221 protein-coding genes, 5 tRNA genes, 1 pseudogene and 3 riboswitches (2 of these 230 cut by a window edge) are annotated in these 230,686 nt (G+C 36.6%); of the genes and pseudogenes, 49 read left to right on the top strand and 178 right to left on the bottom strand.

Annotated features, from left to right (window positions below; genetic code table 11):
• The 10 genes from glyS to trmFO form a co-directional block, all read left to right on the top strand.
• Positions 1-682: the end of a glycine--tRNA ligase subunit beta gene (gene glyS, locus VEIS1202513_RS03700; protein ID WP_213467867.1), read on the top strand. 1,370 nt of this gene lie to the left of the window's left edge; 682 of the gene's 2,052 nt are visible here — the last part of the coding sequence; the start codon falls outside the window, past its left edge; it ends in the stop codon at positions 680-682.
• 168 nt (positions 683-850) lie between these two features.
• A complete protein-coding gene (locus VEIS1202513_RS03695; protein ID WP_005386549.1) occupies positions 851-1,237 on the top strand; it encodes a MarR family winged helix-turn-helix transcriptional regulator in 387 nt (128 codons plus the stop codon).
• Positions 1,238-1,368: 131 nt separating this feature from the next.
• Positions 1,369-1,710 (top strand): 50S ribosomal protein L19, encoded by a 342-nt coding sequence (gene rplS, locus VEIS1202513_RS03690; RefSeq protein ID WP_005377523.1) that lies wholly within the window; start codon positions 1,369-1,371, stop codon positions 1,708-1,710.
• A 67-nt stretch (positions 1,711-1,777) separates the two neighbouring features.
• On the top strand, positions 1,778-2,683 hold the full coding sequence (gene ylqF / locus VEIS1202513_RS03685) for a ribosome biogenesis GTPase YlqF (protein ID WP_119206701.1): 906 nt from the start codon (positions 1,778-1,780) through the stop codon (positions 2,681-2,683).
• On the top strand, positions 2,676-3,473 hold the full coding sequence (gene rnhB / locus VEIS1202513_RS03680) for a ribonuclease HII (protein WP_119206702.1): 798 nt from the start codon (positions 2,676-2,678) through the stop codon (positions 3,471-3,473). The genes ylqF and rnhB overlap by 8 nt, the downstream gene beginning before the upstream one ends.
• A gap of 224 nt (positions 3,474-3,697) precedes the next feature.
• A complete protein-coding gene (locus VEIS1202513_RS03675; RefSeq protein WP_060924313.1) occupies positions 3,698-4,096 on the top strand; it encodes a YraN family protein in 399 nt (132 codons plus the stop codon).
• Positions 4,097-4,107: 11 nt separating this feature from the next.
• Positions 4,108-5,688 carry a YifB family Mg chelatase-like AAA ATPase gene (locus VEIS1202513_RS03670; RefSeq protein WP_213467866.1) on the top strand — a complete coding sequence of 527 codons (1,581 nt, stop codon included), beginning with the start codon at positions 4,108-4,110 and terminating at the stop codon, positions 5,686-5,688.
• Positions 5,689-5,696: 8 nt separating this feature from the next.
• Positions 5,697-6,923 carry a DNA-processing protein DprA gene (dprA, locus tag VEIS1202513_RS03665; protein ID WP_213467865.1) on the top strand — a complete coding sequence of 409 codons (1,227 nt, stop codon included), beginning with the start codon at positions 5,697-5,699 and terminating at the stop codon, positions 6,921-6,923.
• On the top strand, positions 6,913-9,321 hold the full coding sequence (gene topA / locus VEIS1202513_RS03660) for a type I DNA topoisomerase (RefSeq protein WP_213467864.1): 2,409 nt from the start codon (positions 6,913-6,915) through the stop codon (positions 9,319-9,321). Before dprA ends, topA begins: the two co-directional genes overlap by 11 nt.
• Positions 9,314-10,630, top strand: coding sequence for a methylenetetrahydrofolate--tRNA-(uracil(54)-C(5))-methyltransferase (FADH(2)-oxidizing) TrmFO (gene trmFO / locus VEIS1202513_RS03655; protein ID WP_213467863.1), 1,317 nt, complete (start codon positions 9,314-9,316; stop codon positions 10,628-10,630). The genes topA and trmFO overlap by 8 nt, the downstream gene beginning before the upstream one ends.
• Before the next feature lie 114 nt (positions 10,631-10,744).
• On the opposite strand, the gene lgt is transcribed toward trmFO, so the two are convergent.
• Positions 10,745-11,569, bottom strand: a complete 825-nt coding sequence (gene lgt, locus VEIS1202513_RS03650) for a prolipoprotein diacylglyceryl transferase (RefSeq protein ID WP_213467862.1) — start codon at positions 11,567-11,569, stop codon at positions 10,745-10,747.
• Positions 11,570-11,722: 153 nt separating this feature from the next.
• On the opposite strand from lgt, the gene VEIS1202513_RS03645 reads away from it, so the two are divergent.
• The 3 genes from VEIS1202513_RS03645 to VEIS1202513_RS03635 all read left to right on the top strand — a co-directional run bounded on the left by VEIS1202513_RS03645 (position 11,723) and on the right by VEIS1202513_RS03635 (position 16,442).
• Positions 11,723-13,327 carry a glycosyl hydrolase family 18 protein gene (locus VEIS1202513_RS03645; protein ID WP_244856304.1) on the top strand — a complete coding sequence of 535 codons (1,605 nt, stop codon included), beginning with the start codon at positions 11,723-11,725 and terminating at the stop codon, positions 13,325-13,327.
• A 90-nt stretch (positions 13,328-13,417) separates the two neighbouring features.
• The gene (gene leuS / locus VEIS1202513_RS03640) at positions 13,418-15,886 is read left to right on the top strand and encodes a leucine--tRNA ligase (protein WP_213467861.1); all 2,469 of its coding nucleotides are present in this window, start codon (positions 13,418-13,420) and stop codon (positions 15,884-15,886) included.
• A gap of 76 nt (positions 15,887-15,962) precedes the next feature.
• On the top strand, positions 15,963-16,442 hold the full coding sequence (locus VEIS1202513_RS03635; RefSeq protein ID WP_009352594.1) for a deoxycytidylate deaminase: 480 nt from the start codon (positions 15,963-15,965) through the stop codon (positions 16,440-16,442).
• Between the two features lie 100 nt (positions 16,443-16,542).
• Here VEIS1202513_RS03635 and VEIS1202513_RS03630 read toward each other — a convergent pair whose 3' ends face one another.
• A complete protein-coding gene (locus tag VEIS1202513_RS03630) occupies positions 16,543-17,772 on the bottom strand; it encodes an aminopeptidase (RefSeq protein WP_213467860.1) in 1,230 nt (409 codons plus the stop codon).
• A 111-nt stretch (positions 17,773-17,883) separates the two neighbouring features.
• Here VEIS1202513_RS03630 and VEIS1202513_RS03625 point away from each other — a divergent pair, with 111 nt between their 5' ends.
• The 7 genes from VEIS1202513_RS03625 to VEIS1202513_RS03595 all read left to right on the top strand — a co-directional run bounded on the left by VEIS1202513_RS03625 (position 17,884) and on the right by VEIS1202513_RS03595 (position 26,679).
• Positions 17,884-18,453: a ComEA family DNA-binding protein gene (locus VEIS1202513_RS03625; protein WP_213467859.1), complete on the top strand. Its 570-nt coding sequence runs from the start codon at positions 17,884-17,886 to the stop codon at positions 18,451-18,453.
• A complete protein-coding gene (locus tag VEIS1202513_RS03620) occupies positions 18,410-20,632 on the top strand; it encodes a ComEC/Rec2 family competence protein (RefSeq protein WP_213467858.1) in 2,223 nt (740 codons plus the stop codon). Before VEIS1202513_RS03625 ends, VEIS1202513_RS03620 begins: the two co-directional genes overlap by 44 nt.
• Positions 20,633-20,643: 11 nt before the next feature.
• Complete coding sequence (holA, locus tag VEIS1202513_RS03615) at positions 20,644-21,621, top strand: DNA polymerase III subunit delta (protein WP_213467857.1); 978 nt, start codon at positions 20,644-20,646, stop codon at positions 21,619-21,621.
• 2 nt (positions 21,622-21,623) lie between these two features.
• Complete coding sequence (locus tag VEIS1202513_RS03610) at positions 21,624-25,415, top strand: PolC-type DNA polymerase III (RefSeq protein WP_213467856.1); 3,792 nt, start codon at positions 21,624-21,626, stop codon at positions 25,413-25,415.
• A gap of 102 nt (positions 25,416-25,517) precedes the next feature.
• Positions 25,518-25,928: a hypothetical protein gene (locus tag VEIS1202513_RS03605; RefSeq protein ID WP_213467855.1), complete on the top strand. Its 411-nt coding sequence runs from the start codon at positions 25,518-25,520 to the stop codon at positions 25,926-25,928.
• Between the two features lie 28 nt (positions 25,929-25,956).
• Entirely contained in the window at positions 25,957-26,166 is a 210-nt protein-coding gene (locus VEIS1202513_RS03600; RefSeq protein ID WP_213467854.1) for a hypothetical protein, read from the top strand.
• A gap of 54 nt (positions 26,167-26,220) precedes the next feature.
• Complete coding sequence (locus tag VEIS1202513_RS03595; RefSeq protein WP_213467853.1) at positions 26,221-26,679, top strand: hypothetical protein; 459 nt, start codon at positions 26,221-26,223, stop codon at positions 26,677-26,679.
• Positions 26,680-26,772: 93 nt separating this feature from the next.
• Here VEIS1202513_RS03595 and poxB read toward each other — a convergent pair whose 3' ends face one another.
• Positions 26,773-28,515, bottom strand: coding sequence for a ubiquinone-dependent pyruvate dehydrogenase (gene poxB / locus VEIS1202513_RS03590; protein ID WP_213467852.1), 1,743 nt, complete (start codon positions 28,513-28,515; stop codon positions 26,773-26,775).
• 293 nt (positions 28,516-28,808) lie between these two features.
• A riboswitch (FMN riboswitch) is annotated at positions 28,809-28,924 on the top strand.
• Between the two features lie 68 nt (positions 28,925-28,992).
• On the opposite strand from poxB, the gene ribD reads away from it, so the two are divergent.
• The 12 genes from ribD to VEIS1202513_RS03530 all read left to right on the top strand — a co-directional run bounded on the left by ribD (position 28,993) and on the right by VEIS1202513_RS03530 (position 41,847).
• Positions 28,993-30,207, top strand: a complete 1,215-nt coding sequence (ribD, locus tag VEIS1202513_RS03585) for a bifunctional diaminohydroxyphosphoribosylaminopyrimidine deaminase/5-amino-6-(5-phosphoribosylamino)uracil reductase RibD (RefSeq protein ID WP_213467851.1) — start codon at positions 28,993-28,995, stop codon at positions 30,205-30,207.
• Positions 30,188-30,844 (top strand): riboflavin synthase, encoded by a 657-nt coding sequence (locus VEIS1202513_RS03580; RefSeq protein WP_005386588.1) that lies wholly within the window; start codon positions 30,188-30,190, stop codon positions 30,842-30,844. Before ribD ends, VEIS1202513_RS03580 begins: the two co-directional genes overlap by 20 nt.
• A gap of 17 nt (positions 30,845-30,861) precedes the next feature.
• The gene (locus tag VEIS1202513_RS03575; RefSeq protein ID WP_213467850.1) at positions 30,862-32,064 is read left to right on the top strand and encodes a bifunctional 3,4-dihydroxy-2-butanone-4-phosphate synthase/GTP cyclohydrolase II; all 1,203 of its coding nucleotides are present in this window, start codon (positions 30,862-30,864) and stop codon (positions 32,062-32,064) included.
• 71 nt (positions 32,065-32,135) lie between these two features.
• Entirely contained in the window at positions 32,136-32,597 is a 462-nt protein-coding gene (gene ribH, locus VEIS1202513_RS03570; RefSeq protein WP_213467849.1) for a 6,7-dimethyl-8-ribityllumazine synthase, read from the top strand.
• Positions 32,598-32,792: 195 nt separating this feature from the next.
• Positions 32,793-33,671 (top strand): Hsp33 family molecular chaperone HslO, encoded by an 879-nt coding sequence (hslO, locus tag VEIS1202513_RS03565; RefSeq protein WP_024066203.1) that lies wholly within the window; start codon positions 32,793-32,795, stop codon positions 33,669-33,671.
• Positions 33,672-33,791: 120 nt separating this feature from the next.
• Complete coding sequence (gene mtnP / locus VEIS1202513_RS03560) at positions 33,792-34,586, top strand: S-methyl-5'-thioadenosine phosphorylase (protein WP_213467848.1); 795 nt, start codon at positions 33,792-33,794, stop codon at positions 34,584-34,586.
• A 42-nt stretch (positions 34,587-34,628) separates the two neighbouring features.
• Positions 34,629-35,693 (top strand): S-methyl-5-thioribose-1-phosphate isomerase, encoded by a 1,065-nt coding sequence (mtnA, locus tag VEIS1202513_RS03555; protein ID WP_213467847.1) that lies wholly within the window; start codon positions 34,629-34,631, stop codon positions 35,691-35,693.
• Between the two features lie 75 nt (positions 35,694-35,768).
• Complete coding sequence (locus VEIS1202513_RS03550) at positions 35,769-37,013, top strand: adenosylhomocysteinase (protein ID WP_129823035.1); 1,245 nt, start codon at positions 35,769-35,771, stop codon at positions 37,011-37,013.
• Between the two features lie 53 nt (positions 37,014-37,066).
• The gene (locus VEIS1202513_RS03545) at positions 37,067-38,356 is read left to right on the top strand and encodes an amidohydrolase (RefSeq protein WP_213467846.1); all 1,290 of its coding nucleotides are present in this window, start codon (positions 37,067-37,069) and stop codon (positions 38,354-38,356) included.
• 106 nt (positions 38,357-38,462) lie between these two features.
• The gene (locus VEIS1202513_RS03540) at positions 38,463-39,125 is read left to right on the top strand and encodes a hypothetical protein (RefSeq protein ID WP_213467845.1); all 663 of its coding nucleotides are present in this window, start codon (positions 38,463-38,465) and stop codon (positions 39,123-39,125) included.
• Positions 39,126-39,217: 92 nt separating this feature from the next.
• On the top strand, positions 39,218-40,468 hold the full coding sequence (locus VEIS1202513_RS03535) for a DNA cytosine methyltransferase (protein ID WP_213467844.1): 1,251 nt from the start codon (positions 39,218-39,220) through the stop codon (positions 40,466-40,468).
• A gap of 14 nt (positions 40,469-40,482) precedes the next feature.
• On the top strand, positions 40,483-41,847 hold the full coding sequence (locus tag VEIS1202513_RS03530; RefSeq protein ID WP_213467843.1) for a phospholipase D-like domain-containing protein: 1,365 nt from the start codon (positions 40,483-40,485) through the stop codon (positions 41,845-41,847).
• 90 nt (positions 41,848-41,937) lie between these two features.
• On the opposite strand, the gene VEIS1202513_RS03525 is transcribed toward VEIS1202513_RS03530, so the two are convergent.
• A complete protein-coding gene (locus VEIS1202513_RS03525) occupies positions 41,938-42,357 on the bottom strand; it encodes a hypothetical protein (protein ID WP_213467842.1) in 420 nt (139 codons plus the stop codon).
• Between the two features lie 67 nt (positions 42,358-42,424).
• Positions 42,425-43,174 (bottom strand): class I SAM-dependent methyltransferase, encoded by a 750-nt coding sequence (locus tag VEIS1202513_RS03520; RefSeq protein WP_213467841.1) that lies wholly within the window; start codon positions 43,172-43,174, stop codon positions 42,425-42,427.
• A gap of 146 nt (positions 43,175-43,320) precedes the next feature.
• On the opposite strand from VEIS1202513_RS03520, the gene VEIS1202513_RS03515 reads away from it, so the two are divergent.
• From VEIS1202513_RS03515 to VEIS1202513_RS03505, 3 genes are all read left to right on the top strand, one after another.
• A complete protein-coding gene (locus tag VEIS1202513_RS03515) occupies positions 43,321-44,259 on the top strand; it encodes a DUF1848 domain-containing protein (RefSeq protein WP_213467840.1) in 939 nt (312 codons plus the stop codon).
• A 139-nt stretch (positions 44,260-44,398) separates the two neighbouring features.
• Entirely contained in the window at positions 44,399-45,307 is a 909-nt protein-coding gene (locus VEIS1202513_RS03510; protein ID WP_213467839.1) for an HAD family hydrolase, read from the top strand.
• Position 45,308: 1 nt separating this feature from the next.
• Positions 45,309-46,052, top strand: a complete 744-nt coding sequence (locus VEIS1202513_RS03505) for a DUF4241 domain-containing protein (protein ID WP_156719138.1) — start codon at positions 45,309-45,311, stop codon at positions 46,050-46,052.
• Between the two features lie 111 nt (positions 46,053-46,163).
• Here the strand turns inward: VEIS1202513_RS03505 and VEIS1202513_RS03500 are convergent, their stop codons facing one another.
• Positions 46,164-46,313, bottom strand: a complete 150-nt coding sequence (locus VEIS1202513_RS03500; protein ID WP_024066213.1) for a hypothetical protein — start codon at positions 46,311-46,313, stop codon at positions 46,164-46,166.
• Between the two features lie 222 nt (positions 46,314-46,535).
• Between VEIS1202513_RS03500 and VEIS1202513_RS03495 the strand changes: the two genes are divergently transcribed.
• Positions 46,536-47,828, top strand: a complete 1,293-nt coding sequence (locus tag VEIS1202513_RS03495; protein WP_105094382.1) for a WG repeat-containing protein — start codon at positions 46,536-46,538, stop codon at positions 47,826-47,828.
• Positions 47,829-48,017: 189 nt separating this feature from the next.
• On the opposite strand, the gene VEIS1202513_RS03490 is transcribed toward VEIS1202513_RS03495, so the two are convergent.
• Positions 48,018-48,635: a phosphatase PAP2 family protein gene (locus VEIS1202513_RS03490; RefSeq protein WP_060924582.1), complete on the bottom strand. Its 618-nt coding sequence runs from the start codon at positions 48,633-48,635 to the stop codon at positions 48,018-48,020.
• A 195-nt stretch (positions 48,636-48,830) separates the two neighbouring features.
• Positions 48,831-50,186 carry a VanW family protein gene (locus tag VEIS1202513_RS03485; protein ID WP_213467838.1) on the bottom strand — a complete coding sequence of 452 codons (1,356 nt, stop codon included), beginning with the start codon at positions 50,184-50,186 and terminating at the stop codon, positions 48,831-48,833.
• Between the two features lie 106 nt (positions 50,187-50,292).
• Between VEIS1202513_RS03485 and VEIS1202513_RS03480 the strand changes: the two genes are divergently transcribed.
• Complete coding sequence (locus VEIS1202513_RS03480) at positions 50,293-51,303, top strand: site-specific integrase (RefSeq protein WP_105094379.1); 1,011 nt, start codon at positions 50,293-50,295, stop codon at positions 51,301-51,303.
• A gap of 122 nt (positions 51,304-51,425) precedes the next feature.
• Here VEIS1202513_RS03480 and VEIS1202513_RS03475 read toward each other — a convergent pair whose 3' ends face one another.
• Entirely contained in the window at positions 51,426-51,734 is a 309-nt protein-coding gene (locus VEIS1202513_RS03475; RefSeq protein WP_105094378.1) for a LysM peptidoglycan-binding domain-containing protein, read from the bottom strand.
• A gap of 259 nt (positions 51,735-51,993) precedes the next feature.
• Between VEIS1202513_RS03475 and lexA the strand changes: the two genes are divergently transcribed.
• Complete coding sequence (gene lexA / locus VEIS1202513_RS03470) at positions 51,994-52,665, top strand: transcriptional repressor LexA (RefSeq protein ID WP_105094377.1); 672 nt, start codon at positions 51,994-51,996, stop codon at positions 52,663-52,665.
• A gap of 91 nt (positions 52,666-52,756) precedes the next feature.
• On the opposite strand, the gene dapA is transcribed toward lexA, so the two are convergent.
• The 26 genes from dapA to cobU form a co-directional block, all read right to left on the bottom strand.
• Entirely contained in the window at positions 52,757-53,644 is an 888-nt protein-coding gene (gene dapA, locus VEIS1202513_RS03465) for a 4-hydroxy-tetrahydrodipicolinate synthase (protein ID WP_213467837.1), read from the bottom strand.
• Positions 53,645-53,665: 21 nt separating this feature from the next.
• Complete coding sequence (locus VEIS1202513_RS03460) at positions 53,666-54,697, bottom strand: aspartate-semialdehyde dehydrogenase (protein WP_105094375.1); 1,032 nt, start codon at positions 54,695-54,697, stop codon at positions 53,666-53,668.
• A 23-nt stretch (positions 54,698-54,720) separates the two neighbouring features.
• Positions 54,721-55,518 carry a 4-hydroxy-tetrahydrodipicolinate reductase gene (gene dapB / locus VEIS1202513_RS03455; RefSeq protein WP_105094374.1) on the bottom strand — a complete coding sequence of 266 codons (798 nt, stop codon included), beginning with the start codon at positions 55,516-55,518 and terminating at the stop codon, positions 54,721-54,723.
• Positions 55,519-55,592: 74 nt separating this feature from the next.
• A riboswitch (Lysine riboswitch) is annotated at positions 55,593-55,764 on the bottom strand.
• A gap of 41 nt (positions 55,765-55,805) precedes the next feature.
• Positions 55,806-57,470 carry a DNA repair protein RecN gene (gene recN / locus VEIS1202513_RS03450; protein ID WP_213467836.1) on the bottom strand — a complete coding sequence of 555 codons (1,665 nt, stop codon included), beginning with the start codon at positions 57,468-57,470 and terminating at the stop codon, positions 55,806-55,808.
• Positions 57,471-57,474: 4 nt separating this feature from the next.
• Positions 57,475-57,930: an arginine repressor gene (gene argR / locus VEIS1202513_RS03445; protein ID WP_024065706.1), complete on the bottom strand. Its 456-nt coding sequence runs from the start codon at positions 57,928-57,930 to the stop codon at positions 57,475-57,477.
• Positions 57,931-58,250: 320 nt separating this feature from the next.
• On the bottom strand, positions 58,251-58,826 hold the full coding sequence (gene mnmM, locus VEIS1202513_RS03440) for a tRNA 5-(aminomethyl)-2-thiouridylate-methyltransferase MnmM (protein ID WP_060924590.1): 576 nt from the start codon (positions 58,824-58,826) through the stop codon (positions 58,251-58,253).
• A gap of 27 nt (positions 58,827-58,853) precedes the next feature.
• Positions 58,854-59,738 (bottom strand): NAD(+)/NADH kinase, encoded by an 885-nt coding sequence (locus tag VEIS1202513_RS03435; protein WP_105085621.1) that lies wholly within the window; start codon positions 59,736-59,738, stop codon positions 58,854-58,856.
• A 9-nt stretch (positions 59,739-59,747) separates the two neighbouring features.
• Positions 59,748-60,551, bottom strand: coding sequence for a TlyA family RNA methyltransferase (locus VEIS1202513_RS03430; protein WP_213467835.1), 804 nt, complete (start codon positions 60,549-60,551; stop codon positions 59,748-59,750).
• Positions 60,548-61,027: a divergent PAP2 family protein gene (locus VEIS1202513_RS03425; RefSeq protein ID WP_119208723.1), complete on the bottom strand. Its 480-nt coding sequence runs from the start codon at positions 61,025-61,027 to the stop codon at positions 60,548-60,550. The genes VEIS1202513_RS03430 and VEIS1202513_RS03425 overlap by 4 nt, the downstream gene beginning before the upstream one ends.
• A 28-nt stretch (positions 61,028-61,055) precedes the next feature.
• Entirely contained in the window at positions 61,056-61,934 is an 879-nt protein-coding gene (locus tag VEIS1202513_RS03420; RefSeq protein WP_213467834.1) for a polyprenyl synthetase family protein, read from the bottom strand.
• Positions 61,935-61,943: 9 nt separating this feature from the next.
• Positions 61,944-62,150 carry an exodeoxyribonuclease VII small subunit gene (xseB, locus tag VEIS1202513_RS03415; protein ID WP_005386632.1) on the bottom strand — a complete coding sequence of 69 codons (207 nt, stop codon included), beginning with the start codon at positions 62,148-62,150 and terminating at the stop codon, positions 61,944-61,946.
• A complete protein-coding gene (xseA, locus tag VEIS1202513_RS03410) occupies positions 62,125-63,348 on the bottom strand; it encodes an exodeoxyribonuclease VII large subunit (RefSeq protein WP_213467833.1) in 1,224 nt (407 codons plus the stop codon). The genes xseB and xseA overlap by 26 nt, the downstream gene beginning before the upstream one ends.
• A 2-nt stretch (positions 63,349-63,350) precedes the next feature.
• Positions 63,351-64,304 carry a Kae1-like domain-containing protein gene (locus VEIS1202513_RS03405; protein ID WP_213467832.1) on the bottom strand — a complete coding sequence of 318 codons (954 nt, stop codon included), beginning with the start codon at positions 64,302-64,304 and terminating at the stop codon, positions 63,351-63,353.
• Positions 64,304-64,708, bottom strand: coding sequence for a transcription antitermination factor NusB (nusB, locus tag VEIS1202513_RS03400; protein ID WP_213467831.1), 405 nt, complete (start codon positions 64,706-64,708; stop codon positions 64,304-64,306). Before nusB ends, VEIS1202513_RS03405 begins: the two co-directional genes overlap by 1 nt.
• Entirely contained in the window at positions 64,698-65,093 is a 396-nt protein-coding gene (locus VEIS1202513_RS03395; RefSeq protein WP_129823021.1) for an Asp23/Gls24 family envelope stress response protein, read from the bottom strand. Before VEIS1202513_RS03395 ends, nusB begins: the two co-directional genes overlap by 11 nt.
• 12 nt (positions 65,094-65,105) lie before the next feature.
• Entirely contained in the window at positions 65,106-65,486 is a 381-nt protein-coding gene (locus VEIS1202513_RS03390) for an Asp23/Gls24 family envelope stress response protein (RefSeq protein ID WP_178884980.1), read from the bottom strand.
• Positions 65,487-65,620: 134 nt separating this feature from the next.
• The gene (gene efp / locus VEIS1202513_RS03385; RefSeq protein WP_060924599.1) at positions 65,621-66,178 is read right to left on the bottom strand and encodes an elongation factor P; all 558 of its coding nucleotides are present in this window, start codon (positions 66,176-66,178) and stop codon (positions 65,621-65,623) included.
• Positions 66,179-66,193: 15 nt separating this feature from the next.
• The gene (locus VEIS1202513_RS03380; RefSeq protein WP_156719123.1) at positions 66,194-67,267 is read right to left on the bottom strand and encodes a M24 family metallopeptidase; all 1,074 of its coding nucleotides are present in this window, start codon (positions 67,265-67,267) and stop codon (positions 66,194-66,196) included.
• Positions 67,268-67,337: 70 nt separating this feature from the next.
• Positions 67,338-68,036, bottom strand: a complete 699-nt coding sequence (locus VEIS1202513_RS03375; RefSeq protein WP_213467976.1) for a pseudouridine synthase — start codon at positions 68,034-68,036, stop codon at positions 67,338-67,340.
• Complete coding sequence (locus tag VEIS1202513_RS03370; protein WP_024066067.1) at positions 68,036-68,674, bottom strand: histidine phosphatase family protein; 639 nt, start codon at positions 68,672-68,674, stop codon at positions 68,036-68,038. The genes VEIS1202513_RS03375 and VEIS1202513_RS03370 overlap by 1 nt, the downstream gene beginning before the upstream one ends.
• Before the next feature lie 7 nt (positions 68,675-68,681).
• A complete protein-coding gene (locus tag VEIS1202513_RS03365; protein ID WP_213467830.1) occupies positions 68,682-69,812 on the bottom strand; it encodes a pyridoxal phosphate-dependent aminotransferase in 1,131 nt (376 codons plus the stop codon).
• A gap of 24 nt (positions 69,813-69,836) precedes the next feature.
• Entirely contained in the window at positions 69,837-70,721 is an 885-nt protein-coding gene (locus VEIS1202513_RS03360) for a GHMP family kinase ATP-binding protein (protein WP_213467829.1), read from the bottom strand.
• A 65-nt stretch (positions 70,722-70,786) separates the two neighbouring features.
• Positions 70,787-71,680 carry an adenosylcobinamide-GDP ribazoletransferase gene (gene cobS, locus VEIS1202513_RS03355; protein ID WP_024066070.1) on the bottom strand — a complete coding sequence of 298 codons (894 nt, stop codon included), beginning with the start codon at positions 71,678-71,680 and terminating at the stop codon, positions 70,787-70,789.
• Positions 71,680-72,672 (bottom strand): adenosylcobinamide-phosphate synthase CbiB, encoded by a 993-nt coding sequence (gene cbiB, locus VEIS1202513_RS03350; protein WP_213467828.1) that lies wholly within the window; start codon positions 72,670-72,672, stop codon positions 71,680-71,682. The genes cobS and cbiB overlap by 1 nt, the downstream gene beginning before the upstream one ends.
• A 12-nt stretch (positions 72,673-72,684) precedes the next feature.
• Positions 72,685-74,202: a cobyric acid synthase gene (locus VEIS1202513_RS03345; protein ID WP_105094363.1), complete on the bottom strand. Its 1,518-nt coding sequence runs from the start codon at positions 74,200-74,202 to the stop codon at positions 72,685-72,687.
• The gene (cobU, locus tag VEIS1202513_RS03340) at positions 74,195-74,773 is read right to left on the bottom strand and encodes a bifunctional adenosylcobinamide kinase/adenosylcobinamide-phosphate guanylyltransferase (RefSeq protein ID WP_213467827.1); all 579 of its coding nucleotides are present in this window, start codon (positions 74,771-74,773) and stop codon (positions 74,195-74,197) included. Before cobU ends, VEIS1202513_RS03345 begins: the two co-directional genes overlap by 8 nt.
• Before the next feature lie 63 nt (positions 74,774-74,836).
• Between cobU and VEIS1202513_RS03335 the strand changes: the two genes are divergently transcribed.
• Positions 74,837-75,172: a hypothetical protein gene (locus VEIS1202513_RS03335; protein WP_105085603.1), complete on the top strand. Its 336-nt coding sequence runs from the start codon at positions 74,837-74,839 to the stop codon at positions 75,170-75,172.
• Between the two features lie 47 nt (positions 75,173-75,219).
• On the opposite strand, the gene VEIS1202513_RS03330 is transcribed toward VEIS1202513_RS03335, so the two are convergent.
• From VEIS1202513_RS03330 to VEIS1202513_RS03280, 11 genes and pseudogenes are all read right to left on the bottom strand, one after another.
• Positions 75,220-75,735 (bottom strand): cob(I)yrinic acid a,c-diamide adenosyltransferase, encoded by a 516-nt coding sequence (locus VEIS1202513_RS03330; protein WP_156719116.1) that lies wholly within the window; start codon positions 75,733-75,735, stop codon positions 75,220-75,222.
• A 65-nt stretch (positions 75,736-75,800) separates the two neighbouring features.
• Entirely contained in the window at positions 75,801-76,208 is a 408-nt protein-coding gene (gene ndk / locus VEIS1202513_RS03325; RefSeq protein WP_105089180.1) for a nucleoside-diphosphate kinase, read from the bottom strand.
• A gap of 22 nt (positions 76,209-76,230) precedes the next feature.
• Complete coding sequence (htpX, locus tag VEIS1202513_RS03320) at positions 76,231-77,106, bottom strand: zinc metalloprotease HtpX (RefSeq protein WP_105089179.1); 876 nt, start codon at positions 77,104-77,106, stop codon at positions 76,231-76,233.
• 55 nt (positions 77,107-77,161) lie between these two features.
• Entirely contained in the window at positions 77,162-78,076 is a 915-nt protein-coding gene (gene thrB / locus VEIS1202513_RS03315; RefSeq protein WP_105089178.1) for a homoserine kinase, read from the bottom strand.
• A 3-nt stretch (positions 78,077-78,079) separates the two neighbouring features.
• Positions 78,080-79,368 (bottom strand): annotated as a pseudogene (locus VEIS1202513_RS03310) (homoserine dehydrogenase).
• 24 nt (positions 79,369-79,392) lie between these two features.
• On the bottom strand, positions 79,393-79,842 hold the full coding sequence (locus tag VEIS1202513_RS03305; protein WP_005386672.1) for an ACT domain-containing protein: 450 nt from the start codon (positions 79,840-79,842) through the stop codon (positions 79,393-79,395).
• Between the two features lie 15 nt (positions 79,843-79,857).
• Complete coding sequence (locus tag VEIS1202513_RS03300) at positions 79,858-80,850, bottom strand: lysylphosphatidylglycerol synthase transmembrane domain-containing protein (protein WP_213467826.1); 993 nt, start codon at positions 80,848-80,850, stop codon at positions 79,858-79,860.
• Positions 80,847-81,701, bottom strand: a complete 855-nt coding sequence (locus VEIS1202513_RS03295; protein WP_213467825.1) for a ChbG/HpnK family deacetylase — start codon at positions 81,699-81,701, stop codon at positions 80,847-80,849. The genes VEIS1202513_RS03300 and VEIS1202513_RS03295 overlap by 4 nt, the downstream gene beginning before the upstream one ends.
• A gap of 185 nt (positions 81,702-81,886) precedes the next feature.
• Positions 81,887-82,681: a TrmH family RNA methyltransferase gene (locus VEIS1202513_RS03290; protein ID WP_105085595.1), complete on the bottom strand. Its 795-nt coding sequence runs from the start codon at positions 82,679-82,681 to the stop codon at positions 81,887-81,889.
• Position 82,682: 1 nt separating this feature from the next.
• Positions 82,683-84,428: an ABC transporter ATP-binding protein gene (locus VEIS1202513_RS03285; protein WP_213467824.1), complete on the bottom strand. Its 1,746-nt coding sequence runs from the start codon at positions 84,426-84,428 to the stop codon at positions 82,683-82,685.
• The gene (locus VEIS1202513_RS03280) at positions 84,415-86,142 is read right to left on the bottom strand and encodes an ABC transporter ATP-binding protein (RefSeq protein ID WP_213467823.1); all 1,728 of its coding nucleotides are present in this window, start codon (positions 86,140-86,142) and stop codon (positions 84,415-84,417) included. Before VEIS1202513_RS03280 ends, VEIS1202513_RS03285 begins: the two co-directional genes overlap by 14 nt.
• 282 nt (positions 86,143-86,424) lie before the next feature.
• On the opposite strand from VEIS1202513_RS03280, the gene tpx reads away from it, so the two are divergent.
• Positions 86,425-86,940 carry a thiol peroxidase gene (tpx, locus tag VEIS1202513_RS03275; protein ID WP_024064190.1) on the top strand — a complete coding sequence of 172 codons (516 nt, stop codon included), beginning with the start codon at positions 86,425-86,427 and terminating at the stop codon, positions 86,938-86,940.
• A gap of 111 nt (positions 86,941-87,051) precedes the next feature.
• Positions 87,052-87,447, top strand: a complete 396-nt coding sequence (locus tag VEIS1202513_RS03270) for a phosphate-starvation-inducible protein PsiE (protein WP_024066740.1) — start codon at positions 87,052-87,054, stop codon at positions 87,445-87,447.
• Between the two features lie 92 nt (positions 87,448-87,539).
• On the opposite strand, the gene VEIS1202513_RS03265 is transcribed toward VEIS1202513_RS03270, so the two are convergent.
• The 50 genes from VEIS1202513_RS03265 to VEIS1202513_RS03020 form a co-directional block, all read right to left on the bottom strand.
• The gene (locus tag VEIS1202513_RS03265) at positions 87,540-89,444 is read right to left on the bottom strand and encodes a type I glutamate--ammonia ligase (RefSeq protein WP_060924618.1); all 1,905 of its coding nucleotides are present in this window, start codon (positions 89,442-89,444) and stop codon (positions 87,540-87,542) included.
• A gap of 238 nt (positions 89,445-89,682) precedes the next feature.
• A complete protein-coding gene (locus tag VEIS1202513_RS03260; protein ID WP_213467822.1) occupies positions 89,683-90,126 on the bottom strand; it encodes a GatB/YqeY domain-containing protein in 444 nt (147 codons plus the stop codon).
• A gap of 81 nt (positions 90,127-90,207) precedes the next feature.
• The gene (gene rpsU, locus VEIS1202513_RS03255; protein ID WP_004695751.1) at positions 90,208-90,387 is read right to left on the bottom strand and encodes a 30S ribosomal protein S21; all 180 of its coding nucleotides are present in this window, start codon (positions 90,385-90,387) and stop codon (positions 90,208-90,210) included.
• Positions 90,388-90,544: 157 nt separating this feature from the next.
• Positions 90,545-90,889, bottom strand: coding sequence for a histidine triad nucleotide-binding protein (locus VEIS1202513_RS03250; RefSeq protein WP_024063776.1), 345 nt, complete (start codon positions 90,887-90,889; stop codon positions 90,545-90,547).
• A gap of 11 nt (positions 90,890-90,900) precedes the next feature.
• Positions 90,901-92,196: a tRNA (N(6)-L-threonylcarbamoyladenosine(37)-C(2))-methylthiotransferase MtaB gene (gene mtaB / locus VEIS1202513_RS03245; protein WP_105085591.1), complete on the bottom strand. Its 1,296-nt coding sequence runs from the start codon at positions 92,194-92,196 to the stop codon at positions 90,901-90,903.
• A 24-nt stretch (positions 92,197-92,220) separates the two neighbouring features.
• On the bottom strand, positions 92,221-92,952 hold the full coding sequence (locus VEIS1202513_RS03240) for an RsmE family RNA methyltransferase (protein ID WP_213467821.1): 732 nt from the start codon (positions 92,950-92,952) through the stop codon (positions 92,221-92,223).
• Positions 92,949-93,812, bottom strand: a complete 864-nt coding sequence (locus VEIS1202513_RS03235) for a 50S ribosomal protein L11 methyltransferase (protein WP_213467820.1) — start codon at positions 93,810-93,812, stop codon at positions 92,949-92,951. The genes VEIS1202513_RS03240 and VEIS1202513_RS03235 overlap by 4 nt, the downstream gene beginning before the upstream one ends.
• A gap of 55 nt (positions 93,813-93,867) precedes the next feature.
• Positions 93,868-95,025, bottom strand: coding sequence for a molecular chaperone DnaJ (gene dnaJ, locus VEIS1202513_RS03230; RefSeq protein WP_213467819.1), 1,158 nt, complete (start codon positions 95,023-95,025; stop codon positions 93,868-93,870).
• A gap of 16 nt (positions 95,026-95,041) precedes the next feature.
• The gene (gene dnaK / locus VEIS1202513_RS03225) at positions 95,042-96,883 is read right to left on the bottom strand and encodes a molecular chaperone DnaK (protein ID WP_060924624.1); all 1,842 of its coding nucleotides are present in this window, start codon (positions 96,881-96,883) and stop codon (positions 95,042-95,044) included.
• Between the two features lie 28 nt (positions 96,884-96,911).
• A complete protein-coding gene (gene grpE / locus VEIS1202513_RS03220; RefSeq protein ID WP_105089164.1) occupies positions 96,912-97,457 on the bottom strand; it encodes a nucleotide exchange factor GrpE in 546 nt (181 codons plus the stop codon).
• Between the two features lie 12 nt (positions 97,458-97,469).
• The gene (gene hrcA, locus VEIS1202513_RS03215; RefSeq protein ID WP_213467818.1) at positions 97,470-98,486 is read right to left on the bottom strand and encodes a heat-inducible transcriptional repressor HrcA; all 1,017 of its coding nucleotides are present in this window, start codon (positions 98,484-98,486) and stop codon (positions 97,470-97,472) included.
• A gap of 398 nt (positions 98,487-98,884) precedes the next feature.
• Entirely contained in the window at positions 98,885-99,487 is a 603-nt protein-coding gene (locus tag VEIS1202513_RS03210; RefSeq protein WP_105094347.1) for a nitrite/sulfite reductase domain-containing protein, read from the bottom strand.
• An 81-nt stretch (positions 99,488-99,568) separates the two neighbouring features.
• On the bottom strand, positions 99,569-100,753 hold the full coding sequence (gene hemW, locus VEIS1202513_RS03205) for a radical SAM family heme chaperone HemW (protein WP_213467817.1): 1,185 nt from the start codon (positions 100,751-100,753) through the stop codon (positions 99,569-99,571).
• Positions 100,754-100,757: 4 nt separating this feature from the next.
• Positions 100,758-102,557, bottom strand: a complete 1,800-nt coding sequence (gene lepA, locus VEIS1202513_RS03200; protein ID WP_213467816.1) for a translation elongation factor 4 — start codon at positions 102,555-102,557, stop codon at positions 100,758-100,760.
• A 38-nt stretch (positions 102,558-102,595) separates the two neighbouring features.
• A complete protein-coding gene (mnmA, locus tag VEIS1202513_RS03195; RefSeq protein ID WP_105094344.1) occupies positions 102,596-103,657 on the bottom strand; it encodes a tRNA 2-thiouridine(34) synthase MnmA in 1,062 nt (353 codons plus the stop codon).
• Between the two features lie 199 nt (positions 103,658-103,856).
• Positions 103,857-105,095: a methionine gamma-lyase family protein gene (locus tag VEIS1202513_RS03190; RefSeq protein WP_213467815.1), complete on the bottom strand. Its 1,239-nt coding sequence runs from the start codon at positions 105,093-105,095 to the stop codon at positions 103,857-103,859.
• Complete coding sequence (gene miaA / locus VEIS1202513_RS03185; protein ID WP_213467814.1) at positions 105,092-106,021, bottom strand: tRNA (adenosine(37)-N6)-dimethylallyltransferase MiaA; 930 nt, start codon at positions 106,019-106,021, stop codon at positions 105,092-105,094. Before miaA ends, VEIS1202513_RS03190 begins: the two co-directional genes overlap by 4 nt.
• On the bottom strand, positions 106,018-106,830 hold the full coding sequence (locus VEIS1202513_RS03180; RefSeq protein ID WP_105094341.1) for a class I SAM-dependent methyltransferase: 813 nt from the start codon (positions 106,828-106,830) through the stop codon (positions 106,018-106,020). Before VEIS1202513_RS03180 ends, miaA begins: the two co-directional genes overlap by 4 nt.
• 1 nt (position 106,831) lies before the next feature.
• On the bottom strand, positions 106,832-108,895 hold the full coding sequence (gene mutL / locus VEIS1202513_RS03175) for a DNA mismatch repair endonuclease MutL (protein WP_105094340.1): 2,064 nt from the start codon (positions 108,893-108,895) through the stop codon (positions 106,832-106,834).
• Positions 108,895-111,528 (bottom strand): DNA mismatch repair protein MutS, encoded by a 2,634-nt coding sequence (gene mutS, locus VEIS1202513_RS03170; RefSeq protein WP_105094339.1) that lies wholly within the window; start codon positions 111,526-111,528, stop codon positions 108,895-108,897. The genes mutL and mutS overlap by 1 nt, the downstream gene beginning before the upstream one ends.
• Before the next feature lie 2 nt (positions 111,529-111,530).
• On the bottom strand, positions 111,531-112,847 hold the full coding sequence (miaB, locus tag VEIS1202513_RS03165) for a tRNA (N6-isopentenyl adenosine(37)-C2)-methylthiotransferase MiaB (protein WP_060924636.1): 1,317 nt from the start codon (positions 112,845-112,847) through the stop codon (positions 111,531-111,533).
• 8 nt (positions 112,848-112,855) lie between these two features.
• Positions 112,856-113,731 carry an Asp23/Gls24 family envelope stress response protein gene (locus VEIS1202513_RS03160; protein WP_060924637.1) on the bottom strand — a complete coding sequence of 292 codons (876 nt, stop codon included), beginning with the start codon at positions 113,729-113,731 and terminating at the stop codon, positions 112,856-112,858.
• 15 nt (positions 113,732-113,746) lie between these two features.
• Complete coding sequence (locus tag VEIS1202513_RS03155; RefSeq protein WP_213467813.1) at positions 113,747-114,574, bottom strand: PHP domain-containing protein; 828 nt, start codon at positions 114,572-114,574, stop codon at positions 113,747-113,749.
• 116 nt (positions 114,575-114,690) lie between these two features.
• Complete coding sequence (locus VEIS1202513_RS03150) at positions 114,691-116,409, bottom strand: proline--tRNA ligase (RefSeq protein ID WP_213467812.1); 1,719 nt, start codon at positions 116,407-116,409, stop codon at positions 114,691-114,693.
• Positions 116,403-117,488 (bottom strand): flavodoxin-dependent (E)-4-hydroxy-3-methylbut-2-enyl-diphosphate synthase, encoded by a 1,086-nt coding sequence (gene ispG, locus VEIS1202513_RS03145; protein ID WP_119206407.1) that lies wholly within the window; start codon positions 117,486-117,488, stop codon positions 116,403-116,405. The genes VEIS1202513_RS03150 and ispG overlap by 7 nt, the downstream gene beginning before the upstream one ends.
• Before the next feature lie 18 nt (positions 117,489-117,506).
• On the bottom strand, positions 117,507-118,523 hold the full coding sequence (rseP, locus tag VEIS1202513_RS03140; RefSeq protein ID WP_156719089.1) for an RIP metalloprotease RseP: 1,017 nt from the start codon (positions 118,521-118,523) through the stop codon (positions 117,507-117,509).
• An 8-nt stretch (positions 118,524-118,531) separates the two neighbouring features.
• Positions 118,532-119,677, bottom strand: a complete 1,146-nt coding sequence (locus tag VEIS1202513_RS03135; protein ID WP_213467811.1) for a 1-deoxy-D-xylulose-5-phosphate reductoisomerase — start codon at positions 119,675-119,677, stop codon at positions 118,532-118,534.
• Positions 119,678-119,695: 18 nt separating this feature from the next.
• Positions 119,696-120,520, bottom strand: a complete 825-nt coding sequence (locus VEIS1202513_RS03130; RefSeq protein ID WP_213467810.1) for a phosphatidate cytidylyltransferase — start codon at positions 120,518-120,520, stop codon at positions 119,696-119,698.
• A gap of 3 nt (positions 120,521-120,523) precedes the next feature.
• Positions 120,524-121,288, bottom strand: coding sequence for an undecaprenyl pyrophosphate synthase (gene uppS, locus VEIS1202513_RS03125; protein WP_213467809.1), 765 nt, complete (start codon positions 121,286-121,288; stop codon positions 120,524-120,526).
• On the bottom strand, positions 121,269-121,493 hold the full coding sequence (locus tag VEIS1202513_RS03120; protein ID WP_242013239.1) for a hypothetical protein: 225 nt from the start codon (positions 121,491-121,493) through the stop codon (positions 121,269-121,271). Before VEIS1202513_RS03120 ends, uppS begins: the two co-directional genes overlap by 20 nt.
• A gap of 26 nt (positions 121,494-121,519) precedes the next feature.
• Positions 121,520-122,080, bottom strand: a complete 561-nt coding sequence (gene frr, locus VEIS1202513_RS03115) for a ribosome recycling factor (protein WP_024066542.1) — start codon at positions 122,078-122,080, stop codon at positions 121,520-121,522.
• A gap of 5 nt (positions 122,081-122,085) precedes the next feature.
• Entirely contained in the window at positions 122,086-122,811 is a 726-nt protein-coding gene (pyrH, locus tag VEIS1202513_RS03110) for a UMP kinase (protein ID WP_024066541.1), read from the bottom strand.
• A gap of 62 nt (positions 122,812-122,873) precedes the next feature.
• Positions 122,874-123,554: a translation elongation factor Ts gene (gene tsf, locus VEIS1202513_RS03105; protein WP_156719085.1), complete on the bottom strand. Its 681-nt coding sequence runs from the start codon at positions 123,552-123,554 to the stop codon at positions 122,874-122,876.
• Between the two features lie 115 nt (positions 123,555-123,669).
• Positions 123,670-124,383 (bottom strand): 30S ribosomal protein S2, encoded by a 714-nt coding sequence (gene rpsB / locus VEIS1202513_RS03100; protein WP_060924643.1) that lies wholly within the window; start codon positions 124,381-124,383, stop codon positions 123,670-123,672.
• A 249-nt stretch (positions 124,384-124,632) separates the two neighbouring features.
• Positions 124,633-125,283 carry a ribulose-phosphate 3-epimerase gene (gene rpe / locus VEIS1202513_RS03095; RefSeq protein ID WP_105094332.1) on the bottom strand — a complete coding sequence of 217 codons (651 nt, stop codon included), beginning with the start codon at positions 125,281-125,283 and terminating at the stop codon, positions 124,633-124,635.
• Position 125,284: 1 nt separating this feature from the next.
• Positions 125,285-126,148 carry a ribosome small subunit-dependent GTPase A gene (gene rsgA, locus VEIS1202513_RS03090; protein ID WP_213467808.1) on the bottom strand — a complete coding sequence of 288 codons (864 nt, stop codon included), beginning with the start codon at positions 126,146-126,148 and terminating at the stop codon, positions 125,285-125,287.
• Between the two features lie 7 nt (positions 126,149-126,155).
• A complete protein-coding gene (gene pknB, locus VEIS1202513_RS03085) occupies positions 126,156-128,081 on the bottom strand; it encodes a Stk1 family PASTA domain-containing Ser/Thr kinase (RefSeq protein WP_213467975.1) in 1,926 nt (641 codons plus the stop codon).
• Between the two features lie 27 nt (positions 128,082-128,108).
• A complete protein-coding gene (locus VEIS1202513_RS03080) occupies positions 128,109-128,810 on the bottom strand; it encodes a Stp1/IreP family PP2C-type Ser/Thr phosphatase (protein WP_213467807.1) in 702 nt (233 codons plus the stop codon).
• The gene (gene rlmN, locus VEIS1202513_RS03075; protein WP_213467806.1) at positions 128,803-129,849 is read right to left on the bottom strand and encodes a dual-specificity RNA methyltransferase RlmN; all 1,047 of its coding nucleotides are present in this window, start codon (positions 129,847-129,849) and stop codon (positions 128,803-128,805) included. Before rlmN ends, VEIS1202513_RS03080 begins: the two co-directional genes overlap by 8 nt.
• A gap of 18 nt (positions 129,850-129,867) precedes the next feature.
• Positions 129,868-131,223 carry a 16S rRNA (cytosine(967)-C(5))-methyltransferase RsmB gene (rsmB, locus tag VEIS1202513_RS03070; protein ID WP_213467805.1) on the bottom strand — a complete coding sequence of 452 codons (1,356 nt, stop codon included), beginning with the start codon at positions 131,221-131,223 and terminating at the stop codon, positions 129,868-129,870.
• Entirely contained in the window at positions 131,216-131,998 is a 783-nt protein-coding gene (locus VEIS1202513_RS03065; RefSeq protein WP_213467804.1) for a DUF116 domain-containing protein, read from the bottom strand. The genes rsmB and VEIS1202513_RS03065 overlap by 8 nt, the downstream gene beginning before the upstream one ends.
• Positions 131,982-132,992 (bottom strand): methionyl-tRNA formyltransferase, encoded by a 1,011-nt coding sequence (fmt, locus tag VEIS1202513_RS03060; protein WP_213467803.1) that lies wholly within the window; start codon positions 132,990-132,992, stop codon positions 131,982-131,984. The genes VEIS1202513_RS03065 and fmt overlap by 17 nt, the downstream gene beginning before the upstream one ends.
• Positions 132,985-133,473, bottom strand: coding sequence for a peptide deformylase (gene def / locus VEIS1202513_RS03055; protein ID WP_213467802.1), 489 nt, complete (start codon positions 133,471-133,473; stop codon positions 132,985-132,987). The genes fmt and def overlap by 8 nt, the downstream gene beginning before the upstream one ends.
• A gap of 13 nt (positions 133,474-133,486) precedes the next feature.
• Complete coding sequence (gene priA, locus VEIS1202513_RS03050; RefSeq protein WP_213467801.1) at positions 133,487-135,670, bottom strand: replication restart helicase PriA; 2,184 nt, start codon at positions 135,668-135,670, stop codon at positions 133,487-133,489.
• A gap of 62 nt (positions 135,671-135,732) precedes the next feature.
• Positions 135,733-136,923, bottom strand: a complete 1,191-nt coding sequence (gene metK, locus VEIS1202513_RS03045; RefSeq protein ID WP_060924651.1) for a methionine adenosyltransferase — start codon at positions 136,921-136,923, stop codon at positions 135,733-135,735.
• Between the two features lie 49 nt (positions 136,924-136,972).
• A riboswitch (SAM riboswitch) is annotated at positions 136,973-137,073 on the bottom strand.
• Between the two features lie 101 nt (positions 137,074-137,174).
• A complete protein-coding gene (gene coaBC, locus VEIS1202513_RS03040; protein WP_213467800.1) occupies positions 137,175-138,368 on the bottom strand; it encodes a bifunctional phosphopantothenoylcysteine decarboxylase/phosphopantothenate--cysteine ligase CoaBC in 1,194 nt (397 codons plus the stop codon).
• Between the two features lie 53 nt (positions 138,369-138,421).
• Positions 138,422-138,637: a DNA-directed RNA polymerase subunit omega gene (rpoZ, locus tag VEIS1202513_RS03035; protein ID WP_060924653.1), complete on the bottom strand. Its 216-nt coding sequence runs from the start codon at positions 138,635-138,637 to the stop codon at positions 138,422-138,424.
• Positions 138,638-138,641: 4 nt separating this feature from the next.
• Positions 138,642-139,271 carry a guanylate kinase gene (gmk, locus tag VEIS1202513_RS03030; RefSeq protein WP_119206419.1) on the bottom strand — a complete coding sequence of 210 codons (630 nt, stop codon included), beginning with the start codon at positions 139,269-139,271 and terminating at the stop codon, positions 138,642-138,644.
• 8 nt (positions 139,272-139,279) lie between these two features.
• Positions 139,280-139,549, bottom strand: a complete 270-nt coding sequence (gene remA, locus VEIS1202513_RS03025) for an extracellular matrix/biofilm regulator RemA (protein WP_005386753.1) — start codon at positions 139,547-139,549, stop codon at positions 139,280-139,282.
• A 14-nt stretch (positions 139,550-139,563) separates the two neighbouring features.
• Positions 139,564-140,445, bottom strand: coding sequence for a YicC/YloC family endoribonuclease (locus tag VEIS1202513_RS03020; protein WP_213467799.1), 882 nt, complete (start codon positions 140,443-140,445; stop codon positions 139,564-139,566).
• A gap of 127 nt (positions 140,446-140,572) precedes the next feature.
• On the opposite strand from VEIS1202513_RS03020, the gene VEIS1202513_RS03015 reads away from it, so the two are divergent.
• Positions 140,573-142,288, top strand: coding sequence for an Rqc2 family fibronectin-binding protein (locus VEIS1202513_RS03015; RefSeq protein WP_213467798.1), 1,716 nt, complete (start codon positions 140,573-140,575; stop codon positions 142,286-142,288).
• A gap of 75 nt (positions 142,289-142,363) precedes the next feature.
• On the opposite strand, the gene VEIS1202513_RS03010 is transcribed toward VEIS1202513_RS03015, so the two are convergent.
• The 14 genes from VEIS1202513_RS03010 to VEIS1202513_RS02945 all read right to left on the bottom strand — a co-directional run bounded on the left by VEIS1202513_RS03010 (position 142,364) and on the right by VEIS1202513_RS02945 (position 154,739).
• Positions 142,364-143,482, bottom strand: a complete 1,119-nt coding sequence (locus VEIS1202513_RS03010) for an IS1249 family transposase (protein WP_213466934.1) — start codon at positions 143,480-143,482, stop codon at positions 142,364-142,366.
• A gap of 201 nt (positions 143,483-143,683) precedes the next feature.
• Complete coding sequence (locus tag VEIS1202513_RS03005) at positions 143,684-144,151, bottom strand: ATPase (protein WP_213467797.1); 468 nt, start codon at positions 144,149-144,151, stop codon at positions 143,684-143,686.
• An 11-nt stretch (positions 144,152-144,162) separates the two neighbouring features.
• Positions 144,163-144,654: a pantetheine-phosphate adenylyltransferase gene (gene coaD / locus VEIS1202513_RS03000; protein ID WP_024066177.1), complete on the bottom strand. Its 492-nt coding sequence runs from the start codon at positions 144,652-144,654 to the stop codon at positions 144,163-144,165.
• Positions 144,655-144,658: 4 nt separating this feature from the next.
• The gene (gene rsmD, locus VEIS1202513_RS02995; RefSeq protein ID WP_060924657.1) at positions 144,659-145,210 is read right to left on the bottom strand and encodes a 16S rRNA (guanine(966)-N(2))-methyltransferase RsmD; all 552 of its coding nucleotides are present in this window, start codon (positions 145,208-145,210) and stop codon (positions 144,659-144,661) included.
• A gap of 67 nt (positions 145,211-145,277) precedes the next feature.
• Positions 145,278-146,276, bottom strand: a complete 999-nt coding sequence (locus tag VEIS1202513_RS02990; protein ID WP_213467796.1) for an NAD(P)H-dependent glycerol-3-phosphate dehydrogenase — start codon at positions 146,274-146,276, stop codon at positions 145,278-145,280.
• A 3-nt stretch (positions 146,277-146,279) separates the two neighbouring features.
• Complete coding sequence (gene plsY / locus VEIS1202513_RS02985) at positions 146,280-146,876, bottom strand: glycerol-3-phosphate 1-O-acyltransferase PlsY (protein WP_213467795.1); 597 nt, start codon at positions 146,874-146,876, stop codon at positions 146,280-146,282.
• On the bottom strand, positions 146,876-148,210 hold the full coding sequence (der, locus tag VEIS1202513_RS02980; protein ID WP_060924659.1) for a ribosome biogenesis GTPase Der: 1,335 nt from the start codon (positions 148,208-148,210) through the stop codon (positions 146,876-146,878). Before der ends, plsY begins: the two co-directional genes overlap by 1 nt.
• A 113-nt stretch (positions 148,211-148,323) precedes the next feature.
• Positions 148,324-150,222, bottom strand: coding sequence for a bifunctional 4-hydroxy-3-methylbut-2-enyl diphosphate reductase/30S ribosomal protein S1 (locus VEIS1202513_RS02975; protein ID WP_105085549.1), 1,899 nt, complete (start codon positions 150,220-150,222; stop codon positions 148,324-148,326).
• The gene (locus VEIS1202513_RS02970) at positions 150,213-150,833 is read right to left on the bottom strand and encodes a lysophospholipid acyltransferase family protein (protein WP_105085548.1); all 621 of its coding nucleotides are present in this window, start codon (positions 150,831-150,833) and stop codon (positions 150,213-150,215) included. The genes VEIS1202513_RS02975 and VEIS1202513_RS02970 overlap by 10 nt, the downstream gene beginning before the upstream one ends.
• Before the next feature lies 1 nt (position 150,834).
• A complete protein-coding gene (gene cmk, locus VEIS1202513_RS02965; protein WP_105094318.1) occupies positions 150,835-151,509 on the bottom strand; it encodes a (d)CMP kinase in 675 nt (224 codons plus the stop codon).
• An 8-nt stretch (positions 151,510-151,517) separates the two neighbouring features.
• The gene (locus VEIS1202513_RS02960; protein WP_213467794.1) at positions 151,518-152,765 is read right to left on the bottom strand and encodes a BaiN/RdsA family NAD(P)/FAD-dependent oxidoreductase; all 1,248 of its coding nucleotides are present in this window, start codon (positions 152,763-152,765) and stop codon (positions 151,518-151,520) included.
• On the bottom strand, positions 152,762-153,490 hold the full coding sequence (locus VEIS1202513_RS02955) for a pseudouridine synthase (protein ID WP_105085545.1): 729 nt from the start codon (positions 153,488-153,490) through the stop codon (positions 152,762-152,764). The genes VEIS1202513_RS02960 and VEIS1202513_RS02955 overlap by 4 nt, the downstream gene beginning before the upstream one ends.
• Before the next feature lies 1 nt (position 153,491).
• Positions 153,492-154,001, bottom strand: coding sequence for an SMC-Scp complex subunit ScpB (gene scpB, locus VEIS1202513_RS02950; RefSeq protein WP_213467793.1), 510 nt, complete (start codon positions 153,999-154,001; stop codon positions 153,492-153,494).
• Positions 154,002-154,013: 12 nt separating this feature from the next.
• Positions 154,014-154,739 (bottom strand): segregation and condensation protein A, encoded by a 726-nt coding sequence (locus tag VEIS1202513_RS02945; protein WP_213467792.1) that lies wholly within the window; start codon positions 154,737-154,739, stop codon positions 154,014-154,016.
• A gap of 167 nt (positions 154,740-154,906) precedes the next feature.
• On the opposite strand from VEIS1202513_RS02945, the gene VEIS1202513_RS02940 reads away from it, so the two are divergent.
• On the top strand, positions 154,907-156,739 hold the full coding sequence (locus VEIS1202513_RS02940) for a phosphoethanolamine transferase (RefSeq protein WP_156719556.1): 1,833 nt from the start codon (positions 154,907-154,909) through the stop codon (positions 156,737-156,739).
• Between the two features lie 109 nt (positions 156,740-156,848).
• Here the strand turns inward: VEIS1202513_RS02940 and VEIS1202513_RS02935 are convergent, their stop codons facing one another.
• From VEIS1202513_RS02935 to VEIS1202513_RS02770, 34 genes are all read right to left on the bottom strand, one after another.
• Complete coding sequence (locus VEIS1202513_RS02935; RefSeq protein WP_213467791.1) at positions 156,849-157,304, bottom strand: 2-thiouracil desulfurase family protein; 456 nt, start codon at positions 157,302-157,304, stop codon at positions 156,849-156,851.
• Between the two features lie 149 nt (positions 157,305-157,453).
• Positions 157,454-157,542 (bottom strand) — tRNA-Leu (locus VEIS1202513_RS02930).
• A gap of 14 nt (positions 157,543-157,556) precedes the next feature.
• Positions 157,557-157,631, bottom strand: a tRNA-Cys gene (locus VEIS1202513_RS02925).
• Between the two features lie 9 nt (positions 157,632-157,640).
• Positions 157,641-157,715, bottom strand: a tRNA-Gly gene (locus VEIS1202513_RS02920).
• 7 nt (positions 157,716-157,722) lie between these two features.
• A tRNA-Phe gene (locus VEIS1202513_RS02915) sits at positions 157,723-157,798 on the bottom strand.
• Between the two features lie 5 nt (positions 157,799-157,803).
• Positions 157,804-157,879, bottom strand: a tRNA-Asp gene (locus tag VEIS1202513_RS02910).
• A 50-nt stretch (positions 157,880-157,929) separates the two neighbouring features.
• Positions 157,930-158,526 (bottom strand): MBL fold metallo-hydrolase, encoded by a 597-nt coding sequence (locus VEIS1202513_RS02905; RefSeq protein WP_213467790.1) that lies wholly within the window; start codon positions 158,524-158,526, stop codon positions 157,930-157,932.
• A 13-nt stretch (positions 158,527-158,539) separates the two neighbouring features.
• A complete protein-coding gene (locus VEIS1202513_RS02900) occupies positions 158,540-160,027 on the bottom strand; it encodes a TrkH family potassium uptake protein (RefSeq protein ID WP_156719762.1) in 1,488 nt (495 codons plus the stop codon).
• 12 nt (positions 160,028-160,039) lie between these two features.
• Positions 160,040-161,380: a Trk system potassium transporter TrkA gene (trkA, locus tag VEIS1202513_RS02895; protein ID WP_213467789.1), complete on the bottom strand. Its 1,341-nt coding sequence runs from the start codon at positions 161,378-161,380 to the stop codon at positions 160,040-160,042.
• Between the two features lie 5 nt (positions 161,381-161,385).
• Positions 161,386-162,294 carry a CvfB family protein gene (locus tag VEIS1202513_RS02890; protein ID WP_213467788.1) on the bottom strand — a complete coding sequence of 303 codons (909 nt, stop codon included), beginning with the start codon at positions 162,292-162,294 and terminating at the stop codon, positions 161,386-161,388.
• 1 nt (position 162,295) lies between these two features.
• The gene (gene rsfS / locus VEIS1202513_RS02885) at positions 162,296-162,658 is read right to left on the bottom strand and encodes a ribosome silencing factor (protein ID WP_024066146.1); all 363 of its coding nucleotides are present in this window, start codon (positions 162,656-162,658) and stop codon (positions 162,296-162,298) included.
• A 12-nt stretch (positions 162,659-162,670) separates the two neighbouring features.
• Entirely contained in the window at positions 162,671-163,792 is a 1,122-nt protein-coding gene (locus VEIS1202513_RS02880) for an LCP family protein (protein WP_119208207.1), read from the bottom strand.
• 12 nt (positions 163,793-163,804) lie between these two features.
• On the bottom strand, positions 163,805-164,374 hold the full coding sequence (yqeK, locus tag VEIS1202513_RS02875) for a bis(5'-nucleosyl)-tetraphosphatase (symmetrical) YqeK (protein WP_213467787.1): 570 nt from the start codon (positions 164,372-164,374) through the stop codon (positions 163,805-163,807).
• A 3-nt stretch (positions 164,375-164,377) separates the two neighbouring features.
• Complete coding sequence (nadD, locus tag VEIS1202513_RS02870) at positions 164,378-164,992, bottom strand: nicotinate-nucleotide adenylyltransferase (protein ID WP_213467786.1); 615 nt, start codon at positions 164,990-164,992, stop codon at positions 164,378-164,380.
• Positions 164,993-165,131: 139 nt separating this feature from the next.
• A complete protein-coding gene (locus VEIS1202513_RS02865) occupies positions 165,132-166,391 on the bottom strand; it encodes a glutamate-5-semialdehyde dehydrogenase (protein ID WP_213467785.1) in 1,260 nt (419 codons plus the stop codon).
• Between the two features lie 9 nt (positions 166,392-166,400).
• The gene (gene proB / locus VEIS1202513_RS02860) at positions 166,401-167,522 is read right to left on the bottom strand and encodes a glutamate 5-kinase (RefSeq protein ID WP_213467784.1); all 1,122 of its coding nucleotides are present in this window, start codon (positions 167,520-167,522) and stop codon (positions 166,401-166,403) included.
• Positions 167,523-167,588: 66 nt separating this feature from the next.
• The gene (yhbY, locus tag VEIS1202513_RS02855) at positions 167,589-167,873 is read right to left on the bottom strand and encodes a ribosome assembly RNA-binding protein YhbY (protein WP_024066152.1); all 285 of its coding nucleotides are present in this window, start codon (positions 167,871-167,873) and stop codon (positions 167,589-167,591) included.
• A gap of 8 nt (positions 167,874-167,881) precedes the next feature.
• Positions 167,882-169,153, bottom strand: a complete 1,272-nt coding sequence (obgE, locus tag VEIS1202513_RS02850) for a GTPase ObgE (RefSeq protein ID WP_119208216.1) — start codon at positions 169,151-169,153, stop codon at positions 167,882-167,884.
• Between the two features lie 17 nt (positions 169,154-169,170).
• Positions 169,171-170,310, bottom strand: a complete 1,140-nt coding sequence (locus VEIS1202513_RS02845) for a S41 family peptidase (protein ID WP_105094306.1) — start codon at positions 170,308-170,310, stop codon at positions 169,171-169,173.
• Between the two features lies 1 nt (position 170,311).
• On the bottom strand, positions 170,312-171,517 hold the full coding sequence (locus VEIS1202513_RS02840) for a murein hydrolase activator EnvC family protein (protein WP_105094305.1): 1,206 nt from the start codon (positions 171,515-171,517) through the stop codon (positions 170,312-170,314).
• Complete coding sequence (gene ftsX / locus VEIS1202513_RS02835; protein ID WP_024066929.1) at positions 171,517-172,404, bottom strand: permease-like cell division protein FtsX; 888 nt, start codon at positions 172,402-172,404, stop codon at positions 171,517-171,519. The genes VEIS1202513_RS02840 and ftsX overlap by 1 nt, the downstream gene beginning before the upstream one ends.
• Positions 172,394-173,080, bottom strand: a complete 687-nt coding sequence (ftsE, locus tag VEIS1202513_RS02830; protein ID WP_119206734.1) for a cell division ATP-binding protein FtsE — start codon at positions 173,078-173,080, stop codon at positions 172,394-172,396. Before ftsE ends, ftsX begins: the two co-directional genes overlap by 11 nt.
• Before the next feature lie 14 nt (positions 173,081-173,094).
• Positions 173,095-174,027: a transketolase family protein gene (locus VEIS1202513_RS02825; RefSeq protein WP_213467783.1), complete on the bottom strand. Its 933-nt coding sequence runs from the start codon at positions 174,025-174,027 to the stop codon at positions 173,095-173,097.
• On the bottom strand, positions 174,027-174,863 hold the full coding sequence (locus tag VEIS1202513_RS02820; protein ID WP_119206736.1) for a transketolase: 837 nt from the start codon (positions 174,861-174,863) through the stop codon (positions 174,027-174,029). Before VEIS1202513_RS02820 ends, VEIS1202513_RS02825 begins: the two co-directional genes overlap by 1 nt.
• A 33-nt stretch (positions 174,864-174,896) precedes the next feature.
• Positions 174,897-175,997, bottom strand: a complete 1,101-nt coding sequence (gene csaB / locus VEIS1202513_RS02815; protein WP_213467782.1) for a polysaccharide pyruvyl transferase CsaB — start codon at positions 175,995-175,997, stop codon at positions 174,897-174,899.
• Positions 175,990-178,032 carry a DUF5693 family protein gene (locus tag VEIS1202513_RS02810; protein WP_213467781.1) on the bottom strand — a complete coding sequence of 681 codons (2,043 nt, stop codon included), beginning with the start codon at positions 178,030-178,032 and terminating at the stop codon, positions 175,990-175,992. The genes csaB and VEIS1202513_RS02810 overlap by 8 nt, the downstream gene beginning before the upstream one ends.
• Positions 178,033-178,044: 12 nt before the next feature.
• Positions 178,045-178,740 (bottom strand): LmeA family phospholipid-binding protein, encoded by a 696-nt coding sequence (locus tag VEIS1202513_RS02805; RefSeq protein WP_024066682.1) that lies wholly within the window; start codon positions 178,738-178,740, stop codon positions 178,045-178,047.
• Positions 178,741-178,748: 8 nt separating this feature from the next.
• Positions 178,749-179,856 (bottom strand): peptide chain release factor 2 gene (prfB, locus tag VEIS1202513_RS02800; protein WP_244856287.1). Its coding sequence is split into 2 segments (ribosomal slippage): positions 178,749-179,798 and positions 179,800-179,856, totalling 1,107 coding nucleotides; the frame shifts between segments, so codons are not numbered across the junction.
• Between the two features lie 121 nt (positions 179,857-179,977).
• Complete coding sequence (secA, locus tag VEIS1202513_RS02795) at positions 179,978-182,413, bottom strand: preprotein translocase subunit SecA (protein WP_105089104.1); 2,436 nt, start codon at positions 182,411-182,413, stop codon at positions 179,978-179,980.
• A gap of 216 nt (positions 182,414-182,629) precedes the next feature.
• Positions 182,630-183,157, bottom strand: a complete 528-nt coding sequence (gene hpf, locus VEIS1202513_RS02790) for a ribosome hibernation-promoting factor, HPF/YfiA family (RefSeq protein WP_178885078.1) — start codon at positions 183,155-183,157, stop codon at positions 182,630-182,632.
• Positions 183,158-183,397: 240 nt separating this feature from the next.
• Complete coding sequence (locus VEIS1202513_RS02785) at positions 183,398-183,595, bottom strand: cold shock domain-containing protein (RefSeq protein WP_178885080.1); 198 nt, start codon at positions 183,593-183,595, stop codon at positions 183,398-183,400.
• A gap of 522 nt (positions 183,596-184,117) precedes the next feature.
• Positions 184,118-184,837, bottom strand: a complete 720-nt coding sequence (locus VEIS1202513_RS02780) for an amino acid ABC transporter ATP-binding protein (protein WP_105085521.1) — start codon at positions 184,835-184,837, stop codon at positions 184,118-184,120.
• On the bottom strand, positions 184,834-185,490 hold the full coding sequence (locus tag VEIS1202513_RS02775) for an amino acid ABC transporter permease (protein WP_024066676.1): 657 nt from the start codon (positions 185,488-185,490) through the stop codon (positions 184,834-184,836). The genes VEIS1202513_RS02780 and VEIS1202513_RS02775 overlap by 4 nt, the downstream gene beginning before the upstream one ends.
• A gap of 11 nt (positions 185,491-185,501) precedes the next feature.
• The gene (locus tag VEIS1202513_RS02770; protein ID WP_105094300.1) at positions 185,502-186,308 is read right to left on the bottom strand and encodes a basic amino acid ABC transporter substrate-binding protein; all 807 of its coding nucleotides are present in this window, start codon (positions 186,306-186,308) and stop codon (positions 185,502-185,504) included.
• Between the two features lie 896 nt (positions 186,309-187,204).
• Here VEIS1202513_RS02770 and VEIS1202513_RS02765 point away from each other — a divergent pair.
• The gene (locus tag VEIS1202513_RS02765) at positions 187,205-187,807 is read left to right on the top strand and encodes an HD-GYP domain-containing protein (protein WP_004693025.1); all 603 of its coding nucleotides are present in this window, start codon (positions 187,205-187,207) and stop codon (positions 187,805-187,807) included.
• A gap of 46 nt (positions 187,808-187,853) precedes the next feature.
• Here VEIS1202513_RS02765 and VEIS1202513_RS02760 read toward each other — a convergent pair whose 3' ends face one another.
• From VEIS1202513_RS02760 to polA, 16 genes are all read right to left on the bottom strand, one after another.
• Complete coding sequence (locus VEIS1202513_RS02760) at positions 187,854-188,549, bottom strand: ComF family protein (protein ID WP_213467780.1); 696 nt, start codon at positions 188,547-188,549, stop codon at positions 187,854-187,856.
• Positions 188,549-190,702 (bottom strand): SF1B family DNA helicase RecD2, encoded by a 2,154-nt coding sequence (recD2, locus tag VEIS1202513_RS02755; RefSeq protein ID WP_213467779.1) that lies wholly within the window; start codon positions 190,700-190,702, stop codon positions 188,549-188,551. The genes VEIS1202513_RS02760 and recD2 overlap by 1 nt, the downstream gene beginning before the upstream one ends.
• Positions 190,702-191,466: a shikimate kinase gene (locus VEIS1202513_RS02750; protein ID WP_105085516.1), complete on the bottom strand. Its 765-nt coding sequence runs from the start codon at positions 191,464-191,466 to the stop codon at positions 190,702-190,704. Before VEIS1202513_RS02750 ends, recD2 begins: the two co-directional genes overlap by 1 nt.
• A gap of 13 nt (positions 191,467-191,479) precedes the next feature.
• Positions 191,480-192,412, bottom strand: a complete 933-nt coding sequence (gene ribF / locus VEIS1202513_RS02745; RefSeq protein ID WP_213467778.1) for a riboflavin biosynthesis protein RibF — start codon at positions 192,410-192,412, stop codon at positions 191,480-191,482.
• A gap of 2 nt (positions 192,413-192,414) precedes the next feature.
• Positions 192,415-193,356 (bottom strand): tRNA pseudouridine synthase B, encoded by a 942-nt coding sequence (locus tag VEIS1202513_RS02740; protein ID WP_213467777.1) that lies wholly within the window; start codon positions 193,354-193,356, stop codon positions 192,415-192,417.
• The gene (locus VEIS1202513_RS02735) at positions 193,356-194,300 is read right to left on the bottom strand and encodes a DHH family phosphoesterase (protein ID WP_213467776.1); all 945 of its coding nucleotides are present in this window, start codon (positions 194,298-194,300) and stop codon (positions 193,356-193,358) included. Before VEIS1202513_RS02735 ends, VEIS1202513_RS02740 begins: the two co-directional genes overlap by 1 nt.
• Before the next feature lie 17 nt (positions 194,301-194,317).
• Positions 194,318-194,674: a 30S ribosome-binding factor RbfA gene (gene rbfA / locus VEIS1202513_RS02730; RefSeq protein ID WP_005386857.1), complete on the bottom strand. Its 357-nt coding sequence runs from the start codon at positions 194,672-194,674 to the stop codon at positions 194,318-194,320.
• Between the two features lie 9 nt (positions 194,675-194,683).
• On the bottom strand, positions 194,684-197,146 hold the full coding sequence (gene infB / locus VEIS1202513_RS02725; protein ID WP_213467775.1) for a translation initiation factor IF-2: 2,463 nt from the start codon (positions 197,144-197,146) through the stop codon (positions 194,684-194,686).
• Between the two features lie 15 nt (positions 197,147-197,161).
• Entirely contained in the window at positions 197,162-197,467 is a 306-nt protein-coding gene (locus VEIS1202513_RS02720; RefSeq protein ID WP_213467774.1) for a L7Ae/L30e/S12e/Gadd45 family ribosomal protein, read from the bottom strand.
• A gap of 12 nt (positions 197,468-197,479) precedes the next feature.
• Positions 197,480-197,749 carry an RNase P modulator RnpM gene (rnpM, locus tag VEIS1202513_RS02715; RefSeq protein WP_105085510.1) on the bottom strand — a complete coding sequence of 90 codons (270 nt, stop codon included), beginning with the start codon at positions 197,747-197,749 and terminating at the stop codon, positions 197,480-197,482.
• 2 nt (positions 197,750-197,751) lie between these two features.
• On the bottom strand, positions 197,752-198,828 hold the full coding sequence (nusA, locus tag VEIS1202513_RS02710; RefSeq protein WP_178885094.1) for a transcription termination factor NusA: 1,077 nt from the start codon (positions 198,826-198,828) through the stop codon (positions 197,752-197,754).
• A 17-nt stretch (positions 198,829-198,845) separates the two neighbouring features.
• The gene (gene rimP, locus VEIS1202513_RS02705; protein WP_039969229.1) at positions 198,846-199,304 is read right to left on the bottom strand and encodes a ribosome maturation factor RimP; all 459 of its coding nucleotides are present in this window, start codon (positions 199,302-199,304) and stop codon (positions 198,846-198,848) included.
• A gap of 262 nt (positions 199,305-199,566) precedes the next feature.
• Complete coding sequence (locus VEIS1202513_RS02700) at positions 199,567-200,262, bottom strand: hypothetical protein (RefSeq protein WP_119209067.1); 696 nt, start codon at positions 200,260-200,262, stop codon at positions 199,567-199,569.
• Positions 200,246-200,800, bottom strand: a complete 555-nt coding sequence (locus VEIS1202513_RS02695) for a lytic transglycosylase domain-containing protein (RefSeq protein ID WP_005386864.1) — start codon at positions 200,798-200,800, stop codon at positions 200,246-200,248. Before VEIS1202513_RS02695 ends, VEIS1202513_RS02700 begins: the two co-directional genes overlap by 17 nt.
• 156 nt (positions 200,801-200,956) lie before the next feature.
• On the bottom strand, positions 200,957-201,571 hold the full coding sequence (gene coaE, locus VEIS1202513_RS02690) for a dephospho-CoA kinase (RefSeq protein WP_213467773.1): 615 nt from the start codon (positions 201,569-201,571) through the stop codon (positions 200,957-200,959).
• Positions 201,572-201,611: 40 nt separating this feature from the next.
• Positions 201,612-204,233, bottom strand: a complete 2,622-nt coding sequence (gene polA, locus VEIS1202513_RS02685) for a DNA polymerase I (protein WP_213467772.1) — start codon at positions 204,231-204,233, stop codon at positions 201,612-201,614.
• 273 nt (positions 204,234-204,506) lie between these two features.
• Between polA and rpsT the strand changes: the two genes are divergently transcribed.
• Together rpsT and VEIS1202513_RS02675 are read left to right on the top strand one after the other, a co-directional pair.
• Positions 204,507-204,767, top strand: a complete 261-nt coding sequence (gene rpsT, locus VEIS1202513_RS02680; protein WP_009351773.1) for a 30S ribosomal protein S20 — start codon at positions 204,507-204,509, stop codon at positions 204,765-204,767.
• 137 nt (positions 204,768-204,904) lie between these two features.
• Complete coding sequence (locus VEIS1202513_RS02675; RefSeq protein WP_178885103.1) at positions 204,905-207,109, top strand: RNA ligase; 2,205 nt, start codon at positions 204,905-204,907, stop codon at positions 207,107-207,109.
• Positions 207,110-207,349: 240 nt separating this feature from the next.
• Here VEIS1202513_RS02675 and VEIS1202513_RS02670 read toward each other — a convergent pair whose 3' ends face one another.
• The 5 genes from VEIS1202513_RS02670 to VEIS1202513_RS02650 all read right to left on the bottom strand — a co-directional run bounded on the left by VEIS1202513_RS02670 (position 207,350) and on the right by VEIS1202513_RS02650 (position 213,281).
• Positions 207,350-208,522, bottom strand: coding sequence for a phosphopentomutase (locus tag VEIS1202513_RS02670; protein WP_213467771.1), 1,173 nt, complete (start codon positions 208,520-208,522; stop codon positions 207,350-207,352).
• A 21-nt stretch (positions 208,523-208,543) separates the two neighbouring features.
• Complete coding sequence (locus VEIS1202513_RS02665) at positions 208,544-209,077, bottom strand: NUDIX hydrolase (RefSeq protein ID WP_105085501.1); 534 nt, start codon at positions 209,075-209,077, stop codon at positions 208,544-208,546.
• A gap of 341 nt (positions 209,078-209,418) precedes the next feature.
• On the bottom strand, positions 209,419-209,868 hold the full coding sequence (gene dut, locus VEIS1202513_RS02660; RefSeq protein WP_213467770.1) for a dUTP diphosphatase: 450 nt from the start codon (positions 209,866-209,868) through the stop codon (positions 209,419-209,421).
• 10 nt (positions 209,869-209,878) lie between these two features.
• The gene (locus tag VEIS1202513_RS02655; protein ID WP_213467769.1) at positions 209,879-211,948 is read right to left on the bottom strand and encodes a polyribonucleotide nucleotidyltransferase; all 2,070 of its coding nucleotides are present in this window, start codon (positions 211,946-211,948) and stop codon (positions 209,879-209,881) included.
• 214 nt (positions 211,949-212,162) lie between these two features.
• A complete protein-coding gene (locus VEIS1202513_RS02650; protein WP_213466934.1) occupies positions 212,163-213,281 on the bottom strand; it encodes an IS1249 family transposase in 1,119 nt (372 codons plus the stop codon).
• 460 nt (positions 213,282-213,741) lie between these two features.
• On the opposite strand from VEIS1202513_RS02650, the gene VEIS1202513_RS02645 reads away from it, so the two are divergent.
• Together VEIS1202513_RS02645 and VEIS1202513_RS02640 are read left to right on the top strand one after the other, a co-directional pair.
• Entirely contained in the window at positions 213,742-214,311 is a 570-nt protein-coding gene (locus VEIS1202513_RS02645; protein WP_244856214.1) for a helix-turn-helix domain-containing protein, read from the top strand.
• Entirely contained in the window at positions 214,275-215,129 is an 855-nt protein-coding gene (locus VEIS1202513_RS02640) for an IS3 family transposase (RefSeq protein WP_244856321.1), read from the top strand. The genes VEIS1202513_RS02645 and VEIS1202513_RS02640 overlap by 37 nt, the downstream gene beginning before the upstream one ends.
• A 224-nt stretch (positions 215,130-215,353) precedes the next feature.
• On the opposite strand, the gene VEIS1202513_RS02635 is transcribed toward VEIS1202513_RS02640, so the two are convergent.
• The 4 genes from VEIS1202513_RS02635 to thiT all read right to left on the bottom strand — a co-directional run bounded on the left by VEIS1202513_RS02635 (position 215,354) and on the right by thiT (position 219,366).
• Positions 215,354-216,376 (bottom strand): AraC family transcriptional regulator, encoded by a 1,023-nt coding sequence (locus VEIS1202513_RS02635; RefSeq protein ID WP_213467768.1) that lies wholly within the window; start codon positions 216,374-216,376, stop codon positions 215,354-215,356.
• A 126-nt stretch (positions 216,377-216,502) separates the two neighbouring features.
• Entirely contained in the window at positions 216,503-217,738 is a 1,236-nt protein-coding gene (locus VEIS1202513_RS02630; protein ID WP_213467767.1) for a molybdopterin molybdotransferase MoeA, read from the bottom strand.
• Positions 217,719-218,843, bottom strand: a complete 1,125-nt coding sequence (gene mobB / locus VEIS1202513_RS02625) for a molybdopterin-guanine dinucleotide biosynthesis protein B (RefSeq protein ID WP_060924035.1) — start codon at positions 218,841-218,843, stop codon at positions 217,719-217,721. Before mobB ends, VEIS1202513_RS02630 begins: the two co-directional genes overlap by 20 nt.
• Positions 218,836-219,366, bottom strand: coding sequence for an energy-coupled thiamine transporter ThiT (gene thiT, locus VEIS1202513_RS02620; RefSeq protein WP_213467766.1), 531 nt, complete (start codon positions 219,364-219,366; stop codon positions 218,836-218,838). Before thiT ends, mobB begins: the two co-directional genes overlap by 8 nt.
• A gap of 179 nt (positions 219,367-219,545) precedes the next feature.
• On the opposite strand from thiT, the gene VEIS1202513_RS02615 reads away from it, so the two are divergent.
• Positions 219,546-220,532 (top strand): GMP reductase, encoded by a 987-nt coding sequence (locus VEIS1202513_RS02615; protein WP_039969037.1) that lies wholly within the window; start codon positions 219,546-219,548, stop codon positions 220,530-220,532.
• 141 nt (positions 220,533-220,673) lie between these two features.
• Here the strand turns inward: VEIS1202513_RS02615 and VEIS1202513_RS02610 are convergent, their stop codons facing one another.
• The 9 genes from VEIS1202513_RS02610 to VEIS1202513_RS02570 form a co-directional block, all read right to left on the bottom strand.
• Positions 220,674-221,858 carry an MFS transporter gene (locus VEIS1202513_RS02610; RefSeq protein ID WP_213467765.1) on the bottom strand — a complete coding sequence of 395 codons (1,185 nt, stop codon included), beginning with the start codon at positions 221,856-221,858 and terminating at the stop codon, positions 220,674-220,676.
• Positions 221,859-222,092: 234 nt separating this feature from the next.
• A complete protein-coding gene (gene dcuC / locus VEIS1202513_RS02605; RefSeq protein ID WP_213467764.1) occupies positions 222,093-223,448 on the bottom strand; it encodes a C4-dicarboxylate transporter DcuC in 1,356 nt (451 codons plus the stop codon).
• A 206-nt stretch (positions 223,449-223,654) separates the two neighbouring features.
• The gene (locus VEIS1202513_RS02600) at positions 223,655-224,833 is read right to left on the bottom strand and encodes a M20 metallopeptidase family protein (protein WP_213467763.1); all 1,179 of its coding nucleotides are present in this window, start codon (positions 224,831-224,833) and stop codon (positions 223,655-223,657) included.
• 95 nt (positions 224,834-224,928) lie between these two features.
• Positions 224,929-225,111, bottom strand: coding sequence for a hypothetical protein (locus tag VEIS1202513_RS02595; protein WP_005385822.1), 183 nt, complete (start codon positions 225,109-225,111; stop codon positions 224,929-224,931).
• Between the two features lie 138 nt (positions 225,112-225,249).
• Entirely contained in the window at positions 225,250-226,437 is a 1,188-nt protein-coding gene (locus VEIS1202513_RS02590; RefSeq protein ID WP_213467762.1) for an aspartate aminotransferase family protein, read from the bottom strand.
• A 90-nt stretch (positions 226,438-226,527) separates the two neighbouring features.
• Positions 226,528-227,385 (bottom strand): acetylglutamate kinase, encoded by an 858-nt coding sequence (gene argB, locus VEIS1202513_RS02585; RefSeq protein ID WP_213467761.1) that lies wholly within the window; start codon positions 227,383-227,385, stop codon positions 226,528-226,530.
• 10 nt (positions 227,386-227,395) lie between these two features.
• Positions 227,396-228,346, bottom strand: a complete 951-nt coding sequence (argC, locus tag VEIS1202513_RS02580) for an N-acetyl-gamma-glutamyl-phosphate reductase (protein WP_213467760.1) — start codon at positions 228,344-228,346, stop codon at positions 227,396-227,398.
• A 122-nt stretch (positions 228,347-228,468) separates the two neighbouring features.
• On the bottom strand, positions 228,469-229,479 hold the full coding sequence (argF, locus tag VEIS1202513_RS02575) for an ornithine carbamoyltransferase (RefSeq protein WP_371732227.1): 1,011 nt from the start codon (positions 229,477-229,479) through the stop codon (positions 228,469-228,471).
• Positions 229,480-229,510: 31 nt separating this feature from the next.
• On the bottom strand, positions 229,511-230,686 hold the 3' portion of the coding sequence (locus tag VEIS1202513_RS02570) for a M20 metallopeptidase family protein (RefSeq protein WP_213467759.1). Its footprint extends 9 nt past the window's final position; the window shows 1,176 of its 1,185 coding nt (coding positions 10-1,185); the start codon falls outside the window, past its right edge; the stop codon is at positions 229,511-229,513.

The raw sequence follows: 230,686 nt of genomic DNA, 5'->3' as shown, positions 1-230,686 counted from the left end.
TATCGTAGCTACTTTCAGCCGTGGTTTAATTCCTACAGGTTCTCAAGATCCATATGCATTGCGTCGTCAAACAATTGGTATCTTGAACATCTTGCTTGGTAGCGAATGGAACATCAGCTTGCGTCCAATCTTCAAAGCATCTATGGAATTGCTTAATGTCCCAGCTGAAAAACAAGACGAATTGCTTGGCCAAGTAGAAGAGTTCTTCACACTTCGTTTGAAAAATATCTTCCTTGATCGCGAAGTTCCTCATCATGTAATCGACTTGTTGTTGTCCAACAACGAATTGTCCGTTGCTGATGCTGAAGGTCTTGTAAATGCATTGTTAGCAAACCGCATTGATGAAAACGTTGAGCTTGTTCAAGCTTATACTCGTATGTACAATCTCGTAAAAGATGTGGAATATACAGGCGTTAATAGCGACTTGTTGAAAGAAGATGCTGAAAAAGCATTGTTCGAAGCTGCTTCTAAAGCGTCTGAAGAAAGTCTTGCTGCATGGGAAGCTAATGATTATGTTGCAGTTGTAGCTGTTCCTGCTACTTTAGTTCCGGCCATCAACAAATTCTTTGAAGATGTAATGGTTATGGATAAAGACGAAGCTATTAAAGCTAACCGTCTACAACTTGTTCGCTTAGCGTACAGCGTAATGGCTATTATCGGCGATATTAGTGCATTAAAATAATATATTTTGTATTAGATACATTAAACTTTTACCGAAATATATGAAAGAAGAGGTACCATTTGGTACCTCTTTTTGCTTTTACGAAGAATATACATATTTTATGCAGGAATTTTTGAGACTATGGCGAATATCTTATAATATACAAAGTTGTATGAGGAGATAACTGTCATGAATCATGATGAATTATATAAAGCCTTATGTAAGGTGCCAAATGGTAAAGAAAAGTCTCGTGATAAAATAATTATAGAATTATATATGCGATCTGAAGGGGCATCTCAAAAACAATTAGTAGATGCTCTTAATATGCGTCCTGCTACAGTATCAGAGCAGACCGATATTCTTATTGAATTAGGGTATGTAACAAAGCATATTGATTATATGGATAAACGAATTTCTGTAGTAGGCCTTACGGAAGAGGGGAAACGACTAGGTAAATCACTATTACATTCGTATGACCAATTTCTTAATGTATTATTTTCTGATTTTTCTGATGATGAAAAAGATGATTTATACCGCTTGTTAGGTAAGTTAAAGCGCCCAATCTTAAGTAAATAATTAGTTTCTCAAAATTATATAGAAAATACTTGCGAACAGTACGTGATTTATGATACTATATTTCTGTTAATTTGAGACAGTCCGCTGCCTATAAGGTGTAGGTATTGAATGTCTGCAAACAGGAGGAAACAATGAACATTATTAACGTACTTGAACAAGAACAACTTCGTACAGACATCCCTACTTTCCGCGCTGGTGACACAGTTCGCGTACACGTAAAAGTAGTGGAAGGTTCTCGTGAACGTATCCAAGTATTCGAAGGTTTGGTAATTAAACGTCAAAACGGTGGCGTACGTGAAACTTTCACAGTTCGTCGTATTGCATCCGGTGTAGGTGTAGAACGTACATTCCCACTTCACAGCCCACGCTTAGCTAAAATTGAAGTTATGCGCCGTGGTGTTGTTCGTCGTGCTAAATTGTACTACTTACGTAACCTTACTGGTAAAGCTGCTCGTATTCGCGAAAAACGCTAATGTTCATAAAAGGCTGCCGTTGGCAGCCTTTTATTTTTGCTAAAATTTAGATATGAAAGGAAATACTATGGCAGATTCACCTATCGTACATTGGTTCCCTGGGCATATGGCGAAAGCCACACGTATGATTACGGAGTATATAAAAAAGGTAGATGTAGTTATTGAGTTACTAGATGCGCGTATTCCTCGCTCTAGTGCGAACCCTGTAATCACTGAACTCGTTGGTCAGAAACCTCATATCGTATTGTTAAATAAAGTAGATTTAGCAGATCCTAAAGCCACAAAGGAATGGACCGAATTCTTTACTAAACAAGGTATCACAGTATTGGCTATCGATTCTAAGTCTGGCAAGGGGAATAAGAAGTTAATATCTACTGTAGAGCGTTTGAGCAAGCCTATCATCGATCGTTGGGTCGCAAAAGGCATTCGTAGCCGGTCTGTGCGTACTATTATTTTAGGTATTCCTAATGTGGGTAAATCTACATTGATTAACTCCTTAGCTGGCTCTGCAGCAACGCGTACAGCTAACAAAGCAGGTCATACCCGTGGTCAACAATGGGTTAAAATCGGCAAAAACCTTGAATTGCTCGATACACCAGGTGTATTGTGGCCTAAATTAGAGGACCAACGCGCAGCGGCTCGTCTTGCTATGACGGGGGCCGTTTCTGATGATGTGTATGATTTAGAGCATGTCATTAAACAATTAATTAATCACTTATTGACGAATACACCAAATATTTTGGTAGAACGTTATAAATTAAAAGAAGAAGAGATGACAGATGTAGATACTATTCTTGAAAACATCGGTCGTCGTCGTGGTTGTCTCGTTAGTGGTGGCGTAGTAGACTTTGATAAAGCACGCCGCATTATCTTGCAAGACTACCGCAATACTAAACTAGGTACAATTACTCTCGATAAAGTTGATGAAGAACCATACTATCCTGAAATCGGTGAGGACACACAAAATGGATAAGGATACATTTAGTAAATTAAAAGTGGCAGATATAAAAGCTCTTTTTGAAACTGAACAAGCCTTAGAGATTTTGCCTTTAGCTCAAGAGGACGATCGTAGTTCTGTACAAAAATTGGCCGCTTCTTACATTAAGCGCCAAGAAAAAGAGCTAAAAGAACAACAACGCCTCATGAGCATGTATGACTATGAAGGTATGTTCTACGATCAAGGTATGTATCATGTAGCTGGTGTCGACGAGGTAGGTCGTGGTCCTATTGCAGGACCTGTAACGGTAGCTGCCGTTATATTGCCGCCTATGACATTAATTCCTGGTTTAAATGACTCTAAAAAGCTAACTGAAGAAAAGCGTGAAATCCTCTACGATATCATCATGAAAGAAGCCGTAGCAGTAAGCTGTATTTCCTACGGTCCAGAAAAGATTGATGAGCTCAATATCTACGAAGCAACACGCCAAGCTATGTATGAGGCGATTCGCACGCTCAGCGTACCCGCTGAAGCCGTAGTGGCTGATGCTATGAAATTGCCTGATTTAACGATTCCCGTTGAATCTATTATTAAGGGCGATAGTAAAAGCGCTAATATTGCTGCTGCATCAATCATTGCAAAGGTTACACGAGATCGATATATGAAGAGCCTTGATGATGAATACCCTGGTTATGGATTTGGTATTCATAAAGGCTATTATACGGAGTTACACAAAGAAGCTGTTGAACAGCAAGGTGTAACACCACTACATCGCAAGAGCTTTGAACCCATTAAATCTATCGTTCGTTGGGTTAAACCTGAGTGATTATATTAACGTAAATTTATCATACAAATTGTATATAGTTTATAACCGTAAAGAGGTTCCTATTGGTCACCGATGTGACTATTAGGAACCTCTTTTGTATTTACTTTTATAGTCTCCATACTCTACGCTACAAGTAAGTGTTACCTGTTGAAAGTTTAGATGTAGATTGAGTGATAACTATTCTATAAGTTATTGTAGTTACTACACGTAAATAGGAGGTATATATGAAGACGATTAGTACGGGTAAAGCATTTAATGAACTCGATTCCAAGGAACTTGGAAAATGGGGTGAACGGGTGGCCATTAAATATATTGAAAAAATAGGCCTTACTGTAGTAGATACAAATTATCGAACTAGATTAGGTGAAATCGATATTATTGCTAAACGTGATTTAGTATATCACTTTATTGAAATTAAAGCCCGTCGAGGAATGCAGCATGGATTGGCTCGAGAGGCGGTAACAAAGAAGAAACAAAAGCATATTAAACGGGCAGCCATGTTATTTTTGTATGATTTGCATCAGAAAAGACGGCGATGGAAAGAGTTATCCTTTGATGTAATCGAAGTGTACTTACATGAAGACTTTCAAAGTTCTATTCATTATTTGCCGCAGTGTTTTTAGAGAGGTTACCTATGTATGCAAAACTATATGGCGCTACCTTACATGGTATAGATGGATGCATTATTACAGTGGAAGTTGATATATCTCAAGGCTTGCCTGTCTTTGACATTGTAGGACTACCTAATCAATCGGTTAAGGAAGCTCGTGAACGTGTGCGGGCCGCCATCAAAAATAGTGGCTATGAATTCCCTATGAGACGTATTGTAGTAAACCTAGCACCTGCTACGATTCGTAAAAGTAGTGCAGGACTCGATTTAGCTATTGCGTTGGGGGTTCTCATTGCATCGGGGCAGATAAAGGGGCGTAAAGCGAAAATTTCAGCTTTATTAAAAAACAGTTTATTTATGGGGGAGCTAGCTTTAGATGGATCACTATTACCAACCTTTGGAACCTTGGCTATGTCATTGGCAGGGTTAGAATCTAATTATTCCACTATATATACAAGCGTAGAAAATGGATATAATTTGAAAGCTATTCCAAATCTTACTATATATGGTGAGTCTTCATTACAAGATATTATTACCGTCTTAGAAAACCAGGTGAAATCTAAATCTATTTCAACTTCCAAAAAGGTAAAAGTAGGGAAAAATCAAGATGAGATATTAACAGATACGATGGATAATAAAGATTATAATACTATGTATGATGTAGATTTTGGTGATGTACAAGGTCAAGAGCTTGGTAAACGGGCCATGCTCATTAGCGCTGCAGGTCATCATCATTGTATTATGATAGGTCCACCCGGTGGTGGTAAAACGATGATGGCTGAACGATTACCGACCATATTGCCACCTATGACTTGGAATGAGATGGTTGAGGTAAGTCGCATCCAAGATGTGATCGGTTTACTCGGTGATAAGGGACTCGTCAAAACTAGGCCTTTTAGGCATCCACATCATACGGCGACTTTGGCGAGTATGGTGGGTGGAGGTATACAGGGACGTCCTGGGGAAGTCACACTTGCACACGGTGGTGTTTTATTTATGGATGAAGCCCCAGAGTTTCAGCGCCAAGTTATTGATGCCCTAAGGCAGCCCTTAGAGTCTCGCACAATTACTATCAATAGGTCTCAAGGTAATTATATGTATCCCGCTAATTTTATTTGTATATTGGCCGCAAATCCCTGTCCCTGTGGTTATTATCATGATCCACATAGGGAATGCATATGTTCTGAAACGATGGTTAAAATCTATCAGCGACGGTTGTCAGGGCCTATTATGGACCGCATTGATTTACATATTCCCATTGAAAGACCTACACTAGAACAATTATTGGATAATTCGACGTCTACTATGACCAGTGAAAGCATGAGGCAACAAGTTATTATGGCAACTGCTTTGCAACAGAAACGTTATGAAAACTTAGAATTTAATTCTAATGGAGCCGTACCTCATAAGGCCATAGGTGAGCTGTGTAATATTACTGATAAGGCATGGAGTGTATTGGGCAATATATTTGATCACTTTCATTTAAGTGGACGTGCCTTTGATCGCATATTAAAGGTGGCTCGTACCATAGCAGACCTTGAGGGAAACCCACAAGTGGAACCACATCACATTTCTGAAGCCATGTTATTTAGAACGGGAAAATAGGTAATATAATGACAAGATATGACGACAACATTTATATTGCAGGCCTACAAAGTTTATATAATGTAGGCGCTACACATGTAAGAAGTTTTATTGATGATTTTGGAGGACCTTATGAAGCTTGGCAAGCTGTTAAAAAGGTTGAAAATTTAAAACCTTATTCTCATATTTCTGTAGGCGATAAACGTGCTATTGCAGCATCGGCTAAGGATGAAAGACTAGATTATATTATCCAAAAACTAGACGAATATAAGATGGATGTTACTACCTATTTAGATAAGGATTTTCCATCTATGTTAGAACAAATCTATAATCCACCGGCTATATTGTTTATGAGAGGTAATAGAGCTCTATTAGATAAACGCTTGAATCGCATTGCTCTTGTAGGTGCAAGGCGTTGTTCTTTGTATGGGCGGAATGTGGCGAGAATGTTAGGGAAAGAATTGGGTAAATACAGTATTATAATTGTGAGTGGCGGTGCTCGTGGTATTGATTCGCATGGTCATGAAGGCTTACTAGCAAGTCAGGGTTACGGCATTGTCGTTATGGGATGTGGATTAGATATTGTATATCCTAGGGAAAATTCCAAATTATTTGATAGAGTTCTGGCTAATAATGGGTTACTCCTATCTGAATATCCGCCAGGCACACCGCCATCTGCTAAACATTTCCCCGCTCGAAATCGTATCATTAGCGGCCTTAGTAGAGGTGTAATCGTAGTAGAGGCAAAAGGAAGTAGTGGTTCATTGATTACGGCGGATATGGCTGTTAGTGAAGGTCGAGATGTATTTGTAGTGCCTTGTAATTTATTAGACCATACGGCAGATGGCAATAAATTTCTTATGCGTAATGGAGCCTTTGTATTAACTGGTTATGAGGATATCGTTAAGGAATATCATTTAACCTTGCGAGATATGTTTAGTACTAAAGAAAAACTTTCACCACCAAATAAAAGAGATACAATGGGTGTAAAAGATAGTAATCAAATAGTGAATCATGGTCAAGGTGTTGATACACAAGGGCTCTCTATGTTAAGCTTTAGTTTGGATAAGAGTTTAATCTTGAGTGAAATACCTCATGATCGATGTATTACTGTTAGTGATATTTTGAAAGTAACTCACATTCCATTGCAACAATTGCAGCCCTTATTACTAGAGTTAGAGCTAGAAGGGGCTATAGAGCATCAACCGCCGAGAGGCTATATTAATATGACTAGGAGTGATATACTTGTCCATTAAACGATCTATCGTTATTGGCGAGCCAAAAGCAGCTAGTACTAGTAAAGAAACAAAAAATAAAAGTACTGCAAAAGAGAGTACTACGATAAAACGTAAGGTTGCCAAAGAGGCTCTTACTCCTATGGGAATTGTACGGGACAAGTCTGTGTTACAAACCTCTGTGCCACCTGAACAACGGGAACCTCGTGTATATAATCCTGAAGGCAAAGTATTGGTTATCGTAGAATCTCCTGCTAAATCTAAAACAATTGAAAAATTCTTAGGTCCAAACTATGTGGTAAAAGCAAGTATGGGCCACTTACGAGATTTGCCTAAATCTCAAATGGGTATCGATATAGAGCATGGCTTTACACCTCGCTATAGCAATCTAGTAACTCGTAAAAAGGTTATAGATGAACTCGTTTCCTATGCTGATGAAAGTAGTGCCGTATTGCTCGCAACTGACCCTGACCGCGAAGGGGAAGCCATTTCATGGCATTTGGCGTACATTCTTAACGTAGATCCTACGTCTACATGCCGTATTACATTTAACGAGATTACTAAAAATGCAGTAGCGGAAGCCTTAGAGACTCCACGTACCATTGATATGAACATGGTAGATGCTCAACAAGCACGCCGTGTGTTAGACCGTATTGTAGGCTATAAATTAAGTCCACTATTATGGAAAAAGGTTTGTAAGGGCCTTAGTGCAGGACGTGTACAGTCCGTTGCTGTTCGTCTCATCTGTGAACGAGAACGAGAAATTCAAGCCTTTGTGCCACAAGAGTACTGGACTATTGAAGGTAATTTTAAAACGCCTAAAAAAGAGGCTTTCACAGCTGAATTAACTCATATTAAAGGTGAAAAAATCGATATTACTACTGAAAAAGATGCACAAGCCGTAGTAGATGCTATTGGCGGAGCCGATGCAGTAGTGACAAATATTGAAAAGCGCAAACGTTCTCGTAAAGCGGCACCTCCCTTTACGACGTCTACGTTGCAACAGGATGGTGTACGTAAATTGAACTTTGGTGCAAAGCGTACCATGATGATTGCTCAACATTTGTATGAAGGTTTAGAAATCGGCTCCTATGGTCACGTAGGTTTGATTACGTACATGCGTACAGACTCTACGCGTATCTCTAAAGAGATGCAGGTCATGGCTAAGGATTATATTATTCATAACTATGGTGAAGATTATTATCCTTCTAAACCTAATATGTATGGTGCAAAAGGTTCTGCTCAAGATGCGCACGAAGCGATTCGCCCTACATCTTTAGAGTTAACACCTAAAATGGTAGAGCCCTTCTTGAGTCGTGATGAGCTTAAATTATATACATTGATTTGGAATCGTTTTATGGCGAGCCAAATGGCACCACAACAAAACGAATCTACAACCATTGAATTGACTGTTCATGATGATTACACATTTAAAGCGACAGGCTCTCGCGTTATCTTCCCTGGCTTTAGCGCTGTTTATGAAGATGCGAAAAAAGAAGATGCTCCTCAATTGCCAGCTCTTAAAAAGAATGATGCAGCCCATACGGTAGAGGTATTGCCTGAACAACATTTCACGCAACCACCTCCTCGTTACTCTGAGGCAAGCCTTATTAAAACGCTTGAAGAACTCGGTATTGGTCGTCCTAGTACGTATGCGCCAATTTTAGATACTATCGTTAGCCGTAACTATGTAGAAAATACAAATAAACAATTTGTTCCTACAGAGTTAGGCTTTGTAGTGGTAGACTTCTTGATAGCGTACTTTGAAAAAATCATCAATACTGGCTTTACACGAGATCTTGAAGAAGAGCTTGACGCTATTGCATCCGGTAAGGATACATATCTAAAGGTATTGTCTGATTTCTATGAAGTATTCGCTAAAGAGCTAGAAGATGCGAGCGATGTGGATCGCATTGAAATTGCATCTATGGAAAGTGATGAAACTTGTGAAATTTGCAATAGCCCAATGGTATATAAATTTGGTCGCTATGGTAAGTTCCTAGCATGTTCTAATTTCCCAGAATGTAAAAATACTAAACCTATTACAGTAGGTACAGGTGTAACTTGCCCTAAATGTAAGGAAGGGGAAATCGTAGAGCGTAAGTCTCGCCGTGGTCGTCTATTCTACGGCTGTAATCGATATCCACAATGTGACTTTACATTATGGGATAAACCAACTCATGATTTCTGTGAAACATGTGGTTCTATTATGGTTGAAAAGACATATAAAAATGGTACAACTAAAAAGTTCTGTTCCAATGAAACATGTCCAACTAGACCACCAAAGAAAACAAGAAAGAAAAAAAGCGAAGCTAGTGAAGAAACTGTAAAAGAATCTAAAGAATCTGAAAAATCTGAAAAATCTAAAGAATCTAAAAAGTCTAGCAAAGCTAAAAAAGAGGAAACAACTGTTGAATAATAAAAATGTTATTGTTATTGGTGCAGGCCTAGCAGGTTCTGAAGCGGCTTGGCAACTCGCTAACCGTGGCATTCATGTAGACTTATATGAAATGCGCCCTGTTAAGAGCTCTCCTGCGCACCAAACAGATCAATTTGCAGAGCTCGTATGTAGTAACTCCTTGCGAGCTGGCAATATTGAAAATGCAGTAGGTCTTTTAAAGGAAGAAATGCGTCGTTTAGATTCCCTGATTATGGAATGTGCTGATGCGACTGCTGTACCTGCCGGTGGTGCCTTGGCCGTTGATCGCCATTTGTTTAGTGAAATGGTGACTGAGAAGGTAAAGGGACATCCTAATATTACAGTTCACAATGAAGAGGTAACTGAGATTCCTGCTGAAGGCACTGTTATCTTTGCTTCTGGTCCACTTACATCTGAAGCATTAGGAGATAAGATTAAAGACTTAACAGGTGAAACAGGCTTTTATTTCTACGATGCAGCAGCTCCTATTGTTACGGCAGAATCTTTAAATTACGACAAAGTATTTGCCGCTTCTCGTTATGATAAGGGCGATGCAGATTATCTTAACTGTCCTATGACAGAAGAGGAATATAAAGCATTCTGGCATGAACTCACTACAGCTGAAGCTGTGCAACCAAAGGATTTTGAAAAGGAAATCTACTTTGAAGGTTGCATGCCTGTAGAAATCATGGCCAGCCGTGGGGAAGACACATTGCGCTATGGTCCACTTAAACCAGTTGGTTTAGTAGATAAACGGACTAATGAGGAATCTTATGCAGTAGTACAATTGCGTAAGGAGAATAAAGAAGGCACCATGTTTAACTTGGTAGGCTTCCAAACTCATTTAAAATGGGGCGAACAAAAGCGTGTATTTGGTATGATTCCAGGTCTTGAAAATGCTGAATTCGTTCGTTATGGCGTTATGCATCGCAATACGTATATCAATTCTCCTGAGTTGTTGAATCATGCGTTCCAACTTAAACAGGAACCACGTTTATTCTTCGCTGGTCAAATGACAGGTGTAGAAGGGTATTTAGAATCTGCTGCTAGTGGTCTTATGGTAGGTCTTCAAGTAGAACGTTATTTAGAGGAACGCTCATTTATTGATTTCCCTAAAACTACGGCGATCGGCTCCCTTAGCCACTATATTTCTAACTACGAAGGGTCTAACTTCCAACCGATGAATGTCAACTTTGGCATCATGGATCCATGGCCTAAAAAAGTACGTAAGAAAAAAGAGAAAAATGCATTGATTGCTAATCGAGCATTAGAAGAATTGGATGCATTAAAAGCTAAAGAAAATTTATAAGATAAGTTATTTACGTATTGATTTAGCTTATTAGGTCAATCGTAAATTATGACTTACATAAAAAATCCTTCATTCACATACCTAGGAATGAAGGATTTTTCATTATTTACTGTTTTATTTACGTTTTTTAGTTTTAACTGTAGGCTCTGTAGCAACAATTAATTTTTGATTTTTCTTTTCTAGATAGCCTAGATAGATAAATACACAGATACCAATGATGATGACAATCAAGCTAGTCATTTGAGCTGATTTTAAGCCTAATGTTAAGTCTACATAGTCACCGCGCAAAAATTCAAGGAAGAATCTAGCCGTAGAATAGAGAATCGCATAAAGCACGAATACTTGTCCTTTAGCATGTTTAAAGGAGCTAAATAATAGGAGGGCTACAAAGATAAGAATATCGATTTGACCTTCCCAAATTTCCGCAGGCCATAATGGTTGATTGCCGTAGGTGCGATGAGCCAACGTGCTTTCAGGGTAAAGAATACCAAAATTACCGCCCGTAGGATGACCAAAGGCATCGCCATTTAAGAGATTTGCCATACGGCCTACAGATTGTGCCAAAATCAATGCTGGTGCGAATAAATCGGCAAAGGCCCAAAAGTCGATATTATTTTTACGTAAGTACCAATAGCCTGCAATGGTGCCAAGAACGACACCGCCTTGAATGGCCATACCACCTTGCCATACAAAGGGGATTTCTAGTAAATGATTGCCATAGTAGTGCCAATCAAAGAAGAATACATCCCATAATCTGGCGCCAATGAGACCTGCTACGGCAACAGTAATGGAAAAGTCGATGATATGTTCATGCCAACCACGACCATCTTTTTTTAATAAAACATAGGCAACCGAGGCACCACAGATGATAGCTAAGGCTAACATGGCACCATAAGCTCTGATAGGAAAGTCACCTATAAAAAATAGATATTGATGCATATAAAACTCCTTTTGTAATAACTTGTATTGTATAAGGTAAATTATAAATTACATGTACCCTTCATGCAACAACTGAGAGGAATTCTATATAATATGGTATAATATAGAGATTGAAATTGTATCCCCTTTAGGGGACTAGAGTTAGGAGAGTTCATGATTCGTAAATCTACTATTTTAAAATCCTTAACAGCTTTAGTAATGTCCGCATTATCTACGACTGCAGTACAAGCTGAGGTGTTGGTTCCCATTGACCAATTCTTAGCGAATACAACGCGTCATTACGAGGCAAATCAATATAAAACATCCTATACGGTGTATGTACCTCAAACAGAGTTACAAGGAAATGCTATTGTTTTAAATCCTGCTGCCGTTGGTGAACCTGTAAAATTGCCAACTACAAGTAAAAATGGCGTTACCTATGTCGATATTGAGTCTGATCCAGCTATGCTCGGTGTGAGCTATACAAAGGTTAATGGTCAATTAACATTAGGTCCTGCACCGCAAGCTTCTACGGTAAAAGCTCCTTATACGATGCAAACACCATTGTCTTGGGCCTTTGATCCATGGCCAACACAGGGGACTCCATATCAAGCAAAGCTGAATTCCAGTGGTGATAATATCATTTCTCCAAGTTGGTTTAAATTGCATAGCCTTGGTCTTGAAGCAAGTCCTAATGTAAGTATTGATTATGTTAACGATTATAAGAGTAAAGGTTACCACGTATGGCCTTTGATTACGAATCGTTTTGATCCTGGCTTTACAAGTGGCATCTTAGCAGATCAATCTGTATGGAAAAAATATGCTCATAATCTTGTGCAATATGCCTATATTTACGGATTTGATGGCTATAACTTTGACTTTGAAAATATTGATTATGCCGACCGTGATCGTTTAACAGCTTTTGTGGCATATTTATCGAATCATTTACATCAATACAATATTAAAACATCCATCGATGTAACTGGTTATTCTGATAGCCCAGAATGGTCCTTAGTATATAACCGCAGTGCCTTTGCTAATTCCGTAGACTATGTAGTTCTCATGGCGTATGACGAAACATGGGCTAAAAGTACAACAGCAGGTCCTGTAGCAAGTTATCCATGGGTTCGCAACCATACAGAAAAAATGCTTTCTGAAGTACCATCCCAAAAACTAGTACTAGGTGTACCATTCTATATGCGCTTATGGCATGATACTAATGGCTATGCAAAAGGCGAAACTTTGGCTATGAAAAACACAGGTAGCTATTTTGCAAATTACAAAGATAAAATGACTTGGGATGATCGATTAAAACTATATTATTTATCTATCCCAACTAGTTATGGTTCTGATCGTATCTGGTTTGAAGATAATACGTCTTTAGGTTTGAAACTAGATCTCGTAAAAGAATTACAGCTTGGTGGTTTTGCTGCATGGCGTAAAGGCTTTGAAGACGAATCCACTATTGCTATGATTCAAGAAAAAGACTTAGGACGTGGCATTCCTAAATCCGCTACTGTAGTTACTCCTGAACCTGTAGTAGAAGAAACAAAACCATTAACTAAGCTAGAACAATACAAATTGCGCTTAGAAGAAAAAGAAAAGGCAAAAGCCGCTAAGGCAGAAGCGAAACGCAAGGCCAAAGAAGAAAAAGAATTAGCTAAACGTAAAGCTAAGGAAGAAGCTGAACAAGCTAAAGCGGAGAAAAAACGTCAAGCAGAGGAAGCTAAGGCAGAGAAAAAACGCTTATCAAAATCTGTACAAGTAGTAAAACGCTAGAGTTTGACTGCTTTCATAGTAAGTAGTAAAATAAAAATATTGATTATAAAACGGCAACTAATGAGGTTGACTATATGAGGAGGCCCCTACATGAATGAAAAATATGTAGCCCAAGATATTGAGAAAAAGTGGCAACAGTATTGGGAAGATAACCATACATTTAAAACAGAATATGATGAATCTAAAGAAAAATACTATGTATTAGAAATGTTCCCGTACCCATCTGGCAATTTACACATGGGTCACGTGCGTAACTATTCCATCGGTGACGTAGTAGCTCGTTTCAAAAAAATGAAGGGCTTCAACGTGCTGCATCCAATGGGCTGGGACTCCTTTGGTATGCCTGCTGAAAATGCGGCTATCAAACATGGTATTGCACCTAAAACATGGACACTGGACAATATCGAGAACATGAAATTGCAACAAAAAGCACTTGGCTTGTCCTATGATTGGGACCGTGAAGTTGCAACATGTAAAGAAGATTATTACAAATGGACCCAATGGTTCTTCCAACAATTTTATAAAAAAGGCTTAGCTTATAAAAAAGAAGCTAAAGTAAACTGGTGTGAAACGTGCCATACTGTATTGGCGAACGAACAAGTTATCGACGGTGCTTGCTGGCGTTGTGACAACCCAGTTGAGAAAAAAGATTTGTCTCAATGGTTCTTGCGCATTACAGAATATGCTGATCGCTTATTAACTGATTTAGACACTCTTGATCACTGGCCACAACGCGTTAAATTGATGCAAAAGAACTGGATTGGCCGTTCTGAAGGTACAGAGTTCTCCTTCGAAGTTCCATCCATTAATGAACGTGTATCTGTGTATACTACACGAGTCGATACTATTTATGGCGTAAGCTATGTAGTATTGGCTCCTGAACATCCATATGTAGAACGTCTTATTGAAAATGCTCCTAACAAAGCTGAATTAGAAGCTTTCATTACGCGTATGCGCAATATGAGCGATATCGACCGTACATCTACAGATGCACCTAAAGAAGGTATGTTCACTGGTTCCTATGCAGTAAACCCTATGTCTGGCGAACAAGTTCCAGTTTGGATTGCTAACTATGTATTAGTAGACTACGGTACAGGCGCTGTAATGGGTTCTCCTGCACATGATGAACGTGACTGGGAATTTGCTCATAAATACGATTTGCCAATTAAACAGGTTGTAGCTCGAGAAGGCGAAGAATATAGCCTTGAAAAATGGCAAGAATGGTACCATGAAGATGGTGTCCTCGTTAATTCTGGTGAATATAACGGCCAAACATCTGAAGAGGCTCGTAAAACTATTACAGCTGCTCTTAATGAACGCGGTATTGGTGAAGGTAAAGTAAACTTCCGCCTTCGTGACTGGTTGATTTCTCGTCAACGTTATTGGGGCGTGCCAATTCCTGTAGTATATTGTGAAAAATGTGGTGAACAACTCGTTCCTGAAGAAGAGTTGCCAGTACGCTTGCCAGAAGACGTTAAATTTGAATCTGGTGCCGTATCTCCATTGGCTACATCTGAAAGCTTCTTAAATACTACATGTCCTAAATGTGGTGGTCCTGCACGTCGTGAAACAGATACAATGGACACATTTATCGATTCCTCTTGGTACTTCTTGCGCTATACAGACGCTAAAAACGACCAAGTTCCATTCGATAAAAAAATTGCTAACTACTGGATGAATGTTGACCAATATATCGGTGGTATTGAACATGCTATCTTGCACTTGTTGTACTCCCGATTCTTTGTGAAAGTTATTCATGATTTAGGCCTTATTGAAGCTAACGAACCATTCCGTGGTTTGTTGACACAAGGTATGGTTCTTAAAGAAGGCAGCAAGATGTCTAAATCCAAAGGTAATGTAGTTTCTCCTGAAGAAATTATCAATACTTATGGCGCAGACACTGCCCGTTTATTTATTCTCTTTGCGGCTCCTGTAGATCGTGACCTCGATTGGTCTGACCAAGGTGTTGAAGGTTCTTACCGTTTCTTAGGCCGTGTATGGCGTATCGTTGATGCATACAACGAAGAAGCTAAGAAAAATGTAACAGGTGAACTTACAAAAGACGAATTTGCATTGCGTCGTGAATTACACCGTGTTATCAAAAAGGTAACAGAAGACCTCGATAACAACTTCAACTTCAATACAGCCATTTCTGCCATCATGGAACTTGTAAATGCTATGTACGCTCATAAGGATAAAGCTGAAACAATCAATAGCGCTTTGGCTAATGAATTGACTCATTCCTTATTGCTTCTTTTAGCACCATTCGTTCCTCATATGACAGAAGAGTTGTGGCATGAATTGGGTGAAACTACATCCATCCACACTGAAAACTGGCCTGTATACGAAGAGGCTGCTCTTGTTGTAGATGAAGTAGAAGTAGTATTACAAGTAAATGGTAAAGTTCGTGATAAACTTACTGTTTCCGTAAATATTACAAAAGAAGAATTAGAAACAATGGCTAAAGAATCTAGCCGTGTTCAAGAGTTTACAGAAGGTAAAAATATTGTAAAAGTTATTTATGTACCAGGTAAACTTGTAAATATCGTTGTTAAATAACGATATTCTATTCGTTTAATACTGTAAGCCCCCAACTACATAGGTAGAAGGGGGCTTATTTTATAGTGAGGTAATTATGGCAAAACGTAGCGATTATATTTCCTGGGATGAATACTTCATGGGCGTTGCCATTTTGGCAGCACAACGTTCTAAAGACCCAAATACACAAGTTGGTGCATGTATCGTTAGCAATGATAATAAAATCTTATCCATTGGCTATAATGGTATGCCTTTGAATTGCAGTGATGATGACTTCACATGGGAACGCGATACAGCAGATGATAATAAATACTTTTATACTGTACATAGTGAACTCAATGCCATACTTAATTATCGGGGCGGTTCTTTAGAAGGTTCTAAAATATATGTAACACTATTCCCTTGTAATGAATGTGCAAAAGCCATCATTCAAAGTGGTATTAAGGCTGTTATCTACCGAGATGATCTTTACAAAGATACAAAAGAGGTTAAGGCATCTAAACGAATGCTAAAAACAGCAGGTGTAGAAATTATCGAATATAAACCTACGGGACGGACTTTACATATTACCGTATGATAAAGTATAAAACAATAATATTACAAGAAAAGCTCTTATCTATTAATAATGGATAAGAGCTTTTACTATATTTTGTACTATGTTAGGTTGTATACCTAAATTATACTTGTAAACGACCGTCAATCATAATATCAACAGCTTGACCATCACGAGTATATCCCTTAATATTCATGCGTTCATGACCAATCATAAAGTCCACATGTGTTAAGGAGTGGTTAAGGCCGCGTTCCTTTAATTCTTCTTCAGATAAACCATCGCTGTTTTTAAGGCATGTAGGATAGGATGCGCCAATTGCTAAATGACAGGACGCATTTTCATCAAATAATGTTTCATAGAAGATTTGGTTAGATTGGCTAATTGGGCTGAAGTGATCCACTAATGCTACTTCGCCAAGGTAGTGGGATCCTTCATCAGTTTCTACTAATTCTTTAAGAACTTCATAACCTTCTTTGGCTGTATATTCAACGATTTTACCTTCTTTGAACGTGAAGGAGAAATCTGAAATCGTATTGCCATGGTAAATTAATGGTTTTGTGCTATGCACAACGCCATTTACACCATTATATTGAGGGGCAGAGAAAACTTCCTCTGTAGGAATATTAGCATTAAAAATAGTACCATCTTTAGAGGATTCTTCACCACCTAGCCAGATATGGTCTTCTGGCAATTCTAATAAAAGGTCGGTGCCGTTTTCACAAGTGTAACGCAATGATTTTAAGTCTAATTTATTCAATGCTTCACAGCGATGACGCAATTTTGCCATATGATGACGATATGTATCTTTCGGTTCGATACCTTCAATGCGACAAAGTTTTAATAATGTTTCCCACAATTGATTGATTTTTTCTTCATCACTACCTTCATAGCCCATTAAATCTGCCCATAGAACGGTCGGTACAGATGCAACGCACCATGTAACAGAAGAGTTCATGATAGCTGTGTGATAGAAGGATAATGCTTTGTTTAAGTTACGAGATTGTAAGGAAATACGATCTGTTGGGATACCTTCTAATGCCTTAGGATTAGCACTGATTAAAGATAAAAATGCTGCCTTATCATCGATGTATTGTTTGTAGAATTCAGGAATCCAGTTAGCAGGTTTTTCTAAAACAGACTCGTTAGCATGTAATAAACGTTGACGTGCTATAGGGGAACATCTCCAGTTAAGCACAACCTCTTTTGCGCCTAGCTCATAGGCTTCTTCAGTAACGATTACTGCAAAATCTTTATTTTCTACATCAACAGAAATAACTAATGTTTGGTCCTGTTGTAAATTTACGCCGTACTTTAGTAATGTATGGGCGTATTTTTTTAATGTTTCTTGATTCATAAATTCTCCTTTTATTCGACATCAATTATTAAACTCCTGCTAGTGTGACTAATAGAGTCATGGGTAGGAGTTTTATTTTTCATAGGGAAATCCTTCAGTAGGAGGTGCACTATGAAATATAAATTGAAGCCGTATATGACAATTATATTAATCCTATGTGTTTTAGTAGGAATTTATTTCCTATGGCCTATTATAACAGATGAAAGCGATTCTGTCCTTGTTGAAGGGGGAGTAGATGGAAATTCTTCTATATCAAATGTAGCAGAAATATCTAATAAACCGATTGCTTATATTACGGGTGCCGTAGTTTCACCTGGTCTATATGAGCTTGATAGCTCTGCAACAGTAGGAGATGTGATTAAGCTAGCAGGAGGACTGTTACCGTATGCAGATGTAGAGTCTATTAATATGGCTAAATCTGTGACTGGAGGAGATCATATCCACGTAGTTTTTAACTTTCACGGAAATCCTGAAGCGTTATTGCGTGGTAATAAAATAAATATTAATACCGCCACTGCTAAAGAACTAGATGCGTTGCCCGGCATTGGGCCTGCTATGGCAAAGAGAATTGAAGAGTATCGTTCACAAAAGGGTCTCTTTACATCTGTTGAAGGCATCAAGGGGGTGAAGGGCATTGGTGATGGCGTATTTAAGAAGATTAAAGACAAAATTACAATTTAGTCATCGAGATAGCAAAAATGATGGACTCTTCAATGATGTAAATGATGTTAATGGGAACAGTAATGTTTTAACCCATAGCCAATGGGCACATATTATATTGGGTTCTATAATTATGGGTACAATATTAGGCTATGGTCAGTATTATCCAGTACTTAATCAGATGCGATACATCTTTGCTATTGGGTTAGCTATTATAGTTGTAGGTATTTTTAAAGCATTTCAATCGTCTAATAGATGGTATTCACTTACTAAGTTAATCGCTTTAGTCCTTGTTTTAGTTGGTTTATCTTATTATCAAACAGATTTACGGATTATACATTTCAATAGTTATACATCATATTATTTACAGCAAGAAGGCGAATATCTTTGTACGGTTGTAACTGCGCCTGAAAGGATAAGTTTGAACGGACAGGAGTATTACAAATATACTATTGAAGTCCATGGCTTACACCCCTATAAAAATACTGCAAAAAATGACTATATTAAAGCACAGGGGCGTTTACAAGTTTACTCAAAGGAATCTGCTACGAACTATCCAATACGACTAGGAGAATATGCAATTATTGAAGGTACACCAAAACCCTTATTTCTCATTGAAGAGATAGGTCGTATTAATCTAAGAGGCAGATATATGAGCTCGAATACTAGAGGTCGTATCTATGATGGTGTATATCGCACTGCTAGCAACAAAGATTTACAAAGGTTTTACTATAAAGATACATTTTTTGACAAATTATTTAGGAAAGGCCTATTAATTGCTGGTGTATTACACGAATCTATAGATAAAAATATTGGTCACAATCTAGAGGGACCGCAAAAAGTATTAGCTCAAGCGTTAGCTTTAGGTGGTCATTATAGTGAACTTGGAGAAGACCAAATGAAGGCTTTCTCCTATACAGGCCTTATCCATATTTTATCCATATCAGGATCACATATTGCTTTACTCTTAGCACTTGTGTACGGACTTGGACGACTTATTAAATTAAGAAAGCGTACATGTTTAATCCTTGGTATTATAGTTGCTTGTATCTATTGTGGTATTGTAGGCGGCGATGCACCTGTTCTACGTGCTACGATGATGAGTATACTCATGTGCATAGCCTATGTAAAAGGGCGACTATATCAAGCTAAGCAGGCGCTATGTATATGCGCTATTCTATGTCTAGTATATGATCCTTTTTCTGTATTTGATGTAAGTTTTCAGCTATCGTTTGGTGCGACCTATGGATTGCTCATATGGGGAACGGTATTATATGATCGTATTCAATGGCTACCAAGATGGATAAAAACACCGCTTGTATTATGTGTGTCGGCTCAATTGTTGATTTTACCATTACAGCTCTATTACTTTCACTATATCAGTATTGCTAGTTTGTTAGCAGCTTGTATAGTAGCGCCCCTATTAGATATGTCCATAGTTTTAATATTTGTAAGTACTTTAGTCAGTTACGTACTCCCTATATCGTTATTGTGGTCTTTGATAGATACATTATTACGTATATCGTTATATTTAAATCATGTATTAGGTCGTAGTGGCAGTTTACTTTGGCTAGGGATGATGCATCCTTATTGTGCTTATATATATTATGTGATATTAGCTTTATTTACGTACTTTTTGACGCATAGAAAAAGATATACTGTACATATAGTAATATCATTATCTTTAATGATTTTGACCTTTGGTGCTTCCTATTATGTTACGCATCACCATAAGGAAATATTAGTTCATTATATTCCAATGAAGCAATGCAATGTATTGCTTTGCATAGAACCTAATCATGAAGGGGCACATTTATTAATCGATGCGCCAGATCATATTAAGACTGCACCTAATGAAAGGCTTATTAATCAAGCCATTAGAGCCTATGGCGTACATCCTAAAAGCGTAACGGTTGAGTACTTTCACAGTAACGGTTCTGCAAAGGTGGTATATAAAAATAGTATGAACCAAATCGTCGTATATAATGGACAAAGTAGAGAAAAAAATCTAAAATTAAATGATAAGACTAATTCATTATATATAACGAGTCGGTCTAGTGTAATGGCTGAAATTGGACGTATTTCACCTACTAGTACAGTTCTATTTGGAAGTCCCCACGGTGCGTTACGCGATGTGGATCCATCATCAGAATATATGTATATTATGGGGTACAGTTTTATTGAAGATATGTATCTGTGAAAGGAGGATGTATGGCTGAAATTAAACTCATCTATGGCGATGAGCCACAATTAATTGAAGAAGAAAAACGCAAGTTTCTTAGTGCCTATCCTGACCTTCCAGTGACCGTATTAGATGATGAAGCTGGGCCACAGAAGATAAGTGAAAAACTATGTGAAGATTCTCTCTTTGGGGATCAAAAGGTATTCTGTTTAGTTAACTTGCCTATTATTCGTAAAAGCGGTAAAAATAGTGATGCCTGGATTCCATTATATGAACTCCTTATGGAATATAATGGGGATAATCCCATCGTTTTGATTTATCATGATATGATTGATAAACGAATCAAACAGAATAAAGAAATTTTAGATAAAATACCAAATCATCAATGTAAGCGTCTTGAAGGGGCTGACCTAGTGATGTGGATTCGTCAATATTGTACATCTAATGGATTTAAAATGACTCCTGATGCACAAGAATATGTGGCTCATCTCATCGATTTGTGGCAAGATGTACCAGTTTCTTTTATGAGAACCGAATTTGACCGTTATTTCTTGCAAATTACAGGGGAAAAAGTCATTACCAAAGAATTCCTAGAAGAAAATGGCAGTGACTATGGTGCTAAAAATATTTTCACCTTTAAAGAGGCTTTGTTGAAACGAGATATAGATACATTGCTTGAATTATTTCCATTTATGTTCGGCTATAAAGAATTAGATCGTGCTATGAGCTATATTGAGGGGCAATTACGTTTACAGCTACTAGTCAGTGAATGTCGACAAGCGGGAATGTCTGTTCAAGCCATACAAAACTTATGTAAGGACCATGATTCGTCATTTAAACCGTATCCAATCAAACTTGCTTATGAAGCGAGCTCTCGGATTTCTACGAAAGCATTACGAGCTTTATTAAAAGGTTTGTATGAGATTATTTTGGATAGCCGTAGCAGCAAGGGCGATATTTGGCGATTTAGAGATTTATGTATTACCTATTGTGGGTATAAAGGATAAAAATGAAAGTACGTTATCGTGTTGTACCAAAACAGAATAAGAAATCATCCTTCTATGTAAACTGTCATAGCCAACATGTGACGATACAGGCTGCAGACTCTGCGTTTTCTACATTGCTTAGTTTGCGTGAAAGATTATCTGCATGGTATAAGGAAAAAAATATTTCCTTTGATGATATTCCAACGAATACAGATACAGCTTGTTGCTTCGCTTGGAAGGTAGATACGGAAACAGGGGAAGGTTTAGATACCTATTATTATGGTGGCGGCTGTGGTGCTGGTGAATGGATTGAAGCGGCTGAAGCGCAACGTGAGGCTGAAGAGGCTAAAAAACAAGCACCTAGAGGCAAGTCTTTCGCGGGTTATGACCAAGAAGATGAATATGATGATGTAGATGAGGATGATTTTGCTCCATTTGTAGAGGCTGTTGAGTTAGGCTATTTCAATAATAGTCCTGTTGTTGTATCTCGCTCTAATCAAACGGTTGCCGCATCTAGCAATAGTGATACTGTCGCATCTGTGAGCAGTACACCTAAAGCAAGTAAAGGTTTTGCACCTAAAAGTACTACAAAATCTACTGCTAAAGGTAGTGAAGGAGATAGTAAATACCCTCGTCGTGCCCCAAAGGATGCTCCTACTGATGAAGGCATGATTTTAGGACCTAAAATTGAGGGAGTTACCTCTAAAATTATGGGTACTTTAGATACGCCTAGTGTTATTTTTGAAGGTGTATTTGTTGGTCTAGATAAACGTGATACTAAGACTGGTAAAAGTATCGTTAACGGCAGCATCGTAGACGATACGAATAGTATCAAATTCATCAAGTTTACGAACAGCCCTGAAGAAGGGGATGCGTTACTTAAACAGTTAAAAGGTTTGCAACGTGTACGCGTACAAGGTAGCGTCAGCTTTGATGATCGATTTGATAAGGATTATATCTTATCTATTCGAAGCATTGAAGCTATGGAAACTAATAGCGTGGAGCGCACTGAAAACCGTTCAGACTCCCGTGTAGAGCTTCACTTGCATACTAAGATGAGTGATAAGGATGCCCTTGTATCTGTTAAAGATCTATTTAAAACAGTAAAAAAATGGGGTCATCCTGCGGTAGCTATTACAGATCACGGCGTTGTACAAGCCTTTCCAGAAGCTCAAGCTCTTGGTAAAGAGTTGGGCGTTAAGGTTATCTACGGTGTAGAAGGTTATCTTATTGATGATGAAATTGTTGCTCGTGATGAAGAGCCTGTAGTAGATAAGAAGAAGAAAAAAGAAAAAGATAAACGTTACCATATTATCTTATTAGCTAAAAATATGGTAGGTTTGCGCAATCTGTACAAGATGATATCTATTTCTCACCTTGAACACTATAAGGTACGTCCTCGTTTGCCTCGTTCTGTTATTGAAGAACATCGTGAAGGCATTATTATCGGTTCTGCTTGTGAAGCTGGTGAACTTATGCAATCCATTGTTCGTGGCGCTACAAAGGAAGAACTATTAGAGATTGCATCTTTCTATGACTATCTTGAAATTCAGCCACATACAAATAATATGTTCTTGGTTCGTAAAGGACTTATGCCAGATGAGCAAGCCCTTATCGATATGAACAAAACGGTTATTGAATTAGGGGATGCATTAAATAAGCCTGTTTGTGCAACGTGTGACGTTCACTATTTAACACCAGAAGAAAAGATTTACCGTGAAATCATGTTGACTGCCTGTGGTTATCCAGATGCAGATGAACAACCAGATTTACATTTACGTACCACCGATGAAATGTTGGCATCCTTCCCTTACTTAAGTGAAGAAAAGGCCTATGAAGTAGTTGTTACTAATACTCGTGCAATTAATGATAGCATTGAAGATATTAAACCAGTTCCAGATGGCACATATTCACCAAAGATCGAAGGTGCTGATGAAGCTTTCACAGAAATGTGTTATAGAAATGCGAAAGCCATTTATGGTGATCCATTGCCTCGCGTAGTACAAGAGCGACTTGATTATGAACTAGACTGTATTATCTCCAATGGCTATGGTGTATTGTATTACATTGCTCATAAGCTAGTAAAAAAATCACTTGATGATGGGTATCTTGTAGGTTCTCGTGGTTCTGTAGGTTCTTCCTTTGCAGCAACCATGTCTGAAATTACAGAGGTAAATCCATTACCGCCACATTATGTATGCCCTAATTGTAAGCATTCTGAATTCTTTGAAAAGGGCGAATATGCAGGTGGTTTTGACTTACCACGTAAAGATTGTCCAGAGTGTGGTCATGCGCTGCAAACAAATGGCCATGATATTCCGTTTGCCATCTTCCTTGGTTTCGAAGGTGATAAGGTTCCAGATATCGACCTTAACTTCTCCGGTGATTACCAAGCAAAGGCACACAAGTATACGGAAGAACTATTTGGACGTGATAATGTATTTAAAGCGGGTACCATCGGTACTATTGCGGATAAAACAGCATTTGGTTATGTTAAAAAATACGCCGAAATTCGAGATATTCAAGCTCGTAGTGGTTTCTTTGAACATTTGGCAAAAGGCTTTACCAATGTTAAAAATACTACTGGCCAACATCCTGGCGGTATCATGGTATGTCCTCGCGATATGGATGTGCATCACTTTACACCTATACAACATCCAGCGAATAAGAAGGAAAGTGGTGTATTAACAACACACTTTGACTATCACTCCATCGAAGGCCGTATGACTAAGCTTGATATCTTGGGGCATGATGATCCGACTATCATTCGTATGCTAGAGGATTTGACAGGTATAGATGCTAAAACTATACCGTTCGATGATCCTCGCACTTTAAGTCTATTCTCCTCTACAGAGGGTATTGGCTTAACACCTGAGCAATTACAAGGTGACCAAGTAGCTAGCTTGGCTGTGCCAGAATGTGGTACGAAATTTGTACGGGGCATGCTTGAAGACTCTCGTCCTCAAACATTCTCTGACCTGGTTCGTATCTCTGGTTTTTCTCATGGTACAAACGTATGGCTCGATAATGCGCAAGACCTCATTAAAAATGGTACTTGTAAATTGAACGAAGCCATCTCTACCCGTGACGACGTAATGAACTTCTTGATTCATCGCGGTATGGATCGAAAGCATAGCTTCTTCGTTATGGAGAATGTACGTAAAGGGAAGGGCATTGAAAAACGGAATAAACAAGGTCAAGCTACTACGGAATTTGAAGCTGAAATGCGGGAAAATAATATTCCTGAATGGTTCATTGAATCTTGTAAAAAGATTTCCTATTTATTCCCACGGGCCCATGCGGTAGCTTATGTAATGATGGCATTCCGTATCGCCTGGTTTAAGGTATACCATCCATTGGCATTCTATGCTGCCTACTTCTCCATTCGTGCCAAGGCCTTTGATTTGCGCATTATGACAGGAGACCTTAAAACGCAAATGACTGAGTTCAATCGTATTAAAGCTCTTGATCGCGCCGCCAGTCCTAAAGATAAGGACCTTATGAGTGCCTTAGAAGTATCTATGGAAATGTACCAACGTGGTTATCGTTTTGTTAATGTAGATATTCAACACTCCGAAGCAAGACGCTTTAGCATTAAAGATGGTGCTCTATTGCCGCCATTCTTGGCTATTGATTCCCTAGGTGAAACAGTAGCTGATGCTATCGTAGCTGAACGAGAAGAACGTCCGTTTACATCTCTAAAAGACTTGCAACGTCGTTGTAAAGTATCTAACACCATCATTGATCTTATGAAAGAACTTAAATGTTGTGGTGAACTACCTGAAGACGAACAAATGTCACTCTTTGGGGCATAATAAAATACTAGTTATACTTAAATACAAAGTAAGCACTATACCTAAAAGTGGATATAGTGCTTATTTTTCTATATTTTGCTAAAATACAATTAATAATTAATAATGTTACCCACTATAACTATACTACGAGGAGAAAATGATTTTTTTTTAACATTAACGGCTGTTATTACAGTAGTAGTTCTAGCTAAATCAAAAGAAATATATTTTGTATCTGCTTCTTTTAAAAGAAGTAAATCTTTTTTATTTATACAAATCTTCCAAGTTTTAGTAATTTATTTAGGTTTAATTTTTGCTGATTATAGTAATAAAATATTTGCTATAGTTCTATTCTTAGTATCTATATCCGAAATGCTTAAATTGGTTTATTTGAAGAAGATTGTAAATAAAGAGATTAATAAAGAAACCAATATGCCTTATAAATTAACTGATGTTATTAGTAGATTAAATATCTATAGTCGAATTATCTTTATTATTGTACTCAATACTTTTGTTAATTTTCTTTTATTTAAGTAGATTTTTCTGATAAAGGGAGTGTTAGGAAATGATAAATAAGCCTAAAAATCAATCTGTGGAAATAGAATTTTGGGATATTGAGCCTGAGGATGTGCCTGAGTTAGAAGAATCCGATATTCCAGGTGTATATTTTAACGAATTCCGAGAATATGTTGATGAAGAAGGAAATATATTATCTCCATCAGATCTAGATGCAATACGGTATAAAGACGATTACGAAGATGATTATTATAGATAAAAATAATTAAAGTTTGATATTTATTGTGTTTATATTATTGCAAGTTGGTGAATTATGAGAGTTCCGATATATGAAGCTGTAGCACATTATAAAAGGAATGAGACGTTACCTTATACAGAGTATTTTGGCTTAGGCTTTTTTTCCAAGTTATCTTTAGCTGAAAAGGCTTTAGTTGATTCTAAAATATTATCTGGATTTTCTGAGTTAAATGATGATTCCTTTTCTATAACAACTCACTATTTAAATGATTGTGCTCATATAGGTGAGGATATTAACTATGAAATAGTAAATAACAAAATTTATGGTGTTTGGTATGATTACGATATAGATGATTATTATACATGTTCAGGATACATAGGTTTATTTAGTACTTTAAAATATGCAGAGAAAGCAATAGAGTGGTATAAAACCTGGGATATATTTAAAGTACATGGCATAGAGTGTTTAGGAATAGCTACTATTACTCTTAATTTAAGGGGATGGACTGAAGGTTTTATAACAATATATGATTAAACTAAGAAAAAAAGGTGTCATCATTTGATGACACCTCTTTTTTGAAAGTTTTGCAGTTTATGTATTTTGGCAGATTTTGAATATTTGGCAATATTAGTATAGAGATTTATATTTCATCCAGTTTGTTTTGGCCATTTCTTTAAGTTCTGTACCACGGCCATCAAGGATTGCATTGATCAAGTATTTACTGAAGCCTTTAGCTTGTTGGTATGCAATTTTAGGAGGCATAGCAAGTTCTTGTTTATCTACGCGAACATTGACGATAACAGGACCATTATGGTTAAGAGCCTCCATAATTTTTTCGTCTACTTCACTAGAATTTTGAATGCTTACACCTTTAATACCAGCCGCTTCTGCAAGTTTACCGAAGTCTGGATTTACAAAGTCCGTAGCATAGTCTAGGTAGCCAGAGGCTTTCATTTCCATGGCGATAAAGCTAAGTTCTTCGTTGTTAAATACAAAGATTTTAACAGGTAAGTTAAGTTGTTTTAATGTTAACATTTCACCCATCATCATTGTGAAACCACCATCACCAGAGAGGGAAATGACTTGACGGTTTGGACATGCATTTTGTGCACCGATGGCATGCATCATAGCATTGGCCATAGAACCATGGTTATAGGAACCTAAGATACGGCGTTTACCATTTGTTTTTAAGTGACGGGCAGTCCAGATAACTGGAGTACCTACGTCAAAAGTGAAGATGGCATCTTCACTTGCTAGCTTATTCAAACGATTAACGAAATATTGTGGATGAATTGCTACACCATCTGGTTCAGCCGCAGCATAGCTATCCAAATTCTCTCTGAATTTTGTATATTCCTTGCGTATTGTATCAATAAATTCAGTATTTTCACGTTGGCCTACGAGAGGTAACAACTCTTTTAATGTATCTTTTACTGTACCAATAATCCCTTGTGTAAGAGGTACACGGCGACCTAATGCACTAGGATCTCTATCAACTTGAATTACTTTTGCATTTTCCGGATAGAATGGACGGTAAGGGAAGTCTGTACCAAGCATAATGAGTGTATCGCAGTGCTCAATAGCACGATAACCAGATGTATAGCCTAATAGGCCTGTCATACCTACATCATATGGGTTATCCCATTCAACCCATTCTTTACCTCTGAAGGCATGTACTACAGGAGCTTGTAAGCGTTTTGCTAATTCTACGACCTCATCATGTGCACCTTCACAACCTGCACCACAGAAGAGGGTAATGCGTTCACCTTTTTCTAAATGAGCAGCCATTTCTTCGATATCTTCCCGTTGTGGAACGATATGAGGTAAGCGAGGGTGGTGCCATACTGGTAATTCATCAATTTCTGTTTCCATTACTGCTACATCGCCAGGAAGGACGATAACAGCAACATCTTGATTACCAACTGCTGCATTCATAGCACGGAAAAGAATTTCCGGCATTTGTTTTGGATTGGAAACGAGTTCACAGAAACAAGAGCATTCTTTGAATAAGTTTTCTGGATGTGTTTCTTGGAAGTAATTTAAGCCTACTTCAGATTGTGGAATATGAGACGCAATAGCCAATACTGGAACACGATTGCGATGACAATCGAAGAGACCGTTGATCAAATGTAAATTACCAGGACCAGAACTACCTGCACAAACTGTAAGTTTTCCAGTTAAAGAAGCTTCTGCACCTGCAGCAAAGGCTGCTGTTTCTTCATGTCTAACATGTTCAAAAGCAATCTTACCATTGCGACGTAAACTATCGTTTACAGAGTTTAAACTATCGCCAGTGATACCATAAATGCGTTCGATGCCCGCATTGGCTAAGACATCTATCAGTACATCAGAAATTCTTTTTTTTGCCATATTATCACCTATATTTAATAAATAATATCAATTAAATATTGTTATAAAACCATATATTATTATATTAGACCTCTTTGTAGTGTAATTATGTGATAAATGTTACTATTTTATGTATACATAATTTATATATGTTTATATTGTTATGATTAATAAATTTTTAATCTATTATATATTGAACTATAATAATATATATTTTATTCCTTCTTTACTTTTTAACAATATTTCTCAATACAAAACTCTTATTGTTGCATAACGTTAATAAAAGTGTTACTATTAATTCAGAAACAAAATAGATGAGTCTTTGGGGATAGGTGAAATTCCTTACCGGCGGTATAGTCCGCGAACCTTTTAGGTATGAATCGGTGCAATTCCGATACCGACAGTACAGTCTGGATGAGAAAAGACGAAGCACATTTGACGTGCGTATTTATGATTACCCAAGGACTATGTATATAGTCCTTTTTTTATTGAGGTGATATGGTGGATGACGTAGCATATATGAAACGCGCCATTGCACTGGCAAAATTAGCCACAGGTCACACCTCGCCAAATCCTTTGGTTGGTGCCGTAGTGGTTAAAGACAATATAATAATCGGTGAAGGTTATCATCATAAGGCTGGTACGGCTCATGCTGAGGTTCATGCCTTAAACCAAGCTGGTGATAATGCTAAGGGTGCTACTTTATATGTAACCTTAGAGCCATGCTCTCATTATGGTAAAACTCCACCTTGTGCGCTGCGTATTATCGAGGCTGGCATAGCTAAGGTCGTTCTAGGGAGTACAGATCCTAATCCACTAGTATCGGGAAAGGGTATGGATTTACTCCGTGAAGCAGGCATAGAGGTTGTTTGCCCCGTATGTAGTGAGGAATGTGCTGAACTAAATGAGCATTTCTTTACATATATACAGACAGGTAAACCTTTTGTAACTATTAAAAGTGCTATGTCCCTTGATGGTAAGATTGCGACTTTTACTGGTCAATCCCAATGGATTACGAATGAGTCCTCCCGCCGAGATGGACATATACTGCGTGCTACTCATGATGCCATGCTCGTTGGTATCGGTACAATTTTGGCCGATAATCCTCAATTAAACTGTCGTTTAACTGACACTGAATTATCAGAGGCTTTATTAGATACAAGCATACTTGATGAACCGATTCATGTTCATCAGCCTGATGTAATCATCTTAGATAGTCTAGGTAGAACACCTACCACAAGTCGTATATTTGAAATAGATACTCGCAAGGTACATATATTTGTATCGAAAGGCTGTCCTAAAGAACGAATACAGGCGCTGGAACAAGTAGGGGCTCTTGTTACTGTTGTTGAATCAGTATCTACTCGTAAAAGTAAAAGTACAGATATCGTAATAGATATTAAAAAACTATCTATTGATGATATTCTTACGAAGTTGGGCGATTTTGGTTATACTTCAGTATTAGTTGAAGGTGGCTCTGCCATTATAAGTTCATTTGTAGAAACATTGAACTTTGATAAGGTTGTTACTTATATTGGTAATACTATAATCGGTGGAACAGAGGCTACACCTGCTGTAGGTGGCCGTGGCTTTGAAAGTTTAGAATCTTCTCCACAGTTAACTTTTACAAAAACTAAAGTATTAGATAATAACATTCGCATCGAAGCGTATCGTCAAGGAAGGAGGGGCGCTTATGTTCACGGGAATCGTTGAAGAAATCGGCCGTGTAGAGAGCATTAAAAAGGGCCCTAAATCCTTGGCTATTACAATTCGGGGGAATAAAATATTTAGTGATTTAAAAATTGGTGACTCTGTTGCTGTTAATGGTGTATGCTTGACGGCTACAACGATTGGTAATGGCGTATTTACAGCTGATGTTATGCCTGAGTCAATCAAGATGACTACTTTTACAAATTTGAAAGTTCATCAACCAGTCAACTTAGAGCGTGCTATGCTCGCCAACGGTAGATTTGGTGGTCACATTGTGGCAGGTCACGTAGATGGGACGGGCCGCATCATTAATCGGGAACAAACGGATAATGCCATTATCTTTACCGTAGAGGCCCCGAAATCCGTCATGGATTACGTTATTTATAAGGGCTCTATTACCATCGATGGTATTAGCCTCACAATTATGCGACGAACGGACAGCAGTTTTTCCGTATCTATCATTCCTCATACCTTGGGCGAAACTATTTTAGGTTCTGCTCATATCGGTACAGAGGTTAATTTAGAAACGGATATCGCTGGTCGATATATTCGTCATTTTATGAATCTCGGTAGTGAACCTACCGAAGAAAAACCTAAGAAATCTATGCAATCCCTCTTAGTAGAGAATGGATTTATATAAAAGTAAGGAGCGTTCCTATGAGCGAACAATTACATTCAATTGAAGAGGTCTTACAAGACCTTAAAGCTGGTAAACCTGTTATTATCGTTGATGATGAAAGCCGTGAAAACGAAGGCGATCTTATCATCGCTGCAGAGTTTGCTACACAAGAAAATATTAATTTTATGGTTAAATACGCGCGAGGTATCGTATGTACACCAATGCGTCGCGAAGCATTAGAAAAGCTTGGTATTCCAGCAATGGTTGCTAAAAATACAGACAATCATGAAACTGCTTTTACCGTTACTGTTGACCATGTAGATACTACAACAGGCGTATCTCCAGCAGAACGTGCGTATACAATTCAAAAATTATTAGATCCTAATGCTAAACCAGAAGACTTCCGTCGTCCTGGTCACGTATTCCCTCTAGTATATAAAGAGGGTGGCGTTTTAGTACGCCAAGGCCATACAGAAGCATCTATCGATCTTTGCCGCTTGGCAGGTCTACAAGAGGCAGCTGTTATTTGTGAAATCACAAAAGACGATGGCGATATGGCTCGTTTGCCAGATCTCATAGAGTTTGCGAAAGAGCATGATTTGAAAATTGCTTCCGTAGCAGAGCTTATTGAATACCGTAAACTGCATGAAGACATGGTTGATCTTGGTGCTTGTTCTAAATTACCTACTAAATTTGGTGACTTTAATATCTTTGTATTTAAAAACGATTTAGATCATAAAGAACATTTAGCTATTGTTAAAGGTAACGTACAAAACTGTGACGATGTTCTTGTACGTATTCACTCTGAATGTTTAACAGGTGATGTATTCGGTTCTAAACGTTGTGACTGTGGTGAGCAATTAGATCATGCGTTACGTGCCATCGAAAAAGAAGGTAAAGGCGTTGTAGTATATATGCGCCAAGAAGGCCGTGGTATCGGTTTAACAAATAAAATTAAAGCCTATGCTTTACAAGAGCAAGGTTTAGATACTGTAGAGGCTAATGAACAATTAGGTTTCCCTGCAGATATGCGTGAATACTCCTTAGCAGCGCAAATCATTCGTTTCTTAGGGATTAAGAGCATTCGCTTGTTAACGAATAATCCTGAAAAACGCCATGGCTTAGAACATTGGGGTATCGATGTAACTAGTCGTGTACCGCTCATCATTGCGGCAAACAAATTCAACGCAGGTTACTTGAAAACAAAAGAAGAAAAAATGGGTCATATGTTAGATGACTAATAGTCATCTGTTAGCGTATTACTCAATCGTTACATATACAATTCCTAAATGGAATATAGGAGGTCATTATCATGATGGTTCAAGAAGGTAACTTATTAGGTACTGGTAAAAAATTTGCTATTATTGGTTCTCGTTTTAACGAGTTCATTACATCTAAATTAATTGGTGGCGCTGAAGACTGCTTACTTCGTCACGACGTTAAACAAGAAGATATCACTGTAATCTGGGTTCCTGGTGCTTATGAAATTCCTTTGATTGCTAAAAAAGCGGCTTTATCTGGTAAATATGATGCAGTTATTTGCGTTGGTGCCGTAATTCGTGGTGCTACTACTCATTATGACTATGTATGTAATGAAGTAGCTAAAGGTATTGCTCATGTTTCTTTAGAAACAGGTATTCCTGTTATGTTCGGTGTAGTAACTACTGAAAATATTGAACAAGCGATTGAACGTGCTGGTACTAAGGCTGGCAATAAGGGTTACGATTGTGCTATGGGCGCTATCGAAATGGTTAATCTTATCGATCAATTCTAAGAAGACTATTAAAAACACTCAGTATCCTATGGTACTGGGTGTTTTTATAATATCGAAAATATGTTCTTTTACATTGAAAGGAATCTAGACGAACATATATTCTCTATAATTTGAAATGTAATTCTATGACATGATATACTATATAAGCACTTATAAGTGCGTTTTAAACTTTAATTACTAATAAGGAATGATAGAATGGATTATATAAAACGTTTTACTACCCGAGAAGGGGTACGTATGTCTTTAGCGGTAACAACGGATACTGTTGAAACGGCTCGGGTACGTCATGATTTATGGCCTGTCGCAACGGCTGCTTTAGGTCGCGCTATGACGGGGGCTATATTATTAGCTGGTGATTTTAAAAATCATGAAAATGTAAGTTTGCGTATTAAAGGTGATGGCCCTCTAGGCGTTGTGCATGTAGATGCTTTTGCAGATAATACGGTTCGTGGCTATGTGGATGAGCCCCATGTAGATGTACCTTTAAAACGAGCTGGTAAGCTTGATGTAGGTGCTGCTGTTGGACATAATGGTGAAGTACAAGTTACCCGCTTTACTCAACTAGCACAAGATTATACCTCTACAAGTCCAATTCAAAGTGGTGAAGTAGCAGAGGATTTGGCTTACTATTTATATGCTTCTGAACAAGTACCTTCTACTATTAGCTTAGGTGTATTGGTAGACCCAGATTATCATACAGTTGTAGCTGGTGGCTTTATCGTACAAGCTTTACCAGATGCTACAGACGAAGCATTAGCACAAGTAGAAAAGAATATTAACGAACTTGGTCCTATTACAGAATATTTAAAAGCTCATCCAGATGGTAAGGGCCTTATGGAACGCGTTCTTGATGGCTTGACTGTGAATGAAGTATATAATGAACCAATTCACTTCCAATGTCGTTGTGGACGCGATCGCTTTGGTGCCGTACTTATGACATTAAGAGAAGAAGATAAACAGGCTATTTTGGAAGATGAAGTAACAGAACTTGTATGCCATTACTGTAATGAAAAGTATCATTTTAGTCGTGAAGAACTACAAGATATGTTCGAACCAAAAGGTCCTTTACAATAATTACTATTAAGAATTAAATAACCTTTATAAAAATTACAGGCTATATGGTTTTTCCTATAGCCTGTTTTTGTATTCTATGAGAAAATAAAAGATAAGAGTTATTAATAATAGGAGGTCACAATGAGTGCAATTGGCATAATTGGTGGTACTGGTGTTTATGATCCGTCCATCTTTGAAAATATTCATGAAGAATCCTTAATGACACCATATGGTGAAATAGATTATGTACAAGGTACATACCATGGGAAAACAGTAATCTTTGTTGCTCGTCACGGCAAAGATCATACAATTCCTCCACACAAAATTAACTATCGTGCTAATATTTGGGGCCTCAAAAAATTAGGCGTTACATTTATTATCTCTACAACAGCTGTAGGCTCTTTAAATGAAAACTTTAAACCAGGTCATTTCGTTTTGACTGATCAGTTCTTAGATTTTACTAAAAACCGCATCACTACATTCTATGAAGGTGGTGACCGTCCAGTAGCACACTTGGATGTAACAAATCCGTATTGTCCAGAACTACGTGATATCCTTCAAAAGGTTGGTACTGAACAAGGTTTGTCTGTTCACAATGGTGGTACTTATGTATGTACAGAAGGTCCACGCTTTGAAACACCAGCGGAAATTAAAATGTTCCATATGCTTGGTGGGGATACGGTAGGCATGACAAATGTACCTGAAGTAAATTTAGCTAATGAAGCTGAAATGGCATATGCTACGATTTCTATGATTACCAACTATGCTGCAGGTATTTCTGAATCTGCTCTAACACATAGTGAAGTGGTAGAAATGATGGGCGAGATGGCAGCTCAGCTTAAAGCTCTCATTTTAGGTGCTATTGATGTAATCGATGTAGATGCTCGTTATGATGCGCATAATCGCATGCATGAATATGGTGGCTTTAAACTATAATCTATTCATAACGATACGCAATAGTTCATCGAAGGAGAATGTATGATTAATATTGAATGGCGTAAAGATACGCTGGTGCTATTAGATCAAACTAAATTACCTACTGAAATTACTTATGTTCACTGCACGGATTGGCGCCAAGTAGCCGAAGCTATTAAAATGCTTCGCGTTCGTGGCGCACCTGCTATTGGTGTAGCTGCTAGTTATGGTCTTATTCTAGCTGCTATGGAAGCAGGTCGTTTGGATGCTCCATTTAGTGAACAACTTACAAGTTTATATGAATTTAGCGAGACTTTAAAAGAAACTCGTCCTACAGCAATTAACTTAGCTTGGGCCGTAGATCGGGTGATTTCTTTAGTAAAAGATCAAGTTGAAAGCATGTCCTCTATGAGTGATGTGGTAGACCTCATTACGAAAGAAGCCATTATTATTCATGAAGAAGACGTATCTTTGAATCGCCGTATGTCAGAAGCAGGGGCAACTTTATTTGAAGGTCAAAAGAATATTCGTATCTTAACCCATTGTAATGCTGGTGCATTAGCTACCGGTGGTCTAGGAACAGCACTTGGTGTTGTCCGTAAATTACATGAAAATGGACAATTAGAACGCGTATATGCAGATGAAACACGACCATTATTGCAAGGTGCTAGACTTACTGCATTTGAGCTACATGAGGATGGCATTCCTGTAACATTGGAAACAGATAATATGGCTGCTTATGCGATGCAGCATGGCCTTATTGATGCAGTTATCGTAGGCGCAGACCGCATCACTACTAAAGGTGATGTAGCAAATAAAATTGGTACTTATGGTGTGGCTGTGTTAGCTAAATTCCATAACATTCCATTCTATGTGGCGGCACCGTATAGTACATTTGACTTTACCTTAGAAAATGGTAGCGATATTCCTATTGAGATGCGCGATGATTATGAAGTGACATCGTTACATGGTGTTCAAATAGCACCTAATGGTATTGATGTACTAAATCCAGCCTTCGATGTTACACCACATGAACTAGTGACTGCTATCATTACTGAAGAAGGTGTTTTAAAACCAAACTATGAAGAGTCTATTGATAAGCTACGTCAAATTGTAGAATCTAAATAACAAACAAATCCAATTGGGTTTACTATCAAATCTTTATTTTAACTATATCAACTCATATTAGTAAAAGGAGTTATTATGCAATCTTTAATTAAAGATATTAATTTAGCTGCAGAAGGCCGTAAAAAAATTGATTGGGTTTCTAACTTTATGCCTACATTGAATACATTAGGCGATCGTTTTGAAGCAGAACAAACTTTCAAAGGTCAAACTATTGTTGTAAGTGTTCACTTGGAAGCAAAAACAGCATATTTAGCTACTGTATTAAAACGCGGTGGCGCTGATGTTATTGTAACTGGTTCCAATCCATTATCTACACAAGATGATGTAGCGGCAGGTCTCGTTGATATGGGCCTAACTGTATATGCTTGGTATGATTGTACTGAGGAAGAATATTTCAACTTCCTTAACAAGGCTCTTGATCATAAACCGCACATTATTATCGATGATGGTGGTGACTTGGTAAACTTGTTACACACAACACGTCAAGATGCAAAAGAACGTTTGTTAGGTGGTAGTGAAGAAACTACAACAGGTGTACATCGTCTATATGCATTAGAGAATGCTAAACAATTGACATTCCCTATGATTGCAGTAAACGATTCCTACTGTAAATATCTCTTTGATAACCGTTATGGTACAGGCCAATCCGTTTGGGATGGTATTATGCGTACTACAAACTTAACAGTAACAGGTAAAAACGTGGTTGTTGCTGGTTATGGTTGGTGTGGTAAAGGCGTTGCTATGCGTGCAAAAGGCCTTGGTGCTCATGTATATGTAACAGAAGTAGATCCAATCAAAGCTATTGAAGCTGTATTCGATGGTTTCAAAGTATTGCCTATGATTGAAGCTGCTAAAGTAGGGGATATTTTCTGTACTGTAACAGGTTGTAAAGATGTAATCGTGAAAGAACATTACGAAGTAATGAAAGATAAAGCTATTTTGTGTAATGCTGGTCACTTTGATTGTGAAGTTAACGTAGCTGATCTTACAGAACTTGCAGTAAGTCATGAACGAGTTCGTCAAAACATCGAAGGTTATACTATGGCTGATGGTCGTAAACTCTATGTATTGGCTGAAGGTCGTCTAGTAAACCTTGCTGCTGGTGATGGTCATCCTGCAGAAATTATGGACTTATCCTTTGCTATGCAAGCCCTTGCAGCAGAACATATTTTACATAATGGTAAAGATATGGAACCTAAAGTATATGTATTGCCTCATGAATTAGATGCGGAAATTGCAAAACTTAAATTGAACTCCATGGGTTACGACTTAGATTCTTTAACACAAGAACAAATCGATTACCTAACAAAAGTAAATTAATTAACCAAATATAACCGAGCTATTTTAGCTCGGTTATACCTATGAGGAAGCTTATGTCTGATTTATTGATTACCAATGTAGACGTCTTAACTAATGAGGGCGTTCTCAAGAATCATGCCATTGTAATTGAAAATGGTTTTATTACTGCTATTGTAAAGGATAGTGAAGTAGAAAAGGCTAAAGAGTCTGCTAAGGGTGTATTAGATGGGAAAGGCCAATTGGCTACTCCAGGTCTTATTAATACACATACGCACATTGCAATGGGTTTATTTAGAAACTATGCAGATGATCTTGAGCTCATGGACTGGCTAGAAACGGCTATTTGGCCTACTGAGGCAAAGCTTAACGATGAATATGTACGGTATGGCACACAACTTGGCATCGCTGAAATGTTGCGTTCTGGTACAACAACCTTTAGCGATATGTATTTCTTTATGAATACTACTGCTGAGGTAGTAAAAGAAACTGGTATTCGCGCCGTACTATCTCGTGGCTTAGCAGGTGTATCCCCAACAGCAGATCAAGCATTAGTTGAAAATGCTGATTTATTCCGCACATGGAATGGCTTTGATAATGACCGTATCAAGGTATTACTTGGACCGCATGCACCATATACTTGTCCAGATGCGTATATGGAAAAGGTTATCGCTTTATCTCATGAACTAAATTGTGGCATTCATATGCACTTGTCCGAAACAAAAGGGGAAGTAGAGAATGTTATAAAAGCTACTGGTAAGACACCAATTGCTCATATGCATGATTTAGGGTTATTCTGGAATACTACATTAGCTGCACACTGTGTTCATGTAACAGACGAAGATATGGATATTATGGCAGAATACAATGTAGCTGTTGCTCATAATCCACAATCTAACCTTAAATTAGCAAGTGGTATTGCACCAGTTCCTGAAATGATTACTAAAGGTATTACTGTTGGTCTCGGTACAGACGGTTCTGCTTCTAATAATAATGCGGACATGCTTGAAGAAGTACGCCTTGCTGCTACCTTACATAAAGCACGTCTCTACGATCCTAAAGCCATTCCTGCACAAGCAGCTTGGAATATGGGTACTGTAGAAGGAGCGAAAGCTCTTGGTTATACTGACCTTGGTGTATTATCGAAAGGCTATCGTGCAGATATCGTGCTATATGACGTATCTGGTATGCACTGGATGCCTCGTTATAACGATTTAGCGGCACTTGTATACTCTGCAAACAGCTCTGACGTAAATACTACGATTGTAGGCGGCAAAGTTCTTATGAAAGACAAAGTATTGCTTACTATTGATGAAGAAAAACTTCGTGCAGAAATTACTAAGGCTCAAGCGTATTTCAGTAACTAATATTTTAGTAAAAACTATATCTATAATTGATTAACTTCTTATTGTCTATTGTAGTACTATTTAGGTTCGTATTTATATAATATAGGTTTGTATGCGAGGTACTGCTATGCTAAAAAGAATACTTCAATACCTTTCACTCTGTATCGCCTTAGCTGCTTTATTGATGGTGGTTGGTTGTAGTAGTGATAGTGCATCTTCTCAGTCTAAAGGACCTGAAGGGGAATGGATTGCTTACTCAGGCTATACCGTTCAAAATGTAGTGAGTGCTGTAGATACACCAATTTTTACGCTTAATGTAAAGGCTCGTAACGATAGTAAGACGATTTATACAGCTGATATGAAAGCTTATAACTATCAATATACGACGCCTGAAAAGCGACCTGTTATAGAATCTACCCAAATGGTAGGGGATATAAAGGAAGCTCGTCTAAATTATATTACTGCCCTTACAATCGTAATGAGTGCTAATGATGTAATAGGTAACGCAGATAGCTCAAATTTAAATACAATCAAGATGGATATTAGGGACATACCAAATACTAATCTTGTTTATGATTCAAAAACAGATACTATTACATTTATGAATCAAACCTTTAAACGGTTAAGCGATGCGAATAACTTACAAACATTGGCTGATGCGTATAAGAAGGATCTCCAAGTAGCTTCTAACAAATATTTAGAAGATATTGGCAATGCAGCAAATCCTAAAACAAAATTTATAACAACCTATAGCTTTGATGACTCTATCATCAAGGATAATAAGAAATAATATTTTATAGTAGATAAGTTGTATTTATTATTCAAAATAAAATACTATATATTTCTGCTTTTTTGTAATTTAAATAGATAGGAATGAAATACATGACTGATTCTGTAAGTTCTAAAGACACTAATAAGTTTGCAATAGCAGCTTTTTTTAGTGGTGTCGGTGGGATTGAGTTGGGTTTTGAACAAACCAACAAGTTCAGAGTGGTGTATGCCAATGAATTTGATAAAAATGCGAATATTACATATCGATTAAATTTTCCTGAGACATTTTTAGATAACCGAGATATACATATTGTACAACCTGAAGATATAAAAGCTGATAATTTAGATGTAATAGTTGGAGGGTTTCCTTGTCAAGCCTTTAGTATTGCTGGTTATAGAAAAGGCTTTAAGGATGAACGTGGTGATTTATTTTTTGAATTACTTCGAATAATCCAAGCAAAGAAACCTAAAGCTATATTTATTGAAAATGTAAAAAATATGGTATCTCATGATCATGGTAAAACTTTTAAAGTTATAAAAGAAGCTTTAACTACCACTGGATATCATATAAAGTGGAAAGTTTTGAATGGTAAAGATTATGGGAATATTCCTCAAAATAGAGAGCGTATTTATATAGTAGGGTTTCTTAGTAAAACTCAATTTGACTCCTTTAGATTCCCTGATGAGATTGAACTAACTAGTAAATTATTGGATGTAATTGAATTTGATGGTGAACAAGATGAATACTTCTATTATAGTGCTGAAAAAAATCCAACATTTTATAAGGAACTAGAAGAAAATATTAAAAGCTCTGCCAGCATTTATCAATGGCGAAGACAATATGTTCGGGAGAATAAAAGTGGAGTTGTTCCTACTTTAACAGCTAATATGGGCATGGGCGGACATAATGTTCCTTTAATATTAACCCATAATAAACGTATTAGAAAATTAACACCAAAAGAAACATTTAATGTACAAGGATATCCAAAGGATTTTAAACTGCCTAAAGAGGTTTCTAATGGTCAGCTATATAAACAGGCTGGTAATAGTGTAGTTGTTCCTCTTATAAAACGGATAGCTGCAAAAATAGCTGATTCATTAAGTATTAAAAATAAAGCTAGAAATAAAAGATTGAAATCTAATGCTTTATTATATACAAATATGAATGGTAGATATGATGGAGAGGCTTATTTAGTTGATACTTCAGATTCCATAACTGAACTACAAAATTATGTAGATAATGTTAATAAAGGTAGAACAATAAAAGAGAAACAAGATATCGAAATTTATTCTGACGAAAAATATTTGAATTTTGTGGGTAAGAATAAAAAAGGTGAGTTTTACTCTATTGTTACTTTATAATCTATGAGGTGTATATGTCCGTTTGGCAAAAATATACAAAAGAACAACAGGATGAATATATAAAATTCCTTACAGTATATGGTGCTATGTCTAATCTATTCAGACAAAAACAAGGTGAACCTATTCCATATCTAGATTCTAAATTTCAGGAAACAATTTATGCTAAGGTTTTTAAAAGTGAAAATGTTGATATTGGGAATACACCTCATGATATATTATCTGTTTTTGGTAGCGAACGAATAGGCATTGGTTTGAAAACTTGGATGCATAGTACTCCATCTTATCAAAAAGTAATGCAGTTAAAGCGCTATCAAGATGAAATAATGAGTTATAAAAATAACTTGGCTGACTTAGTATACACTATATCTACAATAAAAAATAAAAGAATGATTAGTGATTATAATAGACTTGGACTTAATGAGTCATCAAATATATATCACTATATTACTAGAGATGCTGGTAAATTAGTTATACAAGAGTGTGCATATCCATTGATTGAATTGGATAATATTAAAGATATAAAAGATATTGGAACTTCAGTAAGTTGGAGTGATGGTATTAAAAAATATAAATTTACTTATGGAGATAGTCAAATTTGGCAATGTTTTAGTATAGATGAACCTGATACTACTGTTATAGATGAAATAAAGGTTGATATTATACAAGATCCGTTTACTTTCTTAATTAATGCTTATGATCAGTTTAAATCAAAGCCTAATAATGTATGTGAAGAAATAGCTAGAGCTTTAGATCCAGAACATATTGCTCCAACAGCAAGCTTTATTGCTAAGGATACAATTTATGAAGAAGCATATTTACCACTATACTCCTATAAACATAAAGAGGTAGAACCAAAGTCAGGGTTAAATGCTTGGAATGCGGCTCCAAAAAGTAGAGGCTCTACAAAATTACGACCTTTAAACGAGGTTTATATACCAATTCCTAGAGAGTTTCATAAAAGATATCCTCATTTCTTTATAAATAATATTTTTGACTTTGAAGAGACTCAATCTAGTTATAAAGGTGCCAAAGAAAATAAACCAGAGATTAGATTTAAGTTAGTATTACCAAATGGCAAGACTATTCCTGCACTTATAACTCAAGAAAGACATAAAGCTTTTCAATCTGGCAGTAGAACTGAAATTGATCCATTAACGGGTAATCCATATGGACAATCTGCTTTAGGACAATGGTTATTAGTAGATGTATTAGGCCTAGATGAGCGTGTACCTGTTACTCGTGATTGGTTAATAAAAAAAGATGTTGATTCTGTAAGGATTTGGCATGAAAAAGGTGATTATTCTACATACTATATTGATATTGCACCTGTAAATTCTTTTGAAAACTTTATGGAAAATGAAGTGTCCGATAATATTTAATAAAAAAGTCATCAGATCAATATGATCTGATGACTTTTTTATTAATATTAAATTAAGAAAGGGGATGTTTTTCCTTAAATACTAAAGGTATTAATTGTGAATTAATTCTAGAGTTATATCAGTAGAATTTAACCAAGAAACTCTAACGATATCACCTGGTCTTGCATTAGTATATTGATACCATTCACCTAATCGTCGTAAATTATTTTGGATAGAGAATTGTTTTGCATATTGGCTTCCAGCTTCAGAACATCCCTGTGCTAGCATAATATCATTAGTTTCATTATTAAAAAAGTTATCTGCAGATGTCACATTGAACTGATTATATCCTAATCCTTGATTAGAATTATTAGAGTTATATATTCCTATTCTACGTGAATCACATGAAGGTATAGGTATATAACCCTCACCAGATCGTGAAGCTCTTGACATAGTATGTCTTGTTTCATTTCCCCAATCCAAATGACATTCTTTTAATTCAACTTCAAATACATCTCCCGCTTGAGCCATATTTAGTCTCCTTATAAAACATCCCCTTACGAGAATAATTATACAGAAGTGTATACTAAATGTAAAATTATTTGATTGCTTTTACTAAAAACATAGGTACAGGAATATAAAATTCATCTTCTTCACTGTAAATACGTGGACCTACAGTAGGATCGATAGTAACAGAGCTAGCACCTAATTTTGTAAGTAGCTCTTTATCCCATTGAGGGCGTGTAAAGGATGAAATTTCAAGCATATGGTAAATAGTATGGCACCGCTCTTTTAAATCATTACTTACGTGTTCGTGGGCATGATGAACAGATTGCGGTAAGTCATGGTGATTGCGAGCATGTTCCGCATCATAATTGAGGATTAAACCGCCTGGACGAATGATGCGTAACCATTCAGCATAGGCTTTATCTGGATGTGGTAAGTTCCATGTTACATTGCGGGCTACAACGATATCAAAGGTATTGGAGTCAAAGCTAAGATTTTCGGCATCCATGACGGAGAAGGTAGCATCACAATCAAGGGATTCTGCCAGTTGATTTGCTTCGTCTATCATATTAGGCGTAATATCGATGCCGTGTACTGTATGTCCTAGTTGAGAGAGGATAATACTAAAGAAGCCTGCACCACAACCAATGTCTAAAATACGTAAAGAGCGATCAGAATCAAAGATATGACTCGTTAGTTCATCTCTCCATAATTTAAGTTTAGGACTCTCTAATTCTTTAGCTCGTAAGGCTCCAAAATCATGAGCTCGATCTGTCCAATAGGATGTAATAAATTCTTTATCATCCTTCATAGGATGGTTCTGTTCAAAAATATCGTTCATACGTTAGTTCTCCTCATATTTTATAATCTTTATAGTACCATAAAATATGAATAAACTATACAGCAAAAATCACATTTATATTATAAAGACATAGGGATAGATATGTTATAATATTTTTATATTTTGTTTAATGAAAGGGCAGCGATATGATATTACAAACTGGACAACGTACAGATATACCTGCCTTTTATGGTCAATGGCTGATTAATCGTATACATGAAGGTTTCGTAGACGTTCGAAATCCTTATAATCCACTACAAGTAACGCGTTATACTATTAATCGCGAAGTAGTAGATGGCATTGCTTTTTGTACGAAAAATCCCTTGCCCTTTATACCATTACTAAATGAAATTAAAGAGTATCGGCAATATTGGCATATGACGATAACACCTTATGGACGTGATATTGAGCCCTATGTACCGCAATATGAGTCTATAATAGATGGTTTTAAACATATTTCCAATGAGCTTAATCCTCAGTCTATGGTGTGGCGCTATGATCCAATTATTTTAACTAATGACTATACCATAGATTTTCATTTTGAAAGCTTTTATAAAATGGCAAAGTTCTTAAAGGGCTATACTGATACAGTTATCGTTAGTTTTTTAGATATCTTTGATAAGGTAGCTCATAATTTTCCTGAAGGCTATAGACCGAGTTTAGATATTCAAACGAAGATCATTAAAGAATTAGTATCTATAGCGCATTCTCATCAGATGATACTTAAAACCTGTGGAGAAGGGGACATTTTCAAAGAATTAGGTGTTAATACAGAGGGCTGTTTTACGCTAGACTGTTATGAACGTGCTTGGAACGTAAAATTAAAAGCACCGAAACGTACACCAGCTAGACCAGAGTGTAATTGTTATTTACATGGTGATATAGGCGCCTATGACACTTGTAGCCATTTTTGTCGCTATTGTTATGCCAATACAAATCAGGCTGCAGTTCGCCAAAATCGGTTATTACATGATCTGAACTCTAGCTTGCTTATTGGAAAACTTTCAAAAACAGCAATTATTAAAGAAAGTGCGGAAAAAAGCTGGATTGTAGATACAAATTACACACAAGATTCTTTATTTTAAGGAGAATTATGACTTGCTTTTACGCCTATAGCATTGACGCATCGTGTAAAATATAGACAAAAGGGGTTGGGTCACCTCAAGAATATAAGAGAGTTAAACTACTTTTAATTGTTTATGTATTATTACAAGGAGGTGGAGTATGATCACCTATAAGACTGACAGTAAAGCATCATTACAATCACTAGAATCATCTATGCCAGTTCTTGCCATGTGTTATGATTTTGATAAGACCTTAACACCTGATGATATGCAGGCACAAGGCTTTATCCAATCTGTTGGCTATGATGAAGAGCAAATCAAACAGTTCTGGCAAGAATCTAATCAACTGGCTAAGAAAAATGATATGGATAATAATTTGGCGTATATGTACAAGATGATTCAAGAAGCAGTGGGCCGTTTTTATGTAACTCGAGAAAAGCTTATGGAATATGGCAATCAAGTGGAACTATATGAAGGTGTTCGCACTTGGTTTGAGCGTATTCGTGAATATGGTTTAGAACACGGTGTACGCATTGAACATTACATCATATCTTCTGGTTTAAAAGAGATGATAGAAGGTACTGAAATGGCGAAAGAGGGGGCTTTCACCAAAATCTATGCCAGTGCATTCATGTTCGACGACAAAGGCGTAGCAGTTTGGCCTGCACAAGCCATTAACTATACAAATAAAACACAGTTTTTATTCCGTATTCAAAAAGGAATTTTAGATATCAATGACACAGGTGTTAATGATTATGTTAAGCCTGAAGATCAACGTGTACCGTTTCGCAACATGATATATATTGGGGATAGTGATACAGATATTCCTTGCATGAGCTTGGTTAATGCTAATGGTGGTCATTCTATAGGTGTTTATGATCCTGTTAAGAAGGATAAAGATAAGGTGTATAAGATGATGCGTCATCACCGCATACGTTATTATGCATCTGCAGACTATACAAATGGTTCAAAGTTAGATACATTAGTTAAACAAATTATTCGTAAAACCGCAGCCTACGAAGTGTTAGAAGGCGAGTATGTACATTGTAAACACGAAGCAGAGGAGTAACATGGATCAATCTAAATTAACAAGTGAATGGATTCAAGCATTTAATCGTTTAGGTTCTGAAGGTAAATTAAAACCTACCGTACCATATCATGATTTATTTAACCGTAAAGAGTTAAAAGGATTTCCATTGCATACATTGCCTATGTGGACTGTAACATTTCCAACAGGACATATTACATGCTGTGATCCTTTGGTGACACTACCTAATAAACCGGATACATATATTAGAACGGTAGAACCAGGTACGTATTTGTTGGAAACAAAAATTATTGAAATGGAACCTAATGAATACCGTTATGTAGCAAGCCGCGTTCTTTTTAGTGGTAATGAACCTGTGAATTATGAATTAGCATTAAAAGGTACAGAAGATTTAACAGATCTTGATGATGGTGAAAGCTACATTGGATTCCCTGTAGATTCTGGTCTTGCTACAGTAGTTGATGCTGAAACAATTGAGACCTACAGAAAGTTTTACGATCAATGGCATACTAACTATCCGGATAAGAACATTTACGATGATTACTATAGCGATTTATTCCAATTAAATGCTATGGCATATCCTCAATACCAACGCTCTAAAGGGGACTGGATTAACTTTACAATTCCTGAAACCGAATTGACTGTGCCAATGATTCAATCTGGCTTTGGTGATGGTTTATACCCTGTATACTGGGCATTTGATAAAGATGGTCAAATTTGCCAATTGATTATGGAATATATTGATTGCAGCGAAGCATATCAATAATATAATCTAGCGATTTATATAGATATATAAAGATCGATAACTTAATAACATACTAAAAAAGACGCTTAGATTACTAAGCGTCTTTTATATATTCCTGTTTAATTGTAAGGTCTAAATGCCAAAAATCCAGTTTACGAATACACGAAGGATACTAAGACCTACAATGATTTCTGCTAAAAATCTTAAAGAACCTTCCATACCATTACCTAAATGTTTTAAACTGCCAATTTTAGCTTTACTTACAATATCACACCAGCACATATAATACCTCCATGAGAGTTAATATGAGTAAATTACATAATTTATATGCTTATTTTACAACTTAATTCTAAAAATTTCAATATATAATTTTGGAAAATAGTAAGTTTTTATTAGATAGTTATAATTTGTAAGCGTATATAAAGGAATTATTTAATTAAAAGAGTTGAATATGCTATTATGAAATTAATTATTATTGTGTTGTGTAATATTATGGAGAGATATATGAAAAAATTTATATTAGGATTAGCTATAGCATTGGCTGCATGTAATATAACATCTGCAAAAGAATATATTACATTAGAATCCACAGCTGGTAATACTATCGTCGATGAAAATGGGAGTTGGATACTTGGTCCTTATAATAATTTGCATGTAGAGTATATGGATGGATATAACAATAACTACGTATATGGATCCTTTTATGAAAATGGTCAAAAGCGATATGTAAATTTAGTTGAATTAGCATATTTTCCTGCAGGCTATGAATATGCATTTTCTTATGACTATGCAAAAGCATTAACCGGTGATGGATTTAAATTAGTTAATTCAAATGGAACCTATGCTATTAATGATGTAGTAAATCAATATAGTAGTGTAAATAAAAATTTAATATTAGGACGAAAAGGAGATTATTGGTATTTGTATAACCAAAATAATGGTAATCAAATTCTTACTAATCCTATAAAAGATAGTTGGAAGAATATTGACTTCTTAGAATCTAAGAAAGATCAAAAACTGCTATTTATAATCCATACCTTTGATGGTTATACTAAATATGTTACAGAAGATGGAGTTGTTTTAACCGAAAATGAAGCAAATCATCTTATTAATACTGATGACTATAAAGAACTTATTGGAAATGGAGCGGGAACAGCTGGATATTCAGAAGAACGTCTATATAGTAGAAAACCATCAGATACCTATGAATTATTTAGTCAAGTAGATAAAAAAGGTAATACTTTGTATGGAATGAGAATAGGTGAGAATGAAATAGTAATTCCTGCAAATTATAAATCTATACAACATTTAGGTAATGAGTTTAATTATTTTGTTGTATCTAATGAAAATAATAAGTATGGTATTATTAACTCCTTAAATCAAATTGTTGTACACATGAACTATGATTCTTATGAACAATTAAGTGATCGTAGTTTTGTATTAAAGGATTCTAATGGGAGTCATATATTTAATGCTGAATATGGTGTTTTATTTGATAAAGTATATGATAGTATAGATACAACTAAGCCTATTTATGTATTAAATAAAGTTACTACAGCAACCTATGATAAAACAAAATATGTGATTGATACTAATTTAGGTTATAAACTATTCAAATTGCCATATTTTGATGATGACATAACGTCATTTTATAAAGATTTATTTGTTTATAAGTCTGATGGTAAATATGGTTTAATGGATTATAAGGGCCGTATAATCATTGAACCTAAATTTGATAAAGTGACTATCAATGAGCCTGAGCTCGCTAAATATATAAAAAGAATAGACTCGTTATGATAAATAATTAGTTTTAACTTATTATTTGATTTAATCTACATAAACTAGCTTATAGCAATATAAGCTAGTTTTTCTTTTGTTTTTTATATTACTTCCGATAACGATATATTATCGGAAGTAATTATATTAAGAAAATTGGGCCTAAATGGCCCAATCTCTTATGTTATCTAGTTTTTTAGCTATTTAAGCTTATTTACGTTTAAATGTATATGGTTCGTATTCTACATCATTATGGCGATTAGTCCACCAGTTCCAACCAATTCTTGCAAGCTTCCATGCAATGAAGCCGACGATAATTCCCAATACTAACCCTGTTAATACATCTGTTGGATAATGTACAAATAGATATACTCTAGAAAATGCTACTACTAATGACCCAAGTAATGCTATAATTCCCAAATATCGCTTCTGAGGCGCTATTTGGCTCAAGCCTAGGTAAATGGTCATGGCTGATGCAAATGAACCAAAACTATGGCCTGACGGGAATGAATAACTACTTGCTTTTGGTAATGCAGACTCTAATGGAACTGTTACATTGGGAAAATCTACAAATGGTCTTAATCTAGCTACATGTGGTTTTAAACCTTGGTCACCGATGATAAATACAAATCCTAATGCAATTATTATAGCTACGCCTAATACACGATATTTTTTCTGTAACATCAATAACAAGGCAATTACAATCCATAAGGCACCGCTGCCAGTAATTTTTGAAATAAATGCCATAATAGGTGTTAAAAAACTATATACAAGGTGATCATGTACATAGAAGATTAAAGAGTGATCAAATTGTAAGATTGTGTCCATAGCTTCCTCTTCTATTTTATTAAATGATAATTAATGAGAATGGATGAATGTAGATTATATCCTCAATATTCTTTATTGGATTCTTATATACTTTATACTATGTATATATCGCTTTCTCAATTACATCCAAATAATAGCCTAAACTATTTATACATCATGGTCAATAGTTTAGGCTATATTTAATAAAATCTTTAATTATGATTTCTTTTTGTCCGGTTTTTTCGGTGGATTTGGTGGTGCTGCAGGTGTTGCAGGCATTGTAATAATCGTATCTACTGGATCATATACGGACTCAAAGGAATCTGTTTGCGTTACCCAGTTACCATAGGTAATGGTTCTATACGTATTCATTGTTAAACCTACATGCCCCTCCTGCACTTCTTTTTCTTTTAATGAAGGATCTACCCTAGTGATAGTTTTGTTAGGAATTTCGCCATAGTCTCCTACAGAAATAGAAACATTTTTAGGCTTATCTTGAGCCGTACCTATAATGTAGATCGTTAACGTTCCGTTGTTCATAACACTAAGGATATAAATAGATTGTTGGTAAGGATTTCTAAACTTAAAGTCTAAATAGCCCCATGCTACAGTGGCATCACGACCAGCTTGAATATATCCAACAGGTTCAAAGTGAGGTGTACGTTCTATAATATTCATACCAGATAGTAAAGCTGTATTAAATATGGTAGAACTTACTTGGCAAATACCACCGCCAATACCTGGAACTAATTTGCCATCAATCATAACAGGTGCATCATCATAGCCAGCCTCTGCAGTACGTTCACCTACAACATCGTTAAAGGAGAATTGTGCACCAGGTTTAATTAGGGTACCGTTTATTTTATCAGATGCTAATTGGATATTATGGGTTCTGCTTTCATTACTAGGATCATACTCTGTAGTGTAAGAAGCTAATACAGTATTCAATGGTTTTAAATCGGCATCACTTACTTTTACAGTATTTTGTGTAGTAAATACCATAGATAAGGAGTTAATACTATCACCGGCCTGTAAATCATCTTTTAATTTCTTAAGGGTAGCATCAATATCGATACGCTTACCTTCCTTTGCAGGGTGGAATACAACTTGTCCATTTTCAAGGGTAAGGTATGCATCATGTCCTGGCATATCAATTGTTTTAGCCAATTCACTTAGATAGGTTTTACCTTTTACCTCATCAAGCTTATATTGTGGCTTAAAATGATGACCGTAGAATAAGGCCTTAAATCGATTTGAAAGTAGTGTCCACATATCATCTTCATATCCATATGTAGAAATAGCTTTTACTACAGCCTCTGTATCTACTTGAATACCTAAATCATGATAAGTAGCTTGTTGTTTTTTATTATTGCCCATATCAATAGATATAGTTTGAGGGATTTTACTATTTAACTCTTGTAAGCGAGCCTGTAATTCATTCTTAGGTGTATTAGATAAATCAGTATCATTGTAGTATACACCATAAGAAATATTTTCTGTTGGAATGTATGAACAGCCGCTAGTCCCTAAGAGAACAAGCATAGTTCCTACTAAAATATATTTCTTTGTCATTATTTATAAATTCTCCCGAATTAGTTATCATATTCTCTAATTATAGCATATTACGGTCTAATCTATGGTACAATTAGATTGATAATTTTAGGGGTAAGGGTGAATTATGTCAGAATCTAAGGAACAACAAAAACATTTCTATTTGCGTAATAATGATGCGCTTATGAATAGTACCAAGTTGTCTATGAAAGCTAAACAAAGTATATTGTTATCTAAGGCTGAGAATACTGTGGATGCTTACGAATCGGATTGGGATGATTTCGTAGATTGGTGTACATATCAAAAGGTACCTTACTTTCCAGCTACACCAGAAACCATAGTAAACTATATTAATGATCTTGCTGATTATGCTAAGGCAAATACAATCTCTCGTCGTATTAGCGCTATTTCAGAGAATTATAATGCTTCTGGACATCGGGATAATCCATGTATGGCACCAATCGTAAAACAAGCGTTACGCGGGATTAGACGGTTAAAAGGTACATTTCAACAAGGTAAAACACCAGTACTATTAGAGGATATTGAAGATATTCTAGATTGTATGACTAAACTAGATGTACCTGAATTACAGTTATTACGAGATAAGGCCATTCTTTTAATTGGTTTTATGGGTGCATTTCGTCGTAGTGAAATTGCAGCTATTACAGTAGAACATCTACAGTTTTCTCCACAAGGTGTTGAAATCTTTGTACCATCCTCAAAAGCAGACCAAGAAGGTCAAGGTGCTGTAGTAGCTATCCCTCAACTATCCGGTTCTCCGTTAGACGCAGTACGTGCCCTACAGCAATGGTTACGTGCCGCTGGTATTACTGAAGGGCCTGTATTTAGAGGTTTTACTAAAAATATGTCACTTCGTAAAAGAGCCATATCCGATAAAATGATTGCAGAAATTGTAAAGAAATATATTTCTCTCATTGGTCTTGATCCAACTATGTATGGTGCTCATAGTTTACGGCATGGCTTTGCAACAACTGCCGCAGCTTATGGTGTTGAAGAACGTAATATTATGAGACAAACACGTCATCATAGTGTTAACATGGTTCGTCGTTATATTAATGAAGCGAACAAGTTTGTAGATAATCCTATTTCTACAATTTTTGAAAAACGATTTAGATGATAATTATAAATCAGTTGATTAAGATAATATCAATAAATTGTATAATAACATATATTAGATAACAAAAAGCAGCTATCTCTATGGAGTAGCTGCTTTTTCGTGTGGGTTATACCCATATATATTTAGTTTTGAGCCACATAGTCCAAAGCTCTAACTGGACTATCAGAATTATGTGCTGGTACCTTTAATACTGTACCAGGTACAAGTGTACCAGAATCACTGATGTTGTTGAGTTCTTTCATGGCATATACCATTTCACGAACATCCATATCTTTATGAGCTGTGCGAGCTGCAATATCCCACATCGTATCACCTGCTTGTACCTTTACTTCACGGACAGCATGTGTGTTTGTAGCTGTTACAGGATTTGTCATATTATAGCCGAACAAGATTGTTAAGCACATTCCTACCATCATCAATATATTTTTCATCTCATACCTCACATTTACATCGAACATAATATCTGAGAACATTTGTTTGTTTACATGCTTATATTAGCACACGAACGAATGTTCGGTCAAGTGTTTTAGAACAAATGTTTGCAAAAACTTTTAAAATTGCCTATAATAGGTATATAAGATAAGTAATTATCTTATGTTTTTATTATATAGTACGAAATGAGTAAATTTTTCCGCATATATATCTATATTATTTTGACATTACATTGACTATTGACTATGGAGGTTCATCGTGAGACGCCCTGCTACAGATATTAATACTAAACAGCGCCGTATATTAGATTTTATTAAGGACTCTTTGCATAATGAATATCGTTGTCCTACTGTTCGTGAAATCTGTACCCATGTAGGCCTTAGTTCTACTTCTACTGTGCAATCTCATTTGAATGCTCTTGAAAAGTTTGGTTATATTAAACGGGATCCTAATAAAAATCGCGCTATTACAGTACTAGAGGATACAAAACCTTCTATTTCTGTAGATGGTAATGAAACATCTAGTTCTGATAATTTTGAGTTCTTAGGGTCTGGTTTAAAACAAGTTCCTCTTATTGGTACTGTACAAGCAGGTATGCCTATTACAGCGGTAGAAAATTTAGAGTCTACTCTTACATTACCTGTTCAATTAACTGGTGATTCTGACTGCTTCTTACTACGCGTTCAAGGCGAATCCATGATGAATATTGGTATGTATGAAGGTGATATGCTCATCGTACGCCATCAAAATACGGCTGATAATGGTGATGTTGTTGTAGCACGTATCGATGACGAAGCTACAGTAAAACGTTTCTATAAAGAAAATGGTCACATTCGTTTGCAACCAGAAAATGATAATTTCGATCCAATCATTGTAGATGACTGTCATATTGAAGGTCTTGTCATTGGTCTTGTACGAGACAGAATATAGAAAAAACCGGCAACTTGGGTTGCCGGTTTTTTATTATACTTAAGACTTGTAAAAAAAACAGAAGCTATATTAAATAGCTCCTGCTTTTATTTTATTTTACATATTCTGCTAAAGCTTTATCAATATATGCTGCTTCTTCGGCACTAGGGTCACACATTGGCAAATTAAATACACCAGCAGGTAAACCTATTTTACGGACTGCATATTTAACAGGAATAGGATTTGTAGTAATAAACATAGCTTTTATGATATCCGCTAAGCTTTGATGAATACGAAGCGCTTCGTGATTATGACCAGATTCATAAGCTTGAATCATAGCATTCATATCTTTGCCCGCTATATGAGAAACTACGGATACAACACCGCATGCTCCTACAGATAGCATTGGCAATGTAAGACCATCATCTCCACTATATACCATGAAGTCATCCTCAGGCATTAAGCGTTTAATTTCAGATGAAATCATAAGATTGCCACTGGCCTCTTTAATCGCGCATACATGTGGATACTCACTATGTAATTGTGCTAGTGTTGTTGGGAAAATGCCTGTTCCTACACGGCTTGGTACATTATATACCATGATTGGCAGTGTAGTAGCCTCTGCAATAGTTTTAAAGTGTAAGTATTGACCTTGTTGATTAGGTTTATTGTAGTAAGGTACTACAACTAATAAACCATCGATTCCATCAATTTTAGATACTTCTTTTACAAAGTCTACAGAAGCTTTTGTGTCATTTGAACCTACATTAGCAATAATGGAACCTTTATGACCACATTCTTTAGCAATAGCTGTAAATAATGCTAATTTATCCTCTTTTGACATGGATGGATTTTCCCCTGTTGTACCGCATACAACGAGTCCATCAGATCCATTATCTAATAAATGATGAGCAATAGCTACACTATTTTCTATGTTAAGGGATCCATCATTATTAAATGATGTAATCATAGCCGTTAATACTCGACCAAAGGTTTTCATATCTGTCCTCCCCTTGATAGATTAAAATGCTTGTTTTTCTACCAAGTACTCAGCAATTTGCAACGCATTAAGTGCTGCACCTTTACGAATTTGGTCCCCTACAATCCAGAAATTCATACCTTTGTCGTTATATAAGTCTTTACGAATACGGCCGATTTCACAGTCGTTTTGATTAGACGTATATAATGGCATAGGATAAATTTGTTCTGCAGGATTATCTTTTACTTGTAAACCTGGGAATTTTTCACATGCTGCTCTGAAAGCTTCTACAGAAACTGGTTCAGCTGTTTCTACTAAAACAGATTCAGAGTGGGAACGATACACTGGAACACGTACAGTAGTTGGTACTACTTGAATTGTGTCGTCATGAAGAATTTTTTGTGTTTCATTGACCATTTTCATTTCTTCTTTTGTGTAATCATTGTCCAAGAACACATCAATTTGTGGCAATAAGTTAAATGCTACAGGATAATGTTTAGGGGCAGATCCTGTTGGCAATAAGTTTGCAGTCATTTCTTCGCCAGCAGTATATTGTTTTACTTGGTTTTCAAGTTCTTCAATACCTTCTTTACCAGCACCTGATACTGCTTGATATGTACTTACAACGATGCGTTTAATTGGAGAAATATCATGTAGTGGTTTTAAACCTAAGCTCATAATAATAGTAGAGCAATTTGGGTTAGCAATAATACCTTTATGTTTTAAGATATCTTCTGGATTTACTTCTGGTACAACAAGAGGTACCTCAGGATCCATACGGAATGCACTAGAGTTATCGATAACAATTGCACCACGTTTAGCAGCTTCTGGTGCTAATGTTTTAGAAATAGAACCACCTGCAAATAACGCGATATCAATATTTTCAAAGGATTCTGGCTTTGCTTCTTCTACTACATATGTTTTTCCATTCACTGTAAGTTCAGTACCTGCAGAACGAGCAGATGCCAACAATTTTAAATTTTCATATGGGAAATTACGCTCTTCAATAAGTGTAATAAATTCAGCACCTACTGCACCAGTAGCACCAAGAATTGCAACATTAGGTTTTTTCATTACTATATCTCCTTGCTCTAATATTATAAATAATGCTCTAAGCCGTAAGTTAAACCAGTTTTAGCACTAATTTTTTTACATGCTAATACTACACCTGGCATAAAGGAAAGTCGGCTTAAACTATCGTGACGAATTGTTAACGTTTCATCATAGCCACCAAATAGTACTTCCTGGTGAGCTACGTAACCAGGTAAACGAACGCTGTGGATTGTTACGTCATCAACCTTAGCGCCACGAGCACCTGGTAAACTTTCACGAGTCAAATCCTCATCAGGCGTTGCATTCGCCGCTTGTTTAGCTTCGTTAATTAATTTAGCTGTTAAAATAGATGTACCAGATGGGGCATCGTATTTATGGTTATGATGTAGTTCAATAATCTCTACATTAGGGAAATATGGTGCCAATTCTGCAGAAACCTTCATCATCATAACTGCACCAAGAGAGAAATTAGGTGCTACAAGGCAGTTTGCATTATTTTGGCGACCAATAGCATCTAATTCGTCACGTTGTTCCGCAGTTAAACCTGTAGTACCAATAACTACATGAATACCTGCAGATAACATTTTTTTAGCATTTTCATAAATAACAGCAGGATTTGTAAAGTCTACAATTACATCAGGTTTATTAGTATCTAGAACCTCATCGATGGAGGCATTCATTGTAATTCCTAATTGTTCGATGCCTGCTACGGAGCCTACATCTTGACCTGCCTTAGTAGGATCGATACCGCCTACTAATGTTAACTCAGGATCATTATGTACTGCTTTGACTACTTCGCGGCCCATTTTACCGCCAGCGCCATTTACCATTACTCGAATCATATATACCTCCAAAAAAGCCAGTGGATGCATCCACTGGCCTTATAGTTTATATAGCTTATAACTGTTACTAAAAGCTCAATGATAGCACTCCACCAATTCAAATTGATGACAGTCGTCCATTTATTAAATAGACAACCAGAACGATGAGTCGCAATCACCGAACTTCGGCAAGCATCCCTTTTATCATGGATCAATGCATGCCTACTCCTCATGATTACTATTTATACTCGCACCTCTATCAACATATTCACTTAATACTATTAGTATAAGTAATTATGCGATTTTAGTCAATTAAAATGGGCAATTAGTTCTTTTGCCGCTGCTAATGCTGTTGAGGACATACCTCGACCAGACATCATGGAAGCGATTTGCGTAACACGTTCATCCTCATTAAGTACAGATAATGTTGAAACTGTACGGTCATCTTGTTCCATTTTAGACAAGTGATAATGTTGCTTAGCAATACTCGCAGTTTGAGGTAAATGAGTGATACAGAATACTTGATTAGTTTTAGATAGATGTAGAATCTTTTCAGCTACTTTTAACGCTATATCTCCACTGATACCTACATCGATTTCATCAAATACCATTGTTTTGAAAGTGTCAGTACGGAATACAGATTTGAAGGCTAGCGCAATACGAGCTAATTCACCACCAGAGGCTACCTTGTGAAGCGGTAATAATTGCTCCCCTTTATTGGCAGAAAATAGTAGTTCAATTGATTTAGCAGCTAAAGGAGATAATCCTTCGCCATCCTCTATATGGAACTGAATATCACCTTTTGGCATTCCTAAATCTACTAATTCTTGATGTAATGCACTAGCTATAGTTTTTGCATTTTTTTGACGAATGTCATGTAAAACCGTTAAAGCCTCTTCTGCGACTTTTTGAGCTTTATCTAAACGAGCCTCTAATTCATCTTGAGCAAATACGAGGCCTTCAAGCTCCTCTAAACGAGCTTGTGCCTTTTCTTCGTATGCTAAAATTTCTTCTACAGTTTCACCATATTTTTTCTTTAAGCCGTAAATAGTTGTATCTCTATCTTGGCAATACTTATAGCGCTCTTCATCATAGCTGATAGTATCTCTGTAGCGATCTAATGATTGGGCTGCTTCCTCTAATTGAAAATAAGCAGAGTCAACCATTTCAGATACTTCCTTTAATTCACTATCATACTTTACAAGATCATTAACCTCTACCTTGATAGAGTTAATAGTGTCTAGTAATGGTTGGCGTCCATTATAGAAGGCGTCATAACAAGAACCTAATACCTTATCAATATGCTCAAAGCTATCAAGACGTTTTAATTCTTCTGCAATAGAGACATCTTCACCCATAGTGAGACCGGCTTCTTCAATTTCATCAATTTGATATCGTAGCATATCGAGCTCACGTGCTCGTTCAGACATATTTTCTTGTAAGTGATCCACATCTTGTTTAGCTTGCTTATATACTTTATAAGCATCTAAATAGGCCTTATAAGCTACTTGCCCTTCTTTATTATACGTATCCAAATATTCATGATGAGTATCTGCATCTAACAATCGTTGATTGCTATATTGACCATGAATATCTGCTAAATGTTGACCAATTTCTTTTAATGCTTTTAATGGTATAGGTTGATCATTAGCTAAGATAGTAGATTTACCATTGCGATTAAATGAACGGGAGAGAATTAATTCCCCTTCTTCAACCATAATATTTTTAGATTCTAATAGCTCTTGTATACTTTGGTGATCGGCAATATCAAATATTCCATCTATAACAAAACTATCTTTACCGTGACGAATGAACTCGCTGCTTGCGCGTTCTCCCAAAAGGATACTAAAGGCATCCATTAATATGGATTTCCCTGCCCCAGTTTCGCCGGTAAAGATAGTTATGCCATCATTAAATGAAATATTCATTTGCTCAATCAACGCAAAGTTGCGAATGCTCATTTGCGTTAACATCTATTTAGTCCTTCATTAAATCTTGAATTTTAGCTAAAATCGCTGGAACTTCAGCTTCAGATTTTGCAATTAACAAAATTGTATCATCACCAGCTAATGTACCAATAATTTCAGACCATTTTGCATGGTCAATGGAAAATGCTACGGATTGAGCTGAACCAGGAATTGTATGTAATACAACTTGATTTAAGCTGTGATCTACCTTAATTAGAGAATCTTGGAATAATCGATTGATTCGACTACGAGATAGAACTACATTTTCTTCTGGAGATAATGCATATCGATAGTGTCCATCGCCTGTAGGAATTTTGATTAACATCAATTCCTTAATATCACGAGAAACTGTAGCTTGCGTTACTTCAATACCTTCTTCTAATAAGGCCGCTGCTAATTCCTCCTGAGTTTCAATCGCCTTGGACTGCACGATTTCTTTGATTTTGTTATAGCGATAGCGTTTCATTTTGAACTCCCTTTTTTAAACCTTGCACATAAAAGAGAATAGTATCTTTCTGCTATTATTATACCATATATTCATAATTAATATATGGTATAAATTGCATGTCTCATACTAGTTATGCATATTATATTAATATTTAAAATATTGTTAATTTTCTATATACTGATAGCGTATAAACACATATCCTATAGGCTTCATCTATTTATATGAAATTAATAATTTAAAATTAGAAGATTATACATGTATAAATAAAAGCCCCTATAAAGGGGCTTTTACATATTTCTTATGACTTTTATTCATAATGAATAAAGATATATTTCGTTTTATCGTTTTTGCAATATGAATAACTCAGGTGGATTATTGATTTGATTCATTGGATGCCAATGACATACATTATACAATTTTTGTTCTAAATCTGATAAATACGATTTAAGCATCTGCATTTCTTCAAACCCTTCTGTTGTTCCAGGGTAAGCAACAATTGTGATAACTCCAGACTTCGATAATTTTTCTAAGCCTTCATTTATGGCATCAATAGTTTGATGCGGTTTAGTTATAACTTGATGATCACCACCTGGTAAATAGCCTAGGTTAAAGATCATTAAATCAATAACTTCATCTTTTAATTGATTAGCTAATGCACGATCATGGGAGTCATGAATAAATGTTAGACTTACATCTTGTGCTATATCATTTGACTGCAATAACTCTTGGCTGCTATTAATCGCTTTCATTTGAATATCGATGCCATATAAATGACAGCCCTTTTTTGCTCGTTCTGCCAAATATAGTAAATCATGGCCATTACCACATGTTGCATCTACTACTATATTAGCGTGTTTCATTACTCGATCCCAGATTAAATGTTGAAACTGAACAGCATTGTTAATGTTAATCACAAAATCACCCCACTTGAGATTTTAGTATTACAACAACTCGTCACGACGAGATGCTAGTTTTTTAAATAATGTACCGAAGAAACATTGATCTTTAAAACGTACGAATAAACAATATACAGGATTAGAGCTTATATGTAGTGTTTCTTTATTGGTAAACGTATAGTCAAATGTACCGTCTATACAGATATGTAATTGTGGTTCACGTTCTGGCATCGTGATTTGAATTGTATCATGCTCTTCTAATACAAGTGAAACACCTTGAATCAGATGTGGCGCTACAGGTGTAACAATAATGGATCTATTATCAGGCTTCATAATAGGACCACCTGCAGATAGATTATATCCCGTAGACCCAGTTGCAGAGGAAATAATCAAGCCATCTGAAGGATACATTTGTGTATGTTGATTATTGATAGACATGTTAATACGTGCCATTTTTGCTGGTTCAGCACGGGTAATAACGATTTCATTAATTATAGGTACTAATTCTTCTTCATTACCATTATTTCGGTCAATATATGCATATAAATGTCCACGTTTTTCTATATTATAATCACCATTTGCAATACGTTTAATATGACTTTGCATTTGATGAACTTCAATTTGGTTTAAAAAGCCGAGTTCACCAAGGTTAATACCACAAACAGGTACATTATATGGGTAAATTTGTCTTGCCAAATGGATGATGGTACCATCACCACCAAAACTAAAGGCAATATCAATTTGTTTAAAGATTTCTGGACGACTTAAAATGTGAGTTTCAGGAATCTTAAGTACTCGTGCAGGTGCATCTGATTCGAGATCATCTGGCAAAAATACTTCGATACCTTCATCTTTACAAATATGTGCAGCCATTTTTAAAACTGCCATAATATTGCTTTTCCCCATGTTTGGGAAGAATCCGATACGCATAGTAATCTCCTATAATGAATGGGCTTCTGCAACTACTGTATCAATTAATGCATCATCAATAGCTAAAGCCCCTTCTTTGTACTTTTTAAAATAACCTAAAAACTCAATATTACCTTCCATGCCTTTAATTGGTGAGAACGTTAAGCCGTGAATATATAATCCACAATCATGAGCAACGTGTAAGATACGATGTAAAACTTCTTTATGGATTTCAGGATCTCGCACTATACCGCCTTTACCTACATTCTCTTTACCCGCCTCAAATTGAGGCTTAATCAAAGCAACAAGAGCTCCTGTATCCTTTAATAAGGTAGTCGCAACTGGCAGAACCTTGTCCAAAGAAATAAATGCTACATCAATAGAAATAAAGTCCACAAGTTCACCAAGTTGCTCGGGTGTAACAGTACGGATATTTTGCTTTTCCATATTAATCACACGCGGATCTTGACGCAATTTCCAAGCCAATTGATTATAGCCTACATCAATGGCAAAGACTTTAGATGCACCATTTTGTAGGGCGCAATCTGTAAAACCACCTGTGCTAGCACCTATATCAACCATAACAGCATCCTGTAAGTTGATAGGATACGTTTGAATGGCTTTTTCTAACTTTAATCCACCGCGACTAACATAAGGCAACGTATTGCCCTTTACTACAATATTGGCATCTACAGGAATTTTTGTACCTGCTTTATCAATACGCGTAGTATCCATAAAGATTTGGCCAGCCATGATTGCCGCTTTTGCCTTTTCTCTACTTTCAAAAAGTCCTCGATTAACAAGGAGTATGTCTAAACGTTCTTTACTACTCATATGACACCATTATAAATATAATAAAATTGAATACATGCTACAAGAATGCCGAGGATTAATCCCCCAAATACCTCTATTGGTGTATGGCCTAATAACTCTTTTAAGGCCTCTTTACGAGTGATGGCAACAGGTATATTTTTCTTTGTAAAATAGTCTACAATTTGATTTAGAATTTGAGCTTGACGCCCAGCCTCTAATCGTACGCCTGATGCATCATACATGACTACAATAGAGAATACTAGAGATAGTATAAAAAGATCAGATGCTCCATTTTTTAGGTATATGGCTGTGGTTGTAGCAATTACGAAAGATGTATGAGAGCTGGGAAATCCTCCAGATCCTACAAGCCGTTCTGGACGAAATTTGCCATGTCGAACTAGTTGCCATACAAATTTGATAGCCTGAGCAGTAAACCAACCCCAAAATGCGGCTTGCGCTATATAGTTGTGTGCTATTTGTGGTAATATATCAATCATTATTTATACCTTCTTCAGGTAGTACCAATTAATTAGTACGTTCTAAAAGATAATCAATTAGTGCAGCTAGTATAGATGTATCATAAGAAACGGAGTTTAAAGCATTATGAGCCTGTTTTCCAACTAAAGAAGCTTGGTTTTTAGCCTCCTCTAAACCTAGTAAGGATACATAGGTAGATTTGTGTTGGCGAATATCACTGCCAGGAGTTTTTCCTAATTCTTCAATTGTACCAGTTACATCTAGAATATCATCAGTAATTTGGAATAACAATCCTAAACAATTAGCATATTCCATAAGCGCTTTTCGAGTAGTCGTATCTGCATTGCCTAAAATAAGACCTAATTCTACAGATGCATTAAATAATGCACCTGTTTTTCCACTGTGTAAAACTTTTAATTCTTCTAGTGGTATATGCTTATCTTCACTGAGCATATCGAAGGCTTGACCACCAACCATGCCTTCCGGGCCTGCTGCAGTAGCTACGCATTGAATGGCCTCTATTTTTTGTTGAGGTGTAGCAGTTGTATTAGTAGTCATTAGCTGAAACGCATATGTCAATAATCCATCACCTGCTAGAATGGCCATACCCTCACCATAAACTTTATGATTTGTTAAATTACCTCTACGATAATCATCATTATCCATAGCTGGTAAATCGTCATGTACTAAGGAATATGTATGGATACACTCCATGGCGCATAGAAATTCCTTGTAATCAGCAGGATTTTTATGAAGCATTTCTAATACAGCTTTAGATAAGATTGGTCGGATTCGCTTGCCGCCTTGCATTAAGCTATAACTCATGGATTCATAAAGAGGTTTAAATTCTTGATTTGGGCTACTTAATACCTCACCTAACCATTGTTCAATATGTTGTTTGCTAGACGCTAAATAATCTTTGAACATAGAATCTCCTTATTCACTGATGCGGACTTCTTCGATAATTTGTTGAACTTCATCTTCAACCGAATCGAGCATTTCTGCACATTCTTTTACTAATGTTAAGCCCTTTTTATATTGAGTTAAGAGTTCAGAGATGGTCATATCACCATCGTCTAATTGCTTCACGATATCCTCTAAGGCTTTATATTTCTTTTCATAACTTTTTAGTGATGCGGCCATCTTTGTGCGCCTCCTTTACCGTAGCATTCACATAACCATCAGCAAGTGTAACTCGTATATCATCCTTTGGATGTAATTGAGTAACAGATGTTATAGGTTTATCATCATGTTCAACCTTTGCAAACCCTTTTACCATCATTTGTAATGGATTAAGAGATTCTAATTGTTGAGCTAATAATGCTAAACTATGTTTCTCTGTATTGCATCGTTCTTTTGTAGCATTAGTTAATGATTGTGAAAGCTCTTGTAAATGTGTTTTTTGTTTATGTAAAAATTGTAGAGCAGGAATACCTAATCTACGATTAAAGAGCAATGTTAAATCTGTACGTTTCTGCTGTAATGTATAACGTATAAACTCGTGTAAGTATTCTTCTTTTTCTGTTAATTGATCTTGTAGTGTAGTAATAGGAAGTACAGCCATTTCTGCAGCGTGGCTTGGCGTTGCACCACGAGCATCTGCTACATAATCACATAAAGTATAATCTGTTTCATGACCTACTGCTGAGATAACTGGTGTATTAGCAGTATAAATAGCCTCTACAACAGCTCTATCATTGAAACACCATAAATCCTCCATAGATCCACCACCACGACCAACGATGATGACATCCACCTCTGGGTCAGCATCGGCAGCAGCAATACCTCTTGCAATAACAGGTCCTGCAGTATTGCCTTGGACAGGAACAGAGAATAATTTAAATTGCACTAATGGGTTACGTCTCTCACTAACATGTAAAATATCATGCAATACAGCGCCAGATTGAGATGTAACAATACCTATGCAACTTGCCATGTACGGAAGACTTTGTTTGTGGCTGTCATCAAAGTATCCTAGCGCCGTTAACTCTCGTTTTAACGCATCAAATTCGAGCTGTAATGGGCTTTTAGACCCTATTTGCATATCCGATGCAATAAGATTTAAACGGCCCATTTTATTGTAAAAATTAACAGATGCTTTTACAGTCACTAATAAACCATTCTGAATGGCATTGGCAAGGCCCTTTTGCATAACGGTACTAGACCACATGGTAACATCAATAGCAGATTCTTCGTCTTTTAACGAGAAATACATATGACCACTACTATGACGCTTTGCGTTAATAATAGTACCGCTAACATAGACATTCTTAAGTAGATATTCTCGGTCTAAGGTGCGCTTTATAAGATTGTTTAATTGTGTAATGGTTAATACATTCACGATTATCCTCTAGTTTTTTGTAAAAAAGCAGCGCCAAAAGCATTGCCAGTGGCATTATCAACAGAAAATTGTGGTTGTGCCACGTGTAATGTAATGTGATTACGCATACAATAATGCTCCATTCGATGACGAAGTAAGCTATTGCTCATTACACCACCTACGGCAATTAATGTTTTAACAGGTTTATTTTTTAAATGATAGGTAATCATTTTTTCTAGTGCATTTCCAATAGAGGTGAATACAGCTCGCGATAGATTAGATTTTTCTATATCATTCATGGAATCACTAATGCGTCGCATAGCCGCACTACATGGCCCAGCAAAGCTTATCCAGCCTTCTTTTACAGAAGATGGTAATGGTTTATATTCTGTAGTTTGTAATGCTAATGATTCTAGATGCTTACCTGCAGGAAATGGCAAACCCATTGCAACACCAATACGATCTACATATTGACCGCCTTGTAAATCCTTAGAGCCCCCAATAATGTGAGACTCAAATATGCCGTCTCCTTTATAATGACAGTAGACGAGCTCCGTAGTACCACCAGATAAATGAAGTGCTAAAAATGGATCTTTAGGAATTGTTTTTAGTTCTCGAAGGGCAGCTAAAATATGATTTTCTTGATGTGCAAAAACTTGTAAAGGTACATTCATCATATGACTTAGAGATTGACCATACCCTAGCCCTACCATAAAGGCTGGCATATAGGAATTTTCCTCACGTCTAGGAAAACCACTAACACCGATACCACTAATTGGTAGTTGTGGCAATTCAGATATCAACTTAGGCAATGCCTTTGTATGTTGAAAGACCATATTTGATTGTTGTAGTCCTCGCTCACCCTGTTTGACCTCTAATATTTTGCGGGCTTCCCCAACTATTTGAAAGTCGCTATCTATAATGGCACAACTTGTAGTGTAGCAACTAGTATCAATACCTAAGTAATATCGTTTCATTATTTACTCTTATTATATGCATCTAGAATTGCATTAATTAATTTGTAGGAAGAATCAGAACCAAAATCTTTAGCTAATTGAATAGCTTCATTAATAGCTATAGATGGTTCTAAAGGTTCATCTTCATTTGTCATTTCCCATAGAGCAATACGTAAAATAGCACGATCAACCTTGTCTAAGTTTTCGACTTTACGTGATTTACAAAATGGCTGTAATGCTGCATCTATAATTTCAGAAGCGGATAATACACCATTTATAATGTTATTCGCATAGGCCTTATCCATAGATTTATGCATATGTCCTTCTGGAAATTGAACATCACTTTGGTCTACATGAAATTCATTAGCATATAACATTTGAAATGCGTATTGACGTGCTTCACGTCGATTTCGCTTAATTACCATGTGGAGTTGGCTCCTTTTCTTTAACAATACCTTCAATATGAACATCAACCTTAACATGATCAAGATCAAGCATATTCTTTAAGGTTTGTTTGATTTCTAACTGCAATTGTTTGGATAATTCAATAAGATTGTATCCATACAAGGCTTTAATATAAATATTGATTTCAATAAAACCTTTGCGATGTTTAACATTGATACCCGGTAAACTACGTTGACCAAAGGCATGTGTAATGCCCTCTACTAATTCATCGTAAAAGCGAGGGCTTAAAGAATGAATACCTGGAATCGTAGCTAACGTTTTAGTAGCTACATCGATGATGACAGAATCTGCAATATCAATGGTATCCATATCTAATCCATAGTTTAATTGATTGTCTGAACTCATATAGATACCCTCCTAAGGCTGTGATGGTGTTACTAAATCATCAAAAATAATGTCTTGTACCACTACATCAATGGTTTGTACCTCAATTTCTGTATAAGAAACTAAAGCTGTTTTGATACGTTCTTGTAAACGTAAGGCCACATCAGGGATACGGTACCCATATTGAATGCAAACATATAAAGTAACAGAAATTGCCCCTTCATCATTAAATGATATCTTTACACCTTCATGATCAGATTTACGTCTAAAGAAGGTATTAACACCATCATTAAAGGTGGAGCTCATATGATGTATACCCTTTGTTTCAAGTGCTGCCATAGTGACAATCGTAGCATATACATCTTCACTAATCTTAATTTTACCCGACTCTAGTTCAGTATTTTTCTTGGTCATACTGGCCTCTTTCAAAAAAAGCACTTGTCCCTATATATAATTACATAGACGACAAGTGCTTACAGTGCAAATGTTAGATATATGGGGAATCAGATTCCATGAAAAGATCTAGCCCCAATACATATCAATAAGTATTAGGCACGTTCGATGTATTGACCTGTACGAGTATCAATACGAAGTACATCATCTACTTCAATGAAGAGAGGTACTTTTACAGTGTAGCCTGTTTCCAATACAGCTGGTTTGTTACCACCAGTAGCAGTATCACCACGGATACCAGGGTCTGTTTCAACTACTCGAAGTTCAACAGCTACAGGTAAATCGATACCGATTACGATACCTTGGAAGAACATGATGGATACTTCCATATTTTCAAGAAGGAAGTTTTTAGCATCACCTAGTTGTTCAAGGTTAAGTTCAACTTGATCATAAGTTTCGTTATCCATGAATGTATAAGCGCCATCAGATTCGTATAAGTATTGCATACGACGACGGTCAACATGTGCTTTAGGAACTTTTTCACCAGCATTGAACGTACGTTCTACTACAGAACCAGTTTGCAAATTTTTCATTTTAGTACGTACGAATGCAGCACCTTTACCTGGTTTAACGTGTTGGAAATCAACTACTTGCCATACATTACCGTCGATTTCAACGGTTACACCTGGACGAAAATCATTACTGGAAATCATCTAACTCTTCTCCTTCTAAATACCTATTTCAATTAACTCTTTTGGACTATGTGTCAACACCTCATAGCCGTCAGATTTGACGATGACACTATCCTCTATTCTCAATCCGATAGTACCTGTAATATAAATACCGGGCTCTACCGTAATGATCATATTTTCTGTAAATACCGTATCGGATTTTGTATTAGCCACTGGTTCTTCGTGAATCTCGAGACCTACGCCATGACCAGTACCGTGATTAAATTCCTTGGTATATCCATGTTCTTTGATATAATCACGACATACTGCATCGAGTTCTTTACCAGTAATACCAGCCCGAACAGCAGCTACGCCGCGTTTTTGTGCTTCTAAAACTATACTATACAGCTTTTTTTGTAATTCAGAGGCAGGACCCATTACAATAGTTCTAGTCATATCGGAATGGTAACCCTTATATACGGAGCCAAAGTCGAAGGTAACAAAATCACCTGCTTCAATGACCTTATCACTAGCTACACCATGAGGCATACTAGAACGGTTACCAGAAGCAACGATGGTTGCAAAGGAAGGCTCCTCTGATCCACGTTTTAACATTTCTGTTTCTAATATGATGCGCGCTTCGTTTTCTGTCATTCCTACCTTTAATTGTGGTAATAATGCAGCAAAGGCGTCGTCACCAATTTTAGCAGCTTTTCGCAATAATTCTAATTCATCTTCTCGCTTAACTGCTCGTAGTTTAGCAAAATTGATAGATGTAAAATTAAAGCGTTCATCTAATGTATCACATAAGGTTTCATACGTATCTACCGGCATTTGCTTGCCTTCAATACCGAATAAACCTTCGTGAATATGATGCTCATTGAATATATCTACAAGAGTATCCATAACAGAGGATTCATATTGAATGACTGTATAACCTTCACATTGTTTTGTAGCTTGCTCAGTATATCTGAAATCAGTAATCATAAAGGCTTTATCTTGTGTAATGATAGCAAAGCCTGTAGTACCAGTAAAACCAGCAAAATAATGTAAATTTATAGGGCTCATCAAAATGACGCCTGTTAATTCTTGCTCTTTAATATACTGTTGTAGCAGATTTAAACCATTCATAATCATGCTCCTAGTCTATAAAGTACAATTAATCTTACCATAAAATACCTATATTGAATAGAATTTTATGCTATTTTTTGAAAGCCTCTATATCACCAATGGTTAAGTCCTGTATAGAACCAACCTCTTCTATGCCTGTTAAATCTATATGGCCTATAGTTAACCGTTTTAAATATGTAACAGTACCGCCTGCAGCACCAATCATACGTTTTACCTGATGATATTTGCCTTCTTCAATGGTAATATGCAGAGATTGAGAAGATACAACATCAATTAAAGCAGGCTTGCAATGGGTTCCGTCACCTAGTACAATCCCCTCTTTTATACGTTGAATTCCTTCTTCTGTTAACTCACCATCATATTCTACGTAATAAACCTTGGATACATGTTTATTACCATTGATGATTGAGTGTCCCCAAACACCATCATTGGTAAGCAACAGTAATCCTTCTGTATCCTTGTCTAATCTTCCCACAGGGACCACACCCATTTTAATATATTCAGGTGGCAATAAATCCATTACAACAGGATGATTTGCATCCTCCACAGCTGTAACATAGCCTTTGGGTTTATGAAATTTTACATAATACTGCTGCTTAGTATTAACCACTTGTCCATCAACTGTTATTACATCAGATTCAATATCAACGTGGATATCTTTTTTTGTTGTTATTTCACCATTAATAGTAACTCTTTGATCCTTTAAGAGTTGATGAACTTCTTTTCGACTGCCATAAGCTTTATTAGCTAATAATTTATCGAGTCGCATCATACATGTCCTTGGAGTAATTCAACATGAGCTGTATCATTGAGCAAATTCAAAATATTATGATCATATTCGCCCATACCATTATAGAAAATACGGTTAATAGCTGTATTACCTTGGCTAAAATTCCAACAATGACTAATAGAAATATCTAATAATTTACATAATAAGGTTCTAATTGTTCCGCCATGACATGCTATTAAAAGAGTCTCTTCCTCATCATTAACATTGAGGAATTCTTCCAGACCTGCCCAGGCACGATCTTGCAAATCTTTAAAGCTTTCGCCATTTGGTACTTTTACAAGATGAGGCCGCAAATACATCTCATCAATAAGGCCGGGCCAACGCGCTTCAATGTCTGAAAATAGCATAGCTTCCCAGTCACCAAAATTAAGCTCTCGCAATCGTTTATCTACTGTGATAGATGTTGTGCGGTCACCTCGAATCGTTTCGGCTGTAACTAAGGCACGACTTAAATCACTAGATAAGATACGGTCAAAGGTAACATCTTTAAGGGCATTACCACATGCTTTAGCTTGATTCAAACCGTTTTCATTGAGGGGAATATCTGTAATACCTTGATATTTACCCATTTTATTCCAATCAGTTTCACCATGACGCACAATATATAATGTCTTCATAATCTTCCTATACTTTCAAAATATTTGTCAGTTTATCCACCAGTTTAATATTAGTATCATGATCTTTAATAGCAATGCGTACCCAGTGATTAGTTAAACCTACATAGGAGTCACAATTGCGCACAATCATATTATATTTTTTTAGCTCTTCATTAATATAGTTTGCTGTAATTCCTTCTTGATTAACTTGGAACAAAATAAAATTAGCTGAAGGTGGATATACAGTAATTCCTTCTATATCATCTAATGCATTGTACATAAATGCTCTTTCGTCATTTAATTCTTGTTTAGTTCGCTTAATGTAATCCACATCATTCAAGGCCGCCTTTGTATATGCTTGCGCTAATGTGTTTACAGACCAACTAGGAATATATTGCTGTAATTGAGTAATTAATGTTTCGTTAGCAAAAGCGGCACCAATGCGTAAACCAGGTACAGCATAGAATTTTGTGAAGGAATGAACTACGATGATATTATCGAATTCATTTACTAAAGAGCGCATAGAATGCTCATTATCTTGTAATGGATCATTTCCAACAAAATCGATAAATGATTCATCTATAACAAGTAAGCTATTTGCATCTTTCAACATGCTCGCTACAGTGCGAATATGATCTTTATCAAGTAATGTACCATCTGGATTATTAGGATTACCTAAAAATACAATGATGCGACCATCTTGCCCTTTTAGTTCAGCTGCAAAGGTTTCTAATGCCAAATATGGTACCTCAAAATAAGGTTTTCCATTATCATCTTCCCGAGGTCGATAAAAAATATCACGTACAGGAATCTTACTTGCTTCAAGAGCCTCTTTATACTCAGAAAATCCTGGTGCTGGTACAAAAGCACCTGTATATCCAGGTAAACGGCAAATAGCATATAATAGCTCGGCTGCACCATTACCAACTATAATTTGATGTTTATCCATTCCATATGTATCAGCAATAGCATTTAATACATCATCATTGGTAGCATCAGGGTAATGAGAAATGTAGCGCAATTGTGCATTTAATGCGTCTAATCCACGTTGACTAGGTCCAAGGGGATTAATATTAGCGCTAAAGTCGACCACCTCATATGGTTCAATTCGTTGTTCATGGGCAAACTGAAATATATTGCCCCCATGTATCTTAGACATATAATTCTCTTTCTATTAAATATATTATCGTTTAATATAGGTTAATCCTTCATTTGTTGTTTCTACTGTATCCACATAGGATAAGTGAGGTAACTTACGTATGATTTCTTGCTTACAATCATAAATGCGACTGTAATCTACTGGAAATAGCAGTCCCATAATAGTACCACTATGAGCTATGATTGTACCAACACTGTTATAGTAATTTCCTATATCGTGAAAATCATATAAGTTTGCTTTATATAGTATGCGTTGATTACCAAAAGCACTCAATGTAGCTGCTTGACCAATTAAATTGATATCATGTGTTTTTAAGCCTTGTTTAAATAAATCTAGTGACTCACGTATAATAGGCTCTTTTTCTAAAATTTTAGTTTGTAAATCTACTTGTTGATTAAAGGTAATGGTATCTATACTACCGCCTTCATCAAATACAAGAATTTTCAATGGCGGACACATTCCTAGTGGTTGAGAAATGGTACCTTTAATATAATCAAACTGCGTAACACCTTGATAAAATGAAGCATCTGTAGGTTCTACGGATAAACAGATTTGCTCTAGTTCTTTTAGTGATAAATTATAATCCATAGCTAAAGCAGTAGCCATAGCCGTTACAGAAATATCCGCAGAACTTGAAGCCATCCCTTTACCTTGTATAATGTCAGAACGTACATATACAGGTGGACAAGTTTGATCTATATTTTTTTTCTCTAATAATCGTTGTACTAATTGTCTTGCCAGAGCTGACTTAGGTTGTAATGCACAATAATGTTGTGAAAATGGATGTTTTACATTACTTAATGCGTAGGAGTAACGATTAATAGGACAAGTCACTAAAAATGACTGGCCATTAATAGAACCTTGTAGAAATTCCCCACATGTACCTGGGGCTCTTACATAATAGGTCACATTAAACTCCTTTCGCATTAAACAAAAACAGTAATTGTTTTTATAAAACAATGGATAAATAATTATTAAAACATCGTAGTATTAGAAGCTACAGAAGCAGATAATACAGATAATATAATAATATAAATTAAAAGTAGTAAAACCTCTGTAACTTCAACAACAAATCCGTAAGTATCACCTGTAGTACCACCAAGTTGCTTAACAATATAATGGTTGAGTATACGATTGATAATATAGGTAATAATCATACTTACAATATTGATTTGAAAAATACCTAATGTAGCGTAAACCAATACACCTAATCCAACAACATAGCCTACATCAGCTATGGAAAAAATAGAATATACGCCATATAAAAGGGTATATAAAATTACACCAATTAGTAATATTACAATAGGCATAAAGAAGGTTGAAAGTGTATTGTACGTAATAACATGTTTTGGTGCTAAATTAGCGAATGCAGCCCCCATCCCCTGCTCTCGTGCATAGGGATAGGATCGAATACTCAAAACAAGGGACCAACGACTCATTAATGGCATCATAATTAGTGCCATTGGAATAAATTCCGCTGTTGGAATCGCTGTTAATAATTGCCATTTTAAAAGTGTAACAAATACAAAAGCAACAACACCAAAAGAGCCTATACGGCTATCTTTCATAATTTCTAACTTACGGTCCCTTTCACGTCCAGAAAATAAACCGTCACTGGTGTCCATTAGGCCATCAGCATGGAGACCACCTGTAATTAAGAATTCCGCTATCACAAGGATTAACATCAATGGTACTAACGGTATAAATGGTGATAATATACCATACAATAATGCTAAAATAAGGCCAATAATTAAGCCTACATAGGGAAAGGCTACAACGGATTTACCAAAATCTTCTACAGACCATTCTGTTTGATTAACGATTTTTAAACGTGTTAGAAACTGTAATGCTATGAAAAAAGGTGTCATTATACATTCATCCCATAAGTAATGGCTGTACTAATTATAATCATTAGTATAGTCGTAAAATACATTATATAAATTGTACGTGTAATGTGGTTACGATTTAATTTTTCAATGGGATCTCCCATGTATTCACGGAAGGTCATTTTTTTGAAATATTGGTTGTAACCACCTAATCGAATATGTAAGGCTCCTGCAACTGGTGCTTCTGCATAACCGCCATTAGGACTTGGATGCTTATGGGCATCACGCAAGCCAATTTGTAAGGCTTTTTTAGCATCAAAGCGTAAAAAGAATGCAGAAATTATTAATAATATAAAGGTAATGCGTGCAGGAATCCAGTTGAGCACGTCATCAAAGCGAGCTGCTACTCGACCAAAGTATAAATATTTTTGGTTCTTATACCCAAGCATAGAGTCCATAGTATTGGCAGTTCTATATAGAATTGCACCCATTGGACCGCCAAGGATAAAGAAGAATAACGGAGCAATAATCCCATCCACTGTGTTTTCTGCAATGGTTTCTACCGTAGCTCGTGTAATTTCACTTTCATCTAATTCTTCTGTATCGCGACCTACAATCCAAGATAATCGCTTGCGTGCTTCTACAATATTATCTTGTTTAATTAATTGGCTAATAGTAAAGCCTGCACCAGCTAGTGAACGTGGAGATATAGCAATATATAAAATAATTACTTCAAGAGCATATTCTACCCATTCATCAATTACGCCACCAAGCCACAATATTAAAGACACTATAATATATACAGAAACGAGGATTAAGCCAACCGCAATACCACCGTACCATAATTTTTTAGTATCGTTATCAGTATCTTTATAGAGAACTGCTTCAAAAAAAGATATAATGCGACCAATAATAGCTACAGGATGGTATTTACTATTAGGATCTCCAATGAGTAAATCTAATAAAAATGCTAAGACTGGTATACATACAAAGCTATACTTTGTAAACCAATGCAAGATTGTTAAATGTTCCATATATCTCCCCTATTACCCCAAGGTAGACATAATATAATCCATATCTAAGTGTTCTTCTACAATATCAGCTAATCGATTATAAGCTGCATTCTTGTGTTCGAAATAATGGAATACTACATCTAATGGTTCTAACCCCTTACGTTCACGCAACTGATTGATAATAAAGCGTCTAAATTCATCATTATCAAACACACCATGAATATATGTCCCCATTACTTGGTGATTACCATCGATAAAACCATCAACTACATTAACGGCTTCTTCACTGCGACTTGTAATGGTGAAACAACGGCGCACAGTATCTACTAATGGTGTAGTATCACCCATATGGATTTCATAGCCTACTAGTTTTTCACCTGTAAATGTACCATTTAAAAATTGAAGATTTGAAACATTGAATTCTACTTGATGTGTTGTTTTTTGATCCTTCATAGTCGTAGAAGAATCGACTAAACCAAGGCCTTCAATTTCTTCAATATCTCCTTCCATATGATGCGGATCATAAATTGTTTTGCCCAACATTTGATTGCCCCCACATACACCAATAACAGGTGTACCTTGGTCGGCAAGTTTTTTTATTTCATCGGCAAAACCAGAGTTACGAAGATATGTAAGATCTGCTAGTGTATTTTTTGAGCCCGGTAAAATGATTAAGTCCGGATTGCCAATAACATCGCCAGGGCCGACGAATCGAACAGATACATCTGGTTCATAATTTAATGCATCAAAGTCAGTAAAGTTAGAAATTTTAGGTGTTTGCATAACCACTACTTGAATTTCTTTAGCTCCACTATTGCGTTTGTTTTCCAGTGCAACAGAGTCTTCTTCATCAATATCAAGGTTTTCAATGGCAGGAATGACACCAACTACCTTTTTTCCTGTTTTTTCTTCAATGAAGGTAAGTGCAGGTTCTAATAGTTTAATATCACCGCGGAATTTATTGATAACAATACCTTTAATAAGATCTCGTTCTTCTGGTTCGAGCAATTCTAATGTACCCACAATAGATGCAATAGCACCACCACGATCGATATCAGCGATGAGATATACAGGTGCTTTCGTCATCTTGGCAATGCGCATATTTACGATATCATTAGCCTTGAGATTTACCTCTGCAGGGCTACCTGCACCTTCAATAACCATCATATCAAAATTGGAATCTAAGAAATCGATAGATTCTTTTACCTTATCAAGAGCGGTTAAGGAATATTTTGTATGGTATTCTTTAGCACTATAAACGCCCACAGGTTTACCCATCAATACAACTTGAGAAGATTGATTGCCTGTAGGTTTTAATAACACCGGGTTCATTTGTACAATTGGATCTATGCCAGCAGCCTCAGCTTGCGCTACTTGAGCACGACCAATTTCATCGCCCCATTTTGTCACATAAGAATTGAGGGCCATATTTTGAGCTTTAAAGGGAACAGTTTTAAAACCTCTTCTATAAAAGATACGGCATAATGCAGTACATAAAATACTTTTGCCTACATTGGAACTTGTTCCTTGGAACATAATTTTCTTAGCCATTTATATGAACCTCCTGGGATTTTAATTCAATGGTAACGCCACTAATCGTTAAGTATAATTTGTCAGCTTCAGTTGCTACTGTTCGATTGACGCGGCCTGCAATATCTCTAAAATATCTTGCTAGCTTATTATCTGGTACAATACCAAGACCAATTTCATTAGTTACAAATATAACTATTTTATCATCACTTACTTTGATTAGATTTAATAATGCTTCTAATTCTGAAAGTATCATATCTTCTAACCGATTTGCATCTTCTTGGCCTTGAATTGACCCATGAGCCATCATATGATTTGTTGTAAACATGGTTAAACAGTCTATGAGTATTACATCCGCTACACTGCTAATATGTTGCCACTCTTCGGCCAAATATAATGGTATTTCAAAATTCGTCCATATATTACCACGTCGCTCTTGATGTTTCTTTATACGATCAACCATTTCATCATCAAAAGCTTGTCCTGTTGCTACATAAGCTTTTCGACCTTCTGTAGCAAGGGCTAAACGTTCTGCAAATTCACTTTTTCCACTTCGTGCCCCACCGGAACATAATATAATTTGTGATTTCATAATGCACCTATACAAGAATTTATAATTTCAGTATCATTATAAGTATAACAAAGGAGCGATACTATGGAAATTATGAATATGAAACTAAAAATGATGGCTACTTTATGGGATAATACCTATCGTGTTGCCATTGACGATGGACAAGGTAAATATATTGGCACCGCACGTGTAGTAGTAAATGTTCCACTACCACCAGAAATGTTACCAGAAAATGCACCTCAAGTAGAACCACAGTTATTGGTTTTGGTAGAAGATTTTGATTTCGGAGCTGATAAAATTATAAACTTCGAAACAACACTTTCTGATCTATTGAGAGAAAAATTCCGTTATGAAATTCCTCATATTTTCTTCTACTATCCAAGTCCTCACGATGTTTTAAATCAAACAATTTCACAATAAGGTCTATAACGAGCAAAAAGCTATGTAAAATACATAGCTTTTTTTGTTTATTCAGCTCCAATTTCCTCTTCTACGCGACACATAATAAAGCAAAGGTCGGATAGACGGTTTAAATATTTTAAATTAGATTCGTGAACGCTTTCACCAGCATCTAATACACGCCATAAAGCACGTTCAGCACGTCGAGTAATCGTTCTCGCTACATGTAAATAAGCTGAAGATTGTTTTTCACCAGGAATCACAAAATTAGATAATGGTTCAAGCTTTTCGTCAAAGCGATCAATAACCTTTTCTAAATGTTTAACATGTTGCTCTGTAATGACTGGCGCCGCATTTAAACTAGCAATATCTGCCATTAAAGTCCATAAGTTGCGCTCAATATCATATAATTCAGTAGCAACACGTGCATTTTCAGCATAGGAACGAGCCAAGCCTAAAAAGGCTTGTAATTCATCGATTGTACCATAAGCTTCTACGCGTAATGAGGATTTAGGTACTCGTTCACCGGTATATAAACCAGTTGTACCAGCATCGCCTGTTTTTGTATAAACACTACTTGCCATATGTATTACCTCCTATAGAAATACATAAATGTAGAATGAAAAGCTATATGTTCTCAACCTTGAGATTATTTATATTCTGGGAACCAAAGATGAATTTCACGAGCAGCAGCCTCCGGAGAATCAGACGCATGTACTACGTTAGCATCCATTGTTAGGGCATAGTCACCACGAATACTACCAGGGGCAGCATCTACAGGATTTGTGGCACCGTTTAAAGCACGTACGGATACGATGGCATTATCTCCGGCCAATACGAAAGCAAGAACTGGACCAGATGTGATGAAATCAACTAATTCACCGAAGAATGGTTTTTCTTTGTGCTCAGCATAATGCTCTTCCGCTAGTTCACGAGGTACTTGTAAAAGTTTTAACGCTTTAATGACAAGACCTTTACGTTCATAACGGCTAATAATTTCACCACTTAATTGACGCTTAACTGCATCTGGTTTTATTAAAACTAATGTTTCTTGCATGATAGCCTCCTGTAGATATTAATTAAAATAATGCTTTCTCTTTATATTTAGGATTCATTGCTTGTTGTTTCAATTTTGCAATACGTTCCTCTGTACGAGGATGTGTACTAAAAAGATTGCTCAAGCTTTCACCAATACCAACCATAGGGTTGATGATAAACATATGGGCTGTTGCATTACTTGCATTTGGCAATGCACCATGTTTTGAATAGTAATCAATTTTTGCAAGGGCAGATGCCAAAGCTAAAGGATTGCGACACATCTCTCCGCCCCCCTCATCAGCTAAGAACTCACGAGCTCGAGAGATACTCATTTGAATGAGTCCTGCTGCGATAGGTGCAATAACTATGGCGCCTATTAACTCTAACGGGTTAGAGCCTTCACGGTCATCTGAACGACCAAATATAGCTGAGAATTGAAGCACATAGGCAATCATAGAAATTGCGCCTGCCATCATAGCAGCAATAGTACTGATCAATGTATCACGATTCTTAACATGGGTTAATTCATGTCCTAGAACACCTTCTAGCTCGTCATCTGTTAATAGTCGTTGAATACCTTCTGTAACAGCAACTGCTGCATGACTCGGATTTCTGCCTGTTGCAAATGCATTAGGTACATCACTTGGAATGATATACACTTTTGGCATTGGTAACTTACCATTCTTAGCCAAACGTTCTACCATGCCATATAATTTTGGGTTAGATTGTGCAGTAACTTGTTGTGCATCATATTGTGCTAAAACGATTTTGTCGCTATACCAATAGGACATAAAATTCATGCCCATGGATATAACGAACATAATCATCATACCACTTCTACCGCCAATCATATCACCTAAGACCACTAAAATGGCCGTCAAAGTCGCTAATAAAAGCGTTGTTTTTATATTGTTCATAGTTTCCTCCAATTATAGTTATGGACTATGCCTAACACTATAATTATACCACAAACTAAATAATTGATGCTCCTTTACTATCGGCTTCTAAGCAATATGTTCTATTTTCAATTCCATTAGATGTAAATACAGCACCCATAGCATCTGCCACAGCTTGTACATGGGCTTTATCTACATAGGCAATTAGAGTGGAACCAGATCCACTAATAGTTGCACCATATGCGCCAGCAGCTTTAGCTGCTTCAAAGGCTGCATCACAATGTGGTATTAATGTTTTACGATATGGTACATGCAAATTATCATCTAATGCAACAGATAAATTGTTTAATTGATGTGTAATCAAACTAGTTACAAATAAAGATGCATGGCTCACATTTTGCACAGCCTCTTTAAATGGTACATGATTAGGTAACACAGAACGAGCGTATTCTGTAGAAACCATAACCTCAGGTACGACTACGGCAAAATGCAATTCAGATGGAACAGAGATAACCGTATTTAATACCTTTGTTTTTAAGCCTGTAGCACAGCATAAATTACCGAAAATAGCAGGGGCCACATTATCTGGATGACCTTCCATACGGTTTGCAATGACTAACAATTCCTCTTTTGAAAGTGGATGTTTAACTAACGCGTTAGCCAATAATAAGCCGCCTACAATTGCTGTACTACTACTACCGAGCCCACGAGATGGAGGAATTAAAGTTTCAGACGTAATATGTCCATATTGAATTGGTTCTTGCACAGTAGCAAAAACTTGATCCATCGCAAAGCCAATAAGATTTTTTTTAGGATCTTCAGCACGTAAAATGTCTGCACCAAAACCTTCAAAAGTATAGGTGTATTCAGTAGCTTTTACATCAGGTGTAAAGCTAAAAATATTGTATAGATTGAGTGCCAAACCTAAGCAATCAAAACCAGGTCCACAATTAGCACTAGTGGCTGGTACTTGTACGCGAACAGTGTTCATAGTTTAAGCTTCCATAATACGAATTACACTATTAACAGACTTAACGGAACGCAAGCTGTTAAAGGAATCGATAAGATTTAAAATATAAGATCTAGGACATTTAGATGTTACAATCGCTAATACAGCAGTTTCTGGATCCATATTTCTTTGAACGATGGATAAAACAGAAATCTTTTGTTCTGCCAATTTGGCAGAAATTTTAGCTAATACACCTGTTTTATTATCTACTTCCAAACGTAAGTAATAGCTAGATTGAATCTTACCAGGAGCGTAAATATTCTTTTGGTCATAATAGAATGGTTTCAAACGACCTGTTTCGTTATATGAAACATTTTTAGCCACTTCCATAATATCGGATACTACAGAGCTACCTGTAGGTAAGCTACCAGCACCACGACCGTATAGCATTACATCATCAATACCATTACCTTTTACATAAATTGCATTATAAGAACCGCGAACAGATGCTAAAGGATGTGTGGTAGGAATAAATGCTGGGTATACATTTAGAGATAAACCTTGACTAGTTTCTTTTGCAATACCTAATAGCTTGATGTTATAACCAAATTCTTTACCGAATTTAATATCTTCCGTATCAATGCAAGTAATACCTTCTACAGATACATCTTCAAAGAAAATGCGACGATTGAAACTAATAGATGCAAGGATAGCAAGTTTACGAGCTGCATCTAGACCTTCAACGTCTGCTGTAGGATCAGCCTCAGCATAACCAAGATCTTGCGCTTCCTTTAGTACGTCTTGATAGCTTAAACCTTCTTCAGACATTTTAGTTAAAATAAAGTTTGTAGTACCATTCATAATACCGATGAGCTCTGTAATACGGTTGCCAGCTAAGGACTCATATAATGTACGGATAATTGGAATCCCACCTAATACAGATGCTTCAAAGCGTAAATCTACGCCGTTTTTGCTAGCTAAGTCTAATAGATATGGGCCGGATTCTGCTAACAAATCTTTATTTGCAGTTACTACATTTTTTTAGCCTTTAAAGCACCTTCTACACAATCTTTAGCAAAGGTTGTACCACCCATTAATTCCACAACCATTTGAATGGAATCATCTTTTAGTACTTCCTCAATATCTGTTACATATTGAGCTGTTTCAGGCAATGTAATATGGCTATATTTATCAGGATTACGTACAAAGATTTTAGAAATTTCAACATTAACACCTGTACGATTTCTAATTAACTCAGCATTATCTTGCAATAAATTAAATGTACCTTGTGCAACAGTACCAAAACCTAATAACGCAATTTTTATAGTGGTCATAATTGTCCTACTCTCTTAATTAGCCTATGCTTGGCCTAAAATTTCTACTTTAATAATGCCCTTCATAGAGCGAATATCTAATAATAAATCTTCTAATGAACCTTGTAAGTCTTTAGTTTCAAAGGAAATGCTGCTATTAGCTATACCTTGTAGTGGAATGTCTTGATTGATAGTCAATATACTACCATTGCGTTCTGCAATAGCTTTTAACACACTAGATAACATACCTGATTCATTAGACATTGAAACATAAATGCTTACAATTTTACCTTGAGCAATTTCAAAAAATGGGAATACATAATCTTTATACTTATAGTATGCAGAACGACTCAAATCCATCTTTTCCACTGCTTCGTTAATAGTTTTAACCTCACCTAGTTTCAAAATTTCTTTTACCTTAATCGTCTTTTTTATCGCTTCTGGTAAAATATCTTCTTGCACCAGATAAAACTTATCTTTTTTTGGTTTAGTCATAGAACACACACTCCCTTATTGTTCTGTTGAAGTTTCTTGGGCTACAAATTGACGCCCATATAATGTTAACACCGCATACATGCCGACAAAAAATGGCAAATACTCTGCCATAACGCGCCATGCTACAGCAACAATACCAACCGTTCCATTAGGGACAAAGGTACTAAACAATACTACAAATAGTCCTTCTGCAATCCCTGTTCCCCCTGGTGTTGGTGCAAAATATAAAATAAGATTCAATAGAATCATTCGATCTAATATATCAATGATCGAAACATCTGGTGTAAAAGCATACATTAATGCTGGCGCAATACAGTATAAGCATAATAGACTCAACCCAGATTCAATAAATACAATAAATGATTGAATTGGTTGTTTATATAGTAATCCTAAACCTTGATTCAATGTTTCTAATTTAGAAAGCCAATCTTTCGTTTTATGTGCTTTAAACCGTTGCGCTAAGTTATATACGAATTGACGCATATATTTAGTTTGTAAGATATAAGTACCTACAAGCATTGCAATAACAGATACTACTGCAAAAATCAATAGCATATCTCTTGAAATATATGGAATTTCAATAGCATCTCTTAAGAATACGAAGGGTAACATAATAACAAGGAACATAATAGAAAATACGGTACGTATTAACACAATAGGAGTCCCTTTAGATATTGGCACACCATAACTCCGTAATACTAATACTTGAGCAACAGCACCCCCACTAGCACCTGGGGTTAACATAGCCATGAAATAATTACTAAAGATTACACGAAGTACAGCCTTTATAGATAACTTATATCCTCCGATTTTTACGAGTCTTTGTAACCGTAAACCATCAAAATACATGCCTACTATTAAGGCCACTAAAGCCAATAATAAAGAAATACTATTAAATGATGAAATTGTTTTTAATGCATCTAGATCAATAGTGTAGTAAATGATACCAATTGACACAGCCAATAGTAAGAGAAACATAAAAATGCCTCTCTTCATCATTTTACTCATATCAAATCTCCATAATTAATTAGCTCAATATTATGTTGTCTAATATATAAATGCGTATGGTTGGAACACACAGCTTGTAATTCATCTTCCCAATGATAGCCCCATTTATATTGATTTCCAAGAAGCGTATTATTTAAACCTGGATGAATCATCAATTCATGAGTACCCGATTTTTTAGATACGGATTTTAATATACCCATTAACGTTTTTTGATTAATGTGTCCCCCATTTACCATACCCCAAAAATATTGTGTGGAATACATGCCATTATCACGTATGGTAGGACGTGCTTTTGCAGCCATAGTGGATAATCCCACCTTACCTAACAATCGCACCGGAGAGTACATATAATTGACAAATAAAGAAGATTCATCTGGAATGCGTATAGCATTAATACCATACTGTTTAGCTTGCTCTATTACGATTGGTAGTACCGTCGGTAATACATGCATATGTTGATGACCATCAATATGCGTTACATGTAAACCAGATTCCATAATACGTTCCATTTGAGCGTGAATTTCTTTGCGCAATTCACTATAATTAATCTTTCCAGTATAAATTCGCTTCATAAAATCGATATATGTTTCTGGAAATACGCCTTCAGAGGTTAGCAGCGATGGTACTTCAGCAGGATTACATACCGGTTTAAGTCCACCTACTAAGGCGATATGAACACCAATGCCCAACTTAGGGTTATTTTTTGCCATACTTATGGCTTCTGAAAAAGCTTCGCCTCCCGCTAATAGAGAGGTGCTCGTAATGATACCTGTACGATGACCATCAATGACGGCAGCATTAACTGCACTATGAAGACCAAAGTCATCTGCATTTACTATTAATTTGGACATAGTTTACTTCCTTTTCATAAAAAAAAGGGAGAACTTTGTTCTCCCACAAAGGATATATGTTATTGTACCAAATACAGAGCTATAAAATCAATACAAAAGCCCTCTACTTGTATACTAGTAGAGGACTTTCGATATACTTATAAATTTTTATCATAAATACATAATTCAACCCTAATATATTTTAATTAGCACATCAATTGTTCTTGTGCTTTATACATACATAGAGCTGCTGCCACACTCACATTTAAGGATTCTATATCTCCATACATAGGAATCATAATACGGTGTTTACATAGATTCATAACCTCTGGTGTTACACCATTCCCTTCATTGCCTAAAATCAACATACATCGTTTATCATAGGCCACCATATGGTATGGTTTTGAATTATCTAGGGCAGTTACATAGGTAGACATATTAGATTCTGCAATAAGATCATTAAGCATAGATAATGTAACATCTTCATAAACAGGTATTTTATGTAATGCACTCATTGTACTACGTACAGTCTTATCATTATATGGATCAACAGTACCTTTCATTAAAAATATCCCCTTCACACCTGCCGCTACAGCGGTACGTAAAATCGTACCTAGATTACCCGGGTCTTGTACGCCATCTAATGTAATATATACACCATCTTCAATAGAAATTGATTCCATACTATGTTTAGGTTTAGATACTATTGCAACGATACCTTGTCCATTTACGGTGTTATCAATTTTATCAAATACTGGATCTTGAGCAATATAAGTAGGTATCGATTGCATCGACTCTAAGGATAATAAGGCCTCTATATTTTTATCTTTACATTTAGATTCGCGTATAACAATTGCTTTTATTACTCCCATAGTTGAAATATCACGAATGGAACGAATCCCTTCTACAATGTATTCACCATATTTACTACGATTTTTGCGTTGCCCTAGAGAAACTATATGCTTTATAGTTTTATTATCTTTAGATTGGATAAATTCCATGCTAACTCCCACTTTTTTGACGAATCCATAGATTATAAAAGGCGCCCTTTAACTCAATCAATTCGTTGAAAGAACCTTTTTCTTTTATTTTACCATATTCAATATAAACAATTTCATTGGCGTCTTGTACGGTGGATAGCCGATGAGCAATACTTACGATTGTTTTACTGCCACGGATATTTTCGATACTTGCTTGTATTTGTTTTTCCGTATGACTATCAATATTAGCAGTTGCTTCATCTAATAATAAAATAGGTATATTTCTTATTAATGTACGACCAAAGGCTAATAATTGCTTTTGTCCATCTGATAATAAAGAACCTAAGTACCCAACAGGTGTATTATAGCCTTCAGGTAATTGTTCAATCATAGAATCTAAATTTACTTGTTTTGCAGCTTTTACCATTTCATCATGAGATATAGAGTTATCAAAAAGTGTAAGATTATCTTTAATAGAACCTTTAAATAAGTAAGCTTGTTGGAATACATAGCCCATTAAATGACGAAGTACAGAACTATCATATTTTGAAATATCAATACCATTAATGTAGATGGAACCCTTTGTAGGTTTATAGATACCCATTAGTAAGGACAATAATGTGGACTTACCACTACCGGATGGTCCTACAATACCAGTAAAATCACCAGCTTTAATATGTAAGGTGAAATCTTGTAATGCATAGACATCGTTATTCTCATAGGAAAACCAAACATGATCAAATTCAATTGATTCTACTGGAATCAGTTCCTTTGGAACTTCATCTACCATATTTCGCTCTTTTTCCTCTAATAATGGAACTAACCGTTCTGCACCAGCTAATGAACTTTGCAGGGAATTATATTTGTCTGCAATGTCCTTTAATGGTTGAAAGAATCGATCCATATATTGAATGAAAGCAAAAACAGTACCTGCATCGGCTACAGAATCTACCAAATTAGTAGTAGTAAATATGACGATTAAAGCTACAAAAAACAAGCCATCAACGAGAGGTCTGAAAATAGAAAATGTTGTTACTTCAAAAAGACCGGCTTCTAAAAAACCTTTATTAACCGTATTGTAACGCTCCTCAATTTCTTTTTCACCGCTATAAGATTTGACAATGACTATGTAGTTTAATAGCTCTTTAATACTCGCATTAGAGGCAGCTACAGAACGGCGAACTTGACGGAATGCTTTACGAGAAAACTTTTGGAATACCCATATGATTACGCCCATGATTGGTAATAAAATCGTCATGATAATTGCTAACGGTACATTAATAGCATACATGAATCCTAAAATACCGATAATCATTAAGCCGCTACTCGCTAAATTCAATAGTACGTCTGTATATAAGGTACGAAGTGATTCTACATCATTAGTAATACGAGTTACCCAATTACCAATGGGTAATTTATAAAACTCATCATGGGACTTATGAAGTATCTTTTGAAATACAATGGCACGTATATTATAAATAATTTTTTGTCCAAAGCTTTTCAAAAAATAATTTTCTACAAATATACATAACACACTACCAATAATAGTAAGACCATATATTACAGCATAATATTCGATAACATTAATATCATTAGTAGCAAAGCCGAGATCAATAACTTGCTTAGTTATATAAGGTCTTAAAAGTAAAAGTACTAAATTGCCAGCTAGCGCAATGGTAGCTAATAATAAAATCCCCAAATAAGGCTTAATATACGCAGTTATATAGGAGAACAAAGCCCAATCATTTTTAAAATTACGCTTTTTCATTACTAGCCCCTCCTTTCTGCGCTTCATATAAGGTGTGATATAAGCCTTTTTTAGCTAATAATTCTTCATGAGTACCTTCTTCTACAATACGGCCCTCATCAAATACAAGGATTTTATCTGCTTTTTCTATAACCTCTAAACGCTGTGAAATGCACAATATAGTTTGTGCATTTACCGTATGTAATGTCTCTAAAATAGTATTTACTGTTACTGCATCTAAAGCTGAGAAACAATCATCTAATAATAAATATGGTGCATTTTTATAAAAACCTCTAGCCATATTAATACGTTGCTTTTGACCACCAGATAAATCATGTCCTTCTTCTGCAAGAGTATGTAAGTCATTATCTAATAGATTACCTAAATCTCTATATAGGTCGGCTTTTTTTGCAGCCACCTCTACGGATTCATGCATAGGTAATTCTTTACCAAATTTAATATTATCTTCAATAGTAGTACTCAATAAATAAGATTGAGTTGGCACATAAGCAATTGAGTTTCTAAGCTTAGATAATGGTATATCTGATATATCTTGATTTCCAAAATATATAGACTTAGGCGGACACTCTTGCAAACCAATGAGTAATTTAAAGAGAGTACTTTTACCAGATCCAGGTTTACCAACAATGCCTATAAAAGAGCCTTTACGAATAGTTGTAGATACTTGAGACAATGCATGACCTTTAGAATTTTCATAATTAAAATCTAAATATCGTATATTAATATCCTCAAGTGGTAATACTTCAGTTGAGTCATCAATTGACTCTATTGGTAGTCGTAAGAAATCGGTAATACGATCTAAAGATGCCAAGCCTTTTTGTACAATCGAAATGAGTCCCCCAAAGCCAATTAAAGGTCCTACGATTAGCATAATGAATGAATTGATAGTTACAAATTCACCTATGGACATTTGACCATTTACAGCTAGGTGACCACATATGAAAATACTGATACTAATACAAATAAACGGTGCAATTCTTGTTAACGGTGTTAGTACAGAATCTAATAAGGCAACCTCCATATTTTTCTTATAGTTCAATTTATTTATTTTTTCAAACGAGTCAGAAATAATACGTTCTCGATTAAAGGCTCTAATTACATCTATACCTTGGAATAATTCTTGCCCAAACTCTGTCATATCACTATAAGTAGCTTGAGCACTACGCTGTTTAGCACGTAATTTTCTGCCCAACACAAATATTGCAACAATGATGAAGAATACAGGTGTCATGATTTTAAAAGCTAATAGACCATCTATTTTTTGTATTAAAATAATAGATCCTACAATGGAATAAAATATAATATCCACCACGATCATTACACCTAAACCTAACGCTACACGAAGAGATGTAACATCATTTGTCATCAACGCCATAACTTTACCAGGTCCATTTGCCTCATAATATGTTGTTTTTATTTGTAATGCTTTTCTACACAAGATTTCACGAAAAAGGTACTCCATACGACGGATGGAACCAAGTAAGGTGCGTCGCGAAATAACTTTTAGAATCGTTATAATAATAAATAATAAAATAAAGTAAATAATATAATTGACTAAGCCCTCTTTATTGTGACTTAGAGTATCGATGGCATTACCAATGAATTGTGGAACAAATAAAAATGCTATATCAATAGCAATTAGCATAGTTAATCCGATGGCATACACCCAACCTTCTCGGCGGAAAAACTGCATAAATAGCTCTATAGGTTTCATAGGACCTCTCAGTTAAATTTCTATATTACAGGATTATCATTATTTAAATATACTCCTTATAGTATACACAATTTTTTCATATATCTTAATACACCTATACGTATATAATGTAGTTATAAGATATTTTCTTGATTGTGAAGCCAATGATATACTATTTATTCCCTAAAAAATACTATATCGAATTTTTTAGTTTACTTATGGTAATGTAAGTGTTATACTATGCATAGATACAAAACGTATCCTTACATAAATTAGAATTAAAACTCTTAGGAGGAATACAACATGGAAAAACGTACTGGCGTAGTAACATTTGCAGGTGGCCCTATCACATTGGTTGGTCCAGAAGTTAAAGTAGGTCAACAAGCTCCTGACTTCACAGTTTTAAGCAACGACTTACAACCTAAAACATTAAAAGATTTCGAAGGTAAAGTAAAAGTTATCTCCGTTGTTCCTTCCCTTGATACAGGCGTTTGTGACGCTCAAACTCGTTGGTTCAACCAAGATGCTACAGCACTTTCTGATGATGTTGTAGTATTGACAATCTCTATGGACTTACCTTTCGCTCAAAAACGTTGGTGTGGCGCTGCTGGCGTAGATAAAGTTATTACTTTGTCTGACCACAAAGACGCTTCCTTCGGTGAAAACTATGGCTTCTTGATTGAAGAACTTCGTCTTTTAACTCGTGGCGTAGTAGTAATCAACAAAGAAAATAAAGTAACTTATGTTGAATACGTTCCTGAAGTAACTCAAGCAGTTAACTTCGATGCTGCATTAGAAGCAATTAAAGCTGATATCTAATCCTTTGATATTCTCTTGATTATACTGTGGTGTAATCGTAAAAAGACCGTACGGTGTACGGTCTTTTTTATGTGGTATAGTATTTAGATATTTATTGTAGGTGAATTATATATGTGGATACGTATTTCTAAATTATTATTAACTATAAAAAATATAGCTCTTGTTGGTGTAGGTATTGCACTTTGTATTGCCCTCATTAATACCTTAATTAGTCTAGGATTTATTACGTGGGCAAATATCCAAGGTTATAGCACTTACTATTTATTAATTGAAGAATTAATTACCTTCTTCTTATACTTTGAGTTTATTGCACTCATCGTAAAATACTTTAAAAATAACTTCCACTTCCCGCTTAATTTCTTTTTATATATTGGCATAACTGCAATTGTTAGACTGCTAATCATCGATCATGAATCGTCATATGATAATTTAATCTGGTCTGTTGCAATTTTTGTACTTGTATGTAGCTTAGTACTAGTAGAAAAGTTTATAGGACATAACGAGTAATAGCTTTAACGACTAAATTATAAAAAGTTAATATGAATAAAAGGGCTCCTACAAATGTAGGAGCCCTTTTTGAGTAATAGAATCAACCGATATTAGAAGATGTTTTTTGCATAGTTAGCATATTTAGCTTCTAATTCTTCCATTTTATCGTTCATTTCAATTTGCAATTGAGATGCTAAGTCATATTCACCAGAGTTAAGTGCATCGATTAAACGAGTGAATAAAGATTTGCGATCATCGCTATCTTTAGCAAGATAGAAACGTAAGTCGTTAACTTCTGCAAAACGTTTATCATCTACACTATTACGGCTATCAGTATGAATAGCTACCATCTTACGAACTGTATCAAGATTATCAGGAATTAAGCGGTGAGCCAATACAAGCTTCCAACGTTTCAAGATAGATGCGATAAAGGAATCCATCAAATCTTTTGCGAATGCATTGCCTTGAGCTAATGTTTCAACTAATTCAGGATTGTTATGGTAACCTTTAATGTTTTCCCATACAGTGGCTGGTGCAACACCAAACATTTGATTACGTTCTTCTTGAGTGAAATCATCGAATACGTCTTTTTCTGTACGATATGCACGATTTGTAGCAAGATAATCAGCAGATTCACCCACTTCTTTGGAAAGCTCTGCTTCTAATTGTGCTTGTGTTTTACCAGATGTAATAGCATATTTCATACCATCAAATGCAGAGATGAAGATCAATGCTAATGCAGTATATGTATTTGTGTAAGGGTTTGGAGAACGCAATTCATAACGTGTAGCCATAGGATTATCGATATCACGAATCAAACCACAAAGGATTGTACGGTTACGGCTTGGTTCGGAAGGATCAGTACCTAAAGATGTAACGATACATACTGGAGCTTCGAAACCAGGTTTTAAACGATTTAAGGAGTCTGTTGTAGAACTGATAAATGGATTGATTGCTTCATAGTGTTTCAATAACCCCATGATAGCACCAATACCCAAGGAGCTAGCAGATTCTTTACGCATATCTTCTGGGCTAAACAAGTTTACAAGTTTACCAGATTTTAATTTAGCCATAACACCAAAGTGTGTATGTTCACCAGAACCAGCTACGCCAATAATAGGTTTTGCATTGAATGTTACATCAAGACCATTTTCACGGAACACTTCACGAACAATAATACGAGCTTGTAATTCATTATCTGCTGTTTGTAATGGGTTATTAGAGAATTTCCAGTCGATTTCTAATTGTTCTAGTACAACTGCTTCATGACCATCTTCATCAAGTTTAGCTTTAACGCCACCTACTTCTTTATGACCCATTTCTGCAACCATACCGTATTGGTCTAAGCGTTCAACTGCTTGTTCTAATGCAGTACGAACTGTACCATGTGTACGTTGCCAGTATTGTTCTTGTAATTTTTGAGATACAGATAATTCTTTTTTGGTAACTGTTCTAGATGGAGTTTTTACCCAGAATTCCAATTCTGTAGCAGATGTAAAGATAATGTCTACAACGTCATCAGCTTTCACATGAGGCATACCAGGTAGACCATGTTCTTTGATCAAGGATAATAGTTCTGCACGAACATAATCACAGCTGTTTTTTAAGATAGAACGAGAGTCAACATAACGGTAGTTATGCATCAAGAATGCAGGAATACGAAGTGTACCAGTTGGTAAACCTGTTGCTTCATCGATATTTTCATAGTTATAATCAACGAACCAGTTTACACTTGGATCGCCCCACATATCTACACGTGCATTATTCAATGTGGCGATATTTGTAAGTACTACAGAAGAACCATCTGTTTGAACGGCACGACCTTCGAAGAATGCTTCATAATCATCAAAGAATGCTGCCATAGGAATTTTTTCATCTGTATCATTACCAGCTAAATCAATACCAACAAGAGATACAAATTTAATTTCTGGATGTTGTTCTAATAGTGCAAGAACACCTTCTTTACCATATTGACCTGCTGGAATGTAATACAATAAATCTTTAGTACTTGTCATAATGGTTCCTCCTAAAAATAAAAAGACTCCAACAAATAGATATATATTCCATATATCTAAAGTGGAGTCTTCGTTGACCAATTATTTTGTTGCACTCATAATATCATATAGTGAAAATATATGTCAATAACTTTCTATAGAATTTCATAATTCTCTTAACTATAGTTTTAAGAGTTCTATGTTAATGAATTAAATATACTAACTATATCAACTGTTTAATTAGCTATTTTACAATATATTATCCAAGTAACTCTTTAACGATATTATTAACTACTTTACCATCTGCACGGCCTTTAGTTTTAGGTATTACATGTTTCATAACATTACCCATATTTACAGCATCACCACACGCAGCAATCGCTTCTTTTACAACTGTGCGAATTTCATCTTCAGAAAGCTGTTCTGGTAAGTATTTTTGTAATACTGCCATTTCTTCTTTAACATGACTAATTAAATCTTCACGGCCAGCTTTTTCAAACTCAGTTAACGAGTCTTGACGAGTTTTCATTTCTTTTGCCAAAATACCAAGAATACCATTATCATCAAGCTCCACTTTATCATTGATTTCTGTATTCTTAATAGCACTATTAACCATTCGAATTACAGAAAGAGCGGTTTTACCTTCTTCACGCGCTTTCATAGCCGCTTTCATATCTTCTTTTAATTGATCTTTTAAGCTCATAGTTCCTCCTATTTTATATATAAAGAAACCCTAATTCTGGATTTCATGAAGCCATGAAAAGGCAGAATTAGGGTAATCATCTTATGCTCTGAATTTGCGTTTTCTTGCTGCTTCAGATTTTTTCTTTCTTTTTACGCTTGGTTTTTCGTAGTGTTCGCGTTTTCTTACTTCAGACAAAACACCCGCTTTTTGGCAGGAGCGTTTGAATCGACGAAGAGCACTTTCAAGCGTTTCGTTTTTACCGACTTTGATTTCAGACATCTATATCCCTCCCTCCAAAAATAATCTCGGGAAGTGCTGATAATTTACATACGCACATATAATATTATATGTATAGGTATAGATGTTGTCAATATTTTCCGGTATATTTTATAGGAATTTTAATAAGTATTATAAAAAGAATACATTATACTCCATTTTAAGCTTCAGGCCAGCCCATTTCTTCGCCACCTAAAAGATGTGCATGCATATGGAATACAGTTTGACCTGCTTTTGCGCCAGTATTAAAGATCAAACGATAACCATCTTTAGAAATACCTAGTTCTTTTGCTACATCACGTACGAATGGCAATAAACCTTCCACATAGTCTTCATTTTTTTCAGTAAGATGAGCAATGTTAGCTACATGATTTTTTGGCACAATAAGAACATGTACTTTTTTCACTGGTTCAATATCATGGAATGCATAAAATTTATCGTTTTCTAATACTTTTTTAGATGGAATTTCACCATTGATAATTTTACAGAAAATGCAGTCACTCATACGATAACTCCTTATTCAATAATTAAATAATTATCTTCTAAACCTACAACAGTACCTCCGATTAGATCACCAATCTTATGTAATCCATCAGACTTTACTTTACCATTTACATACTCATTTGTTAAGCCCATATAATATCCATTCTCTTCTTTTTCGATGAGAATCTCACCAGGCTTACCAATGCGAGATTTTGCGTATGCTTCATAGCCAGATTGGCTAAGACCATTTAAAAGCGCTACACGAGTTTTCTTTACAGCTTCAGGTACTTGATCCGGCATAGTAGCTGCAGGTGTGCCCTCACGAATAGAGTATGGGAATGCATGAATATGGGTAAACCCAATTTCCCGTACTGTATTTAATGTTTCTTCAAAGTCTTCATCTGTTTCTTGCGGGAAACCTGCAATTATATCAGTCGTAATAGATAAATCTTTAATACGAGAACGCAAACTTGCAATCAAGTCTTTATATTCTTGCAATGTATAATGGCGTTTCATCAACTTTAATACATGATCAGAACCAGCTTGTAGTGGTAAATGTAAATGTGGACAAACACGTTTATTAGTAGCCATTAATTCTACTAACTCATCAGAAACCTCTACAGACTCAATAGACCCGAAACGAATACGATATAAATTAGGAATCTCTAATAAAGCTTTTACTACATCGGCTAATGTAGGGCGACCTGGCAATTCTACACCATAATTCCCCAAATGTATACCTGTTAATACAATTTCATGGAATCCATGGTCTACTAAACGTTTTGCTTCTTGTACAATATCATCTACTTTACGAGATTTTAATTTTCCTCGAGTATACGGAATGATACAAAAGGCACAGTAGTTATTACAACCTTCTTGAATTTTCATGAAAGCACGAGCTTTATCAGATTCATTACCATATAATGGCATTTCTTCAAAGTTAGACTCGTTCATAATATCTCTAACAGCATTGATTTGACGTTCTGTAGATTCTAATTGCTCTACTAGCTCAACGATTTTAGATCTATTATTGGTACCAATAACAAGGTTAACACCGTCAATAGCAGCAATCGCATCTGGATCAAGCTGAGCATAACAACCAGTAACGATTACATAAGCATCTTCATTTTGACGCTTTGCTTTCCGAATCAATTGACGGGATTTCTTTTCCCCCATATTGGTTACAGAACATGTATTAATTACATATATATCAGCTTTTTCATCGAAGTCTACTGCTTCGTAATTATTTTGTAAAAATAAACCTTTCATAGCATCTGTGTCATACTGATTGACACGACAGCCCAAGGTTGTAAAAGCAACGGTTTTCATTGCACCTCTCTATTCTTATTTAATTTATAGTTCTAATTCATATTGAATCATTGCTAATGATCCAATGGCAGCTGTTTCAGCTCGTAAAATAGTATTGCCCAGCGATACTGATTTGCCACCACTCTCTATAATAGCATTGATTTCCTTCTCTTGATAGCCCCCTTCAGGACCAACACAGATTAGAATATCAGTTATAGTTTGATTAGTGTGTACTGATTGTAGTGCATTTTTAATAGTATGACCATCTTCATTTTCATAAGCTACTAGTTTTAATGCGTCAGCTTCGATTGTTAATACTTGTGAAAGCGTTTCACCTACTACAAGTGTGGGCAGTTGATTGCGTCCACACTGTTGGGCTGCTTCTAGCATAATTTTTTCCCAACGACTGACTTTTGATTGTAGTTTCTTATCATCATATTTAGCTACACAGTTTGCCGTAGATACAAGATAAATGGTATCTACATTTAACTCCGTCGCCTTTTGTAATACCCATTCTAACTTTTCACCTTTCAATAAGGATTGAACTAGAATAGTTCGATACGACGATACATCAGACGCTACATATTCAATAAGTTTAGCCTGTGCTATACCATCCACTTCATCGGTAATCTGATAGATACCACAACGATTATCACCGCCCGTTACAGTAATGGGTTTCTCCATATTATAACGAAATACATGTAACACATGATGTGTCACATCTTTCGGTAATTCTATTCTTTCATCTAATGGTGTAGGAATAAAAATCTTTTTCATCGCTTTTCTAGCGCAAATGTATGCCAAGGCCCTGCAATGCGCTCCTCAATAATATGCCAATCAGCCTCAATATATGGCATAATCTCATCATGCCGATCATCTATAATGCCACTTATAATTAAAATCCCCTTATCTTCTAGTTTTTTACCAATTTGAGGTAATAGTATTTTAAGTGGATCCACTGTTAAGTTAGCTAAAATTAATTGGGCAGTATCATTGAAATCACTATCCAAATTACCACAAATAATCTCTGCAGATACATGATTATTCTCACAGTTAATACGAGCTTGATTGGCAGCATATTCCTCAATATCAATCCCAACCAAATGCTTGATCCCTAAATGTGCTGCTACCAATAAGAGAATACCCGTTCCTGTACCAATATCTAAACAAGTAACTTGATTAAGATCCATGGATTCACTATAAGATTTCAATAGTTCGGCACATGTACGTGTTGTCTCATGAGAGCCAGTACCAAAGGAAATATCGGAATCGATTTCTATAATTGTTTTATTGTGGACGTTATCATATTCTTGCCAAGCAGGTTTAATAATTAAATTAGGTAGAATTTCTGTAGGTTCAATATATTGCTGCCAAGAATTGAGCCATGTAGATTCATCTAATATATTTGTATCAACGGATGTGACACTAATATTTGCTTCTGTAAGACGTTTTTCTAAGTCTGACTTAATTGTATTAGAGTCCAATGATGGATCTGCATACATAGTTAATTTAATTAAATTTGGTTGATTTTCTACATCTTCTTCTATAATTCCATTGTCTGCATAATCGTCAAAAAGAGTAGTCACCTCATCGGTGGCTACTCTTTCACAGACAATGGATACTTCTATCCACTGCATATATGCTCCTTTATAGGGAATGTGACGGAACAAACCATTCCTTCACATGAGCTGTTCATTTAGTCAAAACGTCCTTAATTTTTTCAAAAAGACTTTTGCTCACTTGTAAGTTATTTACATCTTCGTTACTTTCGTTTGCAAAGCGTAATAACAACTCACGTTGAGTATCTGTCAACTTCTTAGGCGTTTGAACAGTTACCACAATATGTTGGTCCCCTCGTTGCTTAGGGTTACGCAAATATGGAATACCTTTGCCCTTTACGCGGAATGCCGTTCCCGTTTGAGTACCTTCCGGAATCTTTAACTCTACTTTACCATCTAAAGTGTTAACTTGTATAGTCGCACCTAATGCAGCTTGAGCAAAGCTAATATTTACACGGCTAATAACGTCATTACCATTTCGTTCAAATTCCTTATGAGGACGAACAAAAATATATACATAAAGATCGCCTTTAGGGCCACCTAAGATACCTGGTTCACCTTCATTAGCAACACGTAAGCGAGAACCACTATCTACACCTGCTGGAATTTTAATTGAAATCTTGCGTTTTGCAAGCATTTCACCTGTACCACGGCATTTAGAACAAGGTTTTTCAATGCTTTTACCAGTACCATGACAGCGAGAACAAGTGCGAACGGATTGCATACGCCCAAATGGAGTATTTTGAATAACCGCTTCTTGACCAGAACCATGACAGTTTGGACAAGTATCGACACGAGATCCTGGTTCACCACCAGTACCATGACAGTGATCACATTCTTCATGACGATGCACTTCTATTTCCATAGATTTACCAAAAGCTGCATCTTCAAAGGAAATATCAATATCTTCGCGCAAGTCATTGCCTTTTTGAGGGCCTTGTTGTTGGCGTCCACCGCCAAACATGCCTCCAAAAATGTCGCCAAAGATATCACCAAAGCCGCCAGATTGACCACCGAAACCTCCAAAGCCTCCTTGGAAACCACCGGCGCCAGCGCCGCCTCCTTGTTTGAAGGCGTCGTGGCCGAATTGGTCATATTGAGCTTTTTTAGTTTCGTCAGACAATACTTCGTAAGCTTCATTAGCTTCTTTAAACTTTGCTTCTGCTTCCTTAGGATTATCTTTATTTACATCTGGATGGTATTGGCGTGCCTTTTTACGGAAGGCTTTTTTGATTTCATCTTGAGAGGCATTTTTGCTAACCCCTAGGATGTCATAATAATCACGTGCCATTAGTTACCAACCCTTCTTATTTCTTGTCGTCATCCACTACTGTGTAATCAGCATCAACTACATTGTCATCAGATTTTGTTTGTTGTTGACCTTGATCTGCACCACCAGCTGCTTGTTGAGCTTGTTGTGCTGCTGCATACATTTGCTCAGCTAATTTATGTAATGGTTGTTCCAAAGCTTCACTGTCTTTTTTGATATCTTCGATGTTGCCTGCTTCGATAGATTTTTTCAATTTATCTTTTGCTTCTTCAACTTCTTTCAACAAAGCTGTGTCGCCTTTACCATCAAGTTCTTTCAATGCTTTTTCAGCTTGGTATACCAAGGAATCTGCATTGTTTTTAACATCTAATTCTTCTTTTCTAGCTTTATCTTCTGCTGCATGTGCTTCAGCTTCTTTAACCATGCGATCGATTTCGTCTTCTTTTAAACCGCTAGAAGAAGTGATTGTAATTTTTTGTTCTTTTTGAGTACCCAAGTCTTTTGCTTTTACATGTACGATACCATTAGCATCGATGTCGAATGTTACTTCGATTTGAGGAACCCCACGAGGAGCTGCTGGAATACCATCCAAGTTAAAGCGACCCAATGTTTTATTATCTGCTGCGAACTCACGTTCACCTTGTAATACATGGATATCTACAGATGGTTGATTATCTGCTGCAGTGGAGAATACTTGAGATTTAGATGTAGGAATTGTAGTGTTACGATCAATAATACGTGTGAATACACCACCCATTGTTTCAATACCAAGAGACAATGGAGTTACATCAAGTAACAATACGTCTTTAACTTCACCTACTAATACACCACCTTGAATAGCAGCACCAATAGCTACACATTCATCTGGGTTAACGTTTTTAGTTGGTTCTTTACCCAATACTTTTTTAATAGCGTCTTGTACAGCTGGAATACGGCTAGAACCACCAACTAACAACACTTTATCGATATCGGATGCAGATAAACCAGCATCGTTCATAGCTTTACGAGTAGGTTCGATAGTAGCTTGTACCAAATCAGCAGTTAATTCTTCGAATTTAGCACGAGTCAATGTTACATCCAAGTGTTTAGGACCAGTAGCATCAGCTGTAATGAATGGCAAATTGATATTTGTACTTGCTACGCCAGACAATTCAATTTTTGCTTTTTCAGCAGCTTCTTTTAAACGTTGATCAGCTAATTTATCATTGGATAAATCGATACCTGTTTCTTTTTTGAACTCTTCAATAAGGTAGTTCATAATGCGTTGGTCGAAGTCATCACCACCAAGATGGTTGTTACCAGATGTTGCTAATACTTCGAATACGCCATCGCCAAGTTCAAGAATGGATACGTCGAATGTACCACCACCAAGGTCAAATACAAGAACTTTACCATCTTCATCTTTATCTACGCCATATGCAAGAGCTGCTGCTGTTGGTTCGTTGATGATACGAAGTACTTCAAGGCCTGCAATAGCACCAGCGTCTTTAGTAGCTTGACGTTGAGCATCTGTAAAGTATGCAGGAACTGTGATAACTGCTTGTTTAACAGGTTCGCCCAAATATGCTTCTGCATCAGCTTTGATTTTTTGAAGAATCATTGCAGAAATTTCTTGAGGAGTATAAGACTTACCTTCTACAGTTACTTTGTAATCAGTACCCATGTGACGTTTAATAGAAATGATTGTGTTTTCTGGGTTAGATACAGCTTGACGTTTAGCCAATTGACCAACTAAACGTTCGCCATTTTTTGCAAAACCAACAACGGAAGGAGTTGTACGAGCGCCTTCTTGGTTAGTGATAACCGTAGGTTCGCCGCCTTCCATAACCGCAACACAAGAGTTTGTAGTACCTAAATCAATACCAATTACCTTTGCCATAATATATGCCTCCTAAAACCTTTATAATCTATTCAACAACTTTTACCATTGCTGGACGAATACAACGACCATCAACAGTATAGCCAGTTTGCAATACTTCACATACCGTATCAGATTCGTATTCATCTGACGGCACTCGCATAATCGCTTGATGGAAATTTGGATCAAATGGTTTACCCACCGCATCGATAACGGCTAAACCGTGTTTAGATAACATAGCCATCAAGTTTTGATGAATCATGATAAATCCATCAAGGAATACCTTTGCATCACCTTCTACTGGACTTTGAACAGCTCGTTCAAAGTTATCTAATACAGGAAGTAGATCTGTAAGTACATCCCCTTTAACATATCCTGCAAGTTGCTCTTTTTCTTGATTAGTACGACGTTTGAAGTTGTCGAAGTCCGCTTGTAAACGCTTATAGCGATTATCAAAGTCTGCTTTGAGCTCCTCTAATACTTGAGCTGCGTCCGCCACAACTTCTTCAGCTTCCTCAACAGCTGGCGTCTCTACATTTGTAGTTTCCACTGTTTCGTCCACTGTTTCTTGTTTAATGTCTTGTTCTTCAGCCATTACATGCCCTTTCTATTTTTGTTCTTTTACCATAGATTCCATTATATGTTTCATATGAGACAACATGCCAATGATACGACCATATTCCATTCGTGTCGGTCCTAGAATAGCAAGAGTACCGATAGGCTGATCTTGATTTGTAAAATCAGCTTGTACTACACTCATCGATTGAAGTGCTTCGGTATCATTTTCATTGCCAATCTTTACCTTTACAGGTGTAGGTGAATCATCCTTTAATAGTTGCCCCAATTGATTTTGTTCTTCCACTAATGAAAGTAAGGGTTGTACCTTTTCAACAGACTTAAACTCTGGTTGATTTAACAACTCTGTGGTACCTACAGAATAGAACAACTTACGTTTATTAATTGCTCGTAATAATGTTTCTGAAAGGATCATCAAAATCCCTTGTGGACCTTCCATATGAATCAATAGTGTTCCCAACGCTTCAGCCGTTACATGACCAATACCTATATTCTGTAAAGCATTGCTAAATTGCATAGCTAAACTTTGTAATAAATCAGGCGAAACGCCTTCAGTAAAGTACATTAATTCATTATCAAGAGCACCAGTCTCAGTAATAACAACCATAACAGCTTGATGTGAATCAAGCGGCAATACATGAATGTATTTGATTAATGCTCTATCATGGGCTGGAGCTAAGAACAAACTCATGCTATGGCTAACTTGTGATAATAATTTAGCCATATTTAAGAAGAGCTCACTGGTAGATCCATTAGAATGTTTCCATAACATTTCAATTTTCTCAGCATCCTGTAATGGAACAGGTTGTTGACTCAACATAGAATCAACATATAAGCGATAGCCTTTAGCTGAAGGAATACGTCCCGCCGATGTATGAGGTTGCTCCAAATAGCCTAACTCCTCTAAATCGGACATTTCATTTCGTACTGTTGCAGGACTAATACCAAGATTATAATTCTTTGCAATCGTCCTGGAACCTACAGGTTCAGCAGATTTAACGTAGTCTTCAATTATGGCTCGCAAGATGCGCTGTTTTCTTTCATCCATAATGACACCTCTTGTTAGCACTCATAAACTTTGAGTGCTAATCGCATGTATAATATTATCACATAGGAAAAAATTGTCAAGCAAAAAAATCCTTAAAAAGTCAAATAATATCTATTTAGTCAAAAAGACAATTGAATATTTTAAATTAATTAGTCAAAAAATCAAAGTGTAATAATAAAAAAACACTTATACTATCTACATTTATGTCATATTCTAAAATCTAAAAAGTAGAATATGATGGTCTAATAAAATTTATATTATTAAAACCATAAAATAGTATAAGTGTTTATATATGTCATAATTTTATTGTTAATAAAATTTGGAGAAAAACTAATAACTCTCTAGATAAACGTACAGATTAAGAACTATAAAACCATTAGCACTTAAAATATAGCAAATTATAGTTCTACACCTTCTAAGGGATTACCTAGGCGTTCTAATAGTTTTCCCATACGCTCACGGGGCTCGCCATGTTCTGCATACCAATCTACTAAGATATCTACAGCTTTTTTGGATTGCTCAACAGTAAGCTTTCTAGCCAATATTTTACCAGCCTCTGGTCGCATTCCTGTATTGCCACCAACAGCCAGCATAAAACCTTGGGATGTACCAATAAAAGCAATATCTTTTACCATTGCATCCGGGCAGTTACGACCACAGCCACTAATTCCAATTTTGCACTTGTGAGATGTTTTTCGGCCGTAATGTTTTCTCTCTACATAATCAGCCAATTCTTTAGTTTCCATTTGGCCATTTTTACAATAGCCTTTACCTACGCAAGCAATTAAGGAATTAACACCTCTATGAATAACAGTGGTTACGCCTTCTGGTAATTCAGAGATAAGTTGTTCCTTATCGTCTTTTTCAATACCTGTAATTTGTATACCTGTTACAACATGGCGGAAAGATCCACCATATTTTTCAGCTAATTCTATGCATGCCTTCATTTGATCTAAAGTAAATTCGTTATGTAAACCATGTAAAATAACAGATGTCTTCATCGTTCCTCCTCAAATCTAGCATGCTTATTCATCATCATCCTATTTATACTAACATATTAGATTTTGAGAAACTGTGAGAAATTACTCTCGAATAAATTGACTAAATACATAGTTACCATGCTTAGCCCCTTCAGAACTTAAATGATAACTACCATTTTGATACTCTAATAAGCCTTTAGTAACTAAATCTTCTAATATATTACCAAATAAATTATGAACAGATACGCCAAATCTATCCTCAAATTTTTGATCATCAAGACCCCATTTAGTGCGAAGTGCTAAGAAACAAAAGTCTTCTTGGGCCCGCTCTACAGTAATCGTCTCCGTATCGATAGTGGGCATAGTGTATCGATCAACGGATTGTATATAAGGCATTACATTTCGATTGTTACTACGGCGTATACCATCATAGAAGGAATGAGCTCCAGCACCAAAGCCTAAATAGTCTATATAGTGCCAATATTTTAAATTATGACGACTATAGGAATTACCCTTTGCGAAATTTGAAATCTCGTATCGCTCAAACCCTAGTTTTTTTAAACCAGCCATCATCGTATCATACATTGACTCATCTATACTTTCACTAGGAATAGAGATCAAGTTCTTTTGTACTAAATGATATAAATAAGTGCCTACCTCAACTTGTAAACCATACGTAGAAATATGATTAATTGGTAAATCTTTTACAATATTTAAATTATGCTGAATATCCTCTAAGGTTTGTCGTGGCAAACCATAAATCAAATCTATATTGATATCTGTAAAGCCTGCCTCTTTTGCTTCATAAACAGCTTGTTTAGCCTTTTCCCCATTATGACTGCGATGTAGCATGGTAAGCGCCTTATCATCAAAGGTTTGAACGCCAAAACTAATACGATTAAAGCCTAGTTTAACTAATTTAGTTAGATACTGTAAATCTACTTCCCCAGGATTGGACTCGATTGTCATATGACAGTTTTTATCGATAGTAAAAATACTTTTTATTTTATCAATAATCATCTGTAGCTGTTGAATTGATAATTCAGTAGGCGTACCACCACCAAAGTAAATCGTATCAATGGACCGCTCTTTAGATTCAGGATGTTCAGAAACCCAAAGATCCATCTCTTGTACTAAGGCATATACATAGGTTTCATAATAATCTTGTAAATTTTGATAGGCAGGAAAATCACAGTACATACATTTCTGTTTACAAAAAGGGATATGGACATACAAGCCCATATCCCCAAGTGTAGACAGATTCAAAGTATTAGAATCTGTTTTCATTATATTAGTCCTCAACCTTGAGAATAGCCATGAATGCTTCTTGTGGAATCTCTACAGAGCCCACTGACTTCATACGTTTCTTACCGGCTTTTTGTTTTTCTAAGAGTTTACGTTTACGAGAAATATCGCCACCATAACATTTTGCTAAAACGTCTTTACGCCAAGCCTTTACGGTTTCACGAGCCACAATTTTCGTGCCTACCGCTGCTTGAATTGGAATTTCAAACATTTGACGAGGAATCAATTCTTTTAATTTTTCAGCTAACGCACGTCCTCGTGTAGCAGCACGGTCTTTATGTACGATAATGGACAACGCATCTACTGGATCACCATTTAAAAGAATATCCATCTTAACCATTGGAGATTGTTTATAGCCAATCAATTCATAGTCAAGAGAAGCATAACCTTTTGTAGCGGATTTCAATTTATCAAAGTAGTCGTAAATAATTTCACTCAAAGGCAAGTGATACACAACAGATACACGTGTTTCATCCAAATATTCCATGGATTGATATTCACCACGTTTATCTTGAGATAACTCCATAATAGTACCAACAAAGTCTTTAGGCACAATTGTAGTAGCTTTTACATATGGTTCTTCAATGTAATCGATTTCAGTTGGTGGTGGTAATTTAGCAGGGTTATCCACTTCAAGCATTTCCCCATTCGTCTTATAAACCTTGTAGTTTACAGATGGAGCTGTTGTAATAAGAGATAAGTTATATTCACGCTCTAACCGTTCTTGAATTACATCCATATGTAAAAGTCCAAGGAAGCCACAACGGAAACCAAAACCCAATGCCAAAGATGTTTCAGCTTCATATTCTAAAGCAGCATCATTAAGCTGTAACTTCTCTAATGCATCACGAAGATTTTCGTAATCTTTAGACTCTGTCGGATAGAGACCACAATATACCATAGATACAGCCTTACGATAACCTGGTAATGGTTCTGGTGCAGGATTATCAGCTAATGTTACCGTATCACCTACGTGACAGTCCGCTACATTCTTAATACTTGCCGCAATACAACCTACCGAACCACATGGTAATTCCTGAACAGGCACAAGATTTGGTGTAAAGATACCAAGCTCTGTTACATCAAAATCCTTATTATCATGCATCATACGGATTGTGTCTTTTGTTTTAATAGTACCTTCTTTTACGCGCACATAAGCAATAGCACCTTTATAAGCATCAAAGCGGCTATCAAAAATCAATGCTCTTGTTGGTTCATCAGATTTATCTGGTGGTGCAGGCACCTTATTTACAATGGCTTCTAAAATATCTGGAATGCCAATGCCAGATTTAGCAGAACATAATACTGCTTCTGATGCGTCTAAACCAATGATATCTTCAATTTCATGTTTAACCCGATCAGGATCGGCAGAAGGCAAATCTATTTTATTGATAACAGGAATAATTTCAAGATCATGTTCTAAAGCGAGATATACATTCGCCAACGTTTGAGCCTCTACACCTTGTGCAGCATCTACTACTAGTAATGCACCATCACAAGCTGCAAGAGAACGAGATACTTCATAGCTGAAATCCACATGGCCAGGAGTATCGATAAGGTTTAAAGTATACTCTTCTCCATCTTGAGCTTTATACAAAATTCGAACAGATTGCGCTTTAATAGTAATACCACGTTCTCGTTCCAAATCCATGGAGTCTAGTACTTGCGCTTCCATTTCTCGTTTTTGTAATGTGCCAGTATATTCAATTAATCTGTCGGCGATGGTAGATTTACCATGGTCAATATGAGCTATAATACAGAAGTTTCTAATCTTTTTCGTTGACATACTATGTAAACAAGTTCAAGGAACTTGTATTCTCCTTTCTAACATACGCGATCGATAACAGCACCTCCTAATAGTTGAGTGCCATTATAAAAGGCTACGGACTGACCTGGTGTAATAGCCCGTTGTGGTTCTTCGAAGATAACTTCCATCGTATCATCATCTAAGATACGTGCAGTACAAGGTGAAGGATTTGCTGCATAGCGAATTTTACCTTCTGCTTTTAATTCTTTATGAATCGTATCATCCAGGAAATTATAGAACTTACAAATCATACGATTCGTAAAAAGTCGATCATTAGGACCTACAATGACTTCATTGCGTTCACCATTAAAGCCAATTACATATAATGGATGCTTATATGCAATTCCAAGGCCCTTACGTTGGCCTATAGTGTAGTTAAATAAACCATTGTGTTTACCTAATACCTCACCATCTTCAGTAACGATATTACCAGACTTTGGTTTATCCTTCATTTCTTCTACTACAAGCTTTTGATAGTTCCCATGAGGCAAGAAGCAAATATCTACACTATCTGGTTTTTTAGCTACTGGCAAATCATATTCAGCAGCTAATTTACGTGTTTCAGTCTTACATTGGCCACCTAGTGGGAACATGAGGTGACTCAAAATGCGTTGGTTCATATTGTACATAACATAGCTTTGGTCTTTGGTAGGATCAACGCCTTTATGTAATTCATATAAACCAGTTTGTTCATTATAATTAACCTGTGCATAATGGCCTGTAACCATATGTGTAGCACCAAGTTCAAGGGCTCGATTGAGCATCAAATCAAATTTGATATTTTTATTACAGAATACACAAGGATTTGGTGTACGACCATAGGCATATTCTTTTACGAAGTAATCTACCACATTATCGTAGAATACATCACGAGCATCAATAACATGATGCTCAATACCAAGAAAATCACACATCTTCTTCGCATCTGTTACAGCGAGAGGAACTGAATCATAAGGTGTACCACTCACCCACAGCCATAGGGTAATACCAAATACTTTATAGCCTTGTTTTAGTAGCATTGCAGCAGTTAAAGAACTGTCTACGCCGCCACTCATAGCTACAGCGATAACTTTTTCCATACTTTCTCCTTTTAATGATCTCTTGATCATAAAACTAATCAGGGTGAAAGCCTGACGTGTAAAACACTAGTTCGGTGTAAAAGTCCGAGTAGTATTGCTATGAAATTATAGCAACTTATATTATAGCCTAGAATTAGGTATATTGAAAAGATTTGAAATAAAAAGAATCCCTTTCATCAAAAGAAAGAGATTCTAATTATTATCTATGTTTTAGTAATTCTTCTGCAGCACCTAAAATACCTAGCATAGAATGTTCAAATACAAGTCCACCTTGCATAAAAATCGTATACGGAGGACGAACAGGACCATCTGCACTCAATTCAATAGAAGAGCCTTGTACAAAGGTACCACCAGCCATGATGATTTTATCTTCGTACCCAGGCATATCACCAGGAATTGGATGTACGTGAGCATCTACAGGGGAATATGCTTGCATACCTACACAGAAGTGCTCCATTTCTTCTCCATTTTTTAAATTGATAGCTTGGATTAAATCATAGCGATCAGCATTTACCTTAGGGAAGACATCATATCCTAATAATTCACCTACTGCAGCTGTATATACAGCCCCTTTAAGAGCTTGTAATACTACATGAGGAGCCATAAACAACCCTTGGAAGAATAAACGGTAACCAGGCGCATAAGAGCCCATATGATCACCAAGTCCAGGAGCAGTGAGTTGGTACGCTGCATCTTCAACTAAGTCTTCACGACCTACGATATAGCCACCTGTTGGTGCTAAGCCGCCCCCTGCATTTTTAATGAGCGAACCAGCCATAATATCTGCACCAGCTTCTAAAGGTTCTTGCAGTTCTGTAAACTCACCATAACAATTATCTACAAAACAAATAGTATTCGAGTTTTTAGCTTTTACGGCATCTACAATAATCTTAATATCTGCAATAGATAATGGTTCACGCGTACTATAACCACGAGAGCGTTGAATCACTACTACTCGCGTATTATCATTAACAGCATTAGCAATGGCTTCTACATCATAGGTATTGTCCTTTAACGGTACCTCAGTATAGGTAAACCCCTTTTCTACGAGAGATCCACGCACTTCACGAGATGCACCGATAACAGATTGCATCGTATCGTAAGGAGCCCCAACTGCATAGATAAATTCAGTCCCTTTTGAACCATTCCCCATTAAAGAAATCAAAGTTGTTGCTAGTGCATGAGTACCAGAAACAAAATGGGGACGAACAATGGCTTTTTCACCTTTAAATACATAGGCGAATACTTCATCTAACTTCTCACGGCCCACATCGTTATAACCATAACCAGTAGTACCTGTAAAATGATAATCAGATACTTGGCACTCTTTAAAGGCTTCTAATACCTTTTTTGTATTGGCTAATGCAATAGGTTCAAACTTTTTAAATTCAGGTTCAGCCATCTCAAGGGCTTTACTACGTATTTCTTCTAATGTCATGCTAATCCTTCTCTACGAATTAATTCCATAGCTTTATTAAATATAAAATCTTTAGATGTATTATTATCAATATGAATCCATTCAATATATGGCATGCGCTTATACCAAGTGATTTGTCGCTTGGCAAAATGACGAGTATTTTTCTTAATTAAATCTCTACATTCATCAAGGTTAATAGTGCCATTCATATAGTCTACAACCTCTTTATAACCAATCCCCTTAAAGGCTTGGCAATCTGGATTTACTCCAGACTTAATGAGTTGCTCAACCTCTTCAATTAAACCTGCATCAAACATCATATCAACGCGTAAATTAATGCGCTCATATAACTGATCACGATCTCTCATAAGACCAATAACAGGCCCTTTATAAGATATACCATCTTTAGTCTGATTACGTAACGAATCTATATCACCATGATGCAATATTTCAATAGCTCGATACAAACGATGCTTATCACTATATTGAATTTCTATATTATGTTTTCTTCCTAATGTGAAAGCATATTCTCGTAAACCATAAATACCTTTGGCATTAAATAGCTCATCTAGCTCTAATCGTAAACTTTCATCAGGCTTAACGTCATTAAAGTTATAGCTCTCTAATAACGATTGAACATATAACCCTGTACCACCAGACAGAATAGGTAGAATATTCCTATCATTTAATCTACCAATTATCTCTTTTGCTTGATTTTGGAAAATAGATACTGAATATGAATCATTTGGTTCTAATATATCGATAAGATGATGTTTCACACGCTTAAGTTCATCCACCGATGGTTTGGCGGTACCAATATTGAGTTGTTTATATACTTGGTAAGCATCACCAGAAATAACCTCAGCATGTAGCTGTTCTGCTAAGTCCAAGGTAAGATCTGTTTTTCCTACCGCCGTTGGTCCAACAATGGTAATTAAGGGATTCACATTAACTCCTTCATATATATTCCATAGCCTATACGACTATATTTTCCGCCCACCCATTGATGCGGTGGATAGTTTTGAAAGACCGAACTAAATGGTCGTTCTTTAATAATAACACCATACGTGGCAACACGCATAGCCTGTGCCATGATTTTATCCTCTATATGACTTTCCACAGTATGTCCCCGAAGAGGTTTGAATTGAGGACTTTCCTCTACAGGAACTTCAAACATAGGATCAAAATAAATAATATCAATACTATTGTCAGGTAGGTTTGGTAAATAGTGCTCAAAGGTATCATGATTTACTTTAATACGTCGCAATACATTCGTTACACTATCGTCACTATGAATATAATGAGCTAAACCATGACTAGTGGCAAGCCATATAGGTAAAGACCCTTCTAGACCAGTTATTTGAGCCTGTGGGTAACCATAACTCACTACAATACTGTCACTACCAAGACCAATTGTACAGTCGAAAAATGTAAATTTATCTCTATTAGATAATCCTTTTTTATCTAATATGACTTGTACCGCATTAATTAGATGATCGCCTTCACCGCGTTGTAAACGCAATATACGTAATTGAGCCATAGACAAATGAAAGGTATGTTGTTGATTTTCTGGAAAATGAATCGTTAATCCAGAACCAGCAAGAACCGCAATATATTCGCATTGATACTTACCGAATAAGGCTGGTATCGATGTTTTACCTCGTTTAATATATGTCATATGCATAGAGGAAGCCAGTGCTTTGGCTTCCTCCTGAATGGCCTCATTAGATTTTTGAGATGTCGTTAGTATATTCATATTAAGACCGTAAGAATAATTTACCTAATTCATCAGGTGTAAACTTGATTATCGTTGGACGACCATGAGGGCATACGTACGGTTTCTCTGTACTAAAGAGATCCTCAATTAAGGTAGTCATTTGATACATATTTAAATTATGACCTGCCTTAATGGCTCCTCTACAAGATGCATACGCTAGCATTTCATGACGTAACTGAGCCTTGGTAGGCTGTTGGTGTTCGTGTAAGTAAGAAAATACATATTGGAGAATTTCAAAAGCCTTTGACTCTACTAAATCTACAGGAGCCCCTACCAATTTAATTTTCGTAGGACCACCTAACTCTACATCAAACCCAAGATCTAGTAAGGTTTCACGCTCTTCCTCTACCAAATTCATTTCATCATCTGTAGCCTCACTATATTGAGGCACCAGAATAGATTGCATAGGAATGGATTCAGAAGACTTACAAAGTTTATCATAACGTACACGTTCATGAGCTGCGTGTTGGTCTATTATGTAGAGATCATCACCCTTTTTAGCCAAAATATAACAAGAAGCGACTTGCCCCATAGGTAAGAATCCAGAATTTTGAATAGTACGCTCCTCTGTATTTTCTTTACGAATATCTTGAGCTAAAGACTTAAATTTATCAACGTCTTCCTTCGTATAACTAGTATATTCAGTAGGAACAGCATCGAAGCTTTCGTCTGTAAAGGACGACTGTTCATAAGTAGCCTTTGGCGGAGGTGGTGTAAAACCCTTAGTTTTAAGACTCTCTACAAACTGTGTAGTCTCACCGCGCATGACTTCGTATCCTTTAGTACGGCGACTACCAAATACTTTGTCATAATCTACCGCAGTAGCTATATGCTCAGCAGACTGTATCTCATCTTGTACAACAGAAGGTATTCTATACGAATCATATGTACTATTGCCATGATGAGATAAACTACCATAAGAACTAGAATTAGTAACTGTAGCATTCCTGTTAGTATTTACGTCATTACTATTGGTTTCGTTATTGCGGAAATCAGCTCCATTATTAATTGTGCCATTTATATAAGAAGATGATTCTCGTTCGTATCGCTCATGGAGAGGATTATTTAAGGCGTTTAAAATACCATGATAAACAGCTTTAAATATTATCTTATCATCTGAGAATTTTACTTCACTCTTTCGTGGATGAACGTTAATATCAACCATACCAGCAGGTACAGTAATATTAAGTACCACTAAAGGATGACCGTTTTTAGGTAATAATGCATGGTAAGCATTATCGATAGCCTTCATTATTGTTTTATCGGAAATAACACGGTTATTAACGATAATAGTTTGCCAAATTCTTGTACTTTTAAGAAGTGTTGGTTTACTCACTACACCATCGATATAAATAGAGTCACTTTCATAAGCAACAGTGAAAATATCATCTTTCGTTTTATAGCCATATAATGCGGCTACCGTATCACCAATATTGCCGTTTCCAGGCGTAATAATAGCCACACGGTCATCTACGATGAGTTTAAAAGAAATATGTGGGTTACTAAGGGCCAGTTTGCCTACAATATCTTGAATTTTAGAAGATTCGGTACGCTCTGTTTTCAAGAATTTGCGACGTGCTGGCGTATTATAAAACAAATCTTTAATTTCAATTGTCGTACCAGGTGCCGCACCATAAGGAATACAATCGGTGAAAGTACCACCATCTACGGTAATACGAGTGCCCAAATCAGAGTCAGCTTTACGTGTAGTCAAAGAAAAATGAGACACCGAGGCAATACTAGCCAAAGCCTCCCCACGAAAGCCGAGGGATGCTATATCAAATAAATCCTCTACCTGTTGTATTTTAGAGGTAGCATGACGCAAAATTGCCAGGCGTGCATCTTCCTCTGTCATACCGATACCATTATCGGTAATCCTCATGTAAGCTACACCGCCATCGCCGATTTCAACCTCAATATTAGTGGCGGACGCATCAATGGAGTTTTCAATGAGCTCTTTAATAACTGATGCGGGACGTTCCACAACTTCACCAGCAGCTATCTTATTGATTGTGGTTTCATCCAATACATGAATGGTTGCCATTATTTCCCGCCTCCTTTACGAGCCTCCTCTTGTAGTTCATATAATTTATTTAATGCTTCAATCGGTGTCATACTCATTACATCCACTTCGAGTAAGCTATCGACTACAGAATGAGTAAATAAGTTACCTAGTGAAGAATCACTCACTTGTTTAGTAACTGGCTTCACGACATTATTAAGTTGAGCTCCCATAACACGATTATTTAAATCACTAGCATCATGACTTTGGTCTTCCAAAGATTCCAAAATTACCTCTGCACGTTTTAACACAGAATTTGGCAATCCTGCCAATCTCGCTACATGAATACCATAGCTTCGATCTGCGCCACCTCTGATGATGCGGCGCAAGAATGCCACATCCTTACCTTTTTCTTTTACAGCTACAGTGTAATTCTTTAATTTACTATAGCTTTCTTCTAAACTAATTAGCTCATGGTAATGGGTAGCAAATAATGTCTTGCCGTGAATATGCTTACAAATATGCTCAACTACAGCTTGAGCGATACTTAAACCATCAAATGTACTAGTGCCACGACCAATTTCATCTAAGATGATTAAGCTGTTATGTGTAGCATTCTCTAAAATATAGGCTACCTCTTTCATTTCTACCATGAACGTACTTTGACCAGTAGAAATATCATCACTAGCACCTACACGGGTAAAGATGCGATCCACTGGAGAAATAGATGCTTCACGGGCAGGAATAAAGGAGCCTATTTGAGCCATAATCATCAAAATAGCAGCTTGACGCATATATGTTGATTTACCGGCCATATTAGGACCTGTAATGAGCAAGAATTCCTCATCATCATGATTTAAAACGATATCATTTGGTACAAAAACTTCACGCTTCAAGAATTTTTCAATTACAGGATGACGACCATCTCGAATATTGATTTGGCCATTCATTACGATGGTAGGGCAAATATAATTTTCTTCGTAACCTACTAGTGCCAAAGAACACAATACATCAAGCTCAGCAAGAGCACGAGCTGTTTCTTGTACCTCTTTAATAACAAGTTTTATATCATTTCGTAATTGTTGATATAATTCATGTTCTAAAGCGATTATCTTGTCTTTAGCGCTAAGAATTTTGATTTCAAATTCCTTTAACTCAGGCGTAATATAACGCTCTGCATTAGCTAAAGTTTGTTTTCGAATAAAGTAATCAGGTACTTGTTCAGATTTACTATGGGATACTTCAAAGTAATATCCAAATACCTTATTATAACCAGTTTTAATTTTAGATAAACCAGTAGCCTCTTTAATATCAGCTTCCATCTTAGCTAGCCATTGCTCACTATTAGTAGCTAAAGAACGTAGTTCATCTAAATCTGGATTGAAACCATCTTTAATAACTCGGCCTTCTTTTAATGTCAATGCTGGTTGGTCAGCAATAGCAAGACATAATAAATCATAAATGTCTTTATGATCTTGGATGCGGTCATTAATAGATGTTAATGCTAAACTTGAGCATGTACCTAATACATTTTTAATATCTGGCAATACTGCTAGAGATTCACGAAGAGCCGTTAAATCTCTAGGTGACACAGAACCTGTTTCTACACGACCTACGATGCGCTCAAAATCATAAATACAATCTAATAAGCTACGCATATGAGACCGTTCAGCACCGCGTGTAATAAGTTCTGCTACGGCAGCTTGTCTACGTTGAATTTGATTTACATCAGTCAACGGACTTTCAAGCCATTGTTTTAATAGGCGCGCCCCCATTGGTGTCAATGTTCGATCAAGTACATCGAGTAATGTACCTTTTTGACCGCCATCACGTAAATTATGGGTAATTTCAAGATGACGTAAGGAAGATGTATCTAAGATTAGACGATTACCTACACTCAATTGATGTACATAGTTAATATGGGAAATTTCAGTCTTAATAATATCCTCTAAATATAAAAGCATATACCCTAATGCTTCCCATACATCCTCTTCCATAAGGCCTAAATCACCAAAGTGAGTAACTGCTTTTTCCGCTACCTCTCGTTGTGTATGATATGTACTAAATGGAGATAATACAATATTGCTGAATTGATTATCCATAAAGTCTTTTATATCTTGCGGTAATACAGTTCCTTCAGGCAATATAATTTCACTTGGACGATACATACTGAGTGCATCAAACATATCACTTCGTTTTTCACAATCAGTAATACGATGCCAAATAACTTCCCCAGTAGATACATCTGAAAATACGAGTATCCATGCATCTTTTACCATATAAAATAACGATAAAAAATTGTTTGACCGTGCATCATTACCATTTTCAGTCATTACAGTTCCCGGTGTAATAACCTTAATAACGTCACGCTTAACAATACCCTTAACTGCTTTAGGATCTTCTAATTGTTCACAAATAGCAACTTTATAACCTTTTTTTACCAATGTTTCTATATAACTTTCAGCAGCATGAAAAGGAACGCCACACATTGGTGTGCGTTCCTCATCTCCTGTTGGGCGACCGGTTAAGGTTATATTAAGTTCACGAGATGCAATTAATGCATCATCATTAAATAATTCATAAAAGTCACCTAATCGAAAGAACAGTAATTCTTCAGAATATCTAGATTTAATATCTAAATACTGCTCCATCATAGGTGTTTGCTTTTTTGCCATACTTACCCCTTTTGTATTGTACCGTAGCAAACCCAAGTTTGTGCTTTATCAATATAGGCAGGTACAGTTTCACCAATTGATAAAGAATCGTCTTTCGGGAATAACACCATTTTATTGCCCGATGTCCGACCAAACCACATATCTTCATCACGAGGACTTGGCCCCTCTACAATAATATCAAACACTTGCCCTTCCATAGGTTTATTTAGTTCATAAGAGATTTCATTTTGCACGTCCATCAATGTTTGTAAACGCACGCGTTTAACCTCTTCCGGAACTTGATCATCCATAGTCGCTGCTGGCGTACCAGAACGTTTAGAATAGATAAACGTATATGCCATATCATAACGAACATCTTTTAATAATTGTAGTGTAGCTTGGAAATCTTCCTCTGTTTCCCCAGGAAAACCTACAATAATATCTGTAGTAACCACTACATCTTTAATTTTCTCACGACAGTACGATAGTAGTTCTTTATAATGCTCCACTGTATAATGTCGGTTCATTTTCTTCAAGATACGGTCCGAACCAGATTGAATCGGTAAATGTAAATGAGTAACAATATTAGAAGAACGACCAAGGGCATCTATCATAGATTTAGTCATATCTTGAGGATGACTTGTCATATAACGAATACGTTCAATACCTGGAATACCATCAAGAGCGTCCACTAATGTACCAAAATCAGTACCATCTTTAAAATCTAAGCCATAAGAGTTTACATTTTGCCCCAACAAAGTAATCTCTTTAAACCCTTTTGCCCCTAGTTCGGTTACCTCTTTTACGATGGCCTCTACAGGACGACTAATTTCTCTACCACGAACGTGAGGAACGATGCAGTACGTACAGAACTTATTGCACCCATTCATAATAGGTACCCATGCATAAAAAGTACCATTAGGTTTTGCTTCCAATTCAGGTAACACGGAATTATCCATATCTACATTGATTTGGTGTGTATGACCTCGTTGTACCTCTTCAATCATTTCATTAATATGTTGAATATTATGAGTACCTAAGACAATATCAATATGGGGAGCGCGCTTAAACATTTCTGCTTGATTCTTCTGTGCCATGCATCCTGTAACAGCAAGAATCAAGTTTTTATTTTTTCTCTTCAGTCTCATTAGCTCACCTATGCGGCCATAGACTTTTGTTTCTGCATTCTCACGTACTGCACAAGTATTTAATAATATTAAATCTGCAGTTTCTACATCCTCTGTAGGTGTATAGCCAACAGATTCTAACTGATGCGATAAGCGCTCAGAATCAGCAGTATTCATTTGACAACCATAGGTGTAAATATAATAAGACTTCATTCTAACTCCTATACTTTAACAATCTTACGTTTTGTTTCTATAATATTTTTAACTTTTATGGACATCCGTTCAATAGACATGCCTGTAATGTATTCAATCTCATTGCGTACAGATTTTTGTACTTGCTGCATCAATGTTTTTACAGGATAACCATGTTCAATAACAACAGCCATATCAACAACGAGACCATTTTGGCCTTTATCACCTTTTTTGAAAGAAATAACACTAGACTCGTCAACACCAGCTACTTTTTTAAGGCCATTGCGAATCAATTTAATAATTACATCATCATCAAAGGTGAGTCGTCCATAATAGCTGAAAGCAGGGCGTACTACAGAACGTTCAAAGCCTTCTGACCCAATTTGCCCCAATGTATCTTGGTCTTGTTTTTTTAATGTACGTCGACGCCACATAGTTTTGATTGGATCAATTAAGTACCCTCTAAAGTGAGGTTTCAATTCCATCGTTGGAACTGGAATAATATGTTTACCTTCTTTTAGACGAGCATGTTGTGCCTTTTCAATTTCTTTAGGTGTAGCAACGTCCTCAATGCGAATATACCGATCAGGATCTTGCAAGCCTAATGCTTTAGTAATTTTCTTAACCATATTATCGGATGTACCAATAATCATAAGTTTATTAGGATTGATTTTATCTAATTGCTCACGTACTGATTTTACTTGCACTTCATCTTGGAAAATGGCACGACGAACAGCTTTTAATCGGCTAGATTCCTTCTTAGCAGAAAAACCTGCTACAATCTTATTATCGTGAATTAAAATACCATCATCGATAATACATTCAATATTGTTTTCATGAGCAACTACGAGCGCACGATGGCTTTTACCAGTGCCACTACTACCTACAAATGCAATGACTTCCATAGTCAACCTCATTATTTATAACAAACTAATAAATTCTGATACATTCTCAGATGATACCAAGTAGTCTCCAAATTTATCTGGTGCTTTTCCTGGAATACCATGATAATCAGAACCACCTGTAATAAACAAGTTATGTTTTGTTGCTAATGCTTTATATCGTTTCACATCATCATCGTTATGTTTAGTATGGTAGACCTCCATACCATCAAAATCATAAGCTAACATTTCTACTACATACTCATCACTAGATACTAATTTAGGATGAGCCATAACGGCAAGGCCTCCAGCTTTATGAATAATATCAATAATATATGGAACCTCAACCTTAACCTTAGGCACATAGCAAGGACTATCTTTTCGGAGAATACCTTTAAATACATCATTGATATCCTTGGCGTAGCCACCATCAATTAATAATTGTCCAATATGTGGACGCCCATAAGCTTGTGTTTTAGGAAATTTTTTGAGTAGGTCATCTTTTGATATTAAATATCCAACATTATTACAACGTTTAATAATTTCATCGATTCGTTCTTCTCGTTTTGATTTAAAATACTTAATAAAATCTCTTAATTCCTTATTAGTTTCATCAAAACGATAGCCCAAAATATGAATCGATTTATCTTTATAATCGGCACTAAACTCACAACCATTAATAATTTTAATGGTTTTCTCTGGATCTAATTGTTCCTGAGCGGTACGCAATGCTTTAATACCATCGATTTCATCATGATCAGTCAAAGCCATCATAGATAGATTACAATCTAATGCATGACGTAATAATTCCTCTGAACTTTTGACTCCATCAGAATAGATAGAGTGCATGTGAAAATCTACAAGCATAGAGCACCTCCCATTACAAATATCCTATCTTTTAATTATGACTGATTTAGTCTATTAATTCAAGTTTAGAAAGAAAAATTGCGACCCTAATGAGTATTCACTAGAATCGCAATTTATTATAAATCTTGAAGTAATTCAGTAACCTTAGTTGCTACAGAATCAATGGCACATGTAATGGCCTCTCCAGACTTACGAATTTGAATTTCTACTTCATTATTTTCAAGTGTATTTTTACTTACTGTAATACGAAGTGGATAACCAATTAAATCAGCATCCTTAAATTTTACACCAGCTCGATCTTTACGGTCATCAAGTAACACATCTACACCTGCATTTTGTAATGCACTATAAATGGTTTGACTTGTGGACATCAAAGCTTCGTCTTTAGCATTAATAGGTACGATAACAGCTTCAAATGGTGCAATAGAGCGAGGCCAAATAATACCATTTTCATCGTGGTATTGTTCAATAGCTGCAGCTAATGTACGAGATACACCAATGCCATAACAGCCCATAATCATTGGATTAGGACGACCATTTTGGTCTAAGAATGTAGCTTGTAATGCTTCAGAATATTTTGTGCCTAATTTAAACACTTGACCAACTTCAATACCTTTGGCATGTTCTAATGCACCACCACAAGTTGGGCAAACATCGTCATCTGTAATTAAACGAATTGGTGCAATAATAATATCTTCTACATTAAAGTCACGTTTAGGGTTGATATTAACATAGTGCGCATCTTTTTTATTGGCACCACCACAAACATTGTAAGATTCCATAACAGATTCATCTACAACAATAGCAAACTCCTCTGTTTGTTTTAATCCTACTGGACTGATGAAGCCAGCTGTTAAGCCCACTTTTTCTAATTCTTCAGGTGTAGCCATTTCAGGTTCTACAGAACCCAAAACTGCATGTTGTACTGCCACTTCATTAACTTCATGATCACCACGAACAATTGCTAATACCACTTTACCATCAATGGAGAATACTACAGCTTTGATAGTTTTATGTAGTGGTAAGTTCAACATTTCCGCCACAGCTTCAATAGTACTTGCATTTGGAGTGTCCACAACGGATAACTCTTGTAGTGCTTCTTCTTCCTGTTTCATAATACCAGGTTTACCAATTTCAATATTTGCAGCATAGTCACATTTTGTGCAATATACAATATCAGCTTCACCAGCTTCAGCAATTGCCATAAATTCATGTGTTCCACTACCACCGATGGCACCACTATCAGCTTCTACAGGACGGAATGTAAGACCACAACGCGTAAAAATACGTGTATATGCATCATACATAGATTTATAAGATTCGTCTAAACCAGCTTCATCTACATCAAAAGAATATGCATCTTTCATAATAAATTCGCGACTACGCATCAAACCATAACGTGGACGACGTTCATCACGGAATTTACTTTGGATTTGATATAAATTTACTGGTAATTGACGATAGGAGTTAATCTCATTTTTTACAAGAGTTGTAATCATCTCTTCATGAGTTGGCCCCAAGCAGAATTCATTATCATGACGATCATTGATACGCATCATTTCTGCGCCATATGCGTTCCAACGGCCAGACTCTTTCCAAATTTCTGCAGGTTGTAAGATAGGCATCATGATTTCTTGAGCACTAGCACGATCCATTTCTTCTCGTACAATGGCTTCAATTTTTTTGATACTTCTCCACCCTAATGGCAAAAAGCTATATAAACCATTTGCAGTTTTGCGCATAAAACCTGCGCGAAGCATAAGCTGTTGGCTAACTACATCAGCGTCAGATGGAACCTCACGCAATGTAGGTGCATATAATTTAGTGGCTAACATAAAGACTCCTCATCTAAGTTTTCTAAATATTGATCAATTTCTCTAAATAATGTATCTACTAATTCAGCTTCTGGCACAGTCTTGATAACTTCCCCTTTACGGAAGACAATACCTTGTCCATTACCACCAGCAATGCCGAAATCAGCCTCACGAGCCTCACCAGGCCCATTTACGACACAACCCATAACAGCAACTTTAATCGGAGCTTTAATAGATGCTAAGCGCTCCTCTACAATTCCCGCCATGTCAAACAGATTAACTTGGCATCGGCCACATGTAGGGCAGGAAATCATTGTAGCACCAAAGTTGCGTAATCCCAAGTTACTTAAAATACTTCGGCCTACTTCTATTTCATGTATTGGGTCACCCGTTAAAGATACCCGTAATGTATCACCAATACCGTCTAATAATAAAGCACCAATGCCCATAGCAGACTTAATGGTACCTTGTTTTATCGTCCCAGCCTCAGTAACACCTAAATGTAAAGGATAAGGAATCTTATCGGATAACTTACGATAGGCTTCTACCATTAAAGGAACTTCCGTTGCTTTAATGGATAATTTCATTTGGCGATAGTCGAGCTTTTCGAGAATTCGCACATGTTCTAATGCAGTCTCTACCATACCATCTGCTGTAGGATGACCGCCATGAGCATCGAGGATATGCTTAGGTAAAGAACCAGCATTGACACCTATACGAATTGGAATTTGTTTAGGTTTAGCTTTTTCAATAACAGCTAATACCTTATCTTCGCCCCCAATATTTCCTGGGTTAATACGCAATCCATCTACATTATTCTCAATAGCTTCTAAAGCTAATTTATAGTCGAAATGAATATCAGCAATTAAAGGAATATCGATACCAGCACGAACTGCTTTTAAAGCTTTTGCAGATGCCATTGTAGGTACTGCAACACGTACTAATTCACAACCAGCCTCAGCTAAGCGATTTATTTCAGCAATAGCCTTTTCCGTGTGAACCGGATCAGTGGTAATCATAGATTGAATGCTTACCGGTGCATAATCACCTATTTTAACTGTACCTACATAGATACCATTTGTTGGTTTACGTACAATCATTGTAATCTCCCATCTATCTTATAGTAATCGGAATATATCCTGAGTTGTTACATATAAGAATAATGCTACCATCAAAGCAACACCAACCATTTGAATATACATAAGTGCCTTAGCAGGTAACTTACGACCTGTGATAGCTTCAGCCAAAATAATAATTAAATGACCACCATCTAATACAGGTAATGGCAAAAGATTAATAACCCCTAAGTTAATACTTAAAAATGCAGCAAAACTTAATAGTGGCGCAAAGCCAGATTGTGCAATAGTACCAGCCATTTGTGAAATCCCTACGGGTCCAGATAGCTCTGCTGCCTGTGTGCCTCGAATCATATCATATAAGCCACTTAACATAGCAACAATTGTTTGACCTGTGCGAGTAACGGCTAAACTAAAAGATTCTCCAATACTATAAGTTTCTCGAGTATAACTAGGATAAATACCAATTTTAGGACTATCCTGTTCCATTTTTGGAATCACTGTAGTTTCTACAGTTTCTCCTTCTCTATCTACTACAACAGTAACACCATGATTGGCAGTACCTTGTAGGCTAGGACGGATTTCATCCCATGTAGAGATCTTTTTACCATCGATAGTAAGAATTCTATCGTTAGATTGTAAATGTGCCTGTTCAGCAGCGCTACCTGGGATGATATTACCAATAACAGGATCATTTGTATACGTGAGATTACCTACTGTTGCATTGAGACCAAAGAATAAAACTATGGCCAATAAAAAGTTAAATACAGCCCCTGCAGAAATAACAATAAATTTCTTCCATGCAGGTTTAGTATAAAATGAGCGCTCATCAAGAGGCTCGTCAGGTGTCATACCTGCAATACGATTAAATCCACCAAGAGGAATGATACGAATCGAGTATAAAGTTTCCCCTCTTTGTATTTTGAATATAGCAGGTCCAAAACCAATAGCAAATTCATCTACTTGCATACCTGACATTTTTGCTGTAATGAAATGGCCTAATTCATGAATAAACACGATTAAACCAAATACAAATATTGTGGCTAATGCCGTTGTCATATTTACTCCTATACCATCAATGATGTAGCCTTTTCTCGAGCCCATCTATCAATGGCTAATAAATTGTCTAATGTAAAGTCATCTTCAGGTCCCATAGATTCAAGGACTGAAGTGACGACTTTATAAATATCACCAAAGGCGATTTTATCATCTAAAAATGCATAAACTGCAGTTTCATTTGCAGCATTAAACACAGCTGGTTTAAAACCGCTCGATCGGCCCACTTCATAAGCAAGACGAAGAGCCGGGAAATCATCATATCGAGGTGGCAAGAATTCTAATTGTAAAACCTTGGAAAAATCAAGGTGATTCATATGTAAAGTTTCACGTTTAGGATATGTCAAAGCATACTGAATAGGCTCTCTCATATCGGGATTCCCCATTTGTGCTAAGATAGCCCCATCTTTCATTCGTATCATCGAATGAACAATGCTTTGTGGATGTACCACTACGTCAATATGATCAAAATCAAAACCAAATAGCCAATGAGCTTCGATTACTTCTAACCCTTTATTAAATAGAGATGCAGAGTCAATCGTAATCTTGTTGCCCATATTCCAAGTTGGATGACGTAGGCAATCAGCAGCTGTGGCAGTTTGAATTTTATCAGAATCCCAAGTGCGTAAAGGACCACCAGAAGCGGTAACAATTAAGGAATCAACATTCTCGCGATTTTGCCCTTCTAAACACTGGAATATTGCGCTATGTTCACTATCAATAGGTAGAATTTGTACGCCATACTCCTTAGCCAAAGATGTAATCAATGGTCCACCAGCAACTAATGTTTCCTTATTAGCTAGACCTATAGTCTTACGTTTCTTTATAGCCTCCACAGTAGGTTCAATACCAGCAGCACCTACAATAGCAGTTACAACCATAGTAGCTTCTTGTATTGTTGCTGCCGCAATGAGCGCTTCCTTGCCACCTACCAGTTTTGTAGGACCTATATAGCGGCCTTGTAGCTCTTTAAAAGTATTTTCATCAACTAGACCGGCTACTAATGGCTGATATTCTTTAATTTGTTTTTCTAAGAGGTCAATATTATGATGTGCCACTAAGGCAACCACCTTGAATTGATCTGGATGTTGAGACACCACATCTAGTGTCTGTGTACCGATTGAGCCAGTACTGCCAATAATACTTAGGTATTTCATAAGCTTACCTCTATTAGATTAGAACGAGAATAGTAATATATAAATCAATGTAATAGGTGCCGTAAATAATAAGCTATCAAACCGATCCAATACACCGCCATGACCTGGTAATAAAGTACCAGAATCTTTCACATTACATAATCGTTTAATCTTTGATTCAAATAAATCACCTAATGGTGCTAATATACCACTGATCATACCAACATGAATCCCCATCCACCATGGAATACCCACGATATACGAAAATACTGCGCCTGTAATGATACAGCCTATAAAACCACCAATAAAACCTTCTAATGTTTTATTAGGACTAATGGATGGTACAATCTTCCGTTTACCAAAGGCACGACCTGCAAAGTATGCAAAAGTATCACTAGCCCACGTAGTAAACAATAATAACCAAAGTGTAATTGTTCCCCAGTTATGTAGTTCAAAAGGCATTGATAAAGACATGTAAATAGAGTCATGACGAATCATGAGCAAAGAAATCATGCCAATACCAACATATAATAGACCAAATACACTAAAAGAAACACTAGCTAAAGAGTATTTATTTTCACCAAATGTACATAACATATAATTGGCTGATAAACTCAATACTAATATAGCAGTTGCTAAAATATACTGATGACATGCAAAGGCAATCATCAATAATAAAATACTAATATACCCCCATAAAATGGACATTCGCACATGTTTAGCTTTACCTAGTAAAACAAACTCACGCCATCCCAATAGAGCTAATAATGTAATAAGAACATCATACACAGATCCGCCTAATGTAATGGCCCCTAAGGCAATAATAAAACCTATAACAGCGGTTATAACACGTGTTTTTAACATTTTTTATTCCTCATCGCGTAAGCCACCAAATCGGCGTTCTCGTTTTTGATATGCTGCAACAGCTTCCAATAATGTTTCTTTAGTGAAATCCGGCCAATGTAAATCAGTAAACCAGAATTCAGCATAAGCTAGCTGCCACAATAAAAAGTTACTAATTCTAAAATCACTACTTGGACGAATTAATAAGTCTACATCACTAAACTCCTTCGTGAAAAGTTGGGAGCTAACATAGTCTTCTGTAATATCGTCTGTAGTTATAGTTCCATCTGCAACAGAGTTTGTAATGTTGCGGATAGTTCTTACTATTTCATCACGCCCACCATAGTTTATAGCTAACTGTAAGGTAAGGCCTGTATTATTCTGAGTTAATAATTCTGCATCGCAAATAATCTTTTGAAGCTCATCAGAAAGAGCACTAATATATCCAATAAAGCGAATGCGTACATTATGTTCATGCATATACTTAACATTATTGTTTAAGTATTCTTTTATGAGAGCCATAAGTAAAGAAACTTCCTGTTCAGGACGCTTCCAGTTCTCTGTGGAGAAACCATATACCGTAAGAGCTCTAATTCCAATCTCATCTGCAGCAATAACAATCTGCTTTAATACGTCGGCTCCTGCACGATGCCCCATAGATCGTGGCATCCCTCTTCGTTTAGCCCAACGACCATTGCCATCCATAATAATAGCAACGTGTTTTGGTATTGCATTACTATCAATATCAGGCGTATCAGATGGTTTACGGTTAAATAATTTCTTTAGCATAGTCTACCTCGATAGAATTTCCGAAGTCGCTGGCAATCATTGGTCTATACACTAGTATATGTAAACACTCATCAACCTTGGTAATACGTGCTACATAAAGTCCTTTATCGGCAATATCAAAAAAGCGATTAAAGGATCCCCCAATCATTACCTTAAAAGGAATATGGGCAGCCTGCAAACGAGACTTTGCAAGCTGCCATGGCATTCCAATAAGGCTATTAGAATCTAACATTATACTTCTAATACGTCCTTTTCTTTTACTGCTTTTAACTCATCAATCTGCTTAATTTTAGCATCTGTAAGTTTTTGGATTTGATCTAAACCGTCTTTAGCATCATCTTCAGTAATTGTTTTAGCTTTTTCTTCTTTTTTCAATGCATCATTTACATCACGACGAATGTTACGTACTGCAACTTTAGCATCTTCAGCTTTTTTATGAACAACCTTAACGATTTCTTTACGGCGCTCCTCAGTTAATTGAGGAATAGTTAAACGAATTTGAGCACCATCATTACCTGGGTTTAAACCAAGATCAGATTGTAAAATTGCCTTTTCAATGGCACCAATCATAGTTTTATCCCAAGGTGCAATTACAATCATGCGAGGCTCAGGTACAGAGATATTCGCAACTTGGTTAATTGGAGTAGGGCTACCATAATAATCAACCATTACTTTATCAAGCAATGCTACACTAGCACGGCCTGTACGAATAGATGCGAATTCATGTTTTAAAGCCTCAATAGACTTATTCATGCGTTCTTCTGCTTGTTGTAACAATTCTTTAATTTCCATTTGAATTATTCTCCTCGAACAATGGTACCAATCTCTTCACCTTTAGCGGCTTTTGTAATGTTACCCGGAATGTCCATGCTAAATACGATAATAGGAATATTGTTATCTTTACATAAAGTTGTGGATGTTGCATCCATAACCTTTAATTCTTTTGTAATGATATCATTATATGTTAATTCATCAAATTTAACGGCATTAGGATTCGTTTTAGGATCAGAATCATATACACCGTCAGCAAATTTCTTCGCCATCAGAATTGCATCTGCTTCAATTTCAGCAGCCCGTAATGCAGCAGTCGTATCTGTAGAGAAATATGGTTTACCAAGACCAGCACCGAAGATTACGATACGTTTTTTCTCTAAATGACGGATGGCACGACGACGAATATAAGGTTCTGCAATTTCTTGCATTTCGATAGCAGTTTGAACGCGAGTATCTACGCCTGCTTGTTCTAATGCATCTTGCAATGCTAAGGAGTTCATTACTGTTGCTAGCATACCCATATAGTCAGCTGTAGCACGATCCATACCTTGGTTACTACCAGCTAATCCTCTCCATAAGTTACCGCCACCAACAACAATTGCGATTTCTAAATCAGTGGATTTTGCTAAAGCAGCAATTTCTTTTGCAAATTCTTCAACAACATCAGGGTTAATACCAAAACCTTGTTCACCCGCTAATGCTTCACCACTCAACTTCAAAACAATACGTCTAAAGTTTCTCTTTGCCATGTGTTTACTCCTCTATTGCAAAATAAGAGAACACTGTACGGTGTTCTCTTATTATTTCTTAATTATTTACCAACAGATGCCATTACTTCAGCTACGAAGTCATCTTGGCGTTTTTCAATGCCTTCGCCCAAACCGTAGCGAACAAAACGACGTACGTTGATGTTTTCACCGATTTTTGCAATATTTTCATTAATGATGTCTGTAACTGTTTTGTCGCCATCTTTAATGAATACTTGTTCTAATAGGCAGTTCTCTTTATAGAATTTTTCAATACGACCAGCAACCATTTTTTCCAAAACAGCTTCAGGTTTTGGTTTACGGCCAGCTTTTACGTCTTCTTCAGCTTCTACTTTAGCTTGTTCCAACAATACTTGTTTTTCGTGTTCGATTACTTCAGCAGGAACTTCTTCACGGTTCAAGTATGTAGGGTTTACAGCTGCGATTTGCATTGCGATATCGCGTGCCAAGCTTTGGAAATCATCAGTTTTAGCAACGAAGTCAGTTTCGCAGTTAACTTCTACCAATACGCCAATACGACCACCAGCATGGATGTAAGATTGTACTACACCTTCAGCTGCGATACGACCTGCTTTTTTAGCAGCAGCAGCTAAACCTTTTTCACGAAGAAGGTCAACCGCTTTTTCGATATTACCGTCAGTTTCAACCAATGCTTTTTTAGCGTCCATCATACCTGCGCCAGTCATGTCGCGCAATTCTTTTACCAAAGCAGCAGTAATTGCCATTATTTTGTTCCTCCTAGTATTAATTAAGGTAAGGATATAGTCCTTACCCTAATTATATATGTTATAGATTTATCTTTCAAATGCTAATCAGAAATGATTTAGTAGCTTTGCAGAATTATTCCGCAGCTTCAGCACCGTCCAAGGATTCGCCTTGACGACCTTCAAGAACAGCGTCAGCCATTTTACCAGCCAATAATTTTACAGCGCGGATAGCGTCATCATTTGCTGGGATTGGGAATTCTACTTCATCTGGGTCACAGTTAGTGTCAACTGTTGCAACAACTGGAATACCCAATTTTTTAGCTTCTGCAATAGCGATTTTTTCTTTTTTAGGGTCAACTACGAAAAGAGCACCTGGCATTTTAGGCATATCTTTGATACCGCCAAGGTATTTTTCCAATTTTTCCATTTCATGACGAAGACCGATAACTTCTTTTTTAGGCAATACTTCGAAAGTACCATCTTCTGCCATAGCTTCCAATTGTTTTAAACGTTTAATACGAGTTTCAATTGTTTTGAAGTTAGTCAACATACCGCCCAACCAACGTTCGTTAACGAAGAACATGTTAGCGCGGATAGCTTCTTCTTTAATAGCTTCTTGAGCTTGTTTTTTAGTACCTACGAACAAGATTACTTCGCCTTGGGAAGCAACTTCGCGTAAGAAAGAGTAAGCTTCTTCTACTTTTTTAACTGTTTTAGACAAGTCAATGATATAAATACCATTGCGTTCAGTGAAGATGAATTTCGCCATTTTAGGGTTCCATCTTCTAGTCTGATGACCAAAGTGTACACCAGCCTCTAATAATTGTTTCATTGATACTACTGCCATTGTGGCACCTCCTGTTAATTAACCTCCGCCGCTTCATCCTTCGGGTCACCCAAAATTAGGCACAGTACCGAAGTCCACCGACGTGCATATTTTTCATACCTGATAATTTTAACAAATAATTATTGTAAAAGCAAGCAAGGAGTGAGGATTTCTTTAAGAATCCATCACTCCTTATTTTAATTTAATAAATGAATCATCAATAGACTATATTAAAGCTTGTATTCTATATCGCAGATACTAATATAAATATTAATTATTGCGAATAGATTCAATCATATGTGCTCGATCATCAGCGCCAAATACAGCAGATCCTGCTACTAAAACAGTAGCACCTGCTCTTTTAATTGGGACACATGTAATATCATTAATGCCACCATCTACTTCAATAACTGCAGTTGTATTATCTACTTCTTCTAGTAGCATTTTAGCTTGCTTAACTTTTTTAATAGCATTTGGAATAAAAGATTGTCCACCAAAGCCAGGATTTACAGACATAATTAAAATCATGTCTAGATCAGCAGCCACATCCTCTAACAAGGACACTGGTGTACTTGGATTAAGTGCAACCCCTGCTTTCATGCCACATTGTTTAATATGTTGGATTAAACGATGCATATGTGGCACAGTTTCTTGATGAAATGTAAAATACTCTACACCAATCTTTGCAAATTCTTCTACATAGTCACCAGGATTTGTAACCATTAAGTGAACATCAAATGGTAATTGTGTATAAGGACGGATGGCTTTCACGATAGGTGCACCAAATGTTAGGTTTGGTACAAAATGACCATCCATAATATCAATATGCAATAAATCAGCTCCAGCTAATTCAATAGATTTTATTTCTTCGCTTAATGTTGCAAAATTTGCAGAGAGCATAGATGGTGCAATTTTAATCATTTTAAAACCTCTTTCGTTGACTTTCTATGTCATTACGTATAGACATATATGCATCATATCGTCCTTGATGAATATGGCCTGCATCTAAAGCATCTTTTATGCCGCAAATAGGTTCATGTTCATGATAGCAAGGATTAAATTTACATGTATCAACATAATTACTAAATTCAGGGAATAATGTAGGTAACCGTTCTAATGAAACATCGTTAAACTCAATCGCACTAAATCCAGGTGTATCCATAATGAAAGAATCTGAATCCAAACTATATAAAGAAGCATGACGGGTGGTATGTTTACCGCGCTTTATTTTGTCACTAACCTCACCCGTTTGGAATGCAAACTTAGGATCAACAGCATTTAATAGACTACTTTTACCAACACCAGAAGGGCCTGCAAAGGCAGTTACCTTATGCGCTAACACACGACGTAACTCATCAATACCTGTCATATTATATGTAGATGTCATCAATACTTCATAGCCGATAGATTTATAAAGCTTTACCATGGCTTCTGTATCTGGATCCATCAAATCACATTTGTTAATACATAATACAATCGGGATATCTGCATGTTCAATCATGACAAGCATTTTATTTAATAAAAGCTCATTAATATCTGGTTCATGAGCAGCTACAACCAATACAACTTGATCAATATTAGCTACCGCAGGTCTAACCATGGAATTATGACGATCGAGGATGGACTCAACGAATCCATCCTCAGAAATCGTAACACGATCACCGACAAGTAAACTGTAGCGACCTTTCTTTAATCTACCTCGAACTTTACATTCATGAACAGTACTTGCATCGTCTTGTACATAAAAGTAACCATTCATATTTTTGACAACAATACCTGTAATCATAATTCCCCTATAATGCCGTTTCTTGTACTAATGCACCATTGAGATAAACCTCAATACGAACATTACCTACACCAGACACTTTTTTAACAATACGATCACCAGGTTTATTTGTATCATCGTAGATAACAGCAGAACCGTCATCATCTTTTACGACAATTTTTAGCTCTTGGTTTTTAGAGCCTGCCGGAACTGTAATATCTACCGTACCAGTAGTTTTATTACTACTACTGTCAGATTTTTTATCATCTTTCTTTTTGTCATTTTTATATTCAGTAGTTAGATTTACTGCAGTACCTTCATCAATTTCATCGCCAGCTTTTATGCTTTGTTCTGTTACAATAGATTTTTCCTCTACAGAACCAGCGACTTGATTAACACCAAGATGAGCATTACTCAATGTATCTCGTGCATCTTTTAAAGTCATACCAATGACATTTGGCATTTGAATCTTTTTAGCTTTAGCTTTATTTACAACGAGATCAATTGTTGTGCCTTTAGAAACTTTAGAATCACCAGATGGACTTTGAGCTATGATAACACCATCAGGTTTATTATCTACAGACTGTTGTGTTACTTTACCAACAACTAAACCAACATCTTTAAGTCGTTGTCGAGCTTGGTCTACTGTTAAGCCAGACAAATCCGGTACTGTAATATCACCAACACCTTTAGATACAACAAGGTGAATTGTACGTTGTTCTTTAACCTTCTCTCCTGCACCTGGTGTTTGAGAAATAACTTGACCAGCTGGTACATCAGGATTAGTAACCTCGCTTGTAGAAACACGCAAATGTTTATCTTCTAAAATATTTTTAGCTACAGAAACTTGTTTACCCACAACATTAGGTACATCTACAGTTGTGTTACTCCAGAAATTACCATAACTCAAGAAGGCACCTAAGAAGGCTACTAAAAAAATTACGGCAGCCCCTAGGACGATATATTTTTGTGGGATAGATGCAATTTTACTTAACATACTCTTCTTTTTACCCTCATCGTTTTGCTCTTCTTGAATATCACTGAAATCCTCAAGTGCTTCAGGATCAACAGCTGGAATCATTTGAGTTGCAAAATCATATGGTTCATGACGTTGAGTTTTACCCATTGTAAAGCCTTGAGACAATCGTAAATCACTTATCATGTCAGAAATAGAATCAAAGCGATCTGCAGGGTTTTTAGATAATGCCTTCATTACGACAGCTTCTAAAAGCGGTGGGATTGAAGGATTATATCGAGTTGGAGGAGCTACTTTTTCACGTACATGTTTTAATGCTACTGCAATTGGAGTCTCCCCTTCAAAAGGAACTCTACCTGTTAGCATTTCATATAAAACTACGCCTAAAGAGTAGATATCAGTATTACCATCTACTGGTTTCCCACTGGCTTGTTCAGGTGATAAATAGTGAGCAGAGCCTAAAATTGAATTCGTGTACATAACTGTATTAGTAGCATTCATAGCTCGAGCAATACCAAAGTCAGTTACTTTTACACGCCCCGTACGAGTAATAATGACATTATGAGGTTTAATATCACAATGCACTATTCCCATCGTATGTGCGTGTTCTAAGCCCTCTGCGATAGCAATAGTGAATTTTACAGCCTCGTCTATGGATAGTCTTCCATGTCGCGTTATATATTCTTTTAATGTTTCACCATCTACATATTCCATAATGATATAGTGTAAATCTTGATCAAACCCTACATCATACATATTTACAATATTAGGATGATTTAGTTTGCCCGCCGCTTGTGCTTCTCGTTTAAAACGCGTAACAAACTCATCATCATTAGCAAAGTTAGCATGCAATACTTTAATTGCTACTTGTCTACCTAATAAGGTATCTTCTCCAAGGTATACGTCAGCCATTCCGCCAACGCCAATTTTATCAACAATTCGGTAGCGGTTATCTAGAAGTATACCTTTTATATTCATAGTACTCATTATTTCTCCATTTCTAGATTAGATTGTTCCCACCACAATGGTCACATTATCTCCTGCTCCGACATCATATACGGCTTCCATCAATGATTCTACAACCTTCATATCATCACTATTAGATTGTAATGCACTAGCAATAACATCATCTGATACATAACCACATAGTCCATCAGTGCAAAGTAAAATACGATCACCTGGAAGAATAGATTCTACACCACTATCAACCTCTAAAGTATCATCAACCCCAACTGCACGGGTCAATAAGTTTCTTTGAGGGTGATTTAGCATTTCATCCTTTGTAATCTCTCCAGCAGTTAATAATTCTTGTACCATAGAATGATCTGTAGTAATTTGTCGTAAAAGACCATCTCTATATACATACAAACGACTATCACCAACACTTGCCCAGTATAATTGGTCACCATTAACGGCCGTAACAACAGCAGTAGTGCCCATACCAGCAAGACGTTCTTCATGAGCTACGCGATTAGCTATACGTTCATTGGCATGAATAATAGCATCACATAAATCTTGTTGCCCCACAGTTTCAAGGGAGGCCAAATACTCTTTAATTTCATCAACAGCATAGGTACTAGCGATTTCACCGCCACTATATCCACCCATGCCATCAGTAACAGCGCAAACGTTACCATCAATAAAGAAACGGTCTTCATTGCGTTGACGTACAAGTCCAATTTTACTTAAACCAACAAAATTATTCATGATTCTCCTTTTTCCGACCATGAGCTGCTTTTAATTGCCCACATGCGGCTTGGATAGCATCGCCCATCTCTTTGCGTACCGTTACAGATACGCCATAGGAAGCAACGATGTCTTTAAATGTATTCATATTCGTAATAGATGGTTTATATAATTCTATATGTTCATTGCCATTAACAGGTATTAAGTTAACATGGCAATTTGGGAAATCTTTACAGATTTTCCCCAATGCATGAGCCTCCTCCATAGATGCATTTACTGAATCTATAAGAATATACTCAAAGGTGATACGACGTTGAGTCGTATCATAATAATATTTTACCGCATCTAAGACTTCCGTCAATTCATAACGAGCCCCAACTGGCATAATACTACGACGCACTTCATTATTTGTAGCATGTAATGAGAGTGCCAAAGTTATAGGTAATCCTTCATCAGCTAATTTATAGATGTTTGGAACCCACCCACAAGTAGAAATAGTCATCTTTCGATAACTAATATTACAAATCATAGGATCATGTAATAGTTGTAGTGACTGCAAAACATTATCATAGTTTTGTAATGGTTCCCCTGCCCCCATAACTACAACAGAGTGGATTTGCTCTTTTGTAAGAGCTCCGAAAATAACAACTTGTCCAATGATTTCAGACACTGTTAAATCGCGATATAAACCACCCTGTGTAGAGGCGCAGAACACACAGCCCATGGCACAGCCAACTTGAGAAGAAACACATACAGAGTATCCATAATATTGCTCCATTAAAACGGCTTCTACCCGGCTTTGATCAGTCATTTCAACAAGAATTTTACGAGTCTTCCCATCTGGAGATACAGACTCCGTAATTAATGTTGGTAAAGAAATAACACAGTTATCACTTAACCATTGACGCAACTCTTTAGGAAACTGCGTCATCTCTTCAAAATCAAATATATATCTGTGATAAATATAGTCTATTAACTGTTTCGCTCGAAACTTTTGTATATTATGGGTCTTAAAGATAGATTGTAACTCTTCTAAAGACTTACCCAATAATTCTATCATGGTACTCCATTTCTATTATTATGATATGCGTTTTACACGAGCCATAAAGAATCCATCCATCTGATCTCGTGGCGGATATGTTGTAATCATACCCTCTACAGCTTGTGGCAACCCTTCAAATGATACAGGATCAATGATAAAGTTCTTATGAGTTGCTAGGAATTTTTCTAGTACATCCTCATTTTCCCCACTATTGATAGTACAAGTAGAGTATACTAAATATCCATTAACTTTAACCATTTCAGCAGCTTTTTCTAATATTTCGAGCTGTAATGGAGGTAAGTCAGTAAGTAAAGATTGTGTTTTACGCCAACGCATATCCAACTTTTTTTGTAATATGCCAAGTCCAGAACACGGTGCATCTACTAAGACGCGATCGAATTGTTCTTTCCAATTATCGGGTAAATAACGACCGTCTTGTAGCTTAGTTGAAACTATGGATACTCCAAGTCGTTCAGCATTTTGATTCATAAGCTCTAATTTATGATCGTATATATCACAACTCATAATAGCACCCGTATTATTCATGAGACTTGCCATATGCATAGACTTACCACCTGGTGCAGCACAACAATCTAATATGCGCTCGCCTGGCTTAGGATCAACTACATGAGCAACGAGCATAGAGGCTTTATCCATAAAGGTAATATGACCTTCCATAACAGGTTTTGCTTTTTCCAAGTGCCCTTGATGTGCATCAATATAAACTACTTCTGGAATATCATTGTCCTGTTCAACAGTCCAACCTAAATCTCGTAGTTCTTTTAAACAATCCTCAATAGATACTTTTACAGTATTTATACGTGCTGTCAAACGAGGTTGTTCATTAAACCAAGCACAAAGATCTATAGTCTTATCCTTCCCCATTTCATTTATCCATAAATTAACTAACCATAAAGGTTGATTATAAATGAAAGAAATTTCTTCAGCCTCAGACTTGGCAAGTTCACCAATAGAAATACTATCACTTTCACGTAATACTGAACGTAATACGGCATTTACAAAGCCAGATAATCCTCTAGTTAACTTTTTTGCCAATTTTACAGATTCATTGACCGCTGCGCTTTCAGGGACTTTATCCATATAGATAATTTGATAAATGCCAAGTCTAAGAATTTCTACAACCATGGATGATAATTTCTTTAATGGTCTTTTGGCAAAATGAACAATAATGGCATCTAAATAATTTTTTCTACGGATGACACCATAGACCAACTCCGTGAAAAATCTTCGATCTAAATCGGATAAATGATATTTTTGTAAATACTCTTGTAACTTGATATTGGCATAAGCACCATTACGATTAATATCACTCAAAGCTTTCACTGCGAGCAATCGAATATTTAGTTGTTGATTCGTTTTAACTTCAGTCATCGTTTTTCCTACCAATTAATTGTTCAACTGCTGCTCGAACACGTTCAGGATCTACTGTAGTATTGCAACAAGGTCCATTAGGTCTTTCATTTAAAACGCCAATGACAGGTATCGGAAATACATCAGCCATACCACTTGCTAAATCACGTTCACAAGCAATAGCTACAATAGCCTTTGGTCGTGCTTCTTTTACCTTCATTCGCGCTAATGTACCACCTGTTACCACTATAAATTGACAGCCATACTCTTTAGAAATTTGCAATAAACTTCCAACTTGGCATCTACCACATTGTTTACAATTGTATACATCATGTGTAACCTTATGAACACATGAACTTTCCTGTAAACAATGAGGTGTCAATAACAATATACGTTCTGGATCAACTGTATACATATCAAGCATCACTAGATGATTAATCAAGTCAATCATAGACTGACGCAATTGATCCTTAGTAACCCCTCTCACTTTACCAATCAATAGGGACACCGGAAACAGTCCATATATAAACTGGTTAGCAAGCCTTAAAACAATAGGATGTAACCGTAGTATACCGAAACTAGCAATAATCAAGGATGCGCACAATAACCATATAACACAAATGCATACCGAAAAAATCACTGTACTTATTATGGGTGCAACAGGATGTAATTGTGAAAGTCCAGGCTCTAATATATACATTAGAAATCCCATAATTACAGTAATTATGGCACATGTAATTGATGACAATATCAGGTATAACGGATACGTTTCGTACTGCTTATATTGAGTCTCCAAAAACGATACCTTCCTTTATCTGATGTCCATTAATAAAATCAATAGCAGAAATACGTTTTTTATTTTCTGGCTGAACCTCTGTCAATAGAATTATATTTCCATCACCACAATATACACCTAAACCGGCTATTTTAGATACGATTGTACCAGGTATAGTTGTGGCTGATATAGCAATTGGTACATGTTTACCATGGATATCTATCAAACAGTGAGTCGTATCACTTGGGACCACTTCACCAGACCATACTTTTAAACGTTTTCCATCGAGATACGTATAACATCCAGGAGCTGGATTAAGACCTCTAATAAGATTGACAATTTCATGGGCTGACTTAGACCAGTCTATGTGCCCCATTTCCTTTGTAATCTTTGCAGTATGTGTAGCCATTGTATCATCTTGTGGCGTAGCCACAATTTCTCCATTAACCCAACGAGTTAATACGGGAACAATAGTTTCGCCACCAAGCACCGCCATACGTTCAAATAATTGACCTGTCGTTTCACCAGGTAAAATATCGGTCTCTACGATATCGATGATATCACCTGTATCAAGGCCATCATCCATATGCATAATTGTAACACCTGTCTTAGTATCACCATTTAATATGGCATAATGAATTGGTGCAGCACCTCTATACATAGGTAAGATAGATGCATGTACGTTAATACATCCATATTGTGGTAAACGAATAAGCCATGGCGGCAAAATTTTACCGTATGCAATAACCACTACTACATCGGGATTTAGATTTTCAAGTTCTGCTTGTACTTGTTCATCACGTAATGTTACCGGTTGGAATACAGGTAAATTATGTTTTAAAGCTGCCACTTTTACAGGTGGCATTTGAACTTGTTTACCGCGACCTTTTTGTTTATCTGGCTGACAGTATACACCAACAATAGAGTGACCAGCCTTTATTAATGCTTCCAAAGTAGGAACAGAAAAATCAGGCGTCCCCATAAATACGACGCGCAATTGTTTTTGATTAGACAATTTCTTTCTCCTCTGGGTGATCAGTAATCAATCGTAAGTTAGTTGCTTTTTCAATAAACAAATGACCTTCTAAATGATCAATCTCATGTTGAAAAATACGCGCTAAAAATCCTTCAGCTTTAATTGTTACCTTTTTATTATGAGGGTCTATACCTTTAACGGTAATTTTGTCGAATCTTTCCACATCGCCAAAATATCCTGGTACACTTAAACAACCCTCTGGACCCACTTGAGATCCATCAGCATGCGTAATTTCAGGATTAATCAATGCAATGAGACCACTACCGGCATGATCATCTACGACGATAATTCGTTTTGACACCGCTACTTGAGGTGCAGCGAGTCCAACGCCATCAGTCTCATACATTGTTTCCGCCATATCATCGATAAGGGCTCTAAGTTTTTTATTAACATGTTCTACAGGTTCCGCAATTTGTTTTAAAACGGGGTGACCTGCTTTTACAACATCTAATACTGCCATTTATACTCCTATACTAAACAGGATCTACATCAATCAAAAGTCCTTCTTGTGTGAAGATCCATGAATTATATATATATTCTTTTAAATTTGATAAGTCAGTACCTCGAATCATAATCGCTAAACGATACATATCCCGTACTTTTTTGATACTTGCTTCATAAGGTCCATTAATGAGAATATCGGTATCACCTTTATGGACCTCTAAATCGCTTACAATACGATTAGCTATGGCCTCTAAGGTCTCCATATTTTGATGACGCACTACCATGTGAATCATCTCTCTAAACGGAGGATATCCTAATGCTTTACGATTTTGAATTTCTTCATTGTAAAAGCCTACATAATCATGAGCCTTACTCTTTATTATAGCATAATTTAACGGATTATATGTTTGTATTACTACACTGCCCGGTTTATCACCACGACCAGCCCTGCCAGATGTCTGTGTAAGTAAATCAAAAGTTCTTTCAGATGCGGAATATACAGGAATATTTAAAACTGAATCGGCTGTTAAAATACCAACAGCTGTTACATCTTTAAAGTCATGACCTTTTGATACCATTTGGGTCCCCAATAAAATATCATATTTATGGGCTCCAAAGTCATGTAAAATATCTTCTGCTAATTGTTTATTCTTTGTTACATCTTGATCAAGTCGAGCAATACAAGCAGACTTAAAGTGTCGTCGCAATTCTTCTTCTACCTTTTGTGTACCTGATCCAAAGAATTTAATGCGTTGACTATTACACTTTGGACAGACCGTAGGAATCGGTTCATGATGTTCACAATAATGGCACCGTAATTCTTCACCTGCTTGGTGATACACCATAGCTACATCACAATGAGGACACATAATAGTTTCCCCGCAATCGCGACACATTACAAAGGTACTATAACCACGTCTGTTCAATAGAATAATCATTTGGTTATGTTCATTCAATGTTTTTTGAATTAAGCTACTCATAGCATCAGAAAAAACAGAATAGTTGCCATGAAGAATTTCTTCCTTCATGTCCACAATAGTTACTTTTGGCATTGGTTGTTCAAAAATACGATGTGGTAATTCAAGCAAATGATACTCCCCTTGCTTAGCTTTGTAATAGGAGGTTACAGATGGTGTTGCAGAACCTAGTATTACAGGACAACCATGTGCTTCCCCACGCCATAATGCAACATTTCTAGCATGGTAACGAACCATGTCCTCTTGCTTATAAGAAGTATCATGCTCTTCATCTACTACGATAAGTCCAATATCCTCTGCGGGAGCAAATACCGCAGATCGCGCCCCAATGATAATATGGCTATCCTTACGACGCAAACGCTCCCAGTTATTATTGCGTTGTTGAACTGTTAATTTACTATGAAATACTACAACTTCATCACCAAAGGTTTCTACAAAGCGCCGTACAATTTGATCTGTCAGTATAATTTCTGGAACTAGAATAATGGCAGTCTTATCTTGACTAATGCATTTTGCTGTAGCTTTTAAATATAGTTGAGTTTTTCCGCTACCCGTTACGCCATGTAACAAAAAGGTTTTATGTTGATGTGAATTCATCGCCTCTTGAATAGGCTCATATACCGCTTGTTGTGCATCAGTTAATGGTATATTTATTTCTTCTGTAAATAGTTCATCAAAAGAGGTTTTTGTAGCTTTAAATCTAGATTCAATAGTAATCCCCTTAGCTTCACTCACTTGTTTAATGACCATTCGAGAAAAACCTTTAGCCAATAATAAAGCTTTTGATGCGCCACCCACTTCAAGTAAATATTTGGCCAATTCCCGTTGTTTCTTTTTTCGTTCACTAAATTGTTCTACCGTGAAAGCCGGTGTAGCCACAAGCCATTCTTCTTTTGGTGCTTCATAGGATTTTAGAGTTTTATTAACCGTAAATAAACGCAATGCATCGCCATAAGAGAATAAATAATATTCATTTAAACGACGGGCCGTATCCATCATTTCAGGTGTAAACCAAGGTTCATTGTCTAATACTTGAACAATATTTCGCAATTTAAATTCAGGAGGTTCTAATAATTCTTCATAACCAATCAGAATTCCCTCTTCACGACTATTGCCTAAAGGAATAAGTACACGTGTACCAGGTAAGATATTGCCAAACTTTTCAGGCATTAAGTAGCTTAACGGTTTATGAAGTTGTTTAGCAGGTCTATTGATGATAATTTTTGCGACACGCATACATTATATCCTTTCATTTACTATAAAAGGTCTCAGTAGAAATTCTACTAAGACCTTTTGTATTATAAGCCAGCTTCAGCTTTTAAAATTGCTGCTTTGTCAGTACGCTCCCAAGGTAAATCTACATCAGTTCTACCAAAGTGACCATATGCTGCAGTTTTGCGATAATGAGGTTTTAACAAATCAAGCATTTCAATAATACCTGCTGGACGAAGGTCGAAATGTTTCTTAATAAGTTCTTGAATTTTAGTTTCCTCAATGCGACCTGTACCAAAAGTATCAACTAAAACGGATACAGGATGTGCAACACCAATAGCGTAAGCAACTTGTACTTCACACTTATCAGCAAGGCCTGCTGCTACAACATTTTTAGCTACATAACGAGCTGCATATGCTGCAGAGCGGTCAACCTTAGATGGATCCTTACCAGAGAAAGCACCGCCACCATGACGAGCCATACCGCCGTAAGTATCTACGATAATTTTGCGGCCAGTCAAGCCAGCATCACCATGAGGACCACCGATTACGAAACGGCCAGTTGGGTTAATGAAATATTTTGTATTTTCATCAACAAATTCAGCAGGCAATGCTGCATCGATAACAAAGCGTTTCAAGTCTGCTTTAATTTGTTCTTGCGTAACTTCAGGGCTATGTTGTGTAGAGATAACAATTGTATCAATACGTTTTGGTTTACCATCAACATATTCAACAGTAACTTGAGTTTTACCATCTGGACGAAGATATGTTAAAGTGCCATCTTTACGAACTTCTGTAAGACGACGGGATAAACGATGAGCCAAAGAAATAGGCATAGGCATAAGTTCAGGTGTTTCATTAGATGCATAACCAAACATCATACCTTGGTCACCAGCACCGATTTTATCTAGTGCTTCACCATTACCATCTTTAGATTCAAGAGCTTCATCTACGCCCATCGCAATATCAGCAGATTGTTCATCAATAGAAACAAGTACACCGCAAGTGTCGCAGTCAAAGCCAAATTTTGCACGTGTATAACCAATTTCACGAACTGTATCACGTACGATGCGAGGAATATCTACATATGTATTAGTAGAAATTTCACCTACTACATGAACAAGACCAGTAGTAACTAAAGTTTCACAAGCTACACGAGCAGTTGGATCCTTTTCAATAATCGCATCCAAAACAGCGTCAGAAATTTGGTCAGCTATTTTATCTGGATGGCCTTCAGTAACAGATTCAGAAGTAAAAAACATATGTTTTTCAGCCATTTTATCCTCCTAATACGAAAAAAAGCCTCTCATGTACTCATGAGAGACCCTCCCATCTAACGACATTTGTCATAGGAATTAGCACCTTTTCCTCTTGGAATGGTTGCTGTAGCTTCATAGGGCCTATCCCTCCACTACTCTTGATGAGTTACAGAAATATTATAGTGTATTTACATTGATAAAGCAAGTCATTATTACATATCTTTCTATCAATTACAAACTACAAACATAAGATTCTCTCATGTATGGTGTTATTTATTTTTTACCAATTCTACAACTTCTTTCATAATATTATGGGCCAATTCAGATTTTTTCATATTAGGCATTTCTTTAGGATCTTTATGAGGATATAAGAAGTATCCTTCATTTGTATCTACATTAAAGCCTGCATTAGATTTACTAACATCGTTTGCTACAAGCATATCTAAATTTTTTCTAGTAACCTTATCTTGACCGTATTTAATAACATGCTCAGTTTCTGCTGCAAAACCTACAAGAATTTGATGATTCTTTTTAGCACCTAAACCTTGTAGAATATCTGGATTTTTAACAAGTTCTAAAGTCATGGACTCCATTTTCTTTATTTTTTGTTCTGCCTTGTGAAGGACTCTAAAATCAGATACAGCAGCCGCCATAATAACAACATCTACCTCATCATATCGAGATTCAACAGCATGTTGCATAGATAAAGCAGAGTCAACAGGAACAAAATCTACTCCACTAGGTACGGCTAAAGATGTGGGTGCACTGACCAAAATAACGTTAGCCCCCATCCGGGCTGCTTGCTCAGCAATAGCATACCCCATCTTTCCACTAGACCGATTACCAATATAACGAACAGGATCGATATTCTCTTGTGTACCACCGGCTGTAACAAGCACTGTAATACCTTCAAGTTCATTAGATTTGCACATCTGTGATTCAAGCCAATCTACAATAGCTTCAGGCTCTGGTAAACGCCCAACACCGGTAACCCCACAAGCAAGCCATCCTTCCGCAGGTTCCATAATATGGTAGCCAAGAGAACGCAAACCTTCCAAATTACGTTGAGTAATCGGATTGTTATACATTTCTGTATTCATAGCAGGACAAAGATATTTTGGAGCCTTAGTAGCCATTATTGTTGTTGTTAGCATATCATCTGCAATACCGGCATATATTTTACCAATTACATTTGCCGTAGCTGGAACAACCACATATGCATCTGCCCATGTAGCTAATGCAATATGCTCCACATCCCATTGATGTACTTGTTCAAACATGTCGATAGCTACAGGGTGACCACTAATTTCACCAAATGTAAGAGGTGAAGCTATATGAGTGGAATTTTGAGTCATAACAACCTTTACTTCAGCACCTTTTTTACGTAGCCTGCTCACTACTTCAATTGCCTTATACGCAGCAATACCTGCAGATACAGCGACAATGATATGTTTTCCTCGCATTTTCTTCTCCTTTTAAAAATTCCTTGTATCAATGATACAAGGAATTTTTGTTCTTATTTAATGCCTTCTTTAGTGCGTTTATAAGTCACTTCACCTTCGGCAATTTCATAAAATGCCAAGGATACAGGCTTGTCAGTTGCATGTGTAGATTCAGCTAAGCATGGTTCGCCATCTGTTAGTTCACGAGCACGTTTAGCTGCTAATGTTACCAAAGTATATTTACTATCTACTTGATTTTCCAATTTTTTCAATGGAGGTTTTACCATCATACTATCACTTCTCCTTAGACTCTTGATACTGTTTATAAATAAATTGAATTTGCTCTTTATTGCGACTAATCTTACAGGATTCAGCTCGTAAGATAGATGCAACCTTCTCAGATGCCTCTCCGAGATCATCATTTACAACTATATAGTCATATCGATGGGCTAATGCCAATTCAGAACAAGCTAATGACAACCGTTTATCAATAACTTCTTTCGCATCTGTACCACGATTATGTAAGCGCTCAGATAACTCAGTTAATGACGGTGGTACTATATAGATAAATACAGCATCACTAAAACGTTCTTTAACTTGCATAGCACCTTGAATATCAATTTCTAACAGTACACTTTTACCATCATCCAATAAATCCATCACATGTTGCTTCGGTGTACCGTAGTAATTATCATATACCTTTGCATATTCTAAAAATGCATCTTCACTTAATAGAGTTTCAAACTCTTCTTTCGAGCGAAAGAAGTAATTAACCCCTTCCACTTCACCAACACGAGGTGCCCGTGTGGTCATGGAAACGGAATATACTAAATTAGGCATTTCTTTTCGAATATTCGCACAAATCGTACCTTTACCTGCGCCAGATGGCCCGGATATAACGATTAATAATCCTCTGTCTGACATATGTACTCCTATGATTCTACTGTATCTTCGTCTACATCATATTGCACAAGTCGATGTGCTACGGTTTCTGGTTGAATTGCAGATAATACAATTTGACCGCTATCCATAACTAATACAGCACGAGTCTTACGACCATATGTAGCATCAATGAGTAGGCCCTTGTCACGCGCATCTTGAACCATACGTTTTATCGGTGCAGATTCGGGACTAATAATAGCCATAACACGGTTAGCAGATACCATATTACCAAAGCCTATATTCAATAACTGAATACTCATTTATGGACCTCCTATTACTCTACATTCTGTACTTGTTCTCTAATTTTCTCTAACTCACATTTTAGCTGAACCACAAACTCTGTAATACTTGAATCCATAGCTTTGGAACCAATTGTATTCACTTCACGATTCATTTCTTGCAAAATAAAATCCACCTTACGACCGATTGAATTCTCATCTACAAGTGTGTTTTTTAATTGTACCACATGTGAGGTAAATCGGACAATCTCTTCCGTAATATCAGTCTTATCAGCCAATAAAGCAATTTCCTGCAAAAAACGATCTTCACTTATACTCGCTTCTAAAGACACTAAATATTCTTGAATTTTTACCTTTATATGCTCACGATACGCATCTACAGCGCCGGCCTTATTCTCATCAATACTCTTGATTATATTTTCTAAAGTAGTGATACGAGACAATAAATCTTGTTCAATATGTTTACCTTCTACAGTACGCATTGTTATTAAGGCATCTAGTGCTTGATTTGTAGATTCTTGTACTATTTTTGAAAGCACATCTTCTGCAATCGGAGTGTCTTGTTGTTGTATCCATTCATTAGAAATGGAATTGACCGCTTGTAAAGGCACTTTTTTAGGGTCATCATAAAACTCTTCTTGAACAAGCAATTCTTGTATCTGCTTTCTCAATACACTATTTATAGTAAAAGTTTTAGGTCTTTCCCCTGCATCCTGAATAGAAACAGATACTTCAACTTTACCACGGGTAATTCGATCTTGTACTAATCCACGAATAATACTTTCAAAAGGGTTTATTTGCTTTGGACTACGTATAAATAAATCCAAGAATCGTGCATTTACAGACTTAATTTCTACCGTACAGGTAATGCCATCTTTGGTTGCCGTACCAGAACCAAAACCGGTCATACTTTTCATATGATATCCTCCTTAGCAGTTTTTATTATTGTACCACGAATTATACATTCCGTGTTTAAATACTAAGAATTATATGTGCATTATGTTATACTAAACTATACTTCTAAATAGAATTGAAAGGAGTACTATGAATTTAGACGGACTTACCATGTCTGTTCTCGCTAAAGAACTAAATGCGCGATTACAAACAGGTCAAATACAAAAATTATATCAAATAGATAAAACTACATTACTATTTAAAATTCGTGCACTTAACGAAGATCAAAGCTTGGTCATCACTGTTGGTGCAACCCCTGCGATGTATCTCAGTAAACCTATTCAAGATTTACCAAAAGAACCTAGTTCTCTATGTATGTTTCTTCGCAAACATATTGAAGGAAGCCGTATTGTAAAGGTTGAACAAATCAATGGTGACCGAATCATGTGTATCCAAACGGATAAGCTTGAAATGGATGGTTCTATTACGAGCACATTTATTTATGTAGAATTAATGGGCAAATATTCAAACTGTATTTTTGTGCAAGATGGAGTGATTTTAGAATCATTAATTCACGTATCACCTTTAATGAATCGTGAACGTTCTATAAGTCCTAAACTACACTACGAATTACCACCTAATGCTAATCGTGTAAGTTTAATGGATTTTGATTATGATGAAATCAAAAATTTACTTACCTCCTTCGGTGATGGCACTGTACAACAATCTATACGTGCCATCTTTAACGGTTTTGGTAAACCTTTGTTGGATGAAGTATTATTGACTTCAAATCTTAGCTGTAATGAGATCATAAGTGACTTAATTCCCACGCAAGTTGATGCCTTAGCTAAGGCGTTATATGAGTTAAAAATTAAGCTCAATGAAAGTAATGGTTTGCTTACTTTAATTAATGATAATAATAAAAAAGCACACGCCACTTTTATCCTACAAAATTATAAAGTACTTAAAGAATATAGTACGATTTCAGAAGCCTTAGAAGAATCGATTCATAATACAAAATCCATTCACACTGCAGATAAAGAACTAGAAAAGATCTTAACAGCAGCCATAAAAAAAGAAGAAGTTCGTCATCAAAAGATTAAAGATGAATTAGATGACACCAATAAAATGGATACATATAAACTATATGGTGATATCTTAATGATTAATGCTCACTTACAAGTTCAATATGAACCTTCTATCCAATTACCAAATCTTCTTTCTGAAGATGGAGAATTATTAACAATTCCTCTAAAGCCAAATCTTACAATTGTAGAAAACGGTCAATGGTATTATAAGCTCTATACTAAATTAAAAAATCGTATGGTCAGTGGTGAATATCAACTTAATGCTAGTACTACAAAACTTGAATATCTCAAATCAATTTTATATAGTATTTCATTAGCCACTACCCGTGAAAGCTTAGAAGAAATTCGTAAAGAATGTATGGATGCAGGCATTATCAAAAAATCGAAGAAGCCATTATCATATAAATTAGGTAAATCAAATTACATTCATTTAACCATCGATGAAGGTGAAATATTTATTGGCCGTAACAATCAACAAAATGAATATTTGACTCATCGATTTGCGAAACCAACAGATATTTGGTTCCATACACAAGACATTCAAGGTTCCCATCTCATATTAAGACTTAATGTAGAGCCTGATGATATGATTCTATCTAAAGTTGCTCAATACGCAGCCTACTTTAGTAAGGCACGTGAAACTAGCAAAGTACCTGTAGATTATACATACATTAAAAATATCAAAAAGCCACCTGGGTCTCCACTTGGTTTTGTTATTTTTAATACTCACCAAACAATGATCGTAGAACCTAAAAAGCCTGATAATTATAATGAATAAAAAAGAAGCGAAGGAAATCCTTCGCTTCTTTTCTTATAATATTATTGGGGTTATAGGACAAAAAGTGTTGCTATTTCAGTCCCAAAGATTGGTAAATAGGCGATCATAATTATGCAAATCGCTCCAAACAATAGCATCACCCCAAGTTGGAATAGAGGCTTCTAACCTAGATTGTTCATGTATGGTATGATATATATCAGAAATACTCTTGTTGGTCGGCATAACCTTAAGTATTTCTGCATTAGAAAGCGGGTTCGGTGAGTGCATATAGCACCACCAGAACACCGCTTTTATTCGTCTTTCAATAGACATTCCTCTATGATTACGTAACATAGCGCGTAACTGAGCATTTACGCCACCTTCTATACGATTATTAGTAGCCGGACAGGTACATGTTAATGATGTATCTAAGTAAGTAAACAAACATCTTTTATTGATTAATTTAATTAAGGAATTTTCTGCTTTTATGAGTCGTTCGTGTTTAGGTCGTATCGTACCATTTTCGTCAACGGTCATTTCTGATAGAAATACTCTATGTCGTACTTTCCATGACATAACGTTTTGTACCCACTTTACGGCATGATCTTGTGTGTGTATCGTTAATAAATCCCTTGCAATTCCATATAATTCACGGCCAGCAATCGTTTTAGGACGTATTGTTGTATAGCGTTTTACTTGTTGAAATGCGTGAAATAAGCATCTTTGTAGTTTGGCCTTCGGCCAAACTTTTTTTAATGCCTTTTGAAAGCCGGTACCACCATCGGATACAACTACTGTAGGTGGTGAAATACGTCGTAATAAAGCCTCCCAAGCCTTAGAATGTTCATATCTACAAACATACCAGCCTAAGACATGCGTCTCATTACAACAGATTAAAATGCAAGCATTTCTAGCTAAATAAATACCATCAACAAATACTACGCTACTTGATGATTCAACTTTTGGTGGTAATGGCCAAAGTTCCCAAAACTGTGATGTTTTTCTCCGAAATGAACGTCCATCACCAGCCATATCTAACTGTGTGTGTTTACCAAATAACCAATCCAAAAACATCTGTAAATTATTGTTAGTTTTATTCACTTTATTTGTGAATGAGCAAGAACATTGATTACAATACCAACGTTGAGAACCCGCATTTGTTCTACCATTTTTCTTACAAATGAAACCACAACTAGGGCATCTGACTAGTTTCATAATTATACTCCTTCTAAAAAATATATCTTTCTAGAAAGATAAAACCTTATTTGAGTCAGTAAAATCAAGGGAGTTCAGACTTTTTAGCAACACTTTTTGTCCTATATGTAAAAGTTACTCAAAAAGATAAAATGCCGATAGAGCCAGTATTTAACTACCTCCATCGGCATTAACAGCAACACTTTTTGTCCTATAACCCTATTATTGGTTTTCTTCTGTACGTTGTTCAGTTTGTTTCAAACTTTCACGATTTTGACGTAAGCTTTCCAATGTTTTTTCTAAATTGTTTTCCACATATTTAAGAACATCACCAGCATATTGAATAGAGCTGGATTTCAATTCCTCAGAGGATTGGTTAGCTGCACTGATAATTTGATTAGCTTGTTCTTGAGCTTGTTTAACTAGTTCACTTTCAGCAGTTAATTTAGCAATGTAGTCTTTAGCTTGATCAATCAAAGTTTCAGCTTGACGTTGAGCATCAGCTAGCACTTTATCTTTATCGGCTACAATACGACGAGACTCTTCAAGTTCCAATGGTAAAGACTCTTGAATAGAATCAATAATACGCATAATTTCGTCTTCCTCAACCATACGTTTTGTAGTCATAGGAATACGGCTGCTAGATTCAATAAGAACCTCTAAATCTTCTAATAATTTTTCTGTTTTCATACATTTCACCCCTATTTATTATGGACCGTATTAAAGCGTTCTTCAAGTTTTTCCTTAACATCATCCGGAACTAAACCATCTAGCTTACCGCCAAATTTTGCAAGTTCACGAATACCTGTGGAGCTGACGAAAGAGTATTTGTTATTTGTCATAATAAATACAGTTTCAATATCATCATCCAAATATTTTGCAAACAACGCACGTTGAAATTCATATTCAAAGTCACTTAAAGCTCGCAATCCTCGAATGATTATTGTGGCATTCTTAGATTTAACATACTGGTTAAGTAGACCACCTGTACAATCAATTTCAACATTAGGAATATGTTTGACAGAATTTTGAATCATCTCAACCCGTTCTTCCATGGTAAATAAGGAATTTTTATTTGGGTTAGAGCTGACAGCAATGATTAATTTATCAACTAATCGACTGCCTCGTTCAAAAATATCAACATGTCCATTTGTTACTGGGTCAAAACTACCCGGACACACACCTATACGCACAGGTTTAGCTCCTTTCAGCTGTGTTTACAAAATAGGAAACCATGGTATAACCAAATTTCTGTTCTTTTATACATTTCCATGATTCAGGCAAGGTAAATGCCTCGTCCTTATGGTGCTCTAGTAGTAAAACACCTTCGGGCTTTAATAAATCACAGTCTACAACCATATCTATGGTCTCTTGTATAAATCCATTTTCATATGGTGGATCAGAAAAAATATAATCGAACTGTCGTCCCATTATATAGTTTTTTAATTGTGAAAGTTTCCTCGGAATGATTTCTAACCGATCTTCCACATGACAATGTTTGGCATTCTCCAAAATCAATTTTCCTGTTTTAAAGTCTACCGCTACTGCATGTGCTGCACCACGACTTAAGGCTTCAATAGCTACTGCACCTGTACCTGAAAATATATCTAATACATGAGTACCAAATATACCTCTATTAGATAATACATTAAACACACTTTCACGAACACGATCAAGTGTAGGTCTAGTATCTACCCCTTTAGGTGCTTTTATAGTATGTCCCTTTGCAGTTCCGCCAATAATTCGCATACAACCCTCACAAGATTATACTCATTAATTATAGTATATAAATAACCAAATTAAAAGTATCTTTTATTTATGATACTTCAATTTTAATATCTCGTCCCATCAATTCTGCTAATGCCAAAGCAGGAGATTTTTCCTCATATAAAACTTCATACAATGCCTTTGTTATTGGCATTTCAATATGATGTTCACAAGCCATTTTATAAATAATGTCAGTAGCAAAGAAACCTTCTACAACCATATTCGTATGATTAATAATATAGTCCATTGTTTTACCATCTGCTAATTTTTGTCCAGCAGCCCGGTTGCGACCATGGGGACTCATACATGTGGCAATCAAATCTCCCATACCAGCAAGGCCAGCATAGGTTTCTTTTTGTGCCCCTAAGGCTACACCAAAGCGGGTCATCTCATGCAACCCACGTGTTAAGAGCAATGCTTTACAGTTATCCCCTAACTTTAGACCGTCTACAATACCAGCAGCGAGAGCAATAATATTCTTTGTAGCCCCTGCTAACTCAACACCAGTAATATCAGTATTTGCATAAATTCTAAAGTTTTGACTACATAATGCTTTCTGTAGCATCGTAGCCACATCAAGATCTTCTGTACTTAAAACAGATGCAGCCGGTAAATCGCGTCCAATTTCCTCCGCGTGATTTGGGCCAGATAAAACAGCGAGATTACATCCAACTGTTCCTAGAACCTCTCTCATAACTGTAGTCAGCAATTTACCAGTAGTACGCTCTACACCTTTTGAACAAAGTATATACGATTGTTCTTTATGAGCATATGGCTTAATAGACTCTAAACTAGTACGTACATGTACAGATGGCGTAACCATGAGAATGATATCAGCCCCTTTAATACAGGTAGCAAGATCTGAACTATATACTAATTCATTTGGTAATGTTACGCCAGGTAAATACTCTTTATTCTCCAAATCTTTAGCTAATTGATCTGCAAATTCTGGGCGACGACAATATAAAGTTGTGGTATTTCCAGCTAATACGGATTTAATAGCAAGAGCAGTACCCCAGCTACCAGAGCCGACAACAACAACATTCATATATTAATCCTTTTTGATACGTTCTACTTTTAACTCATTACCTGCAAGTAAACGTTTGATATTATCCCAATGGCGAACAATGACAAATAAAGCAGCCAAAGCGCCAAAGCCAACGAACCAATAAGATTCGCCTATAAAATACATTAAGATTGGTACCAAAGCGGCAGCTATAATTGATCCTAGTGATACGAGCTTAGTGAAATAGACAATAACGCCCCATACCAAGAAGGCAATCAAAGCAACTAATGGTGACAAAGCAATTAATACACCTAGTCCTGTAGCTACGCCACGACCACCTTTAAAGCCTAAGAATATAGACCAGTTATGGCCCATCATAGCAAGAATACCACCTAAGATCATATACATAGGTCCATAAGAGGATAATAATACTACCCCAGCCGCGCCTTTTAAGGCATCACAGAGAAATACAGGTAATGCAGCTTTGAGACCTATAACGCGATATGTGTTAGTGGCACCTATATTTTTAGAACCATATTGGCGGACATCTGTATTAAAGAAGGTTTTACCGATAATTAAACCACTAGGAATTGAACCAATAAGATATGCCAATATAGCATATACGATAACCATAATATCCATTAGTCTTCATCATCCCGTTTCTTACCACGCAACACTAAACGAATTGGTGTTCCTTCAAAGCCAAAGGACTCACGTAATCTATTTTCCAAGAAACGCATATACGAGAAGTGAATTAACTCTGGTTCATTTACAAACAAAATAAATGTAGGTGGTTTAACACTTGCTTGTGTCATATAGTAAATCTTTGGAATTCTGCCATTACGAGATGGTACAGGATTTACTGTTTGAGCATCTTGCAATAATTGATTTAATGTACCTGTAGATACACGGCGATACTGTTGTTCAGAAACGAATTTCAACATATCAGCTAAGCGATGAATACGTTGCTTAGTCAATGCAGATGCAAATAAAATCGGCGCAAACTGTAAGAACCCTAATTCATCATAAATATCTTCAGTAAAGCGCAGAGTTGTTTTATCATCTTTTTCAACAAGATCCCATTTGTTTACAACAATAATTACACCCTTGCCTGCTTCATAGGCATAACCAGCAATTTTCTTATCTTGTTCTGTAACACCATCTTGAGCATCAAGCACAAGAACAACAATATCCGAACGGTCTACAGAGCGTAAAGAACGCACAATACTATATCGTTCAACAGCTTCTTCGATTTTAGATTTACGTCGCATGCCTGCAGTATCGATAAGGACAAATTTTTGATCTCCATGGGTCCAATATGTATCGATGGAATCACGTGTTGTCCCTGCTACATCAGATACGATTACGCGGTCTTGCCCTAATAATGCATTAGTCAAAGAAGATTTACCTACATTAGGACGGCCAATAACCGCTACGTGAATAGTATCTTCATCATCAACATTTGTACCAACTGGAGGGAAATGTTTAACTGTATCGTCTAGCAAGTCACCTAAATTCATTAAATTCTTAGCAGAAATACCAATTGGATCACCTAAGCCAAGATTATAGAATTCATAAATATTAGGTTCTTGATTAACACTGTCAATTTTATTAACAACTAAAACTACAGGTTTGCCGCTAGCACGTAATATATTTGCAACTTCTTCATCAGCAGGAACAATCCCTTGTTTACCATCAACAACAAATAAAATTACATCTGCTTCTTCAATTGCTAATTCAGCTTGTAAACGCATCATCTTAGGAATAACATGACTATTATCTGTTATGAATTCGATACCACCTGTATCTATCATTGTAAATTCACGATTTAACCACTCTGCGTCAAAGTAAATACGATCCCGTGTTACACCAGGAATATCTTCAACAATAGAGATTCGTTTATTAACAATGGCATTAAAAAGTGTAGATTTCCCTACATTTGGACGACCTACAACAGCCACTAATGGTTTTGCCATGGTTTCACCTCATTATCTAATCTAATACATTACTATATTTTATCATATTCTACGTAAAGTACGCAAAAAGGCTAACCAAGGAAACCTTGGTTAGCCTTATATTAGACAATGAATTATTCAGCGTCTTCTGCAGTTTCTTTTGCTTCCATCAATTCAGTTAAAGCCAAACCCAATTTCTTTTCGTCTTTGTTTAGAGAAATGATTTTAACTTCTACTTCTTGACCGCGGTTTAAGTAATCTTCAACTTTCGCATTACGTTGTTTTGTAATTTGAGAAATGTGAAGTAAACCTTGAATGTCATCGTTAACAGCTACGAATGCACCGTAAGCTACCAAACGAACAACTTTGCCGTTAATAACATCGCCAACATGCAATGTTTCTTCAGCTACGTCCCATGGGCTCTTAGTCAAAGCTTTTAAGGACAAGGATAATTTGTTGCTTTCAGCGTCGAAGGATTGTAATTTAACTTCGATTTCTTGACCAACGGAAAGAACATCTTCCACTTTTTTGATTTTTTGCCAAGAAATGTCGGAAATGTGAAGTAAACCTTCAATACCACCGATATCTACGAAAGCACCATAAGGCATGATTTTACGAACAATACCTTTATAGTTGTCGCCAACGTTGATGTTTTTCAATGCTTCAGCTAATTTAGCTTGACGTTCTACTTCCAATACTGCACGACGGGAAAGAACCAAACGGTTTTTCTTTTCGTCGATTTCAAGTACTTTAGCTTCGAATTCTGTACCAACCAAGTTGTCCAAGGATTTTACGAAATGAACATCACCTTGGGACAATGGAATGAAACCACGAAGGGATTTAACTGTTACTACCAAACCTGCTGGGATAGCATCAATACCTTTACATACGATAGCTTCATCTTTTTCTTGTGCTTCGATAACATATTGCCAATCTTCATCTTTAGCCAAGCGAGTCATGGAAAGATAAATAGGATTATCTTCTTTGATGTGGTTCATGATAACTGCTTTAATTTCATCACCATTTTTCAACACATCTTTGGCAGATTCTGGTGCTGGATAAGAAATTTCAGTTCTGTTCAAAATGGCTTCAGTTTTGTAGCCAAAAGATACATAAGCGCGTTCATCTTCAACTTGAACTACTGTACCTTCTACAACGTTCCCTTTCTTAAATTCTTCTTGACCTTCTGCTGCTAATAATTCTGCAAAATCTTTCATTGTCTCAATGACCTCCTTAATAATCCAGTCGGGAGTCGATGCTCCTGCTGTAACTCCTACCGTCTGTACTCGGTTAAACCATTCCAGTTGTAATTCAGTAGAAGTTTCAATGTGATAAGTTGTACATCCAACGTCACGACAAACCTCTGCCAATCGGTTTGTGTTTCCGCTATTCTTACCGCCTATCACTATCATAAGATCTACATTACGTGCTAAGTCAACGGCAGAGTTCTGTCGTTCTTGCGTTGCATTGCATATCGTTTTGAAAACCTTAAGATTCTTAGATTTTTTCTCTAATATCTCTATTATACTGTTAAATTTGAATTGTGAAAAGGTTGTTTGTACAACAACACCCATTTTTTCCACAATTTGTAGTTTTTGGGCGGATTCTTCATCTTCGATGATTATTCCTTTGTTATTTGCCCATAAATTGATACTTTTTACCTCAGGATGGTTTTTTTCGCCCAAAATCACCAAAGTCATTCCATCTTCTATGACAGACTTAGCATCTTGTTGCGCTTTTTTTACATGAGGACATGTAGCATCTAAAATATGTAATCCCTTTTCTTCAGCTTCTGCATAAATAGCAGGGCCTACACCATGAGATCGAATAATCATTGTCCCTTCGTCAATATCTGCTACCTCTTGAATAGGACTTACACCTTTACTTTCAAGGCGACCTACAACTTGAGGATTATGAATGATAGGACCTAATGTATAACTTTTACCCTTACCATCGGCAGCTTCATTAGCCATTTCAACGGCTCGCTTAACACCATAACAAAAGCCATGGTTTTCAGCCAAAATTATTTCCATAAAGTCTCCTCTATACGATTTTCATGATACGAATCTATCATGCGTTGAATTTCACCTTTAACGCGGTCATTAACCTCTTTGATTGCTTCAGGTGTTGGTTTAGCTTTATTTACAGGAACTTGTTTACCAATAATACAAGCCACTTGATTTTTCTTCATATTATGAGATCCAATAATAGCAACTGGTGTTATACCAATGCCTGTACGCAATGCAATTGATGCTGCGCCATCATGAAATCTTCCAAGCTTACCGCTCTTTTGACGGTTTCCTTCAGCAAATATCCCTAGCACCTTATTGTCTTTCAATAATCCTAATGCATGACGTATAGCTACCTTGTCGATAGCACCGCGATTTAGTGGAAACGCACCAAGCCATGTACAGAAAAATCGAGAAATGGGATTCACAAATAACTCCTGTTTCGCCATAAAATGTACATGTCTAGGTAATGCATAGCCGCAGATAGGTGGATCATTGTTACTTAAATGATTTGGTACAACAATAACGGGACCTTCCATAGGAAAATTATCACGCCCATATACCTTTAGTCCATAGCCGACTTTATAGCGCAACCAAAAGGCAGTACGCCAAAGCCATGTAGAAAATTTATTCATCTTAGATTCGCTCCTGTACTAGATGTAATATATGTTCCACTGTTTCATCAAACGTCATGTTACTAGAATCAACAACAATAGCATCCTCAACGCACACCAGTGGAGATTCATCGCGATTTTTATCCATTTCATCGCGACTTTCAACATTATTTTTGATATCTTCTAATGATTGTTCATTAGAAGTACCTTGAACTTCAAGCCATCTACGTTTTGCTCGTGCATCTACAGATGCTGTTAAATATATCTTCAACTCAGCCTTTGGTAGTACAACAGAACCTATATCACGACCATCTAAAATAACACCACCAACAGCAGCCATAGCTTGTTGTCGTTCAACTAAGTATTCACGAACACCTTTATAAGAGGCAATAGTTGATACATTCTCATTGATTTGTTGTTGTCGAATTAGATCTGTCACGTCTTGACCTTTTACAAATACTTTACAAGCATTTGCAGTAGGCTCTAATGTTAAATCTAATGAAGGGAGCAATGATTCTACATCTTTTTGATTTTTCACATCAACATGGCTATCGAGAACCGCCCATGTTACACCTCGATACATAGCGCCTGTATCGATATATAAATAACCCAATTCATTGGCCACTACTTTTGAAATACTACTTTTACCAGCCCCTGCAGGACCATCAATAGCAATGGCAATTTTTTTTGTATTCATAATAACCTCTATTCTTCATCACCATGTACAGCATGCATAGCCGCCACATAACCAGTAGAAAACGCAGCTTGTAAATTATAGCCGCCCGTAAAGGCATCAATATCCAGAACCTCACCAGCACCATATAAGCCTTTTACCAATTTAGACTCCATGGTTTTGGGACTAAACTCTTTTAACGAAATACCACCGGCTGTAACAATTGCTTCTGCTACAGGGCGTAACTCCTTTACAGTTAATGTCATATGTTGTAATACATGACATAAACGCATACGTTCTTCTTTTGTGATTTGATTAATTGGTTTGCTTGGATCTAATTCAGCAAGGTTTATCACAATCGGAATCAGATTGACAGGTAACAAATCTTTCATCCCATTAGCTAATTGTTTTTTTGAATATAAATCAAAATCCTTCTGTAAGCGTTTATCTAAAACTTCTGCAGTTAATGCAGGCTTCAGATTTATTTCAATAGTGATTTGTGGATTTTTCTTACGCAACAATTTGCCTACTGTATGACTTAAAGACAAGATTGTAGGACCCGTAAGACCGAAATGAGTGAACATCATTTCCCCAAATTGTTTCGCTTGTACCTTATTTTTAGAAATAACGGATACCTCAACATTACGAAGACTAAGCCCCATAATATCTTTTACCCAAGATTCCCCTGTTACAATTGGTACCAATGATGGTCTTATATCTGTAATGGTATGACCAACTTTTTTAGCTAAAGCATATCCATCACCAGTAGAACCAGTTAACGGATAAGAGGCACCACCTGTACAGATGATAGCGGCATCACAAGCATATTGTTCCTTATCTGTTGTAACTCCTTCAACACGACTATCCTCAACAGTAATAGATGTAACAGGTTCATTTAAATGAACTTGTACTTTATATTTTTTAAGGATTTTCATGAATATATTGCGTACTTCTAAAGCAGAATCAGATTCTGGGAATACACGTCCCCCTCGTTCAACCTTAGTTTTTAAGCCCCAACTATGTAATAATTCAAGCAAGTCTTCATTACTAAAGCGTTCATAAGCGCCATATAGGAACTTACCATTACCAGGCGTATTTTTAATGAACTCGGCCATATCTGCACTATTTGTAATATTACAGCGACCTTTACCTGTAATGCCCATCTTCTTACCAACCATATTCATTTTTTCTAGTAAGATGACACGTGCCCCTTCACGACCAGCTATAACAGCTGCCATAAGACCTGCTGCACCACCGCCAATGACTACAATTTGTTTCATTCCTTACCTGCTCCTAACGCTTTTAGGGCTTTTACTTCACGAATTGTAAGCTGACGAGAACCACCACGTTTAACACCACCTAAGGTAAGCCCCGCATAGGCAATTCGTTTTAAGTTATGAATACGGTACCCAAAGTGTTCAAACATACGACGAACCTGTCGATTACGACCTTCATGGATTGTAATTTCTACTTCATGAACACCATTATGATCATCAAAACCGAGATCTACAATTGTTGCAGGAGCTGTTATACCATCTTCCAGTTCAACACCATTGGCAATAACCTGTAAATCTTCATCACGAACACGGCCCTTAATACGCACTTCATATGTTTTTTCTACGCCCTTAGACGGATGAGTTAAGTTTTGCGCCAACTCACCATCATTTGTCAACAACAATAAGCCTTCTGTATATAAGTCAAGGCGACCTATTGGATAGATTCGTTTTGATTCATTTTTAATATAATCTAAAACAGTTTCACGACCTTGAGGGTCAGACACAGATGTAATAACTCCCTTTGGTTTATTTAATAAGTAATAAACTGGTTTCTCTTGGGCTAATAATTGACCATTAACCTTAACTTTATCCTTTTGAGGATCAATTTTCACACCTAATTCAGTGATTCTACGACCATTGACCTGAACTTTTCCTTCTGTAATCAATTCTTCTGCCTTGCGTCGTGATGCAACACCACAACTAGCAATAAATTTTTGTAATCGTTCCATATTATCCTTCTGTTTCTGAAACTTCTTGATGTAAAGCTTCAATAGATTCTACGCCAGCACTCCTTAAAAACTCGTCAGTTGTTCCGTAAAGAATAGGTCTTCCTACAGTATCTTTATGACCTAGTTCCGCAATAAGAGATCGAGTGAGTAATTGTTTAATAATCTTATCACTATTTACACCGCGGATTTCTTCAATTTCAGCTTTAGTTATAGGTTGTTTATAGGCTATGACAGCTAATGTTTCCATCGCTGCATTAGATAATTTATCTTCTCTCTTACGGATATGACCTACATAGTCAGCACTTTCCATGGCACTAACTAACTCAATACCTGCTCCAGATACTCTCAAACGGATGCCGCGATTTTGCTCATCTAGTTCCCGTTGTAATGTATCTATATAATCTTGTACTTCCTCTGTTGAAAGTTCAAATACTTCTTCAAGCATTTCTATTGATATAGGTTTTGCCGATGAGAATAACACGGCCTCTAAATGCATTGTTGGTAAGCTCATATAGCCCCCTTTCTATACGGTACCTTCTAAGGCTGCAGTGAATATAATATCATTCTCTTCATAGCGCATTTCCATAACTTGTTGCTTCAACAATTCTAAAACAGCCATAAAGATTGTTACCATACCACTTTTTGTTTCAATTGCTATTAATAACTCCCTAAAATATAAACTTTCACCACGTCGTACTCGACTAGATAAAGACAAAATCATATCCTCTAGACTATAACTGTCTTTTTCAACCTTGACCTCGCGAATAGGCTCCTCTTCAGTTAATTCCTTAGCGCGTTTTATAGTCTGATAAAAAATCTCATATAATCGGGAAAGTTCTAAATTATATACATTATCTAACCCAAGTACGCTTGTTTCTTCAGGTCTACTAAATATATTAGCGGATACAGCCGTACGTTCCATCAGTATAGCTGTAAAATCTTTGATTTTTTTAAACTCTACTAATTTAGCTACCAATTCATCACGTGGATCTTCAGCATCTTCTGGCTCAGGGTCAGCTTTAGGTAATAGCATACGCGATTTAATTTGTAACAAAGTAGAAGCCATTACAAGAAACTCACTACTATAATGAATATCAAAGTGATTCCAATTATCTAAATATTCCAAGTATTGACTCGTAATTTCAACGATAGGAATATCGGTGATTTCTATTTTATGTTTTTCAATAAGATGCAAAAGCAAGTCCAAAGGACCTTCAAAGACATCCAACTTATAATTATAATCTCCCATAAACCCCAATCCTTAGAAAATATACTTTAACTATATAATTATAAAGCATTTATAGTAGTACTTTCAAATAATTGTTTTTTTTACAGTCATCTGCTATCTTTATTATAGTAATTATTATATATTATAGAAATAAATTTATTGTGTATTCCTTCAAGAGGGGATTTATTATGTCATCTAGTTTAAAGCAAATTGGGAGAAACCCCATCTTTCGCTTTGGTATCATTGGTATTGCTTTATATATAGCTCTATTTTTCATCTATGAACCTATTACACTAGGTCTAGATGTTGAAGATATAACGATTTTAGCAGTACCAACAATTGTAGGTACTTTTTTATTTCAATATTTTATGGGATGTACTGTTTTTCATAGACCATTTTTGGGATATGGCTTAGTCGGTATTCTTTGGGCCCTTACATTCCCACTTCTGTTCCACTGGTCCTATGTAAAACCTTTATATTTTTATGAATTTGCTAATGACTTTTTATTTGGCTTATTAATCTTTATGGGGTTATCGGGAATTCAATTTTTACTGAACCAAACGAATCGTCTCCATAAAACTACATCATTAATCATGGCAATTATTACCATGATATTGAGCCTTATCCCATTCTTACAAATAGGATACTATCTAACTACATGGCATTGTTTAACGCCAGCTAGTTTACTAGCAGTATATATGACAAATCCTGAAGAAGCATTTGGTTTCTTAAAAAATGCTGCTGGTATTCCTGGTCTTATCGCTGTTGGTATTGGCCTTGTAATATGGACCTATCTGCTCTATTGGTCTAATCTAGGAATGAAAGCGGTAGTAAACTTAAATACTACACGACCTATGCGCTCCACATTGCTCATTGCATCCATAGTAGCATTCTTAGTATACGTACCATTCTTCTTATTCCCGAAAACATGTATTGTAGCAAACTGGATTGCAGCTGGCGACTATGTAAAACAAATGCAACAATATAATGATAACCATCATTTAGTATTCGATTCCTTCAATTTGGATACAAAGGAAACCTCAGCGAATAAAACACCAGGTACTATCATATTAGTCATCGGTGAATCTAGTTCTCGTGATTATATGAAGGTATATAATCCAAACTTCCCTTATGATGATACGCCATGGCAAGGTACTATGCGTGCAGATAATAAAGATTTTGTCTTCTTTGATAATGCATATTCATCGTATGTACAAACAGTACCTACCCTCGAACGTGCTCTATCTGAACGTAATCAATATGATGATAAACCGTTCCTCGATTCTGCAAATATTTTAGATGTTGCTAAAAAAGCAGGATATACTACTTCTTGGTTTAGTAACCAAGGTGTATTTGGCGAATATGATACAGCTATTTCATTAATGGCTAAAACAGCAGATACCACTAAATGGTCACATGAATCATATGCTTTCTCTGATCGCTATGATGAATCACTCTTACCATTATTACAGTCTGTTGATCCAAGTAAAAATAACTTCATCGTCATTCATATCATGGGTAGTCATATTTACTACAATGACCGTTATCCACATGAATTTAGTAAATGGAAACAAGGTCCATATCCAGATGGCCAAGAAGCATATGCTAATAGCCAATTATATACAGACTGGTTATTACAACAGATTTATACTTATGGTAAGGAAAAATTAAACTTGCAAGCCATGGTGTATTTCTCTGACCACGGTGAAAGCTTGGATAAATCCCATAATCCAGATACATTTGACTTTGTTATGACTCATATTCCATTCTGGATATATTTATCACCTCAATATCGTGCTGAGTATCCTCAAACAGCAGAAGAACTCTCTAAACACGAACATCAATACTTTACAAATGATTTACTATATGACACATTGATTGGTCTTATGCACGCACCTAATCAACGGTATGATGTAACAAGAGACTTTAGTAATGGTAAGTATCGATTCAATTTACATAACCTAACTACCTTACTAGGGGAACAACCATTAACTAATGATCCTGTAAACGCAGGAAAATAAACTTTAACATTTCTAGTAATATAAAAATTTTATTATGTTAGTATAATGTAGTTTAGCTTTAATGTAGTTTAGGTTTCACTAACACGAAAAAAAGAGATGAGTTAAAAACTCATCTCTTTTTTTGTTCCATTAATAGGTCAATATCTTCTTCCGTATAAACCTCTATATTATTCATTAATAAGGCCTCTACAGTACATCCGTGCCCCTCTCGCAGGGTTTTACTAAAGGTACCATCATAAATACGCTTATAACCGCAACTAGGACTTTTTGCTTTCATTAGAGCCTGCTTACATCCCTGTTGCATTGCTATATGCAATGCAATTTGAGCCCCTTTATAAAATTCTGTGGTTACATCAGTTCCATTAGCCGTACATACACGTTTACCTTGTCGTTCCGCAGGATCACGAGGTGTGCTAAGTCCACCTAATACTTCTGGACATACGGATACCAGATCAAAAGTATCCTTTAACAGTGGTAACTGTTCTATAAGATTATCTTTTCCATCATAACGACAGGATACGCCACATAGACATTCACTAATTAATAATTTTGCTTTATTATTCATAACTTTACTAAACATAGATAATCGTATTTGAAATATGCCATTCTAATAACAAACGCACTCTCATATTTTAAATTATACATATTTTAAATTATACACATTTAAAATTTAGATTTACATAAGAAAAAAGACTAACCGAAGTTAGTCTTAATTGGTGCCGAGGACCGGAATCGAACCGGTACGGTTGTTTCCAACCGACGGATTTTAAGTCCGTTGCGTCTGCCTGTTCCGCCACCCCGGCATGGGTAACGATTGTGGAGGCGGCACCCAGAATCGAACTGGGGAATAAAGGTTTTGCAGACCTCTGCCTTACCGCTTGGCTATGCCGCCATATAAAATTGGAGCGGGAAACGAGATTCGAACTCGCGACCCCCGCCTTGGCAAGGCGGTGCTCTACCGCTGAGCTATTCCCGCATGTACATGGTGCCTCAGGACAGAATCGAACTGTCGACACACGGATTTTCAGTCCGTTGCTCTACCAACTGAGCTACCGAGGCATGAATGGCGACCCCGATCAGATTTGAACTGACGATCTTCGCCGTGACAGGGCGACATGTTAACCGCTACACCACGGGGCCGTATCCAAAGTACTTGCTTAGTATATCGGTTATCAGGACTTTTGTCAACACTATCCTACAATATTTTTGATGAATTCTTCTTCATCTTTTAATGTTGTAGATTCTTTATGTCCTGGTTCGACGATTAAATTCTTTGACAACGTTAATATATGCTTCAAACTAATGATTAAATCATGGGGATTACTCTTATAGTTGTCGGTATTTCCTACATTTTGTTTGAATAAAGTATCTCCAGAAAAAAGATGTCCACCAATCTCCAAACAAACTGAGCCAGCACTATGGCCTGGTGTATGATGTACGATTATTTTAAAAGGCCCTACTTCTAATTTACCAGCCACTAAATCTTTACAATTCGTGTACATCTTCTTTTTATATACACTAGGTCTACGTCGGATTAGTTGTAATAACTCTTGATCCAAAGGATGTAAATAAGCAGGAATATTATAATACTCACAAACCTCATCAAGAGCCGATACATGATCACAATGACCATGTGTTAATAATACTGCTATAGGCTCAGAATCTCCTACCATTTCAATTATATGCTTACTATGAAACCCGGGATCAATAATAAGAGATTTTCCATCTTTAATTAATACATAACAATTTGCTTTATAAAGCCCTAGAGGGCGTTTTATAATATTCATATTATTCGCCCTCCTATAGGATACGATACCGTTTAGTAGATTGTTTTTTTATAAAATACCCTTCCCAAAATTGAGGATGAAGCATAACAAGAATTGTAAATAATTCCAAACGGCCTAATAACATGTCTGCCATTGCTACGCATTTAGCACCATCAGACATACTACCAAAGGCATCTGTAGGCCCAAAACCACCAAATCCAATGCCTACATTACTAAGAAAAGCTGTTATAATTTGCATCGCATCATAAGTAGACATTCCAGAACAAGTCATAAGGAAAACAGATATAACGTAAATCATTAAATATAAAAATAAAAATTGCTGTGCCATCTGTATCCATTTAGTAGGCATCGGTTTACCATTAATGCGCACGACTTGTACCATCTCAGGATGAATTGATTTTCTTAAATAAATAATGCTGCTCTTAATTAGAATAATGAGGCGAATAATTTTTACGCCCCCTGTTGTAGAACCACTACAACCACCAAAAAATGATGAAATAAATAACATCATCTGTGCCGCGGCTGGCCATAAATCATAATCGCTTACAGCAAATCCACTACCAGTTTGAATCGATACATAATTAAAGGAAACATCTCTAAAGATTTGAATTGGATCATTAATATTTGATTGTACTGCCATCGAAATTGATATTATAGCAATTCCAATAAAAATAACTAGCCAATACATACGTGTTTCAAAATCATCAATCAAAACACGAATGCCTCTTTGCAGTGCATTATAATATACTGCAAAATTACCACCAGCAAGTATCATGAAAAATATAAATACAAAACAGATATAGTTGCTTTGTTCATAAATAAATGTACCTGCAGATGTAGGTGCAAAACCACCTGTAGCAATAATGGAAAATGCATAATTTAATGCATCAAAAGGCTCTATACCACCAGCCCATAGCATAACGAAACAAATGGCGGTAAAAGCAACATATAAACGCCAAAGTTTAGAGGCCATTGATTGAATACGGGGCATAACAACACCAGGTTTTGGTACCGATGCTTCTGCATTAAACATATGAGCTGCATCTGCACCTAAGTTCTTTAAGAACGATAAGATAAGGACAATAATCCCCATCCCACCAATCCAGTGCATTAGTCCACGCCATAAAACATATGTCTTAGGTAAATCATCTACGCTATTAATAATTGTAGCACCAGTTGCTGTAATCCCTGATGTAGCTTCAAATAGAGCATCAAATACATTAGTTAATATACCACTGAGAATAAATGGTAAGGAACCTAAGATAATAGTTAATATCCATGTAGCTGATACAACTAAAAACCCATCACGAAGACTAAAGCTTTGAGTTTCATGACCATAATAGGATAAAAGTCCACCTAAGCCAAATGAAATACCAGTAGTAACCAAAAACGACCAATATGCAGTTTCAAATACAATACCATATATAAAAGGAATTAATGTAAAAATCCCAAAGATATATAATAATCGCCCCACTAAGGACATGACAATTTGAATGCGCATAGTCCCTCCATACTAAGTAAGATATTTAAGTAATTTACTTACAGATTCAGGTAACGCAAATAGAACAATGTGATCTCCATCTAAGATTTCAGTATTACCACGTGGTACGATAGCTTCATCACCACGTAAAATTACACCAACTAACGCCTTCCCTGGTAAACGGATGTCCTTTAATTGTTTACCAGCCACAGGTGATTCACTTGTAATGGCAACCTCTATAGATTCCGCTTTTCCACCTTCAAAGGTCGAAATAGATAAAACACCTTCTCCACTACGCACGAAACGTAAAATTTGACTCGCTGTAAATAAACGTGGCGAGAATACGACATCAATCCCCACTTGTTCCATAAGCATAATGTATTCAGGTCGACCTACGCGCACAACTGTCTTTGGTATGCCCATATGCTTGCCTACAAGAGCAACGAGCAAGTTGAGCTTATCATCATCTGTAACAGCAATTATAACATCACTATCTGCAATTTCTTCTGCTTCTAAAAGGTCAAAGTCTGTAGCATCTCCATTGATAACCATGGACTTATCCACAAGATTAGCAAGTTTTTCACAGCGGTTAAAATCTTTTTCAATGACCTTAACAGAGAATCCAGCTTGTTCTAAAAGAACTGTTAGATTTCTACCTAATAGACCAGCCCCAATGATAACAGCCCGTTTATAAAATGTAGTGTGATTATGGAACCAAAGATTTTCCACTTCTTCAACAGACTCTTTTAAGCCTAAGAAGAATACACTGTCATCAACTTGTAGAATACTTTCACCATGGGGAATAATCATTTCACCATAACGTAAAACCCCTACTAGTAAAACACCTTCAGGGAATTTAATTTCTTTTAAAGGTTGACCTATTAATGGAATATCATCTGTAATCTTAAATTCCATAAGGCGTACAGTACCTTGGCCAAAATCTTCTACATCAATAGCTGATGGAGTCTCTAGAATTTGTAAAAGCTCTTGAGCCGTAACCATTTCAGGATTGATAAATAAATCGACCCCTAATTTAGCACGCATCTCATCATCCATATGTTCTGCTACGGTATTATCTCGCACACGAGCAATCGTTGTAGGAACACCTGTAATTTTAGCTACAGAACAAGATAACATATTTACTTCATCAGAATCGGTAACAGCAATAAACATTCCTACACCATCCATACCGATTTCGTTGAGCAATTGTATATCACTGCCATTTCCTTGAACAAGGCTAACATCTAGTGTATTTTCAAGATTTTGTATACGTTCTGGAGAACGATCAATTACATATACATCATGATTATCTTGTATCAAGCGTTGTGCCAAGGAATAGCCAACCTTACCAGCACCTACAATGACAATTTTCATCGCCTTTATTCCTCTTCTTGTGATTCATTACCAACAGGAGGTGTCCATTGACGTCCTGTTTCAGTTAACAATGTCCAACCATTATCTTGAACAATTTTTTTCTCTTTCATCAAATGCCCTAAAGCACGCTTAAAGGCAGCTTTACTGATATTAAATTTATCTTTAATCAACATCGCAGAAGATTCATCGCTATATGGCATCTTGCCTCCACGATTAAGAAGGTACTCCATTATAATGTCTCCATCAGAAATGAGTGCCTTTTCCTTAGTAGGACGCATCGATACATTGACACGACCATCTTCACGTTTAAAGGTAACACGACCTTCAACCATTTCTCCTACATTTAATTTTCTAGTCATCTCAGAACGATGTAAAAAGGCAATCCATCGTTCAGGAGTGATGAAGAATGCCCCATCACTAGTCAAGTTGTAGATAGCGCCTTTAACAAGTTGTCCTACTTTAGCATCTGTAGCAGCCTTAGATGCGCGACGCATTTCGTCATCAACATCCATAGATACCGCAAAACGACCAGATTTATCTGTATAGAGTCGAACCCAAACTTTTTCACCCACTTGAGGACGACCACGCATCTCTGCGTGAGGCATGAAGATACCACGCTCAGTACCAACCTCTACGAAACAGCCAAAGTTTGTAGTATTGATTACCTCAACATACCCAATTTGACCTACCTTCATCGCTGGTAAACGCATAGAAGCAGTCAAACGACCCTTTGGATCGCGATATAAAAATACCTCTACTTCATCACCAATGGCAACAGGAGATGTTTGTTGATCCTTATGGAGCAAAATATCATCATTTGTATTGCCAGTTTGACCATCTAGAAAAGCCCCTTGATCACTAGTACGCAATACTTTTAATGTGGCAATTGTATTTTCCAACAATTCTGTAGCCATACTATACTCCTTCAAATGGAACTCGAACTGCATCATTCCATAATTCTTCTAAACCGTAGAATTCTCGCAACTCATCACCACCAAAGACATGACAAATAATATCGCCAAAATCAAGTAAAATCCATTCACCTTCGCGATAACCTTCTCTATGATTTACTGTCATGCCCAATTCTGCAGCTTTATCTTCCATTTCATCAGCAATACTCTGAGACTGCTTAATATTATTTGCACTAGCAATTAAGAAGTAATCCCCTAACATAGATACACCTTCTAAATCGAGAATTTCGATGTCTCTGCCTTTTTTATCAAAAGCTGCTTGTGCTAATTGTAATACGATTTGTTTAACTTCTTCTTTATTTTTCATACTATTCCCCTTTTAACGTTTATTAGTACTCTCATCACCCGGTTCTGATGGCTTTGTGATAGTACCACCATTATGTTCTGATTCAGGTGCAACCTTGGCTGTGCTATTAGTTGGAGCTGTTACAAATTGTGTCATTTCATTGGCTGGTAGATTTCCCATCGTAATGCCTACTAATCGTTGTGCTTCCGTTGGATTTACCTTCCAATATGTCATATCGCCAACTAACTCTTTTTCACCAGGAAGAATATAGAAATGAATCTCTTCCTTATTAATTTTGCTAGCATTATACACAAGCTTAATGGCATCTAATGTAGAAATATTACTATCATAATGATCCCAAATTCTCCAAATATGCCATGCATTTGTTAAGAAGAATGAATTATGCTCTTCTTCTACCCATAGTTTCAAAAATCTTTCTTGTCGTTGTACACGTGTAAATGTATCGTGTTTTGGATCAGAATATCGTAAATAGGATAAAGCCTTATCACTATCTAATGTTTGATATCCTCGTTGCAAATCAATATCTTTATTTCCCTCTGCATCTACGTGTTCCATAGTCTGTTCTACATAGATTTGTTGATTTCCTAATACATCGTTAGTCTTTTTGAAAGCATTTTGATTAACTACAACATAATATGGTATAGAAATATGGAACATATCTTCAATGACAGCCTTTGTTAGATCAATACCACCTTTTTCATAGATGCTATTGAGCATACTTGCATCTGTCTGATCTCTATTATCAATTTTACTATTACTAGGAATGCCAATAACATCCATTGTTTTTTGATCTAAATTAATGGATAACAAGAATAGACTATCACTTTGACTAGGATTATTATCATCAGTACCGACAACAAGAATGTATAATGGTTTATCTAACCCTTTTTGTTCTACAGATACAGTATTACCATCTTGTTTATTTCCATTATCTACAGCTGTATCAGTTGTCTCAGTAGTACCTGTAACAGCTCTATACACATAAGATACCCCAGTATACAAACCATAGCCTATACCCCCAAGTAGGGCAAGTACTACAATAACAGCTACTATAAATCTAGGCCATTTAACAGATGACTTTTGTTGACGTCTTCTTCTACGACGGCGAGCTCTTGCTCGTTCACGTTCTTCCATATATAAACTCCATTATTTACAAGATTGTAACACATCATTACGACCAAGAATGGTCAACGGATAAATCGATAAATTTTGCTCTATAAGATGAATAATAGTATTATCAAAACCAAGCAATACCGCCTTATCTAAATCTAGTTCTGAAACGTTACGCAACTCATCCACACCGGGAAAATTTCGATTAGGCTCAATATAGTCTGCTAAAAATATCACCTTATCTAGCATAGACATATGTACCTTTCCAGTCGTATGAACTCGAATGGCTTCTAAAACCTCATCATCAGATATAGAAAACTCTTTTTTTGCTCGAATCATACCAGCTAAACCATGTAAAAGATTGCCATTACTTAATAATTCTTGATCAGCATCATAAGATTCACTTTTCACAAGATCTTGCATATCCTGTAAAGGCAATTCTTTAGCGCAATCATGTAGTAATGCAGCTAATCTAGCCTTTTCAACATCAACGCCATAAAGCTTAGCTAAATGAGTAGCCGATTCCACAACGCCAAGAGTATGCTTAAATCGTTTCTTGCTCAGCCATTGACTCACTCTAAGTTGTATTTCATCAAATGATAACATCCTTTATTCCTTCCCATAAATATGGTGTTCCTCAATATATTCCACCACACATTTTGGCAACATATATCGAACTGTTTTACCAGAGCGTAGACGTTCTCGTAAATACGTAGCAGATAATTTCATCTCAGGAACCTCCATAAGATGTATTTTTTCACGTGCTTTAGGGCCTAAAATCGTTAATGTTTCGTCAATAACACTGGATCCATCAGGTCTTGTAGCGCCAATAAAGTGGACCTCATCTAATAATTCCTCAATAAACTTCCACGTTGGTAATGCACGAATTGTATCAGTACCAGCGATAAAGTAAAATTCAACATTTGGTCCATAAAGGACCTTAAAATGTTGAATAGTATCAACTGTATACGAAGGGCCTTCTCGACGCATCTCTACATCAGAAATCTCAAAATTAGGATTATCTGATACGGCTGCTGCCGTCATAGCATATCGATGACGACTATCTATTACATCATGTTGTTTGTGAGGCGGAACCTTGGCAGGTACAAAAATTACCTTTTCTAGGTTAAAGCTTTCACAAGCAACCTCAGCAATCATTAGATGCCCTAAATGGATAGGATTAAATGTTCCACCTATGATTCCTATACGACGTTTCTCTACCATAATAATGCCACACCCTTAATGACAATGACACAGATAACGATAAACAAGAGCAATGCCTTTCCATAGGATATCCATTCGTATCGACCTTTTGGAGTCTGAATATATCTGTAGTATGCCCTTATTAAGTAATATACGGTCTTCACTTTCGAACTTGGCCTTCTCCAAATACAAAGTATTTATATGATGTTAGTGCCTGTAATCCCATTGGTCCGCGAGCATGAAGCTTTTGGGTACTAATACCAATTTCCGCACCAAAACCAAATTCAAAACCATCAGTAAAACGAGTTGATGCATTGTGATAAACTGTAGAACAATCTACTAAGTTCATAAATACTTTTGCACGCATTGGTTCATCTGTTACTATAGCTTCTGAATGATGTGTAGAATATAAATTCACATGATCGATTGCTTCCTCAAGAGTATCAACAATACGTACATTTAAGTCCATATCATTATATTCTGTATTGAAAGAATCATCTGTTAAAGGAATTGTATTACCCATATATTGAGCTACAGCATTATCGCCGTGAATTCGTACCCCATATTCTTGTAACACCACATCAAGACGCGGTAAAAACTCAGCAGCTACAGCTTGATGTACTAATAGAGTCTCCATAGAGTTACATACAGATGGACGCTGTACCTTTGCATTAATAGCAATTTCTAACGCCATATCTAGATTGGCATATTCATCGACAAAGGTATGACATACACCACTCCCCGTTTCAATGACAGGAATACTACTTTCATTAACAACACGGCGAATGAGTCCTGCTCCACCACGTGGAATAACAACATCAATATATTCACGTTGTTGTAGTAATACGCCAACCATCTCTCGATCTAGAACCTCCACGAGTTGAATCGCATCTGGTGTAATGCCTAGTGTTTCTAAGGTATTGCGCATAATAGACACAATAATTTGGTTAGTATGGAATGCCTCTTTACCACCGCGCAATATAGTAGCATTTGCAGTTTTTAAACAAAGTACACCAGCATCGATAGTCACATTGGGGCGCGCTTCAAAAATAATACCAATAACACCAAAAGGTACTGCTCTTTTTTCTATAGTCAAGCCATTAGGACGTGTAATCGTTTCCATAACAGATCCCACAGGGCTTTCAAGAGTCGCCACTTGACGAACACCTTCAGCCATTTGAGAAATACGGCTAGGTGTCAATGTTAATCGATCTATCATAGTTTGAGGTACATTATAATCGCCAGATTTATCTAGATCTAATTGATTAGCGGCCATAATTTCATCGGTTTGTACTTCTACAGCATCAGCGATTGCCAATAATGCAGAATCTAATGTACCTTGATCAATTTGAGCCAATTCAAAGGATGCCGCTTTAGCTCTTTGACCCATATCTTTGCAAATTTCTTCATACTGGTTCATAGGATATCCTCAATGTAATAAAACTAGATTATTACGATGTACTGCTTCATCATAGGTTGTATTAATACCTAAAATTTTAGCTATATCATTAGTATTATGACCTTTAATGGCCTTCATATCTTCGATGCCATAGTTAATAAGACCTCGACCGATTTCTTTACCATCATGGTAAATAGAGATTGTATCACCAGGCCCAAATGCCCCATCTACATCAATAATACCAGCTGGTAAAATACTAGCACCTTTATCTAATACAGCACGAGCACAACCATCATCAATAGTGATTGACCCTTTTAATCGTTTACCAAAGGCAAGCCAGTGATGTTTTCCTGATAAGCCAGCATCATGTGCTTCAAAAAGGGTACCAATATTTTCACCCTTACATACGCGGCGCACAGAATCCTCCACCTCACCGGATGTAATTACCATAGGTACACCAGAGTTTGTAGCCATATGGGCTGCCTTTATCTTGGTATACATGCCACCTGTACCCATATTAGATCCAGCTCCACCTGCAATAGCATAGGTTTCATCAGTAATTTCAGAAACGATTTCTATCAATGTTGCATCAGGATGAGTTGCTGGATTAGCTGTATATAATCCTTCAATATCGGATAAGATGATAAGCAAATCAGCATCTACAATGCCTGCCACAGTAGCAGATAAAGTATCATTATCACCAATTTTAAATTCCTCAATAGCAACTACGTCATTTTCATTGATAATAGGAATAACATTAAGTTGCAATAACGTATGTAGTGTATTGCGCAAGTTTAGATAACTATGACGGCCTGTACTATCTTCTTTTGTTAAAAGAATTTGACCTACTGTACGACCATATTCACGAAACATACGCTCATACATATGGATGAGGATACCTTGTCCTACTGCTGCAGCAGCTTGTTTCAAAACAAGGTCTCTAGGCTTTTCTTTAAATCCTAGAGGGGCAAGGCCAGCTCCCGTTGCACCAGAGGAAACAAGGATAACCTCTTTACCTTGATTAGCTAAATCTGATAATTGGCGTACTAATCTTTCTATGCGCTCTAAGTTTAAATGACCATTAGCATAACATAGCGTACTACTGCCTACTTTAACTACTATTCTTTTTGCGTCGATGATAGCACTGCGCATAGATTAACCTCCTAGGCCAACATGTTATGAAGTTCCCATTATAATAAAATTCAGTAATATGACGATTTACTTAGGTAAAATAATTTTAGGTTCTTTTTTAGCTTTATATAAAACACCATTAAAGCCAATAACTTGGACTAATTCAGCACCTAACATATCAGCTAACTCTTGGAAAATCGTCTTATCTTCAGGGCTATTGTTGTGTAATTTCACCTTGATTAATTCACGAGCCATTAAGGCTGCACGAGCACTATCAATAACACTATTTTCTAAACCATTTTTACCAATTTGAACTACTGGTGGCATTGTTGCTGCCAAAGAACGTAAATACCGTTTTTGTTTTCCTGTCATTATTACTCCTACTCTTGGAATGTAAAGCGTTGATCGCCAATCACAACTTCATCACCGTCTTTACAACCTTTTTCTTTTAATTTAGCATCTAGCTCCATAAAGCGCCAAATGCGTTGGAATCTACGAAGAGATTGATCATCACTTAAATTTGTCATTGCTACTAAACGTTCAATACGTTTACCTGTAATATAGAATGCAGCATCGTCACCACGAGTGATAACGAATTCTACATCTGGTTTTGCTTCGTATACTACTGTATCATCAGTTGCTTCCGGTTCTGGCTCGTAGTTTTCTACATAGTAGTATGCTCGTTCCATAAGTTCTGGTAAACCTTCCCCACTTAATGCATTGATAAGGAATACTTCGTAGCCTTTATCTTCAAAATATTTTTTTGTATCAGGAATTGTTGTATCATCAAAGACCATATCAATCTTATTGAGTGCAACAATCTGTTTTTTATTGGCTAATTTTTCAGAATATTTACGAAGCTCTTCGTTAATAGCATCAAAATCAATTTTTGGATCGCGTCCTTCCATACCAGATACATCAAGGACGTGAATTAAAATATTAGTCCGTTCTACGTGACGCAAGAAGTTATGTCCTAAACCAACACCTTCGCTAGCACCTTCAATAAGGCCAGGAATATCAGCTAGTACAAAACTACGGTCCCCAGAGATTGTTACTACCCCAAGTACAGGTGTCAATGTAGTAAAGTGATAAGCCGCAACCTCTGGTTGAGCTTTAGAAACCTTACGTAAAATACTAGATTTACCTACAGATGGGTACCCTAATAAACCAACGTCAGCCAATACTTTTAATTCTAATTGTAACCAGAACTCTTCGCCCGGTTCACCTTTCTCTGCAAATGTCGGTGCACGGTTAGCACTTGTTTGGAAACGTGCATTCCCACGGCCCCCACGACCACCTTTAGCAATAACAAATGTATCGCCATCGTTAACGAGATCACAGAAAATTTTTCCTGTTTCTTCTTCTTTAATTACGGTGCCCAACGGAACTGGGATAATAAGTGGCTCAGAACCGCGACCATGCTTATTGGAGCTTTCACCATTACCACCAGCAGGCGCCTTAAACTGGCGTTTATATCTAAAGTCTACAAGAGTATTAATATTCTTGTCCGCTTTAAAAATAACGTCTGCCCCTTTACCACCATCGCCGCCACTAGGGCCGCCATTTGGCACGTATTTCTCACGGCGGAAGCTAGACATGCCATCCCCACCGTCACCGGCCTTAACAAAGACACGCGCTCTATCTATAAACATATTTTAACTCCTATGCATTATTGCTGTAATAACTCTAATGCCTTTTTAATTTGAATATCATCTAATGTACTAGATGGATTTACACCTTTTGGTAAATCAAGCTCTACATCTGGTTTAATACCAATGCCGTCAATAACACGATCATTTGGTGTATGGTACTTAGCAATAGTTACCTTAACGCCTTCATTATCAAGGCTAGGGTAAATAGTTTGAACTGTACCTTTACCATATGTATTAGTACCTAAAATGGTACCTAGTTTACGGTCTTGAATAGCACCAGCTATAATTTCAGATGCACTAGCAGACCCTTTATTAACAAGAACTACTAATGGCATAGCTACTTCTGGGCCATTCGACTTATAAACATCTTTTTTACCAGCTCGATTTTGTACCGTTACTAGTGTACCTGGAGGCATAATATAGTTGGAAATCTTTTCTGTTGTAGATAACAAACCACCAGGATTATCTCGGAGATCTAATACTAGTTCCTTCATACCTTGAGATTGCAATTCTTTAAACTGTGTTTCAAAATCATCAGCTGTATTTTCAGCGAATTGACTGATACGAATGTACCCCACTGTACTTGTAAGCATTTTACTTTTAACAGTTGGTAACACAATGGATTCACGAGTGATATCAAAGTGCAATGTTTCACCATTGCGCTCTATATCAAGGGCTACAACAGTACCTGCCTCACCGCGAATTCGAGAGGATGCATCTTCTACAGTTATATCACTTGTGGATTGACCATTGATAGCAATAATATGGTCTCCAGGTTTAATGCCCGCTTTGAAAGCTGGTTGATCTTCCATAATACTAACTGCATATAAACCTTTATCATCATGCCCAAGAACCATGCCTACACCAGCATAAGTACCAGATGTTTGCATTTTCATGGACTTAAATTCATCAGCATCTAAATAAACACTATGAGGCTCTCCCAAAGAGCCAATCAAACCTTTTAACATACCATCATAAAGGGTAGCTTTAGACATAGGTGTCATAAAGACTTGACTCGCAGCATAGTAGGCTACAAATAGTCTTGGTAACCCCCAGAATGAACCAGATAGATACCAAAACATGAGCCACATAATAACGATGCCAGAGCCTATATATTTCAATAGGCTCCATAACACCGTACGTGTATCAAATTTCATATTATAAATATCCCATAGGATCCACAGGATCCCCACTTATACGAACTTCAAAATGTACGTGTGGCCCAGTACTATTACCAGTGCTACCAGCATAGGCTATAACTTGACCTTTAGATACATCTTGTCCTTCAGAGACAGCAAGCTCAGAATTATGGCCATAAAGGGTAGACATGCCATTACCATGGTCGATAACTACGGCATAACCATAGCCGCCCATCCAACCAGACCAAACAACAGTACCACCATCAGCAGCATGAACAGGTGTACCTTCATCAACACCAATATCTATACCAGAATGGTAAATTGTTGTTCCCCAAATTGGATGTGTACGATAACCATATGGTGAAGTAATTTCACCACTTACAGGCCAACCCAGTTGACCAGAACCTTGCACCCAAGAGTAACTTGGTGCAGACTGTTGAGCTGCTGCTGCGGCCGCCGCTTCTGCAGCAGCACGAGCCGCTGCACGTTCCGCTTGACGTGCTTTTAATAGTGCAGTAATTTGAGCGGAAGAAGCATTGAGTTCTTCTACAGCTTGCATTGCAGTGGCACGATCATTTTGTGCTTTTTGAAGAACGACTTCCCGTTCTTTCTTCTTTTGTTCAATTTCAGCTTGTTTAGCTACTGCCGCCTTTTCAAGCTCCACTAATTTAGCTCGAGATTGCTCAAGAGCTTGCTTACGTGCAGCAATTTCAGCACGTTCTTTTTTGATTTCATCGATTAATTTAATGTCAGCATCAATAATGCGTTTTAAAATCTCTAGTCGATTTGCAAAATCACTAAAGTCTTTAGAACCAATAACAACATCTAAATAACTTAGACGACCATTGATATAAATATCACGTACACGCTTATAAAATACGGACTCACGTCCTTCTAAACGTTTTTGTGCTTCTGCTAGTAACTTTTCATTAACAGTAATATCATTTTCAACGGCTACACGTTGTTGTTGAATAGACTCTAACTGTTGTTGAGCTTGACGCAATTGCTCTTCAATTTGACGCAACTGTTCAGATACACTAACAATGACAGTTTCAGCATCAGCTTTAATAGAGTTTTGTTGATTAACTTGTTGTTGAATTGAATCTAATTGATTCGTTAAATCCTCATCTTCCGCAACAATGTATAGTGGTGTTCCCAGTACTACTATACCTGTTAAAATTGTTGCCACCAGACGAGATTTGATTGTGTTGTATTTCATAAACATTACACCTTCATGTATTGTTTTAAAGAAATTGTACTACCAATAGCACCGACTATAATACCGCCAACTAAAATATAGATAGCCACATCATAGAAGAATGGGAACATTGGTACTAATGGGAAGAATGCTAAAGACTCGGAAACTTCCATAGTAATAAAATGGTAGAATTCACCTACACAAAGAACGGCAATAATAGCTCCAACTAGACCTAATAACATGCCTTCTATCAAGAATGGCCAACGGATAAAGCCATTTGTTGCACCTACATATTTCATGATGGCAATTTCTTTACGACGAGCGAACACAGTCAAACGAATTGTATTAGAAATGATGAATAATGTAGCTGCTGCTAAGAATGCAATTAATACGATACCACCAATTCTGATAACTTGAGTTATACGGAAGAGTTCTTCCACAATATCTTGACCATAATGTGTACTTTCAACACCTTGGAATGTGGTAGCTAATTTAGCTGTAGCCTTAACATCACTAGGATTATCAAAAGTTAATACATAAGAATTTGGCAATGGATTTACATCACCTAGGGCATTTACTAATTGTTGTTGATCACCAAGGCGAGCTTTGAATTCCTTCATAGCTTGCTCTTTATTAACAAACTCCAAATGCTTAAGATTTGGTATAGCTTTAATTTGCTTACCTACTGCCATGATTTGGTCGGTTGTTAAACCATCTTTTAAGTAAATGCTCAATTGAACTTGGTTTTCTAAGCTAGATGCCATGTTATTCAAATTGATAACACCGCAAAGGAATACACCAAGCATAAATAAAGATAAAGCCACTGTAGAAATAGATGCTAACGTCATAAGACCGTTACGCTTCATAGATTTGAGGGCTTCTTTAAAAAAGTATTTCAATGTTCTAGGCTTCATTAATTTCTGCACCTCTCATATTATCACTTTGAACGCGACCATCTTTTAGACGAATAACACGTTTATTTAAATACGAAACAAGATCCATATTATGGGTAACCATAATAACAGTTGTGCCAAAATTATTGATATGCTTAAACAAATCTACAATACCTTTACTTGTATCAGGATCTAAGTTACCAGTCGGTTCATCAGCAATAAGTACAGATGGACGATTTACAATAGCGCGAGCAATAGCAACACGTTGTTGTTCACCACCAGACAGATCCTCTGGTAAATCATTTGCTTTATCACTTAAGCCAACAAGTTCTAGTACATGACTTACCTTTTCCTTAATTACCTTTGGTTTTTCTTCAATTACTTCAAGCGCAAAGGCAATATTTTCTGATACCGTTTTGTTTGGTAATAAACGGAAATCTTGGAATACAACACCAAGTTTTCTACGTAATTTTGGAATTTTACTACGCTTCATACGCGTAACATCAAAATCATCAACAATGACAGTACCAGAATCAGGTACTACTTCATGAGTTAACAATTTAAATAGAGTTGATTTCCCTGCACCGCTGTGACCACAAATGAGGACAAATTCGCCCTCATTTATAGTTAAACACACATCGTCTAATGCAACAGAACCATTATCATAGACTTTACTAACATTCTTAAATTCAATCATGGGATCCCCTTTGATTATTTACGAGTGATTACACGTTTTACTGCTTCTACAATGTCTTTTGCTGTCAAACCATATTTAGCCATCAATTCTTTTGGCGTACCACTCTCCCCAAATGTATCTTGGACACCAACGAATTCCATAGGAACAGGCTTATTAGCCACAACAACTTCAGACACAGCAGAACCAAGACCACCAATGATATTATGTTCTTCTGCTGTTACAATAGCACCTGTTTCAGTAGCTGCTTTTACAATTGCTTCTGCATCGATAGGCTTAATAGATGCCATATTGATAACGCGAGCAGACACATTAGAAGCAGCTAAAGTTTTAGCTGCTTCTACTGCAGGTCCAACCAAAGCACCACAAGCGATAACTGTTACATCAGAACCATCTACTAATGTAGTAGATTTACCAGGTACGAATGTATAACCTTCAGCTGTAACATCATCTACTCCAGCACGGCCTAAACGAACATATACAGGACCTTCATAAGATGCAGCCCATTCAACTACTGCTTCTGTTTCACGTTCATCTGCAGGTACTACTACAGTCATATTAGGTAAAGTACGCATACAAGAAATATCTTCCAAGCTTTGATGTGTAGCACCATCTTCACCTACAGTAATACCAGCATGAGTAGCACATACTTTTACATTCAATTTTGGATAACATACAGCATTCCGAATTTGTTCAAATGCACGACCTGTTGCAAACATAGCAAAGGAAGAAACAAATGGAATTTTGCCTGCTGCTGCAAGTCCGGCACCAACAGAAATCAAGTTTTGTTCTGCAATACCTACATTAAAGAATCGATCAGGGCAGACATTTTTAAATGTATCAGTTTTAGTAGATTTAGATAAATCTGCATCTAATACGATAATATTTGTATTTTCTTTACCAATGCGAGCTAACGCATTACCATATGCTTCACGTGTTGCTTTACCCATTATTGTACCCCCATAATTTCATTAACAAAGGTTTCACCTTGCTCTGCACTAGGCGCTTTACCATGCCAACCTGCTTGGCCTTCCATTTCAGCTACGCCTTTACCTTTTACAGTATGCATTACGATACAAGTTGGACCTTCTGTGAAAGCTTTAGCAGATTCAATAGCATTATGAAGTTCATCAAGATCATGACCATTGACTTCAATAACATTCCAATTGAAAGCTTTAAATTTCTCAGGAATTGGCAATGGAGAAAGTACTTTAGTAATATCACCATCGATTTGAAGGCCATTAAAATCAACAAAAGCAGTCAAATTATTGAGTTTATAATGACCAGCAAACATTGCTGCTTCCCATACTTGACCTTCTTCAAGCTCGCCATCACCTAAAATGGAGTAAACGCGATAATCAGCATTGTCAATTTTGCCTGCCAATGCCATACCACATGCGGCAGAAATGCCTTGGCCTAAGGAACCTGTAGACATATCTACGCCAGGAGTATGTTTCATATCAGGATGGCCTTGTAACATATGGTCAATTTTACGTAAATTCAAAAGTTCTTCTTTAGGGAAATAACCTTTTTCAGCCAATGTAGCATATAAAGCAGGAGCTGCATGACCTTTAGAAAGGACAAAACGATCTCTATTTGGAGCTTTTGGATTTGCTGGATCTACATTCATTTCTACATAGTACAACAAGGCCATCACATCAGCGATAGATAAAGAACCACCTGGGTGACCAGATTTCGCTGCCGTTACAGACTGAACAATACTCACGCGAATAGCTTTTGCCTTCTCTTGAACTAGTTGTTTAACATCTTGTGTTAATGTAGCCATAGAGACCTCACTTTCTGGATTAGATCCAATATATTAATAATTTTTAAGTAATGAAATAGCGATTTCTGCATTGCGTTGAGAGTTAACACGCAATGCTTCAATACGATCATAAGATGCTTGGTACTCTTCTCTTGAATTTAAGAGCTTATGACATCTCTGATATAAAGCCTCTTCTCTAAGATGGGTCATTGTACCGATTGGTTCTTGACCAATCATATGTAAGAAACTAGTGATTTTAGGATCGTAGGAAATGCCAATTACAGGTTTCTTCATTAAAGAACTAAATACTAATGCATGAAGACGTATGCCAATCATAAGGTCTACATTACCCGACAAGGATACTTGTTCCTCTGTAGAGAATGGTCCTTCAAGAACAATAGCTCCTTTTGGCATATAACTAGCAATAATTTTAGCTTCTTTTGTATCCTCTGGATGAGACATAGGAATAAAAATAATTTCTACCTCATCTTGCTCTTGTAATCGGCTCAACACATTGGCTAATGATTCACGATATTCTGTATCATCTTTCCAACTACGAACAGCAACACCAATTCGTTTTGGATTCTCTATAGATTTAGGTAGTTTAGATGTATAGCCTTCTAAAATACGTTTACCAATAGACAAATCTGCCGGTTGCATAGCCAAAACAGCATCAGCTGTAACCTCTACATCTTCAATTCCTAAGGAATCTAATTCAGATTTAGAAATAGAATCACGAACCGTTATAGTATCAACAAAACGCAAAACAAAGCTAACAGCTTTCCTTGTAGAAGGGCGATTTAAAGGTCCAATACCTTGTGAGTATAGCATCACCTTTTTACCCATCATTTTTGCTAAAGCCATAATACTTAAGTAGTAATATGTATTGCGAATACTAGTAGCATCTTGTAACAGGCTGCCTCCACCACTGATAACTAAATCAGAATTTGAAATAGCCTTTAGAATACCGAATGCAGAAAAGGTTCCCACCGCATGAATATTGTGCTTTTTGCTCGTCTCTGTAGGATTACCAGAAATAACCGTAATATGCGCATCTGCTTCCTCTTTACGAATGGCATCGATAATAGCACAAAGCATTGCTTCATCACCAGCATTACCAAAACCATAGTAGCCAGAGATAACAATATTACTCATGGTCAACCTCCCGAGCTTGGAACCATTGTGTTACATACATCATGAAACGAACAGCAATGATAAGAAGCAAACCTAAGAGCGCACCAATTAACAAACCATCATATCCACGCATAATAGACATGAATACAGGAGTTCTAATATGACAGAAAGTTTCAACCATAGACGCTATGCCAATAACACCAGCAATAGTTAATAAGAAATGGATCACTGTAGGCCATTTGCGTAGGAATGCAAATGTAGCTAACATTAATGCAGGGTGACCAATAATGAACTCTTTTTCTCTAGGTCTTGCATACATTGTATTTTCAAGAAAACGACGAAGCATGAGTTCAACTCCTGGTACAGGAACACCTGCTGTATGACCACTTCGGCCAACAAATACCCATGCTACGCCACCAAGAGCAGCCATTACAAAAAATACGTAGAACTTAACATCCATTGTTAAAAATTCAACTATAAATTTCTTTGCTTCTTCTTTAGAGTTAATCATACGACCTTTCCACAATGGGAAACGTTGTAAATAAGCGATAATCACCAATACAACTGGAAGTACAAATGTTAATTTAACACCTCTAAAGATAGCAAATTCCATAAAGAATTTCGTATTTCCTAGCAAAGATGCAATATACATACCGCCAATAGCTGCAAAGAGTGCAGCAATTACGAGATAAAGAACTGCTAATACGGTAGATTTAATAGCACTTAATGGACGAGCACCATCATAACGACGCCATTCTTCCATCAAACGGATCATAGCACCTACAGGAGCCATAATAGCACTAGATAAGGCCCAAATTTGAGTAATCAGTGTGCCACTTGTAATGATGAATAATACTACAGATACAAGAGATATTCCAAAGAATGCGACCAATTGTGTATGTTTACGCATTGGAAGTAACATTTGACCAACGTAAACAAACAGTGCAATAGCACCTATCATAGTAATAACAACTAACAATGGATTAGGTGTATATGGTGGATAAATATCAGCAGGACCAAATTCATAACCTTTTGTAGATAATTTTTCAGTAGTCATACCAATATAGTTAATGGTAGTTTGTAATACTGTTTCATTATTTACACCAGTTTCATACATAGGGAATAAATTGAAACGAATATTTCGTTCAATATCACTAATATAGAAACGTTGTGCTGCTTCTTCAGGAGTAATTTTCTTTAATTCGTCCTTAGCAATTGTATATACCCGACCAACGCTATAATTCTCTTTAGCAGCCATTTCTAAGAAACCTTGTTGTGGCTCATATTGAAGTTGGTTAACAGCTTCGATACCAACTAAAGGAATGTGATTTTTATGTAATAATTCTAAGGTTTCATCAGTTAAGTTAGGCGCACCAAGAGCTTCTTTGCCAGCAAAAATCATACCAGTAACATGTGGAATTCCTTCAAGGCGTTTAAATAGATATTGAAGATCTTCAGACGTTACATTTCTGTAATTTGTAGGTCGAACAATAACATTAAATCCACGATTAGCAACTTCTTGAGCTTGAAGCTTGGAAATACCAAGATTCATTTTTAGATAGCTATCTGCAGTAGCACCATATAACTCAAGAACCGGACCAATACTTGTATTGAGCTCTTTTACTTTATCTTTACCAATACGATGATATAAATCTTCCCGAATTTCTTTATAATAGCCTTCTTTACCAGAAATCAAAGCTACATAAGTTGCACCATGTTTCACGGATGTCCCATTAACACGGACAGAATCCATTTCTTCGGAAGATAATACCTTAACTTGACCTGCATCTTTCGCTTTTTCTAAGGTGCGATCATAAATAGCAAATGCTGTTACACCTGCATTGCGAAGCGCATCAAAGGCCTCTTGTTGACTACGTTTTTCAAATGCATTAGCCCGTAAAACAGCATCATAATCTACGATATTTTCTATATGGTTTTGAGATTTTTCTATCTGATGGCGTTCAAATACTAAGTATAAAGAGGATACAAGTCCTACAATAATACATAATATAAGAATCCAAGAGTACTTACTTTTCTGGGTGTTCCGATGATTCACGACAAATCCTTTCTAGTTGAGCACTGGTTTAACTTTAATGTGAATTTCACCATTATCGATAGTTAAGCTTTCTGCTTTTACAGGAATAGGGAAGTTATTGAAGTTATAGATTTCAGTAGCTTCTAGTACATTAGATGTTAAACCTGGGATAGTAGCACCATTAATGGTGAATTTCTTAGGTGCAAATAATAAAGTATTATCCTTTAATTCTAAATTGCCATCTAATTTAACAGCGCCTTTAAATACCATACCTACATTCATCTTGCCAGTTAAACTAATATTATCTTTACTAATATTTACTTGTACATCTTGAATCTCACTGCCTGCTTGAGTGCTTAAAAATGTTGCTAAATCTTCATTAGTAACTATACCGTCAATACTTGAGTTTCCTACTCTAACAACATCTATTTCTTGGCTAGCCAATAATGAAATTGGGTTCACTAGAATTTGTGTTGCATCATATTTGAAGTTTGCAAAATTTAATTTACCAAGTTTTACATCATCTAAAGAACCGTATACATGATCAGCTTCACCATAAAGTAATTTGAATCCTGGTTGAGACTCAACATTTACAGTTTGAGCAGATGGTTTTAGGGAATCATTTAATTGTTTTTCAATACGAGAACTAATATAAGAAGGTAATAAAAATTGTGTTGCTGCTGCCAAGGCAATAATCAGCACTAGTAGGAATAGTAAAAACTTTTTCATAAGAACTCCTAAACTGTTAAATTTGCTTCTTTTTTCAAGAAGCCTTCCATAAATTGATCTAAATTACCATCCATAACGGATTGTACATTTCCTGTTTCAACCCCTGTACGATGATCCTTAACGAGATTATATGGGTGGAATACGTAGGAGCGAATTTGACTGCCCCATTCAATGGCTTGGTATGTACCACCTATTTGCTCTTTAAGTTCTGCTTGTTTTTCTAATTCTAATTCAAATAATTTTGCTCGTAATAAACGTAATGCTTGTTCCCTATTTTGCATTTGGGAACGCTGTGTTTGACATTGAACTACAATACCAGTGGGTCTATGCGTCATACGTACAGCCGAATCTGTTTTATTAATATGCTGACCACCAGCACCACTAGCTCGATATGTATCTACTTGTACATCCTTCATGTCTATATTAATTTCTACTGTATCATCAATTTCTGGCATTACATCAACAGCAGCAAAGGATGTATGACGACGTGCTGCAGCATCAAATGGTGAGATACGAACAAGACGGTGTACGCCTTTTTCAGATTTCAAATAGCCAAAAGCATTTTCACCTTTAATTAAAAATGTAGCAGATTTAGTGCCCGCCTCATCACCGGGCTGTTCGTCCATCAATTCAATAGAAAATCCTGCTTTTTCAGCCCAACGTAAGTACATGCGAATGAGCATAGAACACCAATCTTGTGCTTCTGTACCACCTGCACCAGCATGGAATGTTAAGATCGCATTATTAGCATCATACTCACCACTAAGCAATAAAAGAACCTCTTGTTTTTCTACAGTTTCTTCTATTTGTTGAACATAATCCTTAATCTCTCCTTCTAGAGAACGATCATCTTCCTCTATAGCCATCTCTAGCATTACATTAGCATCTTCGATGTCACTAACAAGTTGTTTATAGCTTTCTACAGCATTCTTTAATTGTGTAGCCTCTTGAGAAATCTCACGAGCCTTATCAGGATCGTCCCAAAATGTAGGGTCGCTCATTTGTACATCTAGTGTAAAGATTCGATCCTCTTTCTGAGCGATGTTAAAGTGAATCCCTCATTCCATAAATACGTTCTTCAAGATTAGAAATAATCGGTTTTAAATCTTCTAACAATTTATGTTCACCACCTTTTACTTATTAGCTTATTACATCGATAAATTATCACCTTAATAAAATAGAAAAATGGCCGTTGCCCAGAAGGAAATCCCATTGAGCAACGTGCCATTCACAAATCTTAATCTATGTTTTGTGGCTCCAACACATCTTCATGATGGGGTTGTGCACCTTCTAAGTGGTCAACTGGTTCTTCAATTTCTTGAATCAATTGTGCACGAATTTTGTATAACGCCATGATTGTTTCATCTTGAATTGCAGCAATCATGTTTTGGAACATATCAAAGGCTTCAAATTTATATTCCACCAATGGATTTTTTTGGCCATATGCACGAAGGCCAATACCTTCACGCAACATATCCATATTATCCAAATGTTCCATCCATTTGTTATCAACAACGCGCAACATAATAGCCTTTTCAAGTTGGCCAAACATAGCATCACCAAGCATATCAACGCGATCTTGATATTCAGCATGAGCAATTTCAAGTAAACGTTCTAACAATTCTTGACGGCTATACTCTTCCATATCTTGAGAGGACATAATCTCTTCTGTTAAGAAATATTGACTTAAATGCTTATAAAGACCTTCATAATCCCATTCTTCTGGATATAATTTTTCATCTGCATAAGCATCTACAGATTCAGTAACAAGTTTATCAATCATTTCATTGATTGTGTCACGTAAGGATTCGTTACGTAAAATACGACGACGTTGTTCGTATAATACTTCACGTTGTTGATTCATAACATCATCATACTCAAGGACATATTTACGAATATTATAGTTATGATCTTCTACTTTCTTTTGAGCACGTTCAATAGATTTAGTAATCAAAGAATGCTCAATAGGCTCATCCTCTTCCATGCCTAGTTTATCCATGATACCTGTAATATTATCAGCACCAAAGATACGCATTAAATCATCTTCTAAGGATAAGAAGAATTGAGAGGAACCTGGGTCACCTTGACGACCAGCACGACCACGCAACTGATTATCGATACGGCGACTTTCATGACGTTCAGTACCCAAGATAGCCAAACCGCCTAATTCAGGGACACCTTCACCAAGTGTGATATCAGTACCACGACCAGCCATGTTTGTAGCGATTGTCACCATGCCCATTTGACCAGCATCTGCAACAATTTCCGCTTCTTTTTCATGATGTTTAGCATTCAATACTTTATGTGGTACCCCTGAACGTAATAACATATCTGAAAGTTCTTCAGATTGAGTAATAGATGTAGTACCAATCAAAATTGGTTGACCAGTTTGATGGCGTTCTACAGCATTACGTACTACAGCACGATATTTAGCTGCCTTTGTTTTAAAGATTTGATCAGGCAAATCTATACGAGCCAATGGTTTGTTTGGAGGAATAGGTAATACTTCCAAACCGTAAATATCGATAAACTCTTTTTCCTCTGTTTTGGCTGTACCAGTCATACCAGCAAGCTTTTTATACATTCGGAAATAGTTTTGGAATGTAACAGAAGCTAATGTTTGGCTTTCACGTTCAACCTTCAAGCCTTCTTTAGCTTCGATTGCTTGGTGTAAACCATCGGAATAACGACGACCAAACATCAAACGACCTGTGAATTCATCGACGATAACAACTTCACCATCTTTAACTACATAGTCAGTATCGCGATGCATCATAGCATATGCACGAAGAGATGCACCAAGTAGATGATTTAACTCAATATTTTCTGAATCATACAAGTTTTCAACACCAAGCATTTTTTCGACTTTAGCAATACCAGAATCTGTAGGTGCAATGGTTTTTTGTTTTTCATCAATTGTATAATCTTCATCTTTCACAAGATGAGGAACAATTTTAGCTAACTTATAGTAATTATCTGTGGAACGTTGACCAGGACCAGAAATAATTAATGGAGTTCTCGCTTCATCGATAAGGATGGAGTCAACTTCATCGACAATTGCATAATTCAATGGACGTTGTACCATTTGTGATACATCAGATACCATGTTATCGCGCAAATAGTCAAAACCAAACTCATTATTTGTACCATATGTAATGTCGCATGCATATGCTTCTTTACGTTGGTTAAAATCGAGATTAGCTACAATAAGACCTGTAGAAAGGCCTAAGAAGTTATATAAACGCCCCATTTGTTCGCTATCGCGAGTCGCCAAATAATCATTTACTGTAACAACATGCACCCCATTGCCTGTCAAAGCATTTAGATAAACTGGTAATGTAGCAACTAATGTTTTACCTTCACCAGTACGCATTTCTGCAATATTACCTCTATGAAGGCAAATACCACCAATCAACTGTACATCAAAATGACGCATGCCTAACACGCGTTTAGACGCTTCACGAACTACGGCAAATGCTTCTGGTAAAATGTCGTCTAACGTTTCCCCTTTTTGCAAACGACGTTTAAACTCATCGGTTTTTGCTACTAAGTTAGCATCACTTAATTTAACATAATTCGGTTCAATTTCATTAATATGATCAGCAATAGCACGCATTTTCTTGATTTCTTTTGCGTTATTATTGCCTAATAGCCTTTGTAAAAAGCTTAACAAACAAATCACTCCTCTATAGGACATCTTACATTATTTTATCTAATTTATTATAACGAAAATGCCTTGAATAGTCAAAGAATTCAAGGCATTTCACGATTATTTATAGGTTTTTGTAAAAAAGGTGGATGACTCAAAATGGTCATCCACCTTAGTATAATAATCGGCTGATTAAAAAAGTAGAAAGGAGTTAGGATTATTGTCAGCCGACATTATAGGTTATTGTAATTCTGGCTCGATCAAGCCATAGAATCCATCATGTCTACGATATACTACATTCATTGCTTCTGTTTCAGCATTGAAGAACATAAAGAAGTCATGACCAATAAGATTCATTTGTAAAATAGCTTCTTCTACATCCATAGGACGTACTGCAAAGCGTTTGCGTTTTACAACTTCGATAGTTTCTTCTTCTACAGGAGCCGCTAAAGCTTCTGGATGGAAAGCCTCTTGTTTTTTGAAGCGTTTAGCTAAACGAGTTTTATGTTTGTGAATTTGACGTACGATTTTGTCTATTACCAAATCAATAGCAGCATACATATCATCGTTTGTTTCTACACCACGAAGAACAATTTTATTAACGAAGCATGTAAGTTCAACAGTAGATTTATCTTTTACAACGGATAAAACCGCTTGTGCATCTAACTCATCATCGAAGTAACGAGTTAATTTGCTCAATCTCTTTTCGATGTATGCTCTTAGAGCATCTGTCACTTCAATGTTTTTACCTCTGATTGCTACTTTCATAAGTCAACACCCTTTCTAAAAATCATCCACGAGATACGAGTGTGTAGTATTTTTTACTTATCTCTCGTGTTATATTTAGTATTTCTACATTCACATATAAAACTCCTCTTTTTTTCAAAAAGAATTTTATATTTTTTGTAGAATTATAAATATTACTTTTAGTAGTAGCAAAAAAACTCTGATATCATGCGATATCAGAGTTTTGCTATATGTTGCTTTTATGTATTTTTTGGTATGTTATTACGCTTTTACAACGTTAGCAGCTTGAGGGCCACGGTTACCATCAACGATATCAAACTCTACATTTTGACCTTCTGCCAAAGATTTGAAACCTTCGTCTTGGATCGCAGAGTAATGTACGAATACATCGCTACCGTCTTCGCGTTCAATAAAACCATAACCTTTTTCTGCGCTGAACCATTTTACTTTACCTAACATGGTAACATCCTCCTAAAAATATATATATTGTCTTACTGTCTTGCACTACACTTGTATCATAACACAGCATGTATAAAATATCAAACAATAATATTAACACTTTTAATGAATATACAAAGATATCTCATTTATATCCCACCCAGCAAAAATCACATAAAACCCTTGATTCATCAATGTTATAAATATTTACGAACAGCATATTAATTTATTGCATAATTTTATAATCATAAAATTATATGAATTAAAAATTATTATCATAAGATATGTATGTATAAAATATTTATATATCACAAATATTTATGGCAATAATCGCGTTTTACAGATTAACCAATGTCTAGAATGGCTTATTTATCGGGACCAATTTAATATATTGAGATTAAGTTATCAAATATATTAATAGATATAAAGCGATTCATATATCACGAAATCTAATATGTACAAATTCAGTTAACTTTAAAAATAGTCAAAAAAGGAAGCAAACCTGTAAACAGAATTTACTTCCTTTTATGTTAGAAATTATTATTATAAAATTTTCGATAAGAACAATTTTGTTCTATCATTTGTTGGTGCATCAAATACTTTTTCAGGAGTATCATCTTCAAGAATTAATCCACCATCTACAAATAATACCCGGTCTGCAACCTCTTTTGCAAAGCCCATTTCATGAGTAACAATGACCATTGTCATACCTTCTTCGGCTAGAGACTTCATTACATCCAGAACTTCGCGAACCATTTCTGGATCCAACGCAGAGGTAGGCTCATCAAAGAGCATAACCTTTGGTTTCATTGCTAAAGCACGAGCTATAGCAACACGTTGCTTTTGACCACCAGATAATGAGTCAGGATAAGCATTTGCTTTATCTTTCAAACCTACTCGATCTAATAAAGATTGACCAATTTTTTTAGCCTCATCACTAGATGTTTTGCGGACCTTAGTTTGTGCTAAGGTTAAATTTTCCATTACAGTCATGTGTGGGAAAAGATTAAAGTTTTGGAATACCATGCCTACTTCCGCACGGACTTCATTAAGTTTAGATTTATCTGAAAGATCCATACCATCTACAATGACCTTACCAGATGTAGGCTCTTCTAAGTAATTCATAGTACGCAATACTGTACTTTTACCAGAACCTGATGGACCAATAATAACTACAACTTGACCTTTTTCGATATGTAAATCAATGCCCTTTAATACTTCATTTTTACCAAAGGATTTATGTACATTTTCTAACTTAATCATTTAATGCTATATTTCCTTTCAAGGTAACCAACCAATTGTGAAATTGTTACTGTCATAATAAGGTAGATAACAGCAACTGTCCCCCAAATTTCAAATGATGCATATGTTTTGGCAATGATTAGTTGACCACGGCGTGTCAATTCTTCGAAACCAATTACAGAAACCAATGAGGAGTCTTTCAACATAGCAATAAATTCATTACCCAATGGTGGAATAATTGCTTTGAAAGCTTGCGGCATGATGATATAACGCATAGTTTGGCCCCAAGTCAAACCAAGAGATCGACCCGCTTCCATTTGACCTTTATCAATAGACTGAATGCCAGCACGGAAGATTTCAGATACATAAGCACCAGAGTTAATACTACATGCAGTAACAGCAGCAATAAATGGATCAATACGTTGTCCAGTAATCATTGGCAATGCGAAGTAAATCAAGAAGATTTGTACCAATAGTGGTGTACCACGAATGATATCTACATAGCATTTTGCTAATAATCTAACTACAGTAAATTTAGATAAATTTGCTATGGCTACTAATAGACCGATAAAGAAACCACAGCCTACAGACATGGCTGTAATTTCAACGGTTACAAGTGCACCTTGTAATAAAAGCGGTAAATTATCCGCAATTAACCCCCAATTAAAACTCATGATCTCTCCTATTATTTAAATTCTAACACTACTGGCATATCAGCTGGTGCATCTACATTAAACCATTTTTTATATAATGTATTAAATTCACCATCGGCCTTCATATCGGCGATTGCTTTATTAATTTGTTCTTGCAAGTCTTTGTTGTCTTTATTGATTGCTAAGCCCAAATATTCTTTCGTATTTGGATATGCCATAAATTTAATATGTTGGTCTGGATGTTTAGTACTATAAAATTGAGCTACCGGCAAGTCAATTACAGTTGCATCAGCACCGCCATTTTGTAATTCTAACAAAGCTTCATTACTATGGTCAAACTCTTTTACAGTAGTACCTTCAATTTTATGAGCTAAATCAGCACCAGTTGTACCTAATTGAGCAGCAATCTTTTTACCTTTAAGATCATCAAGGGATGTAATATTGGCACCATCTTTATATACTACAGCAAGTGCATTTTCATAATATGGAGAAGAGAATAACACCTTTTCACTTCTAGCTTTTGTAATAGTCATACCAGATGCTGCTACATCAATATCATGTGTATTTAACGCTGGAATTAGAGCATCAAAGGCAACATTCTTAAGCTCTACATCTTTATTGATACGCTTACCGATGGCACGAATAAGATCAATATCAAAGCCTGTATAGTCTTGAGTTTTTTCATCTTTAAATTCAAATGGAACAAATGTGGCATTAGTACCAACGATTAATTTATTAGAAGTTGTTTGTGTAGAAGTTCCACAACCGCCAATTACAGTACCAGCCAATACTAACATACAACCACCAATGATTAATTTTTTTAACTTCCTATTTAACATCAAATCATCCTCGTTCACTAAACTAACTATTTTTATTACACTAGTATATCACTTAGTATAATTATGTCAACAATTTTGTATAGAAAATTCTTAGATATCAATAAATCACTATATTTGCATTTTATTTTTATGCACTCATTGTATAATTATGATATCAATGTATAATAACTTTCCCATAGGTAGTGGTTTTCTATAGATTTTTTAATATACAGATGTATAAAAAGAAAAAAGCACATGAGAAAAGCCTCATGTGCCCGTATACGGCTGACCTGGTCTTTGCCCCCACACTCGCCTGCTGGAAGGTTCGCTCATAAGTCCGAGACTCCCCACTACTACTCCTCTCGGTTTTACCGGCAGGACTTACACCTAAGCCGCACCATGCTCACAACCCCTTGGGTTGCTTATGTGGATCGTTTTGCCTGCGACTGGCATCGACTTTCAACCACAGACCCGTATAGACGTATTATAAAGAATAACATAATTCATGTCTAGATTTACGAAGACATATAATTTAATAAAATATACAAAACTTTTATCTTTATCGAACATATTAACGTTTATTTCTCATTGAAATGAGAACAAATTTTGCAACCCCTTTTTTCCGATGTATAGAAAATTGTAATAGAAAACCTAAAATATTCTTCATATTATTTTAATATTTATAAAATTAATATTTCAAGGTACTATATTTAGTGCATTCCTAAAATGTCAATTATTTTTAGTATGCTAAATATGAATACAACATGTATAACAGAACATACGTATCATACACAAAACATTATTTATGGTGTATAATTTGTATACTATTAAATAAGAACGGCCTAAAGTTGTACGATATGAACATAAGTACGAGGGGTTGTACCATATGTTCTACATGTTAGTTAAAGGGGTTTATTATGTTTATGTTATCATTAATGCAACCATCAGGGTTGTACGAACTGGAGAAGGACAGTTTAGAAGCCATTAGTGCTCAGCTCTTGCAAATGATACAAATGAAGAGCTATCATCTATACACTCATTCTATCCAAGTTTCAAACTATGCAGTTAGTATTGCTGCTAAGATGGGTTTACCATTAAATGAAATTGAGCAAATTCGCCACGCAGCTTTACTTCATGACGTAGGGCTTTTAATGGTACCTAATGCATTAATTCAAAAATCTCCATATCTTAACAAGCAAGAAATGTCCAAGTATAAACAACATGCTGCGAGTGGTGCCAATATGATTGAAAACTACCCATGTTGTCAACAAATCTTGCCTTATATTCGTTATCACCACGAAAAATGGGATGGCTCTGGTTATCCTAAACATTTACGTGGTGCTAATATCCCATTAGGAGCTAGAATTATCGCTGTAGCAGATTATTACGATACAACAGTGAATCCTTCTACTGAATTTTGGGCAAAAACTAAAGCTAAAGCTAAAGAAGAACTCTTTAGTGCATCTGGCTCCCTTTTCGATCCAGATGTAGTAAAAGCATTTATCGATGTTCTTGGTTAGTCTCATGATTAAGCGTTCACCATAAGGTGAACGCTCTTTTATATACTTAAAAACTACCACTAGCTAATGTTAATGCATCAATTTTACAAGGTTTATATGCTCTAATGACCTTTGCGACGGCTTCAATCGTAGCCCCTGTAGTATATATATCATCTACGATAAGTATTGTCTTATCCTTTAATTCAATATCTTTATAGTTAGCGCCAATGACAAAGGCCTCCTCAATATTTTGATGTCGTTCCTTATTCGTTAACGCCCACATATCATTAGAAGTATCAAATTTGTATAAACAGTCTAACCAAGCAAAATGTTTATTATCTATATTTTGTAAAGATTTAGCCCACTTGGTAAAAAATAAATCAACTTGGTTATATCCTCTCTTAGCTTTTTTCCTTTCGCTAGACGGAACAGGAATAATATAATCATAAATAACAGAGCACTTGCTATTAACAATATGAAACTCATCATATTTCATGTAAAGGTTGTACGATGCTAAAAAAGGAGCAGCCCCTTTGGACTGCTCCTTTTTTTCGTTGAATTTTACATCGTAAATTATAGACTTTAAACCACCACGGTATTCAGCCAATATACATACATCCTCTACATAATGTAGAAATTTGTTTGGCACATGACGAATATGCAGTAGATCAGTAAAACAAGATTTACACCAATCTCCTTGTGTTGCTACAGAGGCTCCACAGTGAGGACATACAGGTGGAAATAGGAAATCCCAAAGACTCATTACGAATCACATCTCCCTTGTAGTCGTTCTTTAAACAATGTATATCGTTCATCACCGTTTACAGTACGTACAGCACGTTCTAGAGCGCTCGTTGTACCAACGATAATAACCTTCCGTTTAGCTCGTGTAACAGCAGTGTACAACAAATTACGTTGCAACATACCACCATAACGTGGAACAAATGGAATGATAACCACACCATACTCGCTACCTTGGCTCTTATGAACTGTAATAGCATAAGCTGGCATAATCATATGTGCTTCGTCGATAGGTAGACGAACCTCTTTATGAATAAATCGGATACAAATATCTGTTCGTGTAATGGCATATATAATTCCAATCTCACCATTAAAGACTTCTAACTCATAATCATTGAGGATTTGGATAACTTTATCCCCTACACGGTATGTAATACCATTAACGCGTGCTTCCCCTTTTAAACTATCTGGAGGATTAACTGCTTGTTGTACATACTGAGAAATGAGTGTACTTCCAGCTTCACCACGTCTCATAGGAGAAATAATTTGAATATCTAACTCATCCTCAATATGCTCCTGTTCTCGCTTATATACATCTATGATAGCTTTCATCATCATATCGTAAGACTTAACAGGTATAAAGGAAAACTCTTCACTTAGACTATCAAGTTTTGGCATTTCACCACGGTTAATAGCATAAGCGCTTTCTACAATAGTGTTACCAGAACTTTGTCGATAAATCTGGTTAAGTCGCGTATAAGGCACACAGTCACTATCGAGCAAATCTTTTAATACAAAGCCTGCTCCAATAGGTGGCAATTGATCAACGTCACCTACGATAATAACATGAGCTTCCTTTGGAATAGCTGCCATTAACGAATAGAATAAACGTACATTGAGCATAGATGCTTCATCAATGATAATAACATCTATATCTAAAGGATCATCTTCATTCTTAGTAAAGTCATAAGAGTCACTGCCCTGAACAGGCACTAATAAGCGATGTATCGTTGTTGCTTCAAACTCGGTAGCCTCTGTAAGTCGTTTTGCAGCACGCCCCGTAGGTGCACATAGAATAATACGCCCCAAGCCACCAAGTTGAAATCCTTTTACTAAAGCCTTAATAATCGTCGTTTTGCCCGTACCAGGGCCACCAGTTATTAGGGAAAGCTTTTCAAAGAAAGATAGCTGTATAGCCTCTTTTTGGGCGTCCCCAAATGTAATGTGATTATCTGCTTCAAATTTATCTATAAAACTTGGAATATCTAGAGAAATTGGATCTGCCTCTAATAAAAAATCCTTTGTATAATGAACGCTTTCTACTTCAGACACGTACATTTCTGGAGGGTAAATATATAAGATATCTTCATAATAAGTACTATATAAAGCACCTTGCTCCAAAAGATCTTCAATAAAGTTAGCAATATCATCTACATCAGTTTGTAACAGATCATCTAAACGGCCAATAAGTTGATCTACAGGCAAACAAGTATGACCTTGATTATCTAAACTGCGTAAAATCCATTCTAAACCAGCCGCTAAACGGCGAGAGTCACTGCCAGTAATACCTAAATGTTCCGCCAGTGTATCAGCCGTACCAAAGAGCATATCTGGTGCTACACGTAACAAAGTATAAGGATTATCTTCAATAACAGCCACAGACTGAACACCGTAATAAGTGTATACAGTTCGACTCCATTTAGACGAAATATGGTGACTTTCAAAAAAGTGATTTAAATCGGATAAAATACCTTCACCAAGTAACGTATTAAATAGTTCATCCTTAATACTTTTTCGAAGACCAGGAACATCCTTAATTTCTTCAGGTCGTTCCTCTCGTAAAATTTCTAATATACGAATACCAAAATAATCAAGTACCTTTTCTACGGACTTTTCACCAAAACCTTTAATCCCTAAGTTCATTAAGTAGGTCTTTGCAGCACCCATATTGTCAGGCTTTAACTTCTCTACACTAGTAGCATCAAATTGACGACCGTATTTTTCATGTTCTACATATCGGCCGCGAACTTCGATATCTTCCCCCTCTTTAGGAGACTCAAATTTACCAGTACAAGTAATGTATTCCTCATTATAATCCTTAAGGACAAACACGCAATACGTACGTTGTGTATTCTCATATATAGTTCGGTATACAAATCCTCGTATAGCGTCCATTATTTCTCCGTATTAGGCAAGGCTTCAATAATTTCTTGTACCGCATCGGTAATGCTTCCTTCATTACCTATTTTAATATGTGCCACTTCTTCATATAAAGGGTATCGTTCTTCATATACATTAAAGATATACTCAATGCTTTCTTTAACAAGTGGGCGAATTTCAAGATCCAAATCATCTAGGATATGATTTACATCGCGATTAACAAATACAACAAGACCATTATTACGCATTAACTTTACTGTTTTGTCATAGGTAACCGTACCACCACCGGTAGCAATAACAGATGGCTTATTATGAATTAATTCTTTAATTGTACTGTATTCATACTCGCTGAAAGCATCTTTACCATCATAAATATAAATATTTTGTACAGATTTCCCTACTTTATCTTGAATTGTTTGATCTAAGTCGTAAAAGTCTCGGCCCAATTCCTTGGCTAACATTTTACCAACTGTAGTCTTACCAGCTCCTGGCATACCGATGAGAAAAATATGCTTATGCATATGCTCTTTTAAAAACTCATTGCTCATAGAAACAACAGTCTTTATATAATTTTCAACATAAGGTGATAACGTTTTATCTTTGCAATTTGCAGTATGCAATGCAACAATACTTTCATCACGCGCTTCATCGACGAGTGGTAAATGATGTTCATCTTTATATTTACCAATTTCTTTGATTAAAGATAGTCTTTTTTCAAATTCAGCGACTAATACAGCATCAATGCTATCTATTTGTTTACGAGCTTCTTTAATATCCATGAGAACCCCCTTATTATGCATTAGCCAAAATAGCTAAAGCCTGTTCTTCATCCACCTTCATTTGATCAATAAGATCTTGTAAGTTATTAAATTTAACTTCGCCTCTAATATAGGAAATAAATTGTACAAGAACTGTTTTTCCATATATATCTTGGTCAAAGTTAAACAGATGTACTTCGCATCTATGGTACTGATTTTTAAATGTAGGATTATCCCCAATATTACCTACCCCATCATACCAAATGCCATCGATACACACGCGATTAGCATACACTCCATCTGGAGGTGTAGCCATTTCATTAGGAAGTAATAAATTTAATGTAGGAAACCCTAATGTACGACCTCTTTGATCACCTTTAATAACAGTCCCTTTAAATTGAAATGGTCTTCCTAGCCAACCAGTAGCATCTTCTAAACGCCCTTCTCGAATCGCTTTTCTGATTTCAGTACTTGAAATAGGTGTACTAAGACCATCACAAGGCAATAAAGGCTGTACTAGGACTTGTATATGCTTATCGGCCAATGCTTGTTTCATATATGTAGGATTACCTAATCCTTTTGCACCGAATGTAAAATTCTCACCTATTACGATGGCTTGAACATTCATATCCGTACAAAGAGCATCTAAAAATTCATCAGCACTCATTTGAAGTAGTTCTTCATTCATAGGTAATCGCAAAATATAATCTACATTCAAATCATCAAGAACGGTATCCATAACCTCTTCTTGAATAACCCTCTTCGGAACACGTTCTGGATGTAGAATTGTCAACGGATGATGTTCAAAGGTAATGATAATGCTAACACCATTAACTGATGCAGCTTCTTCAACAGCCTTCCGTATAACTCGTTGATGACCTCGATGAATGCCATCAAAGGTACCTAGGGCATATACTTTTGTATCTTTGATTTGACGTAGTTCATCAAACGAATGTAATTGCTTCATACTTATCCTTCAATAAAAATATTTTTTTCCACCTTTAATGTGTGGTTTGTTCGTTTCATAATACCAATGAATCCATGAGGACCATAGGCTCTATAATAATGATCTGGTTTGGTATAGGAAAATTCACTATCAATAGATAATTGTTTACCTTGAACCATCATCTTTAATTGTACACTATTTACCGTTACTTTTGAAAGATGTGAAACTGCTGTATCCGTTGGTAACAATAGGCTTTCACCATGAATCATCAGTTCCTCAGCCATTTTTGCAGAACCAATATCAAAGGGCCCTACTTGAGTACGCACCAAAGATGTCATCGTTCCTGGTATACCTAATGAAACACATATATCACGTAATAATGAACGAATATAAGTGCCTCCAGAGCATGTTACACGAACTGTAAAATATGGAAATCCATACGCTAGAAGCTCAATATTTTTTATATGAATTTTCCGTAATGGCAATTCTACAGGAAGACCTTTACGGGCATATTCATAAGCACGAATACCATTTACTTTAATAGCGGAATATTTTGATGGTCTCTGATTTTGAACTCCGAAGAACGTATTTAATGTATTGACTAATTCTTCAAAAGTCGGCTTTACTATAGCATCAGAAAGTTCTGAACTTTGAGACGATTCATTTAATAGAACGCCATCTCGCAATACCATGTCATTATCAGGCAATACGGGTTGACCTGAACTATCTTCAGTATCTGTAAAAGTCCCAAATTTACATTCTGCCACATAGGTTTTATCAAAACCATCAGTGTATTCAATAAGTCGCGTAGCCTTACCAAGAAATACTGGCAATACACCATAAGCCATAGGATCTAAAGTACCACTATGTCCTATGCGCTTCTCGTTTAAAATGCGGCGACAAATGGCAACAGCATCATGGCTTGTTATTCCAGGAGGTTTTAAAAATGGTAAAACGCCATCCATTATTTAATCACCTCAATAAGAGCTTGTTTTGCTTCCTGTAATGGTAAATTAATGGTACAACCGGAAGCTCGAATATGTCCGCCACCGCCAAAATTGCTAGCTATAGCATTCACGTCAGTTCCTTTAGAACGCAAGCTTACCCGCGTTCTATCATCAGCTTCAGCTTTTAATAAAATAGCTATATCAACAGTATCAACGTTTCTAATAATATCTACAAAACCATCCGTATCATCCCCAAGAATTGTCATGGCTTCACGATTCAACTCGATTGTAGCCACGGTGTTATTCTTGTAAAACTCGATAGTTTGCATAACTTGTTTTGTTAATTCAAGACGACTGGCAGACACAGCTTCAATCGTTTCAGAAATAACATTAGGTCTAGCACCAGCTGCTACACATTTTGCAGCCATTTCTAAAGTATTGGCTGTGGTATTACTGAACTTAAAGAAGCCACAGTCTGTAGCAATAGCCATATATAATGCAGTGCCCATAGACTCAGTGATAGGCCAATTCCATTTTGTACATAAATAGGTAATAATTTCACCAGTAGCAGCAAAATTAGGCTTTAAATATAGATGATCCGCAAACTCCGTATTAGAAATATGGTGGTCTATATTAAAAATAGGTGCACTCCATAGTGCACCTACTTTGCCAATTCGCTCATACGTGCTAGCATCCAATACCATTAGCATATCAATATCAACAGGATTTGTTTCAAAATACGCTACATCATGGATGTGGTCCGTATATCGTAAGAATGAGTACTTTTCAGGAACTACATCATCCACTACCATATATACAGTTTTACCTTGCCCTACAAGGGATTCGTAAAAGGCCACCATGGACCCGATAGCATCACCATCGGGTCTAACATGGACGGTTAGCATAATAGAATTAGCTTCACACAAAGCCACATGTAATTGATTAATAGTAATCTTACTCATGTTCTCTATCCTTTGTGTTAATTTTTTTCTTCGTCCTTTTTAATTTCATTCAAAAGGGATTCAATATGCATGCTATAGTCTAAAGACGTATCCTTATCAAATGTGATAGAAGGAATATGGCGCAACTTAAGTACTTTGCCAAGCTCAGTACGAATATGGCCTGCTGCATGCTTTAAAGCGATAAGAGTATCTTCTTTTTCCTTATCGGAACCAAACAAGGAAACGTAAATTGTAGCCTCTCGTAAATCACCGGTTACATGAACATCGGTAATAGTAGTAAAGCCGATGCGAGGATCTTTCAATCCACGCATCAACATTTGACTTACCTCTTGTTTGATGAATTCTTGTAATTTTCTGACACGAACGTCACTCATATAAACCTCCTATATTTGAGGTGCAACTTCTTCCATCAAGTACGCTTCAATTACGTCGCCTTCCTTGATGTCGCGGTAACCTTCTAAGGAGATACCACATTCGAAGGATGTTTTAACTTCTTTTACTTCGTCTTTAAATCGACGTAAAGAGTCAACTTTACCTTCAAATACAACAATACCATCACGGATCAAACGTACTTCAGAATCGTTAGTAATACGACCTTCTGTTACATAAGAACCGGCAACAATTGCTTTAGGTGTAGAAATAACTTGACGTACCTCTGCACGACCAACGACAACCTCTTTGAATTGAGGAGCCAACATACCACGCATCGCAGACTCAACGTCATTAATAGCATCGTAGATTACGCGATATGTACGAAGGTCAACTTTTTCATTCTCAGCAGCACGACGTACATTAGCATCAGGACGTACATTGAAGCCCATAACGATGGCATTAGATGCAGAAGCCAACATGATATCGGATTCATTAATAGCACCTACTGCAGCATGAACGATAACGATACGTACTTCAGGGTTTTTAATGCCTTCCAAGGATTGACGTAATGCTTCTACAGAGCCTTGAACGTCTGCTTTAATGATGATATTAAGATCTTTTAACTCACCTTGTTGAATTTGGTTGAAGATATCATCCAATGTAACTTTGTGAGTAGCTTGCAATTCTTGAACGCGTTGTTTAGCAATACGTTTTTCTGCGATTGCACGTGCTTCGTTATCATCCATACCATTGATGATTTCACCAGCTTGTGGAACTTCTGAGAAGCCCAAGATTTCAACTGGCATAGAAGGACGAGCTACTTTTACCCTTTCACCGCGTTCATTTGTCATGGCACGTACTTTACCATAAGCAGTACCAGCAAGTACAGTGTCACCTACACGAAGGGAACCTTTTTGTACTAATACGGTACATACAGCACCACGACCTTTATCAAGTTGAGCCTCGATAACTACGCCGTAAGCTTTACGGTTAGGGTTCGCTTTTAATTCCATAACTTCTGCTACGAGCAAGATATTTTCGAGCAAGTCGTCGATACCTTGTTTTTGTTTAGCAGAAACTGGAACCATGATTACATCGCCGCCCCATTCTTCTGGTAAAAGGCCATGTTCAGACAATTGTTGTTTAACATGGTCTGGGTTAGCACCTGGTTTATCCATTTTGTTGATAGCAACAATAATAGGTACATCTGCAGATTTAGCATGGTTTATGGCTTCAATAGTTTGAGGCATTACACCATCATCAGCAGCTACAACAAGAACTGCGATATCTGTAGATTTAGCACCGCGAAGACGCATAGCTGTAAACGCTTCATGGCCAGGAGTATCAAGGAATGTAATTTTATTGTCGTTATAACGAACTTGGTAAGCACCGATATGTTGAGTAATACCACCTGCTTCGCCAGCTGTTACATTAGTTTGACGAATTACGTCCAACAAGGATGTTTTACCATGGTCAACGTGACCCATGATAGTAACAACTGGAGGACGAGGTTTTAATGTTTCTGGTGCATCTTCGATTTCGATGATATCAGTAGGATCTTCTTCAGGTTCTACTTCTGTTACAGTTACACCAAATTCTTCAGCTACGATTGTAGCAGTATCAACGTCAACCTCTTGGTTAATGCTAGCCATAACACCTAAAAGCATCAACTTTTTGATGATTTCAGATACTTCGCGGCCCATTTTTTCGGCTAATTCTTTAACTGTTAAAGGACCGGATAATTCGATTTCCGTAGCAATCGCTGCTTCAGCCTTACGTTCAGCCTCAGCTTTTTGTTGTAAGTACTGTTCATTACGATGTTTTACGCGATTCTTTTTCTTTTGCATAGATGTAGATAACAAGGATTGAGGACGGTTGTTACCACCTTTTTTATTTTTCTTGTTACGACGATCATTGTTATTAGAATTGCGATTATCATTGTTTCGATTGTCGTTATTGCGATTATCATTATTACGCGCATCATTAGGACGACCATTGTTATTGCGATTGTCACTATTACGATTATTATTGTTAGGGCGGTTGTTAGCGCGGTCACCAGATTGTTGGTTACCTTCGGATTTACGTGTAGGTTCAGAGATTTGTACATGACGTACATTGCCCTTTTTATGGTCATTTTGTTTAGATTGATCGTCTTGTTTTTGACCACCTTGTTTACGATTATCCTTTTTCTGTTCGTTAGAACGATTTGGATGTTGTTGTTTATGTGGTGCAGCTTCTTGTTTATGAGCTGCAGTTGGAGCAGATTTTTGTTCTACTTTTTGTTCTGTTTTTTGTGCTACTTTAGGTGCTTCAGATTTCTTACTCAATTGTTTTTTTACAATTTCATAACCGGAATCATCTACAGAATTAACTGCTTTCGTAACATTTACATTATGTTGTTGCAAAATAGAAATGACCTGCTTACTTTCTACGCCGAACTCTTTGGCGATTTCATGGACGCGCTTTTTGGACATCTACATACCCCCTTATTATCGATCAATCTCTTTTACTATTGCCTTTGCAAATCCATCATCTAGTACGGCGACTACTACCCTAACTTCTTTACCAATGGCCGTTCCTAACGCCTCTTTATTGGCAATACTATGAAGTGGAATCTGATGTGTCTCTGCTAATTGAGTATATTTCTTTTCATTGTTGGTTGCACAGTCACCAGCGAGAAGTACCAATTTTGGTTCCTTTCTCTTTATAGCCTTTTCTACGATAAAATCACCAGAAATAACTTTGCCTGCTCGTTGTGCTAAACCTAAGAGATTCAAAATTTTATCTTCATTCATGTATATCAGTGATTACTCATGCTCTTGTAAATCACGTTGTAACGCTTCGTATATCTCTTTCGATACACTATGCTTTAATGACCGTTCTAATCGTTTTGCCTTATAGGCTTGTTCAAAGCACGACATGGATTCACATAGATAGGCTCCACGTCCTGGTGCTTTACCAGTGCGATCAATACTAATATTACCGTCTGGGCTCAAGGCTACACGAATCAATTCACGTTTTACCTTTGGCTCACCACATCCTACACAGGTGCGCATAGGTTGGGATTTCGGTTTCATGACTATTCTCCATCCTCAGCATTGCCAAAACCTGCAAAAGGTTCTTCAGCTGCTTGAGTTTCACTCTTAATATCGATTTTCCAGTTAGTTAATTTGGCTGCTAATCGAGCATTTTGACCAGCTTTACCAATTGCTAAGGATAATTGATAATCAGGAACTACAACGTAAGAGGATTTTTCTTCTTCACTTACATCAACAGATACAACCTTTGCTGGACTCAAAGAGTTTGCGATATAAATTGCTGGATCTTCATCCCATTTAACGATATCAATCTTTTCATCATGTAACTCATCAACGATATGTTGTACACGTTGACCTTTAGGACCTACGCAAGCACCTACTGGGTCAACATTTTCATCGCGGCTATAAACAGCAATCTTAGAACGCATACCTGGCTCACGAGCTACAGATTTAAGCTCTACCACACCTTCATAAATTTCTGGTACCTCTAATTCAAAGAGGCGTTTTAATAAACCAGGATGTGTGCGGGAAATCATGATTTGAGGCCCTTTCGTAGTTTTCTTAACCTCTACGATATAGCATTTAATACGATCTCCTTCGCGATATGTTTCTGTAGCAATTTGCTCAGTAGGAGGCAAGATTGCTTCTGTTTTACCTAAATTGATAAATACATTTTTACCTTCAACACGTGTAATAACGCCAGTAATGATATCGCCTTCACGGCTATAGTATTCTTCATATACTACGCTGCGTTCAGCCTCTTTCAAACGTTGAATAAGCATTTGTTTTGCAGTATGGGCAGCACTACGGCCAAAGTTAGCTGGAGTAACATCGACTTCTACTACGTCGCCAACTTCAAAACGTTTGTCAATTTTGCGCGCTTCTAACAAGCTAATTTCTGTTTCTGGCAATTCCACAGTTTCCACTACTTGTTTTTTAGCCATTACTTTATAAACGCCTGTTTCACGGTCAATCACAACGTACGCATCTGGATTAGATGTAGGTTCTTTGCGATATGCTTGCAACAATGCAGCCTCTAAGGATTCAAAAATAACCTCAGGAGCAAAACCTTTTTGCTTTGTAAGCACCATTACCGCTTGAATTAATTCTTGACTCACTCGTATGCCTCCATATATTAAAAATCAAGATGTAATCGAATTTGTGCGATGGCAGACCGTTCGAATGTCATGCTTTCACCATTGATAGTAAAATCGATAGTTGTGTCTGTAAAACCTTCTAATACACCAGTAAATTGCTTACTGCCATTAATCGGTTTAAATAGCTGGATATCAACATCACGACCATTATAGCGAACCAAATCCTTATCCTTCTTAAGAACTCGATCTAGGCCTGGAGAAGATACTTCCAATAAATAGTTTTCCGTAATTGGATCTTTTTCGTCGAGCACAGCACTTAGTTTTTCGCTAACCAACTGGCAGTCATCCAAATCTACACCACCTGGTTTGTCGAGATAGACACGTAAATACCAATCGCGTTCACGAACGTAATCTACATCGACTAGTTCCATTTCGGTGCCGGCTATAATACCTTCAACTACAGAGGATACAAATTCCTCTACTGCTTCTCTCTTCATAGCCATCGCCTCCTTTATTACTACATCTTGTATATATCTCTTGATTACAAACACCTTAAAATTAGGCTAATCATAAATGAAAGAGTGGACATAAGCCCACTCTTTTAAAAGATTTATATAAAAGTCATATATAGTATATCACATTTACTGTGTATATACAAATTCTACGCTTTATTATGGGCTTTAATCAAACATTCCCACTTAGATTATTTCATATAATATAAAATAACTCAAAAAATAGCATAGTCACACTTTACAATTATTAGTCAACCCGCTCATTTAACCCTTTTAATATAGGACCTAGATGCTCACGAAGAACAGCGGTTAAATCAACTAAATTTTTAGCATCTAAATGATGGTCTATTTCAGGATAGTTTTTATAACGAAGCTCTGCAAAGTACTCATCACGTAATTCGTTATAATATAGCAATAATCCAGTACATTCATCCATCTTACGATATTCACCGATAATAAAAGAACCATTAATCATCCGAATTCCGTGAGCTGGATCAACATCACATATAAAACCTTCCAATTCTTTAGGCATGACCTCGGAAAAATCCCATTCAGGTATGCCTCGGCGACGGTATGTAAAGGTAAAGTTATTTGCTGGCTCGATTAACATATTAGTTAAACCTTTGACACAGCGATCTTGTAACCCCTTCCAGAACGATTCTAAATCAGCACGCACAAAGGAAATATCCACAAAGGAAAAGAGTGGCATTTCAATATGAACCGTATAGTCCTCTACCTCTTTATCATATAAGGCAGACCATCGCCACCCTAGATCATTTTGATAATGGAAAATAGGTACCTTTAATACCTCTTTACCTGCTGCAAGGCGTTCAAGTAGCGCAGTGTAATCAGATTCATTGGATGCTACTAAAGTAAATCCGCCAATCTGCTGAGGCAACCATGAATAATCTAATGCTTTACAAGCTTCAATAATCGTTTCCATATAATGCCTCATATTTCTGTTGATACTGTAAAACAGCTTTTACATAGCTACGTGTTTCTGGAAATGGTATAGTATCAACCATGCCATTCCATTTGTTCTCATTAATCCAGGATTCAACATGGCCGCGTCCCGCATTATACGCAGCTAACGCCTGCACCTCATCGCCATTAAATTCTTTTAACAAATGGCCTAGATACCATGTTCCTAACTCAATATTTGTTTCAGGCTCTTTTAGCTGACGATCTGTATAATTTCCATGACCAACTTGTTGAGCAACCCAACGCGCTGTATCTGGCATGAGTTGCATCAATCCAAGAGCACCTGTTTCAGACTCAGCAGTATTCTTATATTTACTTTCAGCTAAGATAACACTAGCTACCAAGGACGGTGGAACCTGTTCCTTCTCAGCTGCAGCCATCACTACATCTCTATAGTTAAAGGGGTATGCCACTTGACGCGCTAAAGGATCATCTAAATGAGCAAAATAAAACCACCCAAGTACGACGCACGATAACGCCGTTGCCGTTGCACGTTTCATAAATCCCCCTTTCCTTACATAATTCTTATAAATTTTACTATTTGCTACAGTATAGTGATACACCAAATAATAGATTTCTATTATACAAAATTTTATGGGGTTATTATACCATTTAATCTTAAATTTTATATACAAAAATTAGTACATAACAGACTATTATTTTGATTCTCGTAAAATTGGCTCAATATGTTCTTCCCAAATACTATTCAAGCGTGCTAATAAATCACAAGGTGTACCATTATTATCAATTATTAGATCTGCAAAAGATCGTTTATCGTCAAGACGCATTTGACTATTGATGCGAGCCAAAGCATCCTCTCTGGTATATCCATTGCGACTCATTAAGCGATCTATCTGAGTAGGCTCGTTTACATAAACAAGCCATACCTCATCCATCATGGTAAACCATTCCCCCTCTATGAGTAATGGAATATCATAGATTAAAATCGGTGTATTAACCGATTCATATTGAGACGTTAGTTCCAAAATACGATTACGAATATGCGTTTTTAAACAGCCATTTAACAATTGTCGTTTTTCTTCATTGTGAAAGACAATAGCGCCCAATGCTTCACGATTTAATGTACCATCATCATGCAGTACATTAGAACCAAAGGCATCTACAATTGCTTCTAAACCTTCAGTACCAGGCTCTACTACTTCACGAGCGACGATATCTGCATCGATATAAGGTATTCCTTTGTCCTTAAAATAGGTAAGGACTGTACTCTTGCCCGATGCAATACCACCAGTTAATCCTATTTTAAACATATATACCTTCTATTTTTAATAAACTAATATTAAGAAGCCATTATTTAACTAACGCCCAATTTTCCGCATGATGTACATCTACAATAAGAGGTACTTGTAACTCCACAACAGATTGCATAGTCGTACGTAATAATTCTTCTACTGCTTCTAATTCAGAGTTCACCACTTCTAATACAAGTTCGTCATGTACCTGTAATAAAAGACGAGATGTAAAGTTTCCTTCTTCTAGCTTTTTCTCGACTTGGTTCATAGCCAACTTAATAATATCTGCCGCAGTACCTTGAATTGGTGTGTTCATTGCCGTACGTTCTGCAAAAGAGCGACGGTTAAAGTTACGGCTGTTAATATCAGGCAATTCACGTTGACGGCCGAACATAGTGCGAACCTTACCAGTTTCATGAGCCTCTTGCACCATGCGATCCATATACTCTTTAACCTTCGGATAACGGCTAAAGTATAAATCAATATAGTTTTTAGCTTCACCCCGTGTAATACCGAGGTCACGAGATAAGCCAAAATCAGAAATACCGTAAATGATACCAAAGTTAATCGCCTTCGCATGGGAACGTTCTTCACTCGTAACGTCCTCTTGAGATTTTCCTAGTACCTCCGCCGCAGTAAAACGGTGAATATCCTTACCGTCAACAAAGGCTTTGATTAAAGCTTCATCACCTGAAAGATGTGCTAAAATACGTAACTCAATTTGAGAATAATCGGCACTAACTAATGTATCGTACCCTGCACCTGGATAGAATAAGGCACGAATTTCTCTACCCTTTTCAGTACGGACAGGAATATTTTGTAAGTTAGGGTCAGAAGAGCTAAGACGTCCTGTAGCCGTAACCATTTGATTAAAGGTCGTATGAATACGCTTAGTCTTATCATTAATAAGAACCGCCAAGCCTTCACAATAGGTAGATACTAATTTTGCTACTGAACGGTATGCCAATATTTTCTCTACAATCGGACTTTCATGACGAAGCATATCAAGTACTTCTGCATCTGTAGAATAGCCAGTCTTAGTTTTCTTAATGATTGGTAAGTTCATCTTTTCAAACAAGATAACACCCAATTGTTTAGGCGAGTTAATATTGAAAGTTTCCCCTGCGATATCGTAAATCTCTTGCTGTACTTGTGCTAGTTCCTCTTTAAAACGAGCCGTAGTTTCAGCTAATTTTTCTGTATCAATATAAATGCCATTTTTCTCCATTACTACTAAAGTATGAATCAATGGCAACTCAATTGTTTCATATAGAGACCAAAGCTCTTCACGGCGTGCAGATTCACAAGCTACTTCGTTCATAGCGAGTAAAGCTTTTACCATAGATACGCATTCTACATCTACACTACCACTAGCAATGCTTGGCACGGAGAAACGTTCCGTTAAATATAGATAACCATAGTTAGTACGCGTAGGATCTAACAAGTACGCAAGAAGAGACATATCATGGACACGAGCAGTTTTATCATCGTTAAATAAAGAAATCTCGGCTGGTGCATCTTCACCAAAGGCTTCAATAATCTCTTTAGTTTGAGTAGTAACGATAGCATTTGCCCCTTGTAAAACCGCTAATACAGCTTTAGTATCATCTGTTTTTACAATAGTATCACCATTAGATAAATACACATTCGTTACTGTTCTAAATGGGGTTTTACCATCTAGCACAACATGTATTGCCACCGTTTTATCTGTATAGAAATCAGAGGTTAAAGCCTTAGCATCTGCTAAATCATCTAGAGAAATTTCCTCTTGTGGAGCAAATAAAGAACCAGGATCACCAAAATCAGCTTCCTCTCCGCCCATTACTTGTACGATACGAGGCGTTAATTTAGTAAATCCCAAGGTTTCGAATAAAGGCTGTACCTCAGAGGTATGGAAATTTTGTACAAAATCTTCAACCTTGTAAGATAAGTCCATATCTGTCTTAATGGTTGCTAATTCACGAGATAAAAACGCTAAGTCTTTATTTTCTACGAGTCGCTCTTTTAATTTCTTACCAGAAATATCTTCAATATGATCATATACAGACTCAAGATCACCGTATTCTGTAATCAATTTAAGGGCCGTTTTTTCACCTACACCTGGTACACCTGGAATATTATCAGAGGAATCACCCATAAGAGCTTTCATTTCGATAACCTTATCAGGACCATAGCCATAGAGTTCTTCCATGTTATCAAGAGTAACCTCTAACATATCAGAAATACCTTTTTTAGTTAAGAACACGTGACTATGCTCTGTAACGAGCTGGAGATTATCGCGGTCACCAGTAATAATTTGAACAGCCATCTCTGGTTTACCAAATTTCTTACTTAAAGATCCTAGGATATCGTCCCCTTCAAAGCCTTCTTCTTCAATAACACAAATACCTAAGGCTTTTAATACATCTTGAATAAGACTAAATTGAGGGCGTAAATCCTCTGGTGCATCTGGACGATTACCTTTATATTCGCTGTACATTTCAGTACGGAACGTCTGACGCCCTTTATCAAAAGCTACGGCAATATAATCAGGATTGATTTCTTCATACAATTTGATGAGCATTGTTAAAAAACCATACACCGCATTCGTTGGAGTCCCCAAAGCAGACTTCAACGGTGGTAACGCAAAAAATGCACGGAATAACAAACTACTGCCATCTATAATCATTAATTTTTTCATAATACACCTCGCTTAATTCTATCCTTTATTATAACATAAGGGAGCTAACTAACTTTTAAAATCAAAATAATTAACTAATTACAACGCTAGCAAATATATTAATAATCTTGATTTTATAAAACAGACTTATATGCTATAGTTAAAGAACAGTAGAAAATGTTTTATACTTCATACTAATAAGGAAAATATTGGGCTGAAAAGTCCTTGCGTATCAATATGTGGTATGATATAATCATTCAGGTATAAGAAACGATTTTTAAGGAGGTGACTCAATTGCCAAACATTAAATCCAGTATTAGAAGCGTAAAAACGGATGCTGAACGTCGTGCGAAAAACGCCGCTGTAAAATCTCAAATCCGTACAGCAAGTCGTAAAACCGTAGAAGCTGTTCAAGCAGGCGCAGTAGAAGAAGCAAAACAAGCACTTGTTCATGCTACTAGCGTAATTGATAAAGCAGCCTCCAAAGGTGTACTTCATAAAAACACTGCAGCTCGCAAAAAATCCAACCTTGCAGCTAAAGTAAACGCTTTATAATTTTAAAAGCAAGTAAGACAGTCTCTCGGATTTCCGTTGAGGCTGTTTTTTTATGCCCTTTTTTATATAATGATTGTTTCGTTTTTTATACAGTTATATTTTATTACGCCCTATGGGCAGATTAGAGGACTATTACTATGAGAACACTATTATTAATGCGTGGTGCTCCTGCTAGTGGTAAGTCTCAGTGGATTCGTGACAACAATCTTGAGGCTTACACCTTAGAAGCCGATCATTTCCGTATGCTATTACGCAGCCCTTCCCTTGGTGAAAACGGCTGGTATATTTCACAAGAGGATAATGGTCCGGCCTGGGAACTCCTATTAGATTGCTTAGAGAAACGAATGAGCAATGGCGACTTTGTCGTTTTAGATGCTACCCACACTACATCTAAAGCTGTTAATGCATATAAAGAATTGCTTAACAAATATAAATATACTGTATATTACTACGAACCAGATACCTCATTAGAAGAATGTTTAGCTCGTAATGCTACACGAACAGATTACAAACGAGTACCTGAGCAAGTTATACAACGCATGCACAAGATGATTAAAACAACTACATTACCAAAATTTTGTAGGAAAATAAATTCTATCGATGAAATCAACAATTACTTTACTGTAAATTTAACGAATCGATATGAACGAGTGCGTGTCATCGGTGATATTCACGGCTGTTACACGGCATTACAACAAGCTATCACTCCATGGGATGAAAAAACACTGTATATCTTTTGTGGCGACTATTTGGAGCGCGGTATTGAAAATAAAGAAATGATGTACGAAATGATGCGTCTTAGTACATTGCCTAATACGATTATGTTGGAAGGTAATCACGAACGACATATTGCAAACTTTGCATTCAATTCAAACTTAGATCATTCCAAACGATTTATGAAAGAAGTAGTGGCACCTATCGTAAAAGATATGACGAAAAAAGATGTAGAATCACTTCAACGAGAATTACGCCTCTTTTATAAATCACTTCGTCAATGCTATCCTTTCAGCTTTCATGGCAAAAAATATTTAGTATCCCATGCTGGTCTTTCCTATGTACCTAACATGACCTTTATAGCTACCTCTACCTTTATAAATGGTTTTGGAGCTTACGAAACAGATATTGCTAAAATATATGATACAAATTATGAAAAAGGAATGTGTCAGGACTTTATTCAAATTCATGGTCATCGCGGTGTTCCGGATGGTAAATGTTCCTTCTGCTTAGAAGGAGAAGTAGAGTTTGGTGGAGAACTCAAATACATTGATATTACTGCAGATGCTTTTACTAAAAATGGTATTAAAAATGATGTGTACGATAAAGAGTACATGCGCCATGAATACCAAAACATGACACAACATGTCATTTTCACGCAAAATGAAGATATTAATATTTTAGGTAATTCTAAATTAGTAAAAGTAAAAAAATGCTCCCCTAACCTATATTCCTTGAACTTTACCTCACGTGTATTCCACAAACGATTATGGAATGAAAATACAGTACAGGCTCGAGGGTTATTTGTTGATCGTATGACAGGAGATGTGAAATTACGTAGTTATAATAAATTCTTTAATCTCAATGAACGACCAGAAACTGAGTTAAATAATTTAGCTAATACTCTCTCCTTCCCTGTAGAAATTCGAACTAAAGAAAATGGATACCTCGCTATTCTTGGTGTTATTAATGATGAGTTAGTCTTTGCTTCTAAATCTACTACAGAAGGTATGCACGTAGATCTGTTTAAAAATTTATTCCAAAAACTACCTACAAGCTTACAAGAAGAAATCAAAGAGTTATTAAAACGTAATAGCTGTTCTATGATGTTTGAAGTCATTAGTCAAGAAGATACACATATTATAAAATATGACCAAGACCATCTTTATGTACTTGATATGATTCAAAATACGTTAGATGTAAATGGCAAGCATATTGATGTATCTTTCTCTAGGGAGCGACTAGCAGAACTAGATTCCATCCTTAAAAAGTATGACACTCAGTTAATATCTATTGTAAAAACAATTCAACAAGTTAATACAATGGACGAACTGAATAGCATCATAAATAAGGAACTTAATTCACATCATGAGTCTGAAGGATTTGTACTAGTTGATAGCAATGGCTTTATGACAAAATTTAAAGGTCCTTATTATAATACTTGGAAGCACCGACGTAACCGGATTCTAGAACCATATCAACAAAATGGTAAAATTCCTTACGAAAACTGTAAAAACGAAGATGATAGAAAATTTGCAGATTTCTTGAGTACACTAGAATATGATGTAGTTTGTAAATCCACCTTACTAAATATAAAAGAAATGATGGAGCGTAAAGGCTTGCTATAATTAAATAAGAAATATACTTCTATAAAGTAAAAAAACGATCAACTTATGATGTACATAAGTTGGTCGTTCTTTATGATGTAACTAACTATTTTAAAGATACTACCAGTTAAAACTATTTATTTTTAACTGGTAGTATCTCATATATAGCATATTATTTTGTTATTTTGAAATTATATCAGTGTCGTACATAGGTAATAATATAGATTCTGAACCTAAAAGTACAAAAAACATATTAGAAAATTATTTACTAAGTTTCTCTAAGAATGATGTTCCAATGCCCCATTGTTTCAGACCAAAGTTTTCTAATATAGTTTCCCCAATATCAGCAAAGGTTTTTCTATCGCCAAGGTCTATGGGGCCATCAATACGTGGACTATAACCAAGAATTGGTACTAATTCACGAGTATGATCGGTTCCCTTCCAAGTTGGATCGTTTCCATGGTCAGCGGTGATGAGTAGTAAATCGTCATCATTCAGTAATTGCAATAAGCCGCCTAGTTGGTAATCAAAGTCCTCAATAGCCCGTTTGTATCCATCTACATTTCTGCGATGACCATATAAGCTATCAAATTCAACAAGGTTAACCATCATTAGACCATGCTCAAAAGAGGAGCCAAGTAAGTATGGAACCATATTCATGCCATGGGAATTAGTCTTTGTTGGATAGCTTTCATCCCATCCTACATGGGCATAAATATCTCCGATTTTCCCAACGGCTACGGTTGGTACACCTGCATCTTGTAACTCTTGTTGTACCATCTTTTTCTCTGGCATACGACTATAATCATGACGATTTGATGTGCGCACAAAACTGCCAAGCTCACCTACGAATGGACGTGCAATAATACGGCCCACATAATAGTCATCAATACATACCTTATCACGGGTAATTTGGCATATACGATATAGTTCCTCTAGAGGGATCACATCCTCATGGGCGGCAATTTGGAATACTGAATCTGCCGAGGTATATACAATAGGGTTACCTGTTTTGATGTGCTCTGCTCCTAGACGTTCAATAATTTCTGTACCGGATGCGACTTCATTACCTAAATATCCATAGCCAGTTTCCTTTGTGAAAGTATCCATTAATTCTTTAGGAAAACCTTCGTAAAAGGTTGGGAATGGAACAGTAACGGGATGCCCCATCATCTCCCAATGACCACTAGTCGTATCTTTACCAGTACTGAGCTCAGCCATGCGACCAAAGGCACCTTTAATACTTTCACCAGTATCAGAAATATCAGCAATGCGACCTAAGCCAATAGATTTTAAATTAGGACAATGAATCTGGCCTGCCACCGATTCAATATGGCCTAAAGTATTAGAACCTTCATCACCAAATTTTGCAACATCAGTAGCGTGACCGATTCCAACAGAGTCCATAACTAATAGGATAATTCGTTTAAACATATATCCTCCTATTACGTAATACTATTTGAGGTACGGCATAGCAAGCATAAGGGCTGCCAAAGATTTACTATCCTTAATTTGCTCACCCTTAATAGCCTCTAATAATTCAGGCAAAGTAAAATACTCAAGCTCTACATATTCGTCGGGATCCCAATTAGTTTCACCCATAGTAAGATCTTTCGCTAAATATAAATGTAGCACTTCATTACAGAAACCAGGACTTGTTGCAATAGTACCTAATGGAATCCACTCGTTAGCACGATATCCTGTCTCCTCTGCTAACTCACGTTTAGCACAAGTTAGAGGCTCTTCATTAGGATCGAGTTTACCTGCTGGAATTTCAAGCAAAGGCTGTTGCAAGGCATAACGGAACTGACGCTCCATTACAATTTTATTATCTTCTGTAACAACTACAATCGCTGTTGCACCAGGATGATGAACCACCTCTCGCCACGCTTCATTACCATTAACATCAGCTATATCATAAGTGACTTTAATTAGTTTACCATCAAACTTCATCTCGCTAGATTTTTGTATTTCTTTGCTAATTGCCATATATAATTCCTCGTATATAAAATGATTGTTACCTTATAAAACCTACTCTTCATTATAACACAAATTATGTGCACAAAAATAAGGTTCCAATAGTCATAACTAGACACGATACTCTAGACCAAAAGATCACCAAAATCACTTTTTCTGGTTATTTAATCGATGGATTGCTGTTAGAATCTAAGTCTTTCTGTTCTACATGTTGGTAATATCTTTCACCTGATGATGTAATTACAATACATGCATCCTAGTGAATCGATAATGAATTTAAAAAATTTTATTAGAAAAAGCCGCCCAACTTTAGTTGAGCGGCTTTCATCATTCTATTCAGAATTATATGTAGTTTACATTGTGCCAGTGCTACCGATACCACCAGTACGTACGCCTGTAGCATCGTCATCGTTAGTAATAAGGTATTTAGAGAAAATACCTTGCGCAACGCGTTCACCTTTTTCAAGGGAAACTGTTTCTTTACCATAATTGAGTAGAGCGATCATGATATGACCTTCGTTATCCTCATTGTTGTAGTAATCGCTATCGATAATGCCAGTGCTATTTACAAGTGCTAGATGGCGTTTAATGGCCATACTAGAACGAATGTGAATGGCAAGGTATTCATCGTATGCCATGAAAGCTTTAATACCTGTTGGCACTAATACTACTTGACCTGGTTCTAAAGTAACAGCTTCAGCGCATTCAATATCATAGCCTGCGCTTTCTGTTGTTTTACGTGTCGGTAAATTGATATCTTGTTCTTCAAAAGCAGAAACTACTTCAAAGCCACGAATATCCATGTAACACCTCTTATTTTAAACAATCTTTACGGGATAAGTTGATACGGCCTTGTTTATCGATTTCGATAACTTTTACCATAATCTCATCGCCTACATTTACTACGTCTTCTACATTTTCAACGCGTTCTTTCGCAAGTTTGGAAATGTGTACAAGACCTTCTTTACCTGGTAATACTTCTACAAAAGCACCGAATGCCATCAAACGAGTTACTTTACCAAGGTATACTGCACCTACTTCAACCTCTTTAGTAAGGTTTTCAATAATTTGTTGTGCTTTAGCAGCACCATCTTGATCTACAGAAGCGATGAATACTGTGCCATCATCTTCGATGTCGATTTTTGCACCTGTTTCGTCAATAATACCACGAATTACTTTACCGCCAGAACCAATTACATCACGAATCTTATCTGGATCAATTTTCATTGTAATAATACGTGGAGCGTATTGAGACATTTGTTGACGTGGTTCAGCAATTGTATCAAGCATAATACCCATAATATGCATGCGGCCTTTATGAGCTTGTTCTAATGCTTCATGAAGAATTTCACGGGATAAGCCGGAAATTTTGATATCCATTTGAATTGCCGTTACACCTTTTGCTGTACCAGCCACTTTAAAGTCCATGTCGCCAAGAGCATCTTCCATGCCTTGGATATCAGTTAAGATTGTGTAGTGTTCACCTTGCGTTACAAGACCCATTGCGATACCAGCTACAGGAGCTTTAATAGGTACACCAGCATCCATCAAGGATAATGTGGAACCACATACGGATGCCATGGAGCTAGAACCGTTAGATTCCAACACTTCAGATACTAAGCGCAATGCATATGGGAATTCTTCTTCACTAGGAATAACAGGTACTAATGCACGTTCAGCCAACGCACCATGACCAATTTCACGACGACCAGGCCCACGGGAGGAACGAGTTTCACCTACGGAGAAGGATGGGAAATTATAGTGGTGAATATAACGTTTTTCTGTTTCTAAACCAATGCCATCAATTGTTTGAGTTTCAGACAATGGTGCTACAGTGGCAACGTTCAATACTTGAGTTTGACCACGTGTAAATAAGCCAGAACCATGTGTACGAGGTAATATACCTGTACGGCAAGAGATAGGACGTACTTCATCAAGTTTACGACCATCTGGACGAATTTTTTCAACAGTAATCATATGACGCACGATTTCTTTTGTCATAGCATCAAATGCTTTATTTACATCCGCCAAGTTATCTGGGTAGATTTCTTCAAAGTGAGATAATACATCGGCACGTACTTCACTTTCTTGAGCATCACGTTGTTGTTTATCTGCACAACGAACTGCTGCATCAAGTTTATCATGACCATAAGCGCGAACTGCATCAGCGATTTCAGCAGGTACGTCTTTGCTTTCGAATACGCGTTTTTCCTTGCCCACTTTAGCTTTCATGTCTTCTTGGAAAGCTACGATTTTTTTGATTTCTTCATGAGCTGCCATGATAACTTCAAGAATAGTTTCTTCTGGAACCTCTTGAGCACCACCTTCAACCATGAGGATAGCATCTTTTGTACCAGCTACAACAATGTTAAGATCTGTTGCTTCTAATTGTTCTTTTGTCGGGTTTACAACAAATTCACCGTTGATACGACCCATGCGAACGCCTGCAATAGGACCATTCCAAGGAATATCAGAAATAGATAAAGCAGCGGAAGCGCCAATCATACCACAGATTGCTGGATCACAATCTTGATCAACGGACATAACTGTTGCTACTACGTGTACTTCATTACGTACACCTTTATCAAATAATGGACGAATAGGACGGTCAATCAAACGGCTATTCAAAATCGCAGATTCAGGTGGACGTGCTTCACGTTTAATGAAGCCACCTGGTAAACGACCAACAGCGTACATTTTTTCTTCATAGTCTACTGTAAGTGGGAAGAAGTCGATATCCTTCGCCTCTTTAGAACCTGTAGCGGTAACGAGTACACGAGTATCACCGTAACCAACCATTACGGCACCGCCAGCTTGTTTTGCAAGTTCCCCAGTCTCGATCGTAAGCGTACGACCAGCTAGGTCCATTTGGAATTGTTCCATTCCTATTCCTCCTAAAAATCTTCTTATATGTATACCTTCTTATTATATATCATCAAGAAAAAATAAGCTATTTTCAATTAATTATAGTATACGTTAGTTCATACTATTATGTTATACTCTAGTTGTTGCTAACTCCTATTCTGGCAACAGAAAGGAGGTGTTGTCGTGATTGAATATCTCATTTCCGGGTTATAGGACAAAAAGTGTTGCTATTTCAGTCCCAAAGATTGGTAAATAGGCGATCATAATTATGCAAATCGCTCCAAACAATAGCATCACCCCAAGTTGGAATAGAGGCTTCTAACCTAGATTGTTCATGTATGGTATGATATATATCAGAAATACTCTTGTTGGTCGGCATAACCTTAAGTATTTCTGCATTAGAAAGCGGGTTCGGTGAGTGCATATAGCACCACCAGAACACCGCTTTTATTCGTCTTTCAATAGACATTCCTCTATGATTACGTAACATAGCGCGTAACTGAGCATTTACGCCACCTTCTATACGATTATTAGTAGCCGGACAGGTACATGTTAATGATGTATCTAAGTAAGTAAACAAACATCTTTTATTGATTAATTTAATTAAGGAATTTTCTGCTTTTATGAGTCGTTCGTGTTTAGGTCGTATCGTACCATTTTCGTCAACGGTCATTTCTGATAGAAATACTCTATGTCGTACTTTCCATGACATAACGTTTTGTACCCACTTTACGGCATGATCTTGTGTGTGTATCGTTAATAAATCCCTTGCAATTCCATATAATTCACGGCCAGCAATCGTTTTAGGACGTATTGTTGTATAGCGTTTTACTTGTTGAAATGCGTGAAATAAGCATCTTTGTAGTTTGGCCTTCGGCCAAACTTTTTTTAATGCCTTTTGAAAGCCGGTACCACCATCGGATACAACTACTGTAGGTGGTGAAATACGTCGTAATAAAGCCTCCCAAGCCTTAGAATGTTCATATCTACAAACATACCAGCCTAAGACATGCGTCTCATTACAACAGATTAAAATGCAAGCATTTCTAGCTAAATAAATACCATCAACAAATACTACGCTACTTGATGATTCAACTTTTGGTGGTAATGGCCAAAGTTCCCAAAACTGTGATGTTTTTCTCCGAAATGAACGTCCATCACCAGCCATATCTAACTGTGTGTGTTTACCAAATAACCAATCCAAAAACATCTGTAAATTATTGTTAGTTTTATTCACTTTATTTGTGAATGAGCAAGAACATTGATTACAATACCAACGTTGAGAACCCGCATTTGTTCTACCATTTTTCTTACAAATGAAACCACAACTAGGGCATCTGACTAGTTTCATAATTATACTCCTTCTAAAAAATATATCTTTCTAGAAAGATAAAACCTTATTTGAGTCAGTAAAATCAAGGGAGTTCAGACTTTTTAGCAACACTTTTTGTCCTATATGTAAAAGTTACTCAAAAAGATAAAATGCCGATAGAGCCAGTATTTAACTACCTCCATCGGCATTAACAGCAACACTTTTTGTCCTATAACCCTCATTTCCCTTATAATCTCTATCATAGGTGGTGTAACTTGCCATTACATCATCAAGTGGCTAGATAGTAGATTTAGATAGCAACTAGCACAATAAAAAAGGACAGAGTTGCCGCTCTGTCCTTTTTTTGTGTTGCCACAATTGAATATCGGCATTCGTTTCCCTTTGCCTAACGTTATTATAACATAGAGAAATAAAATAAAAAAGCCGTCCAAATGATATGTACCCCCTTTACTGGACAACCAGTAAAGGGGGTATTTTCATGAGATATAGTTATGAATTTAAAAGAAAAGCAATTGAATTATTCTATCAAGGTGAATGGCCCAAGACACCTAAAGGTGTGAGGACAGATACATTTCATAGACAAATAAGGGACTGGGTTAAATTAGAACGACTTCATGGTTCAGATATTAATAAATGTCGAGGGACTAATAAGTATTGGTCTCCAAAAGAAAAATTTGAGTTAGTATGCCAAGTTCTTTCAGGTCAAGGTTTAAGATCAGTAGCTATTGTAGCGGGTATTAATTCTGGACAACTGTATCAATGGGTTCATAAATACAAAACTTTGGGATACAATGGTCTTATTAATAAACCTAAAGGACGACCACCAAAGGATTGCAAAATGAAAGTACCTAAGACTATCTCACCTCGAGAGCTCAAAGAGAGTGAATATGAGGAACTCATTCGCTTACGAGCTGAAATTGCTTATATTAAAGCTGAAAATGAAGTCATAAAAAAAGAGATTGCCTTGAGAGAAGAAAAGGAAGCTGCGCGTCTCAAGGCGAAAAAGCAGCGATTATCAAAACGCTCCGCCAACAAGGCTATCAACTAAAGCATCTTTTGAAAGCTATGCCAATGTCCAAATCTACCTATTATTTTGAAATTACTAAAGTAGATCTTGTAGATAAAAGAAATACAGAGCTAAAAGATGAAATTCAAAAGATTTTTACAGAACATAAAGGTCGGTATGGTGTACGCCGTGTATACCAAGAACTTCTTAATCGAGGTTTTGTAGTTAATCATAAACGAGTGCAAAGACTTATGCATAGCATGGGACTCGCAGGAAAGCGACCGAAGGAAAAGTATCACTCTTACAAAGGAAAAGTCGGTAAAGTAGCAGAAAATATCGTCAATAGAGATTTTAGTACAACTGCACCATTACAAAAATGGACTACTGATGTATCTCAATTTAATTTCTCGTGGGGAAAATGCTATTTATCGCCTATTTTAGATATGAATACGAATGAGATTATTGCTTATGACTTAGCATTAAGGCCTAACTTAGAACAGATTTCTCGTATGTTAGAGAAAGCCTTTAAGAAGTTTACTAATCTTTCGGGATTAATCTTCCACTCTGATCAAGGCTGGCAATACCAACATAACTATTTTAGACAAGCACTTAAAGAACATGGCATTATTCAGTCTATGTCTAGAAAAGGAAATTGTTATGATAACTCTGTGATGGAAACCTTTTTTGGTAGATTGAAAACAGAAATATATTATGGTTTTGAAACAGAATATTCATCATTTAATGCTTTTGCAGTAGCAATAGAAGAATACATTAACTATTACAACAACAAAAGGATCCAGAAAAAAACAAAATGGATGCCTCCTGTAAAATACAGGGAAGCATCCATGTGTTTAGGCTAGTAAATAATATGTGTCCAGGAAAATGGGTACATATCAACAGTAGTGCTTTATTTATAACTTTATAGGTTTCTTAATATAGAAATTTACCCAATTCTAATCTTTCTATATATGTCATAAATTCATCAAAAATAAATTACCGCAAAACGTTTATCATACGAATAGAGTTACTATAAGAATTAGCTACTATAATAATCTAGTTACCATAGAAATATAATAAAACAGCTTTATAAATCCTTTACTACATCGGCTAACTTTTCTTTCAAAGCTTCCAATTTTTTGCTCATAAATTCCAATTCGCTCTTAGCTCGTGAATCATCTTCATAGGACAAGAACGAATGCAACACATCAAGTACATCTTGGTTGTCTACAGAAATTATTTCTTTCCAATCTTGTAAAACAGTTTTACGGCCAATACCTTTTACGTGCTTACGATATTCTGTGGGAGTCATATTAAAATGCTTTTTAAAAGCCACATTAAAGGCTTTCACATCGGCAAATCCACAATCACTTGCAATTCTTGCAACAGCCTCATCCGTACTAGCTAATCGAACAGTAGCATCACGGATTCTCAACCGCAATACATACTCAACAAAGGAAATCCCCATTTGTCGTTTAAAAAACTGCGATGTATAAGCAACATTATAGCCCCCAATTTTTGCAATATCCTCTAACTCTATTTTCTGCTCATAATGCTCATCAATATAGGCAATCATATTATCAAAAGATGCCGGTTTTATATCGCCAGGTCTAGCATTTTCGTGAACCTTTTTTATGGGATCAAACTCTCTAAATACATCACCAGCCAAAGCTAAGTAATGGTGTTCTATCCACATTCGATGTACTGGGCTTTCACCTTTAATCATCAATAACATCGTCATAGCAGCATGATGGCGTAAGGTTGTAAAGAATTCATTATGACGCGTACTATCATCTGAACGTAAAATAAATTGATACGTCCCAAAATCAGAATCATACTGTTGGTAAAATTCGTTACCTACATGAGTAACAAAGGCTATAGTATCCTCTTCAAGGGCTAATGTTGCATGCCCTACTTGAGGAGAAATAATTACAACATCAAGAGGTTTCAGCGTAAAAACCTCACCATTGCAACTCATCTCAACGCTACCTTTTAACAAGATAAAAATCTCAGTTTCTGCATGCCAGTTATAATGATATGTACTAACCCTATATATGTTGCTGCTAAACTCTATGTAGTTATGTTTATATGAATAGTCAAAATAGTCCATTATGCCCTATTGCTCCACATACAAAAAGCATCCCTTAATACTCCAAGGGATGCTTTTATTATCATATATTTATTTATCTGCGGTCAACAGAATTTTAGATGACATAAATACATATTATATAAAGACCTATACAGCAGGTAATAGTCCTAGTAGATATACATTAAAGGTATCACCAGGATGTACTTCATGTACACCACGCGGAATACATGCCAATGCATTCACCGTATAGAGGCCTAACATACTGCTACTATTAAAATGGCGGTTAGCCACAAAGCGTGGGACCCCACCACCAAATATGACTTTACCTTGTACGTACCGATCAAAGGCATTACGCTTAAAAATCTCTGAATCCATTACGCAGGCCACGACTGGTGTAGTCCAGTTTGCCAACCCTTTATAGCGTTTTAAGGTCGGTGCTACGATTAGATGCCAACCGTTAAACGCAGCCCCTGGATTACCAGAAAGGCCAAAAATAATTTGACCTTTAGGGGTTACAGCACCATAAGATGCTGCACCAGGACGCATTTGAATGCGCGCATAAATAGATTTAGCTCCTAACTTTTCATAAATAAGAGGCATTGTATCAAATAGCCCTACGGATACGCCGCCAGAGCTAATGATAATATCGGCATCTTCACTGAGCTGTAACACATGATTGATTTCAGACTCTAATTCCTCTGGAGCATCACTGACATGATAGTGCGTAATCTTATGAAAGCCTAAATCCTCCAAGAGTCCACAAATCATAGCTCTATTAGAGTTATAAATTTTACCAGCTGTTAAGCTTTCACCAGGTTCAATCACCTCATGGCCAGAGGTAAGGACTAGCACGCGAGGCATTGCATTGACAGCAATCTCAGTCAACCCCAGACCAGTCAAAACAGTTTGTACCGTAGAGGTTACCTCTGTTCCACGAGGAATCACAATAGTGCCCGCACTACATTCCTCACCTTGAGGGATGATATGATCGCCACATTTGTATTTACCTTGAATTGTGATTGTTGTCCCCGGTTCTCCGGAGCCAACTACCTGTTCTTGCATGATAACAGTATCACATGTATCCGGTATAGGTGCGCCCGTCATAATACGTACTGCATGGCCTAGTGCAACAGGTTGTTCCCATACAACGCCGGCGCCTATAACACCGTCAACAATATACTCATTACAATCCGCGGAAAAGGCAATAGCATACCCATCCATCGCTGATTTCGAAAAGGCCGGTACATCTGTGGGCGCAACGATATCCTCTGCCAACACATATCCCTTAGCAGACTTAACATCAATCATTTCTACTTTATAAACTTGCGTATCTAAGGCCTTCTCCCATAATTGAAGGGCCTCCTCAACAGTAACGACGGCCATTTAAACACCTCATCATTTCCTGTATGTGACGTACTAATCCTGGTACGTCTTGGTCTAACTTGCTAATTTCGATTATAGCTACTCGATCAATAGAATCTGAGATAAGCTCTTCTGTATGTCCTTCTTGCGTAACCTCTATAATAGGGGCAATGCCTTGGGACCTTGTTTCTAGTATAACTATATCCACAGGCATAAACTGTGATATTTCATACAGATTTGATTGTTCTTTAGTGCGTATACGAATCGCTGTTTCATTAGGGCCTGCAATAGCCACCGCATCAGCACCAGCTTTATAAGAAAGGTCTGTATCGGTCCCTTCATGATCCATTTGAAAGCCGTGTTTATCACTCTTTACAACACCTACAGAAAACCCAGCTCGTTGTAACTCAGCTACAAGACGGGTTACTACCGTAGTCTTACCTGTTTTACGTTTTGATGCTACTACACTAATAAGCGGCACACGACGGAACTCATTTTCTGCTAATGCACGAGCCCATTGATAGTCATCATAATGATTTACATTACTTAGCTCCCAATCATAATCACTGGCATCAATAGATTCAACATGACCAATCGTATCAAGGGCATGCTGCAACGATACGTCTTTACCGGCCAGAATAGATGGAAGTAATGATACAATATGAGGTCTATAAATTCCCGCCATAGGTTCTGGCTTACCTCTAGAACCAGTAGGAACTATGACATTCCAATTGTTATGATTCACTTGATATAACCAATCATAATATAAATCCATAGGCATAAATGGCATATCTACAGCCATCACCGCATAGGCAGGACTCATTCCAACAGCTAGAGCACTATAAAGTCCCCCTAGAGGACCACGTCGCTCAACAGAATCCCGAACAATAGAAACTTTTTTCTTCTCATCGTTCGATAACGTATCAATGATATGAGTCTGAATGGCATGTCCTAACTGATCATCATCACCAATGGAGATGATGATATCATCCACATCCGCTTCTAATCCCTTACGAAGTGCATGAGATATGAGGCTTTCACCATTAACCCAAGGTAATAATGCCTTAGGTTGCCCCATGCGAGAACTCAAACCACCAGCCAAAATAATTAAACCTAATTTATCCACGACGTCCTAAACCTCGTTTAACACCTTGGTAAATGAATAGTAAAACAACAATATTTAAAATCCCATCTGGCACCATATAAGAGGCATTATAAATCATGGAGTAAATCCATGGATTTTGACCTTGAGGTGCATAGCTAGCGAACACAACGGCACCGCTCACAACAGTGGCGATCCAGCGCAATGCAATACCAACAATAGAACCTGTAATGAGTCCAGAAATAGAATCTTTGAAGTAACCACATACACCTATAGCACCATAAGCAACTAGATAATCCAATATAATACTTAAATAGTGTACAGATGATTTAAAGCCTAAAATAAAATGTAAAATACCATATACGACGCCAGCAAAAATTCCTCGTGCACCACCCCAACGATAAGCATAAATCATGAGCGGCACTAAAGCTGCAGCCTTAATAGATCCTCCTTGAGGCATATGAAAAATCGTAATAAAGGATAATACTTGAGCAATTGCAATCGCCACACCTGCTTCTGCAAGCATGCGAGTTTTGGACTGACCCATGTCAATCAACCTCCCTTTACCATATATATTAATGTATATAACTTGCATAATCTACTTGTATTGTACTACAGTTCGTTTCTGAGTCCAAACAAAATATTCGGAACGTATTGAAAATTTTACGCGACTCTTGTATAATGGTACAGGTTCAATTTGTAATACTCGAAGGAGATATAGAAAATATGATTAATACAACGAACATCTTTGATTATGAAGACGTGCAATTAATTCCTAATAAATGTATCGTAACTAGCCGTAGCGAATGTGATACACATGTTAAATTAGGTAATCGCACATTCCGCTTGCCAGTAGTTCCTGCAAATATGCAAACTATTATCGACGAAGAATTGGCAGAAAAATTAGCTCGTGAAGGTTATTTCTATATCATGCATCGTTTCCAACCAGAACGTCGTATGGATTTTGTTAAACGCATGCACGACCTTAATTTATACTCTTCTATTTCCATTGGTGTAAAACCAGAAGAATTTGCTTTAGTTGATGAATTCAAAAAAGCAAACTTAACACCTGAATACATTACAATCGATATTGCACATGGTCACTCCAACGCAGTAATCGATATGATTCAATACATCAAAAAGAACTTGCCTGGAACTTTCGTTATCGCTGGTAACGTAGGTACACCAGAAGCAGTTCGTGAACTTGAAAATGCTGGTGCAGATGCAACTAAAGTTGGTATCGGTCCTGGTAAAGTTTGTATCACTAAATTAAAAACTGGCTTTGGTACTGGTGGTTGGCAATTGGCTGCTGTTCGCTGGTGCGCAAAAGCAGCTACTAAACCTATCATCGCTGACGGCGGTATCCGCGATCATGGCGACATCGCTAAATCCATTCGCTTTGGCGCAACTATGGTTATGATTGGTTCCCTATTCGCTGGCCATGAAGAATCTCCAGGGGAAGAAAAAATCGTTGACGGCAAAGCAGTAAAAGAATACTTTGGTTCTGCTTCTGAGTTCCAAAAAGGTGAACGCAAAAATGTAGAAGGTAAAAAAATCTTCATTGATTCCAAAGGTTCTATCTTTGATACATTAGTTGAAATGGAACAAGATTTACAATCCGCTATCTCTTACGCTGGTGGTACTACTCTACAAGCAATCCGCAAAGTAGATTATGTACTTGTTAAAAACTCCATCTTCAACGGTGACCGTTAATACAATATTACATGTAAAAGCCACAGGATAAATCCTGTGGCTTTTTTGTATGTAATCAATGTGATCTACAACATATTCGTAATAATATTGCCATATTTCATAAAATTAGCCCCAAAGACATACCGTCTTTGGGGCTATTATTTAAGCTTCAGCTTCTTTTGATTTGTCCATTAACATATAAGCGTATTTACCAGTACCTGCACTTACTACAAGTAATGCAGTCAATACGATAAATGCTACTGTAAGACTTGTGCCATGAGCAATGAAACCAATCAATGCTGGTCCCATCAAAATTCCCATATAACCAAGCATCGTGGATGTTGCCACAGCTTGTGTCATAGGAATTACATTTTGTTCCCCCATGGCAGAGAACAAGTTTGGTACTATCATAGCTAAGGCAATACCAAGTAATAAATACGTATACATAGAACCATAACCTGGTAAGAATACGATAAGGCCCATTGCAATAGCGCCTAACAAATAACCACCAACGACAACTTGTTTAGAGGTTAAATGTTTGCCAATTGTATTCCCCAGCAAACGACCAATACACATAGTACCATTAAAGAGCATAACCCCCATAACGGCCTCTTCAATAACGATACCTTTATCTTCAAATAAGTATAATGCACTCCAGTCCCCTACAGCACCTTCAACTAAATAAGATACAAAGGACAAGAGACCAAAGATAATAGCAATGGGATGGAAAGATAATGGGCTTTTAGATTTTTTAACAACCTTTGCATTTGGATCACTACCAAAGGTCAACATAAATTGGCTAACCACAACCATGGCAATAAATAATACGATGAGAAGTCCCCAAATACTTTCATTAACAGGTAAGGATAATATTTTTAAGAGCACTAGCAAAACACCAGCACCGGCAAAACCGCCTAAACTCCATCCACCGTGATAGGCACCCATTAAGTGTTTCTTACTCACCTTTTCTGTCAAGATAGCTTGTAAATTGGCAGACGCACCACTTAAGCCGACGCCAATACCAAAGAAGAATAAAGCAGCTGTGGTCGTAGCAATTGTAGAACACATGGTAACAACCGCAAGAGATAACATCCCAATAAAGCTAGCTAGTAAAACGACTTTCTTGCATCCAAAGTTCTCTACTAGCTTACCAGCTATGGCCATGGACAAACAAGAGCCTACACCGAGCACTAAAATCATAGAGCCCAATACATCTTCACCGATACTAAGCTTTGCTTTTAAATATGGTACAAAGCCCGCCCATAAAGCTGTATACATACCTGGGATAAAGAATCCCCCAAAGGCACCACGAATATTTGCTGTTGAAATAGAAACTTGATTGCTCATTACATCCTTTCTGGCTTCTAGAACCGTCCGGCGAAGAAAGGCCCTTTTTATCCGCAAAGCGCTAAAACTTGCATCCTTGCAGGAAACCATTTTAATTACATATGATTTATTATTGGAATATAATAACTCTCTTTATGATACATGTAAAGAGGGTTTTCTAATTTTAAACTAAACTTAAAAAGCGATATATAGTATATCTGGTTAAATATAACTAATTAGTCTTTTAGATGACAGTTAGTAAAGGAGACATATCCCCACACAACTTGTAAGTAATGCTACAAGAACAGGTACAGCAGTTCGTTTAAGTAAATCTACTGATTTTATATGTGCCACGCCTGCTACGCCGACCATTACAGGACTAATAGGGCTAAGGAATAAGCCTAGGCTTGCACCGTTTTGCATACCAAGCATAGTAGTAATCGGATCCAAGCCTAGATGAGCTACGATATTAGGTACTAGTGGAACCAAAGTAAATAATGGTGCTACATTGCTACCTGTCACCATGCTAAGGCCTAACATGCCGCCCCCTAGCACAGAGGTAAGTCCTATGGAGTTAAGAGATAATGTTTGAAGTGCCCCAAGCAAGGATTCAATAAGACCTAAACTCACTAGTCCTTGTGCAAAGATTTGTCCCCCTATAATAAGTGTCACTGCATAAGAGAACTGGTTCCCCATACCTTCAAAGAAAATAGTTGTACTCTTAAGTACTGTTCTCAGATTTCGATGACGAATTAATTCAGCTAATAGAGCTATACCAAAGGCAAGCATCATAGCAAGGGTAACATTCATCTTCACACCAGGAAAGCCATATTGACTAAAGCCCAAAATAAAACACAATGGTAATAATGGGAATATCATATACGGCTTAGGCCCTATTGGCGCCTCTGGAATACTTTCACAAGCATCTATAGCCTTAGGTTCCTCCACTCGATCACGATATTTCTGCCAGAAAAAGTGTGCTATGGCCGTCACAATGGCGACTAAGAAATAAAGCCGCAACTGGTAGCCTACAAAATAGTTTGGCACGGGCATATTCAAGGTCTTTGCAATGAGTAAGGTAGATACCGCACCAGGTCCTACGTCCATAAGATGTCCCGTAGCAATAACCGCTGCAGCCCCCACTGGGCTCACCCCAAGGCGAAGCAATACGGGATACATGGTAACCATCATAAGGAGTGCAAGACTCAACGGATTAGGTACACAAATAGACAGTCCCATATTAAGAAGAAACATTAGGGCCAGTACAATATATGGGCGATTTAGACGATATAAAGGACGTATAAAGGTATGTGCCAATCTCGTCCCTGCCCCAATATATTCCATATATTTTGCATAACCAGCACAGGTCATAATCATGAGGCCTAAATTTACTATATTCTCGGACGTAGTAATTCGCACAATATCCATGGCATCAAATATGAGAACTCCTGTGGATTGGTCACCAACTAATATGGCATCAATCCAGCTCGCCTCATAAGCGATGAACATCATAAGAATTCCTAAGCCAATCAAAATAGGTTGTGGCTGGTAGCGCTTCATCAATAAAAAGCCTGTAATAGCAATTATGATGAGACATATAACTATATTCATAAGTACCTCTCATAGAGAATGTATTAGACTTACAGAGGATTTATATCACAAGTACTACACTTGAATTATACTTATATAATACTTGTATCATACTTGCATCACATCCAACTTATACCTATATTATACCTATACTATACGGAAAATATAAATAAAAATACAATGAAAAAGCACCATATCCCGTAAGATATGGCACTTTTATACGCTTACTATTTATGTTCTTGTAACCACTGAATAGCATATTCAGCATATACGGCAGATGCGGCAGATAGTACAGTATCATCCATATTGAATCGATTGTTATGATGATCGTAGGTAGCCTCGATTTCAGGGTTTTGAATACCAATAAAAGCAAAGCATCCTGGTTTATCTTGTAAATACCATGCAAAATCTTCCCCTGGCATTACTTTACGCATTTTAGAAAGTTTGTCTTTACCTAATGTATCAATAACGACACGTTCCGCCAATTCGCTAGCTTCAGGATCATTAATAGTAGGCGGTACTTTTTTTACATATTCTAATGTAGCAGTCGCTCCATAAGCTTCAGCCGTATGTTCTACTACGCGACGTATAGATTCTACATAATACTCTTCTTGGTCAGGATCAAAGAAGCGTATGGTCCCCCCCATTTTAGCCTCACCAGGGATAACATTCCATTCAGATCCAGAGTGAATATTACCAATAGTGAGTACAAGAGAATCTAAAGCACTCACATTACGAGACACTACGGTTTGCAAATTCATGACGATAGCACTAGCTACTACAATGGCATCAATCGCTTGATGTGGCTGTGCACCATGGCCTTGTTTGCCTTTTACATTAATAGTAATCTGACTACTTGCAGCCATACGAGGACCTTCTTCTACAGATATGAGTCCTGCTGGTAAGTCAATCCATACATGACCACCAAAAATAGCATCTATCTTATCGTACCAATCACCAAATTTGATGAAATCTGGTGCCCCTGCCCCAGTCTCTTCAGCAGGTTGGAATGCTAAATATACATCGCCTTCAATGCGATCTTTCATAGACATTAACATCTTGGCAGCGCCTAATAAAATAGCCATATGACCATCGTGACCACAGGCGTGCATTTTGCCTTCAGTTTCTGATTTATAGTCTACTGTATTATGTTCGTGAACAGGCAATGCATCAATATCAGCGCGCAAAGCAATGGCTTTACCAGGTTTATCACCGTGGATGATACCAACTAAGCCGATGCCACGCTCTGTATCTACATGAACCTCTACGCCCATAGATTCTAATTCTTTAGCCAGTGTCTTAGTTGTTTCAAACTCTTCATTACTGAGCTCTGGATGTTTATGAAAATATCTACGCCAATCTTGAACGTAGCCTTTATATTGTTCAATTAAATCGCGACTATGCATGGTATCGCCTCCTTATAAAATCCCTTAATCAAGGGGAATAACAGGGTAAAAGTAAAAGAAAACGACAGGCCACGCCATGTCGTTTTCTTTATGTCTTATCGGTTGCGCAATACTGCTTGTACCGCTAAGGATACAACAGCTGTTGCAACTGCCACAGCAGCCGTAATTTTTGCTGTTGTGAAAAGTTCTTCTTTTGTAGGTTTTGCTTTTGTAGCAATATCTAATGTTTTTGCTACAGCAGGAACCAATACTTCGTTACGTAAGGATTCTGTATTCATATTTACTCCTCCAATATAGACTGTTTCTTCTAGGGTAACACGAATGAGAACTAAAGTCTATATATTCATCGATTTATTTCAATAATTACACGGTTACGCAACTATTTTAAATGATATTTATGAAAGTTATCCTTAACATTATTTTGCAGCTAACTCTGCAATAGCTTCAGCTACAATAGCAATCGCTTTTTCCAATTGATCTTGAGGAATATTAAGAGCTGGTAAAAGACGTACTTTATTTTTCGCAGACAAGCATACAACGCCCTTTTCAAGACATTTCGCAATGACTGCTTTTGGATCTACTGTAGTTTCAATACCAAGCATAAGACCCATGCCACTCACACCTAGAATGCCAGGTTTGCCTGCTAAGGTAGCTTTTACATAGTCCCCTTTTGCTTTTACAGAATCTAAGAATTCTGGTGTTAAACGATTAATGATAGTATTGCCTGCTGCCGCACAGATTGGATTGCCACCAAAGGTTGTTGCATGTGCACCAGCATTTAACACATATTGCATCTTTTCATTGAATAATGTAGCCCCCATAGGAAGGCCGCCTGCTAAACCTTTTGCAGTAGATACTACATCTGGCTCAATGCCAAATTGTTGGTATGCGTATAGACTGCCCGTACGGCCATTACCAGTTTGTACTTCATCGATTAACACGAGTTGATCGTGTTCATGAGCATATTTTGTTACTGCTTGTACGAACTCTTTATCTAGTGGCATAACGCCACCTTCACCTTGAATAGGTTCCATCATGATGGCACAAACTGCTGGATTATCAAGAGCTTTTAAGGCCGCATCAATATCATTAGCGGGTGTATGAATAAAGCCTTCTGTAAATGGGAAGAAATGTTGATGGAATACATCTTGGCCTGTAGCAGACAAGGTAGTAATAGTACGACCATGGAAGCTATTAACCAATGTGACGATGACATGACGACCTTCACCGTACTTGTCATGACTATATTTACGAGCTGCTTTGATGGCACATTCATTAGACTCTGCACCAGAGTTAGAGAAAAATACCTTCTTCATACCTGTTTTAGCGCACAATTGTTTTGCCAATTCAATTTGTGGCAAAGAATAGTATAAATTTGAAATGTGGTTCAACGCATGAGATTGCTTTGTTACCGCCTCTGTCCATTCATCGTCATCGACACCAAAGGCTGTTACACCGATACCAGATCCAAGATCGATGTATTCTTTACCATTTACATCCCATAAAAGGGACCCTTTACCCTTTTCAAAACATACGTTAAACCGGCCATACGTATTGGCTATATATTCTTTATCTTGTTGTTCAAAATCGATTGTATTACTCATTACATCCTCCGAACGTACGGTCGCGCCGTCGTCTATCTATGTGAAAGGTAACGATGGTAATATACAATTATCATCATCATACCTACTATATTACTTTACAAACATGGTGCCAAGACCTTCATCAGTCAATAACTCAATAAGAATAGCATGTGGAATCTCACCATTGATGATAAATACCTTTTGAGCTCCTGATTTGATGGCCTCTAAGCAGCAATCCACTTTTGGGATCATACCGCCAGCGATAATCCCCTCTGCTTTTAATTGATCCGCCTCTGCCATAGTGATTTTAGAGATTAGAGAACTAGGATCATGCACATCTCGTAGCACACCATCAATATTGGTCATAGCAACCATTGTTTCTGCCTTAAGAGCACCGGCAATTTTTGCGGCTACCGTATCAGCATTGATATTATATGTCTTGCCATCAGCCCCCATACCAATGGAAGAAATGACAGGAATATAACCTCTACTGATAACATCGTCGATAATACTTGTGTCAATCGTATCGATAGAGCCTACATAACCAAGCTCATCATTTTGTTTATGAACTCGAATCATATTACCATCCACACCACAGAGACCAACAGCCTTACCACCAAGGTCTGTTAAGTCTGCTACAAGGCCTTTATTAACCTTACCGGCTAATACCATTTGTACTACATCCATTGTCGCTTCATCAGTGACACGCAAACCATTTGCAAAACGGGATTCAATTTTCATGGCATCTAGTGTGCTATTAATAGCTGGACCACCGCCATGAACGAGCACAACTTTTACCCCTACCAATTGAAGTAGCATTAAATCCTTCATAACGGATTTTTTTAATTCTTCATCAATCATAGCATTGCCGCCATATTTAACGACAACATATTGATCTGTATATTGTTTAATATATGGAACGGCCGCAGTTAAGATATGCGCCCGCATTGCATTTGTTACGTCCTTCATAGTTCCCTCTCTAACCTAGTGCTAGGCCTGTATCCTCAGGCAAACCTAAAGCAATGTTCATACATTGAACAGCAGCACCAGAGGCACCTTTGCCTAAATTATCGAAAATAGCATGAACCATAATGCGTTCATCGTTGCCAGTCACATAGATTTTCATGCTATCTGTGTTGCTCAATTGATTAGCATTCAACATCCCAGTATTGCTGTTCTCTGCAAATGGCACAACAGTAATGATTGTACTATCTTTGTAAAAGTCTTCTAATGCCTGTTGCACTGTATCGATGCTAACTGGTTTATTACATAAACGACTATGGATGCCCACAGTTACTTCCATGCCGGAATAATAATCGTCAACGATAGGCATAAAGATTGGTGCTTCGCTAAGGCCACATACATGTTGAACTTCTGGCAAATGCTTATGTTGTTGACTTAGACCATATTGACGCGGTGCATAGAGGAAATAATCCTTTGGTTCACTTTCATATTGGCCAATCATCTTTTTACCACCACCGCTATAGCCTGTTAAGGATGTGATAGTGAAAGGATAATCTGTTGGCACAAGACCAGCTTTTACAAGAGGTGCAATACAAGCAATCATTCCACTCGCATGACAACCAGGGTTAGCAATATGTTTTTCAGTAGCGATGGCTGTTTTATAATCCGCACCGAGTTCTGGGAATCCATAAGCCCAATCATCAGCAGTTCTAAAGGCAGTAGATGTATCAATTACCTTACATGGTAATTCACCGATAGCGGCCATGATTTCCTTAGATGCCACATCAGGCAAGCAGAGGAATACAATATCTGCCTCTTTAGCTACCTCTTTAATAGCCTCTACATTTTTACGATCCTCATCAGCTGTAGCTAATAGCTCTATATCTTTTCTATCGGATAACCGTTCATGAATTCTTAAACCTGTTGTGCCTTCATGACCAACAATAAATACTTTATAGGGTGTCATAGTAAACCTCAATTCTCACCTATTGGTGACTCACACCTATTTATACAGCTCTCAGTTATTACTTTCATCGATTATAAATAGGAAACAAACTATACCATACATCACCTTCTAGGGAGATGAAATTATTTCAAAGGATAGTCACTAAATGTAGCAACCATAACGGCCTTAATCGTATGTAGACGATTTTCTGCTTCTTGGAAGGCCAAGGAATTTGAACCTTCAAATACATCTTCAGTTACCTCAATACCATTCATGCCGAACCGTTCAAAGATATCTTTACCTACTTGAGTTTCCGTATTGTGGAACGCTGGCAAGCAGTGACAGAATTTAGTATTTGGATTACCTGTTAATGCCATCATTTCAGCATTAACTTGGAATGGTTTAAACGTATTGATACGTTCTTCCCACATATCATAAGTATCACCCATAGTTACCCATACACCTGTATAGATTACATCTAAGTCTTTAACACCTTCCGCTACGTTATCTGTACATGTAATGGTAGCACCTGTTTCTTTTGCAACTTTCAAACATTCTTCATAGAATGGACCGGCTGGCCAGTATTGTTTAGGACCGATAAGTCTAAAGTCCATACCCATTTTAACGGCCCCACTCATTAAGGCATTACACATATTAGATTGACCATGACCCACATAAGCATAGGAGATTTCATTTAATGGCTTATCAATATTTTCTTGAAGCGTCAAAAAATTCGCTAATGTTTGTGTAGGATGATCCATATCGGTAAGGCCATTCCAAACAGGTACGCCAGAATAGTCAGCTAGTGTCTCTACATCGGCTTGATCAAAACCTCTAAACTCGATAGCATCATACATAGATCCTAGAACACGAGCTGTGTCTTTTAAGGATTCTTTTTTATTCATTTGCGAACCTGTAGGGCCAAGATATGTTGTATGAGCACCTTGGTCCGCAGCACCGACTTCAAAGGCACAACGTGTCCGCGTAGAGTCTTTTTCAAAAATTAATGCAAAGTTTTTACCTACTAATGTTTTGATTTCTTTTCCTGCTTTTTTATCGGCTTTTAACTTTGCAGCCAAGTCCAAGAAGTATTTAATTTCTTCTGGTGTGTATTGAAGCATTGTTTTAAATGATGTATGTTGTAAACTCTTCATGATAACCTCTTATTTCAAACTACTTATTTAACTACTTTTCTTGTAAAAATTCGGCGGCAATAGCAGCCATCATTGTTATACCAGTTTCCAGGATGCTTTCATCAATGGTGAAAGCCTCATTATGCAAGGCCGGATTACCTTCAAATCCAGTACCTAACCAAAGGAAAGCACCTTTTATTTTATGAAGATACGCGGAGAAGTCCTCTGCAGCCATAGACGGGAATTCAGGATGTACCACAGCTTCTTTACCAAGATATTTCTCTACAATAGATGTGGCATAATCAATGGCGTCTGGATTGTTGATAGTAGCACCATGACCACGTTTATAATCTAAGGTACTCTCTGTTTTTAATAACATATCGAGAGCTTGTAAACTTTCACCAAGACGTCGTTCTATATAATCCCGTTTTGCTGGTTCATAGGTACGGCATGTTCCTTCAAGGTATACATCGCCACAGCCTATATTGTATCTGTCGCCACCCTTGATAACACCGATGGTACACACGAGATTTTCCATTGGATTCGTTTCACGAGCCACAATAGATTCTACGTTTACAATCCAGTTTGCGGCTGCTACGATGGCATCTACCCCATTATGAGGCTCCGCTCCATGAGTTGATTTACCTTTAATATGGACGAGGAAGTGATCCGATGCAGCCATCAAATTACCTTTTTTTAGACCTACCGTACCAACCGGTAATTGTGGCCATACATGAAGGCCATATATTTCATCTACATCATCAAGAATGCCGCTATCTACAATACCTTGTGCACCTGGGAGTAATGCTTCCTCTTCGGAAGGCTGGAATACGAGCTTTACGGTGCCATGCAATTGGTCTTTAATAGACTGTAAAATAGCTGCAGCACCAAGCAAAATCGCAATGTGGCTATCATGACCACAAGCATGCATAACGCCGTCATATTCTGATGCAAATGGCAATCCAGTAGTTTCATATATAGGTAAGGCATCTATATCAGCACGTAATGCAATAACTGGTCCAGGTTGAGCTCCTTCGATTTTACCGATAACGGCATAATCAGAAACATCATTTACAAAGGGAATGCCTAATTCACCAAGAACCTTTTGAATAAATAAGGATGTATTTTTTTCTTCACCAGATAATTCTGGATGACTATGAATATGTCTACGCCATGCTACAACTTGTTCTTTATATTGTGCGGCATATTTCTTGATCAAATCTTGTAA

It is taken from the genome of Veillonella orientalis (genome assembly GCF_018406505.1).
Taxonomy (GTDB): Bacteria; Bacillota; Negativicutes; order Veillonellales; family Veillonellaceae; genus Veillonella; species Veillonella nakazawae.
This window is presented reverse-complemented; position numbering and strand designations above follow the sequence as displayed.

Excerpts from the sequence above, each read along its gene's own strand:
- VEIS1202513_RS03695 (WP_005386549.1), top strand. The coding sequence starts at position 851 with ATGAATCATGATGAATTATATAAAGCCTTATGTAAGGTGCCAAATGGT.
- rplS (WP_005377523.1), top strand. The coding sequence starts at position 1,369 with ATGAACATTATTAACGTACTTGAACAAGAACAACTTCGTACAGACATC.
- ylqF (WP_119206701.1), top strand. The coding sequence starts at position 1,778 with ATGGCAGATTCACCTATCGTACATTGGTTCCCTGGGCATATGGCGAAA.
- rnhB (WP_119206702.1), top strand. The coding sequence starts at position 2,676 with ATGGATAAGGATACATTTAGTAAATTAAAAGTGGCAGATATAAAAGCT.
- VEIS1202513_RS03675 (WP_060924313.1), top strand. The coding sequence starts at position 3,698 with ATGAAGACGATTAGTACGGGTAAAGCATTTAATGAACTCGATTCCAAG.
- VEIS1202513_RS03670 (WP_213467866.1), top strand. The coding sequence starts at position 4,108 with ATGTATGCAAAACTATATGGCGCTACCTTACATGGTATAGATGGATGC.
- dprA (WP_213467865.1), top strand. The coding sequence starts at position 5,697 with ATGACAAGATATGACGACAACATTTATATTGCAGGCCTACAAAGTTTA.
- lgt (WP_213467862.1), bottom strand. The coding sequence starts at position 11,569 with ATGCATCAATATCTATTTTTTATAGGTGACTTTCCTATCAGAGCTTAT.
- VEIS1202513_RS03645 (WP_244856304.1), top strand. The coding sequence starts at position 11,723 with ATGATTCGTAAATCTACTATTTTAAAATCCTTAACAGCTTTAGTAATG.
- leuS (WP_213467861.1), top strand. The coding sequence starts at position 13,418 with ATGAATGAAAAATATGTAGCCCAAGATATTGAGAAAAAGTGGCAACAG.
- VEIS1202513_RS03635 (WP_009352594.1), top strand. The coding sequence starts at position 15,963 with ATGGCAAAACGTAGCGATTATATTTCCTGGGATGAATACTTCATGGGC.
- VEIS1202513_RS03630 (WP_213467860.1), bottom strand. The coding sequence starts at position 17,772 with ATGAATCAAGAAACATTAAAAAAATACGCCCATACATTACTAAAGTAC.
- VEIS1202513_RS03625 (WP_213467859.1), top strand. The coding sequence starts at position 17,884 with ATGAAATATAAATTGAAGCCGTATATGACAATTATATTAATCCTATGT.
- holA (WP_213467857.1), top strand. The coding sequence starts at position 20,644 with ATGGCTGAAATTAAACTCATCTATGGCGATGAGCCACAATTAATTGAA.
- VEIS1202513_RS03610 (WP_213467856.1), top strand. The coding sequence starts at position 21,624 with ATGAAAGTACGTTATCGTGTTGTACCAAAACAGAATAAGAAATCATCC.
- VEIS1202513_RS03605 (WP_213467855.1), top strand. The coding sequence starts at position 25,518 with ATGTTACCCACTATAACTATACTACGAGGAGAAAATGATTTTTTTTTA.
- VEIS1202513_RS03600 (WP_213467854.1), top strand. The coding sequence starts at position 25,957 with ATGATAAATAAGCCTAAAAATCAATCTGTGGAAATAGAATTTTGGGAT.
- VEIS1202513_RS03595 (WP_213467853.1), top strand. The coding sequence starts at position 26,221 with ATGAGAGTTCCGATATATGAAGCTGTAGCACATTATAAAAGGAATGAG.
- poxB (WP_213467852.1), bottom strand. The coding sequence starts at position 28,515 with ATGGCAAAAAAAAGAATTTCTGATGTACTGATAGATGTCTTAGCCAAT.
- ribD (WP_213467851.1), top strand. The coding sequence starts at position 28,993 with ATGGTGGATGACGTAGCATATATGAAACGCGCCATTGCACTGGCAAAA.
- VEIS1202513_RS03580 (WP_005386588.1), top strand. The coding sequence starts at position 30,188 with ATGTTCACGGGAATCGTTGAAGAAATCGGCCGTGTAGAGAGCATTAAA.
- VEIS1202513_RS03575 (WP_213467850.1), top strand. The coding sequence starts at position 30,862 with ATGAGCGAACAATTACATTCAATTGAAGAGGTCTTACAAGACCTTAAA.
- ribH (WP_213467849.1), top strand. The coding sequence starts at position 32,136 with ATGATGGTTCAAGAAGGTAACTTATTAGGTACTGGTAAAAAATTTGCT.
- hslO (WP_024066203.1), top strand. The coding sequence starts at position 32,793 with ATGGATTATATAAAACGTTTTACTACCCGAGAAGGGGTACGTATGTCT.
- mtnP (WP_213467848.1), top strand. The coding sequence starts at position 33,792 with ATGAGTGCAATTGGCATAATTGGTGGTACTGGTGTTTATGATCCGTCC.
- mtnA (WP_213467847.1), top strand. The coding sequence starts at position 34,629 with ATGATTAATATTGAATGGCGTAAAGATACGCTGGTGCTATTAGATCAA.
- VEIS1202513_RS03550 (WP_129823035.1), top strand. The coding sequence starts at position 35,769 with ATGCAATCTTTAATTAAAGATATTAATTTAGCTGCAGAAGGCCGTAAA.
- VEIS1202513_RS03545 (WP_213467846.1), top strand. The coding sequence starts at position 37,067 with ATGTCTGATTTATTGATTACCAATGTAGACGTCTTAACTAATGAGGGC.
- VEIS1202513_RS03540 (WP_213467845.1), top strand. The coding sequence starts at position 38,463 with ATGCTAAAAAGAATACTTCAATACCTTTCACTCTGTATCGCCTTAGCT.
- VEIS1202513_RS03535 (WP_213467844.1), top strand. The coding sequence starts at position 39,218 with ATGACTGATTCTGTAAGTTCTAAAGACACTAATAAGTTTGCAATAGCA.
- VEIS1202513_RS03530 (WP_213467843.1), top strand. The coding sequence starts at position 40,483 with ATGTCCGTTTGGCAAAAATATACAAAAGAACAACAGGATGAATATATA.
- VEIS1202513_RS03525 (WP_213467842.1), bottom strand. The coding sequence starts at position 42,357 with ATGGCTCAAGCGGGAGATGTATTTGAAGTTGAATTAAAAGAATGTCAT.
- VEIS1202513_RS03520 (WP_213467841.1), bottom strand. The coding sequence starts at position 43,174 with ATGAACGATATTTTTGAACAGAACCATCCTATGAAGGATGATAAAGAA.
- VEIS1202513_RS03515 (WP_213467840.1), top strand. The coding sequence starts at position 43,321 with ATGATATTACAAACTGGACAACGTACAGATATACCTGCCTTTTATGGT.
- VEIS1202513_RS03510 (WP_213467839.1), top strand. The coding sequence starts at position 44,399 with ATGATCACCTATAAGACTGACAGTAAAGCATCATTACAATCACTAGAA.
- VEIS1202513_RS03505 (WP_156719138.1), top strand. The coding sequence starts at position 45,309 with ATGGATCAATCTAAATTAACAAGTGAATGGATTCAAGCATTTAATCGT.
- VEIS1202513_RS03500 (WP_024066213.1), bottom strand. The coding sequence starts at position 46,313 with ATGTGCTGGTGTGATATTGTAAGTAAAGCTAAAATTGGCAGTTTAAAA.
- VEIS1202513_RS03495 (WP_105094382.1), top strand. The coding sequence starts at position 46,536 with ATGAAAAAATTTATATTAGGATTAGCTATAGCATTGGCTGCATGTAAT.
- VEIS1202513_RS03490 (WP_060924582.1), bottom strand. The coding sequence starts at position 48,635 with ATGGACACAATCTTACAATTTGATCACTCTTTAATCTTCTATGTACAT.
- VEIS1202513_RS03485 (WP_213467838.1), bottom strand. The coding sequence starts at position 50,186 with ATGACAAAGAAATATATTTTAGTAGGAACTATGCTTGTTCTCTTAGGG.
- VEIS1202513_RS03480 (WP_105094379.1), top strand. The coding sequence starts at position 50,293 with ATGTCAGAATCTAAGGAACAACAAAAACATTTCTATTTGCGTAATAAT.
- VEIS1202513_RS03475 (WP_105094378.1), bottom strand. The coding sequence starts at position 51,734 with ATGAAAAATATATTGATGATGGTAGGAATGTGCTTAACAATCTTGTTC.
- dapA (WP_213467837.1), bottom strand. The coding sequence starts at position 53,644 with ATGAAAACCTTTGGTCGAGTATTAACGGCTATGATTACATCATTTAAT.
- VEIS1202513_RS03460 (WP_105094375.1), bottom strand. The coding sequence starts at position 54,697 with ATGAAAAAACCTAATGTTGCAATTCTTGGTGCTACTGGTGCAGTAGGT.
- dapB (WP_105094374.1), bottom strand. The coding sequence starts at position 55,518 with ATGATTCGAGTAATGGTAAATGGCGCTGGCGGTAAAATGGGCCGCGAA.
- recN (WP_213467836.1), bottom strand. The coding sequence starts at position 57,470 with ATGTTAACGCAAATGAGCATTCGCAACTTTGCGTTGATTGAGCAAATG.
- argR (WP_024065706.1), bottom strand. The coding sequence starts at position 57,930 with ATGAAACGCTATCGCTATAACAAAATCAAAGAAATCGTGCAGTCCAAG.
- VEIS1202513_RS03435 (WP_105085621.1), bottom strand. The coding sequence starts at position 59,738 with ATGCGTATCGGATTCTTCCCAAACATGGGGAAAAGCAATATTATGGCA.
- VEIS1202513_RS03430 (WP_213467835.1), bottom strand. The coding sequence starts at position 60,551 with ATGAGTAGTAAAGAACGTTTAGACATACTCCTTGTTAATCGAGGACTT.
- VEIS1202513_RS03425 (WP_119208723.1), bottom strand. The coding sequence starts at position 61,027 with ATGATTGATATATTACCACAAATAGCACACAACTATATAGCGCAAGCC.
- VEIS1202513_RS03420 (WP_213467834.1), bottom strand. The coding sequence starts at position 61,934 with ATGTTCAAAGATTATTTAGCGTCTAGCAAACAACATATTGAACAATGG.
- xseB (WP_005386632.1), bottom strand. The coding sequence starts at position 62,150 with ATGGCCGCATCACTAAAAAGTTATGAAAAGAAATATAAAGCCTTAGAG.
- VEIS1202513_RS03405 (WP_213467832.1), bottom strand. The coding sequence starts at position 64,304 with ATGAAACGATATTACTTAGGTATTGATACTAGTTGCTACACTACAAGT.
- nusB (WP_213467831.1), bottom strand. The coding sequence starts at position 64,708 with ATGGTAATTAAGCGAAATCGACGTGAAGCACGTCAATACGCATTTCAA.
- VEIS1202513_RS03395 (WP_129823021.1), bottom strand. The coding sequence starts at position 65,093 with ATGAGTTCAGACAATCAATTAAACTATGGATTAGATATGGATACCATT.
- VEIS1202513_RS03390 (WP_178884980.1), bottom strand. The coding sequence starts at position 65,486 with ATGACCAAGAAAAATACTGAACTAGAGTCGGGTAAAATTAAGATTAGT.
- efp (WP_060924599.1), bottom strand. The coding sequence starts at position 66,178 with ATGATTTCCAGTAATGATTTTCGTCCAGGTGTAACCGTTGAAATCGAC.
- VEIS1202513_RS03380 (WP_156719123.1), bottom strand. The coding sequence starts at position 67,267 with ATGAATGGTTTAAATCTGCTACAACAGTATATTAAAGAGCAAGAATTA.
- VEIS1202513_RS03375 (WP_213467976.1), bottom strand. The coding sequence starts at position 68,036 with ATGCGACTCGATAAATTATTAGCTAATAAAGCTTATGGCAGTCGAAAA.
- VEIS1202513_RS03370 (WP_024066067.1), bottom strand. The coding sequence starts at position 68,674 with ATGAAGACATTATATATTGTGCGTCATGGTGAAACTGATTGGAATAAA.
- VEIS1202513_RS03365 (WP_213467830.1), bottom strand. The coding sequence starts at position 69,812 with ATGTCTAAGATACATGGGGGCAATATATTTCAGTTTGCCCATGAACAA.
- cobS (WP_024066070.1), bottom strand. The coding sequence starts at position 71,680 with ATGACACCTTTTTTCATAGCATTACAGTTTCTAACACGTTTAAAAATC.
- cbiB (WP_213467828.1), bottom strand. The coding sequence starts at position 72,672 with ATGGAACATTTAACAATCTTGCATTGGTTTACAAAGTATAGCTTTGTA.
- VEIS1202513_RS03345 (WP_105094363.1), bottom strand. The coding sequence starts at position 74,202 with ATGGCTAAGAAAATTATGTTCCAAGGAACAAGTTCCAATGTAGGCAAA.
- cobU (WP_213467827.1), bottom strand. The coding sequence starts at position 74,773 with ATGAAATCACAAATTATATTATGTTCCGGTGGGGCACGAAGTGGAAAA.
- VEIS1202513_RS03335 (WP_105085603.1), top strand. The coding sequence starts at position 74,837 with ATGGAAATTATGAATATGAAACTAAAAATGATGGCTACTTTATGGGAT.
- VEIS1202513_RS03330 (WP_156719116.1), bottom strand. The coding sequence starts at position 75,735 with ATGGCAAGTAGTGTTTATACAAAAACAGGCGATGCTGGTACAACTGGT.
- ndk (WP_105089180.1), bottom strand. The coding sequence starts at position 76,208 with ATGCAAGAAACATTAGTTTTAATAAAACCAGATGCAGTTAAGCGTCAA.
- htpX (WP_105089179.1), bottom strand. The coding sequence starts at position 77,106 with ATGAACAATATAAAAACAACGCTTTTATTAGCGACTTTGACGGCCATT.
- thrB (WP_105089178.1), bottom strand. The coding sequence starts at position 78,076 with ATGAACACTGTTCGCGTACAAGTACCAGCCACTAGTGCTAATTGTGGA.
- VEIS1202513_RS03305 (WP_005386672.1), bottom strand. The coding sequence starts at position 79,842 with ATGACTAAACCAAAAAAAGATAAGTTTTATCTGGTGCAAGAAGATATT.
- VEIS1202513_RS03300 (WP_213467826.1), bottom strand. The coding sequence starts at position 80,850 with ATGAGTAAAATGATGAAGAGAGGCATTTTTATGTTTCTCTTACTATTG.
- VEIS1202513_RS03295 (WP_213467825.1), bottom strand. The coding sequence starts at position 81,701 with ATGTCCAAATTAATAGTAAATGCAGATGACTTTGGTCTTCATAGTGCA.
- VEIS1202513_RS03290 (WP_105085595.1), bottom strand. The coding sequence starts at position 82,681 with ATGGAATTTATCCAATCTAAAGATAATAAAACTATAAAGCATATAGTT.
- VEIS1202513_RS03285 (WP_213467824.1), bottom strand. The coding sequence starts at position 84,428 with ATGAAAAAGCGTAATTTTAAAAATGATTGGGCTTTGTTCTCCTATATA.
- VEIS1202513_RS03280 (WP_213467823.1), bottom strand. The coding sequence starts at position 86,142 with ATGAAACCTATAGAGCTATTTATGCAGTTTTTCCGCCGAGAAGGTTGG.
- tpx (WP_024064190.1), top strand. The coding sequence starts at position 86,425 with ATGGAAAAACGTACTGGCGTAGTAACATTTGCAGGTGGCCCTATCACA.
- VEIS1202513_RS03270 (WP_024066740.1), top strand. The coding sequence starts at position 87,052 with ATGTGGATACGTATTTCTAAATTATTATTAACTATAAAAAATATAGCT.
- VEIS1202513_RS03265 (WP_060924618.1), bottom strand. The coding sequence starts at position 89,444 with ATGACAAGTACTAAAGATTTATTGTATTACATTCCAGCAGGTCAATAT.
- VEIS1202513_RS03260 (WP_213467822.1), bottom strand. The coding sequence starts at position 90,126 with ATGAGCTTAAAAGATCAATTAAAAGAAGATATGAAAGCGGCTATGAAA.
- rpsU (WP_004695751.1), bottom strand. The coding sequence starts at position 90,387 with ATGTCTGAAATCAAAGTCGGTAAAAACGAAACGCTTGAAAGTGCTCTT.
- VEIS1202513_RS03250 (WP_024063776.1), bottom strand. The coding sequence starts at position 90,889 with ATGAGTGACTGCATTTTCTGTAAAATTATCAATGGTGAAATTCCATCT.
- mtaB (WP_105085591.1), bottom strand. The coding sequence starts at position 92,196 with ATGAAAACCGTTGCTTTTACAACCTTGGGCTGTCGTGTCAATCAGTAT.
- VEIS1202513_RS03240 (WP_213467821.1), bottom strand. The coding sequence starts at position 92,952 with ATGAAAAAGATTTTTATTCCTACACCATTAGATGAAAGAATAGAATTA.
- VEIS1202513_RS03235 (WP_213467820.1), bottom strand. The coding sequence starts at position 93,812 with ATGCAGTGGATAGAAGTATCCATTGTCTGTGAAAGAGTAGCCACCGAT.
- dnaJ (WP_213467819.1), bottom strand. The coding sequence starts at position 95,025 with ATGGCACGTGATTATTATGACATCCTAGGGGTTAGCAAAAATGCCTCT.
- dnaK (WP_060924624.1), bottom strand. The coding sequence starts at position 96,883 with ATGGCAAAGGTAATTGGTATTGATTTAGGTACTACAAACTCTTGTGTT.
- grpE (WP_105089164.1), bottom strand. The coding sequence starts at position 97,457 with ATGGCTGAAGAACAAGACATTAAACAAGAAACAGTGGACGAAACAGTG.
- hrcA (WP_213467818.1), bottom strand. The coding sequence starts at position 98,486 with ATGGATGAAAGAAAACAGCGCATCTTGCGAGCCATAATTGAAGACTAC.
- VEIS1202513_RS03210 (WP_105094347.1), bottom strand. The coding sequence starts at position 99,487 with ATGAAGACATCTGTTATTTTACATGGTTTACATAACGAATTTACTTTA.
- hemW (WP_213467817.1), bottom strand. The coding sequence starts at position 100,753 with ATGAAAACAGATTCTAATACTTTGAATCTGTCTACACTTGGGGATATG.
- lepA (WP_213467816.1), bottom strand. The coding sequence starts at position 102,557 with ATGTCAACGAAAAAGATTAGAAACTTCTGTATTATAGCTCATATTGAC.
- mnmA (WP_105094344.1), bottom strand. The coding sequence starts at position 103,657 with ATGGAAAAAGTTATCGCTGTAGCTATGAGTGGCGGCGTAGACAGTTCT.
- VEIS1202513_RS03190 (WP_213467815.1), bottom strand. The coding sequence starts at position 105,095 with ATGACATTAGAAGAAATACGTAGTAAAGCCCTTGAGATGGCTGAACCT.
- VEIS1202513_RS03180 (WP_105094341.1), bottom strand. The coding sequence starts at position 106,830 with ATGAATATACTAACGACATCTCAAAAATCTAATGAGGCCATTCAGGAG.
- mutL (WP_105094340.1), bottom strand. The coding sequence starts at position 108,895 with ATGGCAACCATTCATGTATTGGATGAAACCACAATCAATAAGATAGCT.
- mutS (WP_105094339.1), bottom strand. The coding sequence starts at position 111,528 with ATGGCAAAAAAGCAAACACCTATGATGGAGCAGTATTTAGATATTAAA.
- miaB (WP_060924636.1), bottom strand. The coding sequence starts at position 112,847 with ATGAAGTCTTATTATATTTACACCTATGGTTGTCAAATGAATACTGCT.
- VEIS1202513_RS03160 (WP_060924637.1), bottom strand. The coding sequence starts at position 113,731 with ATGGAAGTCATTGCATTTGTAGGTAGTAGTGGCACTGGTAAAAGCCAT.
- VEIS1202513_RS03155 (WP_213467813.1), bottom strand. The coding sequence starts at position 114,574 with ATGCTTGTAGATTTTCACATGCACTCTATCTATTCTGATGGAGTCAAA.
- VEIS1202513_RS03150 (WP_213467812.1), bottom strand. The coding sequence starts at position 116,409 with ATGTTAGCCACTAAATTATATGCACCTACATTGCGTGAGGTTCCATCT.
- ispG (WP_119206407.1), bottom strand. The coding sequence starts at position 117,488 with ATGATTGTACGTAAACCAACAAATGGTATCTATGTAGGTACAGTTAAA.
- rseP (WP_156719089.1), bottom strand. The coding sequence starts at position 118,523 with ATGACAACGGCATTAGCCACAATATTTGTATTTGGTTTAATCGTGTTT.
- VEIS1202513_RS03135 (WP_213467811.1), bottom strand. The coding sequence starts at position 119,677 with ATGAAATACCTAAGTATTATTGGCAGTACTGGCTCAATCGGTACACAG.
- VEIS1202513_RS03130 (WP_213467810.1), bottom strand. The coding sequence starts at position 120,520 with ATGTTAAAAACACGTGTTATAACCGCTGTTATAGGTTTTATTATTGCC.
- uppS (WP_213467809.1), bottom strand. The coding sequence starts at position 121,288 with ATGCTAAAGAAATTATTTAACCGTAAACCATCTGATACGCCTGATATT.
- VEIS1202513_RS03120 (WP_242013239.1), bottom strand. The coding sequence starts at position 121,493 with ATGCCATGGCAGCTTGCAAAGTCTCGTTTGCAGGCTGCCCATATTCCT.
- frr (WP_024066542.1), bottom strand. The coding sequence starts at position 122,080 with ATGGAAATTAAAGAATTGTTACAACAAGCAGAAGAACGCATGAATAAG.
- pyrH (WP_024066541.1), bottom strand. The coding sequence starts at position 122,811 with ATGGCAAAGAGAAACTTTAGACGTATTGTTTTGAAGTTGAGTGGTGAA.
- tsf (WP_156719085.1), bottom strand. The coding sequence starts at position 123,554 with ATGGCAATTACTGCTGCTTTGGTAAAAGAATTGCGCGACATGACTGGC.
- rpsB (WP_060924643.1), bottom strand. The coding sequence starts at position 124,383 with ATGGCAGTAGTATCAATGAAACAATTATTAGAGGCTGGTGTACACTTT.
- rpe (WP_105094332.1), bottom strand. The coding sequence starts at position 125,283 with ATGATTAAAATTGCACCATCTATGCTCTCTGCAAATTTTGCAACATTA.
- rsgA (WP_213467808.1), bottom strand. The coding sequence starts at position 126,148 with ATGATTACAGGTATTGTTGTCAAAAATATGAATGGTTACTTTTATGTA.
- pknB (WP_213467975.1), bottom strand. The coding sequence starts at position 128,081 with ATGAATATAAAAGGTATACTTCTAGATAACCGCTACCGAATTGTTGAT.
- VEIS1202513_RS03080 (WP_213467807.1), bottom strand. The coding sequence starts at position 128,810 with ATGAATAATTTTGTTGGTTTAAGTAAAATTGGACTTGTACGTCAACGC.
- rlmN (WP_213467806.1), bottom strand. The coding sequence starts at position 129,849 with ATGATAGAATTATTGGGTAAGTCTTTAGAAGAGTTACAATCTATCTTT.
- rsmB (WP_213467805.1), bottom strand. The coding sequence starts at position 131,223 with ATGACTGAAGTTAAAACGAATCAACAACTAAATATTCGATTGCTCGCA.
- def (WP_213467802.1), bottom strand. The coding sequence starts at position 133,473 with ATGGCAGTATTAGATGTTGTAAAAGCAGGTCACCCCGTTTTAAAACAA.
- priA (WP_213467801.1), bottom strand. The coding sequence starts at position 135,670 with ATGCGTGTCGCAAAAATTATCATCAATAGACCTGCTAAACAACTTCAT.
- metK (WP_060924651.1), bottom strand. The coding sequence starts at position 136,923 with ATGGCTGAAAAACATATGTTTTTTACTTCTGAATCTGTTACTGAAGGC.
- coaBC (WP_213467800.1), bottom strand. The coding sequence starts at position 138,368 with ATGCGAGGAAAACATATCATTGTCGCTGTATCTGCAGGTATTGCTGCG.
- rpoZ (WP_060924653.1), bottom strand. The coding sequence starts at position 138,637 with ATGATGGTAAAACCTCCATTGAAAAAATTGGAAAATCAAGTAGATAGT.
- gmk (WP_119206419.1), bottom strand. The coding sequence starts at position 139,271 with ATGTCAGACAGAGGATTATTAATCGTTATATCCGGGCCATCTGGCGCA.
- remA (WP_005386753.1), bottom strand. The coding sequence starts at position 139,549 with ATGAGTATTCAGTTATTGAATATAGGCTTTGGTAATATGGTATCTGCT.
- VEIS1202513_RS03020 (WP_213467799.1), bottom strand. The coding sequence starts at position 140,445 with ATGAAAAGTATGACCGGTTTTGGTTCTGGTACGGCAACCAAAGATGGC.
- VEIS1202513_RS03015 (WP_213467798.1), top strand. The coding sequence starts at position 140,573 with ATGAATTTAGACGGACTTACCATGTCTGTTCTCGCTAAAGAACTAAAT.
- VEIS1202513_RS03010 (WP_213466934.1), bottom strand. The coding sequence starts at position 143,482 with ATGAAACTAGTCAGATGCCCTAGTTGTGGTTTCATTTGTAAGAAAAAT.
- VEIS1202513_RS03005 (WP_213467797.1), bottom strand. The coding sequence starts at position 144,151 with ATGAAAACAGAAAAATTATTAGAAGATTTAGAGGTTCTTATTGAATCT.
- rsmD (WP_060924657.1), bottom strand. The coding sequence starts at position 145,210 with ATGCGAATTATTGGCGGAACTGCAAAGGGACATACTATAAAAGCACCT.
- VEIS1202513_RS02990 (WP_213467796.1), bottom strand. The coding sequence starts at position 146,276 with ATGAATGTTGTTGTTGTCGGCTCTGGTAGCTGGGGTACTGCTCTTGCT.
- plsY (WP_213467795.1), bottom strand. The coding sequence starts at position 146,876 with ATGGATATTATGGTTATCGTATATGCTATATTGGCATATCTTATTGGT.
- der (WP_060924659.1), bottom strand. The coding sequence starts at position 148,210 with ATGGCAAAACCATTAGTGGCTGTTGTAGGTCGTCCAAATGTAGGGAAA.
- VEIS1202513_RS02975 (WP_105085549.1), bottom strand. The coding sequence starts at position 150,222 with ATGGAAATAATTTTGGCTGAAAACCATGGCTTTTGTTATGGTGTTAAG.
- VEIS1202513_RS02970 (WP_105085548.1), bottom strand. The coding sequence starts at position 150,833 with ATGAATAAATTTTCTACATGGCTTTGGCGTACTGCCTTTTGGTTGCGC.
- cmk (WP_105094318.1), bottom strand. The coding sequence starts at position 151,509 with ATGAATACAAAAAAAATTGCCATTGCTATTGATGGTCCTGCAGGGGCT.
- VEIS1202513_RS02960 (WP_213467794.1), bottom strand. The coding sequence starts at position 152,765 with ATGAAACAAATTGTAGTCATTGGCGGTGGTGCAGCAGGTCTTATGGCA.
- VEIS1202513_RS02955 (WP_105085545.1), bottom strand. The coding sequence starts at position 153,490 with ATGGAACGATTACAAAAATTTATTGCTAGTTGTGGTGTTGCATCACGA.
- scpB (WP_213467793.1), bottom strand. The coding sequence starts at position 154,001 with ATGAGCTTACCAACAATGCATTTAGAGGCCGTGTTATTCTCATCGGCA.
- VEIS1202513_RS02945 (WP_213467792.1), bottom strand. The coding sequence starts at position 154,739 with ATGGGAGATTATAATTATAAGTTGGATGTCTTTGAAGGTCCTTTGGAC.
- VEIS1202513_RS02940 (WP_156719556.1), top strand. The coding sequence starts at position 154,907 with ATGTCATCTAGTTTAAAGCAAATTGGGAGAAACCCCATCTTTCGCTTT.
- VEIS1202513_RS02935 (WP_213467791.1), bottom strand. The coding sequence starts at position 157,304 with ATGAATAATAAAGCAAAATTATTAATTAGTGAATGTCTATGTGGCGTA.
- VEIS1202513_RS02905 (WP_213467790.1), bottom strand. The coding sequence starts at position 158,526 with ATGAATATTATAAAACGCCCTCTAGGGCTTTATAAAGCAAATTGTTAT.
- VEIS1202513_RS02900 (WP_156719762.1), bottom strand. The coding sequence starts at position 160,027 with ATGCGCATTCAAATTGTCATGTCCTTAGTGGGGCGATTATTATATATC.
- trkA (WP_213467789.1), bottom strand. The coding sequence starts at position 161,380 with ATGAAAATTGTCATTGTAGGTGCTGGTAAGGTTGGCTATTCCTTGGCA.
- VEIS1202513_RS02890 (WP_213467788.1), bottom strand. The coding sequence starts at position 162,294 with ATGGCTACAGAATTGTTGGAAAATACAATTGCCACATTAAAAGTATTG.
- rsfS (WP_024066146.1), bottom strand. The coding sequence starts at position 162,658 with ATGAAAAATAAAGAAGAAGTTAAACAAATCGTATTACAATTAGCACAA.
- VEIS1202513_RS02880 (WP_119208207.1), bottom strand. The coding sequence starts at position 163,792 with ATGGAAGAACGTGAACGAGCAAGAGCTCGCCGTCGTAGAAGAAGACGT.
- yqeK (WP_213467787.1), bottom strand. The coding sequence starts at position 164,374 with ATGTTATCATTTGATGAAATACAACTTAGAGTGAGTCAATGGCTGAGC.
- nadD (WP_213467786.1), bottom strand. The coding sequence starts at position 164,992 with ATGGTAGAGAAACGTCGTATAGGAATCATAGGTGGAACATTTAATCCT.
- VEIS1202513_RS02865 (WP_213467785.1), bottom strand. The coding sequence starts at position 166,391 with ATGAACCAGTATGAAGAAATTTGCAAAGATATGGGTCAAAGAGCTAAA.
- proB (WP_213467784.1), bottom strand. The coding sequence starts at position 167,522 with ATGCGCAGTGCTATCATCGACGCAAAAAGAATAGTAGTTAAAGTAGGC.
- yhbY (WP_024066152.1), bottom strand. The coding sequence starts at position 167,873 with ATGACAGGAAAACAAAAACGGTATTTACGTTCTTTGGCAGCAACAATG.
- obgE (WP_119208216.1), bottom strand. The coding sequence starts at position 169,153 with ATGTTTATAGATAGAGCGCGTGTCTTTGTTAAGGCCGGTGACGGTGGG.
- VEIS1202513_RS02845 (WP_105094306.1), bottom strand. The coding sequence starts at position 170,310 with ATGAAATTTGATACACGTACGGTGTTATGGAGCCTATTGAAATATATA.
- VEIS1202513_RS02840 (WP_105094305.1), bottom strand. The coding sequence starts at position 171,517 with ATGTTTATGAAATACAACACAATCAAATCTCGTCTGGTGGCAACAATT.
- ftsX (WP_024066929.1), bottom strand. The coding sequence starts at position 172,404 with ATGAAGCCTAGAACATTGAAATACTTTTTTAAAGAAGCCCTCAAATCT.
- ftsE (WP_119206734.1), bottom strand. The coding sequence starts at position 173,080 with ATGATTGAATTTAAGAATGTTAGTAAAGTCTATGATAATGGTTCTGTT.
- VEIS1202513_RS02825 (WP_213467783.1), bottom strand. The coding sequence starts at position 174,027 with ATGGGTAAAGCAACACGTGAAGCATATGGTAATGCGTTAGCTCGCATT.
- VEIS1202513_RS02820 (WP_119206736.1), bottom strand. The coding sequence starts at position 174,863 with ATGGCTACATTAACACAAGATGTTAAACAACTAGTTCAAGAGAAGGCA.
- csaB (WP_213467782.1), bottom strand. The coding sequence starts at position 175,997 with ATGAGTAATATTGTTATCTCTGGCTACTATGGTTTTGGTAATGCTGGT.
- VEIS1202513_RS02805 (WP_024066682.1), bottom strand. The coding sequence starts at position 178,740 with ATGAAAAAGTTTTTACTATTCCTACTAGTGCTGATTATTGCCTTGGCA.
- hpf (WP_178885078.1), bottom strand. The coding sequence starts at position 183,157 with ATGAAAGTAGCAATCAGAGGTAAAAACATTGAAGTGACAGATGCTCTA.
- VEIS1202513_RS02785 (WP_178885080.1), bottom strand. The coding sequence starts at position 183,595 with ATGTTAGGTAAAGTAAAATGGTTCAGCGCAGAAAAAGGTTATGGTTTT.
- VEIS1202513_RS02780 (WP_105085521.1), bottom strand. The coding sequence starts at position 184,837 with ATGATTAAGTTAGAAAATGTACATAAATCCTTTGGTAAAAATGAAGTA.
- VEIS1202513_RS02775 (WP_024066676.1), bottom strand. The coding sequence starts at position 185,490 with ATGAGTTTTAATTGGGGGTTAATTGCGGATAATTTACCGCTTTTATTA.
- VEIS1202513_RS02770 (WP_105094300.1), bottom strand. The coding sequence starts at position 186,308 with ATGTTAAATAGGAAGTTAAAAAAATTAATCATTGGTGGTTGTATGTTA.
- VEIS1202513_RS02765 (WP_004693025.1), top strand. The coding sequence starts at position 187,205 with ATGTTTATGTTATCATTAATGCAACCATCAGGGTTGTACGAACTGGAG.
- VEIS1202513_RS02760 (WP_213467780.1), bottom strand. The coding sequence starts at position 188,549 with ATGAGTCTTTGGGATTTCCTATTTCCACCTGTATGTCCTCACTGTGGA.
- recD2 (WP_213467779.1), bottom strand. The coding sequence starts at position 190,702 with ATGGACGCTATACGAGGATTTGTATACCGAACTATATATGAGAATACA.
- VEIS1202513_RS02750 (WP_105085516.1), bottom strand. The coding sequence starts at position 191,466 with ATGGATATTAAAGAAGCTCGTAAACAAATAGATAGCATTGATGCTGTA.
- ribF (WP_213467778.1), bottom strand. The coding sequence starts at position 192,412 with ATGAAGCAATTACATTCGTTTGATGAACTACGTCAAATCAAAGATACA.
- VEIS1202513_RS02740 (WP_213467777.1), bottom strand. The coding sequence starts at position 193,356 with ATGGATGGCGTTTTACCATTTTTAAAACCTCCTGGAATAACAAGCCAT.
- VEIS1202513_RS02735 (WP_213467776.1), bottom strand. The coding sequence starts at position 194,300 with ATGAGTAAGATTACTATTAATCAATTACATGTGGCTTTGTGTGAAGCT.
- rbfA (WP_005386857.1), bottom strand. The coding sequence starts at position 194,674 with ATGAGTGACGTTCGTGTCAGAAAATTACAAGAATTCATCAAACAAGAG.
- infB (WP_213467775.1), bottom strand. The coding sequence starts at position 197,146 with ATGTCCAAAAAGCGCGTCCATGAAATCGCCAAAGAGTTCGGCGTAGAA.
- VEIS1202513_RS02720 (WP_213467774.1), bottom strand. The coding sequence starts at position 197,467 with ATGAATGAAGATAAAATTTTGAATCTCTTAGGTTTAGCACAACGAGCA.
- rnpM (WP_105085510.1), bottom strand. The coding sequence starts at position 197,749 with ATGAAACCGAAATCCCAACCTATGCGCACCTGTGTAGGATGTGGTGAG.
- rimP (WP_039969229.1), bottom strand. The coding sequence starts at position 199,304 with ATGAAGAGAGAAGCAGTAGAGGAATTTGTATCCTCTGTAGTTGAAGGT.
- VEIS1202513_RS02700 (WP_119209067.1), bottom strand. The coding sequence starts at position 200,262 with ATGGAAACGATTATTGAAGCTTGTAAAGCATTAGATTATTCATGGTTG.
- VEIS1202513_RS02695 (WP_005386864.1), bottom strand. The coding sequence starts at position 200,800 with ATGAAACGTGCAACGGCAACGGCGTTATCGTGCGTCGTACTTGGGTGG.
- coaE (WP_213467773.1), bottom strand. The coding sequence starts at position 201,571 with ATGTTTAAAATAGGATTAACTGGTGGTATTGCATCGGGCAAGAGTACA.
- polA (WP_213467772.1), bottom strand. The coding sequence starts at position 204,233 with ATGAAAAAATTAATGATTATAGATGGCAGTAGTTTGTTATTCCGTGCA.
- VEIS1202513_RS02675 (WP_178885103.1), top strand. The coding sequence starts at position 204,905 with ATGAGAACACTATTATTAATGCGTGGTGCTCCTGCTAGTGGTAAGTCT.
- VEIS1202513_RS02670 (WP_213467771.1), bottom strand. The coding sequence starts at position 208,522 with ATGTTTAAACGAATTATCCTATTAGTTATGGACTCTGTTGGAATCGGT.
- VEIS1202513_RS02665 (WP_105085501.1), bottom strand. The coding sequence starts at position 209,077 with ATGGCAATTAGCAAAGAAATACAAAAATCTAGCGAGATGAAGTTTGAT.
- dut (WP_213467770.1), bottom strand. The coding sequence starts at position 209,868 with ATGGATATTCGTGGCTTTGAAGTAGTTTCTGCTTTTGAAGAACAAGAT.
- VEIS1202513_RS02655 (WP_213467769.1), bottom strand. The coding sequence starts at position 211,948 with ATGGAACAATTCCAAATGGACCTAGCTGGTCGTACGCTTACGATCGAG.
- VEIS1202513_RS02650 (WP_213466934.1), bottom strand. The coding sequence starts at position 213,281 with ATGAAACTAGTCAGATGCCCTAGTTGTGGTTTCATTTGTAAGAAAAAT.
- VEIS1202513_RS02645 (WP_244856214.1), top strand. The coding sequence starts at position 213,742 with ATGAGATATAGTTATGAATTTAAAAGAAAAGCAATTGAATTATTCTAT.
- VEIS1202513_RS02635 (WP_213467768.1), bottom strand. The coding sequence starts at position 216,376 with ATGGACTATTTTGACTATTCATATAAACATAACTACATAGAGTTTAGC.
- VEIS1202513_RS02630 (WP_213467767.1), bottom strand. The coding sequence starts at position 217,738 with ATGGCCGTCGTTACTGTTGAGGAGGCCCTTCAATTATGGGAGAAGGCC.
- thiT (WP_213467766.1), bottom strand. The coding sequence starts at position 219,366 with ATGGGTCAGTCCAAAACTCGCATGCTTGCAGAAGCAGGTGTGGCGATT.
- VEIS1202513_RS02615 (WP_039969037.1), top strand. The coding sequence starts at position 219,546 with ATGATTAATACAACGAACATCTTTGATTATGAAGACGTGCAATTAATT.
- VEIS1202513_RS02610 (WP_213467765.1), bottom strand. The coding sequence starts at position 221,858 with ATGAGCAATCAAGTTTCTATTTCAACAGCAAATATTCGTGGTGCCTTT.
- dcuC (WP_213467764.1), bottom strand. The coding sequence starts at position 223,448 with ATGAATATAGTTATATGTCTCATCATAATTGCTATTACAGGCTTTTTA.
- VEIS1202513_RS02600 (WP_213467763.1), bottom strand. The coding sequence starts at position 224,833 with ATGCATAGTCGCGATTTAATTGAACAATATAAAGGCTACGTTCAAGAT.
- VEIS1202513_RS02595 (WP_005385822.1), bottom strand. The coding sequence starts at position 225,111 with ATGAATACAGAATCCTTACGTAACGAAGTATTGGTTCCTGCTGTAGCA.
- VEIS1202513_RS02590 (WP_213467762.1), bottom strand. The coding sequence starts at position 226,437 with ATGAGTAATACAATCGATTTTGAACAACAAGATAAAGAATATATAGCC.
- argB (WP_213467761.1), bottom strand. The coding sequence starts at position 227,385 with ATGAAGGACGTAACAAATGCAATGCGGGCGCATATCTTAACTGCGGCC.
- argC (WP_213467760.1), bottom strand. The coding sequence starts at position 228,346 with ATGACACCCTATAAAGTATTTATTGTTGGTCATGAAGGCACAACAGGT.
- argF (WP_371732227.1), bottom strand. The coding sequence starts at position 229,479 with ATGAAGAGTTTACAACATACATCATTTAAAACAATGCTTCAATACACA.